At 72.1% G+C, this 220164-nt stretch carries 216 protein-coding genes and 12 pseudogenes (2 of these 228 cut by a window edge); 129 read left to right on the plus strand and 99 right to left on the minus strand.

From position 1 onward, the window contains the following. Nucleotides 1–525 carry the 3' portion of a DUF3626 domain-containing protein gene (locus tag ACH4TP_RS24175; RefSeq protein ID WP_398439096.1) on the plus strand. The gene continues 297 nt to the left of window position 1, outside the view, so only the last 525 of its 822 coding nucleotides appear in the window; its start codon lies beyond the left edge, outside the window; its stop codon occupies nt 523–525. Here the strand turns inward: ACH4TP_RS24175 and ACH4TP_RS24180 are convergent. Beyond that, entirely contained in the window at nt 522–896 is a 375-nt protein-coding gene (locus tag ACH4TP_RS24180; RefSeq protein WP_398184674.1) for a winged helix-turn-helix domain-containing protein, read from the minus strand. The genes ACH4TP_RS24175 and ACH4TP_RS24180 overlap by 4 nt on opposite strands. Continuing rightward, the gene (locus ACH4TP_RS24185; protein ID WP_398439097.1) at nt 893–1639 is read right to left on the minus strand and encodes a hypothetical protein; all 747 of its coding nucleotides are present in this window, start codon (nt 1637–1639) and stop codon (nt 893–895) included. Before ACH4TP_RS24185 ends, ACH4TP_RS24180 begins: the two co-directional genes overlap by 4 nt. 137 nt (nt 1640–1776) lie before the next feature. Between ACH4TP_RS24185 and ACH4TP_RS24190 the strand changes: the two genes are divergently transcribed. Beyond that, the gene (locus ACH4TP_RS24190) at nt 1777–2583 is read left to right on the plus strand and encodes a class II aldolase/adducin family protein (protein ID WP_389225801.1); all 807 of its coding nucleotides are present in this window, start codon (nt 1777–1779) and stop codon (nt 2581–2583) included. Here ACH4TP_RS24190 and ACH4TP_RS24195 read toward each other — a convergent pair. Continuing rightward, entirely contained in the window at nt 2547–3215 is a 669-nt protein-coding gene (locus tag ACH4TP_RS24195; RefSeq protein WP_389225804.1) for a TetR/AcrR family transcriptional regulator, read from the minus strand. The genes ACH4TP_RS24190 and ACH4TP_RS24195 overlap by 37 nt on opposite strands. A 100-nt stretch (nt 3216–3315) precedes the next feature. On the opposite strand from ACH4TP_RS24195, the gene ACH4TP_RS24200 reads away from it, so the two are divergent. From ACH4TP_RS24200 to ACH4TP_RS24210, 3 genes are read left to right on the plus strand one after another with little or no spacing between them, the layout of a single operon-like run. Then, on the plus strand, nt 3316–6003 hold the full coding sequence (locus ACH4TP_RS24200) for an FHA domain-containing protein (protein ID WP_398439098.1): 2688 nt from the start codon (nt 3316–3318) through the stop codon (nt 6001–6003). Nucleotides 6004–6039: 36 nt separating this feature from the next. After that, complete coding sequence (locus ACH4TP_RS24205; protein WP_398184663.1) at nt 6040–6696, plus strand: hypothetical protein; 657 nt, start codon at nt 6040–6042, stop codon at nt 6694–6696. Then, nucleotides 6693–7694, plus strand: coding sequence for a serine/threonine-protein kinase (locus ACH4TP_RS24210; protein WP_389225813.1), 1002 nt, complete (start codon nt 6693–6695; stop codon nt 7692–7694). The genes ACH4TP_RS24205 and ACH4TP_RS24210 overlap by 4 nt, the downstream gene beginning before the upstream one ends. Here the strand turns inward: ACH4TP_RS24210 and ACH4TP_RS24215 are convergent. Beyond that, entirely contained in the window at nt 7691–9019 is a 1329-nt protein-coding gene (locus tag ACH4TP_RS24215) for a streptophobe family protein (RefSeq protein ID WP_398439099.1), read from the minus strand. The two genes, ACH4TP_RS24210 and ACH4TP_RS24215, sit on opposite strands and share 4 nt — an antisense overlap. Before the next feature lie 403 nt (nt 9020–9422). Here ACH4TP_RS24215 and ACH4TP_RS24220 point away from each other — a divergent pair, with 403 nt between their 5' ends. The 3 genes from ACH4TP_RS24220 to ACH4TP_RS24230 all read left to right on the plus strand — a co-directional run bounded on the left by ACH4TP_RS24220 (nt 9423) and on the right by ACH4TP_RS24230 (nt 12786). Further along, entirely contained in the window at nt 9423–10550 is a 1128-nt protein-coding gene (locus ACH4TP_RS24220) for a DUF6777 domain-containing protein (RefSeq protein ID WP_398439100.1), read from the plus strand. Between the two features lie 211 nt (nt 10551–10761). Further along, complete coding sequence (locus ACH4TP_RS24225; protein WP_398439101.1) at nt 10762–12231, plus strand: PLP-dependent aminotransferase family protein; 1470 nt, start codon at nt 10762–10764, stop codon at nt 12229–12231. A gap of 51 nt (nt 12232–12282) precedes the next feature. Beyond that, the gene (locus tag ACH4TP_RS24230) at nt 12283–12786 is read left to right on the plus strand and encodes an FBP domain-containing protein (RefSeq protein ID WP_389225825.1); all 504 of its coding nucleotides are present in this window, start codon (nt 12283–12285) and stop codon (nt 12784–12786) included. A 29-nt stretch (nt 12787–12815) separates the two neighbouring features. Here the strand turns inward: ACH4TP_RS24230 and ACH4TP_RS24235 are convergent, their stop codons facing one another. Beyond that, nucleotides 12816–13997, minus strand: coding sequence for an acyl-CoA dehydrogenase family protein (locus ACH4TP_RS24235; protein ID WP_398439102.1), 1182 nt, complete (start codon nt 13995–13997; stop codon nt 12816–12818). A gap of 157 nt (nt 13998–14154) precedes the next feature. Between ACH4TP_RS24235 and ACH4TP_RS24240 the strand changes: the two genes are divergently transcribed. The 3 genes from ACH4TP_RS24240 (at nt 14155) to ACH4TP_RS24250 (ending at nt 16796) form a co-directional block, all read left to right on the plus strand. Next, the gene (locus ACH4TP_RS24240) at nt 14155–15363 is read left to right on the plus strand and encodes a CaiB/BaiF CoA transferase family protein (protein WP_398184647.1); all 1209 of its coding nucleotides are present in this window, start codon (nt 14155–14157) and stop codon (nt 15361–15363) included. 66 nt (nt 15364–15429) lie between these two features. Continuing rightward, nucleotides 15430–16101, plus strand: coding sequence for a GntR family transcriptional regulator (locus tag ACH4TP_RS24245; RefSeq protein WP_398439103.1), 672 nt, complete (start codon nt 15430–15432; stop codon nt 16099–16101). Nucleotides 16102–16262: 161 nt separating this feature from the next. Next, nucleotides 16263–16796 carry an EF-hand domain-containing protein gene (locus tag ACH4TP_RS24250; RefSeq protein ID WP_389225837.1) on the plus strand — a complete coding sequence of 178 codons (534 nt, stop codon included), beginning with the start codon at nt 16263–16265 and terminating at the stop codon, nt 16794–16796. Between the two features lie 54 nt (nt 16797–16850). On the opposite strand, the gene ACH4TP_RS24255 is transcribed toward ACH4TP_RS24250, so the two are convergent. The 4 genes from ACH4TP_RS24255 to ACH4TP_RS24270 form a co-directional block, all read right to left on the minus strand. Next, on the minus strand, nt 16851–17756 hold the full coding sequence (locus ACH4TP_RS24255; RefSeq protein ID WP_398439104.1) for a class I SAM-dependent methyltransferase: 906 nt from the start codon (nt 17754–17756) through the stop codon (nt 16851–16853). Nucleotides 17757–17828: 72 nt separating this feature from the next. Beyond that, nucleotides 17829–18941 carry an NAD(P)-dependent alcohol dehydrogenase gene (locus ACH4TP_RS24260; protein ID WP_398439105.1) on the minus strand — a complete coding sequence of 371 codons (1113 nt, stop codon included), beginning with the start codon at nt 18939–18941 and terminating at the stop codon, nt 17829–17831. Further along, complete coding sequence (locus ACH4TP_RS24265) at nt 18938–20353, minus strand: aldehyde dehydrogenase family protein (protein ID WP_398439106.1); 1416 nt, start codon at nt 20351–20353, stop codon at nt 18938–18940. The genes ACH4TP_RS24260 and ACH4TP_RS24265 overlap by 4 nt, the downstream gene beginning before the upstream one ends. Further along, complete coding sequence (locus tag ACH4TP_RS24270; RefSeq protein WP_389225849.1) at nt 20350–21105, minus strand: (5-formylfuran-3-yl)methyl phosphate synthase; 756 nt, start codon at nt 21103–21105, stop codon at nt 20350–20352. Before ACH4TP_RS24270 ends, ACH4TP_RS24265 begins: the two co-directional genes overlap by 4 nt. Before the next feature lie 252 nt (nt 21106–21357). Here ACH4TP_RS24270 and ACH4TP_RS24275 point away from each other — a divergent pair, with 252 nt between their 5' ends. From ACH4TP_RS24275 to ACH4TP_RS24305, 7 genes are all read left to right on the plus strand, one after another. Beyond that, the gene (locus ACH4TP_RS24275) at nt 21358–21456 is read left to right on the plus strand and encodes a putative leader peptide (RefSeq protein WP_398184633.1); all 99 of its coding nucleotides are present in this window, start codon (nt 21358–21360) and stop codon (nt 21454–21456) included. A gap of 179 nt (nt 21457–21635) precedes the next feature. Beyond that, a complete protein-coding gene (locus ACH4TP_RS24280; RefSeq protein WP_398439107.1) occupies nt 21636–22766 on the plus strand; it encodes an LLM class flavin-dependent oxidoreductase in 1131 nt (376 codons plus the stop codon). Next, nucleotides 22763–23659, plus strand: a complete 897-nt coding sequence (locus tag ACH4TP_RS24285) for an ABC transporter permease (protein ID WP_398184630.1) — start codon at nt 22763–22765, stop codon at nt 23657–23659. The genes ACH4TP_RS24280 and ACH4TP_RS24285 overlap by 4 nt, the downstream gene beginning before the upstream one ends. A 40-nt stretch (nt 23660–23699) precedes the next feature. After that, nucleotides 23700–24743: a glycine betaine ABC transporter substrate-binding protein gene (locus ACH4TP_RS24290; protein ID WP_389225861.1), complete on the plus strand. Its 1044-nt coding sequence runs from the start codon at nt 23700–23702 to the stop codon at nt 24741–24743. Further along, entirely contained in the window at nt 24730–25506 is a 777-nt protein-coding gene (locus tag ACH4TP_RS24295; RefSeq protein ID WP_398184624.1) for an ABC transporter ATP-binding protein, read from the plus strand. The genes ACH4TP_RS24290 and ACH4TP_RS24295 overlap by 14 nt, the downstream gene beginning before the upstream one ends. Nucleotides 25507–25598: 92 nt before the next feature. After that, nucleotides 25599–26192 carry a TetR/AcrR family transcriptional regulator gene (locus ACH4TP_RS24300; protein WP_398439108.1) on the plus strand — a complete coding sequence of 198 codons (594 nt, stop codon included), beginning with the start codon at nt 25599–25601 and terminating at the stop codon, nt 26190–26192. 121 nt (nt 26193–26313) lie between these two features. Next, nucleotides 26314–28386: a discoidin domain-containing protein gene (locus ACH4TP_RS24305; RefSeq protein ID WP_398184620.1), complete on the plus strand. Its 2073-nt coding sequence runs from the start codon at nt 26314–26316 to the stop codon at nt 28384–28386. 55 nt (nt 28387–28441) lie between these two features. Here ACH4TP_RS24305 and ACH4TP_RS24310 read toward each other — a convergent pair whose 3' ends face one another. Next, nucleotides 28442–29692 (minus strand): YncE family protein, encoded by a 1251-nt coding sequence (locus tag ACH4TP_RS24310; protein WP_389225873.1) that lies wholly within the window; start codon nt 29690–29692, stop codon nt 28442–28444. Nucleotides 29693–29844: 152 nt separating this feature from the next. Here ACH4TP_RS24310 and ACH4TP_RS24315 point away from each other — a divergent pair, with 152 nt between their 5' ends. Beyond that, complete coding sequence (locus ACH4TP_RS24315) at nt 29845–30447, plus strand: CBS domain-containing protein (protein WP_389225876.1); 603 nt, start codon at nt 29845–29847, stop codon at nt 30445–30447. A 59-nt stretch (nt 30448–30506) separates the two neighbouring features. Here ACH4TP_RS24315 and ACH4TP_RS24320 read toward each other — a convergent pair whose 3' ends face one another. The 4 genes from ACH4TP_RS24320 to ACH4TP_RS24335 form a co-directional block, all read right to left on the minus strand. After that, entirely contained in the window at nt 30507–30806 is a 300-nt protein-coding gene (locus tag ACH4TP_RS24320; RefSeq protein WP_389225878.1) for a DUF1876 domain-containing protein, read from the minus strand. Between the two features lie 93 nt (nt 30807–30899). Continuing rightward, nucleotides 30900–31718 (minus strand): maleylpyruvate isomerase family mycothiol-dependent enzyme, encoded by an 819-nt coding sequence (locus tag ACH4TP_RS24325; protein WP_398439109.1) that lies wholly within the window; start codon nt 31716–31718, stop codon nt 30900–30902. Between the two features lie 49 nt (nt 31719–31767). Continuing rightward, a complete protein-coding gene (locus ACH4TP_RS24330; RefSeq protein ID WP_398439110.1) occupies nt 31768–31938 on the minus strand; it encodes a hypothetical protein in 171 nt (56 codons plus the stop codon). A gap of 85 nt (nt 31939–32023) precedes the next feature. Next, a complete protein-coding gene (locus ACH4TP_RS24335) occupies nt 32024–32962 on the minus strand; it encodes an NADP-dependent oxidoreductase (protein ID WP_398439234.1) in 939 nt (312 codons plus the stop codon). Nucleotides 32963–33050: 88 nt separating this feature from the next. On the opposite strand from ACH4TP_RS24335, the gene ACH4TP_RS24340 reads away from it, so the two are divergent. Genes ACH4TP_RS24340 through ACH4TP_RS24350 form a run of 3 tightly spaced genes read left to right on the plus strand, consistent with a single transcriptional unit; the run spans nt 33051 to nt 35380 of the window. Next, nucleotides 33051–34028: a GlxA family transcriptional regulator gene (locus tag ACH4TP_RS24340; protein ID WP_398439111.1), complete on the plus strand. Its 978-nt coding sequence runs from the start codon at nt 33051–33053 to the stop codon at nt 34026–34028. A 22-nt stretch (nt 34029–34050) separates the two neighbouring features. After that, nucleotides 34051–34980 (plus strand): LysR family transcriptional regulator, encoded by a 930-nt coding sequence (locus ACH4TP_RS24345; protein WP_389225890.1) that lies wholly within the window; start codon nt 34051–34053, stop codon nt 34978–34980. Between the two features lie 37 nt (nt 34981–35017). Beyond that, the gene (locus tag ACH4TP_RS24350) at nt 35018–35380 is read left to right on the plus strand and encodes a DUF952 domain-containing protein (RefSeq protein ID WP_398439112.1); all 363 of its coding nucleotides are present in this window, start codon (nt 35018–35020) and stop codon (nt 35378–35380) included. A gap of 7 nt (nt 35381–35387) precedes the next feature. Here ACH4TP_RS24350 and ACH4TP_RS24355 read toward each other — a convergent pair whose 3' ends face one another. Both ACH4TP_RS24355 and ACH4TP_RS24360 read right to left on the minus strand, forming a co-directional pair. Continuing rightward, complete coding sequence (locus tag ACH4TP_RS24355) at nt 35388–36035, minus strand: response regulator (protein ID WP_398439113.1); 648 nt, start codon at nt 36033–36035, stop codon at nt 35388–35390. Next, entirely contained in the window at nt 36020–37285 is a 1266-nt protein-coding gene (locus tag ACH4TP_RS24360) for a sensor histidine kinase (RefSeq protein ID WP_398439114.1), read from the minus strand. Before ACH4TP_RS24360 ends, ACH4TP_RS24355 begins: the two co-directional genes overlap by 16 nt. A 158-nt stretch (nt 37286–37443) precedes the next feature. Here ACH4TP_RS24360 and ACH4TP_RS24365 point away from each other — a divergent pair, with 158 nt between their 5' ends. The 4 genes from ACH4TP_RS24365 to ACH4TP_RS24380 all read left to right on the plus strand — a co-directional run bounded on the left by ACH4TP_RS24365 (nt 37444) and on the right by ACH4TP_RS24380 (nt 41597). Further along, nucleotides 37444–37878 (plus strand): hypothetical protein, encoded by a 435-nt coding sequence (locus ACH4TP_RS24365; RefSeq protein WP_398439115.1) that lies wholly within the window; start codon nt 37444–37446, stop codon nt 37876–37878. A gap of 119 nt (nt 37879–37997) precedes the next feature. Beyond that, complete coding sequence (locus tag ACH4TP_RS24370; RefSeq protein ID WP_389225905.1) at nt 37998–39467, plus strand: multicopper oxidase family protein; 1470 nt, start codon at nt 37998–38000, stop codon at nt 39465–39467. A 105-nt stretch (nt 39468–39572) separates the two neighbouring features. After that, nucleotides 39573–40961: an FAD-binding oxidoreductase gene (locus ACH4TP_RS24375; protein WP_398439116.1), complete on the plus strand. Its 1389-nt coding sequence runs from the start codon at nt 39573–39575 to the stop codon at nt 40959–40961. A gap of 72 nt (nt 40962–41033) precedes the next feature. After that, nucleotides 41034–41597: a dihydrofolate reductase family protein gene (locus tag ACH4TP_RS24380; RefSeq protein ID WP_389225911.1), complete on the plus strand. Its 564-nt coding sequence runs from the start codon at nt 41034–41036 to the stop codon at nt 41595–41597. 19 nt (nt 41598–41616) lie between these two features. Here ACH4TP_RS24380 and ACH4TP_RS24385 read toward each other — a convergent pair. Continuing rightward, nucleotides 41617–42108 (minus strand): annotated as a pseudogene (locus ACH4TP_RS24385) (SAM-dependent methyltransferase); the annotation flags it as partial. A gap of 154 nt (nt 42109–42262) precedes the next feature. Here ACH4TP_RS24385 and ACH4TP_RS24390 point away from each other — a divergent pair. The 11 genes from ACH4TP_RS24390 (at nt 42263) to ACH4TP_RS24440 (ending at nt 52891) form a co-directional block, all read left to right on the plus strand. Beyond that, nucleotides 42263–43747, plus strand: coding sequence for an FAD-dependent monooxygenase (locus ACH4TP_RS24390; RefSeq protein WP_398439117.1), 1485 nt, complete (start codon nt 42263–42265; stop codon nt 43745–43747). Nucleotides 43748–43771: 24 nt separating this feature from the next. Next, nucleotides 43772–44098: a TcmI family type II polyketide cyclase gene (locus ACH4TP_RS24395; RefSeq protein ID WP_389225916.1), complete on the plus strand. Its 327-nt coding sequence runs from the start codon at nt 43772–43774 to the stop codon at nt 44096–44098. Continuing rightward, nucleotides 44095–45354 (plus strand): beta-ketoacyl-[acyl-carrier-protein] synthase family protein, encoded by a 1260-nt coding sequence (locus ACH4TP_RS24400; protein WP_398439118.1) that lies wholly within the window; start codon nt 44095–44097, stop codon nt 45352–45354. The genes ACH4TP_RS24395 and ACH4TP_RS24400 overlap by 4 nt, the downstream gene beginning before the upstream one ends. Further along, nucleotides 45351–46589, plus strand: a complete 1239-nt coding sequence (locus ACH4TP_RS24405) for a ketosynthase chain-length factor (RefSeq protein ID WP_398184593.1) — start codon at nt 45351–45353, stop codon at nt 46587–46589. The genes ACH4TP_RS24400 and ACH4TP_RS24405 overlap by 4 nt, the downstream gene beginning before the upstream one ends. After that, nucleotides 46589–46858: an acyl carrier protein gene (locus ACH4TP_RS24410; protein ID WP_389225925.1), complete on the plus strand. Its 270-nt coding sequence runs from the start codon at nt 46589–46591 to the stop codon at nt 46856–46858. The genes ACH4TP_RS24405 and ACH4TP_RS24410 overlap by 1 nt, the downstream gene beginning before the upstream one ends. A gap of 34 nt (nt 46859–46892) precedes the next feature. Then, nucleotides 46893–47678, plus strand: coding sequence for a 3-oxoacyl-ACP reductase FabG (fabG, locus tag ACH4TP_RS24415; protein WP_389225928.1), 786 nt, complete (start codon nt 46893–46895; stop codon nt 47676–47678). Nucleotides 47679–47769: 91 nt separating this feature from the next. After that, a complete protein-coding gene (locus tag ACH4TP_RS24420) occupies nt 47770–48726 on the plus strand; it encodes an aromatase/cyclase (RefSeq protein ID WP_389225930.1) in 957 nt (318 codons plus the stop codon). 1 nt (nt 48727) lies between these two features. Beyond that, the gene (locus tag ACH4TP_RS24425) at nt 48728–49906 is read left to right on the plus strand and encodes an FAD-dependent monooxygenase (RefSeq protein ID WP_398439119.1); all 1179 of its coding nucleotides are present in this window, start codon (nt 48728–48730) and stop codon (nt 49904–49906) included. A 13-nt stretch (nt 49907–49919) separates the two neighbouring features. Further along, nucleotides 49920–51428, plus strand: coding sequence for an FAD-binding oxidoreductase (locus ACH4TP_RS24430; RefSeq protein ID WP_398439120.1), 1509 nt, complete (start codon nt 49920–49922; stop codon nt 51426–51428). A 55-nt stretch (nt 51429–51483) separates the two neighbouring features. Next, the gene (locus ACH4TP_RS24435; protein ID WP_389225939.1) at nt 51484–51852 is read left to right on the plus strand and encodes an antibiotic biosynthesis monooxygenase family protein; all 369 of its coding nucleotides are present in this window, start codon (nt 51484–51486) and stop codon (nt 51850–51852) included. 52 nt (nt 51853–51904) lie between these two features. Next, on the plus strand, nt 51905–52891 hold the full coding sequence (locus ACH4TP_RS24440; protein ID WP_389225941.1) for an LLM class flavin-dependent oxidoreductase: 987 nt from the start codon (nt 51905–51907) through the stop codon (nt 52889–52891). A gap of 78 nt (nt 52892–52969) precedes the next feature. On the opposite strand, the gene ACH4TP_RS24445 is transcribed toward ACH4TP_RS24440, so the two are convergent. The 6 genes from ACH4TP_RS24445 to ACH4TP_RS24470 are packed head-to-tail and all read right to left on the minus strand — an operon-like array spanning nt 52970 to nt 59648. Then, nucleotides 52970–54625 carry an ABC transporter substrate-binding protein gene (locus ACH4TP_RS24445; protein ID WP_398439121.1) on the minus strand — a complete coding sequence of 552 codons (1656 nt, stop codon included), beginning with the start codon at nt 54623–54625 and terminating at the stop codon, nt 52970–52972. Between the two features lie 14 nt (nt 54626–54639). Further along, nucleotides 54640–55446, minus strand: a complete 807-nt coding sequence (locus ACH4TP_RS24450; RefSeq protein WP_398439122.1) for an ABC transporter ATP-binding protein — start codon at nt 55444–55446, stop codon at nt 54640–54642. After that, nucleotides 55443–56465: an ABC transporter ATP-binding protein gene (locus ACH4TP_RS24455; RefSeq protein WP_398439123.1), complete on the minus strand. Its 1023-nt coding sequence runs from the start codon at nt 56463–56465 to the stop codon at nt 55443–55445. Before ACH4TP_RS24455 ends, ACH4TP_RS24450 begins: the two co-directional genes overlap by 4 nt. Continuing rightward, nucleotides 56462–57334 carry an ABC transporter permease gene (locus tag ACH4TP_RS24460; protein WP_398184568.1) on the minus strand — a complete coding sequence of 291 codons (873 nt, stop codon included), beginning with the start codon at nt 57332–57334 and terminating at the stop codon, nt 56462–56464. The genes ACH4TP_RS24455 and ACH4TP_RS24460 overlap by 4 nt, the downstream gene beginning before the upstream one ends. Beyond that, entirely contained in the window at nt 57331–58350 is a 1020-nt protein-coding gene (locus ACH4TP_RS24465; protein ID WP_398439124.1) for an ABC transporter permease, read from the minus strand. The genes ACH4TP_RS24460 and ACH4TP_RS24465 overlap by 4 nt, the downstream gene beginning before the upstream one ends. Then, entirely contained in the window at nt 58347–59648 is a 1302-nt protein-coding gene (locus tag ACH4TP_RS24470) for a C45 family autoproteolytic acyltransferase/hydolase (RefSeq protein ID WP_398439125.1), read from the minus strand. Before ACH4TP_RS24470 ends, ACH4TP_RS24465 begins: the two co-directional genes overlap by 4 nt. An 87-nt stretch (nt 59649–59735) precedes the next feature. On the opposite strand from ACH4TP_RS24470, the gene ACH4TP_RS24475 reads away from it, so the two are divergent. Continuing rightward, a complete protein-coding gene (locus tag ACH4TP_RS24475) occupies nt 59736–60764 on the plus strand; it encodes a LacI family DNA-binding transcriptional regulator (protein WP_398184560.1) in 1029 nt (342 codons plus the stop codon). A gap of 97 nt (nt 60765–60861) precedes the next feature. Here the strand turns inward: ACH4TP_RS24475 and ACH4TP_RS24480 are convergent, their stop codons facing one another. From ACH4TP_RS24480 to ACH4TP_RS24500, 5 genes are all read right to left on the minus strand, one after another. After that, entirely contained in the window at nt 60862–62025 is a 1164-nt protein-coding gene (locus ACH4TP_RS24480; RefSeq protein ID WP_398439235.1) for an MFS transporter, read from the minus strand. Nucleotides 62026–62054: 29 nt separating this feature from the next. Next, nucleotides 62055–62618, minus strand: coding sequence for a Chromate resistance protein ChrB (locus tag ACH4TP_RS24485; protein ID WP_398439126.1), 564 nt, complete (start codon nt 62616–62618; stop codon nt 62055–62057). Nucleotides 62619–62734: 116 nt separating this feature from the next. Then, nucleotides 62735–65278 (minus strand): ATP-binding protein, encoded by a 2544-nt coding sequence (locus tag ACH4TP_RS24490; RefSeq protein ID WP_398439127.1) that lies wholly within the window; start codon nt 65276–65278, stop codon nt 62735–62737. A 22-nt stretch (nt 65279–65300) separates the two neighbouring features. After that, the gene (locus ACH4TP_RS24495; protein ID WP_398439128.1) at nt 65301–65990 is read right to left on the minus strand and encodes a response regulator; all 690 of its coding nucleotides are present in this window, start codon (nt 65988–65990) and stop codon (nt 65301–65303) included. 133 nt (nt 65991–66123) lie between these two features. Continuing rightward, a complete protein-coding gene (locus ACH4TP_RS24500; protein WP_398439129.1) occupies nt 66124–66573 on the minus strand; it encodes a potassium-transporting ATPase subunit C in 450 nt (149 codons plus the stop codon). Between the two features lie 623 nt (nt 66574–67196). Here ACH4TP_RS24500 and ACH4TP_RS24505 point away from each other — a divergent pair. Then, nucleotides 67197–68459 carry an alpha/beta hydrolase gene (locus ACH4TP_RS24505; RefSeq protein ID WP_398184546.1) on the plus strand — a complete coding sequence of 421 codons (1263 nt, stop codon included), beginning with the start codon at nt 67197–67199 and terminating at the stop codon, nt 68457–68459. A 375-nt stretch (nt 68460–68834) separates the two neighbouring features. Here ACH4TP_RS24505 and ACH4TP_RS24510 read toward each other — a convergent pair whose 3' ends face one another. Then, entirely contained in the window at nt 68835–69590 is a 756-nt protein-coding gene (locus ACH4TP_RS24510; protein ID WP_398184543.1) for a DUF4118 domain-containing protein, read from the minus strand. A 112-nt stretch (nt 69591–69702) separates the two neighbouring features. Next, complete coding sequence (locus ACH4TP_RS24515; protein ID WP_398184540.1) at nt 69703–71541, minus strand: APC family permease; 1839 nt, start codon at nt 71539–71541, stop codon at nt 69703–69705. Nucleotides 71542–71811: 270 nt separating this feature from the next. Between ACH4TP_RS24515 and ACH4TP_RS24520 the strand changes: the two genes are divergently transcribed. After that, nucleotides 71812–73767, plus strand: a complete 1956-nt coding sequence (locus ACH4TP_RS24520) for an amino acid transporter (RefSeq protein ID WP_398439130.1) — start codon at nt 71812–71814, stop codon at nt 73765–73767. An 80-nt stretch (nt 73768–73847) separates the two neighbouring features. Here the strand turns inward: ACH4TP_RS24520 and ACH4TP_RS24525 are convergent, their stop codons facing one another. The 4 genes from ACH4TP_RS24525 to ACH4TP_RS24540 all read right to left on the minus strand — a co-directional run bounded on the left by ACH4TP_RS24525 (nt 73848) and on the right by ACH4TP_RS24540 (nt 78223). Beyond that, nucleotides 73848–74213: an SAV_915 family protein gene (locus tag ACH4TP_RS24525; protein ID WP_398439131.1), complete on the minus strand. Its 366-nt coding sequence runs from the start codon at nt 74211–74213 to the stop codon at nt 73848–73850. Nucleotides 74214–74417: 204 nt separating this feature from the next. Beyond that, nucleotides 74418–75473: a magnesium and cobalt transport protein CorA gene (locus tag ACH4TP_RS24530; RefSeq protein ID WP_398439132.1), complete on the minus strand. Its 1056-nt coding sequence runs from the start codon at nt 75471–75473 to the stop codon at nt 74418–74420. Between the two features lie 558 nt (nt 75474–76031). Beyond that, nucleotides 76032–77486 (minus strand): sensor histidine kinase, encoded by a 1455-nt coding sequence (locus ACH4TP_RS24535; protein WP_398184527.1) that lies wholly within the window; start codon nt 77484–77486, stop codon nt 76032–76034. Next, nucleotides 77483–78223: a response regulator transcription factor gene (locus tag ACH4TP_RS24540; protein ID WP_398184524.1), complete on the minus strand. Its 741-nt coding sequence runs from the start codon at nt 78221–78223 to the stop codon at nt 77483–77485. Before ACH4TP_RS24540 ends, ACH4TP_RS24535 begins: the two co-directional genes overlap by 4 nt. Nucleotides 78224–78393: 170 nt before the next feature. Here ACH4TP_RS24540 and ACH4TP_RS24545 point away from each other — a divergent pair, with 170 nt between their 5' ends. After that, nucleotides 78394–78912 carry a DUF2231 domain-containing protein gene (locus ACH4TP_RS24545; RefSeq protein WP_389225992.1) on the plus strand — a complete coding sequence of 173 codons (519 nt, stop codon included), beginning with the start codon at nt 78394–78396 and terminating at the stop codon, nt 78910–78912. Nucleotides 78913–79213: 301 nt separating this feature from the next. On the opposite strand, the gene ACH4TP_RS24550 is transcribed toward ACH4TP_RS24545, so the two are convergent. The 3 genes from ACH4TP_RS24550 to ACH4TP_RS24560 form a co-directional block, all read right to left on the minus strand. Beyond that, the gene (locus tag ACH4TP_RS24550) at nt 79214–79669 is read right to left on the minus strand and encodes a hypothetical protein (RefSeq protein WP_398439133.1); all 456 of its coding nucleotides are present in this window, start codon (nt 79667–79669) and stop codon (nt 79214–79216) included. A 599-nt stretch (nt 79670–80268) separates the two neighbouring features. After that, nucleotides 80269–80592, minus strand: a complete 324-nt coding sequence (locus tag ACH4TP_RS24555; RefSeq protein ID WP_398184518.1) for a plasmid stabilization protein — start codon at nt 80590–80592, stop codon at nt 80269–80271. 92 nt (nt 80593–80684) lie between these two features. After that, on the minus strand, nt 80685–81029 hold the full coding sequence (locus ACH4TP_RS24560) for a hypothetical protein (RefSeq protein ID WP_398439135.1): 345 nt from the start codon (nt 81027–81029) through the stop codon (nt 80685–80687). Between the two features lie 243 nt (nt 81030–81272). Between ACH4TP_RS24560 and ACH4TP_RS24565 the strand changes: the two genes are divergently transcribed. The 3 genes from ACH4TP_RS24565 (at nt 81273) to ACH4TP_RS24575 (ending at nt 82305) form a co-directional block, all read left to right on the plus strand. Continuing rightward, the gene (locus tag ACH4TP_RS24565) at nt 81273–81509 is read left to right on the plus strand and encodes a hypothetical protein (RefSeq protein ID WP_398439136.1); all 237 of its coding nucleotides are present in this window, start codon (nt 81273–81275) and stop codon (nt 81507–81509) included. 110 nt (nt 81510–81619) lie between these two features. After that, a complete protein-coding gene (locus ACH4TP_RS24570; protein ID WP_398439137.1) occupies nt 81620–81775 on the plus strand; it encodes a DUF6131 family protein in 156 nt (51 codons plus the stop codon). Between the two features lie 38 nt (nt 81776–81813). Next, nucleotides 81814–82305, plus strand: coding sequence for an ATP-binding protein (locus ACH4TP_RS24575; protein ID WP_398184506.1), 492 nt, complete (start codon nt 81814–81816; stop codon nt 82303–82305). A 135-nt stretch (nt 82306–82440) separates the two neighbouring features. Here ACH4TP_RS24575 and ACH4TP_RS24580 read toward each other — a convergent pair whose 3' ends face one another. After that, entirely contained in the window at nt 82441–83334 is an 894-nt protein-coding gene (locus tag ACH4TP_RS24580; RefSeq protein WP_398184503.1) for a SigB/SigF/SigG family RNA polymerase sigma factor, read from the minus strand. A 143-nt stretch (nt 83335–83477) separates the two neighbouring features. On the opposite strand from ACH4TP_RS24580, the gene ACH4TP_RS24585 reads away from it, so the two are divergent. Further along, nucleotides 83478–86459 carry a HAMP domain-containing protein gene (locus tag ACH4TP_RS24585; protein ID WP_398439138.1) on the plus strand — a complete coding sequence of 994 codons (2982 nt, stop codon included), beginning with the start codon at nt 83478–83480 and terminating at the stop codon, nt 86457–86459. 34 nt (nt 86460–86493) lie between these two features. Here the strand turns inward: ACH4TP_RS24585 and ACH4TP_RS24590 are convergent, their stop codons facing one another. The 9 genes and pseudogenes from ACH4TP_RS24590 to ACH4TP_RS24630 form a co-directional block, all read right to left on the minus strand. Further along, nucleotides 86494–88803: a GAF domain-containing SpoIIE family protein phosphatase gene (locus ACH4TP_RS24590; RefSeq protein WP_398439139.1), complete on the minus strand. Its 2310-nt coding sequence runs from the start codon at nt 88801–88803 to the stop codon at nt 86494–86496. Nucleotides 88804–88874: 71 nt separating this feature from the next. After that, nucleotides 88875–89225, minus strand: coding sequence for a PRC-barrel domain-containing protein (locus tag ACH4TP_RS24595; RefSeq protein WP_389226022.1), 351 nt, complete (start codon nt 89223–89225; stop codon nt 88875–88877). Continuing rightward, complete coding sequence (locus ACH4TP_RS24600) at nt 89222–89566, minus strand: DUF3040 domain-containing protein (RefSeq protein WP_398184494.1); 345 nt, start codon at nt 89564–89566, stop codon at nt 89222–89224. The genes ACH4TP_RS24595 and ACH4TP_RS24600 overlap by 4 nt, the downstream gene beginning before the upstream one ends. Nucleotides 89567–89653: 87 nt before the next feature. After that, a complete protein-coding gene (locus ACH4TP_RS24605) occupies nt 89654–90400 on the minus strand; it encodes a VOC family protein (protein WP_398439236.1) in 747 nt (248 codons plus the stop codon). 56 nt (nt 90401–90456) lie between these two features. Beyond that, a complete protein-coding gene (gene ligD / locus ACH4TP_RS24610) occupies nt 90457–91407 on the minus strand; it encodes a non-homologous end-joining DNA ligase (RefSeq protein ID WP_398184491.1) in 951 nt (316 codons plus the stop codon). Between the two features lie 67 nt (nt 91408–91474). Continuing rightward, nucleotides 91475–91996 carry a DUF6328 family protein gene (locus ACH4TP_RS24615; RefSeq protein ID WP_398439237.1) on the minus strand — a complete coding sequence of 174 codons (522 nt, stop codon included), beginning with the start codon at nt 91994–91996 and terminating at the stop codon, nt 91475–91477. A 121-nt stretch (nt 91997–92117) separates the two neighbouring features. Beyond that, nucleotides 92118–92819 (minus strand): HAD family hydrolase, encoded by a 702-nt coding sequence (locus tag ACH4TP_RS24620; protein ID WP_398439140.1) that lies wholly within the window; start codon nt 92817–92819, stop codon nt 92118–92120. A gap of 636 nt (nt 92820–93455) precedes the next feature. After that, a pseudogene (locus ACH4TP_RS24625) lies at nt 93456–93926 on the minus strand (SRPBCC family protein); the annotation flags it as partial. Between the two features lie 57 nt (nt 93927–93983). Further along, nucleotides 93984–94169: a hypothetical protein gene (locus ACH4TP_RS24630; protein ID WP_398184485.1), complete on the minus strand. Its 186-nt coding sequence runs from the start codon at nt 94167–94169 to the stop codon at nt 93984–93986. Between the two features lie 148 nt (nt 94170–94317). Between ACH4TP_RS24630 and ACH4TP_RS24635 the strand changes: the two genes are divergently transcribed. The 4 genes from ACH4TP_RS24635 (at nt 94318) to ACH4TP_RS24650 (ending at nt 97553) form a co-directional block, all read left to right on the plus strand. Further along, nucleotides 94318–95436 (plus strand): YbdK family carboxylate-amine ligase, encoded by a 1119-nt coding sequence (locus ACH4TP_RS24635; protein ID WP_398439141.1) that lies wholly within the window; start codon nt 94318–94320, stop codon nt 95434–95436. A 5-nt stretch (nt 95437–95441) separates the two neighbouring features. After that, nucleotides 95442–96131, plus strand: a complete 690-nt coding sequence (locus ACH4TP_RS24640) for a HemK2/MTQ2 family protein methyltransferase (protein WP_398184479.1) — start codon at nt 95442–95444, stop codon at nt 96129–96131. Between the two features lie 64 nt (nt 96132–96195). Further along, nucleotides 96196–96540, plus strand: coding sequence for a CDGSH iron-sulfur domain-containing protein (locus tag ACH4TP_RS24645; RefSeq protein ID WP_398439142.1), 345 nt, complete (start codon nt 96196–96198; stop codon nt 96538–96540). Beyond that, a complete protein-coding gene (locus ACH4TP_RS24650) occupies nt 96537–97553 on the plus strand; it encodes an iron-containing redox enzyme family protein (RefSeq protein ID WP_398184473.1) in 1017 nt (338 codons plus the stop codon). Before ACH4TP_RS24645 ends, ACH4TP_RS24650 begins: the two co-directional genes overlap by 4 nt. A 54-nt stretch (nt 97554–97607) precedes the next feature. Here the strand turns inward: ACH4TP_RS24650 and ACH4TP_RS24655 are convergent, their stop codons facing one another. Then, nucleotides 97608–98735 (minus strand): SDR family oxidoreductase, encoded by a 1128-nt coding sequence (locus ACH4TP_RS24655; RefSeq protein ID WP_398439143.1) that lies wholly within the window; start codon nt 98733–98735, stop codon nt 97608–97610. A 208-nt stretch (nt 98736–98943) separates the two neighbouring features. Between ACH4TP_RS24655 and ACH4TP_RS24660 the strand changes: the two genes are divergently transcribed. After that, entirely contained in the window at nt 98944–99099 is a 156-nt protein-coding gene (locus ACH4TP_RS24660; RefSeq protein ID WP_398439144.1) for a hydrophobic protein, read from the plus strand. Nucleotides 99100–99184: 85 nt separating this feature from the next. Here ACH4TP_RS24660 and ACH4TP_RS24665 read toward each other — a convergent pair whose 3' ends face one another. Then, complete coding sequence (locus ACH4TP_RS24665; RefSeq protein WP_398439146.1) at nt 99185–99859, minus strand: hypothetical protein; 675 nt, start codon at nt 99857–99859, stop codon at nt 99185–99187. 15 nt (nt 99860–99874) lie between these two features. Then, a complete protein-coding gene (locus tag ACH4TP_RS24670; protein WP_398439147.1) occupies nt 99875–100435 on the minus strand; it encodes a hypothetical protein in 561 nt (186 codons plus the stop codon). Between the two features lie 203 nt (nt 100436–100638). On the opposite strand from ACH4TP_RS24670, the gene ACH4TP_RS24675 reads away from it, so the two are divergent. The 11 genes from ACH4TP_RS24675 (at nt 100639) to ACH4TP_RS24725 (ending at nt 112141) form a co-directional block, all read left to right on the plus strand. Then, complete coding sequence (locus ACH4TP_RS24675) at nt 100639–102426, plus strand: thiamine pyrophosphate-requiring protein (RefSeq protein ID WP_398439149.1); 1788 nt, start codon at nt 100639–100641, stop codon at nt 102424–102426. A gap of 3 nt (nt 102427–102429) precedes the next feature. Then, nucleotides 102430–105405: an FAD-binding and (Fe-S)-binding domain-containing protein gene (locus ACH4TP_RS24680; protein ID WP_398439150.1), complete on the plus strand. Its 2976-nt coding sequence runs from the start codon at nt 102430–102432 to the stop codon at nt 105403–105405. Then, nucleotides 105402–106568, plus strand: coding sequence for an enolase C-terminal domain-like protein (locus ACH4TP_RS24685; protein WP_398439152.1), 1167 nt, complete (start codon nt 105402–105404; stop codon nt 106566–106568). The genes ACH4TP_RS24680 and ACH4TP_RS24685 overlap by 4 nt, the downstream gene beginning before the upstream one ends. Then, a complete protein-coding gene (locus ACH4TP_RS24690; RefSeq protein ID WP_398439153.1) occupies nt 106565–107515 on the plus strand; it encodes a TIGR03557 family F420-dependent LLM class oxidoreductase in 951 nt (316 codons plus the stop codon). The genes ACH4TP_RS24685 and ACH4TP_RS24690 overlap by 4 nt, the downstream gene beginning before the upstream one ends. A 330-nt stretch (nt 107516–107845) precedes the next feature. After that, a complete protein-coding gene (locus ACH4TP_RS24695) occupies nt 107846–108289 on the plus strand; it encodes a hypothetical protein (protein WP_398439154.1) in 444 nt (147 codons plus the stop codon). Next, nucleotides 108286–108570, plus strand: a complete 285-nt coding sequence (locus tag ACH4TP_RS24700; RefSeq protein WP_398439155.1) for a monovalent cation/H+ antiporter complex subunit F — start codon at nt 108286–108288, stop codon at nt 108568–108570. Before ACH4TP_RS24695 ends, ACH4TP_RS24700 begins: the two co-directional genes overlap by 4 nt. A gap of 28 nt (nt 108571–108598) precedes the next feature. Beyond that, entirely contained in the window at nt 108599–108925 is a 327-nt protein-coding gene (locus tag ACH4TP_RS24705) for a monovalent cation/H(+) antiporter subunit G (RefSeq protein ID WP_398439156.1), read from the plus strand. Then, nucleotides 108922–109218 carry a Na(+)/H(+) antiporter subunit B gene (locus ACH4TP_RS24710; RefSeq protein ID WP_389226079.1) on the plus strand — a complete coding sequence of 99 codons (297 nt, stop codon included), beginning with the start codon at nt 108922–108924 and terminating at the stop codon, nt 109216–109218. The genes ACH4TP_RS24705 and ACH4TP_RS24710 overlap by 4 nt, the downstream gene beginning before the upstream one ends. After that, nucleotides 109215–109967: an MnhB domain-containing protein gene (locus ACH4TP_RS24715; RefSeq protein ID WP_398439157.1), complete on the plus strand. Its 753-nt coding sequence runs from the start codon at nt 109215–109217 to the stop codon at nt 109965–109967. Before ACH4TP_RS24710 ends, ACH4TP_RS24715 begins: the two co-directional genes overlap by 4 nt. Continuing rightward, nucleotides 109967–110314, plus strand: coding sequence for a sodium:proton antiporter (locus ACH4TP_RS24720; protein WP_389226085.1), 348 nt, complete (start codon nt 109967–109969; stop codon nt 110312–110314). The genes ACH4TP_RS24715 and ACH4TP_RS24720 overlap by 1 nt, the downstream gene beginning before the upstream one ends. A 3-nt stretch (nt 110315–110317) precedes the next feature. Beyond that, nucleotides 110318–112141, plus strand: coding sequence for a complex I subunit 5 family protein (locus ACH4TP_RS24725; RefSeq protein WP_398439158.1), 1824 nt, complete (start codon nt 110318–110320; stop codon nt 112139–112141). A 37-nt stretch (nt 112142–112178) separates the two neighbouring features. On the opposite strand, the gene ACH4TP_RS24730 is transcribed toward ACH4TP_RS24725, so the two are convergent. After that, nucleotides 112179–112541 carry an STAS domain-containing protein gene (locus tag ACH4TP_RS24730; RefSeq protein ID WP_398439159.1) on the minus strand — a complete coding sequence of 121 codons (363 nt, stop codon included), beginning with the start codon at nt 112539–112541 and terminating at the stop codon, nt 112179–112181. 173 nt (nt 112542–112714) lie between these two features. On the opposite strand from ACH4TP_RS24730, the gene ACH4TP_RS24735 reads away from it, so the two are divergent. After that, entirely contained in the window at nt 112715–113062 is a 348-nt protein-coding gene (locus ACH4TP_RS24735; RefSeq protein WP_398439160.1) for a MarR family transcriptional regulator, read from the plus strand. A 166-nt stretch (nt 113063–113228) separates the two neighbouring features. Then, nucleotides 113229–113507, plus strand: a complete 279-nt coding sequence (locus tag ACH4TP_RS24740; protein WP_398439161.1) for an STAS domain-containing protein — start codon at nt 113229–113231, stop codon at nt 113505–113507. Nucleotides 113508–113650: 143 nt separating this feature from the next. On the opposite strand, the gene ACH4TP_RS24745 is transcribed toward ACH4TP_RS24740, so the two are convergent. After that, complete coding sequence (locus tag ACH4TP_RS24745; RefSeq protein ID WP_398439162.1) at nt 113651–114154, minus strand: ATP-binding protein; 504 nt, start codon at nt 114152–114154, stop codon at nt 113651–113653. A 248-nt stretch (nt 114155–114402) separates the two neighbouring features. Then, entirely contained in the window at nt 114403–115410 is a 1008-nt protein-coding gene (locus ACH4TP_RS24750; protein ID WP_398185219.1) for a zinc-binding alcohol dehydrogenase family protein, read from the minus strand. Nucleotides 115411–115535: 125 nt separating this feature from the next. Here ACH4TP_RS24750 and ACH4TP_RS24755 point away from each other — a divergent pair, with 125 nt between their 5' ends. Both ACH4TP_RS24755 and ACH4TP_RS24760 read left to right on the plus strand, forming a co-directional pair. After that, a complete protein-coding gene (locus ACH4TP_RS24755) occupies nt 115536–115853 on the plus strand; it encodes a hypothetical protein (RefSeq protein WP_398184423.1) in 318 nt (105 codons plus the stop codon). A gap of 422 nt (nt 115854–116275) precedes the next feature. Further along, nucleotides 116276–116800: a hypothetical protein gene (locus tag ACH4TP_RS24760; RefSeq protein ID WP_398439242.1), complete on the plus strand. Its 525-nt coding sequence runs from the start codon at nt 116276–116278 to the stop codon at nt 116798–116800. Between the two features lie 1213 nt (nt 116801–118013). On the opposite strand, the gene ACH4TP_RS24765 is transcribed toward ACH4TP_RS24760, so the two are convergent. Both ACH4TP_RS24765 and ACH4TP_RS24770 read right to left on the minus strand, forming a co-directional pair. Beyond that, nucleotides 118014–119447: an anti-sigma factor antagonist gene (locus ACH4TP_RS24765; RefSeq protein ID WP_398439163.1), complete on the minus strand. Its 1434-nt coding sequence runs from the start codon at nt 119445–119447 to the stop codon at nt 118014–118016. A 15-nt stretch (nt 119448–119462) separates the two neighbouring features. Beyond that, nucleotides 119463–119813 (minus strand): hypothetical protein, encoded by a 351-nt coding sequence (locus ACH4TP_RS24770; protein ID WP_398184417.1) that lies wholly within the window; start codon nt 119811–119813, stop codon nt 119463–119465. A gap of 375 nt (nt 119814–120188) precedes the next feature. Here ACH4TP_RS24770 and ACH4TP_RS24775 point away from each other — a divergent pair, with 375 nt between their 5' ends. After that, nucleotides 120189–120479, plus strand: coding sequence for a hypothetical protein (locus tag ACH4TP_RS24775; RefSeq protein ID WP_398439164.1), 291 nt, complete (start codon nt 120189–120191; stop codon nt 120477–120479). Between the two features lie 166 nt (nt 120480–120645). Here ACH4TP_RS24775 and ACH4TP_RS24780 read toward each other — a convergent pair whose 3' ends face one another. The 8 genes and pseudogenes from ACH4TP_RS24780 to ACH4TP_RS24815 form a co-directional block, all read right to left on the minus strand. Further along, complete coding sequence (locus tag ACH4TP_RS24780) at nt 120646–121260, minus strand: hypothetical protein (RefSeq protein WP_398439165.1); 615 nt, start codon at nt 121258–121260, stop codon at nt 120646–120648. 171 nt (nt 121261–121431) lie between these two features. Continuing rightward, nucleotides 121432–122298 carry a hypothetical protein gene (locus tag ACH4TP_RS24785; RefSeq protein WP_398439166.1) on the minus strand — a complete coding sequence of 289 codons (867 nt, stop codon included), beginning with the start codon at nt 122296–122298 and terminating at the stop codon, nt 121432–121434. A gap of 305 nt (nt 122299–122603) precedes the next feature. Then, on the minus strand, nt 122604–122951 hold the full coding sequence (locus ACH4TP_RS24790; protein WP_398439167.1) for a hypothetical protein: 348 nt from the start codon (nt 122949–122951) through the stop codon (nt 122604–122606). Further along, a pseudogene (locus ACH4TP_RS24795) lies at nt 122948–123630 on the minus strand (GntR family transcriptional regulator). The gene ACH4TP_RS24790 and the pseudogene ACH4TP_RS24795 overlap by 4 nt, the downstream one beginning before the upstream one ends. Beyond that, a complete protein-coding gene (locus ACH4TP_RS24800) occupies nt 123627–123851 on the minus strand; it encodes a hypothetical protein (protein WP_398184404.1) in 225 nt (74 codons plus the stop codon). The pseudogene ACH4TP_RS24795 and the gene ACH4TP_RS24800 overlap by 4 nt, the downstream one beginning before the upstream one ends. Then, on the minus strand, nt 123848–124030 hold the full coding sequence (locus ACH4TP_RS24805) for a hypothetical protein (RefSeq protein WP_398439168.1): 183 nt from the start codon (nt 124028–124030) through the stop codon (nt 123848–123850). The genes ACH4TP_RS24800 and ACH4TP_RS24805 overlap by 4 nt, the downstream gene beginning before the upstream one ends. Further along, nucleotides 124027–124326: a hypothetical protein gene (locus ACH4TP_RS24810; protein WP_398439169.1), complete on the minus strand. Its 300-nt coding sequence runs from the start codon at nt 124324–124326 to the stop codon at nt 124027–124029. The genes ACH4TP_RS24805 and ACH4TP_RS24810 overlap by 4 nt, the downstream gene beginning before the upstream one ends. Before the next feature lie 12 nt (nt 124327–124338). Further along, nucleotides 124339–124616, minus strand: a pseudogene (locus ACH4TP_RS24815) (hypothetical protein). A 78-nt stretch (nt 124617–124694) separates the two neighbouring features. On the opposite strand from ACH4TP_RS24815, the pseudogene ACH4TP_RS24820 reads away from it, so the two are divergent. Then, nucleotides 124695–125448, plus strand: a pseudogene (locus ACH4TP_RS24820) (GntR family transcriptional regulator). Nucleotides 125449–125712: 264 nt separating this feature from the next. Further along, entirely contained in the window at nt 125713–125994 is a 282-nt protein-coding gene (locus ACH4TP_RS24825; RefSeq protein WP_398439170.1) for a hypothetical protein, read from the plus strand. A 218-nt stretch (nt 125995–126212) separates the two neighbouring features. Here the strand turns inward: ACH4TP_RS24825 and ACH4TP_RS24830 are convergent, their stop codons facing one another. Then, complete coding sequence (locus tag ACH4TP_RS24830; RefSeq protein ID WP_398439171.1) at nt 126213–127730, minus strand: serine/threonine-protein kinase; 1518 nt, start codon at nt 127728–127730, stop codon at nt 126213–126215. 257 nt (nt 127731–127987) lie between these two features. Further along, the gene (locus ACH4TP_RS24835; RefSeq protein WP_398439172.1) at nt 127988–128563 is read right to left on the minus strand and encodes a DUF4240 domain-containing protein; all 576 of its coding nucleotides are present in this window, start codon (nt 128561–128563) and stop codon (nt 127988–127990) included. Between ACH4TP_RS24835 and ACH4TP_RS24840 the strand changes: the two genes are divergently transcribed. The 3 genes and pseudogenes from ACH4TP_RS24840 (at nt 128562) to ACH4TP_RS24850 (ending at nt 130108) form a co-directional block, all read left to right on the plus strand. Then, entirely contained in the window at nt 128562–128969 is a 408-nt protein-coding gene (locus ACH4TP_RS24840; RefSeq protein ID WP_398439173.1) for a hypothetical protein, read from the plus strand. The genes ACH4TP_RS24835 and ACH4TP_RS24840 overlap by 2 nt on opposite strands. Nucleotides 128970–129124: 155 nt before the next feature. Beyond that, a pseudogene (locus ACH4TP_RS24845) lies at nt 129125–129586 on the plus strand (UTRA domain-containing protein); the annotation flags it as partial. Between the two features lie 399 nt (nt 129587–129985). Beyond that, nucleotides 129986–130108, plus strand: coding sequence for a hypothetical protein (locus ACH4TP_RS24850; RefSeq protein WP_398184387.1), 123 nt, complete (start codon nt 129986–129988; stop codon nt 130106–130108). Between the two features lie 490 nt (nt 130109–130598). On the opposite strand, the gene ACH4TP_RS24855 is transcribed toward ACH4TP_RS24850, so the two are convergent. Further along, a complete protein-coding gene (locus ACH4TP_RS24855) occupies nt 130599–131108 on the minus strand; it encodes a hypothetical protein (protein ID WP_398184384.1) in 510 nt (169 codons plus the stop codon). Nucleotides 131109–132222: 1114 nt separating this feature from the next. Here ACH4TP_RS24855 and ACH4TP_RS24860 point away from each other — a divergent pair. After that, entirely contained in the window at nt 132223–132471 is a 249-nt protein-coding gene (locus ACH4TP_RS24860) for a hypothetical protein (RefSeq protein WP_398439174.1), read from the plus strand. A gap of 88 nt (nt 132472–132559) precedes the next feature. Here ACH4TP_RS24860 and ACH4TP_RS24865 read toward each other — a convergent pair whose 3' ends face one another. Then, nucleotides 132560–133093 carry an SMI1/KNR4 family protein gene (locus ACH4TP_RS24865; RefSeq protein ID WP_398439175.1) on the minus strand — a complete coding sequence of 178 codons (534 nt, stop codon included), beginning with the start codon at nt 133091–133093 and terminating at the stop codon, nt 132560–132562. Nucleotides 133094–133218: 125 nt separating this feature from the next. Between ACH4TP_RS24865 and ACH4TP_RS24870 the strand changes: the two genes are divergently transcribed. Beyond that, nucleotides 133219–133638 (plus strand): DUF6578 domain-containing protein, encoded by a 420-nt coding sequence (locus tag ACH4TP_RS24870; RefSeq protein ID WP_398439176.1) that lies wholly within the window; start codon nt 133219–133221, stop codon nt 133636–133638. Between the two features lie 792 nt (nt 133639–134430). Here ACH4TP_RS24870 and ACH4TP_RS24875 read toward each other — a convergent pair. From ACH4TP_RS24875 to ACH4TP_RS24885, 3 genes are all read right to left on the minus strand, one after another. Beyond that, on the minus strand, nt 134431–135258 hold the full coding sequence (locus ACH4TP_RS24875; protein ID WP_398439177.1) for a VOC family protein: 828 nt from the start codon (nt 135256–135258) through the stop codon (nt 134431–134433). 49 nt (nt 135259–135307) lie between these two features. Then, a complete protein-coding gene (locus tag ACH4TP_RS24880) occupies nt 135308–135697 on the minus strand; it encodes a DUF2267 domain-containing protein (protein ID WP_398439178.1) in 390 nt (129 codons plus the stop codon). A 176-nt stretch (nt 135698–135873) separates the two neighbouring features. After that, on the minus strand, nt 135874–136305 hold the full coding sequence (locus ACH4TP_RS24885) for an Hsp20/alpha crystallin family protein (protein ID WP_398184370.1): 432 nt from the start codon (nt 136303–136305) through the stop codon (nt 135874–135876). A gap of 141 nt (nt 136306–136446) precedes the next feature. On the opposite strand from ACH4TP_RS24885, the gene ACH4TP_RS24890 reads away from it, so the two are divergent. Then, on the plus strand, nt 136447–137199 hold the full coding sequence (locus tag ACH4TP_RS24890; protein WP_398439179.1) for a hypothetical protein: 753 nt from the start codon (nt 136447–136449) through the stop codon (nt 137197–137199). 482 nt (nt 137200–137681) lie between these two features. On the opposite strand, the gene ACH4TP_RS24895 is transcribed toward ACH4TP_RS24890, so the two are convergent. Together ACH4TP_RS24895 and dnaK are read right to left on the minus strand one after the other, a co-directional pair. After that, nucleotides 137682–138638 (minus strand): NmrA/HSCARG family protein, encoded by a 957-nt coding sequence (locus ACH4TP_RS24895; RefSeq protein WP_398439180.1) that lies wholly within the window; start codon nt 138636–138638, stop codon nt 137682–137684. Between the two features lie 49 nt (nt 138639–138687). Further along, the gene (gene dnaK / locus ACH4TP_RS24900) at nt 138688–140553 is read right to left on the minus strand and encodes a molecular chaperone DnaK (RefSeq protein ID WP_398439181.1); all 1866 of its coding nucleotides are present in this window, start codon (nt 140551–140553) and stop codon (nt 138688–138690) included. A gap of 313 nt (nt 140554–140866) precedes the next feature. On the opposite strand from dnaK, the gene ACH4TP_RS24905 reads away from it, so the two are divergent. The 4 genes from ACH4TP_RS24905 to ACH4TP_RS24920 all read left to right on the plus strand — a co-directional run bounded on the left by ACH4TP_RS24905 (nt 140867) and on the right by ACH4TP_RS24920 (nt 142992). Continuing rightward, nucleotides 140867–141733: a CPBP family intramembrane glutamic endopeptidase gene (locus ACH4TP_RS24905; RefSeq protein ID WP_398439182.1), complete on the plus strand. Its 867-nt coding sequence runs from the start codon at nt 140867–140869 to the stop codon at nt 141731–141733. 51 nt (nt 141734–141784) lie between these two features. Next, a complete protein-coding gene (locus ACH4TP_RS24910) occupies nt 141785–142417 on the plus strand; it encodes a transposase (protein ID WP_398439183.1) in 633 nt (210 codons plus the stop codon). A 140-nt stretch (nt 142418–142557) separates the two neighbouring features. Next, a complete protein-coding gene (locus tag ACH4TP_RS24915) occupies nt 142558–142731 on the plus strand; it encodes a hypothetical protein (RefSeq protein WP_389226136.1) in 174 nt (57 codons plus the stop codon). 87 nt (nt 142732–142818) lie between these two features. Next, the gene (locus tag ACH4TP_RS24920) at nt 142819–142992 is read left to right on the plus strand and encodes a CsbD family protein (RefSeq protein ID WP_398182616.1); all 174 of its coding nucleotides are present in this window, start codon (nt 142819–142821) and stop codon (nt 142990–142992) included. Between the two features lie 115 nt (nt 142993–143107). Here the strand turns inward: ACH4TP_RS24920 and ACH4TP_RS24925 are convergent, their stop codons facing one another. Both ACH4TP_RS24925 and ACH4TP_RS24930 read right to left on the minus strand, forming a co-directional pair. Beyond that, a complete protein-coding gene (locus ACH4TP_RS24925; protein WP_398439184.1) occupies nt 143108–144199 on the minus strand; it encodes an SRPBCC family protein in 1092 nt (363 codons plus the stop codon). 3 nt (nt 144200–144202) lie between these two features. Further along, on the minus strand, nt 144203–145309 hold the full coding sequence (locus tag ACH4TP_RS24930) for a histone H1-like repetitive region-containing protein (protein WP_398439185.1): 1107 nt from the start codon (nt 145307–145309) through the stop codon (nt 144203–144205). A gap of 202 nt (nt 145310–145511) precedes the next feature. Here ACH4TP_RS24930 and ACH4TP_RS24935 point away from each other — a divergent pair, with 202 nt between their 5' ends. The 11 genes from ACH4TP_RS24935 (at nt 145512) to ACH4TP_RS24985 (ending at nt 151820) form a co-directional block, all read left to right on the plus strand. Further along, nucleotides 145512–145877, plus strand: coding sequence for a gas vesicle protein (locus ACH4TP_RS24935; RefSeq protein WP_389226148.1), 366 nt, complete (start codon nt 145512–145514; stop codon nt 145875–145877). A 28-nt stretch (nt 145878–145905) separates the two neighbouring features. Further along, nucleotides 145906–146367 (plus strand): gas vesicle structural protein GvpA, encoded by a 462-nt coding sequence (locus ACH4TP_RS24940; protein ID WP_389226151.1) that lies wholly within the window; start codon nt 145906–145908, stop codon nt 146365–146367. Nucleotides 146368–146370: 3 nt separating this feature from the next. Then, complete coding sequence (locus ACH4TP_RS24945; RefSeq protein WP_398439186.1) at nt 146371–147084, plus strand: GvpL/GvpF family gas vesicle protein; 714 nt, start codon at nt 146371–146373, stop codon at nt 147082–147084. A gap of 30 nt (nt 147085–147114) precedes the next feature. Continuing rightward, nucleotides 147115–147363, plus strand: coding sequence for a gas vesicle protein GvpG (locus ACH4TP_RS24950; RefSeq protein ID WP_398439187.1), 249 nt, complete (start codon nt 147115–147117; stop codon nt 147361–147363). Nucleotides 147364–147384: 21 nt separating this feature from the next. Beyond that, the gene (locus ACH4TP_RS24955; protein ID WP_398439188.1) at nt 147385–147876 is read left to right on the plus strand and encodes a gas vesicle protein; all 492 of its coding nucleotides are present in this window, start codon (nt 147385–147387) and stop codon (nt 147874–147876) included. After that, nucleotides 147873–148769, plus strand: a complete 897-nt coding sequence (locus ACH4TP_RS24960; RefSeq protein WP_398439189.1) for a GvpL/GvpF family gas vesicle protein — start codon at nt 147873–147875, stop codon at nt 148767–148769. Before ACH4TP_RS24955 ends, ACH4TP_RS24960 begins: the two co-directional genes overlap by 4 nt. Beyond that, nucleotides 148766–148981 (plus strand): gas vesicle protein, encoded by a 216-nt coding sequence (locus ACH4TP_RS24965; RefSeq protein ID WP_389226166.1) that lies wholly within the window; start codon nt 148766–148768, stop codon nt 148979–148981. Before ACH4TP_RS24960 ends, ACH4TP_RS24965 begins: the two co-directional genes overlap by 4 nt. Beyond that, nucleotides 148978–149397 (plus strand): gas vesicle protein K, encoded by a 420-nt coding sequence (locus ACH4TP_RS24970; RefSeq protein ID WP_398182591.1) that lies wholly within the window; start codon nt 148978–148980, stop codon nt 149395–149397. Before ACH4TP_RS24965 ends, ACH4TP_RS24970 begins: the two co-directional genes overlap by 4 nt. Nucleotides 149398–149494: 97 nt before the next feature. Continuing rightward, nucleotides 149495–149878, plus strand: coding sequence for a carbohydrate ABC transporter permease (locus ACH4TP_RS24975; protein WP_398182588.1), 384 nt, complete (start codon nt 149495–149497; stop codon nt 149876–149878). A gap of 107 nt (nt 149879–149985) precedes the next feature. Further along, complete coding sequence (locus tag ACH4TP_RS24980; RefSeq protein WP_398439190.1) at nt 149986–150273, plus strand: hypothetical protein; 288 nt, start codon at nt 149986–149988, stop codon at nt 150271–150273. 47 nt (nt 150274–150320) lie between these two features. Further along, on the plus strand, nt 150321–151820 hold the full coding sequence (locus ACH4TP_RS24985; RefSeq protein WP_398439191.1) for an alpha-N-arabinofuranosidase: 1500 nt from the start codon (nt 150321–150323) through the stop codon (nt 151818–151820). A 58-nt stretch (nt 151821–151878) separates the two neighbouring features. Here ACH4TP_RS24985 and ACH4TP_RS24990 read toward each other — a convergent pair whose 3' ends face one another. Then, nucleotides 151879–152526, minus strand: coding sequence for an RICIN domain-containing protein (locus tag ACH4TP_RS24990; protein ID WP_398439192.1), 648 nt, complete (start codon nt 152524–152526; stop codon nt 151879–151881). 22 nt (nt 152527–152548) lie between these two features. Here ACH4TP_RS24990 and ACH4TP_RS24995 point away from each other — a divergent pair. The 7 genes and pseudogenes from ACH4TP_RS24995 to ACH4TP_RS25025 all read left to right on the plus strand — a co-directional run. Continuing rightward, nucleotides 152549–152806, plus strand: a pseudogene (locus ACH4TP_RS24995) (fumarylacetoacetate hydrolase family protein); the annotation flags it as partial. Between the two features lie 112 nt (nt 152807–152918). Further along, a pseudogene (locus tag ACH4TP_RS25000) lies at nt 152919–153155 on the plus strand (SDR family NAD(P)-dependent oxidoreductase); the annotation flags it as partial. Nucleotides 153156–153189: 34 nt separating this feature from the next. Beyond that, a pseudogene (locus ACH4TP_RS25005) lies at nt 153190–154031 on the plus strand (aldo/keto reductase). After that, complete coding sequence (locus ACH4TP_RS25010; protein WP_398439193.1) at nt 154028–154315, plus strand: hypothetical protein; 288 nt, start codon at nt 154028–154030, stop codon at nt 154313–154315. The pseudogene ACH4TP_RS25005 and the gene ACH4TP_RS25010 overlap by 4 nt, the downstream one beginning before the upstream one ends. Nucleotides 154316–154321: 6 nt before the next feature. Next, nucleotides 154322–154576 (plus strand): hypothetical protein, encoded by a 255-nt coding sequence (locus tag ACH4TP_RS25015; protein WP_398439194.1) that lies wholly within the window; start codon nt 154322–154324, stop codon nt 154574–154576. A gap of 69 nt (nt 154577–154645) precedes the next feature. Next, nucleotides 154646–155185, plus strand: a complete 540-nt coding sequence (locus ACH4TP_RS25020; protein ID WP_398439195.1) for a hypothetical protein — start codon at nt 154646–154648, stop codon at nt 155183–155185. 171 nt (nt 155186–155356) lie between these two features. Beyond that, a pseudogene (locus ACH4TP_RS25025) lies at nt 155357–155638 on the plus strand (transposase); the annotation flags it as partial. 296 nt (nt 155639–155934) lie between these two features. Here the strand turns inward: ACH4TP_RS25025 and ACH4TP_RS25030 are convergent. Next, nucleotides 155935–156783 (minus strand): SDR family NAD(P)-dependent oxidoreductase, encoded by an 849-nt coding sequence (locus ACH4TP_RS25030; RefSeq protein ID WP_398439196.1) that lies wholly within the window; start codon nt 156781–156783, stop codon nt 155935–155937. A gap of 103 nt (nt 156784–156886) precedes the next feature. Here ACH4TP_RS25030 and ACH4TP_RS25035 point away from each other — a divergent pair, with 103 nt between their 5' ends. Then, nucleotides 156887–157498, plus strand: coding sequence for a CGNR zinc finger domain-containing protein (locus ACH4TP_RS25035; RefSeq protein ID WP_389226193.1), 612 nt, complete (start codon nt 156887–156889; stop codon nt 157496–157498). Between the two features lie 222 nt (nt 157499–157720). Further along, nucleotides 157721–158083, plus strand: a pseudogene (locus ACH4TP_RS25040) (transposase); the annotation flags it as partial. A 29-nt stretch (nt 158084–158112) separates the two neighbouring features. On the opposite strand, the gene ACH4TP_RS25045 reads toward ACH4TP_RS25040, so the two are convergent. Beyond that, on the minus strand, nt 158113–159738 hold the full coding sequence (locus tag ACH4TP_RS25045; protein ID WP_398439197.1) for an ISAzo13 family transposase: 1626 nt from the start codon (nt 159736–159738) through the stop codon (nt 158113–158115). A 179-nt stretch (nt 159739–159917) separates the two neighbouring features. On the opposite strand from ACH4TP_RS25045, the gene ACH4TP_RS25050 reads away from it, so the two are divergent. After that, nucleotides 159918–160226 (plus strand): transposase, encoded by a 309-nt coding sequence (locus ACH4TP_RS25050; protein ID WP_398439238.1) that lies wholly within the window; start codon nt 159918–159920, stop codon nt 160224–160226. A 504-nt stretch (nt 160227–160730) separates the two neighbouring features. On the opposite strand, the gene ACH4TP_RS25055 is transcribed toward ACH4TP_RS25050, so the two are convergent. Then, the gene (locus ACH4TP_RS25055; RefSeq protein ID WP_398439198.1) at nt 160731–160919 is read right to left on the minus strand and encodes a hypothetical protein; all 189 of its coding nucleotides are present in this window, start codon (nt 160917–160919) and stop codon (nt 160731–160733) included. A 263-nt stretch (nt 160920–161182) separates the two neighbouring features. On the opposite strand from ACH4TP_RS25055, the pseudogene ACH4TP_RS25060 reads away from it, so the two are divergent. Both ACH4TP_RS25060 and ACH4TP_RS25065 read left to right on the plus strand, forming a co-directional pair. Continuing rightward, nucleotides 161183–161720: pseudogene (locus ACH4TP_RS25060) on the plus strand (transposase family protein); the annotation flags it as partial. A 198-nt stretch (nt 161721–161918) separates the two neighbouring features. Further along, nucleotides 161919–162668, plus strand: coding sequence for a transposase family protein (locus ACH4TP_RS25065; RefSeq protein WP_398439199.1), 750 nt, complete (start codon nt 161919–161921; stop codon nt 162666–162668). Between the two features lie 303 nt (nt 162669–162971). Here ACH4TP_RS25065 and ACH4TP_RS25070 read toward each other — a convergent pair whose 3' ends face one another. Both ACH4TP_RS25070 and ACH4TP_RS25075 read right to left on the minus strand, forming a co-directional pair. After that, nucleotides 162972–164330 (minus strand): DNA cytosine methyltransferase, encoded by a 1359-nt coding sequence (locus tag ACH4TP_RS25070; protein WP_398439200.1) that lies wholly within the window; start codon nt 164328–164330, stop codon nt 162972–162974. A gap of 236 nt (nt 164331–164566) precedes the next feature. Then, entirely contained in the window at nt 164567–165304 is a 738-nt protein-coding gene (locus tag ACH4TP_RS25075) for a hypothetical protein (RefSeq protein WP_398439201.1), read from the minus strand. Nucleotides 165305–165379: 75 nt separating this feature from the next. On the opposite strand from ACH4TP_RS25075, the gene ACH4TP_RS25080 reads away from it, so the two are divergent. From ACH4TP_RS25080 to ACH4TP_RS25090, 3 genes are read left to right on the plus strand one after another with little or no spacing between them, the layout of a single operon-like run. Further along, the gene (locus ACH4TP_RS25080; RefSeq protein ID WP_398439202.1) at nt 165380–166792 is read left to right on the plus strand and encodes a transcriptional regulator; all 1413 of its coding nucleotides are present in this window, start codon (nt 165380–165382) and stop codon (nt 166790–166792) included. Continuing rightward, complete coding sequence (locus ACH4TP_RS25085) at nt 166792–168618, plus strand: DEAD/DEAH box helicase (protein WP_398439203.1); 1827 nt, start codon at nt 166792–166794, stop codon at nt 168616–168618. The genes ACH4TP_RS25080 and ACH4TP_RS25085 overlap by 1 nt, the downstream gene beginning before the upstream one ends. A gap of 19 nt (nt 168619–168637) precedes the next feature. After that, nucleotides 168638–169456, plus strand: coding sequence for a protein NO VEIN domain-containing protein (locus tag ACH4TP_RS25090; RefSeq protein ID WP_398439204.1), 819 nt, complete (start codon nt 168638–168640; stop codon nt 169454–169456). 52 nt (nt 169457–169508) lie between these two features. Here the strand turns inward: ACH4TP_RS25090 and ACH4TP_RS25095 are convergent, their stop codons facing one another. Continuing rightward, nucleotides 169509–171518, minus strand: a complete 2010-nt coding sequence (locus ACH4TP_RS25095) for a DUF262 domain-containing protein (protein WP_398439205.1) — start codon at nt 171516–171518, stop codon at nt 169509–169511. Between the two features lie 146 nt (nt 171519–171664). Continuing rightward, complete coding sequence (locus ACH4TP_RS25100) at nt 171665–172078, minus strand: very short patch repair endonuclease (protein ID WP_398439206.1); 414 nt, start codon at nt 172076–172078, stop codon at nt 171665–171667. A gap of 259 nt (nt 172079–172337) precedes the next feature. Here ACH4TP_RS25100 and ACH4TP_RS25105 point away from each other — a divergent pair, with 259 nt between their 5' ends. The 4 genes from ACH4TP_RS25105 (at nt 172338) to ACH4TP_RS25120 (ending at nt 175226) form a co-directional block, all read left to right on the plus strand. Further along, a complete protein-coding gene (locus tag ACH4TP_RS25105; RefSeq protein ID WP_398439207.1) occupies nt 172338–172571 on the plus strand; it encodes a hypothetical protein in 234 nt (77 codons plus the stop codon). A 489-nt stretch (nt 172572–173060) separates the two neighbouring features. After that, entirely contained in the window at nt 173061–174053 is a 993-nt protein-coding gene (dhaK, locus tag ACH4TP_RS25110) for a dihydroxyacetone kinase subunit DhaK (protein WP_398182549.1), read from the plus strand. 43 nt (nt 174054–174096) lie between these two features. Beyond that, nucleotides 174097–174717 (plus strand): dihydroxyacetone kinase subunit DhaL, encoded by a 621-nt coding sequence (dhaL, locus tag ACH4TP_RS25115; protein WP_389226204.1) that lies wholly within the window; start codon nt 174097–174099, stop codon nt 174715–174717. A 122-nt stretch (nt 174718–174839) separates the two neighbouring features. Next, nucleotides 174840–175226, plus strand: a complete 387-nt coding sequence (locus ACH4TP_RS25120; RefSeq protein ID WP_398439239.1) for a PTS-dependent dihydroxyacetone kinase phosphotransferase subunit DhaM — start codon at nt 174840–174842, stop codon at nt 175224–175226. Nucleotides 175227–175277: 51 nt separating this feature from the next. On the opposite strand, the gene ACH4TP_RS25125 is transcribed toward ACH4TP_RS25120, so the two are convergent. Further along, entirely contained in the window at nt 175278–175595 is a 318-nt protein-coding gene (locus ACH4TP_RS25125; protein WP_389226210.1) for a hypothetical protein, read from the minus strand. 136 nt (nt 175596–175731) lie between these two features. Between ACH4TP_RS25125 and ACH4TP_RS25130 the strand changes: the two genes are divergently transcribed. Together ACH4TP_RS25130 and ACH4TP_RS25135 are read left to right on the plus strand one after the other, a co-directional pair. Then, a complete protein-coding gene (locus ACH4TP_RS25130) occupies nt 175732–177747 on the plus strand; it encodes an FAD-dependent oxidoreductase (protein WP_389226213.1) in 2016 nt (671 codons plus the stop codon). A gap of 46 nt (nt 177748–177793) precedes the next feature. Then, nucleotides 177794–178333 carry a PadR family transcriptional regulator gene (locus ACH4TP_RS25135; RefSeq protein WP_398182537.1) on the plus strand — a complete coding sequence of 180 codons (540 nt, stop codon included), beginning with the start codon at nt 177794–177796 and terminating at the stop codon, nt 178331–178333. Between the two features lie 44 nt (nt 178334–178377). On the opposite strand, the gene ACH4TP_RS25140 is transcribed toward ACH4TP_RS25135, so the two are convergent. Further along, nucleotides 178378–180288 (minus strand): heavy metal translocating P-type ATPase, encoded by a 1911-nt coding sequence (locus ACH4TP_RS25140; protein ID WP_398439209.1) that lies wholly within the window; start codon nt 180286–180288, stop codon nt 178378–178380. A gap of 110 nt (nt 180289–180398) precedes the next feature. Here ACH4TP_RS25140 and ACH4TP_RS25145 point away from each other — a divergent pair, with 110 nt between their 5' ends. Both ACH4TP_RS25145 and ACH4TP_RS25150 read left to right on the plus strand, forming a co-directional pair. Further along, nucleotides 180399–180824, plus strand: coding sequence for an ArsR/SmtB family transcription factor (locus ACH4TP_RS25145; protein WP_398439210.1), 426 nt, complete (start codon nt 180399–180401; stop codon nt 180822–180824). A 23-nt stretch (nt 180825–180847) separates the two neighbouring features. Beyond that, on the plus strand, nt 180848–182239 hold the full coding sequence (locus ACH4TP_RS25150) for an NAD(P)/FAD-dependent oxidoreductase (protein WP_398439211.1): 1392 nt from the start codon (nt 180848–180850) through the stop codon (nt 182237–182239). A gap of 62 nt (nt 182240–182301) precedes the next feature. Here the strand turns inward: ACH4TP_RS25150 and ACH4TP_RS25155 are convergent, their stop codons facing one another. Then, on the minus strand, nt 182302–183642 hold the full coding sequence (locus ACH4TP_RS25155) for a DUF2252 domain-containing protein (RefSeq protein WP_389226225.1): 1341 nt from the start codon (nt 183640–183642) through the stop codon (nt 182302–182304). 183 nt (nt 183643–183825) lie between these two features. On the opposite strand from ACH4TP_RS25155, the gene ACH4TP_RS25160 reads away from it, so the two are divergent. Next, nucleotides 183826–184584 carry a GntR family transcriptional regulator gene (locus tag ACH4TP_RS25160; protein WP_398439212.1) on the plus strand — a complete coding sequence of 253 codons (759 nt, stop codon included), beginning with the start codon at nt 183826–183828 and terminating at the stop codon, nt 184582–184584. A 60-nt stretch (nt 184585–184644) separates the two neighbouring features. On the opposite strand, the gene ACH4TP_RS25165 is transcribed toward ACH4TP_RS25160, so the two are convergent. After that, the gene (locus tag ACH4TP_RS25165; RefSeq protein WP_389226231.1) at nt 184645–186177 is read right to left on the minus strand and encodes an amino acid permease; all 1533 of its coding nucleotides are present in this window, start codon (nt 186175–186177) and stop codon (nt 184645–184647) included. A gap of 72 nt (nt 186178–186249) precedes the next feature. Further along, a complete protein-coding gene (locus ACH4TP_RS25170; protein WP_398439213.1) occupies nt 186250–187224 on the minus strand; it encodes a hypothetical protein in 975 nt (324 codons plus the stop codon). Nucleotides 187225–187490: 266 nt separating this feature from the next. Between ACH4TP_RS25170 and ACH4TP_RS25175 the strand changes: the two genes are divergently transcribed. From ACH4TP_RS25175 to ACH4TP_RS25195, 5 genes are all read left to right on the plus strand, one after another. Next, nucleotides 187491–189086 (plus strand): FGGY family carbohydrate kinase, encoded by a 1596-nt coding sequence (locus ACH4TP_RS25175; protein WP_398439214.1) that lies wholly within the window; start codon nt 187491–187493, stop codon nt 189084–189086. Beyond that, the gene (locus ACH4TP_RS25180) at nt 189083–190516 is read left to right on the plus strand and encodes an FAD-dependent oxidoreductase (RefSeq protein ID WP_398439215.1); all 1434 of its coding nucleotides are present in this window, start codon (nt 189083–189085) and stop codon (nt 190514–190516) included. The genes ACH4TP_RS25175 and ACH4TP_RS25180 overlap by 4 nt, the downstream gene beginning before the upstream one ends. Then, nucleotides 190513–191766 (plus strand): FAD-dependent oxidoreductase, encoded by a 1254-nt coding sequence (locus ACH4TP_RS25185; RefSeq protein WP_398439216.1) that lies wholly within the window; start codon nt 190513–190515, stop codon nt 191764–191766. The genes ACH4TP_RS25180 and ACH4TP_RS25185 overlap by 4 nt, the downstream gene beginning before the upstream one ends. 57 nt (nt 191767–191823) lie before the next feature. Next, complete coding sequence (locus ACH4TP_RS25190; protein ID WP_398439217.1) at nt 191824–192300, plus strand: NUDIX domain-containing protein; 477 nt, start codon at nt 191824–191826, stop codon at nt 192298–192300. Nucleotides 192301–192363: 63 nt separating this feature from the next. Then, entirely contained in the window at nt 192364–192609 is a 246-nt protein-coding gene (locus tag ACH4TP_RS25195) for a hypothetical protein (RefSeq protein ID WP_398182506.1), read from the plus strand. Between the two features lie 39 nt (nt 192610–192648). Here the strand turns inward: ACH4TP_RS25195 and ACH4TP_RS25200 are convergent, their stop codons facing one another. Then, nucleotides 192649–193854, minus strand: a complete 1206-nt coding sequence (locus tag ACH4TP_RS25200) for a cytochrome P450 (protein ID WP_398439240.1) — start codon at nt 193852–193854, stop codon at nt 192649–192651. A 390-nt stretch (nt 193855–194244) separates the two neighbouring features. After that, nucleotides 194245–196134 carry a potassium channel family protein gene (locus ACH4TP_RS25205; protein WP_398439241.1) on the minus strand — a complete coding sequence of 630 codons (1890 nt, stop codon included), beginning with the start codon at nt 196132–196134 and terminating at the stop codon, nt 194245–194247. A gap of 341 nt (nt 196135–196475) precedes the next feature. On the opposite strand from ACH4TP_RS25205, the gene ACH4TP_RS25210 reads away from it, so the two are divergent. Next, a complete protein-coding gene (locus ACH4TP_RS25210; protein WP_398182503.1) occupies nt 196476–197729 on the plus strand; it encodes a D-alanyl-D-alanine carboxypeptidase family protein in 1254 nt (417 codons plus the stop codon). Between the two features lie 149 nt (nt 197730–197878). Then, on the plus strand, nt 197879–198490 hold the full coding sequence (locus ACH4TP_RS25215; protein ID WP_389226254.1) for a DUF6058 family natural product biosynthesis protein: 612 nt from the start codon (nt 197879–197881) through the stop codon (nt 198488–198490). Nucleotides 198491–198538: 48 nt separating this feature from the next. Here the strand turns inward: ACH4TP_RS25215 and ACH4TP_RS25220 are convergent, their stop codons facing one another. Together ACH4TP_RS25220 and ACH4TP_RS25225 are read right to left on the minus strand one after the other, a co-directional pair. Further along, a complete protein-coding gene (locus ACH4TP_RS25220; protein ID WP_398439218.1) occupies nt 198539–200926 on the minus strand; it encodes an ATP-binding cassette domain-containing protein in 2388 nt (795 codons plus the stop codon). Between the two features lie 106 nt (nt 200927–201032). Further along, on the minus strand, nt 201033–201278 hold the full coding sequence (locus tag ACH4TP_RS25225) for a DUF5133 domain-containing protein (RefSeq protein WP_389226260.1): 246 nt from the start codon (nt 201276–201278) through the stop codon (nt 201033–201035). A 145-nt stretch (nt 201279–201423) separates the two neighbouring features. On the opposite strand from ACH4TP_RS25225, the gene ACH4TP_RS25230 reads away from it, so the two are divergent. Then, on the plus strand, nt 201424–202461 hold the full coding sequence (locus ACH4TP_RS25230) for an NAD-dependent epimerase/dehydratase family protein (protein WP_389226263.1): 1038 nt from the start codon (nt 201424–201426) through the stop codon (nt 202459–202461). Nucleotides 202462–202512: 51 nt separating this feature from the next. On the opposite strand, the gene ACH4TP_RS25235 is transcribed toward ACH4TP_RS25230, so the two are convergent. After that, nucleotides 202513–203379: a glutathione S-transferase C-terminal domain-containing protein gene (locus ACH4TP_RS25235; protein WP_389226266.1), complete on the minus strand. Its 867-nt coding sequence runs from the start codon at nt 203377–203379 to the stop codon at nt 202513–202515. A gap of 173 nt (nt 203380–203552) precedes the next feature. Continuing rightward, nucleotides 203553–203705 (minus strand): hypothetical protein, encoded by a 153-nt coding sequence (locus tag ACH4TP_RS25240; RefSeq protein ID WP_398439219.1) that lies wholly within the window; start codon nt 203703–203705, stop codon nt 203553–203555. 150 nt (nt 203706–203855) lie between these two features. Here ACH4TP_RS25240 and ACH4TP_RS25245 point away from each other — a divergent pair, with 150 nt between their 5' ends. The 4 genes from ACH4TP_RS25245 to ACH4TP_RS25260 all read left to right on the plus strand — a co-directional run bounded on the left by ACH4TP_RS25245 (nt 203856) and on the right by ACH4TP_RS25260 (nt 207688). Next, entirely contained in the window at nt 203856–204311 is a 456-nt protein-coding gene (locus tag ACH4TP_RS25245; protein ID WP_389226272.1) for an RrF2 family transcriptional regulator, read from the plus strand. A gap of 158 nt (nt 204312–204469) precedes the next feature. Continuing rightward, entirely contained in the window at nt 204470–205807 is a 1338-nt protein-coding gene (locus tag ACH4TP_RS25250; RefSeq protein ID WP_398439220.1) for an acyl-CoA dehydrogenase, read from the plus strand. A gap of 150 nt (nt 205808–205957) precedes the next feature. Then, nucleotides 205958–206830 carry a universal stress protein gene (locus tag ACH4TP_RS25255; protein WP_398439221.1) on the plus strand — a complete coding sequence of 291 codons (873 nt, stop codon included), beginning with the start codon at nt 205958–205960 and terminating at the stop codon, nt 206828–206830. A gap of 138 nt (nt 206831–206968) precedes the next feature. Then, complete coding sequence (locus ACH4TP_RS25260) at nt 206969–207688, plus strand: CAP domain-containing protein (protein WP_398439222.1); 720 nt, start codon at nt 206969–206971, stop codon at nt 207686–207688. A 34-nt stretch (nt 207689–207722) separates the two neighbouring features. On the opposite strand, the gene ACH4TP_RS25265 is transcribed toward ACH4TP_RS25260, so the two are convergent. From ACH4TP_RS25265 to ACH4TP_RS25290, 6 genes are all read right to left on the minus strand, one after another. Continuing rightward, nucleotides 207723–209198 carry a sigma-70 family RNA polymerase sigma factor gene (locus ACH4TP_RS25265; protein ID WP_398439223.1) on the minus strand — a complete coding sequence of 492 codons (1476 nt, stop codon included), beginning with the start codon at nt 209196–209198 and terminating at the stop codon, nt 207723–207725. Nucleotides 209199–209285: 87 nt separating this feature from the next. Beyond that, nucleotides 209286–209579 (minus strand): hypothetical protein, encoded by a 294-nt coding sequence (locus tag ACH4TP_RS25270; RefSeq protein ID WP_389226287.1) that lies wholly within the window; start codon nt 209577–209579, stop codon nt 209286–209288. Between the two features lie 119 nt (nt 209580–209698). Next, on the minus strand, nt 209699–211924 hold the full coding sequence (locus tag ACH4TP_RS25275) for an NADP-dependent isocitrate dehydrogenase (protein WP_398182480.1): 2226 nt from the start codon (nt 211922–211924) through the stop codon (nt 209699–209701). Nucleotides 211925–211967: 43 nt separating this feature from the next. Beyond that, the gene (locus ACH4TP_RS25280; protein ID WP_389226293.1) at nt 211968–213041 is read right to left on the minus strand and encodes a phosphatase PAP2 family protein; all 1074 of its coding nucleotides are present in this window, start codon (nt 213039–213041) and stop codon (nt 211968–211970) included. 70 nt (nt 213042–213111) lie between these two features. Continuing rightward, entirely contained in the window at nt 213112–213402 is a 291-nt protein-coding gene (locus tag ACH4TP_RS25285) for a hypothetical protein (protein WP_389226296.1), read from the minus strand. A gap of 43 nt (nt 213403–213445) precedes the next feature. After that, nucleotides 213446–215287 (minus strand): glycoside hydrolase family 15 protein, encoded by a 1842-nt coding sequence (locus ACH4TP_RS25290; RefSeq protein ID WP_398182476.1) that lies wholly within the window; start codon nt 215285–215287, stop codon nt 213446–213448. A gap of 214 nt (nt 215288–215501) precedes the next feature. On the opposite strand from ACH4TP_RS25290, the gene ACH4TP_RS25295 reads away from it, so the two are divergent. The 4 genes from ACH4TP_RS25295 to ACH4TP_RS25310 all read left to right on the plus strand — a co-directional run. After that, nucleotides 215502–216275: a glycosyltransferase family 2 protein gene (locus ACH4TP_RS25295; RefSeq protein WP_398439224.1), complete on the plus strand. Its 774-nt coding sequence runs from the start codon at nt 215502–215504 to the stop codon at nt 216273–216275. A gap of 545 nt (nt 216276–216820) precedes the next feature. Continuing rightward, nucleotides 216821–218668 (plus strand): glycosyltransferase family 4 protein, encoded by a 1848-nt coding sequence (locus tag ACH4TP_RS25300; RefSeq protein WP_398439225.1) that lies wholly within the window; start codon nt 216821–216823, stop codon nt 218666–218668. Then, complete coding sequence (locus ACH4TP_RS25305; protein WP_398439226.1) at nt 218650–219522, plus strand: PIG-L deacetylase family protein; 873 nt, start codon at nt 218650–218652, stop codon at nt 219520–219522. Before ACH4TP_RS25300 ends, ACH4TP_RS25305 begins: the two co-directional genes overlap by 19 nt. A 72-nt stretch (nt 219523–219594) precedes the next feature. Continuing rightward, a protein-coding gene (locus tag ACH4TP_RS25310) for a glycosyltransferase family 4 protein (protein ID WP_398182464.1) crosses the window boundary here: on the plus strand, nt 219595–220164 show its 5' portion. It continues 525 nt past the right edge of the window; the window shows 570 of its 1095 coding nt (coding positions 1–570); the start codon lies at nt 219595–219597; its stop codon lies beyond the right edge, outside the window.

Consider the following 220164-nt stretch of genomic DNA (forward strand, 5'->3'; position numbering starts at 1 on the left):
CGCCCCTTCGGCGCGGCCCCCCGCTTCGGCTCCGCCCATCTGCGGCTCACGGCGGCCGCCGTGGAGCGTGCGAGCTTCTGCTACCCCGACAGCTTCCTGGAGCCCGAGGACTTCGGCGTCGCCTCCCGGATGCGCCTGATCGCCCTCGCCGAGGCCGACGGGAGCGATCCGCTCGACGACTACATCGAGGCGCAGGTCCACGGCCCGGTGGTGATCGCACGCGACGTGGAGGCGCTGGTCCTGGACCCGAGCCACCGGGGCACGGATGTGGAGGAGGCGGCCCGGCGGCTGCCGTGTCCGGTGGAGTGGCACGGGGGTTTCCGCGTCTCCGTCGACGAGCTGCGGCGGTATCCCGACTTCCGGGGGCCCGAGTACGTGGAGCTCGCGGCCCGGATCGCGGTCGACGGCCTGCTGGACGCCCGGATCGTGCAGGAGGCGGCCGCGTCGGGGCGGTACGACCAGCAGGACGTCAAAAAGGTCTGGCACTACCTGGCCCGCTTCGGCGCCCCTGCCGCCCGTCCCTAGGGCTCCCGTTCCGGACCGCCCTGTTCGATCTGCCGGATGAGCCGCTTGAGCTGGGTGACCTCGTCCTGGAGCGCGCGGACGCCGGCGGGCGTGAGGGAGAGCCAGGTGCGGGGGCGTCTGCCCTCGTACCCCTTCTCGATCTCGACGAGGCCGGCCTTCTCCAGGACGGTCAGGTGCTGGCTGAGGTTTCCGGCGGTGAGGCCGAGGGCCGTGCGCAGGAAGCCGAACTCGACGCGGCGGGCCTGGTGGGCGACGGTGAGGATGCCGAGGCGCACGCGCTGGTGGACGACGTCGTCCAGGCCGAGGACGGGGTGCGGGTCGGGGTGTTCGCCCTGCTGGGCCTGTTCGCCCTGCTGGTTCTGCCGGCTCATGAGCGGCCGCTCTTGCCGGACCGCTCGGCCAGGGCGAAGCCGAGGGCACCGAGCAGGAGGAGTGCGCCGGGGACGGCGAAGTGGGGCACGGCGGACCAGGGGGAGGTGGCCGGGATCCCCCACCCGCCGGGCCCGAGCGGCACCAGCTCGATGGCCAGGTACACCGCGGCGAACAGCAGCAGGACGCGGCTGCGTTCCACCCGGGCCAGCACCAGCAGGGGCAGTCCGACGGCCGTGGCGCTGCCGGTGAGCCGTTCGAGGAACAGCGTCGCCCCGGAGTCCGCGTCGAGGCGCAGACCCCAGAAGTCGAGCGGTTCGCCGGGGTTCGGCATCCCGTGACGGAGGCTCCACGCCTGGGTGGCGGCCACCAGACCGACCAGGACGATCCCGGTGAGGACGTACGGCCCGACCGGGCTGCCGACGCCGCGGCTGCGGGAGCGGCGGAGGAAGAAGAACGCCGTCGCGGCGTAGGCGACGGCGAGACCGATCGTCCAGTAGAAGGGCGAACCCTGGCTGATCACGGTGCATCCGGCACCCGCGGCGGGGTCGCCCGGCGGGCAGGGAACGGTCTTGACCTCGAAGGTGAGACGCCCGACGAGGATTCCGCCCAGCGTGAGCGCGCCGAGGAGCAGAAGGGGGAACCAGGTGGCGCGCTGGGCGGCGCGCACCCGGCGGGTCAGTTCACCGAGACCGGCGAGGACTTCTTGGGGCGTGCCCGGCGAGGGCACCGATGCGTCTGTCATGCGCATCAGCTTTGCATCACAAACCAGTTGAGGCAAGAGACCGAACCGGCGCTCCCGCGATCCGTTGTCGCATCGGATACATCTCTGTATCTTTTGGCGCGCCGCGCCCCATCGCCCCCCCTCACCGAGGAGCCGTCATGAGCACCGTGCCGCCCGCTCTCGCCGCCGCCGTCGGGCCGCTGCCCGAAGGCGCGATCGTGCCGCTGCCGCCCACGTTCGAGTCCGTCGAGGAGGAGCGCGCGTACCGCAAGGAACAGCTCGCCGCCGGCTTCCGGATCTTCGGGAGGTTCGGCTTCTCCGAGGGCGTCGCCGGGCACATCACCGTCCGCGACCCCGGTGACCCGAACGCCTTCTGGGTCAACCCGTTCGGCATGAGCTTCACCCAGATCAAGGCCTCGGACCTGATCCTGGTGGACCACGAGGGGAACGTCCTCGAAGGGCGCCGGCCCGTGAACCGGGCCGCGTTCGTCATCCACTCGCGGGTCCACGCCGCCCGCCCCGACGCGGTCGCCGCCGCGCACTCGCACTCCCTGCACGGCAAGGCCTTCTCCAGCCTCGGCATCCCGCTCGACCCGATCACCCAGGACGCCTGCGCGTTCTTCGAGGACCACGGGATCTACGAGGACTACCGGGGCGTCGTGAACGAGACCGAGGAGGGCGAGCGGGTCGCCAAGGCCCTCGGCGCGTACAAGGCGGTCATCCTCAAGAACCACGGGCTGCTCACGGTCGGCCACTCCGTCGCCGAGGCCGTGTGGTGGTTCGTCACCATGGAGCGCTCCTGCCAGGCGCAGCTCCTGGCGATGGCGGCGGGCACCCCGCAGCTCATCGACCGCGAGACGGCCCTCCTCACCCGGGGGCAGATCGGCGGGCACCTGGCCGGCTGGTTCCAGGCGCGCCCGCTGTGGGATCAGATCACCGCGTCCGACCCGGACCTCTTCGACTGATCCGCGGGCCGGCCGGAGGCGCCGGGGACCTCGCGCGTCGTCGCCTCCAGGAGCGGGGCGAGGAACTGCCGTTCCAGGGTGCCCGGCGGCAGCTCGGCCGGTTCCACGTAGCTCTGTGCGAGACCGCCTTCGCGCAGGGCGATGAGGAGGCGGGCGAACCGGTCGGCCTCCACGGTCAGTTCGCGTCCGGCCCGGCGCAGGACGAGGGTGAGGCCGCGGGCGATCTCGGCCCGCAGCCGCGCGTCGTGCCGCGCGAGCACCCAGGCGGCCTGCCGGTCGCGGATCGCGTGCAGGGTGAACTCGGTGGTGACCAGGTACCAGTCCCGCTCGTCCGGCTCGACGCGGGCGGCGAGCTCGGCGAGCCGGGTCAGGGTGTACTCGTCGGGGGTCAGCGCGTCGATGGACTCGGCGAGGCGGCGCACGGTCCGCTCGCTGTGCTCGTCGAAGAGGGCGAGGAAGAGCTCTTCCTTGCTCGCGAAGTTCGAGTAGTACGCGCCCCGCGTGTAGCCGGCGCGCTCGCAGATCTGCTCGATGGTCGTCGCGTGGAAGCCGTGCTCCGCGAAGGTCTCCAGGGCCGCCTTCAGGAGCGCCGCGCGTGTACGGGGCCGCCGCCTGGTGACACCTTTCGGCACGGGTGGCTCCTCCTCGGTCGGGCCGCTCGCGCGGCGGACGCCCACCTTACCGGCGGCTCCTTCCCGGGCGGCGATCAGCACCGGCGGATAAAATCCACACATGGCAGAGCGGCCCGTCGCGCCCGCGGCGCCCGGTCTTGTCCTCGAGATCGACGGGGACGCGACGCTCATGGACCCGAGTCGCGTCTATCGCATCGGGCGCGACCCCACCAGCGACATCGTGCTCGCGGACGCCCGGGCGTCCTGGCACCACGCGGTGCTCAGCGCCGCGGGCGGCCACTGGACCCTGGCGGACGAGGGCAGCACGAACGGCACGTTCGCGGACGGCCTGCGGATCGCCCGGGCACACCAGGTCGGCCCCGGTACGGTCGTACGCTTCGGCCACCCGGCCGACGGCCCCCGCGCGATCCTCACACCCGGCCCCCCGGCCCACCCGACGGAACCACCGGCAGGCACGGGTCCCGTCTCCGCCGCACCACCGCCCGGCGCGCAGGCCGTCCCCGCCTCCGTACACCTGCCGAAGGCGCCCCTGCCCGAGGAGCCCTGGCCCGACACACCGGCGCCCGAGCGCCCACGGCCCGAGGAGCCCGCGCCGGGGACGCCGTACCCGGAGGAGCCCGCCCCGGAGAGCCCGGCACCCGGGAAACCCGCCCCCGGGACCCCGTACCCCGAGACCCCTCCCTCGGAGGCCCCGGCGCCCGAGGGTCCGACGCCCGAAGCGTTTCGACCGGAGAAGTCCCCTCCACCCCCCGAGTCCTTCCGGCCCCCCTCCGTCTCGCGTCCCGCCGAGACCGGTGCCTTCCGGCGGCCGACGTCCGTGCGGCCGCTGCCGGTGCACGGTCTCCGGATCGGGCGGGCGCCCGACAACGACGTGGTCGTGTCCGACCTGATCGTGTCCCGGCGGCATGCGGAGCTCCGGGCGCATCCGGACGGCACCTACTGGATCCATGACCTCGGGAGTCACAACGGGACCTTCCTCAACGGCGCTCGCGTCGTCGAGGCGCGGGTGACGGCGGAGGACATCGTCGGCATCGGGCGGTGCGCGTTCTGTCTGATCGGCGGGCAGCTCGTCGAGTTCACCGACACCGGCGAGGTGTCCCTGGACGTGCGGGAGCTCGCGGTGACCGTCGACCACGGGCGCAAGACGCTGCTCGACGAGGTGTCGTTCCCGGTGGGCCAGAAGTGCCTGCTGGCGGTGGTCGGCCCGTCCGGCGCCGGGAAGTCGACGCTCCTGGGCGCGCTCACCGGCCAGCGCCCGGCCGACCGGGGCACGGTGCTCTACGACGGCCGTGACCTCTACCGGGACTACGCCGAGCTTCGCCAGCGCATCGGGCTGGTCCCGCAGGACGACATCCTGCACCTCCAGCTCACCGTCCGCCGGGCCCTCGGGTACGCCGCCGAGCTCCGCTTCCCCGAGGACACCGCGGCGGCCGAACGGCGGGCCCGGGTCGACGAGGTGATCCGGGAGCTCGGGCTCGTGGAGCGCGCCGATCAGCCGATCCACAGCCTCTCCGGCGGCCAGCGCAAGCGCGTGAGCGTGGCGCTCGAACTGCTGACCAAGCCGTCCCTGCTCTTCCTGGACGAGCCGACCTCCGGTCTCGACCCGGGCATGGACCGCTCCGTGATGCACATGCTGCGCGGGCTCGCGGACGACGGACGGACGGTCGTCGTGGTCACGCACAGCGTGCTCAGTCTCGACGTGTGCGACCGGCTGCTCGTGCTCGCGCCGGGCGGCCGGGTCGCCTACTACGGGCCGCCCGCGGACACCCTCGGCTTCTTCGGCTTCGAGCAGTGGCCGGAGGCCTTCGAGGCCTTCGAGAACGACCGGGACCGCGACTGGGCCGGGCAGTACCGGTCCTCCCGCTTCCACCACCGGTACATCGCGGACGCGACGGCCCGCCCCGACGTCCCCGCACCCGCACCCGTACCCGTGGGCGGTCGGGCCGCCGTGGAGCCCGCTCCGCCGCCGAAGGCGCAGAGCTGGGGCTCCCAGCTGCGGACGCTGGTGCGCCGGTACGCGGCGGCGCTCTCCGCCGACCGGACCTTCATCGCCATCATGATCGCCCTGCCGTTCGTGATGGGCGCGATGGCCCGGGCCCTGTCCGAGGGCAGCCTCAACCCCGAGTCGACGCTGAACGTGCTGCTCATCCTCTGTGTGGGCGGGGTCCTCACGGGCGCGGCGAACGCCGTGCGCGAACTGGTCAAGGAGCGGACGATCTACCGGCGGGAGAGAGCCGTCGGCCTGTCCCGCTCCGCCTACCTCGCCTCCAAGGTGGTGGTGCTCGGTCTGATCACGGTCGTGCAGGCGGTGGTGCTGACCCTGGTGGCCCTGATCGGCGTGCCGCTGAACGTGCCCGGCGGCAAGGGCGTCCTGATGCCTCCTCTGGTGGAGCTCACCCTCGCGGTCGCGCTCCTCGCCTTCACGGCGATGATGCTCGGTCTGCTGGTGTCGGCGCTCGTCCGCAAGGAGGAGGTGACGATGCCGCTGCTCGTCCTCATCGCGATCGTGCAGGTGGTGTTCTGCGGGGCGCTCCTCAAGGTGCGGGGCACGCCCGTCCTGGAGCAGCTGGCCTGGCTGGTGCCCTCGCGGTGGGCGTTCGCGGCGATGGGCGCGACGATCGACATCGGGAGGATCGCGCCGAGCGAGAAGACCGCCGATCCGCTGATGCGGCACACGGCGGAGGCCTGGCTGTTCGACATGGGCGCGATGGTGGTGCTGTGCCTCGTCCTCGCCGTGGCCGTGGCCCGGCTGCTGCGCCGCCACGAGCCGGTCGTCATGCGGAGGTGAGGCCGTGACCGTCCCCGTACCGGCAGGAGCAGGCCCGTGAGCGTCCCCGTACCCGAGTACGTGCCGGACTTCCGGCCCACGCATGTGGTGCCGCGCTCCGGTCTTTCCGCCTGGGAGGCGCCCGATCCGGAGCTGCCCACGGCGTCCCTCGACGCCTTCCTGCCCGTGCGCCTGGAGGAGCGGGCGGGCGACTGGGGTCGGGTGCTGTGCTCGAACGGCTGGACCGCGTGGGTCGACGCGCGCCTGCTGGTGAGCGTGCCGGACGATCCTCCGGCGGCGGGCGGGCCCCTCACCAGGACCGCCGATCCCCGGCCGCTGATCGCCCGCGCCGAGGACGCGCTCGGCCGCTACCGGCGGGCGGCGGAGGAGCTGGGCGCGGGCCGGCTCGACGGCGAGGGCTTCCGGCTGCGGACCCGCGGACTGCGGGTGGGCATGGTCGTCGACGGGGAGTCGGTGTGGCTGTACGACGCGGAGCACGAGCGCTGGGTGTACTGCGACGGCGTCGGGCTCAGTACGTACGCGGCGTCGGTGGCCCCCTCGGCCGCGGCGCCCGCGCCCGGACCCGTACCGGAGTCCGCGGAGGCGGGGTACGAGCCGACGCAGGTGGTGCCCCAGGTGGATCCGGCGGCGGTCGCCGGGCCGCCGCCGACGCGGGTCGTGGGGCCGGACGGACCGGCGGGTGAGGGCCGATGACGGGCGGCGGGGCGCACGGGGACGCGGAGCTCCCGGCGGGCCGGGCCTCGGGGCTGCTGGGCAAGGAGGTCGCGGGCTACCGCGTGGAGGACGAGATCGGGCGCGGCGGCATGGCGGTCGTGTACCGGGCGCGGGACCTGCGCCTCGACCGGACGGTGGCGCTGAAGCTGCTGGCCCCCGAGCTGGCCCGCAACGACACCTTCCGCAAGCGCTTCGCGCACGAGTCGCGGGTCGCCGCCTCGATCGACCACCCGCACATCGTGCCGGTCTTCGAGGCGGGCGAGACGGAGGGCGTGCTGTACATCGCCATGCGGTACGTGGCGGGGCGGGACCTGGCGGCCCTGCTCGACCGCGAGGGGCCGCTGCCGCCGGTGAAGGCGGGCCGGATCGCGGTGCAGGTGGCCTCGGCCCTGGACGCGGCGCATGCGCACGACCTGGTGCACCGGGACGTGAAGCCCGGCAACGTCCTGGTCGCGGAGGGCACCGACGGCGACCATCCGGAGCACGTCTACCTGACGGACTTCGGCCTGACGAAGAAGTCCCTCTCGCTGACCGGCTTCACGACGGTGGGCGAGTTCGTGGGAACGCTCGACTACGTGGCGCCGGAGCAGATCTCCGGCAAGCCGGTGGACGGCCGGTGCGACGTCTACAGCCTGGCCTGTGTGGTCTTCGAAACCCTGGTGGGGGTGCCGCCGTTCCGCCGCGACAGCGACTGGGCGGTGCTGTGGGCGCAGCAGTACGATCCGCCGCCCCCGCTCTCGGAGGTGCGGCCCGGGCTGCCGTCGGCGGCGGACGCGGTGTTCGCGAAGGCCCTGGCGAAGACGCCCGAGGAGCGGTACGGGACGTGCCTGGAGTTCGTCGCCGCGCTGCGCACCGCCCTGGCCGGCGCGGGCGGAGGCGGTCCGGCGCCCGCGCCCGGGGCGCCGCGCCGGCCCGGCGCCCCGCCGGCCCCGCCCGCGTGGGCGCGACCGGTCTTCCGTGAGCTGGGCGGTCCCTAGGGGCCCGGCCGGTCGACCTCGCCCTTGCGGTGGACCCGGGTGGCGAGGAGGCCGCCGAGGAAGCCCGCGACGAGGCCCCAGAGGAGGGCGAAGCCGACCGTCTTCCAGATGTCCGGGCGGAGCAGTACCTCGCCGCCGAGCGAGGCGAGGTCGCCGATGCCGAGGACGGAGAGGCCGAAGCGGGCCTCGACGAGGGTGACCGGCGCGGCGACCAGCATGGCGAGGGCGAAGGCGACGCCCAGGTGGAGGGCGTGCCGCCAGGGCGGGGTCCGGGCCGGGGAGCGGACGGCCGCGACGAAGGCGGCGGCGAGCACCAGGACGGCGGCGACGGGCAGCAGCCACCACGCGCGCGCGTCCTGCGCGGCGAGCGAGGACAGGTCGACGGTCGAGAGGTCCGGGCTGTCGCCCTTGCTCCGCAGGACGGCGTCGAGGATCTGCGGCATGGGCAGGCCGAAGGGTCCTTCCGCCCTGCCTTCCCAGGAGCCGCCGATGCCCACGCCGAGGGCGATCCAGGTGATGTTGGGAAGGCCCAGGAGGAGGACGGCGAGGGTGTCCGCGGTGTGGCCCTTCGTCGCCGCGACGACGATCCCGATGACCAGGCCCACGACGACGTACGCGAGGAGCAGCAGGAGCATCGCGAAGGCCGCGGGACGGACGGGTTCCTGGTAGCGGACGAGCCGGGGCGGCAGCGGGGTCCCGCGGGAGACGAGGAGGGAGATGACGAGCACGCCGAGGATCCAAAGGAGGCCGTAGAAGAGCGTGGGGCCGAGGTCGGTGCGGAAGCCGACGGTGGGGTTCGTGGCGTTCAGGAGCTCGCCGAAGAGGTCCATGAGGGACCCCTGGGACTCGTCGCCGCCGAGGGTGAGGGGGAAGTCGTGGCGGGCGAGGGCCGAGAGGCCCGCGAGGGCGGCCAGCCAGAGCACGACGACGCTCGCCGCGCGGAGCAGGAGCGCGCGGGTGCCGGCCACCGCGTGGTGGCGCAGGGGGCGCAGGAAGCAGAAGCCGGTGACCAGGGCGCCCACCAGGGTGACGGTGAGCGGCATGGCGGTCAGTTCGGCCTGGGTGCCGGCGAGGGCGCCCGCGTCGCCGGAGAGGTCGACCTTGCCGCCCGAGGCCATGACGACGACCGCGGCGAGGACCGCGGCGAAGCCGCCGGGCAGGTCGGCGGCGCCCGCGGCCCAGAGGCCCAGCGCGGCGACGACGCCCATCGCGGCGAACCCGGCGACCACGGCGGCCAGGGCCTGGAGGGCGACGCGGGCGGGGGACCCGGTCGAGGTCGCGGGGGGCCGCGCGGAGGCGGGGAGCCGGCTGCTCACCCTGCCCACGCTAGTACCGGGGCGGGGGCTCCGCTTGCGGACGGACGCCGTTCGGCGCACACAATGGGCGCGGAACGGAAGAAAGGGAAATGACGTGACTTCCCACCCGCCGTCCGGCCCTCCGTCGGTTCCCCCCGCAGGTCCCCCCTCGGGCCCCCTCTCGGGCCCGAGCACACGCCCGGGAAGCGTCGGCCCCCCGCCGCCGCCCGGACCGCCCCGCGGCGGTCCGGGGGGTGGCGGTCCGTCCGGCGGCGGTGGCTCCGGAGGCGGCGACGGTTCCGGGGCGACCGGTGGCGGAGGCGGATCGGCCGGCGGCGGTTCCGGGCCGACCGGTGGTGGTGGTGGTAACGGCGGCAAGGGCGGTGGCGGCCCCTGGTGGCGTTCCGTCCCGAAGGTCGCCTCGCTCACCGCCGTGCTCGTGGCGGCCGCCGCGCTGGCCGTCGTCCTCACCAACCGCCCCGACGGCAAGAGCGACACGGCGGGATCCGGCAGCGGCGAGGTCTTCCTGCAGAACGCCGCCGCTTCCGGCCCGGACCCCTTCACCCGGTCGACGGCGCGCGCCGACGGCGGTTCCGCCCCGCCGGCCTCGCTGCCGCCCCGTACCGCCTCGGCCGTGCCCGAGGTGTCGGGGTCGACGCCCGGTCTCTACGGCGGGACGCGGTCGGTCTCCAGCTGCGACGTCGAGCAGCAGGTCCGCTACCTCTCCGGGGAGCCCGCGAAGAACGCGGCCTTCGCCTCCGTCGTCGGCATCTCGCCGACCGACGTGCCGGCCTACCTCCGCTCCCTGACCCCGCTCCAGCTCCGGGCCGACACCCGGGTGACGAACCACGGCTTCCGGAACGGCGCGGCCACCACCTACCAGGCGGTGCTCCAGGCCGGCACGGCCGTCATGGTCGACGGCCACGGGATGCCCCGGGTGCGCTGCGCCTGCGGCAATCCGCTGACCGGCCCGGTGGCGCAGAAGGCGCCGCGCACGACGGGCACGCCCTGGCAGGGGTACAGCTCCCAGCAGGTCGTCGTGGTGGCGCCCTCGGTGACCGTCGTGAACGTCTTCGTGGTGTACGACCCCCAGGACGACGGCTGGTTCGCGCGCGAGCACGGCGACACCGGCGAGCACGACAAGCCCACCCCGCCTCCCCCGCCGCCCACGGTCTCCCCGTCCACCCTGGTGCCACCCTCGCCGTCCAGCTCGTCCCCGTCGGTCTCCCCGTCGTCGCCGGTGCCGTGCGTGACCGTGACGGGCACGGAGACCCCCACGCCGAGCAACGGGATCACCCCCTCGCCGTGCCCCTCGACGCTCTCCCCTCCGGCGTCCTCGTCCCCACCGGAGTCGCCGTCCGACTCCTCCGGCCCCACCGACTCGTCGCCGTCGACGGAGTCGTCGGGCCCGGGGTCGGCGAGCCCGGAGTCGGCGCCCGCGTCGGACGGTTCGGCGGATCTCACGAGCCGGTCACCGGACCAGCAGGCGGCCCGGCGGGCGGACGGTACGACCTCGTCCACGGCTCCCGCGCCCGGTCCCGGACCCGCGCCCGTCGTCTGACGACCCTCCGGAGCCAGGCGCCGATCGGCAGGGGATGGGCCGTCCGCTCCTCCGCCCGCAGCTGCCACATCCGCTCGTCACGGTCGGTGAAGTGTCCGGGCATGGTCGTCCCCTCTCCTCTTGTCTCCTCTTGAGCAGGGCCACCAGGCCACTGGAAAGGAGTCTGTACCCTTATTGGCCCGGACAGCAGAGCCAATGAGGAGTGATTGGCATGGCAGTGGCACGTGTGGTCCACACCGCGGACCGGACCCTGACCGGTCGCCAGCTCGCGTCGCTCCTCACCCCTCCCGCGGAGGGCCGGTTCGGGTACCGGGAGCTGGCCCGGGCCGTGCGGGAGGCGCTGCTCGACGGCCGGGTGGCGCTGCGCCTGCGGCTGCCGGCCGAGCGGGAGCTCGCCGCGGTGCTCCTGGTGAGCCGGACCACCGTGACCGGGGCGTACGACCTGCTGCGGGAGAGCGGTTACGCGCACAGCCGGCGCGGCGCCGGCACGTGGACCGCGCTGCCGGACGGGCAGGCGCCCACCGTCCTGGGCGGTTTCCACGACGACGCCGGCGCGACCATCGACCTGGCCCTCGCCGCTCCGCAGGCACCGGAGGCCGAGCTGTCCGCCGCGCTCGCGGCGGCCGCCGCCGAGCTGCCCCGGTACGCCGGCGCACAGGGCTATCACCCGTACGGGCTACCCGCGCTGCGCGCCGCCATCGCCGAGCGCTACACGGCCCGCGGCCTGCCGACCCTCCCGGACCAGATCCTCGTCACGACCGGCGCGCAGCAGGCCGTCTCGCTGGTGCTCACGCTGCTCGGCCGGCCCGGCGACCGGGTGCTCGCCGAGAACCCCTCGTACCCCAACGCCCTCGACGCGATGCGGGGGCGGATGCTCCGCATCACACCGGTGCCGGTCACCGAGGCCGGCTGGGACACCGGGCTCGTGGACGCGGCGCTCCGGCAGACCGCGCCGCGCCTGGCCTATCTGATCCCGGACTTCCACAATCCGACCGGGCGGCTCATGCCGGCGGAGCAGCGCAAGGAGCTCGCGCGGTCCGCGCGGGCCACCGGGACCTGGCTGGTGGTCGACGAGACGCTGACGGACACGGCCCTGGACGTGCCCGCGCCGCCGCCCTTCGCGGCGGAGGTCGGCGGGGGCGACGGCGAGCAGATCGTCTCCGTCGGCTCGCTGAGCAAGAGCTGCTGGGGCGGGCTTCGGGTCGGCTGGGTGCGGGCCGCGTCGCGCGTCGTGACCGAGCTGGCCCGGGTCCGGATCACCGCCGACCTGTCCGGTTCGGTTCTCGACCAGCTGGTGGCCGTCGCCCTGATGGGCCGCCTCGACGTGATCGTGCCGCGGCGCCAGGAGGAGCTGCGGCTGCGCCGGTCCGCGCTGGCCGACGCCCTCGCCCGCCATGTGCCGGAGTGGCGGTGGGCGGTGCCGCCGGGCGGGATGTGCCTCTGGATCGACCTGGGCCGGCCGGTCGCCTCCTCCCTCGCGGCCCGGGCCCTGCGCCACGGGGTGCGGGTGGAGGGCGGCGCCCGGTTCGGGGTGGACCCGGGCACGCACGAGCACCGGCTGCGGATCCCGTTCACCCTGCCCGTGGACGCGTACGAACCGGCGGCGGAGCGACTCGCGGCTGCCCTGGAAGGCGACCCCGGGCGCTTCGCCGACCCGGCCCTGCCGGACTGGGTGGCCTGAGGGGGCCATATTCGGGTGCCCGGTTCCGGCGGTCCGTGTACGGTCCACCGAGTGGAACCGCTGACCGACACACAGATCCGCTCGTCCTTCGTGAACTGCACCAAGGGCGAGGCGGCGCGCCTCAAGCTGCCCCTCGACTTCGCCGAAACCCCCTGGGACGACCTGGACTTCCTCGGCTGGGTCGACCCGGGCGCGCCCCTGCGGGCGCACCTGGTCGTGCCGCGCGCGGACGGGCCGCTCGGCGTGAGCCTGCGGGTCCCGGCCACCGGCCGGACCAGCGCCGTGAAGTCGAGCATGTGCCAGATCTGCCTGACCGCGCACGCCTCCTCGGGCGTCACGCTCCTGGTGGCGCCGCTGGCCGGCAGCCGCGGCCGCGAGGGGAACACGGTCGGGACCTACCTCTGCGCCGACCTCGCCTGCTCCCTCTACGTCCGGGGCCGGCGGCAGCCGAAGCTGCGCCACCGGCGCCACGAGGAGTCCCTCACCCTCGACGAGCAGGTCGCCCGTCTGACGGGCAACCTGGACGCGTTCATCGAGCGGGTGACGGGGAGCTAGGCTCCGCGCCCCGGCTCAGCGGAAGGGGCTCAGCGGAAGGCCTGCTCGCCGGTGAGCGCCTTGCCGATGACCAGGGAGTGGACCTCGCTCGTGCCCTCGTAGGTGAGCACCGACTCCAGGTTGTTGGCGTGGCGCAGCACCGGGTACTCCAGGGTGATGCCGTTGGCGCCCAGGATCGTGCGGCACTCGCGGGCGATGGCGATGGCCTCGCGGACGTTGTTCAGCTTGCCCACGCTGACCTGCTCGGGGGTGAGCGCGCCCGCGTCCTTGAGGCGGCCGAGGTGGAGGGCGAGGAGCATGCCCTTGCCGAGCTCGACGGACATGTCGGCGAGCTTCTGCTGCGTGAGCTGGTACGAGGCGAGGGAGCGGGCGAAGACGACCCGGTCCCCGGCGTAGGAGATCGCCGTCTCCAGGCAGTCGCGGGCGGCGCCGAGCGCGCCGAAGACGATGCCGAAGCGGGCCTCGTTGAGGCAGCCGAGCGGGCCGGAGAGGCCGCGGGCCTCGGGCAGCATCGCGTCGGCGGGGAGCCGCACGTCCTCGAAGACCAGTTCGCTGGTGACGCTCGCGCGCAGCGACAGCTTCATCTTGATCTCGGGGGCGCTGAAGCCGGGGGTTCCGGCCGGGACGAGGAAGCCGCGGACGCCGTCCTCGGTGCGCGCCCAGACGACGGCGACGTCGGCCACCGAACCGTTGGTGATCCACATCTTGGTGCCGTTGAGCACCCAGTCGGAACCGTCCCGCTTGGCGTTGGTCCACATGGCGCCCGGGTCCGAGCCGGCGTCCGGCTCGGTGAGGCCGAAGCAGCCGATGTACTCGCCGGCCGCCATCTTCGGCAGCCACCGCTGCTTCTGCTCCTCGGAGCCGTACTTCCAGATCGCGTACATGGCGAGTGAGCCCTGTACGGAGACGAGGGAGCGCAGTCCGGAGTCGACGGCCTCCAGCTCCAGGCAGGCGAGGCCGTACGCGACGGAGTTGGTGCCCGCGCAGCCGTAGCCCTCCAGGTGCATGCCGAGCACACCGACCCCGCCGAGCGTGCGGGCCAGCTCGCGGGCGGGGATCTCGCCCTTCTCGAACCAGCCGGCGACGTGCGGCCGCAGCTCGCGGTCGGCGACGGCGCGGACGGTGTTCCGGATCTCCCGCTCCTCGTCGGTGAGCAGTCCGTCGAGGGCGAGCAGGTCGAAGGGGTGGACGGGGGTGGACGGCGACTTCACGGACGGCCTCCTGGCGACTGTGGCAACTCGGCGAACCGCAGCGTAGCCGCAGATCGGATATTGGATCCAGTATTGATAATCCGGGATCCAGACCCTACGGTCCGATTGGATCCAATCTCCGGTATCCGGTATCTCCAGCGGGAGCGAGGGAAGCTGAATGCGCGCAGACCAGCCGGGCACACCAGGGACACCCCCGACGGGAGGCGCCCTCTCCGGCATCGTCGTCGCCGACTTCGGCCGGGTCCTCGCCGGGCCGTACATGACGATGCTCCTCGCCGACCTGGGCGCGGACGTCATCAAGATCGAACGGCCGGGCTCCGGCGACGACACGCGCGCGTGGGGCCCGCCGTTCGCCGGCGGGGAGGCCACGTACTTCCTCGGTGTGAACCGGAACAAGCGCTCCGTGACGCTCGACCTCACGGACCCCGAGGACCTGGCAGCGGCCCGCGCGATCGTGGACCGCGCGGACGTCCTCGTCGAGAACTTCCGCCCCGGCACGATGGAGAAGCTCGGCCTGGGATACGAGGACCTGCGGGTGGACAACCCCGGGCTCGTCTACTGCTCGGTGACCGGCTTCGGCACCGCGGAGGGCGCCCGGCTGCCGGGCTACGACCTGCTCGTCCAGGCCATGGGCGGCCTCATGAGCGTGACCGGCGAACCGGACGGGCAGGGCACGAAGGCGGGGGTCGCCCTGGTCGACGTCATCACCGGCCTCCACGCGGGCATGGGCGTCCTCGCCGCCCTGCGGCACCGGGAGCGCACCGGCGAGGGCCAGCGGGTCGAGGTCTCCCTGCTCGCCTCCCTCCTCTCGGCACTCACCAACCAGGCCGCCGCCCACCTCGGCGCCGGGGTCGTGCCGCGCGCGATGGGCAACAGGCACCCGAGCATCGCCCCGTACGAGGTGTTCGAGGCGCGGGACCGGCCGCTGGTCCTCGCCGTGGGCAACGACCGGCAGTTCGGGGCCCTGTGCGAGCGGCTCGGCCGGCCGGAACTCGCCGGGGACCCCCGCTTCGCGACGAACACGGCCCGGGTCGCCCACCGGGAGGAGCTGGTCGAGGCCCTCGGCGGGCCGCTGGGCACCCGTACCGCCGACGGCTGGTTCGAGGAGCTCACCGCCGCCGGCGTGCCCTGCGGGCCGATCAACGACCTGGCGGCCGCCTTCGAGCTCGCCGACCGGCTGGGGCTCGCCCCGCGCGTCCCGGAGTCCGAGGCCGGTCCCGGCCAGGTCGCCCACCCGATCCGGCTCGGCGCCACCCCGCCCTCCTACCGCACCGCTCCCCCGCGCCTCGGCGAGCACACCGAGGGCGTGCTGGCGGAGCTGGGGCGAGTTGTCCACAGGTCGTCCGCGGCGAACGGCGAGGCGTAGGAAGATGGTCGGCACCGGCCGGGGGACCGACCGGTGGCGACACGAGGGAACGGAAGGTCACAGGCGATGAGCAGCGCGGTGCAGAAGCGGCGGCCGCAGACCGCCCAGCAGTTCGTCCTGGAGGAACTGCGGCGCGCCATCACCAGCGGGGAGCTCAGGCCCGGCGGGCCGATCCGCCAGGAGGCCCTGGCCGCGCGGTTCGAGGTCAGCCGGGTGCCGCTCCGGGAAGCCCTGAAGTCCCTGGAGGCCGAGGGCCTGGTGGTCCATCACGTCCACCGGGGCTACTTCGTCGCGGAGCTCTCCCTGAACGACCTGGAGGAGATCTACCGGATCCGGGAGCTCCTGGAGACCGAGGCGGTCCGGATGGCGGTCCGGTGGCTGCCGGACGGCACGATCGCCACGCTCGAACGGATCCAGCGGGAGGTGGAGCGGGCCTCCGACGAGGGGGACGTGGCCGCGATGGCGGCGGCGAACCGGCTCTTCCACTTCACCCTCATCGAGGCGTCCGGGATGCCGCGTCTGGTCCGCCTCATCGCGTCCCTGTGGGACGCCACCGACGCGTACCGCTCGCTCTACTACACCGAGTCCCCGCACCGGAAGCAGGCCATACGGGAGCACCGTGCCGTGATCTCCGCGCTCCGCCACGGCGACGAGGACGCCGCCGTCCGCTGGCTCGACGAGCACCGCGCCCACGCGGTGGCGGCGCTGCGGGAGGTCCTCGACCTGGAACGGGACTGAGCCCCGGGCCGCCGGCAGCGGCGGACTGATGTTCAGGCGGGCTCACTCGTTCCGGTCACGGAGACGGCCTCGCCGTCACGCATCTCCCTCAGCGCGGTTACCGAGACGCACTCATTGAGCCAGGCCCGGGATCCACGGGCCGCGGATGACAGGTGACGGACATGCGAACCGAGGCCGCCAAGCGGGTCGAGCTGGTCTTCTCCCTCTTCGACGCCAATGGCAACGGGGTCATCGACTCCGACGATTTCGACCTCATGACGGACCGCGTCCTGGAGGCGGCGGCCGCGTCGGACGACGACGCCAAGGCCGCCATCCGGGCCGCGTTCCGCCGCTACTGGACGACGCTGGCCGCGGAGCTGGACGCCAACGGCGACGGTGTGATCACCGTCGAGGAGTTCCGTCCGTTCGTGCTCGACCCCGAGCGCTTCGGCCCCACGATCAGCGAGTTCGCCGACGCGCTCTCGGCGCTCGGCGACCCCGACGGGGACGGTCTGATCGAGCGCCCGCTCTTCCTGTCGCTGATGACGGCGATCGGCTTCGAGAAGGAGAACATCCACGCGCTCTTCGACGCCTTCGCCCCGGACGCCGAGGACCGCATCACCGTGGCCACGTGGGCCGAAGGCATCGTGGACTACTACGCGCCGGACATGGCCGGGATCCCGGGCGACCAGCTGGTGGCCGTCGGGACCGTCTGACCCACCCGAGGGCGGGGCCCGTCACCGGGCCCCGCCCTCGACCCCGTGCGGACGTCACGGCCGGGGCTTGTGGGCGAACACCCAGCGGTTTCCCTCCAGCGCGTCGTTCGGCTCGGGGAGGGGGCCGCGTCCGTGCCGGCGGGTGAACTCGAAGGGCGTGTGGATCGAGGTGGCCCAGCCCCTGGCCGTCAGGGCGCCCGCGGAGTCGGGCCGTGGTCCCAGGTCGAAGAGGTCGAGCAGGTCGATGCCGATCTGCTCCCGCGTCGCCGTGTAGGTCCGGCTGTCGCGGTACACCAGCAGGTCCTTCTCCAGCTTGGCCTCGAAGGCCAGGGCGCTGCCTCCGGCGGCCAGCCCGTCCACCGCGTCGAGGAGCCGCGTCTCGGCGGGACCCGGCAGGTAGAAGAGGATCCCCTCGGCCAGCCAGACGCTCGGCGCGGCCGGGTCGAAGCCGGCGGTGGTCAGCGCGGTGACCCAGTCCGCCCGCAGGTCGACCGGTACGGGGACGCGCTTCACCCTGGGGGCGGCCGACAGGTCCGTGAGCACCCGCTGCTTGAAGTCCAGCACGCCCGCCCTGTCGAGCTCGAAGACCACCAGGTCGGACGGCCAGTCCAGCCGGTAGGCGCGCGTGTCCAGACCCGCGCCGAGCAGGACCACTTGGCGGACGCCCGGACGGACCGCTCCGAGGAGGAAGTCGTCGAGCACCCTGGTCCGCAGGCCGAAGTAGCGGGCGAACCGCCCCCACAGCGGATTGTCGTCCCCGTCCGGGACCTGCTCGATGCGCACCGGCCAGCCCGCACACGCCGGGGCGGCGCGCACGAAGTGCTCCGCGTGGACGTCCTGGGCCAGGCTGTCGTGGCGGTGGGTCTCGATCGCCCGGGCCGCGGCGACCAGGAGGGCGGTCAGGCCCACGCCTCCGTCCACGCCTTCCGGGTCTGTCTGCTGCGGCGCCATGCCGGTCATGTCTCCTCCGTCGGCGGGGGTGCGGGGTGCGGGGGGTCTGCTGGTCGGACGGGACGGGTGCGCGGGCCGCGCTCATCGGCTTCCGGTCTCCGGGAGCAGGACGGGCTTGACCACGCGGCCCGCGTCGCAGTCGCGTTCGGCCTCGTTGACGTCGGCCAGCGGGTAGGTGCGGATCAGTTGGTCGAAGGGGAAGCGTCCGGCCTGCCAGAGCGCGGTCAGCCGGGGTATCAGCAGGCCCGGTACGGCATCCCCTTCGCAGATGTGGCGGAGGCTGCGGCCCCGGTCGAGCGTGCCCGGTTCGAGCGGCAGCGCGCTGTGGAGGCGTGCCACGAGGCCGAGGCTGCCGGTGGGGCGCAGGGCCCGGAGCGCGTCGTTGACGAGCGGGGCCGAGGCCGTGGTGTCCAGGGCGTACCGCGCGCCGCCGTCGGTCAGCCGCCGGATCCGTTCGGGCAGTCCGGCCGTGTCGGCGTGCAGGGGGACCGCGCCGAACCGTTCGGCCAGGGCGAGCCGTTCGGGGTGCCGGTCGACGGCCACGGTCGGTACGCCGGCGGCGGTGGCCGCCATCACCGCGGCCAGGCCGACGGCTCCGGCGCCGAGGACCGCCAGCGGGTCGCCGGGGCCCGCGCCGAAGGTGTTGAGGACGGCTCCGGCGCCGGTGAGGAAGCCGCAGCCGAGGGGCCCGAGCAGTTCGAGCGGCAGCGCGGGGTCGACCCGGACGGCGTTGCGGGCCGGGACGAGCGCGTACGCGGCGAACGAGGACTGGCCGAACCAGCGGGGGGCCAGCGCCTTTCCCGTCGCGTCGATCAGCCGCGGCGGTTCCTCCTCGCGTCCCCCGAAGAGGTTGAGGGAGGCGAAGGAGTCGCAGTAGGCGGGGGCCGCGCCGAGGCAGTTGCGGCAGTGCCCGCAGGAGTCGAAGCTCAGGACGACGTGGTCGCCCACGCCGATCGTGGTGCCGGGGCCGCCGCCCGTCCGCACCACGACGCCGGCGCCCTCGTGGCCGAGGACGGCCGGCAGGGGGCTGCGTCCTGCGGACCGCCGGACGGCGAGATCGGTCCGGCACATCCCGGTGCCCGCGATCTCGACCAGGATCTCGCCGGGGGCGGGTTCCGTCCGCAGGGTCACCTCCTCGACGGTGAACGGGTCCTCGTACGCGCGCAGTACCGCCGCCTGGAACCTCACCGTCATGCCTCCCGTGGGCGGTGGACGACGAAGGGCCGGAGGTTGCCGTAGAGCCCCCACGGTCCGCCGGCGACGCCGACTCCGCTGTCCTTGACGCCCGCGAAGGGCTGGGCGAGGGAGAGTTCGGCGTGGTGGTTGATCCAGGCCGTGCCGCATTCGAGCCGATCGGCCACCGCCTCGGCCCGGTCGAGATCGGTGCCCCAGACGGAGCCGCCGAGGCCGAAGCCGGTGCCGTTGGCGGCGTCGACGGCTTCGTCGAGGGTCCGGTACGGCAGTACGGGCAGCACGGGTCCGAACTGTTCCTCGGTCACCACCGCGCTGTCGGGCGGGACGTCGGTGAGGATCGTGGGAGCGAAGAAGTGTCCCGGCCCGGTCGGCCGGTGGCCGCCGGACGCCGCCCGGGCGCCGTCCGCCAGGGCCTGGGCCGTGATCCGTTCGACCCGGGCCAGCTGCGGGGCGTTGTTGACCGGTCCCAGTCGGGTCGCGGGGTCGAGGCCGGGTCCGACGGCGACGCTCTTCGCCCGCTGGGCGAGGGCCTCGACGACCTCGGCGTGGAGCCGGGCCGGGGCGTAGACGCGTTTGACCGCCATGCAGACCTGCCCGCAGTTGCGGAACGCCGCCCAGAACAGCCGGTCCGCGATCCGGTCCACGTCGACGTCGTCCAGCAGGACGGCGGCGTCGTTGCCGCCCAGTTCCAGGGTGACCCGGGCGAGCGAGTCCGCCGCCGCCCCGGCGACGGCCCGCCCGGTGGGCACCGAACCGGTGAAGGTGACGTGGCGGATGCCCGGGTGGGACGCGAGGCGGGCGCCGAGGGGTTCGCGGCCGGTGACGACGGTCAGGACGTCCTCGGGCAGGACCGTGGCGAGGACGGAGCCGAGCAGCCGGGTGGCGAGCGGTGTGAACGGCGAGGGTTTGAGGACCATGGTGTTGCCCGCCGCGAGGGCGGGCGCGAACTTCGCCGCCGCGAGCTGGAGCGGGAAGTTCCACGGCACGATCGCCGCGACGGGTCCGAGGGAGCGCCAGCGGACCTCGCTGCGCACGGGCCGGCCGTCGTCGATCCGGCGGGTCCGGGGGGCCAGGTCGGCGAAGTAGCGCAGGCGGGCCGCCGTACGGGCGACCTCCGCGTACGACTCGGCCAGGGGTTTGCCCTGTTCCCTGGTGAGCAGCCGGGCGAGGTCGTCGCCGGCCGTCTCCACGGCGTCGGCCGCGCCGCGCAGCGCGGCGGTGCGGGCCTCGGGGTCGGCGCGCCACGCGTGCCAGGCCCGCCGGGCGCGCGCGACCACCTCGTCCAGCTCCTCCGGCCGCTGGTCGGGGGCCTCGTCGAAGGTCTCCCCGGTGGCCGGGTCGACGACGGGGAGGCCGGCGGTCCGGCGCCCGGGAACGCCACCGCTCCCGGGCGCCGTCGTGCCGGGGGTCAACGCGCCGCCGGGACGCCGACGGCGTGTTCCCCGGCCTGCCGGTCCATCTCCGCCCGGAAGGCGGCCACCAGATGCGGTTGGATCCGTCCGGCGTTGCGGTCGCCGCCCTCGCAGACCGCTCCCCGTACGCCCACGATGTCCGTGCCCATGCGGGTCAGGGGGCCGAGGTCGGCCTGGGTGACGCTGCCGGCGAGGGCCGCGAGCAGTCCGGCGGCGTGGGCCCGCCGTACGAACTCGGCGCAGACCTCCGGGGGGACGTGGTCGAACAGGCGCGTCCCGTCCTTGACGGCGGTGTCGAGCATGGCCGCGTCGGCACCGGAGCGGGCGGCGATGTCGGGCACGGCGAGCGGGTTGACGCAGCCGACGCGGTGGGCGTCGGCGTAGCCGGAGGCGACGACGAGCGCGTCGGGGCGGTGGTCCTTCACCGCCCGGACGACCGCGCGCATGACCTCGACGCCCTGCTCGGGCGTCGTGCATCCGTAGAGGCCGACCTTGATGTACGTGGCGCCGGAGACGACCGCGCCGAGCGCGGCCTGCGCCACCGTGCCGGGCTTGTACGGGACGTCGCCGACGGTGGCGGAGACCGGCTTGTCCGCCGGTACCGCCTCGCGGATCTCCCTGATGACCCAGGGGAAGTTGGCGCCGAGCGAGCCCTCGTCGGGCTTCTTGACGTCGACGATGTCGAGGTGCTCCGCCGCCTTCGCGCAGTCGAGGGCTTCCTCGACGCTGTCCGGGGAGATGAGAAGCAACACCCTGAAGTTCCTTCCGTCGCGGGACCACCGTGCGCTCATCCTTTCCGGCAGCCGTCGGCACCCGGTAGAGCGCACGGGGTTCCCCTGGCGCTCACGCCCCTGCGCGACGCGCCGTGCATATCCGGCTGAACGGGGCCTCTCGGGCATCTCCGAGGGCTTCGGGACGGGAGCAGGTCTCGAACAGTGATACGACTGCGTCCGCATCACGGACGCGACTTGTCGGGCGGGAGTCGCCGCGGCGAGGATGCCCGCATGACTCCCGCCCTCGTCTCCCGCCGCCACGTGGATCTTCTGCGTGTCGCGGGGATGCTGTGTCGGTCCGAGTCCCGCTGTCGCGCGGCCTGTTGCTGAGCCCCCTTCCGGCTCTCCGCACCTCCCCGCAGCGTCCGCCGTCTTCGCGTGACGGCCGTCCGTGCCGCTCACGACGCCTCCCACCGTCCTGAACCCACGGGCCTTCCTTCACGCTTCCACGCCTTTCGGGCCGCCGCGCGCGCCCGTCCCGGCTCCGCTCCTTCCCGAGGTACGTCCGCATGTCCTCTTCCACGTCCACCGCCCCCGTCCTGCACTGGTTCCTGCCCACCGGCGGCGACGGCCGCGACCCCGGCGGGGTGACCGCCGTCCAGGGCCGTTCCGCCGCCGCGACCCGCCGCGGCGCCGACCTCGGCTATCTGGCCCAGGTGGCCCGCGCGGCCGAACAGGCCGGTTTCGCCCGCCTCCTGACGCCCGTGGGGCTCGGCTGCGTGGATCCGTGGGTGCTGACGTCGGCCGTCGCCGCGGTGACGGAGCGGATCGGCTTCCTCGTCGCGTTCCGCGCCGGTCTCGCCCAGCCGACGCTGATCGCGCAGCAGGCGGACACGTTCCGGCACCTGTTCGGCGACCGGATCGCCCTGAACGTCGTCACCGGCGGCGACCCGGTCGAGCAGAAGGCGTACGGCGACCACCTCCCGAAGGCCGAGCGGTACGCCAGGACGGGCGAACTCATGCGTGTCGTCCGCGAGTTGCTCGACGGCGGGGCCGTCACGCTGGACGGACGGCACGTGCGGGTCGAGGAGGCCCGCCTGACGGCACCCGACGTCGGCACTCCCGTGCCCCTCTACTTCGGCGGCGCCTCCCCCGAGGCCGAGGAGGTCGCGGCGCGCCACGCCGAGGTGCAGCTGCTCTGGGGCGAGCCCCCGGCCGCCGTGGCGGAACGCGTCGCCCGGGTACGGGCCGCGGCCGCGCGTGCGGGCCGCACCCTGCGCTTCGGCATCCGTCTGCACGTCATCACCCGGGACACCTCGGCCGAGGCCTGGCGGGAGGCCGACCGGATCCTCGCCGGCTTCGACCCCGAGGCGGTCCGCGCCTCGCAGGAACGGTTCGCCCGTATGGACTCCACCGGGCAGGCCCGGATGACCGCGCTGCACGGCGGCTCCGCCGAGAGCCTGACCGTCGCGCCCAATCTGTGGGCGGGCATCGGCCTCGTCCGCGAGGGCGCCGGGACGGCACTCGTCGGTTCGCACGACGAGGTCGCGCGGCGGCTCTTCGAGTACGGACGGGCCGGCATCGACGAGTTCGTCCTCTCCGGCTACCCGCACCTCGAAGAGGCCTACCGCGTCGGCGAGGAGGTGGCGCCCCGGCTGCGGGCGCTCACCGAGGCGGCGGCCGGGAAGGCGGCGGCGTGACCACCCTCGACACGACGAGCGGCGCGGCCGCGCACGCCCCCGCGGACAGCGCCGGGAGCGGAGCCGGGAAGACCTCCCGGCGCCCGGCCCGCCGGGTCCGGTCCTGGGTGACGGCCCTGCGCTGGGCCGCGCTGCGGCTCCTCGCGCTCGCGGTGCTGCTCGCCGCCTGGCAGGCCGTGGTCGCCGCCGGTGTCTGGCCCCGGGTCCTGGTCCCGTCGCCGGGCGACGTGTGGCAGGCCTTCGTGCGGGCGTCGACCGTCCACGACGGGGTGCGCGGGATCAGCGACCACCTGCTGGTCGAGCATCTCGCGGTCTCCCTGCGCCGGATCGCGATCGGCACGGGCTACGCGGCGCTCGTCGGCATCCCCCTGGGGCTGCTGATCGGCGTGGTGAAGCCGCTCGCCGTGGTCCTGGAGCCGGCCGTCACCTTCCTGCGCACGCTGCCCCCGCTGGCGTACCTCTCCCTCCTCGTCATCTGGTTCGGCATCGACGAGTCGCCGAAGATCTGGCTGCTGCTCATCGCCGCGCTGCCGCCCGTCGCGGCGGCCACCGCGGCGGCCGTGCGGGGCGTCCCCGCCGATCTGGTCGAGGCGGGGCGGGCCCTGGGCGCGGGGCCGGTGGTCCTGCTGTTCTCCGTCCGGCTGCCCGCCGCGCTGCCGGAGATCCTCACCGGGGTGCGGATCGCCGTCGGCATCGCGTACACCTCGGTCGTCGCCGCCGAGACCATCAACGGCGTCCCCGGCGTCGGCGGCATGATCCGGGACGCCCAGCGCTACAACCAGACCGACGTCGTCATCGCCGGGATCATCGCGATCGGCCTTTCCGGGATCGTCCTCGACGCGCTGTTCAAGGGCGTGGAGCGGGCCGCCGTCCCGTGGCGCGGCCGCGCCTGAGAACCCCCACAAGACATCTGATCTCCCCTAAGGAACCGTCATGCCCTCCTCCCGTCGCGGCGCCGTCCTCGCCGCCTCCGCCACCGCCCTGCTGCTCGCCCTGTCCACCACCGCCTGCGGCACGGGCGGAGACGGCGGTGAGGGCAAGGGCGGGAAGGTCCGGGTGCGCATCGCGTACCAGGCGATCCCCAACGCCGATCTGGTGGTGAAGAACCAGAAGCTCCTGGAGAAGGCCCTGCCGGACGCCGAGGTGTCCTGGGTGAGGTTCGACTCGGGCGGCGACGTCAACACCGCCGTGATCGCCGGGTCCGTGGACCTGGGACTGCTCGGTTCGAGCCCGGTCACCAAGGGCCTCTCGGCGCCGCTGGACATCCCGTACAAGGTGGTGTGGATCCACGATCTGATCGGCGACAACGAGGCCCTCGTCGCCAGGAGGGACATCGCCTCCGTCGCCGCCCTCAAGGGCCGGAAGATCGCCACCCCCTTCGGGTCGACCTCCCACTACTCCCTGCTCGTGGCGCTGGAGTCGGCCGGTCTGAAGACCTCCGACGTGACGCTCGTCGACCTCCAGCCGCAGGACGCGCTCGCGGCCTGGAAGCGGGGCGACATCGACGCCGCCTACGTGTGGACGCCGAGCCTGACCGAGCTGAAGAAGGACGGAAAGGTGCTGATCACCAGCCGTGCGATCGCGGAGCGGGGCAGGCCGACCGCCGACCTGGGGGTGGTCACCGACGCGTTCGCGGCGAAGCATCCGGAGATCGTGGACGCCTGGCTGAAGGCGGAGGACCAGGCCGTGAAGCTCGCCAAGGGCGACCCCGCGAAGGCCGCCACGGCCATCGGCGCGGAGCTGAACCTCGCGCCCGACGAGGCCCGGAAGCAGCTCTCCGAGCTGGTCCTGCTCACCGCGAAGGAGCAGCAGGGCGCCCAGTACCTCGGCAGGCCGGGGTCCCCGGGCGCGCTCGCCGGGAACCTGCGCGACGCCGCCGTGTTCCTCAAGGGGCAGAAGGCGATCGACGCCGTGCCCGGGCAGGCGGACTTCGCGAAGTCCCTCGCGGTGGAGGAGCTGGCCCGTGCCGCCCGCTGACGCCTCCGCGCGCCTCGCCGACATCGAGCTGTCGGACGTCGGTGTCCGGTACGGCACGGCCAAGGCGCCCGTCGTCGCGGTCGCCGGTGTCTCCCTGGCCGTGGAGCCGGGCGAGTTCGTGGTCCTGGTCGGCCCCTCGGGCTGCGGCAAGACGACGCTGCTCCGCCTGGTGGCGGGCTTCGAGCGGCCCGCCACCGGCGCCGTGGAGGTGCGCCGGAAGGTCGGCGTCGTCTTCCAGCAGCCGCGTCTCTTCCCCTGGCGCACGGTGGGCGGGAACCTCGCCTTCGCCCTGGTCCGGCACGGTGTGCCCCGCGGCGAACGGGCCTCGCGCATCGAGGAGTTGCTCTCCCTGGTGGGGCTGTCCGGGATGGCCGGGCGGCGGACCTGGGAACTGTCGGGCGGGCAGCGGCAGCGGGTCGCGATCGCACGGGCGCTGGCGGCGGAGCCCCAGATCCTGCTGATGGACGAGCCGTTCGCCGCCCTGGACGCGCTGACCCGCGAGCGCCTCCAGGAGGAGGTGCGCACCCTGGCGGCCACGACGGGCGCGACCGTCCTCTTCGTCACGCACTCCGCCGAGGAGGCCGTCCTCCTCGGCTCCCGGGTCCTGGTCATGGCGGCCGGTCCGGGCCGCGTGGTCGCCGAGGTGGCCGTGCCCCTCCCCCGCGACCCGGCGACGGACGTGGCCTCCCTGCGCGGCGACCCCGCCTTCGCCGCGCTGCGGGCGGAGCTGGCGGCGGCGACGCGGAACCCGGCGGCGGTCTGACGGTCCCGCGCGGCCCCCCGCGCGGCCCCCGGTGGGGTTCGCGCGCCGCGCGGGGGCTGCGGTTACCCTTGCGCCGGACGCGAGGAGGAACCATGGCGCGGATGCCGTCGGCCGAACGACGCAGGCAGCTGGTCGAGGCGGCGATCAGGGCGATGGCCAGGGACGGGGTCGCCCGGACCACCACCCGGTCGATCTGCGCCGAGGCGGGGGTCTCGCTGAGCGTCTTCCACTACTGCTTCGACTCCAAGCAGGCGCTCCTGGAAGCGGCGATCGAGACGATCACCTGCAACTACGTGGCGCGCGTGAAGTCGGCGGTCGAGCCGGGTGCGACGCTGCACGAGACCGTCCGGGGCGCCCTGCAGACGTACTGGGACCACGTCACGGCCCATCCGGGCGAGCACATGCTGACGTACGACCTCACCCAGTACGCCCTGCGGGAGCCCGGGTTCGAGCATCTGGCACGCGCCCAGTACGACCAGTACGTGGTGTCGGCGGCGGCGCTGATCGAGCAGGTCCGAGGGGAGCGGGGGCTCGAACCCCGGGTGCCGGTGGAGGTGCTCGCCCGGTATCTGGCGGCGGCGATCGACGGGCTCACCCTCCAGTACCTGGTGCTGGGCGACGGAGCCGCGGCGGCCGAGAACCTCGATCTGACGGTGGATCAACTCGTATCCCTGTTCGAGGGTTGAGGCGTACTGGAGTCCGGCAGCCCATCAACAGGTCATTTGACCCGGACTATTGACTCGCTGTCTCGACACCGCGATCCTCGGGGCGCCCGGTACACCCCCACCGCCCGGAGGCATCGCACACATGAATCGATTCTTCTCACGCGGGAAGGGCGGAAGATCCGCCCTCCTCGCGCTGTTCATCGCCCTCGCCGCGGTGCTGTTCGGCTCCGCTCCGGTCCCCGCCGCCGCGGCCGGCGGCGCGTGGTGGGAGCCCACGTCCCGGCCCGCGCCCGACTCGCAGATCAACGTCACGGGCGAACCGTTCAAGGGGACGGACGCCCAGGGCAAGGTGCGCGGGTTCGTCGACGCCCACAACCACCTGATGTCCAACGAGGGTTTCGGCGGCCGCATGATCTGCGGCGCGACCTTCTCCGAGGCGGGCGCCGCCGACGCGCTCAAGGACTGTCCGGAGCACTACCCGGACGGCTCCGGCGCGCTCTTCGAGCACCTCACCGGCGGTGACAACGGCAAGCACGACCCGGTCGGCTGGCCCACCTTCAAGGACTGGCCCGCCCCCGACTCGATGAGCCACCAGCAGAACTACTACGCGTGGGTCGAGCGGGCCTGGCGCGGCGGGCAGCGGGTCCTGGTCAACGACCTGGTGACCAACGGCCTGATCTGCTCGCTCCTGCCGCGCGACCGCGGCTGCGACGAGATGGACGCCATCCGGCTCGAAGCCCGCAAGAGCTACGAGCTGCAGGACTTCGTCGACAAGATGTACGGCGGCCCGGGCAAGGGCTGGTTCCGCATCGTGACCGACTCCGCGCAGGCCCGCTCGGTGATCAAGGAGGGCAAGCTCGCCGTCGTCCTGGGCGTGGAGACCTCGGAGCCCTTCGGCTGCAAGATGATCCTGGACGTCGCCCAGTGCAGCCAGGCGGACATCGACAAGGGCCTCGACGAGCTGTACGGGCTCGGCGTGCGCAGCATGTTCCTCTGCCACAAGTTCGACAACGCGCTGTGCGGCGTCCGCTTCGACAGCGGGACGACGGGCGTGGCGGTCAACATCGGCCAGTTCCTCTCGACCGGCACCTTCTGGGCCACCGAGAAGTGCGCGGGCCCGCAGCACGACAACCCGATCGGCCTCGCCGCCGCGCCGCCCGCGATGGCCGAGAAGCTGCCGGCCGGGGTGAGCGTCCCCTCGTACGCCTCCGACGCCCAGTGCAACACCCGGGGCCTCACGCGGCTCGGGGAGTACGCCCTGAAGGGCATGATGCAGCGCGGCATGATGCTGGAGCTCGACCACATGAGCGTCAAGGCCGCCGGGCGGGCGCTCGACATGCTGGAGGCCGAGGAGTACCCGGGCGTCATCTCCAGCCACAGCTGGATGGACATGGACTGGACGGACCGGGTCTACCGGCTCGGCGGGTTCGTCGCCCAGTACATGGGCAGCGCCCAGGGCTTCGTCGGCGAGGCCGGCCAGAAGGCCGAGCTGCGCAAGAAGTACGGGGTCGGGCTCGGCTACGGCACCGACATGAACGGTGTCGGCGCCCATCCGGGCCCGGTCGGCGCGGACGCCCCGAACGCGGTGAAGTACCCGTTCCGCAGCTTCGACGGCGGCTCGGTCCTCGACCGGCAGGTCACCGGTGACCGCACCTGGGACCTCAACACCGACGGCGCCGCGCACAACGGCCTCGTGCCGGACTGGGTCGAGCAGATCCGGCTCTCCCCCGGCGGTCAGAGCGTCGTGGACGACCTGTCGCGGGGAGCGGAGTCGTACCTGACGACCTGGAAGAAGACCGAGGACCACGAGCTGGGCGTGAACCTGGCGGCCGGGCAGCCGGTGTCGGCCTCCACCACCCAGTGGTGGAACCCGTTCGTGGACTTCTCGCCCGGTCTCACGGTCGACGGGAACACGGGGACCCGCTGGGCCAGCGAGTGGTCGGACGACCAGTGGCTGAAGGTGGACCTGGGCTCGGTGCGCCGGGTCGGGCGGGTCACGCTGGACTGGGAGCGGGCCTACGCGCGCGCGTACCGGATCGAGCTGTCGGAGGACGGCACGACCTGGCGGGACGTGTGGTCCACGGACGCGGGTGACGGCGGCTACGACACGGCGACGTTCGACTCGCAGTCGGCCCGCTATGTGCGCGTCCACGGCGTGAAGCGGGCCACGGACTGGGGCTACTCGCTCTACGAGGTGGCCGTCAACAGGTCCTGAGCGCAAGGGGAGAGGGGCTGTCGGATCCCGACAGCCCCTCTCCGCGTGCGGGGGTTCAGCCGGCCGCGGGGCCCGTCCAGTCGGCGGGGACGCGGGCGAGCCGGACGCGCTGGGGGTGGTCGCCGACGTCCACGCTCGCCACCCGCTGCCCGGTGGCGAAGTCGATCGCGGTGACCCGGTCGGCTCCGCTCTCGGAGATGACGCAGGACCTGCCGTCGCCGCTCACGGTCGCCCAGTAGGGCTTGGAGGCCGGGACGAGCGGACCCTCCTTGAGGGTCTCCCGGTCGACGACGGTCGCGTAGTCGTCCATGGTCCCGGCGACGCAGAGCTTGTCGCCGTCGGGGCTGATCGAGAGCCCGTGGTGGCGCGAGTCGTTGACCCAGGTGGTGCGGTCGGGGTCGGTCGCCGGGTTGCCGGGGAGGGTCTTGAGGCGGGTGATGCGGTCGGAGTCGACGTCGTACTCCAGGAAGCCGTTGAAGAAGGAGACCTGGAAGTAGATCTTCTTCTCGTCCGGGGTGAAGACGAGCGGGCGGACGGCGTCGGAGAGGTCGCCGCGTCCGAAGGCGTCGAGGCGCTCGCGCATGTCGATGACGCGGACGGTCTCGAAGGTGCGGGCGTCGACGACGGTGATCCTCCGGTCGCCCTTGGTCCAGTCGAGCCAGGGGGCGTCGAGCGCGGTGGTGACCTCGCCGATGGACATGTTCCACAGCAGGCCGTCGGAGGTGAAGACGTTCTCGTGGGGCTTGTCTCCGGTCCTGAAGGAGCCGATCTGGCGTCCCGTGGCGATGTCCAGGACGTGCACGGTGTTCGCGGTGGAGGCGGAGACCGCGACGCGGGTGCCGTCGGGCGAGACGGCCATGTGGTCGGCGCGGTAACCGGCCACCGGGAAGCGCCAGTTGATCCGTCCGGTGCGCAGGTCGAGGGAGACGACGTCGGCGAAGCTGGGGCGGGAGACGACCATGGCGGAGCCGTCGGGGGTGGCGTACATGTCGTCGACGAACTGGTCGTGGCCCTCGCCCGGTCCGCTGCGGACGCCGAGGAAGAAGGCGAGCTTGACGGGGTTCAGGTAGATCTCGCGGAGGCGTTCCTCCTTGTCGGGGACGACGTTCACGCGCGCGACGCGGTGGAAGTCGCCGCGGGAGGCGATGACGTCGGCGGTGCCGTCCCAGTTGTTGCCGACGAACATCACCTCGCGGAGCCCGGCGGGTGCGGCGGCTCCGGTGCCGCCCGTCGTGGCGACGAGCGCGAGGGCGGTGGCGAGGGCTCCGAGGAAGCGGCGGGTGCCGGACGTGCGGGGAGAGGGCATGGGGGTCCTTCTTCCGTGGCGCGACGATGAGTTACCGGAGGTAACCATGGTCGCGTCGAGCCCACAAGCCCCTGGGAGGCACCCCGGCGCACCTGCCGTCCCGACCGGTGCGGGATCATGGGAGGAGGAACGCAGAAGGGACGGAACGGACGATGAGGCACCGCAGTGTCGCGGACCTGATGACGCCCACCGCGGTCGCGGTGCAGCGCGGGACGTCGTTCAAGGAGATCGCGCGGCTCCTCGACGAGTACGGCATCACCGCGGTCCCGGTGGTCGACGAGGAGAACCGGCCGGTGGGCGTCGTCTCCGAGGCGGACCTGCTGCGGCGGCACACGGCGAAGGACGGACCGAGCTCGGCCGAGGCCATGATGTCGAGCCCGGCCGTCACCGCCCGGCCCTCCTGGACGGCGGTCGAGGCGGCCCGCCTGATGGAACGGCACCGGGTGAAGCGGCTCCCGGTCGTGGACGCGGAGGGACGGCTGATCGGGGTGCTCAGCCGCAGCGATCTGCTCCAGCTGTTCCTGCGGCGGGACCGCTCGATCCAGGAGGAGATCCGTGAGGACGTGGTCGTCCGCATCCTGCGCCTCTCCCCCGCGGCCGTGCACATCGACGTCGACGAGGGGCGGGTGACGCTGAGCGGCACCCTGGAGCGCCCGGGCCTCGGCCCGATCCTGGTCCGCCTCTGCGAGACGGTGGACGGGGTCGTGGAGGTCGTGGACCGACTGGTGTACGGGGAGGAGGGCGACGCCCCGTAGGCCCCCGTAGGCCTCCCGTCAGGACGGCGCCCGGGAGCCCGGCGCGGGAGGCGGTTCCGTCAGGAGACCGCCTCCGGCCAGCCGTAGCCGGGGCCGGTGTGCTGGGGTACGGTCCCGGCGCCCACCGCCTCCATCTCCCGGTTGGCCTCCCGCATGAGCTTGCCCGCCAGGTCCTTCATCGCCCGGCTCGCGGCGAGTTCGTCGCCGATCGCCGGCACGTCCACGTCCGCCGGGTTGCACCGCGCGGAGCCGTGGCCCGTGATCGTCGAGGTGCCGGTGTTCAGCCGGGCCTCGGCCTTCGTCCTGCCGCTGTCCTCGGTCAGCTCCACGCCGACCGTCCATTCCAGCGTGCGGCTCATGGTCCGCCTCCTCGCATCGCCGGGTCGCGCGCAACCGAGGCACGGCCCCTTCCGATACCTCCAGGATCCATCGGCGGGTCCGGGAACGCACGGTCAGGGCGCGCGGAAGAGGCGGGGGAAGCGGGGGGCGAGCCAGGGCTTGCGGCCCCAGCCGAGGGCCTTGCCGCGGGCGATCACCGGCCAGGGGTCGACCCGTCCGAGGGCGAGCAGGAGGAAGGCGACCGGCTCGGTGAGGATCGTGCAGTCGGGGCGGGCGGGCGGCCGGTGGTCGGCGCGGACCGCGCCGTCGGCGAGGGTGACGCCGAATCCCGGACCGCCGCCCCGGAGCCGTACGGCGAAGCTCGCGGTCAGCCCGGCGACGGCGGCCGGGTCCGTGACCCTCGGCATCGCCTCGATCAGGAACGGCAGGGTGAGCCCGACCCGTCGCGCGTCGAGCATGTGGGGGCGGTCCAGGGCGAGGGCGAGGTCGTAGCCGTGGCCGAGCATGTGGGTCAGCAGGTACGAGCCGAGGACGGCGGGGCTCATCCGGCCGAGCGGCGTGGCGAGCCGCTCGTCCGGGTCGCGCCCCTCGACGTCCGCGAGGAACGCGGCGGCCCGGGCCGTGATCATCTCGGCGAGCGGGCCGGGCGTCCGCTCGGCGAAGCCGGCGAGGGCGCGTGCGTTGGCCTCGGCCAGGCTGCCGGGGGTGCCGTCGCCGTAGGGGCGCTCCCGTCCGGCGGCCAGGTCGGCCATGAGGGCGTTGGCCTGCGCCAGGTGGGCGGCGGCCTCCCCGACCGTCCAGGCGGAGCGGGGCACGGGCAGCCGCCCGGCGTCCGGCGCCGGGGTGCGCAGGACCGCCGCGATGTCGTCGGCGGTCCCCCGTATCGCCTCGGCAAGCCCTTCGGGAAGCACCCCGCCCGTTCGCCGCGCCATGGTTCCGCCCCTCCCCGGGTCCGGCGACTCCCCGTGGAGCACCGGTAGGTCAGGGACCGTACCAGCGGGTAGGTCCGCTTGTACCGGTCCCGTCCGGGAGGTCTTCGCCGGCGGCCGTGGCGGCGACGGCCTCCCGGAACCGGGGGCACTCGGCGAGGTCGTCGTGGGCGCAGTCCAGCGCGCCTTCGACCAGGTCGAGGCGGGCCTGCGCCTCCGCCACCCGGCGCCCTCGCGATCCCCGTCTTCACGGCCTCCGGCACCCGGGGCCGCTGACCCGCCGGCCCCGGCTCACGCCCCGGTCGGGTTCAGGGGCCGTCCACCGTGAGGACGAGCTTGCCCGTGGTGCGGTCGGTCTCGCCGAGGGCGTGGGCCTTGGCGGCTTCCGCGAGGGGGAAGACGGCCTCGACGTGGGGGCGGAGGGCGCCGGAGGCCGCGAGGGCGGCGATGGCGTTCATGCCGGCGTGGTCGGCCTCGACGAGGAGGGTCGCCACGCGGACGCCCCGCGCGGCCGCCTTCGCCGGTTCGTCCGGGTCGGTGGGCGGCAGCAGGGAGACGAGCGTGCCGCCGGGGCGGAGGACGTCGAGGGAGCGGGTGCGGGTGTCGCCGGACAGCGGGTCGAGGACCATGTCGACGTCCTGGACGGCCTCGGTGAAGTCGGTGGTGCGGTAGTCGATGACCTCGTCGGCGCCGAGGGAGCGGACGAACGGGTGCTTCGGGGCGCTCGCGGTGCCGATGACGTACGCGCCGCGGGCCTTGGCGATCTGGACGGCGAGGTGGCCGACGCCGCCGGCGGCCGCGTGGATCAGGACCCGCTGCCCGGGGCCGACCCGGGCGGTGTCGACGATCGCCTGGTACGCGGTGAGGGCGGCGAGCGGCAGGGCGCCGGCCTGGACGTGGTCGAGCTCGGCCGGCTTGTGGGCGAAGGCGCGGGCCGGGGCGGTCACGTACTCGGCGTGGGAACCGACGCCGTGCGGGTACGGCAGCATCCCGAAGACCTCGTCGCCGGGCTTGAACACGGTCACGCCGAAGCCGACGGCCTCGACGACGCCGGAGACGTCCCAGCCCAGGACGAGGGGCAGGCGGTTGAGGAAGAGGGGGCCGGAGCGGTGCTTCCAGTCGGTCGGGTTGAGGCCGGCCGCGCGGACGGCGACGAGGATCTGGCCGGGTCCGGGCACGGGCCGCGGGACCACGACCTCCCGGAGGACGTCGGGGGTGCCGTGGGTGTCCTGGCTGATGGCGCGCATGGTGGGCTGGTTCGTCATGCCGTCCAGACTCGCCGCCCGAGCCGCCGCGTACCATGGCACGATTGCCATCTTTCGAAGGGATCCTGCCATGAGCCCTGCCACGGGTGACCGTCTTCCGAGGCATCGTGTCGTCGTCCTCGCCCTGGACGGGGTCTACCCCTTCGAACTGGGCATCCCCAGTCGGGTGTTCGGCTCGGTGGCCGAGCACTACGAGGTCCTGACCTGCTCGGTGGACGGCCGGCCCGTCCGTACCAACTCCGACTTCTCCGTCACCGCCGAGCACGGGCCCGAGGCACTCCGCACGGCCGACACCGTCATCCTTCCGCCCTTCGACATGTCCCTCCTCTCCCGCGAGCTCCCCGCCGGGGTCGCCGAGGCGCTGGCCTCCGTGCCCGCCGGGGCACGGATCGTGTCCATCTGCACGGGCGCTTTCGTCCTCGCCGCCGCCGGGCTCCTGGACGGCCGCCCCGCCACCACGCACTGGGCGCTGGCCCCCGTCTTCCGCGACTGGTTCCCGAAGGTGGCGCTCGACCCCGACGTGCTGTTCGTCGACGACGGGGACGTGCTGACCTCGGCGGGCGCCGCGTCCGGCGTGGACGTCTGCCTGCACCTCGTACGGAAGGACCACGGCACCGCCGTCGCGAACTTCGTGGCCCGGGTGTGCGTCGTGCCGCCCTGGCGGGAAGGCGGGCAGGCCCAGTACATCGAGCAGCCCGTGCCCGAGACCACCGCCAACGGCACCTCGGCGACCCGGCAGTGGGCGCTTGAGCACCTGCACGAGCCGCTGGCGCTCAGCACGCTCGCCGGCCACGCCCGGATGAGCCTGCGGACCTTCGCCCGCCGGTTCGACGAGGAGGTCGGCATGAGCCCCGGCCGCTGGCTGATCCAGCAACGGGTGGCCCGCGCCCGGCACCTCCTGGAGTCCACGGACCTCGCCGTCGACGACATCGCGGGCCAGGTGGGCTTCGCCACCGGCACCTCGCTGCGCCAGCACCTGCACGCGGCGATCGGCGTCTCCCCGCTCGCCTACCGACGCACCTTCCGGGGCGGGGCCGCCCTGCCATAGCCATCTCGATAGGCTTCGCGCCGTGAGGCACAAGGATTCCGATGGCACGGCGCAGCCGGTGGGCGATCTGAACCTGCTGCGGACCTTCCTGGCGGTCCACCGCTCCGGTTCGTTCACCGCCGCCGCCGGGCTGCTCGGCCTGTCCCAGCCGACGGTGACCACCCAGATCCGGGCCCTGGAGCGGCAGACGGGCCGCGAGCTCTTCGTGCGGCTGCCGCGCGGTGTCGCCCCGACCCCCGTCGCCCACGACCTCGCGGCCCGGGTCGCCGGGCCCCTCGACGCGCTGGCCGCCGTCGCCGGGCACGAGGCCGCGCTCCACGAGCGGACCGCGCCGGTCCATCTGGCGGGTCCCGCCGAGCTGCTCTGCGTCCGTGCCCTGCCCGCGCTCGCCCCGCTGGCGGCCGAGGGCGTACGGCTCAGGGTGAGCACCGGTCTGACCGAGCCGCTCCTCGACGAGCTGCGCGCGGGACGGCACGACCTGGTGATCGCCACCTTCCGGCCGCGCGGGCGGGCCCTGACCGCCGTGCCGCTCACCGACGAGGAGTTCGTCCTGGTCGCCGCCCCCGGGTGGGCCGACCTCGTCGGGGAGCGCCTGGCGGTCGAGGGGCCCGCGGCGCTGCACCCCGTCCCCCTCGTGACGTACGCGGAGGACCTGCCCATCGCCCGCCGCTACTGGCGGCAGGTGTTCGGGGCGCGGCTCTCCCGCCCCGCCGCCGTGACCGTCCCCGATCTGCGCGGGGTCCTCGCCGCGGTCGTCGCCGGAGCGGGGTTCAGCGTCCTGCCCCGCTACCTCTGCCACGCCGAACTGGCCTCCGGCGCCCTGGTGCTCCTGCACGACCCGGAGGACCCGCCCCTCAACACCGGCTATCTCGTCCAGCGCCCCGGACGCCCCGGGAACCCCGACGTCACCCGCGTCCGGGACCTGCTGATCGAGGCCGGGCTCGGCTGGTGACCCCGGGGGCGTCGACGGCTCCTGCTATAACCGGAGCATGATCTACCACGTGGTGACGCCCGCCGACTGGTCCGACCGGCCGGAGGAGCCGTACGCCCCCGCCTCCCTCGCGGAGGAGGGGTTCGTGCACTGCTCCCCCGACGAGCCGACCACGCTCGCCGTCGTCAACGCCTTCTACCGCACCGCCTCCCGGCCGCTCCTGGTGCTCCTCCTCGACGAGAGTCGGCTCACGGCCAGGACCGAGTGGGAGGCGGCCGCGCCGACCCCGCCGCCCGGGGTCTCCGAGGACGTCCTCTTCCCGCACGTGTTCGGGCCGGTCGACCGCGCCGCCGTCGACGGGATCCTGGAGGTCGTCTGGGACGGGGACGGCCGGGCCACGGGGCTGGCGAAGACCGCCTGACCGGGCGTCAGTCCTTGTTCAGATAGGCCAGGACGGCGCGGACGCGGCGGTTGTTGGTGCCGTCGTCGACGATGCCGAGCTTGCCGAACAGGGAGGTCGTGTACTTCCCGATGGCGCTCTCGCTGAGGAAGAGCCGCTGGGCGATGACCTGGTTGGACAGTCCCTCGGCCATGAGGCCGAGCACCGCGTGCTCGCGTTCGGTGAGTCTCTCCAGGCGCCGGTTCGAGGGCCCGCCGGCCAGGAGCCCGGCGATGACGGCCGGGTCCATCGCGGTCCCGCCGGACGCGACGCGTTCCAGCGCGTCCATGAACTGGTCGGCGTCGAACACGCTGTCCTTGAGGAAGTAGCCGATGCCTCCCGAGCCGTCGGCCAGGAGCTCCCGGGCGTAGAGCTGCTCGACGTACTGGGAGAGGATCAGGACCGGGAGTCCGGGCAGTTCGGCGCGGGCGGCGACGGCCACCCGCAGGCCCTCGTCCGTGTGGGTCGGCGGCATGCGGACGTCGACGACGGCGACGTCGGGCCGCCAGGCGCGCAGCGCCTCCAGCGTCTCGGGGCCGGTGGCCGCCGTCGCGACCACCTCGTGGCCGTAGGCCTCGATGAGCCGGACCATCCCGTCGCGCAGCAGGTACAGGTCCTCGGCTACGACGATGCGCACGGCACCTCCAGGGTCACGCGGGTCGGGCCGCCCGCCGGGCTGGTGATCTCCAGGGTGCCGTCGAAGGCGGCGAGCCGGCGGCGCAGCCCGGCGAGGCCGCCGCCGTCCCCGACGCAGGCTCCGCCGCGGCCGTCGTCCTCGACGCCGACGACGATGCCGGTGCCGTCGCCGGAGAGCGCGATCCGGACCCCGCGCGCCCCGGCGTGCTTGACCGCGTTGCTCAGCAGTTCGGCGACGGCGAAGTACAGGGCCGATTCGACCGGCGGGTCCGGGCGGTGCGGGAGGTCCGCGGCGACCGTCACGTCGAGCGGGCTGTCCAGGGCGAGGGCGCGGACGGCGTCGACGAGCCCCCGGTCGCTCAGGACGGGTGGGTTGATGCCCCTGACGAGCTCCCGGAGTTCGGTCAGGGAGGCGGTGGCGCCCGCCCGCGCCTCCCGCATCAGTGCCCTGGCCCGCTCCGGGTCGGTCTCCATGAGCTTCTCCGCCGTCGCCAGGGAGAGCCCGAGGCCGACCAGGCGTGCCTGTGCCCCGTCGTGCAGGTCCCGCTCGATCCGGCGGATCTCGGCGGCCTGGGCGATCGTCGCGTCGGCGCGCTGGGCGGTCAGTTCCTCGACCCGCCGCGCCAGCGCCATCGCGGGCGAGGGGCGCAGGAAGCACGCGGCGACCGGCCCGAGCGCCCGCCAGGCGTACGGGGCGAGGGCGACGGCCGCCGCGAGGCCGAGCAGTCCGGCGAGGCGGCCCGGGGTCCCCCAGCGGCCGAGGCCGAGCCCGAGGACCGCCACGGCCGCGCCGGCCGGCGGGAGGCAGGCGACGAGGCCCGCGGTGAGCGGCACGATCGCCGTGAACCGCAGGTCGCGCCAGTTCGCGGGGTCGTTCCACCGGACGCGCCGCTTCTGGTCCACGAGGGCGTCGCGGCGCGTGCGTTCGTACCCGAAGCCGTTCCACCAGTACCCGGTGGACATCCGCGTGACCGGCGGGGCCTCCCGGTAGCCGGCGGGGATCACGGTGCCCGTCCAGCGGGCGACGAGCCCGCGGACGGCCCGGCAGACCGGCCGGGACAGGGCGGGCGTGCCCGTGCCCACCAGCACGACCGGAGCGAGCCACGACCACGGGTTGCCCGGTCCCCACCGGATGCCCCACGCCACGGCGGCGGCCCACACCGCGGGGACGGGCATGCTGACGGCCACCACGGCGCATGCCCGTAAGAACCCCACGCCCACGCGCGCCGACCACGTACCCAGCTGTCCCATGCCTCCGCCTTCGTCCTCGTCTTCCGTCCCGGTGCCTCCACTCTGCACCGGACGCGGCCCCCCGCCGCCCCGGTCGGCCGAGGAGTGTGGCTGCCCCCACCCCCTCGTACGCCCAGACGGATACCGGCCCTGCCGGGCACCCGGCAGGGTCGGTGGGCATGGAAACCGATCCGAACACCCCGTCCACGGCCGCCCCGCTCGACCGCGCCGCCACCCGACGGGCCTTCGCCACGGCGACGGCGAGCGTCAAGGTCTACGGCGCGCTCGGCGCCCTCTCCCTCCTCGCGGTCGTCGGGGTGGCGGCCGCCGGCCATCCGGTGAACACGTTCATGTGGGTACGGGCCGTCCTGCTGCCCCTGGTGGCCGTGCCGGTCCACCGGTCGGCCGTGTCCGCCTCCGGGGGGTCCCGGCGGGCCTTCGAGCGCGTGCGGGGCGTCGCCGTCGTCCTGCCGGTCGCGGTCATCGGCGTCGACCTGATCCCGGGCGTCTGCCCCCTGTGGTACGCCGCGATGCAGACCGTCTGCGTGCTGCCCGTGATCCGCCTCGCGTTCCTCACCCGGAGCCCCGCCCTGCGCACCGCCTTCCCCCAGTGAGGCCATCGCCGTGTGCGCTTCCTCCCGCTCTCGGTTAGACCTGGATCACAGGGTGTCGGCCGGCCCGCCGGAAGCCACCCGACCGGCGTCACCCGCCGCCCAGCTCACGGAGGAAGTCGTTGATCAACCGTCGCAGTGTGCTCGGCGGGGCTCTCGCCGCCGCGGGCCTGCCGCTCCTCGCCCCCGGCGCCCTCGCCGGGGGCGAGGCACACGCCGCGGAGGCCCTGCCCCCGGCCGGCCCGCACCGTGCGCAAGACCCCGTGCCGCCCGCGTTCACCACGGCCATGCCCGTCCCGCCCGTACTGCGCCCGCTGTCCTCGACGGGCGGCGTGGACCTCTACAAGCTGACCATCCGCAGGTCCACCGCCGAGATCCTCCCGGGCACCACCACCGATGTCCTCACCTACGACGGCCACTTCCCCGGCCCCGTCATCCACGCCCGCTCCGGGCGCCGGGTCCTGATCCGCCACCACAACGGCATCGACATGCCCGTCGCCGTCCACCTGCACGGCGCGAGCGTCCCGCCCCCTTCCGACGGCAACCCGATGGACGTCTTCGCCCCCGGCACCTCGCGGACGTACACGTACACCAACCGGCAGCCCCACGCCTCGCTGTGGTTCCACGACCACGCCCACCACATGGAGGCCGAGCACGTCTACCGCGGGCTGACCGGCACGTACCTGCTCACCGACGACCTCGAACAGCGCCTTCCGCTGCCCAAGGGCCGGTACGACGTGCCCATCACGATCCGCGACGCCCGCTTCGACGAGCAGGGGCGGCTGGCGTACACGATGAGCGACCGCAACCGCACCACCATCCTCGCCAACGGCAGGCCCACCCCCTACTTCCAGGTCGCCGCCCGCAAGTACCGCTTCCGCCTGCTCAACGGCTCCAACCTGCGCATCTTCGCGCTGGGCCTGTCCGACGGCACCCCGCTCACCCAGATCGCCTCGGACGGCGGCCTGCTCGAACGCCCCGTCGCCGTGCCCGTCCTCACGCTCTCCCCCGGCGAACGCGCCGACGTGGTCGTCGACTTCTCCCGCCACCCCGTCGGCACCCGGCTGGTCCTCACGAACAGCGGCCCCGGCCGGCCCGAGCAGATCGGCAAGGTGCTCCGCTTCGACGTCGTCCGCACCGCCGACGACCCCAGCAGCGTCCCCCCGGTCCTGCGCGCCCTGCCGCCGGCGGGCGCCCTGCCCAAGGCCGCCGTCACCCGTGACATCGCCCTCGGCATGGACGAGGACGGGCGGCCCGACCCCCGGGGGTTCATCAACGGGCAGATGTACGACCCCGACCGCATCGACACCACCGTGGCCTTCGGGTCGTCCGAGATCTGGAGCGTCACCAACACCAACAAGCGCGTCGCGCACAACTTCCACGTGCACCTGGTCCAGTTCCGGGTCCTCGAACGCGGCGGGCTGCCCGCGGGCCCGACGGAGGCGGGTCTGAAGGACACGGTCCGGGTGATGCCGGGCGAGACGGTGAAGCTGCACGTGACGTTCGACGGCTTCCGGGGCGACTACGTGTACCACTGCCACATGCTCGACCACTCGGCCATGGGCATGATGGCCACCTTCCGGATCCGGTGAGGGCCCGGCGCGGGGCTCCCCCGCCGGGCTCGCGGGCCCCGCGCGACGGAGGGAGACTGAAGGGGTAGCGCGGCCGGTAGGCAGGGGTGCCCCGAAGGAGTGGCCATGGGCGGCACGGCGGTGGAGACCCTGCGCGAGCTGCTGCGCGGCGAGGTGCTCGGCCCGCAGGACCCGGGGTACGACGAGGCCCGGCAGATCTACAACGCGATGATCGACCGTCGGCCGGCCGTCATCGCGCGGTGCGCGGACACCACGGACGTACGGGCGGCGGTGCGGTACGCCCGCGAGAGCGGCATGGACCTGACGGTCCGCGGCGGCGGGCACAGCGGCGGCGGCCTGTGCCTGGTCGACGGCTCGCTGATGATCGACCTGTCGGGCCTGCGGTGGGTGCGGGTGGATCCGGCGGCGCGGACCGCCCTCGTGGGCGGCGGCAGCCAGCTCGGCGACCTGGACCACGAGGCGCACGGCTTCGGGCTCGCGACCCCCGCCGGCATCATGTCCACGACCGGGGTGGGCGGGCTGACGCTGGGCGGCGGACACGGCCATCTGACCCGCGCGTACGGCCTGACCATCGACAACCTCCTCGCGGCGGACGTGGTCCTCGCGGACGGCTCGGTCGTCACCGCGTCGGCGGAGGAACACCCCGAGCTCTTCTGGGCCCTGCGCGGCGGCGGCGGAAACTTCGGCGTGGCGACCTCCTTCACGTACGCCCTGCATCCGGTGGACACCGTCGGCCTCGGCGTCACCCTGTGGGATCCGGAGCACATCGGGGCGGTGCTGCGCTGGTACCGGGAGTTCCTGCCGGCGGCGCCCGACGACCTGAACGGCTTCTTCGCCACGCTGACGGTGGCCCCCGGGCCGCCCTTCCCCGAGGAGATCCACCACAAGAAGATGTGCGGCGTGGTGTGGTGCAGCACGGGCCCGGCGGACGAGGACAGCCTCGCGAAGACGTTCGCCAACGTCGCCGATCCCGCCCCGCCGGCCTTCCACTTCGCGACGCCGATCCCGTACCCGGCGCTCCAGGCGATGTTCGACGAGCTGATCCCGAAGGGCCTCCAGTGGTACTGGCGCGGCGACTTCTTCGACCGGATCACGGAGGAAGCGATCGACGTGCACCGCGCGTTCCTGGAGAACGTCCCCACCGAGCTGTCGACGATGCACCTCTACCCCGTCGACGCCGCGGCCCACCGCGCGGGCCCGATGGACACGGCCTGGGCCTACCGGGACGCGGTCTGGTCCGGCGTGATCGGCGGCATCAGCCCCGAACCGTCCGAGGCGGAGGCGATCCGCACCTGGGCGGTGGACTACTGGGAGGCGCTGCACCCGCACTCGATGGGCGCCGGATACGTCAACTTCATGGGCGCGGACGAGGGCCGGGACCGGGTCCGGGCCACGTACCGGGGGCACTACGACCGGCTGGCCGAGGTGAAGCGGACGTACGACCCGGACAACGTCTTCCGCCACAACCAGAACATCACCCCGGCACAGAGCTAGGACCGCCCCCGCTCGGTTCACGGGTGGCGGCCGGTGGCCGTACCGTCGTCCCGTGACCGAGGAGGGCTTCCGATGCGCAGCGTGACCTACTCCATGGGCGTCTCACTGGACGGCTACATCGTCGGGCCGGACGGCGGCTTCGACTGGACGGCGCCCGACGAGGAGGTCTTCCGCTTCTGGATCGACGAGATCCGGGACGTCGGCGTCCACCTGCTGGGACGACGGCTCTACGAGACGATGCTGTACTGGGAGACCGCCGACCAGGACCCCTCGCTCGACGACGCCTCGCGCGAGTGGACCGCGCTCTGGAAGCCGCTCCCCAAGGTGGTGTTCTCCACCACCCTGTCGGCGGTGGAGGGCCACGCCCGCCTGGCCTCCGGCGGCGTGGCGGAGGAGATCGAACGGCTGCGGGCCGAGCCGGGCGAAGGCGACATCGCGATCGGCGGCGCCACGCTCGCCGCCGAGGCGGCCGCGGCGGACCTGATCGACGAGTACCGGACCGTGGTCCACCCGGTCCTCGTCGGCGGCGGCATCCCGTTCTTCCCCCGTGCCGAGCGCCGGGTGGACCTCGAACTGGTCGGGACCCGCACCTTCGGCTCGGGAGTCGTCCACCTCCGCCACCGCGTGGTGCGCTAGGCGGCCCGGCTCGGCCCCGCTCGCGGCCGACGCCCGCGTACATCGCGACGTCCGGCGCCGGTGTCTCCGGCCGCCACGCGGAGCACGACACCACTCCGGGTTCGAGCAGTTCGAGCCCGTCGGAGCAGCGCGCGATCGCGGCGGGGGTCCGCTGGGTGGGCCTCGGCGTGCCGTGCTCCTTCCAGAAGGCCACGGCGGAGTCGACGTCCCGGAGGTCGGCGTCCAGGTAGTCCGCCCGCCCCAGGAACAGCCGGTCCGCCTTCGCGTACTCCCCGCTCCCGGGATGCGACTTCCGGATCTGGTCCCCGGCCGTCCGGTCGACCGGGTAGTCGTCCTCGCCGCCGGTCGGGTAGTTCCATTGCGCCGACGGCGCATTGCCCTCACTGTTCGCCTTGCCCCCTTGTCCACGCCATGGAATACGGCGGACCTGGGGGCCTTTTTCACGTATTCGTCTCTCCGGCCGGCGACGGGCCGGGAATGAAGTCGCTTGAATTCCAGCATTCGGATCCATTCGGACTTCTGAATTCCGCACGGTAATTCTCCACCGCGCCTCTGTTTCGCCTCCAGCGCCCCGCTACCACCACCGGGCATCGTCGCTGCCGCACCACAGCACCCATTCCTGTCCGCGGCTGTCCGCCGCGAATCCCGACCGCCAAGGAGGCGCCATGGACGCTCCGGTGATCATCGTCGGCGCGGGCCCCGCGGGGCTCGTGCTGGCCGCGGAACTGCGCCTCGGCGGCGTCGAGGTCCTCGTCCTGGACCGGCTGGAGAAGCCCTCGGAGGAGTCGCGGAGCCTGGGCTTCACCGCCCGTGCGGTGGAGCTGTTCGACCAGCGCGGGCTGCTGCCCCGCTTCGGCGAGCTGGGCATCAGCGCCAGGGGGCACTTCGGCGGACTGCCGCTGGACTACGGCGTCCTGCTCGACGCCCACTTCGGGGCGCGGGCCGTCCCGCAGGCCGTCACCGAGCGGGCGCTCGGCGACTGGGCGGCGGAGCTCGGCGCCGACGTCCGGCGCGGCTGGACCGTGGTGGGCCTGCACGACGACGGCGAGGGCGTGCGGGTCGAGACCGAGACCCCCGACGGGCCGCGCACGCTGCGCTGCCGCTACCTGGTCGGCTGCGACGGCGGGCACAGCTTCGTGCGCCGCGCCGCCGGTTTCGAGTTCCCCGGGACGCCGTCGACCCGCGAGATGTTCGTCGCCGACATCGGCGGCTGCTCGCTCAGGCCGCGTCCGATCGGCGAACGGCTGCCGTCCGGCATGGTGATGGCCACCCCGATCGGCGAGGACGTCGACCGCATCATCGTCGTCGAGCACGGCGTACAGCCCCGACGGCGCACCGAGCCCCCGGAGTTCGCCGAGGTGGCGGACGCCTGGGAGCGGCTGACGGGGGAGGACATCCACGGCGGCACCGCCCACTGGATCAGCTCCTTCGGCGACGCGACGCGCCAGGTCACCGAGTACCGCCGGGGCTCCGTGCTGCTGGCCGGCGACGCCGCCCACACCCATCTCCCGGTGGGCGGGCAGGGGCTGAGCGTCGGTGTGCAGGACGCCGTCAACCTCGGCTGGAAGCTCGCCGCCACCGTGCGCGGCACGGCCGGTCCCGAGCTGCTCGACTCCTACCACGCCGAACGCCATCCCGTCGGCGCCCGGCTCCTGCTCAACACGCTGGCCCAGGGCGTGCTGTTCCTGAGCGGAGCCGAGGTCGAGCCGCTGCGCGAGGTGTTCGCGGACCTGATGGAGCTTCCCGAGGTCCGTCGCCATCTGGCCGGAATGGTCAGTGGTCTGGACATCCGCTACGACGTCGGCCCCGGCACGCACCCGCTGCTCGGCGCCCGCGTCCCCCGGCGGGAGCTGCTCGGACCGGACGGGCCGACGACCACCACCGCCGCGCTGCGGACCGGCCGCGGGGTGCTGCTCGACCTGGCGGACGATCCGGAGCTGCGCCGCGCCGCCGAACCCTGGGCCGACCTGGTCGACGTCGTGACGGCGGCCCCGCGGCACCTTCCCGAGGGCTGCCCGCTCGCCGGGACGTCGGCCGCGCTGCTGCGCCCCGACGGCCACGTCGCCTGGACGGATCCCGGATGCGGGCCGCTGCCCGACGCGCTGACCCGCTGGTTCGGGACAAAACGTTTCGCGACCTCCCATCAGTAACCGCATGTGAACGAGGAGAGATTGATGCACAGCACCTTGATCGTCGCTCGTATGGACCCGTCGTCGCAGGCCGAGGTCTCCCGCATCTTCGGGGAGTTCGACACCACCGAGCTGCCGGGGCTGATGGGCACCCGCCGCCGTCAGCTGTTCAGCTACCGCGGCCTCTACTTCCACCTCCAGGACTTCGACTCCGAAACCGGCGGCGAGGCCATCGAGGAGGCCAAGAGCCACCCGCTGTTCGTGAAGGTCAGCGAGGACCTGAAGCCGTTCATCGAGGCCTACGACCCGGCCACCTGGCGGTCGCCCGCCGACGCGATGGCGCAGCGCTTCTACCACTGGAACGCCCGATGAGCGAGCGGCGGGTCGTGATCACCGGCATCGGGGTCATCGCGCCCGGCGGGATCGGCACCAAGGCCTTCTGGAGCCTGCTGAGCGAGGGCCGCACCGCGACCCGCGAGATCAGCCTCTTCGACGCGAGCGCGTTCCGGTCCCGGGTGGCGGCGGAGGCCGACTTCCACCCGGAGGAGCACGGGCTGACCCCGCAGGAGATCCGGCGGATGGACCGGGCGGAGCAGTTCGCCGTCGTCACGGCGGCGGAGGCGATGGCCGACAGCGGCCTGGAGCCCGAGGACCTGGATCCGTACCGGACGGGCGTCACCGTCGGCAGCGCGGTGGGCGCCACCATGTCGCTGGACCGCGAGTACCGGGTGGTCAGCGACGACGGCCGGCTGGAGGCCGTCGACCACGAGTACGCCGTGCCCCATCTGTACGACTACTTCGTGCCCAGCTCCTTCGCGGTCGAGGTGGCCCGTCTGGTGGGCGCCGAGGGTCCGGCCGCGGTCGTCTCCACCGGCTGCACCTCCGGTCTCGACTCCGTGGGCCATGCCGCCGGGCTGATCCGCGAGGGCAGCGCGGACGTGATGATCGCGGGCGCCGCGGAGGCGCCGATCTCCCCGATCACCGTGGCCTGCTTCGACGCGATCCGGGCCACCACGCCCCGCAACGACGACCCGGAGCACGCCTCCCGGCCGTTCGACCGCAGCCGCAACGGCTTCGTCCTCGGTGAGGGCGCGGCGATGCTGGTCCTGGAGGAGTACGAGCACGCCAAGCGGCGCGGCGCCCACATCCACGCGGAGATCAAGGGCTTCGCCACCCGGTGCAACGCCTTCCACATGACCGGTCTGAAGGCCGACGGCCTGGAGATGGCGGAGGCCATCACCGGAGCCATGGAGGAGGCGGGGATCGAGCCGGAGGCCATCGGCTACATCAACGCGCACGGCTCGGGCACCCCGCAGAACGACCGCCACGAGACCGCGGCCTTCAAGCTCGCCCTGGGCGAGCACGCGTACCGGACCCCGGTGAGCTCCATCAAGTCGATGATCGGGCACTCGCTCGGCGCGATCGGCTCCCTGGAGATCGCGGCCACCGTCCTGGCCATCGAGAACGACCTGGTCCCGCCCACCGCGAACCTGCGGGAGGCCGACCCCGACTGCGACCTCGACTACGTGCCTCTGGAGGCCAGGCCGCACCGGATCGACACCGCGCTGACGGTCGGCAGCGGCTTCGGCGGCTTCCAGAGCGCGATGATCCTCGGGAGGGTGTCATGAACGGCTCCGTCGTCGTCACCGGCATCGGTGTCACCGCGCCGAACGGCCTCGGCACGGAGGACTACTGGCAGGCGACGCTGGCCGGGAAGAGCGGCATCGCCGAGATCACCCGGTTCGACGCCGCGCGCTACCCGGCCAGGCTCGCCGGGGAGGTGCCGGGCTTCGTCGCCGAGGACCACCTGCCGAGCCGGCTGATCCCGCAGACCGACCACATGACGCGGCTGGCCCTGGTCGCCGCCGACTGGGCGCTGGCGGACGCCGAGGTGGTGCCGGAGGACTGGGAGTCCTTCGACATGGGCGTGGTGACGGCCAGTTCCGCCGGCGGCTACGAGTTCGGCGAGCGCGAACTGCGGAACCTGTGGGGCCAGGGCGGCGGCTATGTGAGCGCCTACCAGTCCTTCGCCTGGTTCTACGCGGTGAACACCGGCCAGATCTCGATCCGCAACGGGATGCGCGGGCCGTCCGGCGTGCTGGTGGCCGACCAGGCCGGCGGCCTCGACGCGCTCGCCCAGGCGCGCCGCCAGATCCGCAACGGCACCCGGCTCGTCCTCGCGGGCGGCGTCGACGGCTCGATCTGCTCCTGGGGCCATGTGGCCCGGCTGGCCGACGGCACGCTGAGCACCGTCCCCGACCGGGACCGGGCCTATCTGCCCTTCGACTCCGCCGCCTCCGGCCACGTCCCGGGCGAGGGGGGTGCGCTGCTGGTCATGGAGTCGGCGGCGGCGGCCCGTGCCCGTGGCGCCCGTGTGTACGGCGAGATCGCCGGCTGCGCCTCCACGTTCGACCCGAAGCCCGGCAGCGGGCGCCCGCCGGGCCTGGAGCGGGCCGTCCGGCTCGCCCTGGACGACGCCGGCATCGCCCCCGGCGCGGTCGACGTGGTCTTCGCGGACGCCGCCGCCGAGCCGGAGGCGGACCGCGTCGAGGCCGACGCCCTCCGCGCCGTGTTCGGACCGGGCGCCGTCCCGGTCACCGCCCCCAAGACCATGACCGGACGGCTGCTGTCCGGCGCGGCACCACTCGACGTGGCGTCGGCGCTGCTGTCCATCCGGGACGGGCTGATCCCGCCCACCGTCAACGTCGCACCCTTCTCGGGCTACGGCCTCGACCTGGTGTGCGACGAACCGCGGGAGGCACCCGTCCGGACCGCTCTCGTACTGGCGCGTGGACACGGCGGCTTCAACTCCGCCGCGGTCGTCCGCGCCGTCGACCCTTCCACATCATTTGGAGATTCGTGATGAGCAGCACCGAGTTCACCCTGGACGACATCCGAGGCATTCTGCGCCAGTCCGCCGGCGAGCCGGAGAACCTCCCGCTCGACGGCGACATCGCCGAGCGCACCTTCGAGGAGATCGGCTACGACTCGCTGGCCCGGCTGGAGGCGTGCGGCCGCATCGAGCGCGAGTACGGCGTGAGCCTCGACGCGGAGCTGATCCAGGGCACCTCGACCCCGGCGTACCTGATCGCGGCCGTCAACGCCCAGCTCGTCGCGCAGCTCGCGTCCTGAGCCCGGCCGACCCCACCAGCAGAAGGAGAAGGACATGACCGAGCACGAGGGCCGGGTCGCACTGGTCACCGGCGCCACCTCGGGGATCGGACGCGCGACGGCCAAGTGCCTGGCGGAGCAGGGGCACCGGGTCTTCATCTGCGCGCGGTCCGCCGAGAACGTGGCCACGGTGCTGAAGGAGCTGCGGGACGAGGGCTTCGAGGCCGACGGCATCGCCTGCGACGTGACGGACCCGGAGCAGATCCGCGCCTTCGTCGCTGCGGCGGTGGAGCGGTACGGCCCCGTGGACGTCCTGGTCAACAACGTGGGCCGGAGCGGGGGCGGCGTCACCGCCGACATCGCCGACGAGCTGTGGCTCGACGTCATCAACACCAACCTGAACAGCGTGTTCCTGATGACCCGTGAGGTCCTGAACGCGGGCGGCATGCGGAACGCCGAGCGCGGACGGATCATCAACATCGCCTCCACCGCCGGCAAGCAGGGCGTCGTCCTGGGCGCCCCGTACTCCGCGTCGAAGCACGGCGTGGTCGGCTTCACCAAGGCGCTCGGCAACGAGCTGGCGCCCACCGGGATCACCGTCAACGCGGTGTGCCCCGGCTACGTGGAGACGCCCATGGCGGAGCGCGTGCGGCAGGGATACGCGGCGGCCTACGGGACCAGCGAGCAGGCCATTCTGGAGAAGTTCCAGGCCAAGATCCCGCTCGGGCGCTACTCGACCGCCGACGAGGTGGCGGGCCTGGTCGGCTATCTGGCCTCCGACCGGGCCGCCTCGATCACCGCGCAGGCGATGAACGTCTGCGGCGGGCTCGGCAACTTCTGAGGGCTCGGCAGCTTCTGGGCCCGACCGGGGCCTTTCGTGGCCCGATCGGGGCCTTTCGTCCACGAGGACCGCACGGAAAGGAGATCCGGCGATGACGAAGCCGGGCCACCGCGAGGTGGAGCACGAGATCACGGTGGGCGCGCCCGCCGACGCTGTGTACGAACTGATCGAGAAGGTCGCGAACTGGCCCCGGCTGTTCCCGCCGACCGTCCACGCCGAGCAGGTCGAGCTGGACGGCTCCACGGAGCGGATACGCATCTGGGCCACGGCCAACGGGACCGCCAAGAGCTGGACCTCGCGCCGTGAGCTCGACCCGGAGGGGCGGCGCATCACCTTCCGCCAGGAGGTGTCCGCCCCGCCCGTCGCGGCCATGGGCGGCACCTGGCTGATCGAGCCGCTGTCCGGGACGGAGTCCCGGGTGCGGCTGCTGCACGACTACCGGGCCGTCGACGACGACCCGGAGGGCCTCGCCTGGATCGACGCCGCGGTCGACCGCAACAGCACCGCCGAACTGGCGGCGCTGAAGGCGAACGTCGAGCTGGCCACCGCCTCCGCGGACGGCGACGAGGGGCTGATGTTCTCCTTCGAGGACACGGTCCGCATCGCCGGCTCGGCCAAGGACGTCTACGACTTCCTCAACGAGGCCGACCGCTGGCCGGAGCGGCTGCCGCACGTCGCGACCACGACGCTGACCGAGGACTCCCCCGGTCTGCAGGTGCTGCGGATGGACACCCGTACCAAGGACGGCGCCACCCACACCACCGAGTCGATCCGGGTGTGCTTCCCGCACAGCAGGATCCTCTACAAGCAGATCACGCTGCCGAAGCTGATGACCCTGCACACCGGCTGCTGGACGCTCACCGAGGTCGACGGCGGGGTGGAGGCCACCTCCCAGCACACCGTCGTCCTCAACCCCGCCACCGTCGAGGAGGTCCTCGGCGCCGGCGCGGGGATTCCGGAGGCCCGGGTGTACGTCAAGAACGCCCTGAGCGGCAACAGCCGCGCCACCCTGGGGTACGCCAAGGACCACGCCGAAGGCCGGCGCTGACATGAGCGGTCGGGTCATCGTCGTCGGCGCCGGGCCCGTCGGGCTCGCGCTCGCCGGTGAACTGCGCGTCGGCGGGGCCGAGGTGACGGTGCTGGAGCGGCTGGCCGCACCGACGACGGAGTCCAGGGCCACCACCCTGGACGCCCGCACCATGGAGCTCCTGGACGAGCGCGGCCTGCTGGCGACGCTCGGCACGGTGCCCCGCGAGTCCCGGGGCCACTTCGGTGGCCTGCCCCTCGACCTGGACGGCCAGCCCTCTCCGTTCGCGGGCCAGTGGAAGGTGCCGCAGGCGCGGGTCGAGGCACTGCTCGGCGACCGGGCGCGCGCGCTCGGCGCGGACGTCCGGCGCGAGCACGAGGTCCGCGCGCTGCACCGGACCGAGGACGGCGTCACCGTCGACGCCGTCGAGCTCGGCTCCGGGCGGAAGGTGCGGCTGACCGCCGCGTACGTGGTGGGCTGCGACGGCGAGGAGAGCACCGTCGCCGCCCTGGCCGGCTTCGAGTTCCACGGCCGGGACGCCCGCCGCGAGCTGCTGCGCTGCGACGTCCGCGGGGTCGACATCCCCGACCGTCGCTTCCAGCGGCTGCCCGGCGGCTTCGCGGTCGCCGCGACCCGGGAGGGGCTGACCCGGGTCATGGTGCACGAGTACGGGCGTACGCCCGCGCCGCGCACCACCGCGCCCGGCTTCGACGAGGTCGTCGAGGCGTGGGCGCGGGTGACCGGGGAGGACATCGGCGCCGGCACCCCGGTGTGGGTGAACGCCTTCGGCGACGTCAGCCGCCAGGCCACGCGCTACCGCCGGGGACGGGTGCTGCTGGCCGGGGACGCCGCCCACCGCCACCTGCCGGTCGGCGGACAGGCCATCAACCTCGGCCTGCAGGACGCCTTCGACCTGGGCTGGAAACTCGCCGCCGAGGTCGCGGGCACCGCACCGGACGGGCTGCTGGACTCGTACCACGAGGAGCGGCACCGGGCCGGCCACCGGGCCATGGCGATCATCGACGCCCAGGCCCACATCATGCTCGGCGGCCCGGAGTTCGATCCGCTGCGCTCCCTCTTCCGGGAGCTCCTCGACCACCGGGCGGTGCGCGAGCTGCTGGCCTCCCGGCTCGGCGGTCTGGACGCCGGCGCCGGGAGCCCGCCCGAACCGGCCGAACCGGCCGGGACACCGAACCGCTGAGAGGGGAGCCCTCATGATCACCCGTCGGGCGCTGCTCGGGGCCGGTGCGGCGGGGGCCGCCGCCGCGGCGGTCCCCGCCACCCGTGCCCTGGGTCTGGGCGCCGTTCCCTGGAGCCGACTGGACCGGCAGCTGACCGGGGACCTCGTGCTCCCCTCCGATGCCCGGTACGCGACCGCCAAGCAGCTGGACCTGATGCAGTTCGACGCCATCAGCCCGCAGGCCGTCGCCTACTGCGCCGACGCGCGGGACGTGGCGCTGTGCCTCGCCTTCGCGCAGCAGAACGGACTGGTTCCGACGGTGCGCAGCGGCGGCCACAGCGCCGCGGGGTACTCCACCGGAACCGGTCTGGTGGTGGACGTGTCCCGGCTGAACTCGGTGCGGGTCGGCGGCGGTTCGGTGACCCTGGGACCGGGCGCGCAGAACGTCGACGTGCTGAACACGCTGGCCGACTCGGGGCTCGCCCTCGTCGGCGGCGCGTGCCCGACCGTCGCCGCCGGCGGGTTCGTCCAGGGCGGCGGGCTGGGGTTCCTCACCCGTACGCTCGGCATGACCTGCGACGCGCTGACCTCCGCGACGGTGGTGCTGGCGAGCGGGCAGACCGTCACGGCCTCCGCGCAGGAGCACCCGGACCTGTTCTGGGCGCTGCGCGGGGGCGGAGGCGGCAACTTCGGCGTCGTCACGTCCTACACGCTGACGCCGACCGCCCTGTCCCAGGTGGCCACTGCGCAGCTCGGCTACGCCTACGACCAGGCGCTCGACATGCTCGACGGCTACGCCCGCTGGCTGGTCGACTGCCCCCGTACGATCGGCTCGGCGGCGGTGGTCACCCTCGTCGACGCGGCGCCGGGCCATGTCCCGGCCCCGGCGATCATCGTGGTCTCCACCGGGACCCCTGCCGAACTCGACGCGGAGCTGGCCCGGTTGGAGTCCCTGACGGGTGGGCCGGCCTCGCGGCAGGGCTCGGTGCTGCCCTACCGCGACCTGATGACGGGCATCTTCCGCTGCACGGGGATGACCGTCGAGGAATGCCACCGGGCGGACGTCTTCCCCCGGGGGCAGCTCCCCCGGACCGCGTTCGCGCTGGAGCGCAGCCGTCTGGTCCGCGACGCCGTGCCCCGGGACGGCTGGGCGCGCGTCCTGGCGCTCTTCGACGAGCAGCGGGTGTCCGGCGGCCAGACGCACGGGCTCCAGGTGCTGCCGATCGACGGCGCCGTGCGGGACCTGGACCGGACCGCGACGGCGTTCGTGCACCGCGACAGCCGTTTCTCCGTGAACTTCCAGGCCTACGTGGCGCAGGGGCAGGTCACGGACGGGCTGCGGACCGCCGCGAAGGCCTGGGTCGACGCGGGCTTCGCGGCCGTCGACCCGCTCTCCTCGGGCGAGACCTACCAGAACTTCGTCGACCCGGAACTCGCGGACTGGAAGACCTCCTATTACGCGGAGAACTATCCGCGACTGGTGCGGACGAAGAACCGCTACGACCCGAACGGTCTCTTCGGATTCGCGCAAGGAATACGTTGACGAAAACCGGACCGACAGGGCGCCGGCACACCGATTGCGAGAGGGAGGACCAGAAATGGCCAAGCAGGAGAACCTGGACCCGAGCACGTCGTTCTTCGACCAGCTGAAGGAGAAGACCGGGCCCGTCGTCCTGGCCAACACCTTCGTCGTCCCGGAGGACGATTCCGAGACGTTCCTGGCCGTCTGGAAGAAGCACGCCACGTTCATGAAGGCGCAGCCGGGGCTGCTCTCCCTGCAGATGCACCGGGGCACGGCGGGGAGCCGGCTGTTCATGAACGTCGCGATCTGGGAGTCGACCGAGGCCCTCGCCACGGCGCTCGCCGACCCGCAGTTCCAGGCCATGGCCGTCGACGTCCCCGAGGACATCGTCTCGTACGCGCACGTCTTCGAGAAGGTCGCCGTCGAAGGCCTCTGCGTCGCCTGACCTCGGCCGGGGAATTCTCGCCCGAACTCACTTGATGAATGGGGACTTCGCCATGGATGTGGGACTTCTCTTCGACCTGCGGAACCCGGAGGGCTGGAAGCGGCCCTGGGCCGATCACTACGCGCAGAACCTGGAATTCTGCGAGGAGGCGGACCGGCGGGGCGTGGGCGGGCTGTGGTTCACCGAGCACCACCTCTTCGAGGACGGCTATCTGCCGCAGCCGCTGACCTTCGCCGCCGCCGCCGCGGCCCGCACCCGCCACGCCCGGATCGGCACCTCGGTGGTGCTGCCCGCGCTGCGCAAGCCGGCCCAGCTCGCGGAGGAGGCGGCGGTCGTCGACCTCCTGAGCGGCGGACGCCTGGAGCTGGGCATGGGCGCCGGCTACCGGGTGCCCGAATACTCCCTGATGGACGCGGACTTCACGCGGCGTTTCCGGAAGACCGAGGAGCACATCCGCGAGGTCCGCCGGCTCTGGGAGGAGGGTGTCGTCACCCCCGGTCCGATCCAGGACCCCGTCCCGCTGTGGGGCGGCTTCTACGGGCCGCGCGGCGCGCGGATGGCCGGCCGGCTCGGCATCGGGCTGCTGCACATCTCCCACGAGCTGTTCCCGCACTACCGCGAGGGGCTCGTCGAGGGCGGCCACGACCCGGCGACCGCCCGGCTCTCCGGCCTGCTGCCGATCATCCTCGCCGACGACCCGGACGAGGCCTGGTCTCGTGTCGCGCCCTACCTCGCCCACCAGATGAACAGCTACCGGCAGTCGTCCGTGGAGGGCACCGACAAGCCCCGGCCGCCGATCATCCACGCGGACGAGTTCCGCAACCGGACCTCCAACGCCCCCTGGGGGGCCCTGAAGATCCTCACCCCCGAGGACGCCGCCGTCCAGATCAAGGAGATGACCGAGGGGCTGCCGGTGGAGCACCTGATCTTCTGGGCGAGCATCGCCGGTATGCCGGACGACCTGACCGTACGGAACATCGAGCTGGTCAGCGAGGCGCTGCCGCCGCTGCTGGGTGCGCGACGGCCGTCCGGACGCTGACCCGTACGCCGTCCGCCGTGGCCGTCCCCGCCCGGGACGGCCACGGCGGAGGGGACTCCGACGAGGCCCGCCAGAGGGCTACTCGCCGGTCCCTCCGAGGTGCGCCGCCCACGGGTAGTAGACGTAGTCGAACGCCGCCGGCGCCCCGGTGATCCTGCTGCCGAGCCACACGTCGTTCGTCAGCTGGATGCCGGGGAACATCGGTGCCGTCTCGTCGTGCAGCTTCTTCTCCATCGCCACGACCACCTCGGCGCGGGCCTTGTCGTCCTTCTCGGCCACCGCCTTCGCGTAGAGGGCGTCGACGCCGCTGTAGCCGGACTGGTTGAAGGAGCCGCCGGACACCGCGGTGATGCCCAGCCAGTCGAGCGGGTTGGGGATGTTCGGCCAGAACTGCGTGTACAGCAGGTCGGTGTCGCCGCGCGTCGCCGGGTCGTACAGGTAGTTCGAGTAGCCGGTCGCGGGGACGACGTTCAGCTTGAAGTTCAGGCCGATCCTGTCGGCCGCGTCCTTGATGCCGACGCCCAGCTGCTGGGTCTCCGCCTGCTGCGGCACGACAAGGCTGATCCGCTTCGCCTTCACGTCGGCCGGGACACCGGCGAGCAGCTTCTTCGCCTCCTCGATCCTCGGCGTGCCGTCGGTCCTGACCGAGTCGGCGTACGGGGTCAGGGCGTCCTTCGCGAAGCCGTAGACGGCCGGGACGGTCTGCAGGGAGGCCGGGGTGCCCTCACCCGCGTACACCTGCTTGCCGATGCCCTTCCAGTCGATGGCCGTCTGGAGCGCCCTGCGCACGTCGGCGTCGCCCATCGCGCCCTTCGTGTTCGCGACGACGAGCGTGACGGCGAGCGGCGCGGGGCCCGAGTGGAGCCTGCCCGCCGGGGATGCCTTCAGCTGCGCCAGAGCGGCCGTCGGCGGCTGGTACGTGCCGTCGATCTGGCCGGAGAGCAGGCCGGAGGTGATCGCGGAGTCGTCGGTGAGGAAGGTGAAGTCGATGTTCTTCACCTTCAGCGGCAGCTCCTTGTTCCAGTAGCCGTCGTAGCGGCTCGCGCTGATCGACTGCCCCCGCGTCCACTTGGCGAACTTGTACGGGCCGGTGCACATGAGGCCGACGTCGGGCGTGCCGACCTTCTTGCCGTTCCGCTCGTAGAACTTCTTCTGGACGACGACCCCGGCGTAGCTCGCCAGTTCGTCGTTGAAGAGGTAGTCGGGCCGCTTGAGCCTGACGGTCACCTCCGAGGTGCCCGTCTTCGTGATCGAGGCGACGTTCCGGTACAGGTAGCCGTAGAAGCCCGTCCTGTCCGTCAGGTTGTGGTTCATGCTCCACACGACGTCGTCGGCGGTCATCGGCGAGCCGTCCCAGAAGGTGACGCCGTCGCGGATCTCGTAGACCCAGGTCTTCGGGTCGGGGTTCGTGTACGAGGTCGCCAGGTTGGGCTTGATCCTGAAGTCGGGCGTCTGGGCGAACAGGGTCTCGCACATGTTCGAGTTGATCATGTTCGGCGTGTAGTCGGCCGCGTGGAAGGGGTCGACGGTCTGCGGCTCGCCCTGGAAGACGTTCCAGGTGATCCTGTCCACCGAGCCCTTGCCCTGCGGCGTGTAGGTCGTCAGCGCGTCGGAGGTGCGGGTGCCTCCGGTTCCGGTGGTGCCGCCTCCTCCGGAGCAGCCGGCCAGTACGAGGGAGGCGGTGGCGGCGACGGCGAGTGCGGCGGTCCGTCCGCGCGGGCGGGGTGCGTGCATGGCGCGACTCCTGGTCAGTGTCGGGCGGTGAGGGTTTCGGGGTCCCAGCCGGGGCGCGGGACGCTGTCGCGCAGCAGGCGGGTGTAGGGGTGCCGGGGGTGGTCGAGCACGTCGGCGGTGGGCCCTTGCTCGACGACGGCGCCGTGGCGCATGACGATCGTGTCGTCGGTGACCTGGCGGATGACGGCGAGATCGTGGCTGATGAACAGGTAGCTCACGCCGCGCTCGCGCCGGATGTCCGAGAGCAGATTGAGGATCTGCGCCTGGATCGAGACGTCCAGGGCGGACACGGCCTCGTCGAGGATGAGGACGTCCGGATCCGCGGCGAGCGCGCGGGCGATGGCGACGCGCTGGCGCTGGCCTCCGGACAGTGCCCTCGGCAGGGCCGCGAGCTGCCGGTCGTCGAGTCCGACGAGTCCGGCGAGTTCGCCCACCCGCTTCCTGGTCCCCTCGCGGCCGAGCCGGGCGTGGACGCCGACGACCTCCGCGAGGCAGTCGCCGACGCGCTGGCGGCGGTCGAGCGAGGTGTACGGATCCTGGAAGACGATCTGGACGTCCCGGCCCCGCCGGCGGCGGCTGCGGGCGGAACGCGCCGGCTGGGTGCGGTCCTCGCCCCGGACCGTGACGCGGCCGCCGGAGGGACGCTCCAGGCCGATGATCATCCGGGCCGTGGTCGTCTTGCCGGAGCCGGACTCGCCGACGATGCCGAGGGATCCGCCCGGGGCCAGGGAGAAGCTCACGTCGGCGACCGCGGTCGCCCGGGCACGCCCGTGGCCGAACGTCTTGGTCAGGTGCTCGACCACGAGCAGGGGTTCGGTCATCGCTGGGCCTCCTCGTTCGCAGCGGTGCCGGCGGGCACCTGCGGCAGCAGCCGGCCGCGCAGCTCGGGCATCCGGACGCACCGGGTCTGACCCCCACCGATCCGCAGCAGGGGCGGCACCCCCACCCGGCACTCGTCCCGCGCGAAGCGGCAGCGCGGGGCGAACGCGCAGCCGTCCGGCGCCTCGTACGCGGTGGTGGGGTGACCGGCGATGGCGGGCAGCCGCTCGACGCGCCGGTCGATCTCGGGGCGCGCCCGCACCAGGGCGGCGGTGTAGGGGTGGAGCGGGTCCTCGTGCAGCCGCTTCGACGCCTGTCGCTCCACGGCCTGCCCCGCGTACAGCACGATCGTCTCGTCGCACACGGCGCCGGCGAGCTCCAGGTCGTGCGTGATGAAGAGCATGGCCATGCCGTACTCGCGCTGCATGCGCCGCAGGATCGCCATCACCTCCGCCTGGGTGGTGACGTCGAGCGCGGTCGTCGGCTCGTCCGCGAGGACGAGCCGGGGCCGTGCGGCGACCGCGGCGGCGATCATCACGCGCTGCAGCAGACCGCCGGAGAGCTCGTGCGGGTACTGCCGCAGCCGGCGCTCCGGGTCCGTGATCCCGACCTCGGCGAGCAGTTCCCGCGCGCGCTTGCGGGCGGCGACCTTCGGCATCCGGTCGTTGACGCGCATCGCCTCGGTGAGGAAGTCGCCGATCGTGCGGACGGGGTCGGTGTGGGCCCGGGCGTCCTGGAAGATCATCGCGACGTCCCTGGCCCGGTAGGACCGCAGGGCCTCGGCGCGCAGGCCGAACACGTCGGCGCCGTCGAAGCGGACGCCGCCCCGGACCTCGGCGCCGTCGGGGAGCAGCCGCGCGAGGGCGCGTACCGTCATCGACTTGCCGGAGCCGGACTCGCCGACCAGGCCGAGCGTGCTGCCGCGGTCGAGCGAGAACGAGACGTCGCGCAGCACGGTGCGCGGTTCGCCCGCGACCGGCAACCGGACCGTCAGGTCCTCGACGTCGAGAAGTGCGTTCACGAGCGTGCCTCCCAGCGCTCCGTGAGCCGGTCGCCGAGCGTGTTGACGGCGCCGACCGTGATGACGATGAGCGCGCCGGCGTACAGCGCCTCCTGCGGGTGCTGCTGGAGCACACCGGCCGTGCCGGTGCCGACCATCGCGCCCCAGTCCGAGGTCGGCGGCTGCACGCCGAGGCCGATGAAGGAGAGGCCGGCGAGGTCCATCAGGGCGAACCCGAAGGCGAGGGTGGCGTTGGCGACGATCAGCCCGCTCACGTTGGGCAGGAGGTGCGCCAGCGCGATCCGCAGCCCGTGCACGCCCTGGACCCGCAGCGCCGCGACGTACGGCAGGTTGCGTTCGCGCAGCGCCGCGCTGCGCACGATCCGTGCGATGTACGGGACGTAGGCGAGGGACAGCGCCACGACGGCGGCCGGCAGACCGGAGCCGAACAGGGCGGTCGCGAGGATGGCGAGGAGCAGACCGGGGAAGGCGAACACGGCGTCGACGACGCGCACCGTCATCTGGTCGAACCAGCCGCCGAACCACACGGCCGCGAGCGCGAGGACCGTCCCGAGGAGGGTCGAGACCACCACGACGAGGAACGGTCCGACCAGCGCGGTGCGGGAGCCGTGGACGAGGCGGGAGAGGAGGTCCCGTCCGCTCGCGTCGGTTCCCAGCAGGTGCGCGCCGCTCGATCCCTGGTAGGCGCCGGAGAGGTCGACGGCGTTCGGGGCCTGGAGCGAGACGACCGGCGCGAGCAGGGCGCAGCAGACGACGAGCCCGAGGAGCCCGAGCGCCACCAGGCCGGACAGGCCGAGGCCCCTCGTGCCGCGCGTCCGCCGGCCGGTCTTCCGGGCTCCGGTACGGCGTATCGCCGCTGTCGCGCTCATGAGTCCTTCTTCCCGAGCGACACACGCGGGTCGAGCAGCGTGTAGGCGAGGTCGATGAGGGTGTTCAGCACGATGAAGGCGGTGACGTACACCAGGCAGATCGCCTGGACGACGGGGAAGTCCTTCTGCTGGACCGAGGTGACGAGGAACTGGCCGAGCCCGCCGAGCTGGAAGACCTGTTCCACGACGACGCTTCCGGCGATCAGGCCCGCGATCGTGAGGCCGGCGACGGTGAGCACGGGCATCGCGGCGTTGCGCATCACGTGACGGCGCACGACGGTCCGGCGGGGCAGTCCGCGGCTGATCGCCGTCTGCACGTGGTCGGCGGACAGCTCCGCCCGGACCGCGGTCTGGGCGAGTCGTGCGACGAACGCGACGGACGCGAGCGCGAGGGCGAGCGACGGGAGAACCAGGTGGTGGATCCGGTCGAATCCGCCGCTGCCGGCGCCGAACACCGGGAACCACTCCAGGTCGACGGCGAAGACGACGATCAGCACGACCGCTCCGACGAAGGTCGGCACCGCCATGACGCCCGTCGCTCCGGCCATGGCCGACCGGGACGCCCAGCCGGGCCTGAGGCCGGCGAGCGTGCCGATGGCCAGACCGAGTACGAGGACGGTCGCCGCGGCCATGAGGACGAGCAGCGTGGTCACCGGGGCGCGGCCGCCGACCAGCGAGGACACCGGCTGGTTGTAGATGATCGAGGTGCCGAGGTCGCCGTGCAGCACGCCGCCCAGCCACCTCAGGTACTGCCGCCCCACGGAGTCGTCGAGGTGGTAATCGGCCTTGATACCGGCGACCGCCTCGGGGCTCATGGTGCGACCGTGCGTGAGGTACGTGAGCGGGCTTCCCGGCGCGGCGTAGAGCGCGCCGAAAACAACCAGGCTCGCGAGGGACAGGGTCACGGCCAGCCCCGCGACGCGCAGGGCGACGAACCGCGCGACCGCCCCGACGGGCCGCTTCCCCGGCTCCGTCGCCTCCGACGGCACGGGCGCCGTCGTGATCACCTGGCTCATCGGTCCGCCTCCGGTCGCGCGTGATGGACCGTCCGGCCGCCGACGACCGTCCGCAGCACGCGGGTGTCGAGCAGTTCGTCCAGGGGGCGGGCGAAGACGTCCCGGTCGAGGACGACGAAGTCGGCGTACTGGCCCTCGGCGAGGCGGCCGTGCAGATGGTCGGAGCGGCTCGCCCAGGCGGCGTCCCGCGTGGCGTGCACGATCGCGTCCGCCAGCGGCAGGGCGTAGTGCGCGAGGTTCGCGGGCAGCGACGGGTCCAGGGCCGAACGCCGGGTCGCCGCGACGAACATGTTGGGCAGCGGCGCGTGCGGCGAGGTGGGCGAGTCGGTGCCGAGGACGAGCACGGCCCCGGCGCCGGTCATCTCGGGCCACGGGAAGCCGCGGTCGGCCCGCTCGTCGCCGAGCGTCCGCCGCCAGTTGTCCTGGATGGCGGGGTCGGCGTGCACGGGCTGCATGCTCGCCGTGATGCCGAGTGCCGCCAGGCGGTCGATGTCCGCGGCGTCGACGACTTCGAGGTGCTCGATGCGGTGGCGCCGCTCCTTGGGGCCGTTGAGGGCGACGGCGTGCTCGACGGCGCCGATCGCGACCCGGACCGCCTCGTCGCCGATGGCGTGCAGGGCGACCCGCAGGCCGGCCGCGTCCGCGGCGGCGACCACCGGCGCGAGCTCGGCGAGGCTCCAGATCGGGGCGGCCTCCGCCCCGTTCGCGTAGGGCTTCCCCAGCGCCGCGGTGCACCCGTCGACGGTCCCGTCGACCATGACCTTGATGCCGGTCACCCGCAGGTACGGGGTCGACCCATGCGCGGCGAGCGCGGCGGCGCGCTCGACCATCCCGCCGCGTACGGCGCGGGCCTGCGCGTACCGCTCGGCCGAGGCCGATTCCGGGGTGCCGGTGTCGCCGTCGGCGGGGCCCGCGTCGAGGAAGTGGTTCGTGTGGACCACCCAGCCGTCGCCGCCGGGCCGCACCACGGCGACTCCGGCGGGTGACATCTCCGGGGACGCCGCCGCGGCCCGGCCGTCCCGGTAGGTGGCGACGGTCAGCGCGGTGGACGCGTTCACCTTCGCGGGGGCGATGATGTCGTGGGCCGCCGCCACCGTCGTCGCCTCCTCCAGGACGCGACGCGCGACGGCGTGGACGGGCATGCCGCCGGCCGGGATGTCGGAGCGGTGCCTCGGGATGTCGAAGTGCGGGCCGAGGCCGGCGTCGTTGCGGCCGCGTTCATGGGGATCGGTGCCGGTCGAGCGCAGTACGTGCAGCTTCATAGTGCCGTGGGACCTTTGCCTTGTGAGGACCGTCACAGGGAGGGACGGGCGACACGCTAGGGAGGTAAAACGTTTAATACAACGGTCTTCCTCACGTCGCTTTCCGCTCCCCCGGAGGTCGCCATGGCCCGGTCGAAGGGCGTCACCATCCGCGACGTCGCCCAGCGCGCGGGGGTCTCCGTCGCCGCGGTCTCCATGGCGCTCAACGACACCGGGACGCTGAGCGCGGCCACGCGCCTGCGCGTCCGGGCCGTCGCCGAGGAGATGGACTACCAGGCCGACGCGCTCGCCCGCGGCCTGCGACGCTCGTCGGTCGGGGCGATCGGGCTCGTCATGCGCTCACTCGACGCGCTGGGCGAGTACGCGCCGCCGGGCGTCGACGTGTTCGCCCGCTACATCGGCGCCGTGTCGGCGCAGGCGATGAACCGCGGGCTCAGCGTCATGCTCGTGCCCGACCCGACCAAGCGCCCGACACCCCCGCTGGCGCTGTCGCTCGACGGCTACATCGTGACGATGCCGCACGTGGACGATCCGGTCGTCGCCCTCCTCGAACAGCGCGAGATCCCGTACGTGACGCTGGGACGCGATCCCGGCCGCCCGGAGTTCACCGACTGGGCCACCGAGGACGAGCAGTCGAGCTTCCGGCGCATCTACGAGCACTTCGCCGGGAACGGCGCCCGGTCGATCGCGCTGGTGCGCGGAACCGACCCCAACGCCTGGAACATCGACAGCGAGGCGACGTACCGCGCCTGGTGCGAGAGCGCCCGGATCACCCCGCGCGTCTACATGTCGGCCGAGCGCGCCGGCGAACACGGCGGCGAGAGCGTCGCGCACACGATCGTCGACGACGGGGTCCCCGACGCGATCCTGTGCCACACCGGCCGCCAGGCGGCCGGAGTACTGGCGGGCCTCGCCGCTCGCGGCGTCCCCGTGCCCGACCGGACGATGCTCGCCGCCGCCTCCGACTCCGAGCACACCCGGCACAGCCGCCCCGCCATCTCGGCCGTCGAACTCCACGTCACGGAAACGACCTTGGCCCTCCTCGACCTCCTCCAGGCCCGCATCGCGGGCACCCCGAGCACCGGCCCCGTCCTGACGACCTCCCGCTTCCGCGTCCGCGCCTCCTCCCGCCGCCCCCACCCGAACACCTGACGACTCACCAGGCTTCGGCCGCCCCGGGTGCGGCCCGTCGCGGCGACGAAACGCCGCCGGAGGGTCCGTTCGGAGACGCCGGGAGCCGCGCCGCCCCTCACCCCCGCGTCGGACGCGACTCCGGCCCGGGTGCCGGCCGACGACCGACGGCCATCCCGATGATCACGCCGATCGCGGTCAGGGTCGCCAGGGCCGCGTACCCGTACGCCAGGGTCGCGGCCGACGCGACGGCCGCGACGAGGAGGGGGCCTCCCGCGTCACCGAGCTCACGGCCGAGTTCGGCCGCGCCCATGGTCTGGCCGAGGCGTTCGGTCGGGGTGGCGTTCGCGAGGGCGGCGAAGCCGAGCGGGGTGACCAGGCCGGTGCCCGCGCCGATGAGGCAGGCGGCGACCAGCACCCCGGCCAGGCCCGGGAGCATCGCCGCGAACAGGCCGGCGGCGGTGACCGCGAGGCCCCGGGTCAACCCCTTGCGGGTCGTCAGACGCCCCGCGTCGAGGGCCCGTCCCGCGTACGGCTGGACGACGGCGGCGGTGGCGGCGAGCACGGAGACCGCCGCGCCGGTCGCGACGGTGCCGAGGCCGGCCGCCGCACCGGACACCGGCAGGAAGCCCACGCCCACGGACAGCGCGGCCGTGGCCGCGGCGAGCGCGGAGGTCGGGGCGAGGAACGACCGGTCGGCCAGCCGGCGGGCCAGGTCGAGCAGGGTCTGCCGCTGCTTGGGCAGGGGCGGTACGGCCGGGACGGCGAGCGCGGCCCAGACGGCGACGGCCGCGCCGAGGACGGCGAGCACGAGGAAGAGGAGGGCGAGGCCGCCCGCCCAGACCAGGAGCCCTCCGAGGAGCGGGCCGAGGGTGTAGCCGAGCGACTTGGAGAATCCGTAACTTCCGAAGGCCCTGCCGTGCTCGGCCGCCGGATTGAGCCGGGCGACGAGCGCGGAGGCCGCCGGCGAGAAGGCGGAGGCGGCGGCCCCCTGGCCGAGCCGCGCGGCCCACAGCCAGCCCGGACTTCCCGCCGCGACGTACAGGGCCGAGGCGGCCGAGAAGGCGAGCAGCCCGCCGACGAGCACGGGCTTGGCGCCGATCCGGTCGGCGAGCGAGCCGAAGACCGGCTTGAGGACCACCTCGGCACCGTCGTACAGGGCGAGCAGCCCGCCCAGGACGAGCAGGGAGGTCACGGCGTCCTCGGAGAATCCGCCCAGGTTGGCGGCGATGCCGTGCGCACCGAAGGCGGTGGTGAATCCGGCCGCGTGCAGCGGCCACATCCGGCGTATCGGCGTGGTGTTCGTCGTGCTCATCCGCTGCCCTCGGGGTGTTCGTGCAGGACCTTGAAGACCAGTTCGGCGTAGTGCTCGCAGGCCGCGGCGCACTGCTTGAGGCGCTCGGCCGCGTCGGCGGCGAGGAGGGAGCCGAACACGTCGCGGGCCGTCAGGTCGCGATGCCGGCGGCGGAGTCGTTCCAGGCCCTGTTCCTCCTCCTCCAGCTCGGCGAGGGTGAACTTCCCGATGCGGATCTCCTTGGCGATCTCCTCCTCGAACTTGCCGCAGTCGGCGAGGAACCCGGTCCAGTCCGCCTCCCGCAGCGCGTCGAAGGACTCGCGCGGCCGGGCGGCGTCCTGCCCGCCGCGGCCGGTCGCCTCAAGGACGACGGTCTGCCCCTGTGCCCGCTCGGAGAGCTCGACGGTCCGCCGCACCCCGTCGGCGAACACCGGCACGTCCGGCACCGCCCAGATCCCTTGCCCGAGGGAGAGCGCGCCGATCCTGCGCAGCTCCCGCCAGGCGGCGACCCGGTGCCGGGACGGTTCCGCGGGGATCTTGACGATGAGGACGAGCCATCGGCTCCGATCGGCCTGCGTCACACCAGTAAAACCTGCGTCACACCAGTAAAAGTAGCAAGCATCACATTCCCCGCTCGACGGTCCGCCCTCCGGAGCGCACACCATGACCGCCCAGGACCGTCTTCGGTCCCTCGGCCTCAGGTGGCCGCGTCGGCCGTCACGTCCGGGGAGGACGGAACGGCGCCTTCGGCCCTCTGCAGGGTGACCGTCATCGTCAGGCCCCCACCGGGCGTGTCCTCCGCCGTCAGAGTGCCGCCCATCGCCTCCGCGAACCCCCGGGCCACCGCCAGGCCGAGACCGACTCCCTCGCCGCGCGGAGCGTCGCCGTAGCGCTGGAAGGCGCCGAAGATCCGGTCCTTGACCTCGTCCGGGACTCCGGGGCCGCGGTCCACGACCCGGAGTTCCACGCGGTCCGCCAGGGCGCTCGCCGCGACGAGGACGGGCTGCCCGGGCGGGCTGTACTTGACCGCGTTCTCGACGATGTTGGCGACGGCCCGTTCCAGGAGGCCGCGGTCGACGGCGACCATCGGCAACGTCTCCGGGATGTCCAGCTCGACGCTTTCCTCGGGGACGCCGAGCAGCGCCATCGGGACGACCTCGTCGAGGTCGGTCTCCCGGATGACGGCGGTGACGGTGCCCGTGTCCAGGCGGGACATGTCGAGCAGGTTGCCGACGAGGTGGTCGAGGCGGTCGGCGCCGTCCTCGATGCCCGCCAGGAGCTCGGCCCGGTCCTCCTCCGACCACTCGACGTCGTCGGAACGCAGCGACGTGACCGACGCCTTGATGCCGGCGAGCGGCGTGCGCAGGTCGTGGCTGACGGCCGCGAGGAGCGACGTACGGATCTTGTTGCCCTCGGCCAGCTTGCGGGCCTCCTCCGCCTCGCCCACCAGCCGCTGCCGCTCCAGCACCACGGCGGCCTGCGCGGCGAAGGCGCCGAGCACGCGGCGGTCCTCGGCGGGGAGCACCCGGCCGCCCAGGGCGAGGGAGAGGTGGTCGCCGACCGGCATGTCGGCGTCCGCGTCGTCGGGGCGGTCGCACGGACGGTGTCCGACGGAGGCGACGCACGACCACGGCGCCGTCTCGTCGGGACGTTCGAGGAGGGCGACCGACTCCATGGAGAAGGTCTCCCGGACCCGTTCCAGGAGCGCTTCGACGGTCGTCTCACCGCGCAGCACACCGCCCGCCAGGAAGGAGAGCGTCTCCGCCTCCGCCCTCGACCGGGCCGCCTGATGCGTCCGGCGCGCCGCCAGGTCCACGACCGAGGCCACCGAGATCGCCACCCCCACGAAGATCGCCAGCGCGGTGATGTTGCGCGGGTCCGCGATCGTCAGTTCGTGGATCGGCGGGGTGAAGAACCAGTTGAGGAGCAGCGAGCCGAAGGCCGCGGACGCCAGGGCCGGCTTGAGTCCGCCCAGGAGCGCCGCCGCGACGGTGAGCGTGAGGTAGAGCAGGACGTCGTTGGCCAGGCCCACTTCGGGCACGGCCGAGTTGAGGACCACGGTGAGGAGGGCCGGTCCGCAGAGGCCGACGAGCCAGCCCCAGATCGTCCGGGACCGGCCGAGCCGGGCCCCCCGGGCGACGGGCAGCCCCCCGCCCTTCGCGGCCTCGTCGTGGGTGACGATGTGGACGTCGAGGTCGGGTCCGGACTCCCGGGCGACCGTCGCGCTGACACCCGGCCCGAAGAGGTAGTGCCAGGAGCGGCGCCGACTCACGCCGAGCACGATCTGGGTCGCGTTGACGCCTCGGGCGAAGGCGAGCAGCCCGGCCGGTATGTCGTCGCCGACGACGTGGTGGAAGGTCCCGCCCAGGTCCTCCACGAGGGTGCGCTGGACCGCCAGTTCCTTCGGGGAGGCCGAGGTCAGGCCGTCGCTGCGCGAGATGTACACGGCGAGGACCTCACCTCCGGCTCCCTTCTCGGCCAGCCGCACGGCCCGCCGTATCAAGGTCCGGCCCTCGGGCCCGCCGGTCAGACCGACGACGATCCGCTCCCGCGACCCCCAGATCTTCGAGACGCGGTGCTCGGTCCGGTACTCCTGGAGGTACTCGTCGACCCGGTCGGCCGTCCACAGCAGGGCCAGTTCGCGCAGGGCGGTGAGGTTGCCGGGGCGGAAGTAGTTGGAGAGCGCGGCGTCGACCTTGTCCGGCTTGTAGATGTTGCCGTGCGCCATACGGCGGCGCAGCGCCTGCGGCGACATGTCGACCAGTTCGATCTGGTCGGCCCGGCGGACGACCTCGTCGGGCACGGTCTCCTTCTGCCGGATGCCCGTGATGGCCTCGACGACGTCCCCGAGGGACTCCAGGTGCTGGATGTTGACCGTCGACACGACGTCGATCCCGGCCGCGAGCAGCTCCTCCACGTCCTGCCAGCGCTTGGCGTTGCGCGAGCCCGGGACGTTCGTGTGCGGCAGCTCGTCGACGAGCGCGACCGCGGGCCGACGCGCCAGGACGGCATCCACGTCCATCTCCGTGAAGGACGTCCCCCGGTACTCGATCGTCCGGCGCGGAATCATCTCCAGACCGTGGAGCATGACCTCGGTCCGGGGCCGGTCGTGGTGCTCGACGAAGGCGACGACGCAGTCCGTACCGCGCTCGACCCTCCGGTGCCCTTCGGAGAGCATCGAGTACGTCTTGCCGACCCCCGGCGCCGCCCCCAGATAGATACGCAGCTTTCCGCGTCCCATGTTCTGCGTCTCTCCTACGGCTCTACGGTTCGAACCGATAGCCCATACCGGGTTCGGTGATCAGATAGCGGGGATGCGACGGATCCATTTCCAGCTTGCGTCGCAACTGGGCCATGTAGACCCGGAGATAGTTCGTCTTGGTGCCGTAGCTGGGCCCCCACACCTCCTGGAGCAGCCGGCGCTGGCTGATGAGCCGCCCAGGGTTGCAGATCAGTATTTCCAGCAGATGCCATTCGGTCGGGGTGAGCCGTACATCACGCTCCTCGCGCCGCACCCTCTTGGCCACCAGGTCGACGGTGAAGTCATCGGTACTGACCTGGCCTCCCGCGACCGGTTCGGCCGCCGGAGCCTCCGCGGCCCGCCGGGTGGCTGCGCGCAGCCTGGCCAGGAGCTCGTCCATGCTGAACGGTTTGCTCATGTAGTCGTCGGCCCCCGCGTCGAGGGCACGGATCTTGTCCTCGGAGCCGCTACGAGCGGAGAGAACCAGTACGGAGGCACGGCTCCAGCGCCGCAACGCCCGGATGACGTCGACGCCGTCCATGTCCGGCAGCCCCAGATCGACGATCAGCACGTCCGGCGGTTCGGCGGCGGCGAGGGAGAGCGCCGTGGCACCGTCCGGCGCCGCGTCCACCACGTATTGGCGCGCCTGCAGGTTGATCACCAGCGCTCGTGCGAGCTGTGCGTCGTCCTCGACCACCAGCACCCGCGTCATCGGCGTGCTGCCTTCCTCTTGTACGTGCAGTTCGTGTGGTAAGTGCAGTTCGTGTCGTCCGTCGTGCCGCGGGAGCCGGCGGACCCGGGGCGTTCCCGGATCCGCCGGCTCCCGTGCCGCTTCGACAAGGCCATCAGCCCTTCATCAATTCCCTGAGTGCGATGTCGAGTCGGAGGACGTTGACGCGGGGTTCGCCGATGAAGCCGAGGATCCGGCCGTCGGTGTGGTCGGCGACGAGCCGGTCGACCCGGGCGACGGTGAGGTGGTTCCTCGCGGCGACGCGGTGGACCTGGAGCCGGGCGTACCGGGGGGAGATGTGCGGGTCGAGGCCGGAGCCGGAGGAGGTGACGGCGTCGGCGGGGACGTCGGAGGGCCTGACCGGGCGGCCGGGGACGGAGTTGTCCTTGACGACGGCGGCCTTGGCGTCCTTGATCTCGGAGCCGTTGGCCTTGCCGGGGAAGGCCGCCTGGGCGATGCCGGTGACGGCGAGCGGGTAGAGCACGCCGCAGAGCACGGTCAGGACGAGCAGGGCGTGCAGGCCCGCCCAGAGCAATCGTCCTGCGTTTCCTATGTTGTTGTTCATCGTGGTCAGCCGATTCCGGGGATGGGGGGGAGGAGCAGGTCGATGAGCTTGATGCCGATGAACGGGGCGATCAGGCCGACCACGTTCTCCACGCTCATGAGCGCGTCACTCCCTGGTGAGTCCTTATGGGTGTCCTGTGGCGAGGAAACCCGCTGCGCGGGGCGCCTGGGAGCACTTTGACGGGTCCCTTGCGGGGTGCCGTCACATGCTGACGGCGTCTTGGCGGATCCCTGACGCGCGGCCACTCTCTCGGCGGAATCCGGAGGCGGCTCCGAGCGCCGAGGAGCCGAGGGCCCGGACGGGCGGGCAGGACGTCCGGGCGCGGCACCATGGCACGGGCGCGGTACGAGCGCGGCACCGTGGCACGGGATCTCGGCCCTCGCCCGCCGCGCCGTACCGTCCCGGAACTCCCCCGCCCGGCCCAGGAGTGCGGCCGCGACGGGCTCCGTCTCCGTGGGCGGGCCCGGTGTTCGGCTCATGGGCCGCGGACCGCGCAGCCGGACGGCGGCCCAACCCACCTCCGCCCAGGGGGGATTCCCTGGTTCCGGGGTGGGGCTGGCCGCACCCCGGGCCGGGGGTGCGTCGGATGTCCCGGCGATCAGCGGTTCCGTAGCGTCGCCGTCATGACCAACACCACGACCCGCACCCGCTTCCGGCAGGCGGTGCAGCGCAGGCGAGTACGCCGGTCCCTGGCCGCCGCGACCGCCGTCGTCCTCGCCGCCCTTGCCGCCGCCCCGGCGGTCGCGGCCTCCGAACCCCGCCCGGCACAGCAGAGCACGGGGCGCGGGGCCCTTCTCGGTGTCACTCCCGTCGCCGACCTGAGCCGGGCCGAGGTCGCCGCGTTCCTCAAGGACGCCGGCATCGATCCGGCGACCGTGCGCCACGGTGTGCGCGGCTACCGGCTCACGTACCGGACCCTGACGCCCCGGGGCGAACCGACCACCGCCACCGGCCTGTTGGCGCTCCCCAAGGGCGGCGAGCGCCGGCTCGACCTGGTGGCCGACACGCACGGCACGATGGTCCACCGCGACTACGCGCCGTCCGTCGCCCAGGACTTCGGGCTGTACGCGCCCTATCTGCACGCCGCCGCGGGCCGCGCCGTCGCCGCACCCGACTACCTCGGGCTCGGCAAGGGCCCCGGCCTCCACCCGTACATGGACACCGCCTCCTCCGTCTCCGCCTCGCTCGACATGCTGCGGGCCTCCAGGACCGCCGCGCGTGCGCTCGGCAGGCCGCTCACCGGAGACGTGTACGGCACCGGGTTCTCCCAGGGCGGCCAGGTCGCCATGGCGCTGGGCCGCGAGCTGGAGCGGGGCGCGGACCGGCACTTCCGGCTGCGGGCGCTCGCGCCGGTAGCCGGACCGTACGACCTCCAGGGCGCCGAGACCCCCGCCCTGTTCGACGGCCGCGTCAACGACATCAGCGGTGTCTTCTACATGGCGTACTTCCTCACCGCGCAGAACCGGCTGCACCCCGTCTACGACGACCCGGCCGAGGCCTTCCGGCAGCCGTACGCGGGGTACGTGGAGGAACTCTTCGACACCCGGCACACCGAGGAGGACATCTTCACGAAGCTGCCCGGCTCGGTGAAGGAGCTGCTGACCGACGGCTTCTACGAGCGGCTGCGCCACCCGGACGGCGGCCTGCTGGCCGCGCTCAAGGCGCAGGACGGGACCTGCGACTGGAAGCCCGACGTGCCCGTACGGCTGCACAGCGCGGCCGGCGACACGGACGTGCCGATCGCCAACTCCGCCAGCTGCGCGGCCGATCTGGCCCGCAACGGTGTGACGGCCCCCGTGATCGACCACGGAAAGACCGACCACAACGGCTCCTTCAAGCTGGCGGGGCCCCAGATCGTGCGCTGGTTCGACACGCTCGCGCGCTAGGGGCCGTCAGGCCGGTCATGTGCCGCTTGAGCCGGTCGACGGCTCGTCCGCTCGCCGACCTGGTGCGACGATCAGGGACAGCGGGCGGCAACGGCCGTCCGCCGGCCCCCTTCGGCACCGGGGCCCGCAGCGGCGTCGACGGGTCCCGACCCTGCCCGTTCGGCGCGGCCTTCACCCGCCTGGAGGAGGGCGAGCGCCTCGCGGCCCGGGTCCTGACCGGGCATCCGCGCCTCGACGCCCTCGCCGACCCGGCTCTCTGGCTGCTTCCGGAGGCGGGTGCGAGGGCCTCCCGCGAGAACGGCACCCTGAGGGGCGGTGTGCGGGACCCCGACGGGCTCGGGCGCCGTGTCGAACGGGACACCGCCCACTCGGTCTTCACGGTCTCGGGCCTGCGCCGACCGCGTCCTCGTCCAGCGCGGCCGCGGCCTGGGCCGCCAGGTCGGCGGCGACCAGGCGCGCCTCAAGGGGCGGCGGTACGGAGCCGGGTCCGGGGGTCATCAGGAAGCGGCCCTGGTACCGGCCGTGGACGATGGCGCGCAGTTCGATCTCGCCGTCCGGCCAGCCCTGCTGCTCCAGGTCCCAGATCCAGCCGTCCACCCGTACCGTCCCGTCGGGGTCGAGCCGCGGCGGGCGCCCGATGAGCATGCCGTACTCGAAGCGGCATGCCCGCAGTTCGAGGACCTCGACGAGCTCCTGCCGCACCCGTCGGACGACGTCGTCGGACGACGTGCTGACGCGGGTCAGCCGGGTGGTGCCGTGCAGCCGCTCCAGATGCGTGGCGTCCGAGACCGCCACCCGCCTCATCGTCCTTCCGTAGGCGGCCAGTTGGGAGACGATCAGGCCGACGGACAGGAGCAGGACGGCGGTCTCGGCGTCGGCGCGGTCCTGGATGTGGAAGCTCTGGTACGGCACGGTGTGGAAGAAGTCGAACCACGCGGCGGCCGACAGGGCGGCGAGCGCGCCGGCGAACCGGTTGCCGAGCGCCGAGACGGCGACGACCACGACGACCAGCAGCAGGGCGAGATTGGTGTGCGTGACGGACGTCCGCAGCGGCAGCAGCGCGAGGGCCGCGGCGAACGGTGCCAGGACTCCGGCGGCGACGGCGGCCGTGTCCCGAAGCGGAATCCTCATGATCCACCTCGCAAGGTCCAGCCCCCCGCTGCACCGACACATCAAGCCTCCGCCCGGTGCGGCGTGGACGGCACCGGAGGGAGGAGTCCTTGACGGATCTCTGACGACGGGGTCAGCAGCGGAAGCGGAGCCGGCAGACGACCGCGTCCGTGTCGCGGCGGACGGCGTGGGCGACGACCGCGCCCCGCTGGTTCTGCAGGGCGCGCTGCCAGAGCCGCTCGGGCTCGGCCTCCGGGATGAGGACGGTGACCCTGGTCCCCGGTGCGGTCGCCCCCAGCTCGCGTACGTAGGCGCTGATGGGCCGGCCGAGGGACCGGCGCTCGGAGGAGAGCCGTACGAGGGGGACTCCCGGGTCCCACAGCGCCCAGTCCCGCTCCAGGGCCTCGGTGGCCGCCAGGTCCTCGGGGTCCGGGTGGCAGACGGTGAGGGCGCGGACCTCGTCGCCGAGGGAGACGGCGGCGGTGAGGGCCTCGCTGGTGACGCGGGTCAGGGAGGAGACCGGGACCAGGACGAGGGAGCGCTCGCGGTGCGGGGCCTCCGGGATCCGGCCGACGCCGAGACGCTCGCCGATCTTCCCGTACGCGCGGTGGACGGCCTCGAAGGCGAGGACGAGGACCGGGAGGGCGATGACGATCAGCCACGCCCCGTCGTGGAACTTGGTCGCGGTGACGACCACCGCCGACACACCGGTGAGGACCGCCCCGAAACCGTTGAGCAGGGCCTTCGCCGCCCACTTGGGTCCCCTCTCCCGGCGCCAGTGCAGGACCATGCCGGTCTGGGCGATCGTGAAGCCGACGAAGACGCCGATCGCGAAGAGCGGGACGAGGGTGTTGGTGTCGCCGCCGGAGAAGACGAGCAGGGCGGCGGAGACGACGGCCAGCCAGACGACGCCGTGGCGGTGGACCTGGCGGTCGGCCTTGAGTCCGAAGACGTGCGGCAGGTAATTGTCGCGGGCCAGGAGCTTCAGCAGGACGGGCAGGCCGCCGAAGGAGGTGTTCGCGGACAGGGCCAGGAGCACCATGGTGGCGAACTGGACGACGTAGAAGGCCCAGTTGTGGCCGAGGGAGGCGTCGGCGAGCTGGGCGAGGACGGTGACGCCCTCGACCGGCTGGAGGCCGAAGCGGGAGATCAGTACGGACAGGCCGATCAGCATCACGCCGAGCAGCGCGCCGAGCGCGACCTCGGCGCGCATGGCCCGCCGGGCGGCGGGGGCGCGGAAGGACGGCACCGCGTTCGCTATCGCCTCCACGCCGGTGAGCGCGGAGCAGCCGGAGGCGAACGCCTTGAGCAGGAGCAGGGCGCCGACGGTGGTGGCGTTGTCCGCGAGGACGGAGGCGTGGCCGTCCGAGGCCGCCGTGGAGACCGGCGCGTCGCGGAACAGGCCCACGACGATCAGCGCGAGGATCGCGCCGATGAACACGGCGGTCGGGAGGATGAAGGCGCGGGCCGAGTCGACGATCCCCCGCAGGTTCACGGCGGTGATCAGGACGAGGACGCCGAGGCAGATCACCAGCCGGTCCCCGTAGAGCCCCGGGAAGGCGGAGGTGAGGGCGGCGACACCGGCGGTCACGGCCACGGCCACGTTCAGGACGTAGTCCAGGACCAGGGAGCCGGCGGCCACGAGGCTCGTCCGGCGGCCCAGGTGGGTCTTGGCGACCGCGTACGACCCGCCGCCGTCGGGAAAGGCGGCGATGACCTGCCGGTACGAGGCCACGAGCACCGCCAGCAGGCCGGCGATGGCCAGCGTGACCGGGAGCGTGAAGCCGAGACCGTGTCCACCGGCGGCCGCGAGGACGAGCACGATGGCCTCGGGGCCGTACGCCACCGAGGCCATCGCGTCCAGCGACAGCGCGGCGAGCCCGGTGACGGCCGTCAGCTTGTGGCGCGCGCCGGTGTCCGGGGGCTCCTCTGCGACGGGCGTGGCCCCGTTTTCGGTGGTCAGAGCGGACATGCGGGTGATCTCCTTCGTGCTCAGGTCCGCTCAGGGTGTCCCCCGTCCGGCGTGGCTTCCGCGCTTCCTGCCGCGTTCTTGGCGCCGGGTGCCGCTCTCTTCACACGTTCTTGACACGAGGGCTCGGGAGGCCGGTGAGGCCGGGTCGCGCATCTTGACGTTTTCCTGACGCGCTCGCCCCGGTCGGTCGTTGACGCGTTGCTTACGCTGGCCCGGCCGTCCGCACGTATGGACGGATACCCCTCATCCGACCCAGTTCAGGAGTACCCCATGGCCACCACACCGGACGCGCGCACCGGACGATTGCGCGCGTGGATGCTGGAGGGCCTCTCCGACATGGGCAAGGGCAGGCCCTCCCGGCCCAAGGAGACGGCGCCGGACGCCGGGCACCAGGGCCAGCCGTGGTGGCGGGTGATGTGCCTGACCGGTGTCGACTACTTCTCCACCCTCGGCTACCAGCCCGGCATCGCCGCCCTGGCCGCCGGGCTGCTCTCCCCCGTCGCCACGATCGTGCTCGTCATCGTCACCCTGGCCGGCGCCCTGCCGGTCTACCGGCGGGTGGCGGAGGAGTCCCCGCGCGGCGAGGGCTCGATCGCGATGCTGGCGCGTCTGCTGTCCTTCTGGAAGGGCAAGCTGTTCGTCCTCACCCTGCTGGGCTTCGCCGCCACCGACTTCCTGATCACCATCACCCTGTCGGCGGCCGACGCCTCCACGCACCTGGTGGAGAACCCGCACCTGGAGTCGGCGCTGCATGACAAGCAGGTGCTGATCACCATGATCCTCGTGGCGCTGCTCGGCGCGGTGTTCCTCAAGGGCTTCCTGGAGGCCATCGGCGTCGCCGTCGCTCTCGTCGGCGTCTACCTGGCACTGAACGCCGTGGTCGTGGTCAACGGCCTGTGGCACGTCCTGACCGAGGGCCACGTCGTCACCGACTGGACCACCGCGCTGACGGCCGAGCACGGCAACGTCTTCGCCATGGTCGGTGTGGCCCTGATCGTCTTCCCCAAGCTCGCGCTCGGCCTGTCCGGCTTCGAGACCGGCGTCGCCGTCATGCCGCACGTGAAGGGCGACGAGGGCGACACCGAGGCCGAGCCCACCGGCCGCATCCGCGACACCAAGAAGCTGCTGACCACGGCGGCGCTGATCATGAGCGTCTTCCTGATCTGCACCAGCTTCATCACCACGGTGCTGATCCCGGCGAAGGAGTTCGAGTCCGGCGGCAAGGCCAACGGCCGCGCGCTCGCCTACCTGGCCCACGAGTACCTGGGCAACACCTTCGGCACCGTCTACGACATCGCCACCATCGCCATCCTGTGGTTCGCCGGCGCCTCCGCCATGGCCGGTCTGCTCAACCTGATGCCGCGCTACCTGCCCAAGTACGGCATGGCCCCGCACTGGGCCCGCGCCGTGCGCCCCATGGTCATCGTCTTCACCCTGGTCGCCTTCCTCGTGACCTGGATCTTCGACGCCGACGTCGACGCCCAGGGCGGCGCCTACGCGACGGGTGTCCTCGTCCTGATCTCGTCGGCGGCCATCGCGGTGACCATCGCGGCCCGCAAGGCGGGGCAGAAGGGCTGGACGATCGGCTTCGGTGTGATCTCGGTGGTCTTCCTCTACACGACCGTCGTGAACGTCATCGAACGTCCGGACGGCGTGAAGATCGGTGCCTGCTTCATCGCGGGCATCATCCTGATCTCGCTCCTGTCCCGGCTCGGGCGGGCCTTCGAGCTGCGTGTCACCCACATCGAGCTCGACGAGATGGCGGAACGTTTCATCCAGGACATCTCCCGCCGCACCCCCCGCTTCATCGCCAACGAACCGGGCAACCGGGACGCCGAGGAGTACCGGGCGAAGAAGGACCAGATCCGCGCCGACAACGACGTCCCCGGCGCCGAGGACTTCGTCTTCATCGAGGTGACCGTCACCGACCCCTCCGAGTTCGAGGCCGGTCTGACGGTGAAGGGCGAGGTGCTGCACGACCGTTTCCGGGTCCTGACCGTGGAGTCCTCCTCCATCCCCAACGCCCTCGCGGCCCTGCTGCTGCATGCCCGCGACCTCACCGGCGTCCGCCCGCACATCTACTTCGAGTGGACCGAGGGCAACCCCTTCGCCAACTTCTTCCGCTTCTTCCTCCTCGGCCGGGGCGAGGTCGCCCCCACCACCCGAGAGATCCTGCGCGAGGCGGAGCCCGACCGGGAGCGGCGCCCCCGCGTCCACGTCGGCTGACACCCGAGGCGGCCCGGGACCGCGGATCCGGACGCCGCCGCGCCCCGCCGCATCCGGCGGGGCGCGGTGCGGAGCACGGTTCAGACGGTCCGGGCCGCCTGTCCCCTCTCGCGGACGGACGGCCCCTTCCGCGGTGCCCGGGCGGTGGTCGACGGGCCGGTGACCGCGGGGGCGGTGAGCGTCGGGTCGACGGTCAGGAGCTCGATGCCGAGCGGCTCGGCCAGTGAGCGCAGGACCGGCTCCGAGAGCCGGATCCAGGGCTGCTCCGCGCCGAGGGTGGCGGTCAGCCTCTCCACGGTGGTGAACCCGACGGCGGTACGGGTGCCCAGCGGCGTCCGGAAGACCCGGACCGCCACCGCTCGTCCGCCCGGCCGGACCGGGGCGTACAGGGGACCGGCCGGGTCGGGTTCCTCGGGCTCGGGATCGTCGTACTGGAAGAGGCACATGAGGCGCTCCTTGGGGGACCTCGCACGGGCAGATGTCCGCCGGACGCGTGAACGCGATCCGGCACGGCATCGAAGCTATGCCCCGGTGCCCCCGCATCCGGCCGGTCCCTGACGGGACCTTGACGGCCGCCGGTCGTCTTCGTGCGCGTCCCTGACACTCCCGGGCCCGCCGCCCGGCGGTGGGCCCCGGCCTCGGGGCCCGGCTCACTCCGTGGGGGCCGGCGCTTCGCGCCGTACGGCGTCGGTCACCTCGGCGGTCGGCGGTGGCGCGTGGCTGCGGCGTCGGCGCAGCCAGACGTAGAGCATCAGGCACGGCAGCAGCAGTCCGCCGAGGGTGAGGACGAGGAATGCCGTGAGGCCGCTGATGTGGCCGACCAGCCAGTCGAAGTTCTGCCCGAAGAAGCCGACCACGAAGGACATCGGCAGGAACACGCTCGCGAGGATGGTGAGCCGCTCCATCGTGGCGCTCTGCCTGAGGTTGATCTTGTTCTGCTCGACGGAGATGACCGCGATGTTCGCTTCCAGGACCGTGGTGAGGAGGTCGCGTTGGGCGGCGACCTCCTCGTTGACGAGGAGCAGGTGGTCGTGCACGTCGCGGATGTACGGCACGAGGGCCGACGGTGACTTCCCGGGCTGCAGGCGCCGTCCCAGCACGGCGAGCAGCGGGTGCACGGCGCGGTAGAAGTCGGTCGCCTCGCGGCGCAGGAAGTAGATCCGTTCGGTCGGGGCGACGGCCCCGGAGAACACGGTGGCCTCGATCTGCTCGATGTCGCGTTCGAGCTCCTCGACGACCGGCGCGTAGCTGTCGACCACCTGGTCGAAGATGGCCCACAGCGTGGAGGCGCTGCCGGCCTTCAGCAGTTCGGGGCGGCTTTCGAGCCGGCTCCGGGCTCCGTGCAGCTCGCTCGCGATGCCCTGGCGCACGGTGATCACGAAGTGTTCGGCGAGGAAGATGCTGATCTCGCCTGTGTCGACCTCCTCGCGCTCGTCGTCGTAGCGCGCCGTGCGCAGGATGATCAGTTCGGTGCCGTCCTCGTACTGCTCCGCCTTCGGCCGCAGGTGGAAGGTCCGGGCGTCCTCGACAGCGAGCTCGTGCAGTCCGAAGACCTCGCGGACCCGGGTCAGCTCCTCGGGGCCCGGTTCGAAGACGCCCAGCCAGACGAACCCTCCCCGCTTGCAGTGTGCGGCCGCCTGCTCCAGTGGCATCGCGCCCTCGTGCTGGCGACGTCCGTCCTGGTAGTGCGCACAGTCGACGATCATGGCCGCCTCCTCGCGGCCGGTCGGCGTGCGCCGTCTCCTGCCCACCGGCGGCGTGGCGCGCCGTACCGGCCTCACAGGAATAGATGCTCCTCCGAGTCGTCCGGATTGTCCTCACGGCCGGTGTCGACACGCCCGTCCGGATGCGGTGGTTCGTCGGCCCGGTCGACGAGGATCGCACTGCGGTCACCGCCCCGCGGTGCGGAGGGGACGGCTCGGCCGTCCGCGACGGTCACGCCCGGTTCCGGCCGCCCGCGCCGCGTGGGTGCAAGCCCTCCTCCCGCCGTCGGGCCGGACGCGTCCGTTCCCGTTCCCAGCCCGCCGGAGTCATCATGGCCCCGCCCTCGGACCCGCCTCGCCCACGCCGTTCCGGGGCGTCGGTCCTCCCGGTCCTGCTCCCATCGCCGTCCTGATCGTGGTGGCGGTGTCCGTGGGGTCGTGGCTGCAGTTCTCCGAGCGGCAGGCGCTCGACACGGTCCACACGGCCGGCTTCGGTCGGGGGTGTCGTGGATCTCCGGAGGGAGCCGGATGGCGCCCTCGCCGTCGCGACGTGGCCGAGCCTCACCGAGTGGGATCCGACGGAGCCGGGCCGTCGGTGGGCAGCGTCAGGCGGAAGACCGTGCACCCGGGACGGCTGGTGACCGCGGCGGTACCACCGTGGGCGGTGGCGACGGCATGCACGATCGCGAGCCCGAGACCAGTACTGCCCGTCGTACGGGAGCGGGAGTGGTCAGCCCGCACGAAGCGGCCGAAGACCTCGGTCCGAAGTGATTCGGGGATGCCGGGGCCGTCGTCCGTCACGGTCACGGTCACGTCTCCCGGCCCGGTGGCGAGCGTGACGGTCACCTCGGTGCCGGGCGGGGTGTGGGTGCGGGCGTTGGCGAGGAGGTTGCCCACGGCCTGCTGGAGGCCGCGGGCATCGCCGGTGACGGTGACGGGTTCTTCGGGGACGTCCAGGCGCCAGCGGTGGTCCGGGCCGGCAGCGCGGGCGTCGTCCACCGCGTCGAGGATCAGCAGGGTGAGGTCGAGCGTCGCGCGCTCGACCGGCCGCCCGGCGTCCAGACGGGCCAACAGGAGCAGGTCGTCGACGAGGGCGCTCATACGCTGCGACTCGGCCGCGATGCGTTCCAGCGCATGCCGGACGTCACCGGGTACCGGGCCCCGGTGGCGGAGCGCGAGTTCGGCGTGGCCGCGGATGTTCGCGACGGGGGTGCGCAGTTCGTGGCTGGCGTCGGCGGCGAAGTGGCGCAGCCGCTCCTCGCTGGCGTGGCGCCGCACGAGCGCGTTCTCGATGTGGCCCAGCATGCGGTTGAGGGCGGTGCCGACCTGCCCGACCTCGGTGCGGGGATCGGTGTCGGGCAGCGGGCCCGGCATGGCGACCTCGCCGCTCGCGAGGGGCAGCCCGGCCACCTCCGCGGCCCGGGCGGTGACGCGTCGCAGGGGGCGAAGGGAGATCCGGACCCATGCCGCGCCCAGGAGGGCGGTGCCGGTGAGGGCGGCGCCGAACACGACGGCCTCGACCGCTTCGACGCGGCGGACGGTCTCCTCCAGCGGGTGCAGCGGAAGCCCGGTCAGGAGGACGTCGCCGTCGTCGCCCCGGACGGCGGTGACGCGGTAGGCGCCGATCCCGGAGAGGCGGACGGAGTGCCCGTGCCCGTCCGCGGGGACGCGGGCGAGGGTGCTGCTGTCGGCGGTGGTGAGGCGCAGCGGGCGGTCGGTCGCGTCTTCGACGACGGCGGCCTGGGTGACGGTGCCGTCCAGCAGGCGCGCTCCGAAGGTCCCGTCGGCCTGGCCCCGTGTGTCCGGGCGATTGTCGGCGTCCGGTTCGGCCTCGTGCTCCAGGCTCGCGGCGAACCGGCCAGGGGATGCGGCGAGCTGCTCGTCGAGCCGCCCGGTCAGGAAGCCGCGCAGCGCCACGGCGGTGGTGATGCCGACGGCCAGGCAGGCCAGGGCGAGCAGGGCGACCAACCCGGCGGTGAGCTGGCCACGCAGGGTGCGGGGTACCGGGCGCCTCACGGCGTGCCGTTCGCCTTGAGCACGTACCCGACCCCACGCACCGTGTGGATCATCGGCGGGCGTCCGGCGTCGATCTTCTTGCGGAGGTAGCTGATGTAGAGCTCGACGACGTGGGCACGCCCGCCGAAGTCGTAGGCCCACACGCGGTCGAGGATCTGGGCCTTGGACAGCACCCGGCGCGGGTTGCGCATGAGGAAGCGCAGCAGTTCGAACTCGGTACGGGACAGGTCGATGACGACTCCGCCACGGGCGACCTCCCGCGCCTCCTCGTCCATGGTCAGGTCGCCGACGGCCAGCCGGGGCGCTCCTGCGGGGGCTGTTCCGTGTCCGGCCCTCCGCAGCAGGCCCCGCAGCCTGGCCAGGACCTCCTCGAGGCTGTAGGGCTTGGTGACGTAGTCGTCGCCGCCCGCGGTGATGCCGGCGATCCTGTCCTCGACCGCGTCACGGGCGGTCAGGAACAGCACGCACAAGCGGGGTGCGTCGCGCCGGAGCTCCCGCAGCACCTCCAGGCCGTCGAGGTCGGGCAGCATCCGGTCCAGGACCACGGCATCGGGCCGGAAGTCGCGGCCGGCCGCGACCGCGGTCGCCCCGTCGGCCGCCGTCCGGACCTCCCATCCTTCGCCGCTCATCGCCGCGGCGAGGACGTCGGTCACATCGGGCTCGTCGTCCACGACGAGGATGCGGACGGGGGCGCCGTCGGGATGGTGCGGGGGTGATGTCATGCGGGGCTCTTCCATGGCCCTTCCAGCATCTCCCGTCCTGCGGCCGGGCGGGACACCGGGTGCCTCTGAGTTTCCTCTGAACCTCCGCTGAGGGTGACGGCCGGGGCGGTTTCAGAGGGAACCCAGAGGTTGGGCTGGGAGGCTGCGGCCCGTCTGCTCTCCCCCGTCCCGTCCGAAGGAGCATCATGGGACTCGGCTTGATCAACGGTCTTCCCGTCCACGTCCTGCTCGTGCACGTCGTCGTTGTCCTCGTGCCCCTTGCCGCGCTCGTGCTGATCTCCTGTGCCTGCCTGCCACGCGTCGGCCGCCGGTTCGGTCTCGCCATGCCGGTCCTCGCACTTGCCGCCCTGGTCAGCGTGCCGTTGACGACGGAGGCGGGCGAGTGGCTGGAACGCCATGTGGAGGGCGACCCGCTCGTGCGCCGCCACGCGGAGCTCGGTGACGGGCTCTTGCCCTGGGCCGTGGGGCTCTTCGTGCTGGCCGCGGCGGTCTGGTGGGTGCAGCGGCAGGCCACGGCCTCCGTGCCGGACCGTGCCGCGGCCGGGTGGGTGCGGTCGGCTCCCGTGCGCACTGCGGCCGTGGTGCTGTCCCTTCTGATGGGCGTGGGCAGCACGGTGCAGGTCTACCGGATCGGCGAGTCCGGGGCGAAGGCCGCCTGGCACGACGGCTACTCCGCCACGGCCCACCCGCGCTCGGAGGGGTAGTACGTCCGCCGCGGTCCCTCGCGGGTCCGGTCACCGAACCACGCCGGCCACTGTCCGCAACCGCGCGACCGGAGGGACTGGACCAACGGTTACCCCGACGTCGTCGACACCTGGGGCTTCGGCCATCTCCGTGGCCTGCTGCCCTGGCAGGCTTCGGGCCTCGCAGGCTCGGAGCAACGGCAGGGACCCTGTGGTCAGTCGTCTTCGCTCTCGGTCAGGTGCTCCATGGGTCGCTCCAGGATCTCCCCGGAGAGGGTCGGCGCCCGTTGCAGCCAGTGATCACGCCACTCCTGGTCCGCCATCATGCCTGGTCAGCCGCCTTCCGTGTATACGGAGTTCGTTCAAACCCCGCCCAGGCGAGGTTCGGCTGCGAGGGGAGCCCGCCGCGCTGGGTCATGACGATCAGGTCGCGGTCCCGGTTGACGCCGGAGGCGACCAGGAAGGGGATGGCTCCGAGCGCGTCGCCGCCGGGCCCCCCTTCCATGAACACCACCGGGTCCGAGGACGGCCTCGTCGACGTGGCCCGGATGACGGCCACGGTGAGCTTGATGGTCCGTCCGCCGCGGTGGGTCCGGCTCTCGGGCACCTCCAGGAGGCCGCACCGCCCGGCGATCGGCTCGGGCGTGTCCGGGCAGGAACCGGGCACGAACCGCGCCGGTCCTCCCTGACGGGGCCCGGTGAGGAGGGGTGCGACGGCGGCGCCCGGTGTCGGAGCGACCGCGCCGAGGAATGCCAGGCCGGACGCGGCGAGCGCCACGCCCCTGGGTGCGTAGGGTCTCCATGCCCGCCTTCGTACGGACCTGCCGCTCCCCCGGGCGAACGGCAGGCAGTCTGTTCCGATGCCCTGTTCCGTCATGTGATCCCGTCTCCGTGATGGCCTCGGCCGCGCCGAGACCGACGACGATGCCGTGCGGCTCCGCACGTCCCCGTAGGTCCGTGACGCGTCGGGGGGCGGCCACCGCGAAGGCCAGCCTCTGCCGGGGGAAGGGCGTCCACCACCGGGGAGCTCCACTCGGAGCAGTCCGTCACCGAAGGGGCCGCCGGGCAGGGCGTGCTTCCTCGGCTCTCAAGGGCGGGAATTTCTCGAGGAGTTGGGACGACCGGCCGGCGTCCCGCTGCTCGCGCGGACGTTCCGGCCGGTCATCGGTCTCCTCCGCCTTCAGTCGGGCGGCTCCGAGGGGCGGGGCCGCTTCGGTTCCGGCTCGGGGGCGTCGGGCTCGGGCGTACCCGGGCCGGCGGGGGCGGGCTCGGGCGGCTGGGGCGGAGGGGTGGGTGAGTCGGGTGGCGCCGGCGGATCCGGCGTCACGGGGGGTTCGGTCGATTCGTCGTCGGGAACGGTTCCCATGGCCATGACTCCTATCGGCCGAGGGCGTGCTCGAGCTGCTCCTTGTTCATCTTCGAACGGCCCTGGATGTTGCGCTGCTTCGCCTCGTTGTAGAGCTGCTCCTTGGTGGGGCCCTGGGCGCCGCTGTGGGAGCGCAGGCCGCCGCGCCGCGAGGAGGAGATGTCCTGGGTCGAGCTGCGGCTGGCCTCCTTCGACTCCCCGTGCCGGGCGCGTTCCTTGTTGACCGTGCGTGCGGCGATCTCCTTGGCGCGCTCCTCGCTCTCCCCGCGTTCCAGCGCGCTCTCCTTGATGTGCCCGTACTGGCGTTCCCTCTTGGGACTCGATCTGCGGGGCATGGTCACCCCTCCTGTCCGTGTGCTCGCGGGCGCGTCTGCCCCGCGCCGGCGAAACGAACCCGACCAGGGGTCCGTCGGCGGGTGTCGTGGCCTCAGTGGCCGAACAGATGCCGTCTGTGGCCGGCTCTCGGGGGCGCGGTGGGCGTCTCCTCGTCCTCCGGGACAGCGGACTCGACCCGCCGGGCAGGCTCTGCGGGGCGGTCCTGCCGGCGGAGCCCGCCGCGCTCGGCCGACCGGACCGGGCGGCGGCCCCTCCGGGCCATCCACATCAGGGCCAGGCCCATGCAGAAGAGCAGGCCGAGGGCCACACCGGACAGGAAGACACCCAGGGGGTCGAGTGTCACCAGGTCGTGTCCCAGGATCGTCACCTGGTACTCGGGCCCTCCGGAGAGGTTGTCGGCGATCAGCAGCCCGGTGAAGGCACCGGATGCCGCCATCAGCAGAAGTCCTAGCAGCAACATGGGTTCCCTTTCCGTTCCGGTTCGGTCACCCCCCGCAGGTGGCGCCTACCCGGGCCGGTCCGCCCCTAACGGCCACGGCCGGAGGGCCTCGGAAAAGAAACCCGCTGGCATGTTTGGCGGGCGCGGGAAGGGACAGCCGCCGGTTAGCGGGACAGAAGGACGCCCAGCGGCGGCGAGCGCCGCGTGACGACTCCGATGACGTGAGGAGCGTGAACCGACATGGGCGGCGACAGGAAGAAGGGCGATGCCGCCATGCGAGGCGAGCGCCGGACGCCGGGCGGGGACCGCGCGAAGCGGATCCGCGGACGGTCGCCGGAGCCCGATCAGCTGAACACGGGCGGTCGGCCGGTCAGTCCCGACGAGGTCGTGCGTGAGCACGATCAGGACGCGACGATGCACGACGTGATGCATGACGTGCGCGGCGAGGATCCGGACGACACGCGCGGAGACCGCTGATTCGGCGCGGGCCGAGTGCGGAGGCCTCCGTTCCCTTCGGACGGGGCTTCCTCCTTGCACATCGCGGCACCGCAACGGGGCCGAAGAGGTTCGCAAGACCGGAGAAAATCATGATCATAATCGGAATCGTCCTCTTGGTCGTCGGTTACCTGCTCGGAATTCCCTTCCTGTGGACCCTCGGGATCATCCTGACCGTCATCGGCGCCCTCCTGTTGGTTCTCGGATCCGTCGGACACGCCGTCGGAGGGCGGCGTCACTACTGGTAGACGCACCCGGAGTGCGGCACGTGAAGGAAGGAGGACCGATGAGCGGGCGCCGGTCACCGGAATGGACCCGGCGCTTGGTGCTGCACGGCACCACAAATGTCGTCAGCCAATGCCGTGACTTCACCCGCCTCGCCCTGACCGAATGGCAGTGGCTGCCGGCGGCCGGGAGCGGGAGCGGCCACCCGGACGAGACGGCCGACGACGTTCTGCTGCTGGTGTCCGAGGTGGTGGCGAACGCCTGCATGCATGCGGGCGGCCCGAGGTCGCTGCTGCTGCGCTGCACCGCCGATCGGCTGCGCATCGAGGTCACCGACGGAAGTCCGGTCCCCCCTGCCGTCAGGTCCTCGGCCGACCCGGCCGTACCCGGTGGCCACGGGTTGCTCATCGTGGAGCGCCTGGCCCGGGAGTGGGGCTCGGAGCGGGTGGGCAGCGGGAAGTGCGTGTGGGTGGAGGTCGACACCCCGCCGGCCCTCAGGCGGGGTGGCTGGCTGGTCTCCCGGTGGCTGGACAGGTTTCCCCGCTCGGCCTGATCCCCGGGACGGGCTTCCCCGATTGGTCTGAGCCCGAGGGCTAGAGCCGATTCGGCATCGGACCGATCGGGATCCAGAATCCAGAATCCGGGATCCAGAATTCTGGATCCCGGATTCTGGATTCTGGATCCGGGTTCAGCCGGACTCCGGAGTCCCAGGGGAATCGGGATCGCACTCGTCCGTCAGCATTCCGGCCCGCAGCACGGCCATGATCCGGCTCAGCAGTCGTGACACGTGCATCTGGGAGAGGCCGAGCCGCTCGCCTATCTCCGTCTGGGTCAGCTCCTCGCCGAACCGCAGCGAGAGGATCGACCGGTCGCGGTCGCTGAGTTCGGCGAGCAGCGGTTTCAGCGTCTCCAGGCATTCGATGCGCTCGTACGCCCCGTCCTCCTCGCCCGGCGTCAGCCCCTGGGGGCCGGTCTCCTCCTCCTGTACGGGGGTGGGGGTGTCCAGGGAGCCGGCGGTGTAACCGTTGGCCGCCCGGCGGCCTTCGTTCAGCTCGGCGGTGCTGATGCCGAGGCCTTGCGCGAGCTCGTCGTCGGTCGGGCGCCGCCCCAGCCGCTGTTCCAGCGCGTCGTGCGCCTTGGCCATGTCGAGCCGGAGCTCCTGGAGGCGGCGCGGAACCTTCACCGACCAGCTGGTGTCCCGGAAGAACCGCTTCATCTCGCCGGTGATCGTGGGAATGGCGAACGCGGTGAACTTGACGCCGCGCTCGACGTCGTACCGGTTGATGGCCTTGATCAGGCCGATCGTGCCGACCTGGACGATGTCCTCCAGCGGTTCGGAGCGGTTGCGGAACCGGCGCGCCACGTACTTCACCAGGCTGAGGTTCATCTCGACGAGCGTGTTGCGCACGTAGGAGTACTCGGGCGTGCCCTCGCTCAGCCCGTTCAGGCGCCGGAAGAGGGCGACGGACAGGGTCTGCGCCTCGGCGGTGCTGACGGCGAGCGGGACTTCCGGCACTTCGGGGGTGTCGGCGTACTGGTCGGTGGGGAGCTGATCCGCGATGTCGCGGGAAAGGGATGACATGAGTTTCCTCCGACGGGTGGCGGTGAGCCCGTCGGCCCTGGGTGGGCGGCGGAAACCGTCGCGTTCTTCTCAAAGGGGTATATACCCCCACGCAGGGACGTCTGACCCTTCCTGTGCCACAGTGGATCGCAGCGAGGTCAGACATGAACGATTCCGACCGGATTCTGAAGAAGCTGCTGGCCGGGCTCACCGCGGTACGGGACGGGGATCTCGGCACCCGGCTCCCCGACGACGCGGTCGGCCTGCCCGGCGAGATCGCGGCCGTCTACAACGGAATGGTCGACCAGCTGTCCCTGGTCACGGCCGAGGTGACCCGGGTGGCCCAGGAAGTCGGGGGCCAGGGCCTGCTCGGCGGCCACGCCCGGGTTCCGCGCACCGGCGGCGTCTGGCGGGACCTGACCACCGGCGTCAACAGCATGGCCGACAACCTCACCTCGCAGGTGCGCAACATCGCGCAGGTCGCCACGGCCGTCGCCCGGGGCGACCTCACACAGAAGATCCGGGTGGACGCGAGCGGCGAGATCCTGGAGCTCAAGGAGACCATCAACACCATGGTCGACCAGCTCTCCTCCTTCGCGGAGGAGGTCAGCCGGGTGGCCCGGGAGGTCGGCACCGAGGGGAATCTCGGCGGTCAGGCGACCGTCCGCGGCGTCTCGGGCACATGGAAGGACCTCACCGACAACGTCAACTCCATGGCCACCAACCTCACCAACCAGGTACGCAACATCGCCCAGGTCACCACGGCCGTCGCCCGGGGCGACCTCACGCGCAAGATCGACGTGGACGCCCGCGGCGAGATCCTGGAACTCAAGACGACCATCAACACCATGGTCGACCAGCTCTCCTCCTTCGCCGCCGAGGTCACCCGGGTGGCCCGCGAGGTCGGCAGCGAGGGCCGGCTCGGCGGCCAGGCCGAGGTGGCCGACGTCTCCGGCACGTGGAAACGCCTCACGGAGAACGTCAACGAACTGGCCGGCAACCTCACCCGGCAGGTGCGCGCCATCGCCGAGGTGACCAGCGCGGTCGCCGAGGGCGACCTGACCCGCTCGATCACCGAGGAGGCCCCCGGCGAGGTCGGGGAGCTCAGGGACAACATCAACGCCATGGTCGAGTCGCTGCGCGCCACCACCCGGGCCAACCGGGACCAGGAGTGGCTGGCGTCCAGCCTCGCGGGAGTCTCCCGGCGGATCCAGGGCATCCGCGAACTCCCCGCCGTCGCCCGGCTGCTGATGCGGGAGGTGCCGCCGCTGGTCGACGCCCAGTACGGCAGTTTCTTCCTCGCCCAGGAGGGGCCCGACGGCACCGAGCTGGTGGCGATCGCCACGTACGGCCTGCCCGACGACCCGGACACGGGCCCCCGCCGGTTCCGGATCGGCCGGTCCCTGGTCGGCGAGGCCGCCGCCGGCCGGCGCACGATCGTCGTGGACGACCTCCCGCCCGGCTACGCGGTCATCGCCTCCGGCACCGGAGCCGTCGATGCGACCAGCCTGATCGTCCTGCCCATCGTCGTCGAGGACCAGGTGCTGGGCGCCGTGGAACTGGCCTCCGTCCACCCGCTGCGCCCCCTGCACCGGGACTTCCTGGAGCAGTTCACCGAGATACTCGGCGTCAACGTCAGGTCCCTGATCGCGAACGCCCGCACCGACGAACTGCTGGAAAGATCGCAGCAGTTGACGGCCGAACTCCGCTCCCGCTCGCGGGAACTCCAGGACGGTCAGCAGGAACTGCAACGGTCCAACGCCGAACTGAAGGAACAGGCGGCCCTGCTGGCCGAACGCAACAGGGACATCGAGCGCAAGAACCTGGAGATCGAGCAGGCCCGCCAGGAACTGGAGGCCCGGGCCCAGCAGCTGTCGCGCACCTCGATGTACAAATCGGAGTTCCTGGCCAACATGAGCCACGAGCTGCGCACCCCGCTGAACAGCCTGCTGATCCTCGCCCAGCTCCTCGCGCAGAACCCGGAGGGCAACCTGACGGAGAAGCAGGTCGACTACGCGACCGTCATCCACTCGGCGGGATCCGACCTGCTCCAGCTGATCAACGACATCCTCGACCTCTCCAAGGTCGAGGCGGGAAGGATGGACGTCCACCCCGAAACGGTGTCGCTGCGCCGGCTGCTCGACTACGTCGATGCCGCCTTCCGGCCGGTCGCCGACGAACGCGAGCTGGAGTTCACGGTGAGCGCCGCCCCGGACGTGCCCGAGGAGCTGACCACCGACGAGGCCCGGCTGCGCCAGGTGCTGCGCAACCTGCTCTCCAACGCCCTGAAGTTCACCGCGACCGGCCAGGTCTACCTGCGCGTGACGACGGCGGGCGCCGACGACCTGCCCTCCGCACTGCGGGAGAGCGGCCCCGTGATCGCCTTCCAGGTCGTCGACACCGGCATCGGCATCCCCGCCGACCGGCTGGAGTCCGTGTTCGGAGCCTTCCGGCAGGGCGACGCCACGACCTCGCGCGCCTACGGCGGTACCGGTCTCGGGCTGTCCATCAGCCGCGAGGTCGCCCGGCTCCTCGGCGGGGTGATCGTCGCGCAGAGCGCGGAAGGCCGGGGCAGCCGGTTCACGCTGTACCTGCCCGTGCAGGACGTCCGGGCCCCGGTCGGCCCCGCCGCCCCGGACGGGACGCGGCCGCCCGCGCGGGAACCGAGCGACCCGCTGCCCGATCTGGGCGGGCGGACCGTGCTGGTGATCGACGACGACGCCCGCAACGTCTTCGCCCTCACCGCCATGCTCCAGGGCGCGGGCCTGCACGTCCTGGCCGCCGACAACGGCGAGGCCGGGATCGCGCTGCTGGCCGACCACAAGGACGTGGACCTCGTGATGATGGACCTCATGATGGCCGGGCTCGACGGGTACGCGACCACCCGCGCCATCCGCCGGATGCCCGAGCACGGCGACCTGCCCGTCATCGTGGTCACGGCGAAGGCCATGCCGGGCGACCGGGCCGAGGCCCTGGCGGCGGGGGCGACGGACTACGTGACCAAACCGGTGAACGCCCAGGACCTGCTCGCCGCCATCCGCACGTGCCTGGCCGAGCACGACGACGCCCCCCTCCACGACGGGAATCCCGACGGGAATCACGACCGGGACCGGGACCGGAATCACGACCGGGACCGCGACCGCTGAGCAGCGGACCGGGAGCCGCCTCCGCCGCCGGGCGTCACGCCGCCTGTCCGGCGACCCGGACGACCACCAGACTCGTGTCGTCGTCGGTGTCCCCGCTCACCTCCGCCATCAGCCGGTCGGCCTGCTCCTCCGGCCCGGCGGCCGCCAGCCGCTGCGCGGTCCCCCGCAGCGCCTCCAGGCTCTCGTCCAGCCCCGCATGCCGCCGCTCGATCAACCCGTCCGTGTAGAGGAGCAGCGCGTCACCCGGGCGGAGCCGGGTGACGGTCTCGTCGTACGAGGCTCCGGCCAGGGCTCCCAGCAGGACGTTGTGCGCGCCCTTCAGGAACAGGGCCCGCCCCTCCCGTAGGAGCAGCATCGGCAGGTGTCCGGCGTTGGTCCAGCACAGCGTGTGGTCGGCAGGGTCGTACAGGCCGCACACGGCGGTGGCGGTGGGCTGGCCGGAGGTGCGCAGGGCCATCTCGTTGAGCCACTCCATCAGGCGGCCCGGGGTGCTCCCGGTGAAGGCGAGCCCGCGCAGCGCGCCCCGCAGCGCCACCATGCCGGTCGCGGCGTCGATGCCGTGCCCGGCGATGTCCCCGACGCTCACCAGTACCCGGCCGCCGGGCAGCGGCAGTACGTCGTACCAGTCCCCGCCGACGCGGTACTCCCGGGCCGCCGGCCGGTAGCGGGCCGCGATCTCCAGCCCGGGCGTGACCTCCAGCGCGGGTATGTCCGGCACGATCGCCCGCTGCAGCTGCCGGACGACCCAGTCGCGCAGCTCCGCCTCCGCGTGCGCCGCGTTGAGTCGGTCGAAGCTGGCGGTCAGCGCCACCTCGGCGCGGTACTGGGCGGAGACGTCCTGGTACACGCCGGCCAGGCCCGTCAGCACGCCGGCCGTGAGGACCGGCTCGGCCACGATGTGCACGTGCCGTACGCCACCGTCCGCGTGGATGGCCCGCACCCGCGCGGACGCCCCCTCGTGCCGCTCCGTCAGCGTGGACACCAGCGCGTCCAGCGCGTCGGCGTCCTCCCGGAACAGCCGTGTGGCGAGCAGCCTCAGGGGGACGGGCTCCTGCGTGCGGTCCATCCCGAAAATAAAATAGGCCTGTTCGCTCCAGAGGGAACGGCCCGTCAGCAGGTCGTCGTCGAAGCACGCCAGCTGCTCCAGCCGACTCAGTACGCGGGTCAGGACGGGGCTGTCGTCGGCACTGTCCCACAGCACGGCGCCGCGGCCACGGCCCAGCGCCAGGACCCGGACGCGGGCCATGGAGCCGGGAACCCACTGCGGCGGTCCCGCTCCGTGGGCGGGCAGCTTCCGCTCGTACTGCGGCCCCGCTCCCGTCGCCGCGCACGAGAGCATCCGGACGAGGTCCTCGTGGGCGTACGGGAACACCTGCGCCACCGGGCGCCCGACCGGATCGCGCACCGCGCCGAGAGCCTTGCGGGCCGCGCCGTTCACGTACTCGACGGTCGCCGGCTCCTCGGCCGGCTCCCGTCCCGCTCCCAGGACGACCGCGGCGGGCTGCTGGAGCAGATCCAGCAGCCCCGCCACGATGCGCGGGGGGCCCGGATCGTCCGCGTCCCAGTCCAGGACGCGGGCCACGGGCTCGCACAGTTCGGTCAGGGCCCCGCGCAGCGGCTCCTCCAGAGGGTCGGGCCGGTCCCAGGCGGCCAGCAGCAGCCCGGCGACCCGTCCCTGCGCCCGTACGGGAACCAGCGCGCGGGCGCCGTCCGCGGCGGCCCCGGGAATCGGCGCCTGACCGGCCGCGGGGCCCGCGGGCAGCCAGACGGGCTCACCGTCGGCCATCGCCCCGTGCAGAGCGCCACCGCCCTCCTGCGGGACCCACTGCCAGTGCACGGCCTCCTGTCGGCTGGCCCCCGCGTGCCCGACGAGGGCCAGGCAGTCGCTCTCCGTGCGCCGCCAGAGGAACACCGACCGCACACCGAGCGGCCGCAGTCCCGCCTCCAGCAGCGTGTCGAGGGCCTCGCCGGCGCTCTCGGCCACCAGGACGGCCTCGGTGCTGCGGCGTGCCCGCCGGGCCCGGGATGCGCTCGGGGACCGCCTTTGAGGGGTGTCGACGGCGACGGCTCCGACGGCGGCGTTGACGATGTCGGCGGCCAGGTCCGCCGCGTCCAGCCCCGTCGAGTCGGCCAGCTTCAGCAGGTGCTCGGCGGCCTCGGCCGGCGCGGCGCCCAGCTGGACGGTCAGGACGCCCGTGGCGAGATCGAGCAGCCGCCTGCGGGCCCGGTCGTCCCGCATGACGCCGATCTCCGAGGTGAGCGCGGTGACGGCGTCGGCCAGAGGCGTTCCGCCCGGCTCGTGCCCCTGATCGGGTCCGGGTGCGCTGCTGGGTGGGAACGTCACGACGATCCCCGTCGGCCAGGATGGGCTCGGATACCCATACAACGGATTCTACGGTTCCCCTCCGGAGGGGGTCACATGTGCGGCATGCCGTAGTACTTGGCAAACTGCTCGAGGTAGGTGGGGTCGCGGGGCTGCCTTTCCCGCTCGAACTCGGGCGCGTTCTTGATCTGTTCCTTGGTGCGGTCGACATGGACCGTCTCGTCGACGCGGTCGACGCGCCGGATGGTGCTGGCGGGGAGCAGTACGTGCTTGCCGAAGATCCATACGCCGGTGTCGACGACGAGGTAGCCGGCTCCGGCCTCGTCGGTGTGCTCGTCGACCTTTCCGATGCCTCCGTCGGTCGCCTCCACCTTGTAACCGATCAGGTCGGTCCCCGTCTCGTAGCCCGAATCGGAGCGGTAGCCCCAGATGTCCGCGTTCATCGTCCGCTCTCCTCACGGTCCGCCGCCGGCCTGTGGCACCTGTGGATCACGAACAGGAGCAGACAGGTCAGGGTGACGACCCACACGGCGGCGAAGGCCCAGATCAGTGCCAGGGACGAGGTGCCCACGGCCCGTGCGAAGAGAACCACGCAGGCGACACCGAGGAGCACGGCGCGCAGGCCGGGCCCGCGGAGGCGGCGCCGGTCCTTCGGGGGCATCCAGGGGCGGATGCCGCGGCGCAGGGTCCGCAGCCTGCGGTCCAGGAGCCGGTCGGCTCGCAGGTCCTGCTCGATGTCGTCGAGTATCCGCTGTTCCTGCCGCGAGAGTTCGGGCCCGTCCATGGCGAGGCCTCCTCTCCTGGTGGGGTGCCTTCGCGTTCTGTCGTGCGCCTACCCGCGCCGTGGCGGCGCAAGCGCCGCGGCGCCCCGTCAGAAGGGGCCCGGCCCGGCCGGGCCGACGATGCCGAACAGCGCGCCGTCGGGGTCCCGCAGGGTGATCCCGTTCGGGAAGGGGACGGAGTCCGTCCCGGCGAGGGCGCTGCCGCCCAGCCCGATGGCCTCCTTCACCGCGGCTTCGGTGTCGGGCACCCGGAAGTGGACGTGCCAGCGTGGCCACAGGTGCGGGTCGCGGGCCTGCGCGAGCGCCCCTCCGTGCAGGCGGGCCACCGTGCGGCCCGCGTGGCGCAGCAGGATGCGGTTGTCCTCCTCCACGTAGGCGACCTCGCAGCAGCCGGCGTGGGCACAGGCCCATTCCAGGACCTCTCCGTAGAAGAGGGCGGCGTCGAAGGCGTTCCTGGCGCGCAGTTCGAGCCAGGCCGGGGCGGCGTCGCCGCCCATACCCCAGTCGGGGATGGAGTCCCCCTGCCAGGTCCCGAAGACCGCCCCGTCGGGGTCGGCGGCGAGCGCGGCCCGTCCGGTGCCGAAGGGCAGGGGGCCGACGGCGACGGTCCCGCCGCGTTCGAGGATCCGTGCCGCCGTGACGTCGGCGTCGTCCACGGCGAAGTACGGGGTCCAGGCGATCGGGATCGTGAGCGTCGGGGGCAGGGCTCCCAGGCCGGCCACCGGGACGCCGCCGCCGAAGCCCACGGAGAACCCCTCCCCGGGACGTACGGGCCCGAACTCCCATCCGAGGACGGCGCCGTAGAACTCCTGCGCCGCATCGAGGTCGCGGGCCATCAGACTGGCCCAGCAGGGCGCGCCGAACGTTTCGTGGCTCGATGTCGACACGGTTCTCAACCCCCTCGGCCGGACGCCCCCGGGAGCGCCTTCCACGGTACTCGCGGGCGCTCCCGGAGGCGGTGCGCCGCCGCCTTCAGGGAGCGGGGGCGCCCGGCGGGGCTCCAGGGGTTCTCCTCGACGAGCCGGTCGGCGTCGGTGAGGGTCCAGCGGCGCGCGTCGAGATCCGGATCCTGGAGGTCGTCCCAGGAGATCGGGGCCGCGACGGGCGCGCCCGGCCGGGCGCGTACCGCGTACGGCGCGACAGCGGTCTGGGCGTACCCGTTGCGCTGGATGTCGAGGTACAGCCGCCCGTGGCGGGCCTTCTTGCGGACCTCGGTGGTGAGCCGGTCCGGGTGGCGGTCGGCGAGGACGGCGGCGACGTCGGCGGCGAAGGCGCGTACGTCGTCGAAGGGCGCGCGCCGGTCCAGCGGGACGAGGACGTGCAGGCCCCGTGAGCCGGTGGTCATCAGCAGGGAGGGCAGTTCGAGCTCGTCCAGCAGCTCGTGCAGCCACCCCGCGGCCTCCCGTACGGGCCGGAAGTCGTCGCCCGGCGGATCGAGGTCGAAGACCAGCCGGTCCGGGTGGTCGGGCCGGTCGGCGCGGGAGAGCCACCGGTGCGGGGTGACGCACCCCTGGTCGGCGAGGAGGACCAGCGTGGCGGTCTCCTCGCACAGGACGTGGGTGACGGTCCCGCCCTCCTTGGGCAGCTCGGCCCGGTGGACCCAGTCCGGGAAGTGCGCGGGGATCTCCTTCTGCTGGAAGCCCGGCTCGCCGATGCCGTCCGGGTAGCGCTCCAGCATCAGCGGGCGGCCGCGCAGATGCGGCAGCATCCGGCGGGCGACGGTGCGGTAGTACGCGGCGAGGTCGGCCTTGGTGATGCCGTCCCCGGGAAAGAGGACCTTCTCCGGGCGGCTGACCTGGACGACGCGCCGGCCTGCCCGGATCCTCTTCTTCTCCGTGCTCATCAGGTCACGTCCTCGCGCGCCGGGCGTTCCCCGGACCGGGCGGTCCGGTGCCCGCCTTCGCCGCCGTTCACCGTTCTCCGCCGTTCTGGGGCCGTGACAGCGCCTTGCGCCGCAGGAGGTAGGGGACGACGTACCAGGAGAGCGCGAACCACAGCATCACCCCGCCGACGGTGATCCCGGCGACCAGCGAGCTGCCGAGGACCACGTTGAGGATCAGCATGAGCGTGCAGGCGACGGTCAGGGTGAGGAGGACCATGCCGCAGATCATGAGCCGCCCGGCGGCCGTCACGACCTCCTCCTTCAGCCGCAGCCCGGAGAGGCAGCGGTGGAGGGAGACCGGGGCGATCAGGGCGGCCGTCGAGGAGACCGCGAAGACGACGGTGACGACGTACAACCCGCGGTCGAAGCCGTCGAGTTGACGGAAGCGGGCGGTGAAGGCGAGGCTCAGCAGGAAGCCGAACAGGATCTGCCCGCCGGTCTGGGCGACCCGGGTCTCCTGAAGGACCTCCTGCCACCGTCTGTTGGCCCGTTCCCGGGCGTTTTCCGGTGAGTGCGGCTCCTGTGGCCGGCCCGCCGTCTCCTCCGCGATGCGCCCCCGGCCTCCGTCAGGCGTCTCATCGCGGTCATGACGTCCTCCTCGGCTCGGGCATGCCGTTCTGCGGGTGCCCAGGGGACGGTCCCGCAAACCTTCCGGTCGCTCCGCCGGGCGGCTACCCGTCGGACGACCGCCCGGCCGCGGCGGTCCCGGCGGGGACGGTCGCGAAGGGGCTGGTGCGCAGGTGTGCGAGCAGGTCGGCCGGGTCGTCGTACACGGCGGCGGCGCCCGCCTCGACGAGGTCGGCGCGCGGGATGCCGCCGCACAGCAGCCCGGCGCTCACGACGTGGGCGTGGCGCGCGGCCTCCATGTCCCAGACGCTGTCGCCGACGAACACGGCCCGGTCGGCGGGCACGCCGACGAGCGAGAGGGCGTGTTCGAGCGGGTCGGGGGCGGGCTTGCCCTCTTCGACGTCGTCGGCGGTGGCGGTGTCCGTGAGGGCCTCGTCGGCGTCGACGGCCCGGCGCAGGGCGGCCAGCTCCCGGTCCTTGGCCGAGGTGACCAGGGCGACCTTCCAGCCGTCGTCCGCGAGGGCCCGCAGCAGGTCGCCCGCCCTGTCGAGGGCCTGGAGGCGGTCGAAGAAGGTGCCGTAGAGGGTGTCGTGGGCGGCGCCGAGCCGGTCGTCGTCCGACCGGTCGCGTTCCCCGCCGAGCAGGTGGTCGATGAGCCGCTCCCCCGGCAGGCCGATGGCCCGGTGCACGGCATGGGCCGGCACCCGGTGGCCGCCCTGCCGGAAGGCCTCCCACCAGGCCACGACGTGCAGGTGGTTGGAGTCGACGAGGGTTCCGTCGACGTCGAAGAGTGCGGCGCGGTCCATGTCCGGACTCCCTACGGGTCGCGGAGGGCGGGAAGCGGGGGTCGCCTCCGCCCGGGGTGGACGGTCACTTGGGCGGGGGCGGGGTCGGCGGACCCGGCCCCGGCCTCGGCGAGGGGACGGGCGGCCGCCACGCCGGCGCCCGCGTCGTCCCCTCGGGGGACGCTCTTCGCCGCGTCCTGCGGCCGGGTGTGCCGGATATGCCGGGTGCGCCGGGTGTGCTCGGAGGCCTGACCGGACCCCGCCGGGCGCGGGAGCCCGACGGGCGCCGGGCCCGGCTGGTACGGGACCCGGCGGGCACGGCACCCGGCTGGTACGGGACCCAGCGGGCACGGCACCCGGCGGGCACGGGACCCGGCGAGCACGGACCCCGGCGAGCACGGAGCCCGGCGGACGCCGGACCCGGCGAGCGCGAAACCCGGCGAGCGCGGAGCCCGGCGTCTGGGAGCCGGCCCTCTCCTCCGGAGTCGGAGGTCAGGGCATGCCCGGCTCGTCGTCGGACGGCAGCGACCAGGACCGTGTCTCCCGGGCCGTGCGCGTCGGTCGTTCGGGAGTCTCCATCGGTCCGGGCGCCTCCCGCATCGCTTCGGGGCCCTTCTCGGTGCGCCCCACGGACGGATCCGTCATGGCTCCGGTCCGCGCCGTGTCGGCGTCCCCGGGACGGATCCGGCCGCGCCACCCGCCGGTGGCCTGCCCGTGCTCCTCGATGAAGCCCTTGAAGCGCTTGAGGTCGCCCTTGACGCGGCGGTCGAGCATGCCCATGGCGTCGGCGGCCTTCTCCGCCATGCCGTCGGGTTCGACGTCCATCGCGAGCCGCACCCGGGTGTGGCTTTCGTCCAGGGGCTGGAAGCTGACGACGCCCATCTGGCGTACGTCGCCTCCCATCGTGCGCCACGCGATGCGCTGGTCCGGAAGCTGGTCGACGATCTCGGTGTCGAACTCGCGCCGGACCCCGGCGACCTTGGTCTGCCAGTGGCAGTGCCGGTCGTCGATCTGCCGGACGTCCTCGACGCCCTCCATGAAGTTCGGGAACTCCTCGAACTGCGTCCACTGGTCGTAGACGTTCCGCAGCGGTACGTCCACATCGATCGTCTGCTCCACCTTGCTCATGGTGTGGCCTCCTTCATGTCCTCATGGCTGTGCGGGGTCTGGACGCCGGGACCGCCGTCAGTGGGCGGCGGCTCCGAATTCGGCGTGCTGGGTGCGCAGGGCGAGTTCGGACTCCGCCCGGGGCGGCCGGCCGAAGAAGCAGCGGCGCGCCTCGGCGAGCATCTCCTTCACCAGTGACCGGAACTCCGTGTCGGTGAGCCCGTGGAGGTCGCGTACCGCCCTGCCGTCGGCATCGCCAGGCATGGGATCCGCCTCCTTCCGTTCGTGCTGTCGTCGCGACTACCCACTGCGGGGCCACCGATTCACCGCCGGCGCCCGGGCGCGTGTCCACCGGGCCCTGGCATGGCCGACCCGGGGGCGGGTAGTCGCGCGCCGAGGCGAGGAGTCCGTGATGGAGATCCTGACGATGGGCGTCGAGGAAGAGTTCGTGCTGGTCGACCGGACGACGCGGGCCCCGGTCAACCGGGCTCCGGAGGTCATCCGGCGGGCGGGCCGGGAGCTCGGCGAGCAGGTCCAGGCCGAGTTCTTCAACGCCCAGGTCGAGGTCTGCACCCGGGCCACGGCGAGCCGCCGGGAGCTGCGCGACGAACTCACCTGGCTGCGCGCGACGGTGGGCGCCGCCGCCCGGGACCTGCGCTGCAGGCCGATCGCCTGCGGCACCCCCGTGCTGCCGCCCGAGGAGCCGCTGACGGTGACCGACACCGAGCGGTACCGGCTGATGGCCCGCCGCTTCGCCTCCCTGGTCACCCGCGCCGACGGGGTCGCGCGCGACGACGGGCTCGTCTGCGGTTGCCACGTCCACGTCGGGACGCTCGACCGGGAGCGCGCCCTCGCGCTCGCCCAGCACATGCGGCCGTGGCTGCCGGTGCTCCAGGCACTGGCCGGGAACTCGCCCTACGCCGGCCGGCGCGACACCGGCTACCAGAGCTGGCGGGCCGTCGAGCACGCGAGGTGGCCGACCGTGGGCCCCACCCCGGTCCTCGACGAGCCCCAGTACCTCGTCCACGTCGCACGGCTGGTCAGGGAGGGGACGCTGCTCGACAACCGCATGGTGTACTGGCACGCCCGGCCCTCGGAACACGTACCGACCCTGGAGATCAGGGTCGCCGACGCCAACGCCGACCTCGACACGGTGGTGTTGCTCGCGATCCTGGTCCGCGGGCTCGCGGCCACCCTGCTGGCCCGCGTCGACGCCTCGGTGCCGCCGCCCCGGATCCCCGGCCCGACCCTGCTCCGCGCCCACCGGCTCGCCGCGGCCCAGGGCCTCACGGGCATGGGCCTGGATCCGGTGGACGGCCTGGAGCGGCCTGCCGTGGCGCTCCTGGACGCGCTGCTCGTCCTCGCCCGGCCGGGGCTCGACGCGACCGGCGACACCGACTGGGCGTACGCGCAGTGGCGGCGGATCCGCGCGGACGGCGGCGGCGCCGCACGTCAGCGCGCCGTCTTCCGCCGCCACGGCCGATTCGGCGCGGTGGTCGACGCGCTGGCCGCCGCCACGACGGAGAGCTGACCGGCATGGGGTCCGCCGTCCGCGCCGGGGAGCGCACGGCGGCCCTCCGCGTGTGCCGTCTTCCCGGCGTGTACGCGCCCCAGGCGGACACCGCGCTCCTGGCGGCCCAGCTGCGGTGCGAGGAACTGCGGCCCGGGGCGCGCTCGCTCGACCTGTGCACGGGCACCGGTGCCCTCGCGGTCCTCGCCGCGCTGCGGGGCGCGCGGGCCACCGCCGTCGACATCTCGCGCTCCGCGGTCGCCGCCTCCCGGGTCAACGCCCTGCTGCACGGCTGCCGGATCCGGGCGGTGCGCGGAGACCTGGACGCGCCCGTGGCACGCGAACGCTTCGACCTGGTCACCGTGAACCCGCCCTACGTGCCCAGCGAGGACGCGGAGGCTCCCGCCCGCGGTGCGCGGCGGAGCTGGGACGCCGGTACCGACGGCCGTCTGCTCCTCGACCGTGTCTGTGCGCGGGCGCCCGGCCTCCTGGCGCCGTCCGGGGTCCTGCTCCTCGTCCAGTCCTCGCTGGCCGGGGTCGCCGCCACCCTCGACGCGCTCGCGCGCGGCGGGCTGCGGGCCCGTGTCGTCCGGAGCCGGACCGAGCCCTTCGGCCCCGTGATGTCGGCCCGGGCGGACTGGTTCGCGGTCCGGGGGCTGATCCCTCCGGGGACGCGTACGGAGGAACTGGTCGTGATCCGTGCCCGCCGGGTGTGATTCGGGACGGGAGAGCGGGGCAGTCGCGCGATACCGGCGAGTCCGAGCCGAGGGACGGTGTGTGATGTCTGCTTCCCCGAACGAGAGCGCCCCGTGGGTGAGGATCCCGCTGGACGGTGGACCTGACGGTCAGGAGAGCGCCCGGTCCCGTACGCCCCTGCTCCGGCTGCGGCCGCTTCCCGAGGGTCCGCTGCTGGTGGAGGGGGGCGCGGAGATCGTCATGCCGGACGGGTCGGTGATCCGCTGCGAGCGGCCCGTGACGGCCCTGTGCATGTGCCGGCGGACCCTGCGGGCGCCGTTCTGCGACACGAGTCACCGGCTTCGCCTGCGGGCCGGCGCCGGCACGGAGACGAAGGGGGCCACCCGGCGCACGCCGCGTGGCCCGACCGAGGAGGCGGAGACGTCATGACCCTGCTCACTGCGGCCGTCGCGACCGGGCCGGAGGCCCCCGAGGCCCGCGGCGAGGTCTCCCGGGGAGTCCGGGAGCGGCTGCTCGGCTCCGGCTCCGCGCGGCTGCCCCGGGCGGCCGGGATCGCGCGCTGCGCACCGTACGGGGAGGACCTCCAGCTCGCCCTGCACCTCTGCTACGAGCTCCACCACCGGGGCTTCGCGGGCGTCCCCGAGACCCTGGAATGGGACCCCGACCTGCTCAGGGTCCGGGCCCTGCTGGAGCACCGCTTCGAGAGCGCGCTGCGCCATGACTGCCGTCACCGCCCGGACGCCGACGAGGCGCTGGCCGTCCTGCTCATGGAGCCGGTCGGCGGCACCGGCGTCTCCCACTTCCTGATGTCCTCGGGCGAGCTGTGGCACCTGCGCGAGTACGTCGCCCTGCGCTCCGTGCACCAGCTGCGGGAGGCCGATCCGCACCTGTGGGTGATCCCCCGTCTGAGCGGCCGCGCCAAGGCGGCGATGGCGGCCGTCGAGTACGACGAGTACGGCTGCGGGCGGGCGGAACGGATGCACTCCCGGCTCTACGCGGACCTCATGGCCGATCTCGGTCTCGACCCCTCGTACGGGCACCACGTGGACGTCGCCGGGGCCGAAGTGCTCGCGGCCTCGAACCTGATGTCGATGTTCGGCCTGCACCGGAGGCTGCGCGGGGCGCTCGTGGGGCACTTCGCCACCCTGGAGACGACCTCGCCGCCCGCCGCCTCCCGCATCGCCGCGGCGATGCGCCGGACCGGCGCCGGGCCGGCCGCGGAGCGGTACTACGAGGAGCACGTGGAGGCCGACGCCGTCCACGAGCAGCTCGTGCGCCGCGACGTCGTCGGCGGCCTCCTGGAGGACGAACCGGACCTCGCCCCCGACGTCGCCTTCGGCATCGCCGCCACCTGCCTCCTGGAGGACCGGCTCGGCGCCCATGTGCTGGACGCCTGGTCCCGGGGCGAGAGCGCCCTGCGCGCACCCCTGCCACAGCCCTGAGGACCGGCCCGGCCGGCGCGTCGGTGTCGGGTCCGTGCCGCCTGGCCGTCGGCGTCAGGTCCGTGCCGCACGGACGCGCAGCGCGCGGAACGCGACGGCCGCCGCTCCCCCGGCCGCCGACAGCAGGAGGCGGTGCCGGGCCGCCACCGTGTACGGCGAGCGGCCGGCGGCCTCCTGGCCGAACGAGCCGTGGGCGCCGTGGTCCCGGCCCCGGGGGCCGTCGAGGGGCTCCCACAGGTTGTGCGGGGCACCGGGCCGTGCGGGCTCGCCGGTCTGCTGCGCGTCGTATCCGGTACGGGCGAGGTAGCGGTCCAGGAGCGCGGGGGCGACCCGGTGGGCGAGCACGGTCCCGGCCGTGGAGGCCCCCACCCGGTACTCCGCGCGACGCGGGTGGCGGGCTGCGTGGAGCACGGCGCGGGCCGCCACCTCCGGCTGGTAGACCGGCGCCACGGGGCGCGGGCGGCGGGGCAGCCGTGAGAGGGCCCAGGAGAACTGCGGGGTGTTGAGGGCGGGGAGCTGGACGACGGTCACGGCCACGCCGCTGCGCTCGTGCCGGAGTTCCATCCGGACGGCGGCGGTGAACCCGTTGATCGCGTGCTTGGCCCCGCAGTAGGCCGCCTGGAGGGGCACGGACGCCTCACCGAGCGCCGAGCCGACCTGGACGACGACTCCGGAGTCGCGCGGGCGCATGCGCCGGAGGGCGGCTCGCGTGCCGTTGACGCAGCCGAGGTAGGTCACCGCGGTCACCCGCGCGTACTCGTCGGCCGTGACGTCCGGGAAGCGGGCGAAGACCGAGGTGAACGCCGAGTTCACCCAGATCTCGATGGGCCCGAGGACCTCCTCGACGCGTGCGGCGGCCTCCTCCACCCTGCTGGGCTCGGCCATGTCGACCGGTACCACGAGGGCCCGGCCGCCGGCCTCCTCGACCTCGGCCGCCGCGGCGTCCAGACCGCGGCGCCCGCGGGCGAGCAGCGCGACGCTCGCGCCCTGTTCGCCGAAGACACGGGCGACGGCACGGCCCACCCCGGCGCTCGCGCCGGTGACGACGACGGTCCGGCCGGCCATCGGCGGCCGTGCGCCCCGGCGCGCGCGGATCACGAACAGGCCCTCCACGAAGGTCCCCAGGGCGAGCCCCCCGCGCCAGGGGCGAGGAACGTACGGGGCACGCCTGCCGCTTGTCATCGCTTGTCCTCTCCTCCGGTGGGGGTACGGGGCGCCTGCCCGTTCCGGTGACGGGCAACCACGGCGGGGACGGGGGATCCCTGTCGGGCTCCGGCACGACACCATCGGCGCGGCGCGCATGTTCTCGGGGGAAGGGGGCAGCCGCGCTGGTACCGAGTTCCCGTGCCGACACCGAACGGCCGGGCCCCGAGGCAGCGGAGGTGCCTCCATGCTTGCCCTTCTTCTCGTCCTTCTCGTGATTCTGTTGCTGTTCGGCGGAGGGTTCGCCCTCCACATCCTCTGGTACATCGCCATCGCCGTCCTCGTGCTGTGGCTGCTCGGCTTCGTGATGCGGAGCGGCAGCGGCCGCTGGTACCGCTGGTGAACGCGACCGCACCGGACACGTACTGCCGCCCCGGACGATGTCCGGGGCGGCAAGGCGTGGAGACGGCCTCCGCGGGTCCGGCGCGTCAGGACCTCCGAGCGGTCGCGCCGTCCCGTTCGCGTTCACCGGAGTCCGCCGGTTCGGCCGCGCCCGTGCTGAGCAGCCGGTGGAAGAAGGACCGGTAACTGCGCAGCGCCGTGCGCAGGCTCTCCGTGTCGACGTCCCCGTCCTGTCGCCACTGGGCTTCCAGGACCTTGCGGTGGTCGGCGAAGGTGGTGGCGAGCTTCTGCATCACGTCCGCCACGAGCGTGTCGGCCTCGTGCACGGCCCTGCGGGGGTCGTCCACGAACAGGCTCTGCAGCTCGCGCCACCGGTTCCGGAGGCTCTCCTCCTCCTCGGGGTCCATCAGCCGGGGTGACCCGTCGGCCTCGCGGACGAAAGCGTTTCCGGTGCCGCCCGCGCCGTCGGTACCGGTCGCCGACCGGGCTTCGGTGACCGGCGCCACGTCCGCGTCCCTGTCCGCGTTCATGCCCGTGTCCGCGTCCATGTCCCTGTCCGTCTGCGCATCCGCGCCCGGCGCGTCGTCCGCGCCGCCGGTACCGACGGCTTCGCCCGGGTACACGGGCGCCGCGCCGGTGTCTCGGACCTCCTGTTCACGGCCCGTGTCGGGGCCGGGCTCGCGCTCGCGCTCGCCCGAGCGGGCGATGTCGTCGGTGGACAGGCCGGTTCCGGTCTGTGCGGGGGTGTCGTCGTCGTGCATGGCGGAGTCCGCCTCTCAGGACCGGCCGGAGCCGGGCCGGTTTCCGTCGGAGAGCAGTTCGTCGAAGAGGACCCGGTAGTGGATCATCGCCCCGCGCAACTGCTCGGTGGTGGCCCGGTGTTCGGAGCCCAGCCGGTCGACCTCGTGCGCCGCGCGGTAGTGCTCCAGAGTGCGGCCGTGCTCGACGGACAGGTCCCGGGCCCTCTGCTCGAAGTCGTCCGTGGGGTAGCCGCGTTCGCGCATGAGGGCGGTCACGAGCTGGTCCGCGTCGTGGACGGCCGTCTCCGGACGGTCGACGAAGTGTTCCTGCACTCCTCTCCACTCACGCGCGTACCGCTGTCTCCGGTCGGGGGCGAGCGGCCGGATGTCGAGCGACTCGTGCCGCTCCTCCCGCGCGCCGAGGTCGTACTCGGCGACTCGGCGGCTGCCCGTCTCCTCGACGGTGCGGTCGTACTCGGCGCCGAACCGCTCGCGGAGCCGGCGCTGTCGGCGGCGGTCCAGGAAGATCGCCAGTGCGATCAGGACGATCACGACCGCGACGGGGATGACGATGGCCAGAAGTGTTCCCGTGGACATGACCCGGCTCCCTTGGCTGTGGCGGGTCTTTGTCCCGGCGGCTGCCCACCGGCGCCCTGGTGAAACAGCCGACGGTCGCCCTCATCGATCGCACCCGTTCGACGGGTCGGCCCGGACGGGTTTCGTCGCACCACCGGCGGTTAGTCGCGCAGGTGGGCCCGTCCGGGGCCGAGGAGCGGGACCGCGCAGGGAGGAGTCGGGTGATGAAGGTTTCCGACCATGTGCTGGAGCGGCTGCGTGACTGGGGGGTGGAGTACGTCTTCGCCTACCCGGGTGACGGCATCAACGGACTGCTGGCCGCCTGGGGACGTGCCGGGGACCGGCCGCGGTTCGTCCAGGCGCGGCACGAGGAGATGTCGGCGTTCGAGGCGGTGGGGTACGCGAAGTTCTCCGGACGGACCGGGGTGTGCGCGGCGACGTCGGGGCCGGGCGCGATCCACCTGCTGAACGGCTTGTACGACGCGAAGCTCGACCACGTGCCGGTGGTGGCGATCGTCGGGCAGACCGATCGCAGCGCGATGGGCGGTTCCTACCAGCAGGAGGTCGACCTCGCCTGCCTGTACAAGGACGTGGCCTCGGATTTCCGCGAGGTGGTCACCGTCCCCGCTCAGCTGCCGAACGTGCTGGACCGGGCGCTGCGGGTGGCCGCCACCCGGCGCACGGTCACCGCGGTGATCATCCCGGGGGACGTGCAGGAGCTGGACTACGAGCCGCCGGCGCATGCGTTCAAGCAGGTCCCTTCGAGTCTCGGCGTCTCCCGCTACGCGCCGGTCCCGGCCGAGGAGGAGCTGGCGAAGGCGGCGGAGCTCCTCAACGCCGGTGAGAGACCGGCCGTGTTGATCGGTCAGGGTGCGCGCGGCGCCCGCCCGGAGGTCGAGCAGGTCGCCGACCTGCTCGGCGCGGGCGTGGCGAAGGCCCTGCTCGGCAAGGACGCCCTGCCGGACACGCTGCCCTACGTCACCGGGGCGATCGGGCTCCTCGGCACCCGTCCCTCCTACGAGATGATGCGGGACTGCGACACCCTGCTCGTGGTGGGCTCCAGCTTCCCCTACACCCAGTTCCTGCCCGAGTTCGACCAGGCCAGGGCGGTGCAGATCGATCTGGACCCGTCCATGGTGGGCCTGCGCTACCCGTTCGAGGTGAACCTCGTCGGTGACGCCCGCGAGACGCTGCGCCGGCTGATCCCGCTGCTCGAACCCAGGAAGGACGGCGCCTGGCGCAAGACCATCGAGGACAACGCGGCCCGCTGGTGGGAGGTCATGGAGCGCCGCGCCGAGGTCTCCGCGGACCCGGTCAACCCCGAGTACGTCGTGCATGCCCTGGACGCGCTGCTGCCCCGGGACGCGATGGTGGCCGCGGACTCCGGGTCGGCGGCGAACTGGTACGCCCGCCACCTGCGGATGCGCGACGGCATGCGCGGCTCGCTGTCGGGCACGCTCGCGACCATGGGACCGGGGGTGCCGTACGTGATCGGCGCGAAGTTCGCGCATCCCGACCGCCCGGCGATCGCGATCGTCGGCGACGGCGCCATGCAGATGAACGGCCTCGCGGAGCTGATCACCGCCGCGAAGTACCACCGGGAGTGGTCCGACCCCCGCATGGTGGTCGCGGTGCTCGACAACCAGGACCTCAACCAGGTCACCTGGGAGATGCGGGCCATGGAGGGCGCCCCGAAGTTCGAGCCCTCGCAGGACGTCCCCGGTCTGCGCTATGCCGACCTCGCGCGGCTGCTCGGCCTGGAAGGGGTACGGGTGGAGCGGCCGGAGGACGTGGAGCCGGCCTGGCGTCAGGCCCTGGCGGCGGACCGGCCGTTCGTCATCGACTTCCGCACCGACCCGGCGGTGCCGCCGATCCCGCCGCACTCCACCTGGGACCAGATCGAGGCCGCCGCGCTGTCGGTCCTCAAGGGCGACGGCGACCGGGCGTCGGTGGTCAAGCAGGGGCTGAGGGCGAAGATCCAGGAGTTCCTGCCCGGCGGTGGACGGAGCTGACCGATGCCCGGCAGCCAGGAGGTCGAGCTCGTCGCACTGGAGCGGGCCCTGCGGGCCGCGGTGGACGGCGAGGTCCGCTTCGATGCGGGGAGCCGCGGGGCGTACGCGACGGACGGCTCCAACTACCGTCAGGTCCCGCTCGGCGTGGTCGTGCCGCGTACGGTGGAGGCCGGCGCCGCCGCGCTCGGGGTGTGCGCCCGGTTCGACGCGCCGGTCCTGTCCCGTGGGGGCGGCACCAGCCTCGGGGGGCAGTGCACCAACGAGGCGGTGGTCGTCGACTGGACCAAGTACTGCCACCGGCTGCTTTCGGTGGACCCGGAGGCACGGACCTGCGTGGTCGAGCCGGGCATCGTCCTGGACGAACTGAACCGGCGGCTCGCCCCGTACGGGCTGAGGTTCGGGCCGAAGCCGTCCACCCACAGTCACTGCTCGCTCGGCGGGATGATCGGCAACAACAGTTGCGGGGCCTCCGCCCAGGCCTACGGCAAGACCGTCGACAACGTCCGCCGCCTGGACGTCCTCACGTACGGGGGCACCCGGTTCTGGGCCGGTCGTACGGACCGGGCGGAGTTCGCGAGGATCACGGCCGGGGGCGGGGCCCGCGCCCGGCTGTACCAGGACCTGAAGGACGTCGTCGGGCGCTGTCTGGCCGAGATACTCGAGGGCTATCCGAAGATCCCGCGCCGGGTCTCGGGATACAACCTGGACTCGCTGCTGCCGGAGAACGGCTTCGACGTGGCCCGGGCCCTGGTGGGCAGCGAGGGCACGCTGGTGACCGTCCTGCGGGCCGAGCTGGAGCTGGTCGAGGTGCCGGCCGCCGAGGCGCTCCTCGTCCTGGGCTTCGAGGACGTCCACGCCGCCGCCGACGCCGTCCCCGCCCTCCTCGCCCACAGCCGCCCCGCCCAGCTGGAGGCCGTCGACGGGCGCATGGCGCAGCTGATGCGCGAGGAGCACGTCCATCTGGAGTCGCTGGAGAGCCTGCCGGAGGGCGACAGCTGGCTGCTCGTCCAGTTCACCGGCGACACGAAGGAGGAGACGGACGAGCAGGCGTACGAGCTGTTGCGGTCGCTGGGCCGTGCCGAGGACGACCCGGGGGTGGTGCTCTCCGACGACCCGGCGCGCGAGCGGGAGATGCTCAGGGCCCGGGAGGCTGGCCTCGGGGTGACCGCCCGCCCGCCGGACGGCTCCGAGACGTGGGAGGGCTGGGAGGACTCCGCGGTGGCCCCGGAGAAGCTGGGCGCCTACCTGCGCGACCTGGAGCGGCTCTTCGACCGGTTCGGTTATCAGCAGGCCTCCCTGTACGGGCACTTCGGGCAGGGCTGCGTGCACACCCGGATCCCCTTCGAGCTGCGCGAGGGCAAGGGCGTCGAGGCGTTCCGGGCGTTCCTGTTCGACGCGGCCGACCTCGTGGCCTCGTACGGCGGGTCGCTGTCGGGCGAGCACGGCGACGGGCAGGCCCGCGGCGAACTCCTGCCGCGCATGTTCACCCCGGCCCTGATGCGGGCGATGGGCGAGGTCAAGGCGCTGTTCGACCCGGGCGACCGGATGAACCCCGGCAAGGTCATCAGGCCCCACCGCGTCGACGAGGACCTGCGCCTGGGCGCCGCCTGGCGGCCCGAGCCGCGGCGGACGCACTTCGCGTACTCCGGCGACGGCAACGACTTCGGGCGGGCGGTGCTGCGCTGTGTGGGCGTCGGCGACTGCCGCACCCGGCGGGGCGGTGTCATGTGCCCGTCCTACCGGGCCACCGGCGAGGAGGAGCACTCCACCCGAGGCCGGGCGCGGCTGCTGTTCGAGATGCTCGGCGGCCACGACGACTCTCCGGTCACCGGCGGCTGGCGCTCCACCGAGGTCCGCGACGCCCTCGACCTGTGCCTGGCCTGCAAGGGCTGCAAGTCCGACTGCCCCGTCGGGGTCGACATGGCCACCTACAAGGCCGAGTTCCTCGCCCACCACTACCGGGGCCGGCCGCGCCCGCCCACCCACTACTCCCTGGGCTGGCTGCCGTTGTGGGCGCGGCTGGCCCGCACGGCGCCGGGGTTCGCGAACGCCGCCCTGCACGCGCCGGTTCTCGGCCGGGCGGGGAAGCTGCTCGCGGGCGTCGATCCGCGCCGTGACGTACCCCTCTTCGCCGCCGAGTCGTTCCAGGAGGCCTGGCACCGGTCCGACGGCACGCGGCCCGATCCGCGCGACCCGCGCACCGTGCTGCTCTGGCCGGACACCTTCACCAACCACTTCCACCCGCACGTCGCCGAGGCCGCGGTCCGGGTCCTCCAGGACGCGGGCTTCCGGGTCGCGGTGCCGCACGGGGCGGTGTGCTGCGGTCTGACGTGGATCTCCACCGGGCAGCTCGCCACCGCCCGCCGCGTCCTGGGACGGACCACGCGCGTGCTGCGGCCGTGGCTGGAGGCCGGGACGCCGGTCATCGGCCTCGAACCGTCCTGCACGGCGGTCTTCCGGTCCGACGCCCCGGAACTGCTCTCCGGCGACCAGGACATCACCCGCCTCGCGGCGCAGACCCGGACCTTCGCCGAACAGCTCGTCGGGCACGCCCCCGACGGCTGGCGGCCGCCCGCGGTCCACCGGGCGGCGACCGTGCAGACCCACTGCCATCAGCATGCCGTCCTCGGCGCCGACCCCGACCGGGAACTGATGCGCCGGGCCGGTCTGGACGCGCGCGTGCTCGACGAGGGCTGCTGCGGCCTCGCCGGCGACTTCGGCTTCACCCGAGGGCACTACGACGTGTCGCGGGCCGTCGCCGAGCTGGGCGTGCTGCCCGCCGTGCGCGACACCCCGCCCGGCGCCCTCGTCCTGGCCGACGGGTTCAGCTGCCGCACCCAGATCGAACAGGCCCCGACCGGCCGCCGGGCCCTGCACCTGGCCGAGGCCCTCGCCCTGGCGCTGGACGGGCCGCTGCCCGCCGACCGCCCCGAGAAGGCGGCCGCGCGCCCCCGGCTCCGGAGGGGTGCGACGCGATGAGGTCCCCGCCCGCGCCGCGGACCACGGCCACCGGCACCCCGACGGTCGAGGCCCTGGAGGCCGACGTCCTGGAGTTCCCGACCGATGCCCCCGAGGCGGACGGCACGTTCGCCTGGGACCGTACGACCATGGTCCTGGTGCGGGTCCGTGGCGGCGGCGCGGCGGGCCTGGGCTACACCTACGGCGACCGGGCCGCCGCCGACGTGGTCGGCGGGCTCCTCCACGAGGTGGTCGTGGGCCGGACGGTCCTCGACGTCCCGTCGGCGAACGAGGCGATGAGCCGGGCGGTACGGAACGCCGGCCGGCCCGGCCTGATCGCCGGAGCCGTCTCCGCCGTCGACGTCGCCCTGTGGGACCTCAAGGCCCGCCTCCTTGAACTGCCGCTGGCCGATCTGCTCGGCAGGGCCCGGACCGACGTCCCCGTCTACGGCAGCGGCGGCTTCGCCACGTACACCGATCGCCGGCTCGCCGAGCAGCTCGACGGGTGGGCGGACCAGGGCATCACCCGCTTCAAGATCAAGATCGGTGAGGGGTGGGGGACCCGGGAGCGGCGCGACCTGGAACGCACCGGGCGGGCCCGGGCCCTCGTGGGCGACGACGCCGAACTGTACGTGGACGCGAACGGGGCCTACACCCGCAAGCAGGCCGTCCGGGTCGGGAGGGCGTTGGACGGCATGGGCGTCGGCTGGTTCGAGGAGCCCGTCTCCTCCGACGACCTCACCGGCCTCGCCCACGTGCGCGCCGCCGTCGCGGCCGACGTCGCCGCCGGCGAGTACGGCTACGACCTGCCCTGCTTCGCCCGCATGATCCCGGCCGTGGACTGCCTGCAGGCCGACGCCACCCGCTGCGGCGGCATCACCGTGTGGCTGCGCGCCGCCGCTCTCGCCGAGGCCCACGGCCTGCAGCTGTCCGCCCACTGCGCCCCCAACCTCCACGCCCACGCCGCCGCGGCCGTGCCGAACCTCCGGCACCAGGAGTGGTTCCACGACCACGTCCGCGTCGAGAACCTGCTGTTCGAGGGCGCCCTCGACCCGGCCGGCGGCGCCGTGCGGCCCGGCCGGAGCGGGGAACCGGGCCTCGGCCTGACGATCCGGCCCGACGTCGCGGACGAGCACCGTGTCGGCGGGTCACCGAGCACAGAGGAAGGAACGGGATGGCCATGACCGACTACGGATACTTCCTGGCGTCCGAGGAGTTCACCCCCGGGGAGCTGATCGACCAGGCCCGGCTGGCGCAACGGGCCGGGTTCACGAGGCTGGCGATCTCCGACCACTTCCACCCGTGGAACGACGCCCAGGGCAACAGCGCGTTCGTGTGGTCGGTGATCGGCGCGCTGTCCCAGGCCGTGGACCTGCCCGTCACGACGCTGGTGACCTGTCCGACGGTCCGTCTGCACCCCGCCGTCACCGCCCAGGCCGCCGCCACCTCCAGCGTCCTGCTCGGCGGCCGCTTCGCCCTGGGCGTGGGGACCGGGGAGGCGTTGAACGAGCACGTCCACGGCGACGCGTGGCCGTCGTTCGAGGACCGTGCCGAGATGCTCGACGAGGCCGTGGAGGTGATGCGCGAGTTGTTCACCGGCGAGCTGGTCAGCCACCGCGGCCGGCACTACACCATCGACAACGCCCGCCTCTACACCGCCCCCGAGGGTCGTCTGCCGGTGTACGTCTCCGCGTTCGGGCCGAAGGCCGCCGAGCTGGCCGGCCGGATCGGGGACGGGTTCGTCACCATGGCCCCCGACACCGACCTGGTGGGCGCCTTCCGGGAGAACGGCGGCGCGGGCAAGAAGGTGGTGGGCGGAGTGAAGGTGTGCTGGAGCGGCGACCGGGACGAGGCCGTCGACCTGGTGCACCGCCTGTGGCCGAGCGAGCTGCTGCCCGGCGAGCTCGCCCAGGTCCTGCCGACCCCGGCCCACTTCGAGCAGGCGAGCGAGCTCGTCACCCGGGAGATGGTCGCCGACGCGGTCACCTGCGGCGACGAGGCCGAAGAGCACGTGGAGACCGTACGCGCCTATGCGCGGGCCGGATTCGACGAGGTGTACGTCGGGCAGATCGGCCCCGACCAGGAGTCCTTCTTCGAGGCCTACCGGGAGCGGGTTCTGCCCGCCCTGTGAGAAGGAAGGTACGACCGTGCGGTACGAACACATCGGGACGCGCGCGAAGGAGCGCCCGACCCCGCTGGACATGGGCACCGTTCCGGTGCCGCCCGACCCCGACACCACGCCCGTGCCCCCGCCGGAACCGCCGCGGCCGCCCGGCCCGCCGGACCCGGTCGGGCCGCCCGCGCCGCCGGACCCGGCCGAGCCGCCCTCGCCGCCGGATCGCCCGGCACCGCCCGGGAGGCCCGCCCCGTCCCCCGGGCCGGGGTCCCCGGAGCCGCCCGGCTGACGTTCCTCCCCGCCGCTGCTGGGCCGGGCGGGTGACCCCGGCCGGGAATGCGCGAGGTGCTGGAAATCGTGGTGTGGTGGGCCGTGCTCACCGCCGCGACGGTGGTGTTCATCAGCTCCGTGTCCCCCGTCGAACTGCTCGTGGCCGTTGTCGCCGCCCTCGGCGGGGCGTTCGCGGCCCGCAGGATCCGTCAGGCCGTCGGCGGCCGGGTCGGGGGCGGCCGGGGCGCGGGGCGCGCGCTCCTCGCCCTGCCCGGCTCGGTCGTACGGGGTCTGGCCGCGCTGACGGCCGCCCTGGTCACCGGTCAGGCGGGCGCCACGGTGCGGCGCGTCCGCCTGGGGCCCGGCACCGGGGCCGGGTGGGCGGGCACGCTGCTCGCCACGTCGCCGGACACCTGCGTGATCGACGTCCCCCACGACGACGAGGTCCTCGTCCACACCCTGCGCCGGGGAGCCGGGCCGATGGAACGGGCCGTGGCCCGCGCGGACGGTGCGCGGTGAACGCCTGGGCGGCGGCGGCCCTGGTCCTGCTGGCCGTCCCGGCTCCGGCCTGCTTGTGGGTGGCGGCGCGCGGCAGCGCGGTGCGCCGCCTGGTCGGGGCCTCGCTGTTCTCGGGCGTGGCCGGCGCCGTTTTCCTCGTACTGCCGCAGGCCTACGACCGCTCGTCCTACCAGGACCTCGCGCTGATGCTCGGCGTCCTCGCCCCCGCCGGCACCCTCGTCTTCACCCGTTTCGTCGCCGGCACCGCCCCCACGTCACACGATTCCGCGCCCGGGGCCTGACGGCGGCGGGCAGGAGGGAGGACACGGATTGACGGCGCGTCACGTGCTCGTACAAGTGCTGCTGTGGACCGGTGTGGCGTGCGTGCTCCTGTCCGCGGCGGCGGTGCTGCGGCTGCGCGGCACGCTGATGCGGCTGCATGCGCTGGCGCCCGCGTCGTGTGCGGGGGTGCCGCTGATCGCCGCGGCGGTGGCCGTCGACCAGGGGGTGGGCCGGGCGGCCGCCAAGACCCTGTTCATCGGCCTGCTCTTCGCCGCCGGCGGCACGGTGACCACCATCGCCGTGGGCCGCGCCGCCGTCGAGGTCGAACCGGCCGAGGAGAGGGGCGGGTCGGCCGAGGAGGGGGGCGGGGCGTGAACGAGTGGCTGGTCGGCGTCTCCGTCGCCTTCGTCGTGCTCACCGCGACGGTCGCGGTCCTCACCCGGGACCCGGCCCGGCAAGCCGTCGTCCTCTCCGTCCTGGGCCTGGGCCTGGCGCTCCTCTTCGCCGTGCTCCAGGCCCCCGACGTGGCCCTGTCCCAGCTGGCCGTGGGCACCGCGCTGACCCCGCTGCTGATCCTGCTGACCGTCCGCAAGGTCACCCGTCGCCCCACGCGCGCGAGCCGCGACGCCGACGGGCACGGCGGCACCGAGAGGCGGGAGCGGGGGTGACGGCGCGCGCCCGGCTGATCGTGTTCCTGGTCGCCGCCGTGCTGTTCGCCGGCTTCTTCACGGCCGCCTGCGCGCATCTGCCGCCCTTCGGGACACCGGACCATCCCTACGGCGAGCGGGCGGTGGCGGCGGCCCTGGCCCACCGCACCGCGAACGTCGTCTCCTCGGTCAACTTCGACATCCGCGCCTTCGACACGCTCGGCGAGGAGTCGATCCTCTTCGGCACCGTCCTCGGGGCGGCCCTGCTGCTGCGCCGGGCCCATGACGAACGCCACCGCCGGGCGGAGGCGGAACGCGTCATGCCGACCACCCGCCTGTTCGGCACCGTGCTGCTGCCCGTCGCCCTGATCGTCGGCGTGTACGTCGTCGCGCACGGTCAGCTCAGCCCCGGCGGCGGTTTCCAGGGCGGCGTCGTGCTCGCCACCGCCCTGCACCTGGCGTACGTCGCCGCCGACCACCGCGCCCTGAAGCGGATCCGGCCGCTGACCGTGCTGGACGTGGCGGACTCGCTCGCGGCCGCTTCGTACTCCCTCGTCGGCCTGGCCGGTCTGGTCGCCGGCGGCGCGTTCCTCGAGAACGTGCTGCCGCTGGGCACCTTCAACACCCTCACCTCCGGCGGCACCGTCGCGGTGCTGAACGCCGCGGTCGGCGTCGAGGTGGCCTGCGGCCTGGTCGTCCTGCTCGCCCACTTCCTCAGCCAGGCCGTCGAACTCACCGACCCCGGCCGGCCCGAGAACGGAGACAACTGATGGGAACGTGGCCCTGTCTCGCCGCCGGATGGGTCCTGCTGATCGCCCTGTACGGCCTGGTCACCAGCCGCGACCTCATCCACGCCATCGGGTGCCTGGCCGTCGCCCAGTCCTCCACCTACCTCCTGCTCCTCGGCGTCGGCTACCGCCGTGGCGCGACCGCCCCCGTGTACTCCGACCTCACGCCCGGCAGCCGTCCGGTCGTCGACCCCGTCGTGCAGGCGCTGGCGCTGACCGACGTCGTCGTCGGCGCCACCGTCACCGCCCTGCTGCTCGCCCTCACCATCCAACTACGCAAACGCCACGGCACCGTCGACCCCCAGGCACTCACCGGCCTCCGGGGCTGACACGTGACCGAGGCCGCCCTGCTGCCGCTCGCCGTGGCGATCCCCCTGCTCGGCGCGGCGCTGCTCGCCGTCGCCGGCCGGACGCTGCCCCGTATCGGCTGCGACGTCCTGGCGACGGCGTCGGCGACGGCCGAAGTGGTCTGCCTGGCCCTGCTCTGGCCGCGGAGCCGGCACCTCGCGACGGCGGACCTGGGCGGCTGGCCCGCCCGCCTGGGCATCGTGCTCGCCGCCGACCCGGTCGGAGCGGGTCTGGCACTGCTCGTCGCCGTCCTGGTCCTCGCGGTCGTGGTCTACTCCTGGCGGTACTTCGACGAGCCCTCCGGCGAACACGCCGGAGCCTTCCCCGCCCTGATCCTGCTCTTCGAGGCCGGGATGGCGGGCTTCGCCCTGACCGGAGACCTGTTCAACGCCTTCGTCTTCTTCGAACTCATGGGAGCGGCCGCCTACGCGCTGACCGGATACCGCATCGAGGACCCCCGCCCCCTCCACGGCGCCCTCACCTTCGGCATCGTCACCTCCTTCGCCGCCTACTGCTCCCTCTTCGGCATCGGCCTCCTCTACGCCCGCACCGGCGAACTCAACCTCGCCCGCCTGGGGTCGCGCCTGGCCTCCCGCCCCACCGACGTCCTGACCGTCGTCGCGTTCGTCCTCATCTGCACCGCCCTGCTGGTGAAGGCCGCGGCCGTACCGTTCCACTTCTGGCTGCCCGACGCCCACGCGGTGGCCCCCACCCCGGTGTGCATGCTGATGTCCGGCGTGATGGTCGAGCTCGGCGTGTACGGCGTCGGCCGCGTGTACTGGACCGTCTTCTCCGGCCCCGGCGGCATCCCCCCGCAGGCCTTCCGCACCACCTTCACCGCCCTCGGTGTGCTGACCGCTCTGGTGGGCGCCCTGATGTGCTGGCAGCAGCGCCACCTCAAGCGGCTCCTCGCGTTCTCCACCGTCAGCCACGTCGGCCTGTTCCTCATCGGCGTCGCCCTGCTCACCCCCGCCGGCGTCACCGGCACGGCGGTGTACGTCGCCGCGCACGGCTGCGTCAAGGCCGCGCTCTTCGCCCTCACGGGAGTGCTCCTCGACCGCTACGGCTCCGTCGACGAGCACGGCCTGCACGGCAAGGCCCGTGAACTGCGCCTGGTGGGGGCGCTGTTCGTGACCGGCTCCCTCGCCCTGGCCGGGCTGCCGCCGTTCGGCACCGGCCTCGGCAAGGCGCTCGGCGAGGACGCCGCCGGGCACGCGCTGCCCTGGCTGCTGCCCGCCGTGTTCGTCGCCGCCTCCGCCGTCACTGGCGCCGCCGCGCTCCGCGCGGGCCTGCGCGTGTTCTTCGGGGCGGGCCCCGCACCCCACAGCCGTCCGGGCGAGGAGGAGACCACCGGCGAGGGCGAGGAACCCGAGATCCGCTCGCCCCGGCGCACCCTGCCGCCCACCATGATCGTGGTCCCGGGCGTCCTGTTGGCCCTGGCCGTGCTCATCGGCTGCCTCCCGGCCGTCGCCGGCGCGCTCGCCCACGGGGCGGCCGTCTTCACCGACCCCGCCCACTACGCCGCCGCGGTCCTCACCGGCCCCGGCACGCCACCGGCCGCCGGGACGGCGCCGGAGTCCGGCTGGACCGTACGGGGAGTGCTCCTCGGCCTGCTGTCCACCGCCCTCGCCGCCGCGTCGGCGACCGCCGCGGTCCACCACCGCGGCCCCGCGCTCCCCGCCCGCCACCCGGTCGTCCGCGCGGTGCGGACCCTACGCCGCCTGCACTCCGGACACCTCGGCGACTACCTCGCCTGGCTCACCCTCGGCCTCGCCGCCCTGTGCGCCGCGATCGTCACCCAGACCTGAACGGGCCCGCGTCACCTGCGGGGGTGATGGCGGACGGTCATCCCTCACCTGCGAAAAGCTGCGCTGATCCGGTGATCTCCAGCAGGCGGGTCATCTGGGGGCTGGCGGCCGTGATGACAAGGGAGCGGTGCTCACTGAGGGCCCGCTGGCGGGCACGCAGCAGTACGTTCAAACCGCTGGAATCGCAGAACTCGACCTGAGACAGGTCCAGGGTGAGCGCGGCACCCTCACCACAGGCCTCCATGGCCTGCAGAAGGACCGTTCTCAAATGGGTGGCGCTTTCGATGTCGAGCTCACCGCGGACGATGACGGCCGCGCCGTTCGCGTTCGGTCCCACGGAGATGCTGACTCCTCCGTCACTCTCGGCGACCGGCCTGGAAGCTTCGCGGCGGCTGATCATCGTGCCTCCAAAGCCAAATGCCCCCTTTGTGCGAATTATCACCCCAGCCATCTTATGCGTCAATAATTGCAGGAAATCCCTATCGCACGACTACACCGCGCACACCCCTCCCTTCCCCTCCTCTTCCCTGAAAACGAGCCCTTCCCTCGAAAAAAATCGGGCATAGTCCCCCTATGGGAGAAAAAGGATTGCAGGGATCCAGATGGACGTTCCTCACCAACCACGCCCGCGTCCTGCTCACCATCGCCCGCGACCCCCACATCCGGCTCCGTGAGGTCGCCCTCGTCTGCACCCTCACCGAACGAACCGTCCAGGCCATCGTGGCGGACCTCGAAGAAGCCGGATACCTCACCCGCACGCGCGCCGAGGACGGCCGCCGCAACCGCTACACCGTCATCTCCAGCTCCCCCTTCCGCCACCCCGCGGAAGCCGGCCACGAGATCGCCGAACTCCTCGCCCTGCTCGCCGCCCCACCACCCCCACCCGAGAAAACCCCACCCCCGGACGACAAGAAGCCGTAGCGGCCCCGAAACCGCTCCCCCGCCACAGGAAAACACCCGTACAGGCATAGAGCGCACCCCTCGGGGCATAAACCTAGCGTCACGCAGGAGGTGCACCATGGCCGCCGGCACCGGGCGCACAGGTCGCCCGACCACAGACCCGGAACCCCGCCGGAACGTGGTCCACGTGAGCGGCGAAATGGACTTCGAACACGCCGAAGAACTCCACGCCTCGCTCACAGCGACCCTGACCCAGGCCCCCGCGGGCTCGGACATCGTCGTCGACCTGCAGAACTCCTCCTTCTGCGACTCCTCAGGCCTCAACGTGCTCCTGGCAGCCCGTCGGCGCGGGCTGGAACAGGGGCAACACCTCATCCTCGCGGCACCCAGCCATCAGATGATCAGACTGCTGGAACTCACCCGCACGGACAGCCTGTTCACCTACATCCCCGTCGCGGCGGACTGAGCCCGGCCACCCGCCCCTCACGGGCGGCGCGTCGGTGTGGTGTACGAACTGACGGTGTCGACAACGGCCCGACCTCGACGAGAAGCAGAGTGCGCCCTGGCCGAAGCCGCCACGATCACCACCGACCGGCGCCCGCCGGCGCCTCAGAGCCAGTCCGGGTCGACGATCTCCTCGCCCTCGCCCCGAGGCTCCTCGAACCGGGCGGGGAAGTCGTCCAGGGCTTCCGTCGTCACGACGAGCGCGTTGGCATCCACCCGCTCGTTGCACGCCGCCAGCCGGCGCAGCAGCTCGTCGCGCCCGACCGGGAAGTACATGAGCCTCCACCGCCCGCCGGCCGACTCCACCAGCCTCTTCATCGCCTCGCGCTCCTCACGCGGCCACAGCCCGTGGTCCCACACCACGTCCCGGCCCTCGGCGACCAGTTCGACCAGCCGCTCGTGCAGCTCGGCGACGACCGGGGCCTCCTTCTCGAAGTAGGCGTTCTCCGGGTAGTCGACGCCGTACCGCCCGTACCGCTCGAAGACCACCTCGTCCACCGACAACCGCACCGCACCCCGGGGCTCCAGCACCCGCCGGGCATGGGTCGTCTTCCCCGAGCCGGTCAGCCCCACCAGCAGGAAGACCGTCGGAGCACCAGGCTCGACCACCCTCAACTCCCCTCACCTCCACCTGCGTTCCCCGGCGGACGGCAATGAAGTCCCCTCCCGATCGACTCCCTCACTCCGCGCCTGCCGGCCGAAGAACCCCGACGATCGTCCTGCGGACGCCGACACGTTCGCGATGCCGACCGCACCCGTCCGCTCCTGTCGCATCCACGTCCTACCAGTCGGTGCAAGACACTGGGCATCGACTGGGCAAGGGCGGGTACTGGGGCGGCGATTGGAAGGCCGGACGGTCACTGTCCCGGTCCGTCCGGCATGCGGAGGACGGCCGCGCCGTGGACGCGGCCGGCGGCGAGGTCGGTCAGGGCCGTGTCGGCGTGGGTGAAGTCGTAGCGGGTGAGCGTCGGTCGTAGCCGGTGACGGGCGGTGGAGGCCAGGAAGGCGCGGCCGTCCTCGCGGGTGTTGGCGGTGACGCTGCGGAGGGTCCGTTCCCGGAAGAGGTGCTTCTGGTAGTCCAGTGGCGGGATGTCGGACAGGTGGATGCCCGCGACGGCGAGGGTTCCGCCGCTGGCCAGTGCCTCCAGGGCCACCGGGACGAGGGCGCCCACGGGGGCGAAGAGGATGGCGGCGTCCAGGGGTTCGGGCGGTCCCGTCCGGGCGTCGCGGGCCGAGGTGGCGCCGAGTTCCAGGGCGAGGGCCTGGGCGGCTGGGGAGCGGGTGAGGACGTGGACGGTGGCGCCCTCGGCGAGGGCGAGCTGTGCGGTGAGGTGCGCGGAGCCGCCGAAGCCGTAGACGCCGAGCCGGCCGCCGGCGGGGAGGTCAGCCCGGCGCAGGGCCCGGTAGCCGATGATCCCGGCGCAGAGCAGGGGCGCCAGCTCCTCGGCGGAGTATCCGGTGGGCATCTCATAGGCGTGGTCCGCGGGGACGGTCGCGTACTCGGCGTAGCCTCCGTCCGCGTCCCAGCCGGTGTAACGCGACGAGAGGCACAGGTTCTCCCGGCCGCTCGTGCAGTACGGGCACGCCCCGCACGTGCCGCGGAGCCACGGGATGCCGATCAGGGCACCGACTCCGGGTCCGGTGGCCTCGCCGCCGGTGGCGACGACCTCGCCGACGGCCTCGTGGCCGGGTACGACCCGGTCGCGGTGGGGCAGCAGGTCGTGGTCGCGGACGTGCAGGTCGGTACGGCACACACCGCAGGCCCGTACGCGGACCAGGAGCTCGCCGGGCGCCGGGACCGGTACGGGAAGTTCCGCGCGCTCCAGGCCGCCCGGGTGGTCGGCGGAGACGACCCAGGCCGCCATCGTCTCCGGAATCGAGGCCTCCATCGTGTCCTCCCTCGGTTCGCGCGAACTCTGGACACCTTCATCCTTGGAGCCCGGCCCGTCTCGCGCATGCCGGGGCGCCCCTGGCCGGGGATCCTCGGAACATGACCGAGAACGAGATCAAGCTCAAGGCCATCGCCGCTCTCACGGCTCTGCGCGCGGGTGTCTCGGAGAACTTCGTCTCGGAACTGCTCGGGGAGGTCATCCCCGAGCAGTTCGAGGTCCCTGTCGGGGCCGCGACCGAAGAGGTCTGCATGGCCGTACTGCGTCAGGTGACCGAGCCGATGAGCGCTCTGATCAGCGGATTCATCACCGCCTTCGAGGCGGTCGCGGGCGCCTACGACGAAACGGGCGCCGAGCCGCACACCGATGCCGTCCTCCAGGAACTTGCGCTGCGCCTGGCCGGCGACGATCTGGGATGACGGGCGGAGGAGGAGGTCGGGGTCTCGTCGCCCGCCCGGCTCGGCTTTCGTACGCTCCCGCTGCGACGGGCGCGTGGTCGGGCGGTTCGGTGACGGACCCCTGGGCGGGGCGGAGCAGCCGGATGCCCACCTGGTGGCCGGGGCGCAGGACGGCCGTGCAGACGGGTGCGTCGACGTCGTCGGAGATCCGGTGGTCGACGGACGGCTTCGTGGCGGGCAGGGGCGAAGAGCTCGCCCGGTGTCTCCACGCGCTCCAATCCGAGGCCGGAGAGCTGCCCCCTCCTCCAGGGCCTCCGTAACGGCCCACGGCCCATCGTCGGCCCCTCCGAGGCCGGTGAGTGAAGCCCGGTCGGTGGCGTCGAGCCGGGCAGGAAGCTTTCGAGGGCCTCGGTGGTGGCGGTCTCGCTCATGGCCTTCTGGGCGTGCCGCGCGCGCTTGCGGTGGTTCTCGTACCCCGCCTGCACGCGCTGCAGGTCGGCGGCGCGCTCGGCGAGTTCGGCCTCCAGGACGCCGGCCCGGTCCGGTGGCTCCAGTACGTGCTCGCCGCCTTCGCGCTCCGGTGCCTCCTCGTGGGGCTCCCTGAGCTGGAGGGTTTCCGGGTCGATCCGCCTCCGGTCGTGAACGACCACCTTGGGGTGCTGCTCTCGATAGGCGCGGGGCTGTTGTTGGTGTCACCAGTCGGTGGGCAAGCAAAGGCGAAAGGTCCCACGGTGGCCATGGCCGCCGCCTCAAGTAACGCCATGCCTCTGTCCGCCCGCACCGGAGGTGGGATTGCGGAGCTGACGAAGTGGGAGTATGCGACCGTGCCACTGCCGTTGCACGTAACGAAAGCCACTCTGGACACTTGGGGCGCGGACGGCTGGGAGCTCGTCCAAGTTGTGCCCGCACCTCCTGGCTCAAACGGCGACAGCCCGGTGGCCTACCTGAAGCGGATGAAGTTCGCATGAGAGCCGACGTGCCTTGACCTGGTGGCGGACACGTCCACGGGGCGGGCGCCCTCCGTCGCACGGCCGTCTCGGTTTCCGTCTCATTCAGCACCGTTCACGGCCGTTCAGGCGAGACCCGGAGCTCTCCCGACACTGGCGTCCAGCCGCCCATGAACCCAAGTGAACGCCGCCGAACAGCCCCCTCCACCTCACCACCACAGTTGGAAAGCGTGCATGTCGGCGCCGGTAGAGTGCTGTCCGTGTCGAGTCGACAAGTCTGCCCGCGCTGTGAACAGGACTGGGTTCACACCCGTACCGTTTCAAGTCCGACGGCGCCCCGTTCTCTTTGTGCACGGAGTGCGACTCCCTGTGGTGGCCTGAGCGGCCGATCGAAACTGCCGGGGCACTCTTCCTCGATGACGTCGTTGCAACCCGGCTCGGGGTTCAGGGCAACCCATGGACCACGCGAGTTTGGGCCGACGTCATCGAACCCAACCCAGCACCCCTGACACCTACGGCTGATCACCAACGAAGGTGAACAAGGAACACCATCGGCCGGCGAGTGAGACCGCTCCACCCGGAGATCGCGCAGCGCCTCGGCGACGCGACGGGGCAGCCTCTACGCCATAGATCTGGGTCGTCCCCGGGCAGATCTCGGGAGCCGACCGCGCGCAGCCGGACGCTGTCTCGCGGTACCGGCAGGCCACCCATCCTCCTGAAGGACATGCGACGGCCGTGCCACAACCCTGCCAGATCGTGCGGGGAATCACGGGGAACGAAGGAGAGAGACGGGGGCACGGGCTGTGAGCTCGCTGCCCCGGAGCGGTACAGGTCAGCTCCCGGGTCCCCCTCCCGCTCTCCTAAAGCGGTTGTAGACCCTTCCGGCCCGGCTCGAACGGGCTGGTCCCCTCCACAGCGGGCCGGTGCTACGGGTCTACAGCTGTCGGCCGACGCAGGCGGAATGATCGTAGGTGGCGAGCTCAACTGTCGGCATCTGCGTTTCCGCGGGTGCCTTGCAGCCCTGGCAGGGGGCGGCTCGGGCTGTGGGCTGTGGGCTGTGGAAGGGCGGTCGAGGACGGCCAGCTGCGACACGTCATGACCGCTGAGCCGCAGGTCAGAGGGCATCATCCAGATAACGGTCCAGGGCCGATTAAAAACCAGAGCAAAAAGTAAACCTGACATGAAAAGAGTGGTTGCGTACTCGCCAGTCGCTGGCCAGACGCCCTCAATGCCGCTAGGCAGCTGCGACGTGTTCGTCGGCTATGGCCTGTTCCAGTGAGGAGCGAATACGGGGGCCAGCCCTTGAGAAACCCAGAACTCGTATCATCTCCCGCAGCATATCGTCGTGGGACCTCTCCTTGTTGTCGCTGGCTATCCATCGTGCCACGGCTCGGAGATCCTGGGTCGTGTAGGCCTGTATGGGAATCCGCTCACGCGGAGACCGCACGGGGATGGAGCCTTCAAGGTGCTCAGGAAGCTTCGCCCGGAAGCATGCTTCCGCCACAGACCCGTAGATCGGAAATACCTTCGTCAGGCCCATTACGCGAAATTGCTTGGTTATGCGCTCAGTATTGATCGCGAGTCGGAGTGAAATGTTGTGTGCCCGGCAGCGCTTCAGCATTCCAGCAATGACTCCGAAGCCTGTCGAATCGATAAAATCCGTCATCGACAGATCGAGGACGACTCCATCGGGCCTCCTGCGCACCAGATGGACAAATTCGGCCCTTACCCAGGGGGCAGAGTAAACATCAAGCTCCCCGGCGATCGAAGTAACCACCCAACCGTTCTCTTCGCGCACTCGAATATCGCAACTATAAGTTGGGGAACCTGGGCCAAATGAGCTTTTGTCAGCCTTAGTAAAATACTCCGCAGGAATCTCGGACAGATTCAACTCACTGTTTCGCGTGCGGTAGCGTTCATGTGCCCGGTTCGGAACCAGTGCAAGGGTTTCGGCCGCCGTATCCGTGCCCGATGATTGCGGTGCAGGTTGGCCTTGCTCCTTGGCTAGGCGGGTCAACTCCCGGTATACCCGGCCGAAGCTAAGCAGTGACTGTTCTTCAGGAATTCCGTAATTCATGACACTGAGTAGAGACCCTGTGAAAACGGTATTCCGGTGACCCGTTTCGCTCTTAGCTACGGCATTTCCGGAGGTAGCAGTGATGGTGTACGCCCCACTAACAGGGACTTGATGGATGGCCACAATATCATCGGAAGGCGACGAGAGTGTTTCGCCGATCGCTCGGCCCGAAAAGCAGCAGTCGAGAACGACCACTCGATTTTTGGCGTGACTTGTCAGGAACACATCCCTGACGAGCTCGAAGGGGATGGCGCTCGAAGGGATGGAGTCCCACTCCGTGTTGGCCAATGAGAGGAACAGCTCATGCCGCCGGGTCGCGATGAGTCCATGGCCGCTGTAGTAGAAGAGGAGTAGGTCCTGGGCCCCTTCTGCGGCTTCATTCAAGCCCGCACCTACATATGCCTGGTCCGTGGGATTCAGGAAGGTGGAACAGTGCTCGGGGGATATTATTCCGTAATCCAAGTCCGTCAGAGCGCCGTGGAGGTCGAACACATTCGATCTGACTTGCAACTGATCGGGGAGCCTCTTATCGCGGTAGGTGCTCACTCCGATGAGGACGGCCCTGGATCTCGCCGGGTCTGGAAGCCTCATGACCGACCTCGGGTTCTAGCGGTTCCTCAGCGCACGCAAGATCGACTCGACATCCTGCGGGTGGGCGTTTTCGATTTCCACTTTCCGACCCCCCCGCTCCTCGACCACAACACGCACATGGCTTCGGGAGCGGAAAGACAGCCATGTCTGGATTGACTGCAAGAGGACTGGCAGCACCCCAGCACCGCCCGCTAGCACCGTAATTGTCTCTGGAAGCGCTCCCAGGTCCTCGGCCCCGACGGAGGCTGTCGACAGGTTCACCCTGCCCCTCAATTCCGGTTCACGACGCAACCAGTCGACCAGCTCCTCAAGCTCCGCCACGCGACCGTAGCCTGGTATGTGCACGTCTACATCATTTGCGTCCATGGCTCACCTCGGTGCTGTCGCACACGTCCATCTTCTGCCGCAGCGGGGCGACATGCATCCGGGGCGAGGGCGTTGACAGCCAGGTAACTGAGCTCTCCGTCCCAAACGCGACTCGGCGCGCGGTGGCTCATAAGCCTGAGCCGATGGCCTCGATGCTGTTGCCGGGCCCGTGATGACTCCTTTAAGGCGAGTCGCTTATCCCCAGGATTCGCCATGGGCGTGGGCGGCAGAAGATAGCGCGATGCCCGTGCTAGGTACGGTCTATTTCATGGACTGGCGATTCGGTGGATGCCACCCCTGGGCCTCTGCCTCAGGAATCGCGCGAGACGCGCGGGCCCTCCGGAGCCGTGTGCGGCCAGCGTCATCAGGGTTGGCATGAACTCCGAGCACAGCAGTGCCCCGACGGAGAGCACCCACGTCACGGTCGTGGCGGACGGTGCTGGGCTGGTCTTCGCGTGGGACGCGGACGCGCGCATCGAGGTGCGAGACCTCGGGGGCGAGGTTGTCATCGAGGCGAATATGGCGGGCCTCAGGACGCTGTCCCGGCATCTGCTGGTGCTGGCCGGTGATGGCGTTCCCGATGGGGCCCATCTGCACCTCGAAGACAGCAACGGGCTGGAGGAGGGGTCCGTCAGCCTGGTGCTGGAGCGCAGCGACGAGGAGTAGCGGCGCCGGCTCGCGGGCGGCGATGGCTGGGCCGTCTGTGGGCCGTGCGAGGGGGCTCACGGGCGACTGGTGGCGACCAATAGTGACAGGTCGGCTACGAGGGTGACCTGGGAACCCGAAGGTCAGGGGGTGCCCCACCTACTGGTTCGCCCCCCGGGGGTGGCGGTCAGGCAAGATGGGGTGCTTCTTGCCGTGGCGGCAGATCAAGTTGCTCGTGATGGTGCCAGATGAGGTATCGGTCCTCTTGGCGCAGTTCCGCGGAGCCCCACTCGATGCGCATGACGCCCTGAGCCATGGAGCAGGCGTATGCGACGAGGACGAGCTTGACGTCCTCCGACAACAAGGCGAGGTCAGGGTGCGGTTCTTGCTCGCTCAACTCGTCGAGGCCAAGGTCGAAGGCTTGTTGCATGGGTTCAGGGCCGTGCCGACGTATCAGGTCAGCTCGGAAACCAGTGGCACGTCGTAGTCTTGCTGCCGTGACGGGTACGTCCTTCTTCGCGTAGCGCAGCGGATAGATCACGTGGTCGCCCAGGACCACGAGCGTTCGTCCTTGTAAGCGGACCGGGGCGGCGGCGGGAAGCGAGGCGAGGCCAACCTCCAGTTCTTCGTACTGAGCGGCGTACAGGCCGTGTCCGTATGCCTCTAGCGTCTGGGTCTGTACTCCCTCGTGGCCGCTACGCGCTCGGTCGTGGGCGCGAACCAGGCTGGCAGGGATCAGGTCGGTCAACTGCCCCGCGGCGTCCCCGAAGGTCTTCTCAGCCCAGCCCGTCACGGTCCCCACGGCCTACCGCCCTTCCCCCTTGTGGCACCTGAGTGCCGAGCAGGATTCAACGGAACCGTGCAGCGTGAGGGTCAGCAGCGCAAGTGTGCATCCGTAGCACGATGGGGCGCACGGTGCGATGGCGCCCCGCTATCGCGCTGCGTCAGGAGCGGGACTCCGCCGAGCGCTCGGTCAACTGGCGACGTCACGGTCCAGCGCCGTACTCGCATGTTGAAGGAACTCCCGAACGCCATGGTCCAACTGCTTGAGCTTCTCGGGGAACTGTGAGGTGTCGTAGGCAACGGTTGAGTCGCTTACGCCGTCGGAGAGACGAGCGAAGCTCAGCAGGATTCGAAACGGAGCTACCAGGTCACTTGAAAGCTCCGTCACCTTGGCTACGAACGGTTCGAGTTCAGCCGGTCCGTCCAGGACAACATGCCGGCCGTATTGGCTAACGTCGTCAGCGAGCGTAAGGGCCTGATCGGTATAGCCATCCTTAAACTCACTGTGCCTCAGGTATGCCGTAGCGTCCGTGGTCACGTCGTCAGAGGTCCTGGACCGGTCGAGGAGTCGGCCGAAGTGCACCCAGGGCTGTAGGTGATCGTGGAGCGTCGTAGCAGCGGAGGAAAACGCCTCATAGGAGGCTCTTCGTGGCTCCCTACGCCCACGCAACGACTCGTTACGCATCTGCATCTTGGCTGCTGACCTTGCGGTCCAACCAGTCACGATCACGCCCAATGTTCCGACTCCCGCGCCCAGCACGGCGGCTATCCCCGCATCCATGGCGACCATGATGCCGTCGCGGTGGCGCCTGAGTGCCGTGTCTGCGGACGGGAGGAGAACCGCCCCGTTCATGGGTGGCGATGAGGTTGTCCCTCGGCGCTGAAGGGTAGTTGGCTCAACGTGGCTGACGACCTCAAGGAAGACATACGCAATCTTGTCCGACATCTGGGCGGTAGCATCTGCGATCGTCACTATCGCCAAGCTCACGACGCAGCCGAGAACATCTGCTCGGGCGTCTATGCAATGATCCCAGTCGAAGTGCACGACCTTGTACACGAGACAGCCTTGGCGGGGTACGCAGCCGCACTTGACGACCTGGAGGAAGGAAAGCTGGACGCTCGCGTACGCGAGCGTTCCGGACTTCTTGACTAGTCGTCTCTGGGCGCTGCCGGGCAGCCCCATCGGAGTCTCGACCCCAGGATCCAGGCGCGCGGCCTATTTGCGGGCGCGGCCACGTCATCACATCCAGCCTAACCCTCTGACCTGGCAAAACACCCGAGACGCACAGGCTCCGAAGTTGCGTCCGGAGAAGCCCCCGGACTTTAGTCCGGGGGCTTCGACTCGTTTGCGGTACGGAGCTGCTATCCGAAGGCCGCTGCGGACAGTCGAGGGCTCGCATCTTCTTCTGTGGGCGCGGCGGAGTCCGGCGCAGGGAGGCGGTGGCCGCGGCTTACGGCCACGCGGAGGGTGTTCCGCAGAGCTTCGGTGAGATCCCTTGCCAGGAGGCGGAGTTCCGCCGGCTCGGATTCCGCGTCGCCGATTACCTCTATGGCGTGCTCCAGGAGCTCTCGCCCGACGTCGAGTTGGGCGGCTTCAGTGGTGTCGGCCAGGCGGGACAGGTGGCTGCTGGCGTCGTCAGTGCTCAGGTAGCAGGGCTTTCCATCCGGGCCCGACCACGGGAGGAGGCGGAGCTCGCTGTGGGCTGTCATCCTTCCGTCCTCCTTTCTTCGATCGTGTGGTGAGTGGTGAAGAGCGCTTCGGCGCGGTCGCCGGGGAGGATCAGGCGAGCCACCTCGATTACACGGCCTGTGATGTCGGCAGACACTCGCGTGATCGCGAGCACGGCCAGCGTCGTGCTGATCCGGAGGGCGGAGGCCTCTTCCGGGGTGGGCAGTCGGGCGGTGACCACTTCTCGGGTCTCCGCCCGTCTGGGGCGAGGCCACGGCAGTTCGGCCGGTTCCAGATCGCGCGGTACGTAGATGCGGGCCAGGCTGTGCAGCCTCTCTCCCTGGTGGGTGAGGCAGAGGAACTCCGTCAGTGGAGTGCGCGAGGGGACCTTGAGTAGGGGGATGAGGTCCCCGCGTGCTCGGAGGTTGGTGGTGCGGATCGTGACGTGGAGGTCTGTGTCTGGGGTGAGGCGGCCTTCGGTGTACGTGAGTCGGTGGAGGGGGTGGCAGATGAAGTTGCCTTTGCCGTGGATCTTCTCGATCAGGCCCTCGGCCTGGAGGAGTGCGAGAGCGTTGCGCAGGTCAGGGTGCTTACCTTGTAGTCCGCGGCGAGTCGGGGCTCCGAGGGGAGGCGGGCGCCGGCCTTCAGGTGGCCGGTGGTGATTTGAGCTCGGAGGTCGGCGGCGATGGTCTGGCGTAGGGACGGCACGGGGGCGATCACCACTTTCTGAGCACTCGGACGGCGATCAGGCGCGTACGGGTGTGCATGGTCAGGAGTTCGCCCGATTCGAAGAGGAGGCGTTTGGCGCCGCCGGGCAGTTGGCGTAGGTCGGCCACTCGGCACGGTTGGCCGCCGATCTGGATGACGTCACCGCGCTGCACTGTGGCCGTGGTGATCTCGACCGGGGAGGCGAGTGCTCCGCCGGAGGGCAAGCCGTTCATGACGTCGCCTCCCCGGTCGAGGTGGCCGCGGAGTGGCAGGAGCAGACGCATGCCTCGTAGACGACCGGGATGCCGATCGGTGCCGTCGTCGGGGAGGAGTGTGCGCACTCGTGGTGCGTGCCGATCTGGCAGGCGCTGGAGCGGTAGGGCGTGGTCGCCGCCGCGGGGACGCGGGTCATCCGTGGGCCTCCGCCGGCGCGAAGCAGGTGTGGGCGAGGAGGTCGGGCGGGATCGGCTCCGAGTTCTGCCTTGTGCGCTGCACGCCGGCCAGGATGTACGGGCGGATGAGGGCCGTCTCCGCGCCCGGGAGGAAGCGCATGCGCTCTCCGAGCTGCCGGAGGAACAGCGTCAGCTCGTCGGACGGTTTGGGGTGGATGAGCGTCGGGCGCGTTGGCGTTAAGGTCTCGCGATATCGGGCTCTTGGGGCGTACCGCTCTCTGGTGTGCGTGATGGCGCGGCGGATACGGTTGAACACGCTGATCAGCTCCTATCGCTGATGGCCAGGTCCCCGGACGTCGCCCGTCGCGGGGACCGTTTTGTTCACGGCGGCCCATAGGGTGCGGCCGCCCAGGCTGGTGGCCAGGAGACCGAATCGGTCCGCCGCAGCCATGACTTCCAGGACCTCCCGCCATGTCTCGGCGGGGAGGGATTCCGGTATCTCCGCTTCGATCGATGTGTGCCGGGGTGCTCTTCCAGACGTGTGGTGAGTCCGACGGCTGACAACCGGGCAGCCAAGGCCTCCGCGCTTACTTCTGGAGCAGGCACAGGGCAGCCTCCGTCACCGGCGATCACTTTGAGTGAAGCTAGTTAGCTAGATCAGAGCTAGTGGACTAGATTTTCCATATGCCTGAGCAGCCGCCATACCTCCGCGTCGCCGACGAACTGCGGCGGCGAATCGCGGAGCACGAGTGGACTCCTGGAGACCGGCTGCCCTCTCGGGCGCAGATCGGCCAGCAGTACGGGGTGGGCGAGAACGTCGTTCGCCGTGCCCAGGAGCTGCTGATCTCCCAGGGTGTGCTGGAGGGGCGTGCCGGGTCCGGGACCTATGTCGCCGAGTCCCGGCAGCGGGTGCGGGGTGCGGTCCGCAGCGCGCGAGCAGCCCGACGGGTCGCCGTTCCGGGCCGACATGAAGGCCGTGGGGCGGAATGGCGGCTGGGAGAGCCGGACCGATACGAAGGTTCCTGCGCCGGCCGAGATCGCCGCACGGCTCGGGATCGGTGAGGGCGAGCTGTGCGTCCGGACCGTGTACGAGTTCCTCGCCGACGGACGGCCCGTGCAGCTGTCCACGAGCTGGGAGCCGTACGACCTCACCGGCGGGACTCTCGTCGTTCTTCCCGAGGGCGGGCCGCACGCCGGGGCCGGCGTCGTGAACCGGATGGCCGAGATCGGCGTCACGGTCAGCCATGCCGTGGAGCAGCCGGAGCCGCGGCAGGCCACTGCCGAGGAAGCTTCGCTTCTCGGTATCCAGAAGGCCGCGCTTGTCACCCACATCCGGCGGACCTACTACAGCGACGAGGGGCGGCCGGTGGAGACGGCAGACATCGTCGCGCCTGCCGCCCTGTGCGAGATCGTCTACGAGATTCCCATCAACCGATGATGGGAGGCTGTGATCCACTCGGGACGGGTGCGAATGGCGGATGATCTTCAGTTCAGCTGGGAACTGAGCGGCTCAGGATGGGCCACGTACCGGATCGCCGGCGGTGCTTCGGAGCATAAGGGCGTCGTCAGCTATTGCACGGATTCCCTCGCCGACCTACTGAATGCCGCGACGGGACTTTACGGGAACTCGACTGACCAACGTGTTTCGTTTGACCTCGAACCTGCCGAGCTGAGGTGGCGACTCCGGCGCCAGGAAGCAGACGTGAGCATCGCCATCTACCGGTTCCCGGACGTGACGACGAGCTGGGACGCGCCCGACGCCACAGGCACTCTTTCCTGGAGCTCAACGCAACCTCGCAGCGTGCTGGGCCACGCGGTGATGGAAGCCGCCGAGACCGTGTTGCGGCTTCACGGCGAGGCGGGGTACCAGGAGAAGTGGGTGCTGCATCCGTTCCCTGTTGCCGCTCTGCAAGACCTTCGGCGGCTGCACCGGCGAGGCGACGACTGCCGGCACGCGCAGTGCTGGGACAGCTCTGAGTACTGACACCGGCCAGCGGTACGAGCGAGCGCGAAGGGCGTAGGAACGTGCACCTCAAGCGGCTCGACGAACAGGTGTCTGATGAGGAACTGAACGACGGCGGTTGATCATTACCGGGGACGGCTCCTCAACAGCCAGTCCATGCGATTCACGGCTCCCAGTGCGTTCGGCCCGAGCCAGCATTCACGGGAAGATCCGCTTTTGAGGGGGCGATACGCCGCTCGTCAGGCGCCGACGTGTTCCACCAGACAGACGTATGCCGGCGGTACCTCGGCGTCGAGACGGCTGTAGTCGAGGATCGCCGGGTAAGTCAGACGTGTTCCGGGGTAGGAGGGTGTGCACTCTTGGGGGGAGTCATAGAAAACAACCGACTCGCCATCCAGATGCACAGCTTGCCCATCGACGGCGCCCACGAGAGTGGCGCCGCACTGATAGCCAGGGGCATTCAAGAGAAGCGCGCCACTGCGGTCGGCCCCCGTTCCTTCGCCAGTCCAAGCAATACAGAACGCAGTACCGGGATCGCCGCCGGTTTCCGGCTGGGAAACGAGGTGGACAACCCGGGTGGAAGGACGCTCACCACACAGAGTGTTGATATCAGAGACGTACCACGGCGCACCGTCTGTGCAGATGTCTTCCTTGGATTTACAGCTTCGCTCGCCGTCGGGAAACTTGTAGGTGACGGGTAGGCATGTGGCCGACGTCTTGGCACCCGGCAGAGTGCTGGTTGACGACGGCGTCGAAGCCGGGGCCGATCGGTCGCCGCTGTGCATTGTCGTGGGAGGCGTTGGGGCGACCGGTTGTTGCTCGCGGATTGTGTAGGTAACTCCCAGAGCCACGGCGAATGCCATCACGCCAGCAGTGGCAAGGAGCCCGGCGCGGCGTCGGAGGGGACGTCGTTGGGCAAGCGTCCATGCAGGGTCGTCCTGAGCGGGCATGTCCCAGTGGGCGGCCACGAGGTCCCCGATGACGGTGGGCGTGTCAGCGTTCGGGGACAGGATGCTGGTGGTCTGGGCGGAGAGCAGAGCGGTGCATTTCTCCGCCAGAACGGCGGGTGTGGGTCGGTCGCCAGGTTCTTTGGCCAATGACGACGTCACCACCGCGAGCAAGTCGTCAGGCACGCCGGCAATATCGGGTTCGCCGGACATCACGCGGAAAGCCACTACGTCCGGGGCTCCGGTGCCGAACGGCAGGCGTCCTGTCGCGGCGTACGCGATCAGGGCTCCCCAGGCGAATACATCGCCGGCGGCGCCAGCCATGCCGGTTCGGTAGTACTCGGGGCTGATCCAGCCGGCGGTGCCTGTCATCACACCCGTGCGGGTTACAGAAGTGCCGTCAAGAGCGTGGGCAATACCAAAATCGAGCACCCGAGGGCCGGACGGTGCCAGGATCACGTTGGCCGGTTTGATGTCGCGGTGAACCACCCCTGCCTCGTGGATGGCCGCCAGTGCCGCCGCGGTACCCGCCGCCAAGGCGTACAACTGGGCCCCGGCCAACGGACCGTCTGCAGTGACACGTTGACCAAGCGTGGGCCCAGGCACGTACTCGGCGGCCAGCCAGGGGTGGTCGGCGTCGGTGTCGGCGTCGAGCAACGCCACCAGACAAGGACCGGAGACCCGCCGGGACAGCGTGACTTCCCGCTTGAACCGTGCACGAAACTCGCCGTCGTCGGCCTGCGCCGGATGAATGAGCTTGAGCGCGACTCGACGCCCCGCGGAGTCCAGAGCGGCATGGACAGTTCCCATTCCGCCGGAACCCAGACGGCCGAGTATCCGATAGGGGCCAACGCGGCCGGGATCGCCAGGACGGGCAGGCTGGACACGCGTGGGCAACGAACCTCCAAGGGCTAAGGTCGGGACGATCCAGCACCGTAGCGTCCTGGCCGACGTTCTGGACGTCTCGCGGGTTTTCGCAGCCCAACCGTTGCGCGTTCTGGCGGGCTAAGGTTCCGCAGATCCGGTCGCGGCCCGCCGGAGCCGCTGCCAGACAGCAACGGTTCGCCTCAGACCCGTAGGTGCGGCCAGCCGTCCCGGTTGGAGTAGCTCTCGAAGCAGTACCGGGTCGATCGGTCCCACTCCTCGCCGGTGGCCAGCTCGTACGCCTTGTCCGGCACGTACAGCAGCCATTCGCCGTCGCGCTCGCTTGAGGTGTACGGGGCGAACTTGCCGACGTCGAAAAAGACGCTCTCCCACACAGCCTGCCCTGCAGCCACCACAGCGCAGCGTGCGTACAGGAACACGTCGGACGACTGGGGGAATGGGCTGCCGTACCGGGCTGTCAGGTCGACCACCGGCAGGGTGCCGAACTTCTCCTGATCCAGGCGGTAGAGGGCCTCGGCGTGGCGTTCCGCGAAGCCGATGATGTCGGGGACGGAGCGGCGGCTCAGCTCTTCGGCGAGGCGCTGGCAGTTTGCGTGGGTTGCTTCGCCGTTCAGGGTAGCTATCAGCGCCCAGAAGTCGGACCATGTCATTCTCACAAGCGCAGGATGCCAGGGGGATCTGACGCCTGGTGGGCCAGCTACGGCCAAGAGCGCCCGATCAAACTGGGTTGTCAGTGCTTCGGCGTACTTTCTCGCCATGGTGAACAGACTCCCTGAGAACTGGCGTGCCTGGATGGCGCAGGTGGCCCATGACGTCGACGCTGGGATCCTGGAGCCTGAGTGCGCCGGCGTGGCGGAGATGTACCCGGAGTCCTTGCTGAGGGCGACGGGCTCAGCGCTGGAGGCATTCGAGGCAGAGCTGCGTGTGCTTGTGAAGCCTTCCGACGAAGAGGTCTTCAGGGCGGTCGAGAAGGTCGTTCTCGCGCTCAACGCCGTCGATCGCGATCCGCTTCACAGGGGAGCACGCTTCTGCACCGAAGAACGGGAGCAGCTGTGCGAGTACGTCGACCTCACCCTGGGCGAGTATGGCGTGGACGTGGCTGCCCTGTTGGCGAGGCAGGGCATGGTCCGAGCTGGGATCACCGACGCCTGGCGCGACTGGTGACCGCGGACTAGGCAGCGGATCCTGACATTCAAAGCTGACATCAACGGCACCAGACGTGGGTGGTGTCAGACGGTCAGTAGCGGTGGGTAGGCGCCAGCTCGGGGGCGTGGCTGGCCCGCCCCGCACGGGCTTACAAGGCAAGTGTCGGCGCCAGGCTTGGCAAGAAGGGGACTTGGGAGAGTCGAAGCGAAGCAATGGTACCGGCTCCGTTGGACATCGCGGCGCGACTCGACATCCCCGAAGGGGACTACTGCGTGCGTACGTCGTACGAGTACTTGGCCGACGGCAAGCCCGTTCTCGTGTCGACGAGTTGGGAGCCGTACAGCATCACGTCCGGCACGCTCGCGGTTCTGCCTGAGAGTGGGCCGTACGCAGGGATGGGCGTCGTGCGCCGCATGGCGGAGATCTGCATCACGGTCAGTCGTGCCGTAGAGCAGCCGGAGCCGCGCCAGGCGTCTGCCGAGGAGGCGTCGCTCCTGGGTGTCCAGAAGGGCGCACTGGTGACGCACATCCGGCGGACGTACTACAGCGATCAGGGGCAGCCCGTGGAGACGGCTGACATCGTCGTGCCGACGGCGCTGTGCGAGATCGTCTACGAGGTCCCCATCAGCCGTTAGTTGGCCGCGATGAAAGCGGGAAGCGGCGGACCTGTCCCCGGGCGTTCCGGTTCGCGGATAGTGGGTGCTGCCACGCGTTCGGCGCGTCTCTCTGTGAGTACTTCTGGGACAACCTCACCTATGCGCCCGCTTCGAGACGGGGCGCATGGCCGACGGTGACATCGACACGGTGATCGCAGGTGAGCCGTGATGTGCGAGCGCGGTGCACTGTTTGCCACGGCGATGACACCCCGTGGCAGCAACCGCTATGTCGACTTTTCTTGTCTTCGGCGTCGGCAGCGAACCTTAGGATGAGTACTGCTCCTCTAGCTCTTCCCCTGTACGTCGTTGACCTCTTCGCACGAGGCGGCGGCCTCGCCCTGATGGTCAGGGTGTTGGAAGGGAAGGAGGTGCAAGGTGATGAGCTCTGACATGAGCAAGTCCCGCAGGAAGTGGTCCGGCCCCGAGAGGTGGCAGGTGGGTCTCTCCCTGGTGGGGGTGTTCGTGGCGATCATCGCCTTGGCGGTGCAGGTCATGGAATAGCTGCATCGTGACCGCTGAGCGTGGCTGTTGAGCTGGGTGCAAGTGAGCCCAGCCGAATGACAGACGGCTGGGCTCGGTACTGCATGGCGGGGGCCTGACCTGGGGTAGGAGCCGGGTCGGGCCCTCGACTGTCAACAATTGTGAACAGTCCTCTGGGAATACTACACCGAACTGAATCCCCAGGTCAGAGGCTATGTGGACGTCTCTACGGTTCTATGCCACCGCTGCAATGGCCACCAGGATGTCTCCTCTTCAAGGCACTCGGGCCGCTAACGCAGCCTTGGTGCTGCATGGCAGAAGCGGTGCATCGACTCAGTCCGCGGGCCCCTTCCTCTTTGGGGAACACCGAACTCGGCCCGCTGGCTCGATCGGTGATGGTCGTGCGGTACAGCAGCTTCGTACCGCAACCCCGGCAACTGTCCCGCCCGATGGCCCCTCTCTGGGGCCTCAGAGAGGCCGGTATGGCCGTTGCTGACCGATGCCGCTAGAGCTACGGATCAGAAGGTTCCCGAGCTGGTCGCCAGCTGGGTGGCCAGGGCGCTTCCTGCAGGTCCGTCATCTCAGCAACCTGCAGGCTCCTTCTTGCGTGCTGATAGAAATCGGCCCGCGCAGCCCTGTAGTCGCTGAAGGCGTTGGCCCAAGTGGCGGCGTCTCCCGGCTTTCTCCCGCGGGCCAACCACTCAAGATGCCAGAGACTGCGGTTGAGAGCTCGTACCGCTTCAGCCGTACGAGCATCGGCCAGCAGGCTCATGGGTTCCACCATGGCTGATCGTCGGCGCTCAGCGGTTGCTGCTTGCTCCAATACGTCATTGGTCGATTCGAGGGGCGCCGGATGGTCTGTCAGGTTGCGGCCAGCGGCCAGTCGCAGGTAGTAGCTGGAGCATTCCTTCACTGCGTGGCCGTAGTCGCTGTATGCCTGAAGCAGGCGCTCGTCCCAGCGTGTGGCCTGCTGCCGGCGCCACCGACTTCTCTCAGTCAGCGCTCCAGCGGCGTAGGACATGACGCCACCAACAACCACCCCGACAAGTGCGGGTAGTTGGTCCGCGATTCCACTCACTTGCCCCCCAGCCGCTCAGCCCCTCAGCCCCTCATACCCATTCCCAACCTGCCAACCTTCATGGAAACGGATCCGAACGTGGACGTGGCCGGATTCACCGTGGGGCACCGTCATCACGCAGGGGGTCAGTGCAGCCCCAACCGTGCAGGTCAGGTGCAGGGCCATCCTCCCGCTCTCCTAAGGCGGTGGCTTCCTTGCAGCTAGCGGCAGGGGCCAGCTCGCACAGGCCACCAACGCGCTGCCGTCCTCGGTAAGGAAGAGCAGGGTGAATCGTGTCCGATTGTCGGGATCAATCAGTGCGGTGCGCACGGGCCGGTCGTACTCCCTGATGAGCTGAACCGCTCGTGCCAGCCCAGGGGCTTCGAGTCCGCGCATCCGCATACGCTGAAGTCGGCGACTGAAGACTCCGGCATGCACACCAGTGGGTTGTACCCGCTCTTCCACCGAGTAGGGGGCGCCGCGGCGTAGGGCGGCCAGAGCTATCGCGGACGCCTCGTCATCACCGATCAACAGCGATTCCAGCACATGCCGTTCCATGGTCACCCCCGTTTGGGTCGTGCGGTACAGCAGCCAGGTACCGCAACCCTAGTAACCGCCCCCGCACGGCAGCGTCCCTACGGGCCCACCCAGCGGCCGGTATGACCTGCGTTGAACGATCCCGCTAGAACTACGGATCAGGAGGTCCTGACTTACGAGATCCCGATCAACCGGTAGAGGGCTAACGCATCAGGCCTGCCCTCAACAGCCCATCACGCCGGGTCGGCCAGGTCAGGGCCCGGACCAGACCGTTGGTCACGACCCAGTATCCCGGGTGCACCCAACCTTCTTCCTTCGACAGGAGCCCCGGACCCTCGTCGCGGCACAGATGCCGCATCAGGCGTTCGTACGCCGGACCGCCGGCCACCAGCAGCAGGGGCGCGGTGAGAGTCGCACCGACCCAGACACCACACCGAAGGGCCACCTGAGCATGTCCATCTATACCCACGCGACGAGTATGGCGCCTACGGCTCGGGTATCGTCCGACCCGGTCGATCAGTAGAGCAGTTGGCGGGGCGGCATGCACAACGAGCGGCTCGACGAGCCACTGTCGGACGAGGAGCTGAAGCTGTTCGTCCAGTACCTGCATCGGTTCGCGAACCACGACGTGGACATCTCCGTGAGGATGGAAGCCGGGGACCCTGAGCACCCCGTCTACGTACTCTTCGGCAGGGACTATCCCCCGGTCGGAGACGCTTCCGACTATCCGCGGCCCTTCGCGGACCGGCGGCGGTCGGCATCCACAGATGACATCAACGACGGTGGATGACAGCAGTCCTCACGGCCCCTTACGGCCTTCGCGAGCTGCGGCCCGACCCCGCAGGTGTAGTAGTCCAATCCAGCTCACATGGGAATGTTCAGCGGCACAGTTCCATGATGGTGTCGTCGAAGTCGGGGAACTCTTGTGTGGCCTGCGCGACGATCGTCGCTGCCGACGCGCGGCAGGCCGGAGCGTGCTGCTCCGCGATGGCTGCTAGGTCCTCGTTGACCCGCGGAGCCCAGTCGGGCTCGGGTTCGTAGAAGGCGGCCGCTTCCCACGGGCCGAAGCCGTCAGCCAGCAGCCATAGGAAGGTGCCCAGGTCGCGGGCGACGACTCCGGTCTCTCCTTCGGAGCCCATGAAGACGACGGGCTGCTCTGCCAGTTCCTGGCCGGGACGGATGAGCCAGAAGGCTGCGTACCCGCCGGTGCCGTCCTGGCCGAAGACACGGAAGTCATCGCCGGTCAGGTCGCTGTTGCCCGTCCATGCACGGAGCCAGTCCGTTGTCTCGTCGGCAGTCAGGAAGGACTCGTACGGTTCGAAATCGACGCCGTCCTCCCCTATGCAGTCGAGCCGGACCGCCATGGCAGCGGCGAGCGCAGCGGGAAACTGGCGGTCTTCGTTCGGGAGCATGCGAACAGATTAGTGACCACCCGGGAGGCCCACGAGGCCTCTGGCCTCACCGACTGTGCAGCTGGCGTTCGTAGGAGACTTTTAATAGCAGCCGTGAGAAGCCGTCCGCAGCGGACAATGCCGGCATGACGCTGACGATTTGGGTCGATGACTGGCAGATGCAGTGCTGCGGAGAGAGCTTCGCGCCAGGCGATGTTGTCTCGTGGACCCTGTTGGAGGCCGATCCGGAGGACTATGCCGACCTCGTCGGTAGCGAACGTGCGGCTGAGATCGACTTTTGCGAGGAGCATCACGGCCAGGAGGAGGGGCACGCGCCCACCTCGGTGGAGGTGGTGTCGATCGTCGAGGTGCACTGCCGTTACAGGGTACCCCCGGGCGCCACGAGCAAGGTGAACTACCCCGTTCCGGGCACGACCGTATTGGTACCGGTTGAGAAGGCGGACGGGTGGGCGAAGGCCGGACCGGATCTCAGGTTCGCGGGCTACTTGGTGACCGCCCGACGTGTCACCGACCTGCCGGAAGGTGCGGCTGCTCACGGTCAATAAGGGAGCTGGCGACGCGTGCCAGATGCGTGCCAGATCGAACGGTCAACCCCGGTCACTGGAGGATCTCTGCGGCGTCCACAGCTTGTGACAGCCGTCGTAGCGCACAGAGCCGGTGAGCTGCCATGACGGGTCGGTCGGCTGCGGGTGCCAGGCTTCCGGGTGGGGTGTGTCCGGCCTGGACATGACGTTCCTCTCGTCGGCTCCCCTTGATGGGCGCGTTCCCGTACGAGGTGCCCCCCTGCCCGGCCGAATGAGCGGGCCCCGCCCGGGCAGTCGAGGGGAAGAAGAGCCGCTGCCCGATGACCTTGTGAGCTGGTGTGAGCATGGCGAGTGACACAGGCCCCCCGACACGTCCCGTTCCGCCGGATCCCGTGGACCCGTCGGAGCCGCGGCCGGCACCCCCGACGGACCCGGTCCCCGCCGGCCCGCCATCGCCCCGACCAGGTCCCGGCCCGGCTCCGACGCCGGGGCCTGGGCCGGGACCGGGGCCGGGGCCCGAGCGGGAGCTTCGAACGCGCGCAGGGCGGGCTGCGAGGGGGACGTCGCCGAACGATCCGGTTCCGCCGAGTCCTACACCGGTGCCGGGCCCGGGTCCCGGTCCGCAGCCGGGGCCGGTTCCCGGTCCCGTGCCCGGGCCGGGTGGGCCTGATCCGGTGCCGCCGGCGCCCCCGCAGCCAGAACCGGATCCTCAGCCGGGAGGCCCGCGACCGGAGCCGCGGCCCCAGCCGGGCCCTCTGCCCGGCCCGGTGCCCGCGCCGGAGCTGGTCACCTGACCCGGCCGGGGGTGTGTCGTCAGGACACGCCGGATGCGTCAGAGGCCACGAAATACGGTGTGGTGGGCGACTCGTCGAGGGTGAACAGGGCGCCGTCCGGGTCACGCACGGTCGCCTGGCCTCCGCCGGCCGGCCAGAGGCCGTTCTGGACGAGGCTGCCGCCGTTCTCGACGGCCGACGCGGTGGCCTCCGCCAGGGAGGGGACCTTGAAGTGGACCAGCCAGCGCGGCCGCCGCTGCGGCCTGGGTGCGGCCGCCTCGACGGGACCGCTGTTGAGACGGGCCACCGCTGCGCCGTCGCGCCGCAGGACGACCTGATCGTCCTCGTACGAGATGTCGCAGCAGCCCACGCCCTGTGCGGCGGCCCAGTCGAGGACCTCGCCGTAGAAGAGGGCGGCGTCGAACGCGTTCCCGGTGTGGAGCTCCAGCCACGCGGGTGCCGGTTCGTCGCCGACGTGCCAGTCGGACAGGACCCGTCCCTCCCAGATCCCGAAGGTGGCGCCCTCGCGGTCGGCGACCAGGGCCGCGCGGCCGCTCGGCGGGTAGCGGACGGGGCCGACGCCGATCGTGCCGCCGCGCTCGCGTATCCGGGCCACCGCGTCGTCGGCGTCGGCGACGGCGAAGTACGGCGTCCAGGCGACGGGCACCGCGAGTTCACCGGCCACGGCCGCGATGCCGGCCACCGGCGTTCCGTCCACCTCGGCGACCGAGAACGCCTGGCCGAGCGTGCCCTGGCGGAACGACCAGCCCAGCACGGCGCCGTAGAACCGCTCGGCGGTGCTCCGGTCGCGTGCCGCCAGGCTGAGCCAGCACGGCGCACCGATCAGATCGGCTGTGACGAGGACCATGGAGGGTCTCCTTCCCTTGGCCGGGCGACCGCCAGGATGCCGCCACCGCTCATGGTGCCGCCGGTCGGCCGAAGAGTTCGTCGTAGCCCGGGGGCAGCTGCGTCAGGACGCGGTGCGTGAGGTCTCCTCCCGCGGCCTCCGCCGCCACGCTGAGCACGGCGCCGACGTCCCACCGGGCGGTCTCGTCCGTGGCTCCGTCGATCCACGCGGCGGTGGCGCGCACGAAGCGTTCGGGGGACAGGGGCTCGGCGGCTTGGAGCGGGTTGAGCAGGATCAACGCATAGGTCTCGGGGAGCCGGGCGGCGAGCTCGCTGCGTTCGCCGCCGACCAGATGGGCGCCGAGCAGCGCCAGGACCACGCGGGCCGCCCGGTCGGCCTCGTAGTCGGTGTCGTACTCCCCGCGTTCCCGGACTTCCTTGAGGAACACGTCCTTCAGCATCGGTTCCGTCCCGTCGGAGGAGGAGAAGGGGGACAGGGTGGGTGGGCGCGGAGGACGGGGACGGAAAGGGGAGGATCCGTGCCCCGTCCCCCGCGCAGAGCCGACTGCGGCTCGTCTCAGCTGCTTGTCTCTCGGCTGCTTGTCTCTCGGCTGCTTGTCTCTCAGCTGCTCATCTCTCAGCTGTTGATCTCCTTGCGGTCGCCCCGGTTCTCGATGGTGACCTTGCGGGGCTTGGCGCGTTCGGCGATCGGGATGCGCAGGGTGAGGACACCCGCGTCGTAGTCGGCGGCGATGTGCTCGGTGTCGAGCGTGTCGGCCAGCATGACCTGGCGGGAGAAGACACCCAGTGGCCGCTCGGAGAGCTCCATCTGGGCGTCGTCGGCGTCCACCGCCGGACGCCGCTCGGCCCTCACGGTCAGCATGTTCCGCTCGACGTCGATGTCGATCGCGTCCGTGGCAACGCCGGGCAGGTCGAAGGCGACGACGAACTCGTCGCCCTTCCGGTAGGCGTCCATCGGCATCGCGGACGGCCGCGACCAGGTGCCGGGTGTCAGCAGCTGCTGGGTGAGCCGGTCGAGCTCACGGAAGGGGTCGGTGCGCATCAGCATCGAGAACACCTCCAGTCGGTTCAGTCGTCATCTACTGGGATCTACTGAGGCGCTTCACCTCATTCCGGTGTAACATGTCATCAACCTGATGACAAGAGTAAATGTCATCGAAAAGGTGACGAATCGGAAGGATTCGTGACCATGACCGCGAGTGACCAGAGCGGTGAACACCATCGCCGCGACGTACGGAACGTGAACGCGCCGGACGTAGCGGTCGGTGGGCACGGCGACGTGCGTACGGGACCGAAATCGCTCCTCGCCGCCACCGAGGCACTCGACGTCATCCGCGCGGCCCTGCGTACGGCATGCGCCGCGGACCCGGACGCCATGCGCCCCGCGCCGGACGAGGGCGGGCGCGTCGAGGACGGGCCGGAGCGGGCGCTGGCCTCGCTTCTGCTGCTGCGCGAGGTGCGCGACGAGCTCGGAAGCTGGGAATCGAGGCTCATCGAAGAGGCCCGCCGGACCGGCGCCAGCTGGGCGGATCTGGCCCACCCGCTCGGCGTGGCCAGCCGACAGGCTGCCGAGCGCCGTTACCTGCGGCTCCGGCCGGGCACCGCCGGAAGCACCGCCGAGCAGCGCGTCCAGGCGACCCGCGACCGGCGGGCCGCCGACCGGGCGGTCGTCGCCTGGGCCCGCGTCCACGCGGCCGACCTGCGCCGCCTCGCCGGCCAGATCACCGTCCTGACCGGCCTCCCCGAGGCGGCCCGGGCGATCCTCGCCGAGCTCGACCGCGCCCTCGCCGAGGACGACGCCTCCGGGCTCGTCGCCCCGCTGACCGGGGCCCGGGACCACCTGCGGGCCACCCGCCCGGACCTCGCCGAGAACATCGACCGCCTCGCCCTCCGCGCCGAGCAGCTCCGCCGCGACAGCGCGCATCAGCGCGGCAGGACCTGAGTGACCGCGGCCCGGCCGCGAACCGAACGAATCGCAGGCATGCGCGCCCGTACCTCCCGGATCCCGAAGATCGCGCCCTCAGGGTCTGCGACCAGTTCCGCACGGCCGCTCATCGAATACGACGGAGCCGGACCCGATCGTGCCGCCACGGCGACGATCGGGTCCGGCCAGAGGGCCGCCCTGCCCGCCGTGAGCCCGCCGCCGGTGCTGCGGGCGTGCGGTTGCGCTCGGTCGTCTGCCCGCTGCCCGCCCACCCGTGCCCGTGGGTACGCGTGGCGAACGCCCGCCCGGGTGACCGGTCGGCTGAGGGCGCGGCGGCCCGGCCGGTGGCGTCGAGCCGCTCGTACACGGTCGTGCGAAGGGTGCCGCCGTCCATGGCGTGGCTGATCAGCATGCCGGCCTCCCGTTCGCGCGTCCGCAACGGGCGTCTTCACAGCCGCGCGGCTTCCCGGAAGTGCCTCGCGCACTCCAGCGGTCCGCCTTCATGACCAGGCGTTGAGCAGTCTGTCGTGGTGGGCGGCGAGCCAGGTAGCGAAGTCCTGGAGGGCCGGGTCGAGGTCGCGGACGGCGACGAGGTCGCGGGCGGCGGTGAAGCGGTGCTCGCAGTCCGCGTAGTACTGGAACATGTTGCCCGTCTCGTCCGCGCCCGGGAATCCCTGCGCGCGCCACTCGTCGGGGCTGAGGGGCCGGTACCGCACGGGTTCGCCGAGGGAGGTGGAGAGCGCCGCGGCCATGTCGGCGACCTTGAGGTGCTCGCCGGCGATGCTGATCGTGGCGGCGATGAGGTCGGCTCCGCGCCGGAGGATCGACAGGGCGGTCTTGCCGATGTCGTCGACCGCGATGCCGGAGAGCCGGCTCTCGCCCATGGGGTACGTGAGGTGGAAGGCGCCGTCCGGGCCGCGCTGCGGGGCGAAGGCGCCGAACAGGTTCTCCCAGTAGAAGGTGGCGCGCAGGAACGTGGTCGGCACCGCTTCCTCGGTGAAGTAGTGGTCGGCTTCGGCCTTGCCGTCGAAGTGCGGCACCTTGTAGTGCTCTTGGAGGGTCGGCATCCGCTCGTCGTCGAGGGAGATGCACTCGCGGGTGTCCTCCAGGGTGGACCAGATCGCGTGCTGCACTCCGGCGTGGGAGGCCGCCCGGGCGAGCGCCTGTGCCTGGGTCTTCTCGCGCTCTGCGGACATGTGTTCCCAGAAGTTGGTGACCAGGAACGCGCCGTACGCGTGCTCGAAGGCGGGCGCGAGGCTGGGCGGATCGTCCATGTCGGCCCGGACGATGTCGTCGACGCCGAGGCGCTTCAACTCCCGGGCGGCTTCCCCTTCGGGGTGGCGGGTGACGGCGCGTACCGCGAACTCGCTCTCGTGGTCGGCGAGTACGGCCCGCACAAAGCCGCCGCCCTGCCTGCCGGTCGCCCCGATCACCGTGATGATCTTCCTGTCGGTCATGGCTCGATCGCCTCGCACCTCGGTTCAGCTGCTGCCGTCCCTCCCGCGTCTACTCGCCCTTGCCCTCCCGCTTGTCCTCGTCGACGATCTCAGCATCGACGATGTCCTCCTCGCCACCGGCTCCACCTGCTCCACCGGCTGCGGGCCCGGCGTCCCCCCGCGCCTCCTGCTGCTGGGTGTACATCGCGGTGCCGATCCGCTGTGCGACCGTGCTCAGCCGGTCGGTGGCGGTGCGGATCTCGGCGGCGTCCTCGCCCTTGAGCTTCTCCTTCAGCTCGGCAACCGCGGTCTCGACCTCGGACTTCACGTCACCGGGAACCCTGTCCGCGTTGTCCTTGAGCAACTTCTCGGTCTGGTAGACGAGTTGCTCGCCCTGGTTGCGGGTCTCGGCGGCCTCGCGACGGCGCCGGTCCTCCTCGGCGTGGGCCTCGGCGTCACGCATCATCCGCTCGATGTCGTCCTTCGGCAGCGAGGAGCCGCCGGTGACGGTCATCTTCTGCTCCTTGCCCGTGCCCAGGTCCTTCGCGGTCACGTGCATGATGCCGTTGGCGTCGATGTCGAAGGCGACCTCGATCTGCGGGACGCCGCGCGGGGCCGGCGGCAGACCGGTCAGCTCGAACATGCCGAGCTTCTTGTTGTACGCCGCGATCTCGCGCTCGCCCTGGTAGACCTGGATCTGCACGGACGGCTGGTTGTCCTCGGCCGTCGTGAAGATCTCGGACCGCTTGGTCGGGATCGTGGTGTTGCGCTCGATGAGCTTGGTCATGATGCCGCCCTTGGTCTCGATGCCGAGGGACAGCGGGGTCACGTCGAGCAGCAGGACGTCCTTGACCTCACCCTTCAGGACACCGGCCTGCAGGGCCGCGCCGACGGCGACGACCTCGTCCGGGTTCACGCCCTTGTGCGGGTCCTTGCCGGTGAGCGACCGCACCAGAGAAGTCACCGCGGGCATCCGCGTCGAGCCGCCCACCAGGATCACGTGATCGATGTCGGCGACCTTGATGCCCGCGTCCTCGACCGCCTGACGGAACGGCGTCTTGCAGCGTTCGAGCAGGTCTTCCGTCATCTTCTCGAACTGCGCGCGGGTGAGCTTCTCCTCCAGGTGCAGCGGGCCCTCGGCGGACGCCGTGATGTACGGCAGGTTGATCGACGTCTCGGTCGCGGACGACAGCTCGACCTTCGCCTTCTCCGCGGCCTCGCGCAGCCGCTGCGCCGCCATCTTGTCCTTGGCCAGGTCCACGCCGTACCCGTTCTTGAACTGCTTCACCAGGTGGTCGACGATCCGCTGGTCCCAGTCGTCACCGCCTAGATGCGTGTCGCCGTTGGTGGCCTTCACCTCGACGACGCCCTCGCCGATCTCCAGGAGGGACACGTCGAAGGTGCCGCCGCCGAGGTCGAAGACGAGGACCGTCTGGTCGTTCTCCTTGTCGAGGCCGTACGCGAGGGCGGCCGCGGTCGGCTCGTTCACGATCCGCAGGACGTTGAGCCCCGCGATCTCGCCCGCCTCCTTCGTCGCCGTCCGCTGCGAGTCGTTGAAGTACGCAGGCACGGTGACCACCGCGTCCGTGACGTCCTCCCCCAGGTAGGCCTCGGCGTCCCGCTTCAGCTTCTGCAGCACGCGGGCGGATATCTCCTGCGCGGTGTACCGCTTCCCGTCGACCTCGCCGCTCGCCGGGAACCGCCAGTCCGCCTCGCCCATGTGCCGCTTGACCGACCTCACGGTGCGGTCCACGTTCGTCACCGCCTGCCGCTTGGCCAGCTCACCGACCAGCACGTCACCGCCCTTGGCGAAGGCGACCACGGACGGTGTGGTCCGCGCCCCCTCCGCGTTCGCGACGACCGTCGGCTCACCGCCCTCCAGGACGGAGACCACCGAATTCGTCGTCCCCAGATCGATACCGACCGACCGAACCATCTTCGGCCTCCCAAACCCGAGGGCGCCACACCACGACGCCTTTACCCGGCGCCTTCCCCGCACGGCCGCGGGTATGCGCCCGTCCATGAGGTCAGCAGGGCTGTGGAACCGAGCAGAGCAAGGGCGGTCGCGCAGAGCGCGCGGGCCGCCGTGTCGGGCGGCGTGTTGTTCTTCGAGGTGGCGCAGGCGGCGTGAGAGTTCATGGACGGCGGCGATCAGGACGCCCTGGGCATCGACGACGTCGATGGTGGTCTCGCGCCGGCCGTAGCCGAAGGCGGCCCGCCGGTCCTGGGCCATCGGACCGATGTGCAGGGTGTCGGGGGTCCCGGGCGTAGCGCCACTCGCTGACGGGCAGTTCGTCCAGGAGCGCGAGGATCCGGGCCCGGGTGAGGGGGTCGTCGCGCGCATCGGCGTCGACCCGGGCAGCGGCGACAGCCAGTTCCCCACCACCGAGTCCGTGGTGCGCAACGGCGTGATCCCGATCGGCCTGTCGGTCCTCTTCGGTGCCGGCGTGGTGACCTGGCTCGGCTGGTGGGGCAGCGTCCTGAACTACCGGGTGCCGGTGCGGCACTGGGTGCGCTTCGTGCCGATCTCGATGCCGGTGGTCGCCGTCCTCGGCGTGAACCACCCCGACCTCTCCGACCAGCCGGTCTCCCTGGTGCCGGCCCTGGTCATGATGACCGCGCTCGTCGGCATCGGCGAGGAGCTGATGTTCCGCGGCATCGGCGTCCAGGTCTTCAAGCGCGCCGGCCTCAGCGAGGGAAAAGTCGCCTTGTGGTCCTCGGTGGTCTTCGGTGTCGTCCACGTCAGCAACGCGTTCGGCGAAGGCACCCAGGCCGTCTCCCAGGCCGTGATCGTCTCCACCTCCGGCTACTTCTTCTACCTGTGCCTGCGCGTCGGCGGCACCCTGCTGCTGCCGACGCTGGTGCACGGCCTGTGGGACTTCAGCCTCGCCTCCAACGCCGTGGGCGCCACCCCCAAGGCAATCCCCCGGGATGATCCTGTCGATCGCGCTCCAGGTCGTCCTGATCGTGCTGGCGATCGTCAAGCGCCGCACCGTCGAACCGGCCGACCGTCCCGACGACACCACCGTCGCCCCGGCCGCCCACCGCGCCGCCGGGCACTGACACCCCGCTGTACTCGCGGGCCACGGGCCGTCACGGACGTGAGCCAGGGGTGACCACCGCTCCCCCGGCCCGGGCGACAGGCGGCACCGGCCGGGCCTACGGCGATGTCCGGTCGGACGACCGAGTCGATCAACGCTCACCACCCGCCCTCGTCCCGGCGAGGCCCACGCCCCGTCCACGCACCCTTTGACGCAACCGGACTCGGCGCCAAGACCGCCTGCCGTCACCGACGCGCCGGAAGCACCCCTCCTGCTTGGTGGCAGATGATCGACGGGATCCCGCACCAGGTGCAGACCGGCGTGCACTGGCGCGATCTGCCCGACCGGTTCGGTGCGTGGAAGACGGTCTACGAACGCCGTCGGCTGTGGTCGACCGACGGGACCTGGGAACGTCTGCCCCAACGGATCCAGGCGGAAGCGGACGCCGCCGAGGACATCGACCGGGCGGTCGAGTCGTTCGTGGAGGGCCGGGGAGGACGGAGATCGCGCGGATGGCAGGTCCGCCGCACCTGTTCGTCGTGGGAACCGAGGCGTTCTCGCAGGTCGGCGCGGTGTCGGCCTACGACGCGCGACTGTCTCGGCCAGGTTGTGCAGCAGGCGCCAGGCATCGGCTGCTTGCCGAGCTTGCGGGGCACCTGCTTGGGCCCGTCGCGGAAGGAGCCGGCACGGTCGCGGCAGATGATCCGCACCTCAGGGCGGTTCCGCAGCTGTAAGGGGCGTCCCCCCTCCCCCCCCTGATCAGGGTCAGGGTCAGGGTCCCGCGCTCCCGGCCGTTCTCCTCCCCCGTCGGTATCCGTCGCTTCTTGGAGGTCGAAGCGACCGGTTACTGGTCGGAGTGGCGGGTAGGCGGTGCAGTGACCGTCCGGGAAAGGACCGAAATGAGTGCCAAGGAGAAGGCCAAGGCCAGGATCGAGCAGATCATGGGCAAGGTCGTCAGGCGAACCGCCCATGCCTCGGGCGACGACACCACGGCGGCCAAGGGCGCCGCGCTACAGGCCCGGGGCAAGGCCCGGCAGATCAAGGAGAAGGGCAAGGACTTCTTCAAGCACTGATCGGGGCATACAAGGGGGAAAACGGGGTAGCCGCCGCGATGGCCCAGCCATGAGGCGGGTCGAGACTAGTGCGGGAAGGTGACTGTCGTGGCCGCAGGAAAGAAGGCCAAGAACATGGCGCAGACCGCCAAGGGCAAGGTGAAGGAGACCACGGGCAAGGCCACCGGCGACACGAGCCTGGAGATGAAGGGCCGCGCCGAGCAGGTCGCGGGTGACGCCAAGCAGACCGCGCAGAAAGCCAAGGACACGCTGAAGCACTGACCGAATGCGCGACCGTCCGGACGATCCCGGGCACCGATCGGCGCATCACCCGCCCTGGAGGAGGAGCGGCCACGAGGGCCGCTCCTCCTTCTGTCATGTGGGGCACGGGCAGTGATCAGCGCCTGCTCCGCCGACCACCGACGGTCTCGTACTCGTCGTCTTCCTCGTCCTCATCCGCCTCTTCGCCCCCGTCGTCCTCGGCGTCCTCGGCGTCCTCGGCGTCCCCTTCCTCGTCGGCCTCCTCGTACCCCTCGCCGTCCCCTTCCTCGTCTTCGTACCCCTCGCCGTTCCCCTCCTCGTCTTCGTACCCCTCTTCGTCCTCGTACTCCTCCTCGGGCTCCTGCCCTTCCTCGTCCTCCTCCTCGCCCGTCTCACCGTTCTCCTGTTCCTCCTCAAGGGCTTCCTCGTGCGAACGGACCACTTCGCCGTCGCGGATCTCGCCCCGCCAGCCCTCCGGTTCCTCGTCCGTGAGGGTGACATGGCGGCGGAAGTGCTTGAGGTCGAGTCGGAGTCGACGGCCCTGGGCGCGCCACAGGTTGCCCGTCTTCTCGAAGAGGCCGGAGGGGTAGTACTCGACGGTGAGCAGGATCCGGGTGAGGGACGGGGCGAGCTCGTGGAAGCTCACACAGCCGCGGGTCGACCCCTTGGCGCCATCGGAGGTCCAGATGATGTGGTCGTCGGGTACCTGCTCCTGGACCGTGGCCTTCCAACTACGGGTGGAGGGGCCCACCTTGACCTTCCAGTCGCTGGTGGTCTCGTCGCCCTGCGAGACGTTGCGGACGCCCTTGGTGAATCCGCTGAAATCCTCGTACTGGGTCCAGTGGTTGTAGACCCGCTTCAAGGGAGCACCCACATCGACGGTCTCGACGATGCTGGTGATCTTCCGGGTTCCGCTCCTGCGCTTGCCCTTTCCTCCGCCGAACAGGTTCGACGCGGCATCGGTGACCTTGTCCTTGAGGCCGCTGAGGGAACTTCCCACCATGGCCTTGACCGGGGAGTCCCCTTGGAAGATGCGTCCGCCGACATCCGTGAGCTTGCCGCCGTTGTCGGCCACGTCGTAGAGCTGATCGGTGACGTCTCTGAGCTTGTCCGTCGCCTTCTCCGCCAAGTCTCCCGCCTGGGCGGTGAGGAACTCGCCCAGCTCACCGAGCAACCGGTCCATTCCGGATTCGGACTTCTTGCCGTGGCTGCGGTCTTCGGTTGCCATGACCTACCTCCGCGTCGACGGTTTGCGCGCCGCCGTCTTCTTCGCCGCCGTTTTCTTCGCCGCCGGCCTACGGGCCGGGCTCGTGCGCGCTGCGGTCTTCTTTGCTGCGGTCTTCTTGGCGGGCGCCTTCTTCGCAGGGGCCTTCTTTGCGGGGGCCTTCTTTGCGGGAGCCTTCTTTGCCGGGGCCTTCTTGGCCGGAGCCTTCTTGGCCGGAGCCTTCCTGGCCGGAGCCTTCCTGGCCGCAGTCTTCTCTGCCGCCGTCTTACGTGCTGCCGTCTTCTTCGCCGGACGGGCGCTGGTGGTCTTTTTCGCGGGGGCGGCCTTCTTCGCGGGCGCCCCTTCGGATGTCGACCGCCTCTGCGGCGTGGTCTTCTTCGCCGCAGTCTTCGACGCGGACCTCTTGGTGGTCGTCTTCTTGGCCGGCGCGGCGGTTTTCCTGCCCGTCGAGGTCGTAGCACCACTCCGAGAAGCCCTAGGGGGACGAGACTCGGTGGTTCCCCTCTCCCGTGTACGGGATGACGGACGGGAGGACCGCGGTGAGCGCGACTTCTCCGGCTGCTGTTCCTCCTCTTCCTCACCCTCGTCCTCACCCTCTTCCTCGGGTTCTTCCCCGGCCTCCAACTCGTCTTCCTCGTAGCCCTCGTCCTCGTCGTCCTCGTACCGTTCGCCCTCGTCGTCCTCGTACCGTCCGCCCTCGTCGTCCTCGTCGTCCTCGTACCGTTCGCCCTCGTCGCCCTCGTACCGTCCGTCCTCCTCGTCATAGCGGCCTTCCTCGTCCTCCTCCTCTTCCTCCTCGCCGCCACCGATCGCCAGCGTGCGCTCATGGAGCGAGTCCGCGAGGTCGGCAAGCTTGCGGTCGGCCGCCGCACTCAGTGCCTGGCGGCCGGCGTCCAGGGCTTCGCCCCTGAGCTGCTCGCCGATGTCGGCGACCTGAGGAATGTCCTTGAGCTTGGTCAGACCCTGGGTCACGAGCTGTCGCGGGTCGAGACCGAAACGCCGGCCCGCGAGGTAGGTCGCCAGGGTGAAGGCGAGGCGGGCCTTCTTCGTTCGTCCCAGTACGTAGCCCCCGGCCAGTGCGGCCGCCAGGGTGATCTTGGTCGTGTTGTCCATGACCTCTGTCCCTTCACCGGGCGCCTGCGGCCCTGTCGCCGCCTGGTACGGGACTCTCGCATCGGGTTGCGAGCCCTCTGTACACCCGTGAAGGACGCCCCGCTCGGGCGGTGGGGAACGAGCCTGTTCTCCCAGCATGGCGTCTGCCCCTATACCATGGACTTCTAACCTTTGCTAGCCGTATGTCCTCTTGGAGCGCCCTATGGCCTCATCGGACCCGGATCGCCCCCGACGTACAGCTGCGCACGCGGATGACGACCAGCGGCTGGAACGTCAGCGACGGAAGCCCGCGCCACGACGGCGGAAATCCGTCGACGCGGCTTCGGCCATGAGAGCGGCCGCCGTCCAACTCGCCACACTGCTGGGCAGACCTCCCGAGTCCGTGTCCTCGCTGAAGCCCACGGACGAGGGGTGGGAGGCGCAGGTGGAGGTGGTGGAACTGGAGCGCATTCCGGACACGACCAGCGTGCTGGCCAGCTACAAGGTGGCGCTCGACGAGGAAGGCGCGTTGATCTCGTTCGAGCGAACTCGCCGTTACAACCGCGGAATGATCGATCGGCCGTTCTGACTTCGGCTCGGCCGTGGAAGGAGGCGCCATGACCATGGTGCCGCAGAGCGGCAGTGCCGTCAGCGGGGGCAGGGGCTCCACGAGCAGTCTCTACGACGTCCTGGAGCTGATCTTGGACCGGGGGCTGGTGATCGACGTCTTCGTCCGCGTGTCCCTGGTGGGCATCGAGATCCTCAAGATCGACGCGCGGATCGTCGTGGCCAGCGTGGACACCTATCTCCGCTTCGCCGAAGCATGCAACAGGCTCGACCTCGAAGCGGGCCGCAAGGCCCCGGCGCAGCTTCCCGAGGTCGTGGGGGACATGGTGGAGGGCGGGTCCCGCGGCAAGTCCAAGGGGGCGCTCAGCGGGGCGGTCGAAGCGGTGACGGAGTCCCTGAAGGGAAAGTCCCGTGACGACGAGGAACCGGACGAGGAGGAGGCGGAGGAGGAGCCCGCTCCCCGGCGCCGGCGGCCCCCGGCCCGACGTACGGCGCGCCGGGAGAAGGAGTGACCCATGGTCCTCTACGTCTACGCGATCGTCGCGAAGAACCACCCTGCCTCCCTCGACATGTCCGGCGTCGGCTCGGAACCGGCGCCCGTACGCTTCCTCGGTTCCGGGCCTCTTCGCGCCGTGGTCAGCGACATCTCCGAGGAGATCCGCCCCAAGCGGCGTGATCTGCTGATCCACCAGGAAGTGCAGGAACGCCTCATGCGGGGCGGGCCCGTCCTTCCCCTGCAGTTCGGCTATACCGCCCCCGACGAGTCGACGGTCGAGGAGGTGCTCCGCAGGGACGCCGACAGCTATCTCGCCAATCTGGAGCGGCTCGACGGCTGCGCCGAATACCACGTGCGCGCGTCCCAGGACGAGGAGCGGCTCCTGCGCCAGATCCTGCGGGACACCCCCGAAGCCCGGGAGCTGAACGAACGGATCCGCTCCGGCGAGGAGGATCCGCAGCTGCCGCTGGCCCTCGGTCAGCTGGTGGCCGCGCAGGTACGCGAACGACAGGACGCCTTGGCGTCCGGACTGGTCGAAGCGCTGGTGCCGTTCGCCCGGGAGCACAGCGTCCGGCAGGCGTCGGGCGACGATTTCCTCAACTTCTCGCTGCTGGTCCCCGAGGACCGGAAGGAGGACTTCCTCACGGCACAGGCGAACCTCGCCCAGGAGATCGAGAACGGCGTCGAGCTCAGACTCAGCGGCCCGCTGCCGCCGTACAGCTTCGTGCAGTGACTGAACACCCCGGGAAAGGAGGGTACGAGGATGGGCCTGGTGACGTACCTGCTCACGCTTGCCTTCGCCCCCGTGCGCAGCGTCGTCTGGGTCGCCGAGAGGGTGGTCGAGAAGGCGGAGGAGGAGTACTACGACCCCGCTCCCGTCTGGCGGGAGCTCGCGGCCCTGGAGGACCGGCTCGTACGAGGGGAGATCGATCAGGAGACCTTCGACGAACGTGAGGACGAGCTGCTCGACCGGCTGGACGAGATCACGGCCCATCGGCGGCCCACGCCATGACCGGAGAACGAGGCCTGCATCGTGTCTGATCCCCTGCCCGAACGCTTCGGGCACCTGCCTTCCCGAGCGGCTCCGGCACCGTACGGCCCGAGTTCCTCCGCGACCCTCGCCGACATCCTCGAACGTGTCCTGGACAAAGGCATCGTCATCGCGGGGGACATCCGCATCAACCTGCTCGACATCGAGCTGTTGACCATCAAACTGCGGATCCTGGTCGCCTCCGTGGACAAGGCGAAGGAGATGGGCATCGACTGGTGGGAGCACGACCCCTCGCTCTCGTCGAGACACAGCGACGATCCGCTGGCGGAGGAGAACCGCCGGCTGCGCGCCGAACTGGAAGAGCTGCGGCGCGCGGCCGTGACCTCCCGGGACGCCCGTCCACGGCGCGCTTCCCGGGCGCGGGAGGACGCGACGGGCGCGCCCGATGAGTCCGATGAGACGGCCACGACGCGGGAAACCGCCGAGGGACCGGATGACGCCGCTGCGAAACCACCCCGAAGGCGCAGGGAATGAACAGTCACGACGGCCTGACCTACGTCTATGCCGCAGCTCCCGACACACGGCGGCTGCGGACCGGGCTCGTCGGCGTCCGCGGAGTGTCGGGGGCGCCCGTCTCCCTCCTCGGCCCGCTCGGCGAGAGCGAGAACGCGTCGGGCGGCACCCCGGGTACGAGCGACACGGAGGACGCCGTCGCATTCGTCGTCAGTCGCGTCGCACCCCGTGAATTCGACGAACGCGCGCTGAAGCGGCGCTTCGAGGACCTGGAGTGGCTGGAGGGCGTCGCGCGGGCCCACAACGAGGTCGTCCAGACGATCGCCCGCCACGACACCGTCCTGCCGCTGCGCCTGGCCACCGTCTACGAGAACGACGACCGGGCCCGCCGGGCGCTCGTCGCCCAGGGCCACGCCTTCGCCGAGCGGATCCGCCTGCTCCGCGGCCACAGCGAGTTCGGCGTCAAGCTCTACGTCACCACCGCAGCGGCCCCGGAGGAGACGCGCGGTGACGCGGACGCCCGTTCCGGAGACACCGCCGCACTCAGCCCCGGCAAGGCGTACCTGCGGCGGCGCCGGGCACAGCACACCGCGCAGGAAAGCCGCTACCTGCACGCCCAACAGGCCGCCGAACGACTCGAAGCCCTCACCGCCCGGTTCACCCCGCACCGTGTGCGCCACCCCGCCCAGCGCGGCGCCCTGGCGGGGCCCGACGAGAACGTCCTCAACGACGCCTACCTGGTTCCCGACGACCGGGCCGACGCGTTCCGCGCGGCGGTCACCGCGGCGGCGCAGGACCTTGAGGGCGTGCGCGTCGACGTCACAGGCCCCTGGGCCCCCTACTCCTTCGCCATGCCGGCGCCGTCACTCCAGCGGCTCCCGGCGGACGGCGACCGGGACGGGCGAGCGCCGTGACCGTCGACCGGCCCGTCGAAGCGCTGCCCGGACGCCAGGTCGCTCTGGTCGACCTGCTCGACAGGCTGCTCAGCGGGGGCGTGGTCCTGTCCGGCGACATCGTGCTGTCGATCGCCGACATCGATCTCGTACGCATCTCGCTCCGCGCCCTGATCGTGTCCGTCGGCACCGAGGCGGACCCGATGGCACCGACTGGCCGGGGGCCGACGTGAGCGGGGCCGGTCCGGCACCCGGGGAAGGGAAGGCCCCTCCGGGCACCTCGCCCGACCTGCGCGGCGTCGCTGCCGACCTGGGCGACGCGTTCCGGCTCCTCCAGGCACCGGCCCTTCCCGCCGACGAACCCCCGCCTCCCGCGCGCCGGATCCGGACCGGCCGCGAGACGGTGGAGGAGGACCTCCTCAAGCTCGTCCTCACGATCGTGGAACTCCTGCGCCAGCTCATCGAAAGGCAGGCACTGCGACGCGTCGACGCCGGCGACCTCACGGACGACCAGGAAGAGGAACTGGGCGCGACCCTGATGGCCCTGCACGACGCGCTGTCCGACCTCTGCGCCGAGCACGGCTACACGCTGGACGACCTCAACCTGGACCTCGGACCGCTGGGCCCCCTGCTGCCCCGCGGGGAGTGACGCCTTCGCGCGCATGAAGCGGCGGACCGGGGGCAGGCGCTGAACGGACGCCGCGAAGCCCGTCGGAGCTCCGGCGAACTCCGCGACCTCGCCGCTCTTGCGGTCGCCCAGCACCGGACCGCTGTCCCACCTCGGGATCCACGTCGACTTCCTGTCGCCGTCGTGGGTTCCGGTCCCGATCGGGAACATGATCACGTGGGGCTGGACCGGCTACAACATGCTGATCATCTACTCCGCGCTGCAGACGATCCCCGCCGAGGTGACAGAGGCCGCCGCGCTCGACGGCTGCACCGGATGGCGCCTGGCACGGGCGGTGAAGACCCCGCTGGTGCGCCCCGCGCTGGTGCTGACCACGGTCTTCTCCACCATCGGGACGGCGCAGCTGTACACCGAGCCGGCGGTGCTGGTCCGCGCGCGCGTCCCGGGCGTCGACCCGAAGTTCTCCCCGGTCATGAACACGACCTGGGCCTGTACACGCTGATCCCGCTGTGGTGGCTGTTCGTCTCCTCGACCAAGGCCTCGGGCTACCTCTACACTGGTACACCCCTGTGGTTCTCCCCCTTCGACCTGGTCACCAACATCAGGGACGTGTGCGGCTTCGAGGACGGCATCTTCTCCACCCGGCTCGCCAACAGCGCGCTGTACAGCCTCGTCGGCATCCGGAACAACTACCTGCTGCCCTCGCTCATGCTCAACACCTCCTCACTGCAGCCCGTCACGGTGGGCCTGGTGCGGTGGCGCTCGGAGTTCGCCAACGGAGTGCCGCCGCTGCTGCCGATCACCGGTGCGTTCCTGTCGCTGATCCCCCTGCTCGTCGCCTTCATCGGTCTCCAGCGGTTCTGGCGCAAGGGCCTGACCGCAGGCTCCGTCAAGTAACGCGTTCGCTGCCCCGCTTCCCTCCTGAACCGCAAAGGACCACTGCATTGACCCGTGCCCACGTCGTTCTCGACAAGCAGGCCGTCATCGCTCCTGTCCGACGCCGCACCTTCGGCTCGTTCGTCGAACACCTCGGCCGCTGCGTGTACACCGGGCTCTACGAGCCGGAACACCCGAGCGCGAACAAGGACGGCTTCCGCATGGACGTCGTCGAACTGGTCAGAGAGCTCGGCAGCACGACGATCCGCTACCCGGGCGGCAACTTCGTCTCCGGCTTCCGCTGGGAGGACTCGATCGGCCCGCGCGACCAGCGTCCGGTGCGCCGCGACCTCGCCTGGCACTCGCTGGAGTCGAACCAGGTCGGCCTGGACGAGTTCGCCCGCTGGCTCAAGCTCACCGACTCCGAGCTGATGCTCGCGGTGAACCTCGGCACACGCGGCATCCTGCCTGCCCTGGACCTGCTCGAGTACGCCAACCACCCCTCCGGTACGGCGCTTTCGGACCTCCGTATCGCCAACGGCACACCGGACCCGCACAACGTGCGCATGTGGTGCCTCGGCAACGAGATGGACGGCCCCTGGCAGACCGGCTTCATGACGGCCGACGACTACGGCAAGCTCGCCGCCCGTACCGCCGGCGCGATGAAGACGGCCGACAAGGACCTCGAACTCGTGGTCTGCGGCTCCTCCGGTTCCTCGATGCCGACCTTCGGCGACTGGGAGCGCACGGTGCTCGAGCACACCTACGACCACGTCGACTACGTCTCCTGCCACGCCTACTACCAGGAGCACGACGGCGACCTCGGCTCCTTCCTCGCCTCGGCGACCGACATGGACTACTTCATCGACACGGTCGTCGCGACCGCGGACCACGTGGGCTACAAGAAGCGCTCCCACAAGAAGATCAACATCTCGTTCGACGAGTGGAACGTCTGGTACCAGAAGGAGCACGAGGAGTCCGGCGAGGTCAACGACGAGTGGCGGCACGCCCCCCGGCAGCTGGAGGACGTCTACTCGGTGACGGACGCCGTCGTCGTCGGCAACCTGCTGATGACGCTGCTCAAGCACAGCGACCGCGTCACCTCGGCCTCGCTCGCGCAGCTGGTCAACGTGATCGCGCCGATCATGACCGAGCCCGGCGGCCCTGCCTGGCGGCAGACGACCTTCCACCCGTTCTCGATCACCAGCCGGCTTGCCGCCGGTGAGGTGATCCGGCCCGTCGTCGAGGCGCCGGCCTACACGACGGCACGCCATGGCGAGGCCTCCGTCGTCGACGCCGTCGCGACCGTCGACGAGGACCGCGCCGCGGTCTTCCTCGTCAACCGCGATCTCACGCAGGCCAGTCAGGTCACGGTCGAAGTGCGCAGCCTTGGCTCCTCGCGGATCCTGGAGGCGGTCACGCTCGCCGACCCGGATGCGTACGCGAAGAACACCCTCACCGAGCAGAACCGCGTGACCCCGCACCCGAACCCGAGCGCGATCCTGTCCGACGGGCTGCTCAGCATCGAGCTGCCGCCGGTGTCGTGGACCGCGATCGCGCTGGGCTGAGTACCGCAAGCCCCGCCCCGCGAGGACATGTCCACGGCCACCGTGCAGGCGCCGACGCTCAAGACGCTTTTCGACTGACCGCGTGACCTGACGCGGGGGTGGTACGCGGTGAGGCCGGAAAGCGATCTCTTTCCGGCCTCACCGCTTGCCGTCCGGGTCCCCATCCGGTGACGCGTTGGAAGGTCCGTTGCCGGTTGGCGCTGCCCTTGTCGGCGTACTGGACCAGCGCGGCGCCGTCGGCCGTGCCGCCTCCGCCGACGTCGAGGACCTTGCCGCTGCGCACGCTGACGCATGTGCAGGCCCTGGTGGGGGCGATGGTGTACTGCACGGAGTCGGCGTCGACGTAGCCGGTGTTGTTGGGGTTGTAGGTGTACAGGCCGACCCGGTCGCCGCGGTATCCACCCCAGGCGAGCTGATAGGTGCCGCCGAAGGCGGTGTACGTGGTGCCGTCGAGACTGCAGGAGAACCGGCTGACGCCGTTAACGTCCCAGGTGGTGCGCAACCACACGGCGTTCTGCGTGACCACCGGGCCGTTGGTCGGGGTGCCGCCGACGTTCTGGGCAATCGTGGTGGTGGTCCCGGAGCGCCGCACGCCCAGTCCGGCGTAGGTGGCCGCGTAGTGGCACAGTCCGGCGTGCTGACCGTCGACGAGGCCGTCCAGTTCCAGGCGGACGGTCACCGTCGCGCCGCCCGCGGCACGCAGCACCCGTTGGGCGAGGGTGTTGCCGAGCCTCGGCCTGCGCCTGGCCGTCAACGGCGAGCCGCGCCAGGACGGCCACACCAAGAACATGGTCTTCGACGTCGCCCACCTGGTCTGGTACCTGAGCCAGTACATGGCGCTCGACCCCGGCGACGTCATCAACACCCGCACCCCGGCCGGCGTGGCCCTCGGCCTGCCCGGCACCCCCCACCTGCGCACGGGCGACACCGTCGAGCTGTCCATCGACGGCCTCGGCACCCAGCGCCAGACGTTCAACAACGCCTGAAAGGCACCCCGTTGTCCGCAACCACCGCGCTCCAGGCACCAACCGACACCCACCAGGACCCGGATACGTCCTTCCGGGCCACCGAACCGGCGGACGAGCAGAAGGTGATGACATGACGGCCGCCGACCTTGCGGGCCTGGCGGCAGTGGTCACCGGCGGCGCCTCCGGTATCGGCCTGGCCACCGCGTCCCTGCTCGCGGAACACGGCGCGCGGGTGGCCGTTCTGGATCCCGCCCCCGCATCGCTGAAGGAGCCGCTGCCGGGCTTCACCGCCGACGTCGGCGACCACGCCTCCGTGCGTGCCGCCGTCGACGCGGCGGCCGACGCCTTCGGCGGCATGGCGGTCCTGCGCCTGCGACCCGAACAGAAGACGTGACGTGAGGATGCACCGCAACATCCTCAGGTCCGGGCCGGTGCGGGTCAGTGAACCCGCCTTCGACACGGCGGCGATCGACAACCTGTTCACCCCGGTCACCGACGCCGAGGCCGAGGAAGCCGTCGCCGCCACCTGGGAAGCCGGTGTCCGCCACTTCGACACCGCCCCGCACTACGGCCTCGGACTGTCCGAGCGACGTCTGGACGACGCCCTGCACGACCTGCCCCGCGACGAGTACGTCATCTCCACCGAGGTCGGCCGACTGCTGGAGCCGACCGCCCTCGGCGGCGACGACCTCGCCAACGGGTTCGCAGTCCCGGCCACCCACCGGCAACACTGTGACTTCGGCGCCGAGGGCGTGCGGCACTCCACCGAGGACAGCCTCAACCGGCTGCGATCGGCATCGGCATGAACCAGGCGGAGGCACTGGCGCGATTCGTCCGCGAGACCGACATCGACGTGGTCCTGCCGACCGGCCGCTACAGCCTCCTCGACCAGCGCGGCCTGACCGAACTGCTGCCGCTGGCCGCCGAGCGCGGCGTCGGCGCGGTGGTCGGCGGCGTCTTCAACTCGGGCCTGCTCGCCGACCCGAAGCCCGGCGCAACCTTCGACTACGCCGCAGCACCGAACGAACTGCTCTGCAAAGCAGTGGGGTTGAAGGAGACCTGCGAGCTGCACAGGATGCCGCTGCGGGCCGCCGCGCTGCGCTTCCCGTCCGGGCGCCCGGCCGTCGCGAACGTGCTGGTCGGCGCCCGTGACACCCCCGCGCCGACGCGCGAGTCCCTGCGCGCCCGGTGGCGACGGCCGAGGGAAGCAGGCCGTACGACGACGGAAGGGAAGGGCCGATGAGCGGCCGCGACACCGTACTGGGCGACATCCGGAGCGCGCTGGTCGACGTGCCGGACGTCGAGGTTCCCGACGGCGACCCCGCCCCGCGCGATCCGCGCTCCCGGCAGGCGGGGCCGGACGTCGTCGGGCTGCTCGTCCAACGCGCCACCGGCTACCGCGCCACCGTCGTCCGGGTTCCGCCGTCCGACGCCGTCGCCGCCGTGGGCCGCGCCGGCCCGCACCCGAGCAAGGTCGATAGCGCTGCCCCGGGTTTCCCCGACGACCTCGTACCCGAAGGACCCTGACCCCGGTTGGAGGACGCTCCGCCGCTCACGGCCCGACAGCTCGACGCGACGGACGCCGCACTCACCACCGTCGCCGCAGCGATCGCCCTCACCGGCACCGTCGCCCTCGACGGCGGACCGGGACAAGGACGTCGGCCGCTGACCCCGATCTCCGGCCCCTCAGCCACCAGCGACAGCGAACTGGACCGGGTGGAGGGCGTACACGGACCGCGAACACTCGACCTCGTCGTGATCGCGGACGACCAGGGCCTGCCTCTCTGATGCGGTGACAACCGACACGACATGGAAACTTTAGTTTACTTAGACAGGTTCGGAAACTATAGTTGTCGCATGACGGCCTCTGAGATCACCCCAGAAGAGCAGGCAGAACTCGACAAGGCCCTGTACGACGCCTTGAACCCCCTGGCCTCGGCCATCCGCTCCCGGGAGACCGGGCTGCCCGCCGACCGCATGTGGGCGGCGGATCCTGCCGAAGTGGCACTGTCCGTCCTGGCCGCGTGGAAGGTGGTGGACAGGGAGGTCAAGCGCCTCACGGAGCAGGCTGCGGCGACCGCCGGTTCCTACGGCGCGAGTTACGAGCAGTTGGGAGCCGTCTGGGGCATCACCCGGCAGGGCGCCCGCAAGAAATGGCCCGAGGCCGTCAGCCGCCCAGCACCCGCAACAGCGGGCAAAAGCACGCTTGCGCTGTTCGGAGGGACCGCCGAGCTGGCTCAGTCGCCTTCCGGCGATTGGGGCTGGACCGGACGAGGCGCTGACGGAGCATCCGGCACGGCCGCCGACCGGGCGTCGTACACGACCGCCGAAGAAGCAGCGGCCCACGCGGGCGCATTCCTCAAAGAACACGCCCTCGACAACGGCGATCAGCCCTAGGCGGTGCCTTCAAATGATCTTGGCTGATGGATCACTGTGCCGTGATACGTCGCCATGAACTGTCGGACGCCGAGCGGGAGTTCGTCCGGCCGTTGCTGCCCGAGTCGTCGTCACGGGCAGCAACACCAACGACTGCACCCGGTCCACCGCCGCGATGGAAGCGATCCGGGTGACCAGGGCTACAGCTCGCAGGCGCTCCGCGCCCGGCTCCGCCGCAAGGGCATCACCCATACGATCCCCGAGCGGGCCGGTCAGGTCCGCAACCGGGCCCGACGAGGCAGCCGCGGAGGCCGCCCACCGGCCTTCGGCCGCGAGATTCACCAGCACCGCGACGTCGTGGAACGGTGCTTCAACCGCCTGAGGCAGTGGCGTGGCATCGCCACCCGGTACGACAAGACCGCCCAGTCCTACGAAGCTGCCGTCAACCTCGCCTCACTCCTGATGTGGGCGTGACATTCAACGACAGAACCTAGGCCCGCTCTCCAGGAGCTCCGGCGAAGTGACACTCGGCGGCGCCGATCGGCCCGCGTCGGCCCCGCTGTTCTGGGCCCATGTCAACCTCTGCAGTCGGTTCGAGTCGGGCATGGGCAATCGGATCGATGCCCACCCGGCCGTGTGACCATCCCAGGCCGGCGGTGGACGAGCCGGGGCCGACGCTCGCAGGGGAGGTCGCGGAGCAGTGGTGGTACAGGGGTCTGGGTCGAAGCCATCCGCCGTGGCTTCGACCCAGACACCACGGGCGGCTTGTGCTACCTGTCGACGGCGTCGGTCACGTTCTGCCAGCTGTCCAGGTCTGCGATCCGCGCCTCCAGGGCGGGGCGCATGGCCGTCGCGCCGGCGGTGCCGAGGGCGAGGCGCAGTGGAGGGTTGGGGCTGTCGACCGCGGTTCGGATGCCTTCGGCGATCCGCGCGGCGGCGGAGAACGCGGACGGCGGCAGCTCTCCGATGGCCTTCTGGACCTGTCGAACGGTCTGGTCATAGTCGGAGAGGCCGGTTGCGACGTCGAGGTTGGTGAGGAAGGGGGTCGCGGTCATCCCGGGCTGGATGAGGGTGACCTTGATGCCGAGCGGTGCGAGCTCGGCCGCGAGCGCGTCCGACAGTCCCTCGACGGCGTACTTGGTGGCGGCCAGCAGGCCCACGCCGGGATGGGCGGACTGCCCGTAGACGGACGAGCCCTGCAGGACGTGGCCGGACCGCTGGGCACGGAGCACCGGCAGGGTTGCGCGGAGCACGTTGAGCACTCCGAAGACGTTGGTGTCGAACACGGCCCGCACCTGGGCGTCGGAGGCCTCTTCGACGGCTCCGAACAGTCCGTATCCCGCGTTGTTGGCCACGACGTCGATGCGGCCGAACCGCGCGAGCGTGCCGTCCACTGCGTCCCGGACGGCCTGCTCGTCACGTACGTCCGCCGGGATGAGGAGGAGGCGCTCACCGTGCGCTTGCGCCAGTTCGTCCAGGGAGGAGGTGTCGCGGGCGAGGGCCGAGACGTTGTCGCCGCTCTGCAGTGCCTGGAGGGTCAGTTCGCGGCCGATGCCGGATGTCGCGCCGGTGATCAGCCAGGTACGGGGATGGGCCTGCTGGTTGGAGGTTCTCTTCATGTTGCGACCGTAAGGCGATAGCCCGCAACAGGTCAACACATCTGGTCACCAAGGTTGCTCGCTACCCGACTTAGCTCCGCCTGCGCTGATGTAGGGTGGATGCATGAGCAGTACGACAGCCGGATCTCCCGAACCCAGCCCGCGCACCGTGACACCGACGGTGGAGACCGTCCTCGCGTTCGTGAACACCCGCGCGGACGGATCGGGTCGCCGAGAGCTGTTCGAAGACGGGCGCTCGTTCGCGGCGTGGCTGGCGGAGCGCGACGAGTTCGACGGCGACTCCGTGGTGACCGACGCCGACGCCGCGGTCGCGCGCGAGTTGCGTGACGCCCTGGTGACGGTGCTGCTCGCGCACTCGGGCGACGAGGAAGGCCTGGGCGAGCCGCTGCAGCACGCCGAGCGGCACCTGCGACGCGTGGGCTCGCTCCACCCCTTGGCGACCGTGGTGACGGCCGACGGCGCAGAGCTCGCCTCGCCACAGACCGGCGTGCCCGGCGTCTTCGGAACCGTACTGGCCGCGGTGACGACGCTCGCCCAGAGCAGCAACTGGGGACGCATCAAAGCCTGCCGGAATCCCCCATGCCATTTCGGTTTCTTCGACCGCACCCGAAACGGAGCGGGCCTGTACTGCAGCACCGGCTGCGGCTCGCAGGTCTCCATGCGCAAACACCGCCAGCGGCAGCGCCAGGGCAGCGGTGCGCCGTCCAAGGCATGAGACCGCCCCTCCCATGAGGGGGTGCAACCGGGGGCGCCCGGCCTGGGACCGGTGCTGGCCCCGACGCGGTCAGCACCAGTAGTCGTTGGCGGCCGCGGCGGGGCGAATTCGATGGCCACCGCGCGGCGATCGCGATGAGCGAGTCGGGGTTGGCCCTTCACCGACGCTAGTACTGCTTCGTTACGTAGGGTGATCTCGCCTGGTGGTGGGCATCTTTCGGCTATGAGGCTTGGGGAGGTGGAACGGCTCCGGGATGAGTTGTTGGAGTTCGTTGCCGATGTGTTCGCCTCACTTCCACGGCGGGATCAGCGCCGGTGGAGCGGGTGCTATCTGCGAGGTCTAATGCCGGACAGGCGGCGCAAGTCGATCCAGCCGATGACCGAGCGGCTGCCGGACGGGAACATGCAGGCCCTGCAGCAGTTCGCGAACCAGTCGCCGTGGGATCCGCCGCTGGTGCGGTGGCGGATCGCCGAGCGGTTGAGCAGGGCGGTTGAACCCGAGGTGTGGGTGGTCGAGGATGTGTCGTTCCCCAAGCGCGGCACCGCGTCGGTGGGAGTGGCCCGGCAGTACTGCGGAGCGCTGGGGGCTTGTGTCTGAATAACTGTCGGAGTTGATCATGCGCAGGTGTCGTCGCTTGACGGTATGCGGGCTTGAAGTTGAGCGAGGGTGCGGGCCGGGGTTCCGGGCAGCGGAGTGACCGTAATGCGGTGCAGGTCCAGGAGGCGGTGGCCGTCTTGGGACTGGTTGGACAAGTTGGTGCGGGTGACGTTCAGGAGCTGGGCCAGAAGTGTGCTGGTGGCGGCTCTGCGGCGGCGTAACAGGGCGGTCAGCAGGCGGTGGTAGTGGTCGAGGCTGCTGGTCTGCGGGTGGAGGTAGCTGCGTGGGCGGTGGAAACGTCGTTGGAATGCTGCCTCGGCGAGGGCGTCCCAGTGCGGTTCCGAGATGGCGACCAGGTGGTCGAAGGCGGAGCGTGACATGCCGGCCAGGGCCGGGTCGGTGAGCATCGCGGTCAGGGCGGGATCGATTCGCTGCCGGGTCGGTGCCGGCTCCGGGAGCCGGGGTGCGACCGGTGCCAGGGTGTAGTTCCAGTCACCGTGGAAGGCGTGGGGTGTGATGGGTAGGGCATGGAACTCGACGGGTGGGACTGAGATGCCCAGGCCGTACTGGCCGGTGTCGAGTTCGGCCCCGATTCTGAGGCCGGTGCGGGTGGTCGTGGCGGCGATGGTCTCGACGACGACCTGGTAGCTGGTCAGGGGCCTGCCTCGCCAGTTCGCGGTGATGTGGCAGAACATGCGGTGTTCGATCTTGTTCCACTTCGATGTTCCGGGTGGGAAGTGGCAGACCGTGATCTCGAGTCCGCTGTCCAGGGCGAAGGCGGCGAGGTGCTTCTTCCATGTCCAGCGGCGGGGGTCGTTGGAACCGCCGCAGTCGGCGGTGATCAGAAGCCGGCCGGCGTCCGGGTGGTCGTCGCGTCCGCGTTGCTGCCACCAGCGGCGGATGGATTCCACCGCGAATTCGGCCGTGTCGTGGTCGGTCCCGACGTTGACCCAGCCGGTGTTGCGGGCGATGTCGTAGATCCCGTAGGGGATGACCACGGGCTGGTCACTGGCGATGAACGTGTGGCAGTCCACACGGATGGGGTTCTTGCCCGGCCGCCAGACGCGGCCGGGCCGGTCGCGGTTGCCGAGCCACTCCTTGGCCTTGGTGCCGACGCTGATCACCGGCTGATGGTCATCAAGGAAGGCCGCGGCAGTGGCGTTGATATGCGTGAACTGAGCATCCCGGTCCGGATGACTGGCGCCTTCCGTGGTCTTGGCAGTGCCCTGCAGGCTGTATCCCAGGGTGTGCAGCAAGCGTCCGACGGTCGCCGCGCTGACGGGGTGGCCCTGAGTGGTCAGCGCCGAGGCCAGAGACCGCAGCGAAAGCGTGGTCCAGCGCAACGGCGAGACCGGGTCGCCCCGGGTGTGCGGCTCGATCAGAGCCTCGAGCGCGGGCAGCAGAGCGGGGTCCGTGACCGTCACCGGCTTACGACCGGCTCCCGGAGCCCGGATCCGCCCAGCTGGCAGAGGGCGCCCGGACAGCTCGGCGATTCCACGGGTGATCGTGGCCGCACTGGCGCCGGAAGCAGCCGCCACCAGCGTGATCCCGCCGTAGCCAAGCGCGGCGGCCTCGCTGGCCAGGTAGATCCGGCGGCGACGCTCATCGAGATGGGGAAGGAACTGATCGAACTTCGCCCTCAAAGCCACAACTGAAGCCCGAGCGGCCGTACCCGCAGTCACACCTCATTGTCCCGACAACACCCTTGCACCGAGCAGTAATTGAAATACACGCCCTGGGCAAGGTCGGCAACTGCCAGGTCGCCGTCAGCGTCCACGCGGCGACCGACACCGCCTCATGCCCGTTGAACTGACAGCTTTACCTGCCCCGGGAGTGGACGGACGAGCCGGCCCGCTGCCGGACCGCCAGAGTCCCCGCCGACGTCAGCCACCGGAAGAAGTGGCGGTTGACCCTGGGCCTGCTCGACGCGCTCGCCGACTGGAAGCTCACACCTCCCGTGGTGGTGGCAGACGCGGGATACGGAGCGAGCACGCCCTTCCGTCCGGCCGTGGAGGACCGGATCCTGTCCTATGTTGGTCTCGCTGACGGGCAAGAAGGTCGCCCATCACGAGGCCGCGGAGCCGGACCGGCCGGCCTATGGCGGGCTCGGACCACCGACGCTGCCGCGTGACCGCACCCCGCCACAAGCCTTGCCCAGGCTGGCTGCCGACGCGCCTGCCTCCGATTTCCGTGAGGTCACCTGGCGTGAAGGCAGCAAGGGGCTGATGACCTCACGGTGCGCGGCGCTGCGGGTACGGCCGACGGGCAAGCAGGCCCTGCGGGCCGCACAGGACGCCGGCGGAGGGCACTACCAGTGGGACGGAGTGCCGCCGGTGCGGACCGTGCTGGTCGAGTGGCCCGCCGAGGGGACTGTCCCGGCCGGGTACTCGATCTCCAACCTGCCGCAGGGCACGCCCCTCGAGGACGTGGTGCGGTGGGCGAGGATGCGGTGGCGGATCGAACACGACTACCGCGAACTCAAACACGGCCTGGACCACTTCGAAGGCCGACCTGCCCCTCCACCAGGCTCTCGGCACCCTCCAGGACCTGCTGCAATCCTGGACCGGCACTTGCACCACCCACGGCCGCCGACTGCCCCGCAACCCAACCAGACTCAGAACCTAACGAAGCACCACTAGGAGCTGTGCAAGCTGCGGGTGGCGATCGGCGCGGTCGCGGCGGGCGGCGCCAGCGGCTCCCCCGTCAGTGTGACGGACGGCGTCGCGCTCTCGTTCTGCGTGGTCGCCGTGCCGCCGGCGCCGGTCCAGGCCGCGCCGGCCGCCACCAGCATCGCGGCTGTGACGATCCCATGCTTCGCCTTCATCTGCTTTCCCTCCCGCACGAACTCATGATCGACACCGTTTCTAGTACGACCGTCACGGCTGGAAGAAGGCAGGACAGCCTGGCGGTGCCAGGGGGACTGGACCGAGGCCGGTATGTGGCCGCGCCTGCATGAGGTTCTCCTTGCCGAGCTACACAGGGCTAGAGCCTGTCTAACGAATCAGTGCACCTCTTTCATTCTCTAACACAGGATGAAATGGGCTGGTCAGCAGGGCTGGTGACGAGGCAGGGCCCCTCGTCGTCGGCGTGGTGATTCCACTCATCACACCAGCGACCGAAGAGGCCCTGAAGGTTTCCGTATCCTGCCACGCTCAACGTCCCTCATGAGCTCGTCGAGCATGTCGCCTGGCTGCCGCACCAGCACCGCCAGGCCCGCAACACCCGCTGGCGCAAGCTCGGCTGCTTCCAGCAGGCGTTGCTCACTCTCGTCCACCTGCGGAAGAACGAGACGTTCTCCCAGCTCGGAGCAGGTTTCGGGATATCCCAGGCCACCGCCTGGCGGTACGTGGACGAGACCCGGGACGTCCTGGTCTCCTGGGCGCCCGGCCCCCACGAAGCCCTCACCGGCCTCGGTGAGGGCGACCACGTCATCGTTGACGGCACCCTGATCCCCACCGACCGTATCCACGCCGACGAGCCCTACTACTCGCAAAAGCACCGCAAGCACGGCATGAACGTGCAGGTCATCACCCGTCCCGACGGCACACCGCTGTGGTTCTCCCGGCCAACACCGGGCCGCACCCACGACCTGACTGCGGCCCGCGCCCACGGCATCATCCAGGCCTGATTGGCACCATTGTCCAGGCCGTCCACACGCTGCTGACCTGCAACTATTCAGGATGAAAGAGGTTCATTGAGCTCTTTCAGAGTGGCCACTGATCGAGTGACCCAGGCCGAGTCAGGATGAGGACCGCAACGCACAGGGCTCCCGCACCGTTGAGGGAGGTGTTCGAAGTCTCAACCCATCGGCACAGGAGCCCTGTTGGTTCCCCATCCTGCCGCACTCGACCTGCCTCATGCTCTGGTCGAGTGGGTATCCATGCTCATCGTCACCCGTGAGGGTGACCGCCGCTGCAAGCTGCCGCCCCACCAGCGTGCCCTCGTGGGCCTGGTCTACCTCCGCCGGCACGACACGCTCGCGCAGATCGCCGCCGGCTTCGGCATATCCGTCGGCACCGCCCACGCCTACGTCACGGCCGTCGTCCAGCACCTGTCCGGCCGGGCACCCGGCCTCCTGCGGGTCCTGCGCGAGGCCGATCCGGATTACGTCCTGCTCGACGGGACGCTCGCCGAGTGTGACCGTGTCGGCGACAGTCGGGCGGACTTCTCCCAGAAGCACCGCCGTCACGGTGTGAACGTGCGGGTCGTGGCCGATCCCGCGGGCAACCTGCTGTGGATCTCACCCGCCCTGCCCGGCTGCACGCACGACCTGACCGCCGCCCGCGCCCACCGCATCATCCGGATCTGCGAACGCCAGGGCGTCCCCGTCCTCGCCGACCGTGCCTACATCGGGGCCGGGCCCTGGGTGACCACACCGATCAGACGGCTCCCGAACCGGGACCTGACCACGACCCAGCAGACGATCAACCGGGCCCTGTCAGCGGCGCGAGCACCGGTCGAACGAAGTGTCGCGCGACTCAAGTCCTGGCGCATCTTCCGCAAAGCCCGCTGCAGCCCCAACCGCATGACGGCCATCGCCGCAGCCGTCCTCACCCTGGAGCGTCAACGCTGAAAATGCTCATTGACTATTTCCTCCCCGACAAAGCACCCGCCCAGGTCACAGCCCTAATCACGGGATTCGATGGCGTCTGAGGTCCGGCGCCCCTTTCTCCACAGGGGTGCCGACCCGGGCTTTCCAAGCCCGTCCGATCCGGGCTTCAAGGGGCGCCAAAAAAGCGGGGTAGGCCTACTGCTGGCCGCCTCTCTGATGGCGGCACCAGCAGTAGGCCTTTTCAGGCTGTCCGGAAGGCTGGCAGCCGACCTGACAGGTATGCGGCCCCTTGGCGGATGGGGCCGCGGGTTCCAATCTGCGGGATCAGCTGATCTTGGAGCGGTGCTGGCTGAAGAGGTCGTGGCGCTGGTGGTCGTCCTGGCCTACGAACGCCTTGAACTCGCCGATACTGTAGGCGACGACTCCGCTGGAACGCGTCACCGCGGTCATCTCGAAGTCGTGCTTCAGGTGGTTGAGGTGCCGTTCGACCGTCGGCTGGTCCATGACTGTTCCCAATGCCTCGAGCTTGGCGATGATCTGCTCGACCGACAGCGCCCGCGCGCTGCTGCGCAGCAGCTTGTACACGGGGTCGGTAACGGCGTCAGCGGTCTCGACAAGCTCGCGGGGCTCCCCGACCTTGTTCAGCGCGTTCCTGATCGATACGCCGAGAGCCTTGGCCACGGGCGGCGGGAATGCATTTCCAATCTGGCGGTACACACTGGTCTTCCGACCGTGGAACCTCCAGCGGAAATCGTCCTCGCCTCCATCGCCCTCGCTGTCCGCGTCCTGCCAGCCCTGGATGCGGGCGACCATGGTCGTGGTCAGCTTCGGAAACGGTCGGCCGTCGACAACAGGAGGACCGTCGGCGGAAGGCGCCTCATTGGCGACGCCCATTGCGTCTACGCCCTTCTCTGCCCATGCGCGCTTAGCGCGTGTCGGGCCGAGGTCGGCACCACCATGCTTCTTCGACCCGCCGACAATAGTAGGCGCGATGCCTGTAGCCGATTCAGCCCATTCCTGGGCGCCCTTCCAGCCCTTCTCCGCCATGAGGTCGACCAGGAGCTCGCCTACAGACTTGGCGCTCCCCGGCTGACGCTCCGGCCACTCGAAGTAGGGAGCGAACTCCCGCTGGAGCGCGACTAGGACGAAGCGCGGGCGCAACTGGGAGACCCCGAAGTCGTCTGCCTGAAGGAGCTGCCACTCTGCGATGTAACCGTGCTCCTTGAGCCGGTCGAGCACATGCTGGCGGTAACCTGCGAAACGGTTGGCGCTGAGGCCGCGCACGTTTTCCAGAAGCAATGCCTTCGGCTGCACCTTGCCGCAGAGCTCGATGGCCCAAGCGAACAGGTCGCGCTCGTCATTCGTGCCCAACTGCTTCCCTGCGATGCTGAAGGGGGGGCACGGAACTCCGCCGGCAAGGAGATCAACTTGCTCCGCGTCAAGGGCCGGATTCCAGACAGCAGGGTCAGCGACATCGCCGACCTTGACGGACGTCTGCGCTTCTTCCTTGCTGTAGCCGAGGAACTCCACAAGGTTGCAACGCAGAGTCTCGGCAGCATGGGGATCCAGCTCGACAGCAAGGCGGTGGCGGAAACCTGCCCGTTCCAGCCCGAGGGACTGACCACCCGCACCCGCGCAGATCTCGACGACCTCAAGCGGCTTTGCAGGCTCGATGGCCGACATACTGATCTCCCTCCGGGTACGCCAGGATCCCCAGCGTAGAACTGGCGGTGCCGCTGCAGCCGCCTTAGTGGACACACAGGCATCCGGCAGCGCAGGCTCCGCGGCAGCACCATAACCGCAGGTAGTGGTAGAGCGGTGGCCATTCGCCACTGCATGCCGGACAAGGATGCGCAGTCTACGCGGCAGGACCGACAGCTTCCATTTGAACGCCCAGAGTGGGAGCGCTCCAGCGCGGGTCAGATATCCAGCGCCTCACGGACCTGCTGCCTGGCGTCCCAGGGAAGACAGCGGTAGGCGTTCCACGCCCTCTCCAGCGGCGTCGAGCCCCGGCGTCCCCGCTCTGCCCAGCGTGCCAGCCGCTGCAGGTCAGCCGGATCCAGGCTCTTGATCTCGGCCACAACCTCGTCAGCGCGCGCAGGCTGCCCGTCACTCCCGGCGCGGCATCGCTTGCACTCCGTGACAAGCAGTGCCTCTTCCCTGCCATCAGGAAGGACTGTGGCCCTCTGGACGACTGATAGCACTGCGGTCTGGTTCGAGTCGTCGACGTACGGCTCCGCGCCGCCGATACCGCACACCGTGCACATGTGGCCGTCGCGCTCATACGCTTCCCGCGTCTGCTTGGCGGTGGCTCTCTTCCGTGGCGCGGCTGCTCTGCGCGCAGCAGGATCCCAGACGGGCACTCCCGCCTTCACGAACCGCTGGTCTTCGGCCATCAGTGAGGCGTCTTCAGTGTTCGTAAGGATGACCCACTTGAAGTCCCGGAGGTCCCGGAGGCGGCGGTCGGCCTGGGAGATGCCGGGGAACGCGTCGCGGAGCTGCTCCTTGGTGAAGGTGTTACCTTCACCGATCTCCTGGACGAGCCACAGCGCGCCCCTGATCATGGTTCCGCCCTTGAGTTCAGGGTCGTTCCAAGCGGGGAGGGTCACCTCTGCTCCGTTCTTCTGGTTCTCAGATGTCCGAGTCTGGGCGATCACCAGTCCGCTTGTCAGCGGTTCCTGTCATTATTCCTGACGAGTGAGTGCGACTGCTGCTGAGGAGAGGGTCTGTCTATGACTGTGAAGTTCGGTGTCCCGCCCGAGGGTGAGCGGATCCGGTCCATGGTCGAGGAACGACTCAAGCAGGCCATGGCCGACAACGGCGCCAAGGTCACGGTGGACTGGCGCGGCGAGCAGAAGCACCTGAGCGTGATCTCCATGCCGGTGGACCTCCTCTACTTCAACCCCGACACCCACCGCATCCGCGCGCAGCGCACTCTGGACCCCGAGCAGAACCGGGTACTGGAAGAGCAGCCCTGGAGTGAGTCCGCCCAGGACTACCTCGCCACCCTCCTCAGCCGCAGTCCGTCGAATCCGAGCCAGATCGACCCGGACTTCAGCACGCTGCAGGACGAGCTCGACGACTTCGGGCAGAAGGAACCCGGCATCATCAGCCCCGACGGCATCCTTGTCGACGGCAACACCCGCTGCGCGGCCCTCCGCAAACTCGGCATCAAGGACATCCGCGTGGGTGTGCTGCCTTCCGACACCTCCCGGCGCGACATCAACAGTGTCGAGCTCGCGCTCCAGCTGCGGCGGGACAAGCGGCGCGAGTACTCCTACATCAACCGCCTGATCGCGATCGAGGAAGAGCTGGCGAATGGGCGCCGTGTCGAAGACGTCGCGCGGGACTTCAACATCAAGGCCACCACACTCCACCAGGACCGGTGGGTCTACCAGTTGGTCATCGACGCCATCGATCGCAGCAAGGACCCGGTCAGCGGCGTCGAGCTGCGGCTGGTGGACTTCGAGGACCACCAGGAGAAGCTCCGCGAACTGCAGCGCGACTACACGAAGCTCGCGAAGACAGATCCGGATGCGGCCGAGCAGCTGAAGGAGTCCCGGCTCGCAATGGTCGTCCTGAACTACCCGAAGACATCGGTCCGTCTCGCTGAAGCCGACTTCCACACCCGCTACGTCGATGAACGGCTGCCGGACGACCTGCGCCCGGTCGCGCAGGCAGCCGCCGCAGTATCCATCCCCGGTCTGCCGGGGGTAGCCGTCCCTGACGCTACCGCTACCGTGAAAACGATCCGAGCCCTCACCGACAACCTCCTGCGCGCCAAGGCTGCGTCCCTCGCCGGGGACAAACTCGCGCCCTCGGATGTCACCCAGGCCGCCGCAAAGATCAAGGCGGCCCGCAGCACGTTCGACGTCGCTGTGAAGATGGCCGGCCAGAACGCCCAGCTGCAGAAGCGGAAGATCGCGGTACCAGAGCGTCTGACGGACGCAGCCGACTACGTGAACCAGTGTGCGGCGGAGTTCGCTGAGGCCAAGGCGAAGCGCGCACTCGATGAGGACTCTTTCGACGATGCCCTGCTTACCCTCCGTGCGAGCCTCGCACGCTTGGCCAAGCAGGCAGGCCGCACGTTCAGTTCGCCGGGGGACGGCGTCGAGTGGCTGCTCAACGCCGTCCGGGAGAACTGATGACCGCAACTGCATCGAGCCTGGAGATCGGGTTCGGGGACAGCGTGACGAAAGCCCGGTTGCGGGCCGGCGCCGGACACGAGGGTGACCTGCGCCGCCTCGCCCTGCGCTTCCGCAGCAGTGTGCAGCGCTCCCCTGGGAGCATGGACGTAGACATCGACGACCTGCTCACGAACCTCGTGGCACTGACGACGTGGCCTGCGCAGTCGAGCGTTTCATGGGACAACCAACTGGCGGCCCTTGCAACGGACTCCGCTGTGGACGCCCAGACTGTGGCCGACCGCCTCGACCCTGTATCCGAAGGCATCGGCGAAGTACCGGACGATGAGGTCGACGGGCTGCTCGGGCCCTCCTGGACCGCCGGCCTCACGCCTTTCCAGCGCCGGGATATCGCCAAGCTCCTCTCGCTGCGCCACGGTGCGAACTTCTCCGTCCCTGGTGCCGGCAAGACACGCGTCGGCCTCGCTGTGTTCCACGCGCTGCGCCGCACCAAGGGCATCGAGCGCCTGCTGATCGTCGGACCGAAGTCCTGCTACGAGTCGTGGCAGTACGAGAACACGCAATGCCTCGATGAGCCGCTGCGCATGGAGGTCCTGTCCCGGAACGTCGACCCGGCCGCAGACGTACTCATCGTGAACTACGAGCGCCTCAGCCCGTCGGTCGACGAGCTCGGCCAGTGGCTCACGGCCCGCCCCTCCATGATCCTCCTCGATGAGGCGCACAGGATGAAGCTCGGCGCCGAGGGGACGTACGGGGCGGCCTGCCTCGCTCTGGGCCCGCGGGCCCGACATCGGCTGATCCTGACCGGTACTCCGGCGCCGAACGGCGTCAAGGACATCGAGAACCTCTTCGGTTTCGTGTGGCCTGGGCACGGCCGCCAGAAGGTGACGCAGGCTGTGGCCGGCGGCGACCTCGCCAAGGCTAGTCAGGTCCTGCGTCCGCTGTTCACCCGCACCACCAAGGGCGAGCTGGGCCTGCCTCCGGTGACGACAACCCTCCGGACGCTTCCGATGCCCCCGCTGCACCAGGAGGTGTACGAAGCCCTGATCGGCCGGTTCTCGGCCCGGGCTGCCGGAGCCGAAGGAGACTTCCAGGCCCTCGGCAAGATCATCGTCTACATGCTTATGGCGGCTACCAGCCCTGCCCTACTCGCCGTCGGTACGACGCGGTACGAGCCTCTGATGTACCAGGTCCCGCCCCTGGCCGTCCCTGAAGGGAGCCCTCTTTTCGACCTCATGCGGGACCTCCCGAGTTACGAGATGTCGCCGAAGTACCGCGAGGTCCTGGCCATCGTCGCGGAGAACGCGGCCAAGGGCCGCAAGACCTTGGTGTGGTCCACGTTCATCCGCAGTCTGAACACACTGGAGAGGATGCTCAAGGAGTTCCGTCCGGCGATGGTCCACGGAGGCACGGAAGACCGCGATGCAGAGATCGAGCGCTTCCGGAAGGACCCGGACTGCATGGTGCTGCTCTCCAACCCGGCTACGCTCGGCGAAGGCATCAGCCTGCACCATGACTGCCACGACGCGGTGTACGTCGACCGCGACTTCGCGGCCGGACGCTTCCTGCAGAGCCTCGACCGGATCCACCGCCTCGGTCTCGCACCCGAAACCGAGACCCGAGTCACCGTGCTCGCCTCCGAGGGGAGTATCGACGAGGTCGTCGACCAGCGGCTAGCCGACAAGCTGCTTTTCATGGGACGCATCCTTGATGACCCAGCCGTCCAGGAGCTCGCGGATCTTGATGATGAGCCTGCTGTCGGCGGAGGCCTTGACCAGCGGGACCTCCAGTCGCTGATGGGCCATCTCCGTGCCCGTTCCGCCTAGCCCTGTCCTGCGTGCCGCTGTGCGGTGGCTGGAGCTGCTTCCGGACTCCAGCGCCGCACGGTGCCGCGCGTTCTTCACCAACCATGCCGATTTCAGCGATCTCACCCCCACGCAGTACGAGGCGGCGTACTCGTGGCTCGGGGAGAACGACCTGCTCCTGGATCTGCACGACAGGACCGCGGTGAGCGAACGCGTCTTCCGCGCCGCACTCGCTTCCAGCGGCGCGGCCTGGCTCCCGGACGCGGATATCCTCGTACGCGGCCCGGAGGAGCTCCCAGACGACGCTCTACGGGCCGCAGAGGCGCTAGGCATCCCTGAGAGCGATGCATACGAGCAGGTCAACGCGGTCTGGGGCAAGGTGGACACAGAGGCGCGAGCGCTCATCGGCAGCGCCGGCGAGTCGGCTCTCGTCCGCCTCATCTCTGAGGCTACGGATGCCCGGGTCGAGCACGTTGCTGCGCACTCCGACGGCTTCGGGTACGACATTGCTGTACATGCGCGGCGGCACCCACTGCACATCGAGGCGAAGAGCACGGTGCGGCGCGGAAGGGTCACCTTCTACCTGTCCCGGCACGAGTACGAGACGATGCGCCGCGATCCGGCATGGCAGCTCGTGTTCGTCCAGCTCACCCAAGATCTTGCTATCACCGCGACCGCTTCCGTCTCTGCGGAATGGATCAGTCTCCAGGTGCCGCAGGACAAGGGGTCCTTCGGACGCTGGGAGGCATGCCGACTCGACGTTCCACCTGACGCCCTCGTCTCCGGCATCCCGCGGCTGGCCCCTTTGCTCAGGCCAGGAACAGCCGGGCCGCTGCTACCAGACACACGGAACGGCTGAAAGCGGGAGCGCCAAGCGCAGCATCAGCGCTCCCGCCTCAGACAGGACGGCCTTACGCCCTCTGGACACCGGCGTCCGCCAGAAGGAACTCTTCGATCTCGCCATCCCACGCCGGCGACTCCGCCTCAGGGCAGTCCGCTGCGGGCAGGGCGTCGGAGAAGGCGTCCTTCAGAGCCGCCCGCCACTGGTCCGCAGTCCCACGGAGCCTGAAGGGACCGACCAGCAGGGTCACACCGTCCTCATCGACCTTCATCGGCGCCGCTTCCCCAGCCACAGTGACATCGCTGTCGAGACCGCTGGCGGCCGCATCAAGCGCAGCGTCCAGTTCAGCCGTGTCAATCCGTCCGGCCCAGTGCCGCGCCCCGACCTGTGCCTCGGCGAGCAGCAGAGTGCGGCTTCCCGCGGTGTACCCCACGAGTACAAGGGACTTGCGGGGTGTCTCAGGCCGCGCGCCACCGGCGCTTCCCGCATCGATAAAGCCCGGGCGGAAACGGTCGAGGAGAGCGGAGATCCGCCCCGCAAGGAGCATGCGACGGGCGACAAGGAACTCTCGGAACCCCTCGGTTTCGAGGACCTTTGCATCGGTCGGAACAGCATGGGCTGCCAGGTCGTCGGCCTGCACTTCTTTGATGTACTCGGCAGGAGCCCGGTTGCCGATCATGTTCTTGGCCGTCTGCTGGGAGACGAAGACGATGTTCGCCAGTTCGTTGATCTCCGCAGACGAGTACTTGTTGCGGTGGTTCCGTAGCTGCGCGGCCGGGTGCAGCATGCTGTACTGCAGCTTGTCCGTTCCCTCGGAAACGACAGAGATCGGCCCGCCGGCCCACCAATCCTCTGCCCCGGAGTGGGCAGCAGCCAAGTAGGAGAGCATGATGTACGGGCTCTGGATATTGCGCCCGGACAGGTCTCGGGCGGTCACGTTGAAGCCCTTCTCCTCCAAGCGCAAGTTGGCGAGGAGCGCACGGACGGGCTCGTCCGAGTCGAGGGCATTGACGTCCTGGGTCAATGCGCTGTCAGTCGCACCGCCGTAGCGGTTGCTCCCGCTCGCGGCCAGGAACCAGTAGAGCAGCCCCTTTTCCACCTCAGCGCCGACACGGGTGCCTTCCGGCAGGCGGCCGTAGAAGACGATCAGCGGATGCAAGGCCGTGACAGACGGGATGAGTGCCGTGGTCGGAACGAGTAGCTGCTCGCAGAGCAGCGGAACGACGCGCTCAAGCCCGCGGCGCACCCGCTCCCAGCCTTCCCTGACGGCCTCCGGACTGGCAGTGGGTAGTCTGGAGACAGACGAGGTTCGCTTGCCAGAGATGGACAGACTGAGCGTGATCGCCTTGATGAGGAAGTTGACGTCGACAGCCCGGTAGCCGCGCTCTGCCCACCGGGCCGATTCCTCCTCAAGCTCCCTGAGGAATCCTGGCGAGCGAGCGGAGAGCGTCGCCATCGCCAGATCGGTCGTCTTCAGCGGACGGCCGCCGCTGTTGACCCGCACGAAGATCTGGGTGACCTCTTCATAGCTGAAGCCGTGGAGGACCTCCATATGGAAGTCGCGCTGCGAGATCGCTTCGAGTGCCTTGAGGCGGCGCCCGATCTCTGCGCCGTCGATCGACAGCCCGGCCGAACGGAGCTGCATCTGAAGCGCGAACGAATCAGCGTCCGGTCCGACGACGTCGTAGACCTTGATCCACTTCGGGCTCCTGAGCGTGGCGTTGCTCTGGTTCTGAAACGCCTCCGTCTCGATATTGAAGACGACCTGCGCTGTCGGATGATCGTTGAAGACGCGGTACAGCGAGGTGAGCCGCTGCTGGCCGTCGAGAAGGTACAGCGGCATAACACTGGGAAGCCCCTGTCCGGCCCCGATCGCCGCAGCGCGGGTTTCAGCCCCCTCGTCCGTCTTCCACAGCAGGAGTGTTCCCGCCGGATATCCGAGGTACATCGACTCCACAAGCTTCGCGACTTGCGACGCCTTCCAGACATAGCCGCGCTGGATCTCCGGGAGCATGATCTCCCCGTCAGCGATCTGGCTGATGAGCGTCCTGATGTCCCGGTTCGTACGTTCGACTGCCATGCCCTGCTGCCCCACCCCTGCCGTTCTGGATCAGGCCGCTTTCAGCCTGGACCAGCACAATTACCACTGCGCTGATCGATACGGTAGACGAGGCAAGAGCAACTACGCGCCTGGGCCGTTGAACTCGGCACGCTCTCATGCCAGCTTCAGCGCCACGCCTCCGGCTCTGCCCGAACCGCCGCCTTGCGCCGACGTGACTCCACCGCAGCGCAGACGACCGCAGAACTCACTTCCGGGGGCTCGTGCTCCCAGAACCTCAGGACAAGCCAGCCGGCTTCCGTGAGGCGCGCATCCGTGTCCCTATCACGCTGTACATTCCTCCCGATCTTCTCGCGCCAGTAGTCGGGGTTCGTCTTCGGCGGTACGAAGTGCTCAGGGCAGCCATGCCAGAAACAGCCATCAACGAAGACCGCGACGCGGGTCGGACGAAAGACGAGGTCAGCCGTCCGACGCATCCCTGGAAGCGGCTTGGCCGCGACCCGGTAGCGAAGCCCAGCCGCGTGGACAAGAGAGCGCAGCGCACGCTCTGGAGCCGTATCCCGGTTCCGGTTTCCGAGCATGCTGCGGCGGTTCGCAGCGGAGGACGCCCAGGATCCGGCTGGTGGGGACCAGTCACCAGCAGCTGGTTCTTGAGGCACCTCGTTCATCGCCATACAAGTATATGACTGATGTCGCCCCACCCTCGAGACGCCCACCGGAAGCCGCAGCCGATACACGCAGCCACGGAGCAGTTGGCCTCCCAGCAGCGGCCCTCCAGAAACAGGCCTCACTCGCTTTCCAGCAGCAGTCGCACTCTGGGCCCCATGGAAGGCTGTCCCTATGCTGCGCGAACCGGCTGGACTGGAGATCGGCGAGGACGGCCGGGTTGAACTCCCCCTGGGAGTACTCGTAGAAGCCGGACTGCACCCTGGGGCCCGCGTTGTCGCGTACGGCGACGGCGACGGCGACGGCGACGGCGACGGCGACGGCGACGGCGACGGCGACGGCAGGATCGTGCTCCGCAGGGCAGACGACGCAATCGCAGAGCTGATGACCACCGGGTCCTTGACCTGACGCGTTGGGAGCGGGGTCTGCCCCCCCGGTTCAGCGCGCTCACCGTGATCCAGCCGCTACCAGCCGACGCAGGCCAGTTCGAGCCCCCCCTGCTAGGGGTCGACGCGCCGTTCGCAATGGGCGCGGAGTCGTTTGAACCGGTGCGACAGGCATGCGCCCGATCACCCAGGGAGCATCTCGCGCCTGGGGCTGTTACCAACACCGTCAAACCATGCTTGCAATCGAGGACGGATCCGGAACCGCGTCCGCACCCGTGCGCATACGCGATTGGACGTCAATAATTTCGCCATGCTGCGCATCTGCAAAAGCTCATCCATCCAACCTATACCTGACACCTCGCCAAGGAAGTCAGCATGAACTCAGCATCAGTACCGCGCTGAACCGCCTCCCGTCGCCGTGAACCGCCAAGATCGACAACTTGCCTTACCTGCTCTGACCTGCGAAGACCCTGCTCGTCGGCCCACCCGTTACTCTCACCAGGAGGTACCCGTGAGGATGTTGATCAACGTCCCGGAGACCGTTGTCGCCGACGCGCTGCGGGGGATGGCCGCGGCGCATCCCGAGTTGACTGTGGATGTGGAGCGGCGGGTGGTCGTGCGGCGGGACGCGCCGGTGGCGGGGAAGGTGGCGCTGGTGTCCGGCGGGGGGTCCGGGCACGAGCCGTTGCACGGGGGGTTCGTGGGGCCGGGGATGCTGGCGGCCGCTTGTCCGGGCGAGGTGTTCACGTCACCGGTGCCCGATCAGATGGTGCGGGCCGCGGCCGCGGTCGACAGCGGTGCCGGGGTGCTGTTCGTCGTCAAGAACTACACCGGTGACGTGCTGAACTTCGAGATGGCGGCGGAGCTCGCGGAGGACGAGGGCATCCAGGTCGCCAAGGTCCTCGTGGACGACGACGTGGCCGTGACGGACAGCCTGTACACGGCGGGCCGGCGCGGCACCGGGGGCACGCTGTTCGTGGAGAAGATCGCCGGGGCCGCCGCCGAGGAGGGACGGCCGCTGGAGCGGGTCGAGGCGATCGCCCGACGGGTGAACGAGCGGTCGCGGTCGTTCGGGGTGGCCCTGAGCGCCTGCACCACCCCCGCCAAGGGCAGCCCGACCTTCGATCTCCCCGAGGGCGAGCTGGAGTTGGGGATCGGCATCCACGGCGAGCCGGGCCGGGAGCGGCGGGCCATGATGACCTCGCGGGAGATCGCGGACTTCGCCGTCGACGCCGTCGTGGAGGACCTGCGTCCGGACGGGCCGGTCATCGCCCTGGTCAACGGGATGGGTGCGACTCCGCTCCTGGAGCTGTACGGATTCAACGCCGAGGTGCAGCGGGTGCTCACCGAGCGGGGTGTGCCGGTGGCCCGGACACTGGTCGGGAACTATGTGACCTCGCTCGACATGGCGGGCTGCTCCGTGACCCTGTGCGAGGTCGACGAGGAGCTGCTGCGCCTGTGGGACGCTCCGGTGCAGACGCCCGCGCTGCGCTGGGGGCGATGAGACGGTGACGGGGCTGGAGACGGGGCTGGAGATGGGGAGCGACATGACGGAGACCATCGGCGCCGGATTCCTCGTGCGCTGGCTCGCCGCGGTGGCCGAGGACGTGGACCGGGAGGCCGACCGGCTCACCGAGCTGGACTCGGCGATCGGCGACGCCGACCACGGCGCGAATCTGAAGCGGGGGTTCGCCGCCGTGACGGAGGCCCTCGGCAAGGAGCCGCCGGCGAGTCCCGGCGCGGTGCTCACCGCCGCCGGGCGGCAGCTCATCTCCACGGTCGGCGGCGCTTCGGGACCGCTGTACGGGACGCTGCTGCGGCGCGCCGGGAAGTCCCTGGGCGAGGACGGCGAGGTCACCCGGGAGCGGCTCGCGGAGGCGCTCGGCGCCGGGGTGAGTGCCGTGTCGCAGCTGGGCGGTGCCCAGGTGGGCGACAAGACCATGCTGGACGCGCTCGTGCCGGCCGTGGAGGGGCTGCGGAGCTCGTACGAGGCGGCCCGTGCCGCCGCCGAGGAGGGCGCCCTCGCGACCGTCCCCCTCCAGGCCCGCAAGGGCAGGGCCAGCTATCTCGGGGAGCGGTCGATCGGTCACCAGGATCCGGGGGCGACGTCGTCGGCGCTGCTGTTCGCGGCGCTCGCCGCCACCGCGGCCGCGGAGGGGGCACGATGAGCCCCGCGGCCGGAGGAGGCCCGGAGACCTTGACCGGAGGAGGCCCGGAGACCCCGACCGGAGGAGGCCCGGAGACCCCGGCCGGAGGAGGCCCGGGAGGTCCCGTCTCCGCGTCCGTCGGCATCGTGCTCGTCTCGCACAGCGCGGCGGTCGCGGAGGCGGTGGCCGAGCTGGCCCGTGGTCTGGCCGGTGGCGGTGACCTGGCGCCGGTCCTGCCTGCGGGTGGCACCCCGGACGGTGGGCTGGGGACGAGTTCCGAGCTGATCTGCGAGGCGGCGAAGGCCGTGGACCGGGGTGCGGGGGTGGCGCTCCTCGTCGATCTGGGCAGCGCGGTCCTCACGGTGAAGGCGCTGCTCGCCGAGGGCGACGAGCTCCCCGAGGGCTCGCGCCTGGTGGACGCGCCGTTCGTCGAGGGCGCGGTGGCCGCGCTGGTGACGGCGAGCGCCGGCGGGGATCTCGACGCGGTGGCGGCCGCGGCCTCGGAGGCGTACGCCTACCGCAAGGGGTGAGGGGAGGCCGGGTGCGCCCCGGGGGTCGGGCCGGGGCCGGTCAGTCGTGGTTCAGGCCCGGTGGGCCGGGTGGCCCTTGGTCAGCAGATCGCCGTATCCGAGGGCCAGGACGGGGAAGCCCAGCCCCGTCAGGGCCAGGCGGGCGGTCTCGGCCGTCGACGGGCGGGCGCCGACGGCCTCGTCCAGGAGGTCGACGACGTAGTGGAGGCCGGTTCCGACGAGGGCGAACCACACGTGGTGCCTGCTGAACGTCTCGCTGTGGGCGGGGATCATGCGGGAGGCGGCCGCCTGCACCCGCGCGCGGTCGACGGGGACCCTGACGCCGTCCGAGACGTAAGTGACGGTCGCGCTGTCCTCATTGGCCACCACGGGTGCTCCTCTCGTACGGAGCCCACATGCTACCGAGTAGTAGACATCACTCCCCGATTCTTCTGCAACTAGTTGCAGAAGCTGTCCGGGGTCGCCTAGAACTGGGGCGACGACCCCTGCGCGAGGAGGCGCCCCCATGACCCCGTACCCGCATCTGCTGAGCCCGCTCGACCTCGGGTTCACCACCCTGCCCAACCGGGTGATCATGGGGTCGATGCACGTCGGCCTGGAGGAGACCGAGCACGGCTTCGAGCGCATGGCCGCCTTCTACGCGGAGCGCGCCCGGGGCGGCGTCGGGCTCATCGTCACCGGTGGCATCGCGCCCAACGAGGCCGGCCGGCCCTGGGACGGCGGGGCCAAGCTGACCACGGTCGAGGAGGCCGCCGAGCACCGGCTGATCACCGACGCCGTGCACGCGGAGGGCGGCAGGATCGCGATGCAGATCCTGCACTTCGGCCGGTACGCCTACCACCCCGGTCTCGTCGCGCCCAGCGCCCTCAAGGCCCCCATCAGCCCCTTCGTACCGAACGAGCTGACCGACGCCGAGGTCGAGCAGACCGTCGAGGACTACGCGCGCTGCGCCGAGCTCGCCAAGGAGGCCGGATACGACGGCGTCGAGGTGATGGGCTCCGAGGGCTACCTCATCAACGAGTTCATCGCCTCCGCCACCAACCAGCGCACCGACCGCTGGGGCGGCTCGTACGAGAACCGGGTCCGCTTCCCGCTGGAGATCGTCCGCCGGATCCGCGAGCGCGTCGGCGAGGACTTCATCCTCGTCTACCGCCTCTCCATGCTCGACCTGGTGCCGGGCGGCTCCACGCTCGACGAGGTCGTCGCGCTCGCCAAGGAGATCGAGGCCGCCGGCGCGACCATCATCAACACCGGCATCGGCTGGCACGAGGCACGCATCCCCACCATCGCCACCTCCGTGCCGCGCGGCGCCTACACCTGGGTGACGAAGAGGCTGATGGGCGCGGTGTCCGTGCCGCTCGTCACCTCCAACCGCATCAACACCCCCGAGGTCGCCGAGGAGATCCTCGCCGACGGGCGCGCCGACCTGGTGTCGCTCGCCCGCCCGTTCCTCGCCGACCCCGACTTCGTCGCCAAGGCCTCCGCCGACCGCGCCGACACCATCAACACCTGCATCGGCTGCAACCAGGCCTGCCTCGACCACACCTTCAGCCTGAAGATCACCTCCTGCCTGGTCAACCCGCGCGCCTGCCACGAGACCGAGCTGGTCCTCTCCCCCACCCGGCTCGCCAAGCGCGTCGCGGTCGTCGGCGCGGGCCCGGCCGGTCTGGCATGCGCGGTGTCGGCGGCCGAGCGCGGCCACTCCGTCACCCTCTTCGACGCCGCCGCCGAGATCGGCGGCCAGCTGAACATCGCCAAGCGCGTGCCGGGCAAGGAGGAGTTCGACGAGACGCTGCGCTACTTCCGCGTCCAGCTCGCCGAGCGCGGCATCGACGTGCGCCTGAACACGTACGTGTCCGCCGCCGACCTGGCGGACTACGACGAGGTCGTCGTCGCGACCGGCGTCACCCCCCGCACCCCCGGCATCGCCGGCGAGGACCACCCGAGCGTCCTCAGCTACCTCGACGTGCTCCGGGACGGCGCGCCGGTCGGCGAGCGGGTCGCGATCATCGGCGCGGGCGGGATCGGCTTCGACGTCGCCGAGTTCCTCACGGACGGCGGCGAGGGCGCGAGCCAGGACCCCGAGACGTACTTCCGGCAGTGGGGCGTCGACACCTCGTACGAGAACCGGGGCGGACTGCGCGCGCCCGAGCGGAACGCGCCGCCGCGCCAGGTGCACCTGCTCCAGCGCAAGACCACCAAGGTCGGCGCGGGCCTCGGCAAGACCACCGGCTGGATCCACCGCACCGAACTCAAGCACCGGGGCGTCACGATGGTCGCCGGCGTCTCGTACGAGCGGATCGACGACGCGGGCCTGCACGTCACGATCGACGGCGAGCCGCAGCTGCTGCCCGTCGACACCGTCGTGCTCTGCGCGGGGCAGGAGCCGCGCCGCGACCTGTACGAGGAGCTGGTCGCCGCCGGCCGCCCGGCGCACCTCATCGGCGGGGCCGACGTCGCCGCCGAGCTGGACGCGAAGCGGGCGATCGACCAGGGGACGCGGCTCGCCGCCACCCTGTGACCCTCGCCCCGTGATCACCGTGGCCGGCCGAACCTAGGATGCGAGCATGTCCCTCCCGCACGCGATCCTCACCGCGCTGCTCGAAAAGCCGTCCTCCGGCCTCGAACTGACGCGCCGCTTCGACAAGTCGATCGGCTACTTCTGGTCGGCCACGCACCAGCAGATCTACCGCGAGCTCGGCAGGCTGGAGCAGGCGGGGCACATCCGCGCCCTGCCCGCTCCGGTGCCCGCGCGGGGGCAGAAGAAGGAGTACGAGGTACTGCCCGCGGGCCGGGCCGAGCTGAGCGACTGGGTGGGCCGGGTCGAGGACCCCAAGCCGCTCCGGTCCGCCCTCCTCCTGCGGATGCGGGCCGCGGCGATGGTCGGCTCGGCGGGGCTGCGGGCCGAGCTGTCCCGCCACCTCGCCCTCCACCAGGCCCAGTTGGACGAATACCTCGTCATCGAGGCCCGCGACTTCCCCACCGAGCGCCGCCGCAGCGAGCCGGACCGGTTGCGGCATCTCGTGCTGCGGGGCGGGGTCGATCTGGAGCGGTTCTGGGTGGAGTGGCTGACGGGGGCGCTGGCCGAGCTGGGGGCGGAGGAGTAGGGCCTCCCTCCGGGCCCGCGCCCGCTGTCCTGTGGGCCATCGGCCTACGGGTTCGTCGAGGCGCGGCGCCAGGCTGATTCTCCGAGGAGGCGCAGGCCGTTCAGGCCGACCAGGACCGTGGAGCCCTCGTGGCCCGCGACGCCCAGGGGGAGGGGGAGGTGGCCGGCGAGGTCCCAGGTGACGAGGGCGGTGATGAAGGCGCCCGCGATGACGAGGTTCTGGAGGACGAGGCGGCGGGCCCGGCGTGAGAGGGAGACGACGGCGGGGATCGCGCGGAGTTCGTCGCGGACGACGACCGCGTCGGCGGTCTCCAGGGCGAGGTCGGAGCCGGCCCGGCCCATGGCGATGCCGGTGTGGGCGGCCGCGAGGGCCGGGGCGTCGTTGACGCCGTCGCCGACGAGCAGCACCTTGGCGCCCGCCCGCTCCCACTCCCGTACCGCTTCCGCCTTCTCGTGCGGGAGGAGGCCGGCGCGGACGTCGGCGAGTCCCGCCTCGGCGGCGATGCGGGCGGCGGCGCCCGCGTTGTCGCCGGTGAGGAGGGCGGGGGCGGTGCCCGTGAGCCGGGCCAGGGCCGCGACCGCCTCCGGGGCGCCCTCGCGGAGCCGGTCGGAGAGGTCGAGGACCGCGGCGGGGGTGCCGTCGACGAGGACCTCGACGGCGGTGTCCGCGTGCGCGCCCGCCGCCCGGCGGACCCGCACCTCGCGGCCGTCGACCACCGCCCGCACTCCCCGCCCCGGCTCGGCGGTGAACTCGCTCGCCTCGGGGATCTCCAGGCCGCGGGCGCGGGCCTCGGCCACCACGGCGCGGGCCAGCGGGTGCTCGCTGGGCAGTTCGGCCGCCGCCGCCAGGGCGAGGACCGAGTCGTCGCCGTGGACGGCGGTCACCTGCGGCGTGCCCTCCGTGAGGGTGCCGGTCTTGTCGAGGGCGACCCGGTCGACCTCGCCCAGGCGTTCCATGACGACGGCGGACTTGACGAGGACGCCGTGGCGTCCGGCGGTCGCGATGGCGGAGAGCAGCGGCGGCATGGTGGCGAGGACCACCGCGCAGGGCGAGGCGACGATCATGAAGGTCATCGCGCGCAGCAGGGCCCCGGTGACGTCGGCGCCGAGGGCGACGGGCAGGCCGAAGAGCGCGAGGGTGGCGACGACGACGCCGACCGAGTAGCGCTGCTCGATCTTCTCGACGAAGAGCTGGGTGGGGGCCTTGGTGGCGCTCGCCTCCTCGACGAGGGCGACGATCCGGGCGATGACGGAGTCGGCCGCGTCCTTGTCGACGCGGACGCGGAGGGCCCCGGAGCCGTTGAGGGTGCCGGCGAAGACCGGGTCGCCCGCGGTCTTGGGGGCGGGGAGCGGTTCGCCGGTGATGCTCGCCTGGTCGACGTCGCTCGTGCCGCGCAGGACGGTGCCGTCGGCGGGGAGCCGTTCCCCGGGCCGTACGAGGACGGTGTCGCCGACCGCGAGGGCTGCCGCCTCGACGGTCTCCTCGTGGTCGAGGGCCGCGCCGGTGAGCCGGACGGCGGTGGCGGGCGCGAGGTCGAGCAGGCCGCGCACCGAGTCCGCGGTACGGCGGGTGGCGAGGGCCTCCAGGGCTCCGGAGACGGCGAAGATGACGATGAGGAGCCCGCCGTCGAGGTATTGGCCGATGGCGGCGGCTCCGATCGCCGCGACCACCATGAGCAGGTCGACGTCGAGGGAGCGTTCGCGCAGCGCCTGGAGTCCTGCCCAGCCCGGCTCCCAGCCTCCGGCGGCGTAGCAGACCGCGTAGAGCGGGCCCCAGAGCCAGGCCGGGGCGCCGGCCAGGTCGAGCGGGAGGGCGAGGAGGAAGGCCAGGGCCGAGAGGGCCGCCCAGCGCACCTCGGGCAGGGCCGCGGCCCGGGTGGGGTGCGGCGGTGGCACCGGCGTGCGTACGGGGGTGGGGGCGGGGGTCCGTGCGGTGCCGAGGTCCGGGAGGGCCATGGGAAGGGCACCTCTCTTTCGGGGGTGGCGGGGAGGAAGGCACACCACCATACCCGAACACATGAAGAGGTCTTCACATATTGACATAAGAGCGCCGCTACGATGAGCGCATGGGACACGGAGCGAACGGCCAGACCACCCCCGCCACCCACCTGGACGCCGAGTCCGCGGCCACCATCGCCGCCACCCTCCAGGCCCTCGCCACCCCGTCCCGGCTGATGATCCTCACCACGCTCCGCCAGGGGCCGTGCGGCGTCACCGAGCTCGCCGCCGCCGTGGAGATGGAGCAGTCCGCCGTCTCCCACCAGCTCCGGCTGCTCCGCGCGCTCGGCCTGGTCACCGGCGTCCGGCAGGGGCGCCGCATCGAGTACAGCCTCTACGACAACCACGTCGCCCAGCTCCTCGACGAGGCCGTCTACCACATCGAGCACCTCAGGCTCGGGGCGCGCGACGGAGCGCGCGAGGAGATGCGCGACGGGGTGCGCGACGGGGTGCGCGACGAGATCCGTACCGGCGTGGATACTGGTCAGTTGTAGTTCCACGACACGAAGGGGCGGGTATGGCCGACGACTTGGGGCGCCGCGCGACACGTCACGCGGTGGTCATCGGGGGAAGTCTCGCTGGACTGCTTGCCGCTCGGGTACTCGCCGAGCACGCCGAGAAGGTGACGGTCGTCGAGCGCGACCGCTTCCCGGAGGGACCCGAGGCGCGGCCGGGTGTCCCGCAGGGCCGCCACCTCCACGTCCTCATCGCGGGCGGGCAGCGGGCGTACGACGAGCTGCTGCCGGGATTCGTCGACGAGCTGCGGGAGCTCGGCGCGCCCAAGGTGGGCGTGCCCGAGGACATGGTGCAGTGGCAGAACGGCAAGTGGATGAACCGGCTGCCCGCCACCGTGCACTTCTACTCGGGTTCGCGCCCGCAGCTGGAGTGGCTGGTGCGGCAGCGGGTGTCCGCCGACCCGCGGATCGAGCTGGTCGAGGGCCACGAGACGGTGGGCCTGACCGGCGACTCCTCGCGCGTCCGGGGCGTGCGGCTGCGGGAGCGCGGCGCGGGCGCCGAGAAGGAGACCCGCGTCCTGGAGGCCGATCTCGTCGTGGACGCCTCCGGCAGGTCCACGAAGGCCGCGGACTGGCTGGCGGCGATCGGCGCCGAGGCGCCGCACGAGGAGACCATCGACACCGGTCTCGCCTACGCCACCCGGGTCTACCGCGCCCCGGCGGGCGCGCTGGACAGCGACGCCATGGGCTACTTCATCGTGCCCAACCCCGAGCAGGAGTACGGCGCCGTCGTGCTGCCCGTCGGCGACGGCACGCACCTGGTGACCCTCTCGGGGCTGCGCGGCAACGAACCGCCCACGGAGGAGGGGGCGTTCGAGGAGTACGCGAAGCGGATGCCGCACCCGATGATCAGCGAGTGGCTGGCGAACGCGGAGCCGGTGTCCCCCGTGTACGGCTTCCGCAAGACCGCCAACATCCGGCGCCGGTACGACCGTCCGGGCCGCCGCCCGGCCGGTTTCCTCGCCACCGGCGACGCGCTCTGCGCCTTCAACCCGGTCTACGGGCAGGGCATGGCGGTGGCGGCGATCACCGCCGTCGCCCTGCGCCGTGCGCTCGCCGACCCGAAGCGCACCCCGACCACCCGGCGGGTGCAGCGCGCCCTCCTCGACGCCTCCCGGCAGGCGTGGGACGTCTCGACGGGCGCCGACAAGAAGATGCCCGGCGCCGTCGGCGCCGAGGACGCCCCCGGCGCGCTGGACAAGGCGGTCGGCTGGTACATGGGCCGGGTGCAGGAGCGGGCGGCGGGCGACCCGGTCGTCGGCGCGGCCTTCCGCAAGGCGATCACCCTCACCCACCCGATGACCGTGCTGTTCGCCCCCGCAGTGGCGCGTGCCGTGCTCTTCGGGTCCGTGGCCGAGACACCGGTCGAACCGCCGCTGCGGCGCGGCGCGTAGCGCCGTACGGGTGAGGGCGGCGTCCTCTTGCGCGTACGGGTGACGGCGGTCCCGGGGCGGGTTCAGGCGCCCGGGGCCGCCGTCACCACGCCGGCGGCGATGGCCGCGCCGAGGGCGGCGTAGTCGTCGGCGTTCTGTCCGGCGTAGACGAGCGCGAAGTCGGCGACGGCGCGGTCGAAGACGTCCGAGGAGCCGAGGTAGGCGGCGATGGCGATCCGGTCGCCGGAGCGGGCGTGGGCGCGGGCCAGGGCCCGGCCGCAGAGCCGCGCGTAGTCCCGCAGGGTGGCCGGGGACATGGTCTCCACCTCGGCGGAGCCCTTCATGTCGCGCAGCTGCCGCCAGTAGAAGTGGCGCTGTTCGGGTCCGGTCATCCAGCCGAGGAAGATGTCGCTCGCGGCCTGGGTGAGCCGCTGTCCGGAGACGACGCGGCGGCCCTGGTGGGGGTAGGCCGTCGGCGCGAGGTACGGCTCCAGGACGGAGCGGCCGGCCTCCTTGATCTGGAGGATGAGCGGGTCGCCGTCGTCCCGTCCTTCGAGCAGGAGGATGAAGCAGCGGGTGCCGACGCTGCCGACCCCGACGACCTTCCGGGCCGCGTCGACGAAGTGGTAGCGGTCGAGGAGGACGCGGCGTTCCTCGGCGAGGGAGCTGCGGTAGTCGCTGAAGATCTTGCCGAGGGTGACCCGGTCGATGTCCGTGGTGCGTTCGAGGAGCGGTGGGTCGTCGACGATGTGCCGGTTCCCGGCCTCGTCCGTGTCGGTGAGCTTGGCGAGGGCCTGGAGGCTGGTGCGGCGGCGGGCCCGGTCGAGCCGGTGGGCGAAGCGGGCCCGGTCGTCGCCGCGGACCAGGGGGAGGAGGTCGTCGGCGGCGATCCGCTCGTACCAGACGTCGAGTTCTCCGAGTCCGGCGAGGCGGCGCATGGTCGTGCGGTACGACTCGACGGCGACGAGCGCGGCGCGGTGGGCCTTGGGCTTGGCGCTGCCGTTCTGGAGGGCGGCGACGGTGACGCTGGCGGCGAGCCTCTTGACGTCCCATTCGAAGGGGCCGGGGAGAGTCTCGTCGAAGTCGTTGACGTCGAAGAGGAGCGTCCGTTCGGGTGAGGCGTACACCCCGAAGTTGAGCAGGTGGGCGTCGCCGCAGAGCTGGACGGTGAGCCCGGTGTGGCGCTGGGCGCCGAGGTCGGCGGCCATGACGGCGGCGGCGCCGCGCAGGAAGGCGAAGGGCGATGCCGCCATCCGGGCGTAGCGGAGGGGGACGAGGTCGGGGAGCCGGTCGACGGACTGGCGTTCCAGGACGTCCAGCGGGTGGGGGCGCTGCGAGCTGGGTATCCAGCGGCCGTGGGAGGCGCGGGGGACGCGCTTGCGGGCCTCCTTGCCCCGCGTGGCGCGTTCCGACGGTGTCGTCATCCGGCCTCACCCGCCTCTTCCCGAAGCCGTGCTACCGGCCCGTCACCTGGAACCTCATTACAAGGCGCGACGCTCGTTTCGGCCACTCTGCCGGACCGGCCTAGCTAAATGGTTTAGACCAATGATAGGAATTGATCACCCACCCGACCCGTGCTGTCACACTGAGCGAAGAGAGGGTTGATCATGGCCGAGCCCGATTCCGGGACGGCGGCGGAAGTGCCGCTCTATCTCCGGGTCACCGCCGCCCTGCGCGAGGAACTCGCCCAGCGACGCATCTCCCCCGGCAGCCGGCTCCCCTCGGAGCGCACGCTTTCCCAGCGCTACCGCGTCAACCGGCAGACCGTCCGCAGCGCGCTCCGGCTCCTCAGGGAGGAGCGGCTCGTGGTCACCGACCGGCGCGGCACGTTCGCCGCCGCCGGGACGGCCGAACCCGAGCCGGACACAGCGGCGTTCACGGCCCGCCGGCCGACGTTCCCCGGCGGGCCGCAGGCGGCCGAGGCGCTCGTACGGGCCTCGCTGACCTGGGAACCGCCGCCCGCTCCCCTGGCGCCGCGGCTCCTGCTCACCCCCGGCGAACCGACGCTCGTCCACCGGCACACGGTCCTCGGACCGCAGGGGGCGGCGCTCCAGCGGGCGGTGTCGTGGTTCTCCCGGGCGGCCCTCGCCGAGATCCCCCAGCTCTCCCGGTACCGGCGGGGCAGGGACTGCCGCCAACAGCCCGACCTGCGGCTCCTGTACCACTGGATGCACCAGGCGGGGCTGCGCGTCACCCACCGCGAGTCGGTCGGCGTCCCGCCCTGCCCGGCCGGCACGGCGGCCGGCGACGCGGCCCGGCTGCTCGTCCACCGGGTGGTCAGCGACCAGCACGGGCATGCCCTGGAGATCACGGACATCGACGTCTCGGCCCGGTCGGCTGCCTGGACCTACGAGTTCAGCGCCTGAGGGCGCCCCGGCTCCTGTCCGGTACGGGAAGCAGGAGCCGGGCGCGGACGCCCGAGGCCGTCAGACGATGCCCTCGGCGATCTCCGCCTCTTCGCGGGCGGTCCCGTACGCGGTCGGCGTGCCGTACGAGCGGCGGGCGACGTACCACCAGACGCTGGCGAGGACGAGCACGACGACGAGCGCGACGGCCGCGTAGTTCATCGTGTCCACGTTCACCGGTGACTTCTGCGGCAGGCAGAAGAGGACGGTCACGAACGCCACCCAGACGACGGCGATCCAGCCGACCGGCCTGCTCCAGCGACCGAGGCTCCACGGGCCGGGGACGAAGCGGTTCCCGGCGCGCAGCCGCAGGTAGACCGGGATGGCGTACGCGGGCGTGATGCCGATGACGTTGATCGCGGTGACGGCGCCGTAGGCGGTGGCCGAGTAGAGAGAGGGGACGGCGAGCACCGCGGCCACGACGACCGCGAGCCAGACGGCGGGGACGGGCGTCTGGGTGCTGCCGCTGACCTTGCGCCAGAGCCCCGAGCCGGGCAGGGCGTTGTCGCGGCTGAAGGCGAAGACCATGCGGCTCGCGGCGGCCACCTCGGCGTTGCCGCAGAAGAGCTGGGCGACGATCACCACGAGGAGCAGGAGGGCGGCGCCGCGGGAGCCGAGCGCGTCCAGGAAGATCTGGGCGGGCGGGACGCCGGTGGCGCTGTTCTGCGTGCCGGCGTAGTCCTGGATGGCGAAGGTGAGTCCGGCGAGGAGGGCGAAGCCGGCGAGCCAGGAGACCCAGATGGACCGGACGATGCCCTTGGCGGCGGTGACGGAGGCGTTCGAGGTCTCCTCGGAGAGGTGGGCCGAGGCGTCGTAGCCGGAGAAGGTGTACTGGGCGAGGAGCAGGCCGATCGCGGCGACGTAGAACGGGTTGGCCCAGCCGGTGTCGTTGACGAACGTGGTGAAGACGAAGTCCACGGACTGGTGGTGGTCGGGGACGAACGCGAGGGCGCCGACGATGACCGCGACACCGACCAGGTGCCACCAGACGCTGACCGAGTTGAGGACGCTGACCAGGCGGACGCCGAAGAGGTTGAGCCCGGCGTGCAGCAGCAGGATCGCGAGGAAGACGAGGAAGGTCGAGCCCGGGGTGGGGACGAAGCCCCACTGGAGGTTGAGGAAGGCTCCGGTGAAGAGGGCCGCGCCGTAGTCGATGCCGGCGATGGCGCCGAGCAGACCGAGCAGGTTCAGCCAGCCGGTGTACCAGCCCCAGCGGCGTCCGCCGAGCCGGTCGGCCATGTAGTAGAGGGCGCCGGAGGTCGGGTAGGCGCTGGTGACCTCGGCGAGGGCGAGGCCGACGCACAGGACGAAGAGGCCGACGCCGATCCAGCCCCACAGCATGACGGAGGGGCCGCCGGTGCCCAGGCCGAAGCCGTACAGGGTCATGCAGCCGGAAAGGACGGAGATGACCGAGAAGCTGATCGCGAAGTTGCCGAAGCCGTCCATGCGGCGGGCGAGGACGGGCTGGTAGCCGAGCTCTCTGAGTCTCGCCTCCTCGTCCTGGGACGGTGGTGGCTTGCGTATCGCGTCGATCGGGGCTTCGCTGCGGGACATGGGGACCTCCGGGGGGACGGACTGAGCGGGGCGGGGGGCGGAAGCTCGGGGCGCCGGGGGCGCGGCGGCGCGTCAGCCGCCGAGGCAGCGGGCGCGGGCGCGCAGGAAGACCTCCTCGGCGAGGCCGCGGTCCTCCGGGCGGGCGGTGCGGTAGGCCCAGGGGAGGGTCGTGTAGTACGGGCCGAGCGCCTCGAAGACCCGGGCCGCGTCGGTGAAGCGGAGGGCCCCGAAGAGGGCGTGCGCCAGGTGGTTGAGGTCGAGCAGCGAGGCCTCGTCGGTGGCGCAGAAGAGGAACCAGGCGTCCAGGGCGCGCTGGGCGTCGCGTACGGCGTCCTCGGCGACCCAGTGGAGGTCGAGGGCGCGCTCGTGGCCGCGCTCGCGCCGGTAGCGCTCGACCCGGACGTACAGCGGCAGGGCGTGCAGGGCGGAGCCGACAGGAGCCGAACCGGCGGCCCAGTGGGAGTAGTTGACGGCCTCGGAGAGGGGTCCGGATCGGCGCGCGTAGACGAACTGGAGCATCCGGTGGTGGGCTTCGCGGTTGTGCGGGTCGCGCTTCTCCACCTCGGCGAGCAGCCCCCAGGGGCCGGGCGGCAGCATGGGCGCCGGCGGGGTGAGGCGGTGCTCGGGCATGCGCTGGCGGCCGTCGAGGGCGGCGAGGGCGATCAGCCCGACCCAGGGCACGGGGTCGGCGGGCGAGCGGTCGCAGGCGTCGCGGCAGGCGGTCCAGGCCTCCTGCCAGAGTTCCCGGGTCCGGGCGTGGCCGGCGCGGTGGGCGCGCACGGCGCGCTCCACGGCGACGCGGCTGTGCATCACGGTGGCGGCAAGGCTCTCGGGCTGCTCGGCGCGCCAGATGGGGACGACGTCGGTGCCGGCGGCGACGGTGGCGAGGACCTGGGTGCGCCGGGTCCAGGCCTCCCAGTCGGAGGTCTCGTCGAGCAGCCGGGCCATGGAGACCCAGCGGCCGGTGCGTAAGTCCTGGACGGCGCTGCGCAGCGCGTGGTCGTGGCCGGCGGGGTGGTAGACGGGCCGGAAGCCGTGTCCGGCCATCAGGGAGTGGGGGGTGGTGTGGATGACATGGGTCCTCGGTGGATGGAAGGGGTGGTCAGTCCCCCGGCGGGCGTCCCGGCCGTTGATCGGCGATCACTATAGAGGGCGATGGATGCGACCGGTCCACTTTCTTTTCTGACAGTAACTATTAAGCCAACGACTGAATTTGACTTACTGTCAGGTATGCCGGGAGACCTGACGTCCTCGGCCGCCGAGGCTTGACGAAGCCCCCGGGCGACGGCACCCTGACCCTTTTCGGTGATCGGATGATCACCGAGCGGTCGAACGACGGGAGCAGCGGGATGACGGGCGGAGCGGTACTCGCCGTCGACCAGGGCACGTCCGGTACGAAGGCCCTCGTCCTCTGCCCCGAGCGCGGCGTCATCGGCACCGGGACGGCACCGGTCCGGCCCCGTCACCTCCCCGGCGGTCTGGTCGAGGTCGACCCGCGTGAGCTGTACGACTCCGTGGTCGCCGCCGGGCGGGCGGCGCTCGCCGAGGCGGACACGGCCGTCGTCGCCGTGGGCCTCGCCAACCAGGGCGAGACCGTGCTCGCCTGGGACCCCGCCACCGGGGAACCCCTCACCGACGCCCTCGTCTGGCAGGACCGCAGGGCGGCCTCCGTCTGCGCCGGTCTCGACGCCCACGCCGAGGAACTGCGCCGGATCACCGGCCTTCCCGTCGACCCCTACTTCGCCGCGCCCAAGATGGCCTGGATCCGCCGCCACGCCACCGGCGCCGGTGTGGTCACCACCAGCGACGCCTGGCTCGTCCACCGGCTCACGGGCGCGTTCGTCACCGACGCGGCGACCGCCGGACGGACCGGACTCCTCGACCTCGACACGGTCGACTGGTCACCGACCGCCCTCGACCTGTACGGACTCGGCGGCGAGGCGCTCCCCCGGGTCGTGGACTGCGACACCCCGGTCGGCACCACGACCGCGTTCGGCCCCGCGCTGCCGCTCACCGGGCTCCTGGTGGACCAGCAGGCGGCGCTGCTCACACAGAGCGCCGACGACCCGGCCGCCGCCAAGTGCACCTACGGCACCGGGGCCTTCCTCCTCGCGCAGACCGGCCCCGAGCCCCGACGCACCGCCTCCGGCCTGGTCAGCTGCGTGGCCTGGCGGCTCGGCGGGCGCGTCACCCACTGCCTGGACGGCCAGGTGTACACGGTCGCCTCGGCCGTGCGCTGGCTCACCGACCTCGGCGTGATCGCCGGGGCCGGGGAGCTCGACGCGGTCGGCGGCGGCGTCCCGGACTCCGGCGGCGTCACCTTCGTCCCGGCCTTCGCCGGGCTCGCCGCGCCCTGGTGGCGGGGGGACGTACGCGGCTCGCTCACCGGCCTCGGCCTGGACACCGGCCCCGGCCATCTGGTGCGCGCCCTGTGCGAGGGCATCTCCGCCCAGGTCGCGGAGCTCGCCGCGGCCACCGCCGCCGACCGGGGCGCACCCCTGACCGCCCTGCGCGCCGACGGCGGCCTCACCCGGTCGTCCCTGCTCATGCAGACCCAGGCGGACCTGCTGCAACTCCCCGTCGAGGTCGCGTCCCTGCCCGACGCCACCGCGCTCGGCGTCGGCGCCGTCGCCCGCCTGGGCCACCACCCGGGACTCACGCTCCGCGAGGCCGTCCCGGAGTGGAAGCCCTCGGCGGTGTACGAACCCCGCATCTCACCGGAGGAGGCGGCGGAGCGCCTCGGGCGGTTCCGCGCGGAGGTGACGGCGCTGGTGGAGCGGTCGGGCGGCGGCGCTGGTGGCGGGGCCGAGTCGGGGCCCGGCGCGGGTGGCGGGGCCGGGTCAGGGTCAGGGCCAGGCCTGGGTGGCGGGGCCGAGTCGGGGCCCGGCGCGGGTGACGCAGCCGTATGAGGGTCACGCGGAGCGGGCCGCTTCCCGTCGGTGAGGCGGCGGAGTACGACGTCGTGGTCGTCGGTGCGGGGGTCGTGGGCTCCGCGATCGCCCGCGCGCTGGCCCGCCATCCGCTGCGGGTCGCGCTCGTGGAGGCCGCGGACGACGTCGGCGACGGCACCTCGAAGGCCAACACGGCCATTCTGCACACCGGTTTCGACGCCGCACCCGGCACGCTGGAGGCGCGGCTCGTCCGCGAGGGGCACCGGTTGCTCACCGCGTACGCGCGGGAGGCCGGCATCCCCGTGGAGCCGCTGGGCGCGCTGCTCGTCGCCTGGGACGAGGGGCAGCGGGCGGCGCTCCCCCGCCTCGCGGAGAAGGCGGAGCGCAACGGCCACCGCACCACCCGTCTGCTCTCGGCCACCGAACTCGACTCACGCGAACCGCACTTGGGCCCGGGTGCGCTCGGCGCGCTCGAAGTGCCGGGCGAGTCGGTGATCTGCCCGTGGACGACCACCCTCGCGTACGCCACGCAGGCCGTCCGCTCCGGGGTGGACCTGCATCTGAACTGCCGCGTGGAGAAGGTGCGTCCGGGCGAGCCGTACCACCGGCTCGTCAGCCGGCGCGGGGTGCTGCGCGCCCGCCTGCTCGTCAACGCCTGCGGCCTCCACGCCGACGCCTTCGACGCGATGGTCGGCCGGGAGGACTTCACCGTCACCCCGCGCCGGGGCCAGCTGCTCGTCTTCGACAAGTTCGCCCGCGACCTGGTGCGGCACATCCTGCTGCCCGTACCCGGACCGCTCGGCAAGGGCGTGCTCATCTCGCCGACGGTGTACGGGAACGTCATGCTCGGCCCCACCGCCGAGGACCTGGACGACAAGACCGCCACCGGCACGACGGCGGAGGGCCTCGCCGGGCTGCGCGAGCAGGGCGGCCGGATCCTCCCCGCCCTGCTCGACGAGGAGGTCACGGCCGTCTACGCGGGGCTGCGGGCCGCCACCGGCCAGGAGGACTACCGGATCGCCGCCCATCCCGGGCTGCGGTACGTGACGGTGGGCGGCATCCGCTCCACCGGGCTCACCGCCTCCCTGGCCATCGCCGAGCACGTGCTCGGCCTCCTCGCGGACTGCGGCCTCGACCCGGGACCGGCCCGCCCGCTCGCCCCGGTGCGGATGCCCAACCTCGGCGAGGCCTTCCCCCGCCCGTACCGGGACGCGGAACTCATCGCCCGAGAGCCCGAGTTCGGGGCGATCGTGTGCCACTGCGAGCGGGTCACCCGGGGCGAGATCCGGGCCGCCCTCGACTCCACGATCCCGCCCGGCGGCCTCGACGGGCTGCGCCGCAGGACGCGCGCCCGGGGCGGCCGCTGCCAGGGCAACTACTGCGGCGCGGAGGTACGGGCCCTGTTCGAGGAGCAACGGTACGAGGAATACGGGAAGGGGGCCCGGTGATCCGCACGGTCGACGTCCTCGTGGTGGGCGCGGGCCCCGCCGGGCTCGCCGCGGCCACCCGCCTGGCGGCGGCGGGCGCGGGCCGCGTCGAGGTCCTGGAACGGGAGCCCTCGGCGGGCGGCGCCCCCCGCCACTGCGCCGCCCGGCCGGGCTTCGGCGCGGACGCCCTGGGCCGCCCCTTGGACGGCCCCGCGTACGCGCGGCGCGCGGTGCGGGAGGCGCTCCGCGCCGGCGCGACCCTCCGCACCGGAGTCTCGGCCACCGGCTGGGCCGGGCCCCTCACCCTGGACGTCACCGCCCCGACCGGGCTCGAACAGATCCGGGCACGCGCGGTCGTCCTCGCCACCGGCGCCCGCGAACGCCCCCGCAGCGCCCGCCTCGTCCCGGGGACGCGCCCGGCCGGGGTGCTGACGACGGGCGAACTCCAGCGGGTGGTCGAGCGGTTCGGGGCGGGTGGGGGGCCGGCCGGGCGGCGGGCGGATTCGGCCGGGCCGCGCCAGGAGGCCGTCGGACGCCGCGCGGTGGTCGTCGGTGGCGACCCCGTGGCCCGGGGCGCGGTGCGGACGCTGCGGGCGGCCGGGGTGGAGGTGGCGGCCGTCGTCACCGAACTCCCCGCCACGGCGGCGGGGTTCGGGCGGGTCCCGGTCCTCACCGGCGCGGTGGTGGCGGAGCTGCTCGGACGCGGGCGACTGAGCGGGGCGGTGGTGCGGGGCCGGGACGGGCGGACGACCGTACTGCGGTGCGACACGGTGGTCCTCACCGGCGACTGGATCCCGGACCACGAGCTCGTCCGGGCGCGCGGCCTGCCGCTCGCGCCGGGCACGCGGGGGCCCGTGACGGACAGCGCCTTCCGTACCGCGGAGCCGGGGGTCTTCGCCGTCGGCAACCTGCTGCGCGGGGTGGAGCCGGCGCTGGTCGCCGCCGCCGAGGGACGGGCGGTGGCGGGGGCGGTGCTGGACCGGCTCGACGGCCGCCCCTGGCCGTCGGCGGGCGTGCCGGTGACGGCGGTGGGCCCGCTGCGCTGGGTGGCGCCCGGGCTGGTGGGCCCGGAGGCGGCGCCCCTCCTCGTCCGGCCGGAGCGGCGGCTGGCGCGCCCGGTCCTGGCGGTCGCCCAGGACGGCGTACGGCTGCGGCGGGAGCGACTGGACGCGACCCTCGTCCCCTGGCGTTCGGTCCGGCTCGGGGCCCGGTGGACGAGCGGCGTGGATCCCGCGGGCGGTCCGGTGACGGTCGGCGCCGAGCAGGAGTAGGACGGGACCACGCACGCGGGGCTGCGCCGAACGGGCCCTTCGTCCAGACTGGGGCCCATGCCGGACAAGCGCAGCGCGGGTCTCCTGGTCTTCCGCCGCACGGCGGACGGTGGCGTCGAGGTCCTCATCGGTCACATGGGCGGGCCCTTCTGGGCGTCCCGCGAGGAGTCCGCCTGGTCGATCCCCAAGGGCGAGTACGAGCCCGACGAGACCCCCGAGGCCGCGGCCCGCCGCGAGTTCCAGGAAGAGCTGGGCCTCCCCGCCCCCGAGGGCGAGTGGTTCCCCCTCGGCGAGTCCCGCCAGCGCAACGGCAAACTCGTCACCGCCTGGGCCGTCGAGGGCGACCTCGACCCGGCCGGGGTCGTCCCCGGCACCTTCACCATGGAGTGGCCGCCCCGGTCCGGCGTCCGGGAGGAGTTCCCTGAGATCGACCGGGTGGGCTGGTTCACCCCGGACGCCGCCTCCCCGCTCCTCGTCTCCGGGCAGCGGGTCTTCCTGGAGCGGCTGGCGGCACACCTCGACGAGCGGGCCTGAGCCCGATTGTCAGACCCGTGCGAGAGGGTGGTGGGCGCCGAAACCGTCGAGAGGGAGACCGACATGACCACGATCACCGCCGGCGAGCGCGCGGCCGCCCAGGCGTACCTGCGGCTGCTCGAATCCACTCAGGCCGTGCTGAGCGACCCGCTGCTCGCCCCGTACGCGGGGGTGATGCTGACCCATCCGATGGCCGAGGCCGACGAGGCGCTGCGGGCGGCGGGTCTGGTCGGGAACGAGGACCGGCTGCTGCGCCTCGTGGCCTCCCTGCGGGCCTCGCCCGCGACGGCCGGGGGGCGCCCCGGTTGAGGCGGCGGCCCCCGTCGCGGGCGCGGCGGGTGCGGGGTGTCAGGCGCCGGGGCGGACGGGGAGGGCCCTGACGCTGTTGCCGACGAAGCCGGAGTGGCGGGCGAGCTCGGCCTCCGGGACGGCCAGGTCCAGGTCGGGGAAGCGGGTGAAGAGGGCTTCGAGGGCGATCGCGGCCTCCATGCGGGCGAGCGGGGCGCCCAGGCAGTAGTGGGGGCCGTGACCGAGCGAGAGGTGCTTGGCCGTCGCGGTGCGGGTGATGTCGAAGCGGTCGGCGTCCGGGCCGTGGGCCTTCTGGTCGCGGCCCGCCGCCGAGTAGCCGGCGAGGACGGGGGTGCCCTTCGGGATGACCGTGCCGTCGACCGTCAGATCGCGCGTGGGGTAGCGGAAGGGGAAGTAGCTGACCGGGCTGTCCCAGCGGAGGGTCTCCTCCACCACGTCGGCCCAGTCGGCACGCCCCTCGGTGACGAGGGCGAGCTGGTCGCGGTGGGCGCAGAGCGCCCGGACCGCGTTGGTGACGAGGTTCAGGGTGGTCTCGTGGCCCGCGACGATCATCAGGAGCAGCGTGCCGATCAGCTCGGGCTGGCTGAGCCGGTCCCCGCCCTCGTCCCGGGCGGCGATCAGGGCGCTGGTGAGGTCGTCGCCGGGGGCGGCGGCCTTGGCGGCGGCGATGGAGGCGAGCAGCTCGACGAGTTCGCGGTTGGCGGCGACGGCCCGCTCGGGCTCGGTGTCGGTGGCGACGACCAGGCTGGAGAGGTGGTGCAGCCGGTCCTGGTGGGCCGGGTCGACGCCGAAAAGTTCGCAGATGACGCCGAGCGGCAGCGGAAGCGCGTAGTGGCGGCGCAGATCGGCGACGCCGTCCCCGGCGCGGGCCGCCTCCGCGAGTCCGTCGAGGAGGCCGGCGGTGACCGCCTCGACGCGCGGGCGGAGCTCCTCGACCCGGCGGGCGGTGAAGGCGCTGCTGACCAGGGTCCGGAGCCTGCGGTGGTCGGTCCCGTCGGCGGTGATCATGCCGGGGACGGTGGCGAAGGTCAGCAGCGGCCAGCCGTCGGGTATGCGGCCCTCGGCGAGGGCGCTGAAGTGCTGGGGTCCCTTGGCGACGTCGGGGTGGTTGAGGAAGTCGCGCAGCGCGTCGTGGCCGAGCACCGCCATGCCCTCGATCCCGCCGGGCAGGATCACCGGGGCCACGGCGCCCTCGGCGAGCAGCCGGGCGTTGTCCGCGTGCGGGCAGCCGCCCGCCGGGTCCATGCGGTGCGGCGGGCGGCCGGCGGCCGGGGTGGTGTGCGGTGTGTTCAAGGAAGGGACTCCTGACTGCGGATGCGGGCCGGTACGGGGTGCGGGCGGTGCGGGGTGCGGGGTCGCGGCCCGGTGCGGGCCCGGTGCGGGCCCGTGCGGGGTGCGGGCGGTGCGGGGTGCGGGCGGTACGGGGTGCGGGCGGTACGGGGTGCGGGGTCGCGGCCCGGTGCGGGCCCGGTGCGGGCCCGTGCGGGGTGCGGGCGGTGCGGGGTGCGGACAGTGCGGGTGCGGGCAGTGCGGGTGCGGGCAGTGCGGGTGCGGCCGTCGCAGGCCCGTGCGGGCCCTTGCGGGTGCGCGGACCCTTGCGGACCGTCTCGGCGCCCGGGCGGTCAGATCCTACGGTCAACGGCGCTCTGTTCGTACGGAGTTGTCCGGGGCTCCGTGCTCGTCCCGGCCGCCGCCCCGGCCGAGGAGTTCGGCCAGGCCGCGGCGGGTGGCGGCGACCACCACCCGGTCCCCCGGGCCGAGGAGCCGCTCGGGCCGCAGGCGCCAGGCCTCGCCGGGGCCGCCTCCGCGTCCGTCGAGGGCGATGACGCGCCAGGCGCCGGGACGGAAGGACTCGGCGACCGTCCGGCCGTCCAGGAGGGGATGGTCCGCGACGTCCACGGCGGCGAAGAGGAGGACGCGGCGCTCGACCGGTACGGCACCGAGGACCTGGCGGCCCATCATGGCGCCCGCGAAGGCGGGTGCGGCGAGGTGGGAGACGCTGCGGCTGCGGGTGAGGGCCCCGGGGTGGGCGGTGCGCAGGGTGCGGAACACGGCGGTGGCGAAGTCGTCGTCGTACAGGCGCAGCACGACCCGCAGCTCGGGCGTGACGGCGCGGGCGGAGAGCGCGGCCTCCAGGTTGGTGATGTCGACGCTGGTCAGGGCGAGGAGGGCGCGGGCGCGGTGGATGCGGGCAGCCTCCAGGACGCCTTCCTCGGTGACGTCGCCGATGACGGTGGGGACCCGCAGCCGGCGGGCGACGGCGACGCCCCGGGCCTCCGGGTCGGATTCGACGCAGACCACCGGGATGTTCAGCGCCCGGAGCCGGGCGAGGACGCGGGTGCCGACCTTGCCGAGGCCGAGGAGGACGACGTGGCCGGAGAGTCCGCGCGGCGGGCGGCGCAGGGTGGTCGCGGTGCGGAAGGTGCCGAGTCCTTCGAGGAGGGCGGCGACGATCACCGGGAGCAGGAGGAGGCCGACGAACCCGGCGAGGATCTGGAGGACCTGACGGCTGGTCGGCTCGCCGACGGCCGGGTCGCCGATGGCGAAGATGTCGAGGAGCGTCAGATAGGCGGCATGCAGGGGGTGGTCGCCGGTGGTGAGGGTGGAGGCGAGGGCGAGCGCGAGGACGGCGCCGGCAGCACCCGCGAGGGACCAGCGCAGGCGGCGGGAGAAGAGCGAGGCGACGGGCAGCGCGGAGGCGGCGAGGCGGACCGGCGGGAGGGCCGGGCCCGCCGGGGTGACCGCTTCGAGGGTGACGGCGGCGCGCCCGGTGGCGGCGGCCACCGTCCGGTCGTCCGGCAGGAGGCGGGGGCCCGCGTCGCCGCTGTGCTCGGAGCCCTCGCAGCCCGCCGGGTCTCCTGCGGTGGCGGAGAGCAGGGCGAGCGTGCACAGGCCGGGGTCGGGTGCCTGGCCGGCGACGGGCGGCCGGTCGACGGCGTGCAGCAGCAGTCCCCCGGCCTGGACCACCTTGCTGGTGCCCGCGACGGCGGCCGCGGCGAGGCCGGGGGCGGCGGTGTCGACGTCGGAGAGGACCGTGGTGGCGGCGTCGAGCTTCTCGGGGTCGAGGCCGGGTTCGGCGACGGCGGCGGCCTGGTCGAGGAGCGTTTCGAGGTGCTGGCCCAGCTTGCGGTTGTAGAGCCGGATCACCAGGCGCAGGCGGGGGTTGAGGCGGCGGGCGGTGAGCGCGGCCCGGATGTTGGTCTCGTCGTCCTCGTGGACGAGGGCGAGGGCGGCGGCGCGCTCCGCCCCGGCGTCCGTCAGGGCCCGGTCGTCCGCCTCCGCGGACTCGACGACCCGCAGCGCGCCGGTGGGGTCGGCGCCGTCCGCCGGGGTGCCGGTCCCGGTGGTGCGGGTGACGGCGGCGGTCACCCGTCCGAACAGGGCGAGCGCCCGGCCGGTGCGGCCGGCGGGTGTGCGGGGCGCGTCGGGCAGCGCCGGTACCAGGAGCGTGACCTGCTCTCCGTACACCTCGTGGAGTTCTCGCGCGAGGCGGTGGGCGAGGGCGTCGTCGCCGCACACGATCATGTGCCCGGCGGGGGCGGTGCGGGAGGGCCGCTCGGTCCGGGGGGCGGGCGCGCCGAACGGTCCGGCGGGCGTCCCGGCCGCCCGGGCGGGGGCGGGGACGGCCCGGACGCCCGGTTCGGCGGGGGTCACTCCGGTGGCGTGGTCCGGAACGGCGTTGCTCTGGTACGGGTGTGAGGGCACGTCACAAGGATGCCCTGCGCCACCGGCGGCGGGCCGGGGCCCTCCCGCGCCCGCCGGGACCACCCGGGCGGACGCACGACGCGCCGCCGTACGCCACATCCGCTACGCCGGTCGGCGCACTCCGATCTGCGGGGTCCGCACCCGCTTCCTACGGTGGCTGAATGATCGTCATGTCAGCTGTCCGTCATGCCGCCGCGGGTTCCGCGGCGCTGCTGTTCGCGCTGCCCGTTCCGGCGGCCGCCGTCTCTCCCGCGCGTCCCGTGCCCCGGGCCGTGTCCTCGGTCGGGGAGCCCACGCCGCCCGCGCGGCAGTACGTCGACCGGACGCGGCTCGACCGGCGGGGCACCCAGGTGCAGCGGCTGCCGGGGGCGCCCGAGGTGCCCTCGGTGTCCGCGCTGTCGTGGGTGGTGGCGGACGCCTCCTCGGGCGAGGTGCTCGCCGCGCGGAACGCGCACCGGAAGCTGCCTCCGGCAAGCACCCTCAAGACCCTGTTCGCGCTGACCGCGCTCCCTCACCACGCGCCCTCCGAGCAGCACACCGTGGCCGATTCCGAGCTGACCGGGATCGGGGCGGGGAGCAGCCTGGTCGGGGTGAAGGAGGGGTACACGTACAAGGTGTCGGACCTGTGGAACGGCGTCTTCCTCAGCTCGGGGAACGACGCGGTGCACGTCCTGGCGGAGATGAACGGCGGCTGGGAGTCGATGACCCGGCAGATGCAGGAGAAGGCCCGCTCGCTGGGCGCCGAGGACACCCATGTGGTCTCCCCGGACGGCTACGACGCCCCGGGCCAGGTGTCCTCCGCGTACGACCTGGCGGTGTTCGGCCGGAACGGGCTCCAGGACCCGGTGTTCGCCCGGTACTGCTCGACGGCGTACGCGGAGTTCCCGGCGGGCTCCTCGTCGTACGGCATCGCCAACACGAACAGGCTCCTGACGGGCGAGAACGGGGTGGAGCGCTACCCCGGCATCCTCGGGATCAAGAACGGCTACACGAGCAACGCGGGCAACACCCTGGTCTCGGCGGCCCGGCGCGGCGACCGGACGCTCGTCGTCTCGGTGATGAACCCCCAGGAGGGCGGCGGGCTGGCCGTGTACGAGGAGGCGCGGCAGCTGCTCGACTGGGGCTTCGAGGCGGCGGGCCGGGTGCAGCCGGTCGGCTCGCTGGCGCCGGTACGGGCGAAGGCCGCGGCCGACCCGGGCACGCGGGCGGTGTCGGTGGCCCACGAGAAGCCCGACGCGGCGGCAGTGGCGGCCCGCGCGGGGGCGGAGGCGGCCGCCGCCCCCGCGAAGAAGGCCCCGGAGGCGGAGACCTCGGGCCCCTCGGCCGGGCTTCCGCTGGCCCTGGTGGGCTCGGCCTGCGCCGCCGCGCTCGCCCTGTGGGGGTGGCGGCGCAGGACGGCGGCCCAGCGGGGCTGACGCTGGACCGCCGGATCGTGCGGCGCCGCTGGAGACACCGGACCCGGCGGTGCCGGCGACGGTTCGGTGGGCGCCGCACGATCCGGCTCCTAACCTGCGGGAACACCGTCCGGGACCGGCCCGGACGGGCTTCCCGAGGGAGTGACGCGATGACGGACAGTACGCCCGCGGCCGTACGGGTCGCCGAGCGGTTCCGTGAGGTGAACGGCGACCATCCGATGACCGCCGCCGACGACGCGTACGTCTCCGCCCAGTTCGTCCCGCTGGAGGTCCTGTGCGCCGTACTCGGCCGGGACCCCGACGAGGTCCGGCGGCTGATGCTCGCGGGCCTGCTGCCGCTGCCGGGCTATCTGCGGTCGGACGGCGCCGAGATGGTGCCGCGCGATCTGTTCGCGCTCGCCGACGCGGCGGGCGGGGTCGAGCACCTGCGGGCGTGGTTCACCGGGCACTGGGAGGACCCCGCGCAGGGCGAGGAGGAGTGGGAGGCGTACCTGAGCGGCCGGTACGTCTGCCTGCACGAGGTGACCCCGGCGAACATCCGGCGGAAGGAGGAGCTGACGGCGGAGATCACCGCGTGTCTCGCCGGGGCCGCGGCGGATCCCTCGCCGAAGTGGCGCACCGCCCTCCACGCGCGCGTGGACGCGCTCGACGCCCTGGAGCCGGCGTTCACGGCGTACGACCGGCTGCGGTTCGGCGGACCCGTCTCGCGGGACACGTGCGTGGCCGCGCCCCGGGCCCGTTTCCCTCACGCGCGCGCGTGAGCGGCGACCCGGCCGGCGAAACGCCCCGGGTCGCCGCTGTCGGGCGGGTCAGGCGCCGACGTACTGGGCGAGGTGCTCGCCGGTGAGGGTGGAGCGGGCCGCGACGAGGTCGGCGGGGGTGCCCTCGAAGACGATCTTGCCGCCGTCGTGACCCGCGCCGGGACCGAGGTCGATGATCCAGTCGGCGTGCGCCATGACGGCCTGGTGGTGTTCGACGACGATGACCGACTTGCCGGAGTCCACGAGCCGGTCGAGGAGGCCGAGGAGCTGCTCGACGTCGGCGAGGTGGAGTCCGGTGGTCGGCTCGTCGAGGACGTAGACGCCGCCCTTGTCGGCCATGTGCGTGGCCAGCTTGAGCCGCTGGCGCTCGCCGCCGGAGAGGGTGGTGAGCGGCTGACCGAGGCTCAGGTAGCCGAGTCCGACGTCGGCGAGCCGGGCGAGGACGCGCTGGGCGGCGGGGGTCTTCGCCTCGCCGGAGCCGAAGAACTCCTCGGCCTCGGTCACGGACATCGCGAGCACCTCGCTGATGTCCCGGCCGCCGAGGAGGTATGCGAGCACCGCGGGCTGGAACCGCTTGCCCTCGCAGTCCTCGCAGGTGGAGGAGACACCGGCCATCATCCCGAGGTCGGTGTAGACGACCCCCGCGCCGTTGCAGGTGGGGCAGGCGCCCTCGGAGTTGGCGCTGAACAGCGCCGGCTTCACGCCGTTGGCCTTGGCGAAGGCCTTGCGGATCGGGTCGAGCAGCCCGGTGTACGTGGCGGGGTTGCTGCGCCGGGAACCGCGGATCGCGCTCTGGTCGACGGAGATCACCTCCTCGCCGGCGGGGATCGACCCGTGCACGAGCGAGCTCTTGCCGGAGCCCGCGACGCCGGTGATGACGGTGAGCACGCCGAGCGGGATGTCGACGTCGACGTCCCGCAGGTTGTGCGTGGACGCGCCCCGGATCTCCAGGGCCCCGGTGGGCACGCGTACGGACTCCTTGACGGCGGCCCGGTCGTCCAGGTGGCGGCCGGTGACGGTGCCGGAGGCCCGCAGCCCGTCGAGGGTGCCCTCGAAGCAGACGGTGCCGCCTTCCGTACCGGCGCCGGGGCCGAGGTCGACGACGTGGTCGGCGATCGCGATGGCCTCCGGCTTGTGCTCCACGACGAGCACCGTGTTGCCCTTGTCGCGCAGCTGGAGCAGCAGGTCGTTCATCCGCTGGATGTCGTGCGGGTGCAGGCCGGTGGTGGGCTCGTCGAAGACGTACGTGACGTCGGTGAGCGAGGAGCCGAGGTGTCGGATCATCTTGACGCGCTGTGCCTCGCCGCCGGACAGGGTGCCCGCGGGCCGGTCCAGGGAGAGGTAGCCGAGGCCGATCTCCACGAACGAGTCGAGGGTCAGCTGGAGCGCGGTGAGCAGCGGGGCCACCGAGGGCTCGTCGAGGCCGCGGACCCAGTCGGCGAGGTCGCTGATCTGCATCGCGCAGGCGTCGGCGATGCTGACCTTCTTGATCTTCGAGGCCCTGGCGCCCTCGCTGAGCCGGGTGCCGTCGCAGTCGGGGCAGGTGGTGAAGGTGACGGCCCGCTCGACGAACGCCCGGATGTGGGGCTGCATGCCCTCCTTGTCCTTGGCGAGGAAGGACTTCTGGATGCGCGGGACCAGACCCTCGTAGGTCATGTTGATCCCGGCGATCTTCATCCGGACCGGCTCGTGGTGGAGGAAGTCCGCCCGTTCCTTCTCGGTGTACTCGCGGATCGGCTTGTCCTGGTCGACGAAGCCGGACTCGCTGTAGAGGCGGTAGTTCCAGCCGCCGGGGGTGTAGCCGGGGATGGTGAGCGCTCCCTCGGCGAGCGACTTCGAGTCGTCGAAGAGCTGGGTGAGGTCGATGTCGGAGACGGTGCCCCGGCCCTCGCAGCCCGGACACATGCCGCCGGTGCGCTCGAAGGTCGCCTTCTCGGTCTTCCTGTCGCCGCGCTCGACGGTGATCGCTCCGCTGGCCCGGACCGAGGGGACGTTGAAGGCGTAGGCGCTGGGCGGGCCGATGTGCGGCTCGCCGAGGCGGCTGAAGAGGATCCGCAGCATCGCGTTGACGTCGGTGGCGGTGCCGACGGTGGAGCGGGGGTCGGCGCCCAGACGCTGCTGGTCGACGATGATCGCGGTCGTCAGGCCTTCGAGGACGTCGACCTCGGGCCGGGCGAGCGTCGGCATGAAGCCCTGGACGAAGGAGCTGTACGTCTCGTTGATCAGCCGCTGCGACTCCGCGGCGATCGTGTCGAAGACGAGCGAGCTCTTGCCCGAGCCGGAGACCCCGGTGAAGACCGTGAGCCGGCGCTTCGGGATCTCGATGCTCACGTCCTTGAGGTTGTTCTCGCGCGCGCCGTGCACGCGGATCAGGTCGTGCCGGTCGGCGGCGTGGGGTACGGACGGCCGCTCGTCCGCCCTCGGGGCCTTGCTCATCGTTTCTCCCGCGTTCGCGCAGTGCCTGACGTCGATCCTCCGCGTCCGTGACCGGACGCGCCGGACACACCGGGCCCGTCGAGCACGTGGGCGAAGGTCATGGCCGTCACGCTAGTGGCGGCAGGGCGGCCACGCTTCTCGATTCCTGATCTCCTTCACCGGCCACGAAGCGCTCGGCGGCGCGGACGGCCTCGCGGGCGGTGCGCACTCCCATCAGGACGCACAGGGTGTACGCCGTGTCCTCGAAGCGCCGGCGGGCCGACAGGTCGTGCGGCCTGTCCAGCACGGTCCGCTCCTGGGCGCGGAAGTGCCGGAGCAGCCGGTCGACGGTGTTCCTGTCGGGCAGCAGCATGGCCGTTCTCCTGTTCTCCTGCGGTCGCTCCATAGTCAGGGCCGTCGGCCACGCCCGCGACCCGCGCGGAAACCCTGCGTGACCGGCGGGTCACGGGACGGTCGCCGGAATGCGCTTCCGGCGCCGATGGCGGAGGGTCGGAGACATGAACCCGAGCACGCTTGCGCGCGTCGTCGTCACGGGCGCCACCGGCAACGTGGGAACGAGTCTGGTCCGGCTCCTGGCGGGCGATCCGGGCGTCGGCTCGGTCCTCGGTCTGGCCCGGCGCCTGCCCGGCCTCGACCTCCCGGGGGTGGAGTGGGCCGAGCTGGACATCTCACGGGAGGGGGACGGGCCGCGGCTCGCGCAGTACGTGGCGGACGCGGACGCGGTGGTGCACCTGGCCTGGCGGTTCGGGCCCACCCACGACCCGGTGGAGACCTGGCGGACCAACGTCCTCGGCTCGGTGCGCCTCTTCGACGCGGTGGCGGCGGCACGGGTGCCGGTTTTGGTGCACGCCTCCTCGGTGGGGGCGTACTCCCCCGGGCCCGAGGGCGGCGCCCCGGTGTCCGAGGCCTGGCCGACGCACGGCTGGCCGGGCGCCGCGTACACCCGGGAGAAGGCCTATCTGGAGCGGGTCCTCGACACCTTCGAGCGGGACCATCCGCTGACCCGGGTGGTGCGGATGCGTCCGGCGTTCCTCTTCAAGGAGGAGTCGGCGAGCGGGCAGCGGCGGATCTTCGCGGGACGGTTCTTCCCGGGGCAGCTGGTGCGGCCCGATCTGCTGCCGCTGCTCCCGGAGTTCGAGGGCCTCCGCTTCCAGGTGCTGCACACGGAGGACGCGGCGGAGGCCTACCGCCGGGCGGTGCTGCGGGACGTCCGGGGCGCGTTCAACCTCGCGGCGGAGCCGGTGATCGACGCCGCCGTGCTGGGCGGGCTGCTGCACGCCCGGCCCGTGAAGGTGCCCGCCGGAGCGGTACGGGGCGCCCTGTCGGCGGCCTGGCGGCTGCGGCTCGCCCCGGCCTCCCCCGGCCTCTTCGACGCGCTGCGGCACCTGCCGCTGCTCGCCACCGAACGGGCCCGGCAGGAGCTGGACTGGGAGCCCGCGGCGACCTCGCTGGAGGCCCTGGAGGCGTTCCTGCGCGGGGTCCGCGCGGGCACGGGCGACGACACGGCACCCCTGGCGGGGCACCGCATCGGCTGACGGGCGCGGTGCCGGGGACCCGAGGCCGGGCCCCCGGCCCGTTCCCGCGCGTCAGCGCGCCCCGGTGGCGGACCAGTCGACGAGCCGTATCCCCGCGCCCGCGGCCTCGCGGCCCCGGCAGTCGGCGCGGTGGCGGCGCAGGAGGGCGTCGATGTCGAGGTGGCGGGCGAACTCGGGGCGGGCGGCCAGGCGTTGGGCGTAGGCCCACAGCGCGGGGTGTCCGGCGACCCGGTCCATGGCGGCGGCGTCGAGGTGCCAGCGGTGCACGGTGTCGAGCTGGACGAGAGCGGCCCAGACGTGCACGTCGGCGGCGGTCGGCGCGTCCCCGAGGACGTACGGCCCGTCGGCGAGGCGGCGCTCCAGGGAGCCGAGCGCGGCGAAGAGGACGGCGAGCGGGTCGCGGTGGGCGGCCTCGCCGTCGAGTCCGAGTTCTCCGGCGCGCTGCGCGGCCCGGTTGACGCTCCGCTCGCAGAGGTCGGCGATCGCGTCGATGGCCTCGCGGTGCGCCTCGGGCAGCAGATCGGGGCCTTCGCCCCGGAAGCGCAGGGCGAGGTCCCGGAGGATGTCGGGGACGTGGGTGCTGACGATCCGTCCGGTCCACCCGTCGCTGAGCACGGGCGCGGCGGCCGGCCCGGCGTAGAGGTGGGCGCTCGCCTCGTACAGCGGGCGGAGCGCCTCGTACCCGCCGTCGGGCGTGTCGGGGGTGCCGGGGAGCACGGTGAGCGGGAGCGTGTCGTCGAGCCCGAGCAGGCTGTGGGTGAGGGCGATGCCCAGACACCGGGGGTCGGCCGGGTCGACGTGGAGGCGGTAGCGGTGCGGGACGGCGTAGTGGCCGCTGCTCGCCTCGCGGCCGATCCTGCCCCGGAAGGCGGGCACGGCGGAGGCGGGCAGGAGCGAGGACGGGACGACGACGGACATGCTTCTCCCTCGGGGAGCTCGGTGCGGGGCCGGGCGGGGTGCGGCGGCTTCGGTCGTCAGGGCGCGACGCCGCGGCACGGGGCCCGGGGCAGCAGAGGTGCGGGAAGAGGAGGCGGACGGGGCGCGGCGGGCGCCGGGGGCCGGGCCCCGGCGGTCGGGACCCGTCCTGCGGATCAGGCCTCGGCGGGCCGCGGCACGCCCGCGCGGGAGCGGCGACCGGCGGCGCTGCAGACCCGCAGCAGATCGATGTGCCGGCGGGACGTGAGGGGCAGCGAGCGCGGGAGGGGTACGGCGGGCGAGGCGTTCCTCCGGCCGGTGCGTCCCATGGTTTCCTACCTGTTCGCTCGGTTTACCCGTCCCGAGTGTCCGGCGGGTCACGGGCGACGTCAAGGGGGCGGGACGGCTCGCCGCCCGGGCCACCGATCGAGCGGCCGATCGGCACGGATCCCGTCGCGTCCGTGCGGAATAATGCGCGCATGCGCATTTCAGCCAGGGCCGACTACGCGGTGCGGGCCGCCCTCCAGCTCGCCGCGGCCCAGGACTCGGGGCCACTGAAGGCCGAGGCCATCGCGGTCGACCAGGACATCTCGCACAAGTTCCTGGAGGGCATCCTCGGCGACATGCGCAAGGGCGGTCTGGTGCAGAGCCAGCGCGGCGGCAACGGCGGGTACTGGCTGGCGCGGCCGGCGGAGACGATCTCGGTCGCGGACGTCATCCGCTGCGTGGACGGCCCGCTGGTCTCCGTACGCGGGGAGCGGCCGCCGGACCTGTCGTACACGGGGCCCGCCGAGTCGCTGCTCACGCTGTGGATCGCGCTGCGGGCGAGCGTCCGCGGTGTCCTCGGCGTCTCCCTCGCGGAGCTCGCCGCGGCGGAGCTGCCGGCCGGGATCCTCGCGCTCGCGGACGACCCGGAGGCCTGGACCAACCCCTGACCGCCGGGGCCGACCTTCCGCCACCTGCGCGAACCCGACGCCGTCTCGCCCAACGATACGAGCTTGTCCAGCCCGTGGACGCCCCTTGGGGCCGGGCGGTCGGCTCTGCCAATATCCCTACTATTCCAGTGGGAATACTAGGGATCGGGTGAGGTGACGTGAGTACGCCGAGGAGATCGTCGAAGAGACCAGCGATACGCATCGCCTCCGCACCGCCCGGCCGGACCGTCGACCGGCCCGCGGACGACGAGATCTGGCCCCGCGTCACCCGCGAGCTGGCCGACGACCTCGCCGTCGACGCCCTCGCCCGGGACCGGGCCGGAAAGGCCCCCTTCGACGAGGTCGGACGCCTCCAGGAGGCCGGACTGCCCGCCCTCCTCACGGCGCCGGGACCGACCCGGCGGGGCGCGGACTGGCGGGCCGCCTGCGCGGTCGTGCGGGAGATCTCCGCCGCCGACAGCTCCGTGGGCGAACTCCTCGCCCACCACTACGCGCTCTCCTGGAGCGGCCGCTTCTTCGGCCCCGCGCCGCAGGAGGCCGCGACGCGGGAGACCGGCGACGCGCTCTCCCTCGACGTGTGTACGGCCGAGGAGGGCTGGCTGCTCGCCGGAGGCGTCGAACCGCCGCGCGACGGATCCGAGCCGGGCCTCACGCTCACTCCCGCCGGCGGCCCCGGCGGCGGCTGGATCCTCGACGGCCGCCGCGCCTTCGCCTCCGGCGTGACGGTCGCCGACCGGCTCGTCGTCGGCGCACGGCCCGGCGGCACCGGCGACCTGCTGGTCGTCCTGGTGGACCCGGCCCACCCGGGGGTGCTCACGGACGCCGGCGCGGAACGGGTCGGCCAGCGCCTGGCCGGCGCGGGCACCGTCACCTTCGACCACGTGCCCGTGGAGCCGGGGCACGTCCTCGGCGTCCTGCCGCGCGACGAGCACGCCGTCGCCCCCTTCACCACCCTCGCCCCGCTCGCCCTGCGGCTGCTCCTCGTCCAGGTGGGGCTCGGCATCGCCGAGGGGGCGCTCGCCGAGGCCCGGGACATCAGCCGCGCCGGGCAGGCGGGGGCCGACCGCGCGGGAGGTCCCGCGGACGGCGCCGCCCCGGTCGGAGCCGGGGACGACCCGTACCTCCTCCTCGCCTACGGGGAGCTGGCGACGGCCGCGCACGCCGCCGCCGCGGTGGCGGAGCGGGCGACGGACGCCTTCGCGCGGGGGCTGCTCGCCGAGCGGACCCTCGGCCTGGAGGAACGCGCCGACATCGCCGTCCTCGTGGCGGCGGCCGAGACCGTCACCGGCCGGGCGGCCGTCCACATCACGACCCGCATCCTCGAACTCGTCGACGGCACGGCGGGTGCCGACGCCCGGGGCGGCGGACCGGGTTTCGACCGCTTCTGGCGCAACGCCCGCGCGCTCACCGCGCCCACGCAGGCGGCCCACCGGCTCCGCGACATCGGGGACCACTACCTGCACGGCACCCACGCCCGGCTCACCCTGCGGGCCTGATCCGCCGGACGGGACCCATCGGGGGAAGGGACGGACGGACCGGCATGTCGGGACGTCCGGCCCTCTCGCCGGGCGGTCGAAGGGCCCAAGCTGGAGGCAGGAGGGCCGGCCGCCCGGCGGGCCCGTCACCGCACGCACGGAGGCAGCCTGATGAGTCGTGAGATCGTCGCAGGAGTGGACGGTTCCCCCGAGAGCCTCGCCGCGGCCGACTGGGCCGCCCGCGAGGCCCTGCACCGGGGCCTCCCGCTGCGGCTCGCGCACGCGTGGCGCTGGGAGCCGCTCGACCTGCCCCTGGCCCAGGACCCCGAGGAGCAGCAGCGCGCGGCGTACGCCCTGCTGCGCGAGGCCGAGGCCACGATCGCCGCGCGCCACCCGGGGCTCGCGCTCACGGCCGAGGTGCTCCCCGACACCCCGGTCGCCGCGCTGCTCGGCACCCAGGACCGGGCCGAGATGCTCGTCATCGGCTCGCGCGGCCACGGCGCCGTCACCGGCTTCCTGCTCGGCTCGTACGGGCAGCAGGTCATCGCCGCCGCCACCCGCCCGGTCGTCGCCGTCCGGTCCCGCGACGACGAGGCGGCCGAACCGTCCTCGGGGTACGTGCTGGTCGGCCAGCTCGGCAGCCCCGAGGACAGCGCGGCCGCGCTCGGTTTCGCCTTCGCGACCGCCGCCGCGCGCGGGGTGGCGGTGCGGGCCGTGCGCGCCTGGAGCCTGCCGCCGCTCTACGCGTACAGCCCGGCCTCGATGCGGCTCGCGGACGAGGCCGGCGGGCTCGTGCCGTACGAGGAGAAGGCGCTGGGCGAGGCGCTCGCCCCCTGGCGCGAGCGGTACCCCGACGTGCCGGTCACCGAGCACGTCGAGCTGGGCAGCGCGGGGCAGGTGCTGCTCTCCGCCTCGGGCGGCGCCCAGCTCCTGGTGGTCGGCCGGCGGGCGAAGCGCGGGGCCGCCGGGCCGCGGATCGGTTCGGTGGCGCACGCGGCGCTCCACCTCGCGCCCTGTCCGGTGGCGATCACCCCGCAGGGCTGACAGGCTCGGACGCGGGTTGACGCGCCGCGTTGACGAGGAGTGTCGGGGTGGCCGGGGCCGGAAAGTCTTACCGCCGTCGCCCCGGTGGCTCTCCCAGCGCCGGACCGTCCTGCGACCTCGGCGAGAGAGCGGAGCTCCATGCGGCACCACGAACGTCCCGGCCACTCCGGAGACCTCGAAGGCCCCGACGCCCTCGAAGGCCCCGAAGCCACCGACCGGTTCGAAGCCACCGGCCGCTTCGAAGGCCCCGACCGGTTCGAAGGCCCCCGGTCCGCCGGGCGGCACCGCAGACGCGGTGGGACCGTCCGGCGGCATGCCTTCCGCCGGCCGTCCTTCCGCACGGCCGTCACCCTCGCCGGAGGCGCCGCCGTCGTGCTCACGGTGGCGACCGGGATGTACGTGGCCACTCCCGCGACCGGCACGACGGCCGACGCCGTCTCCGTCCCGTACGGGTCGGCGGCGGCCGAGAAGGCCGCCCGGTACGTGCAGGACGTCGTCGCGCTCGCCAACGCCGAGCGCGAGAAGGCCGGTTGCGGCCCGCTCCGGTCCGAGAGCCATCTGCGGGCGGCCGCCCAGGGCCATGCCGACGACATGGCCGAGCGCGACTACTACGAGCACCACAGCCCGGAGGGCCGGGACGCGGGCGACCGGATGAGCGGCGCCGGGTACGCGTGGTCGGCCTGGGGGGAGAACATCCACCGGGGGCCGAAGACCCCGGCCCGGGCCATGGAGGACTGGATGGACAGTCCCGGGCACCGGGCGAACATCCTCAACTGCTCGTTCAGGGACATCGGCGTCGGGGTGACCCTCGCCGCCAACGGCCCCTGGTGGGTCCAGGACTTCGGCGTCAGACGCTGAGCGTTCAGGAGGCGGGCGTTCAGGAGACGGGCGTTCAGGAGGCGGGGGCGGCCAGCTTCTGCACCCAGATCCTGCCACCGGGGCCGGGCACCGACGCGACGCCGGTGTCCCGGTACCGGCAGTCGAGCATGTTCCGCTCGTGCATCGTGTCGCTCCGCCAGTCCTCGACGACGGTCTCCGGGTCGGCCGCGCCCCGGGCCAGGTTCTCGGCCCAGGCACTCCAGTCGTATCCGGCGGCGGTGATCCGCGCGTCCGCGAACTCGCCCTCGGGGCTGCTGTGCCCGAAGTAGCCGCGCGCCGCCATGTCGCGGGCGTAGTCGCGGGCCGCCCGGACCAGCCGGGGGTCGGTCCGCAGCGGCGCGCAACCGGCCGCCGTCCGGAGCTTGTTGACGAGCGCGGTGACCCGCTCCCCCGGGTCGGCCGCCGCCGTGGGGCGCGGGGTGCGCCGGGGCGCGGGGGCCGTCGTCGGCGCGGGGACGGCGGCGGTGGTGGCCGGCGGGCTCGGGGACGCGGTGACCGGCGCGGTCGTCTCCGGAGGCGCGGCGAGGGGCCGCTCGGGCCTGACGCGTACGTCCGGATCCGACGGTACGAGGAGGGCGACCGCCCCGAGGACGGCGACGGCCGCGACCCCGGCGGCGACGGCGCGCCGCAGCGGGGCCCGTCGGCCGCCCCGTACGGCGGGACTCCGCTCGTACGCCGTGTGCTCCAGCGCCGGTCCCTCCGCGTGCGAGGCCGCGAGCGCCAGGGGCGGGACGAGGCCGATGCCGACGAGGAGGCCCTCGACGGGGGCGAGGCCGCGGCGGCCTTCGGCGCGGGAGGTGCAGGCGGCGCAGGCGCGCAGGTGGCGGGCGATCCGCTTGCGCCAGAGCGGGGAGGGCCGGCCGTCCCAGGCGGTGACGGTCTCCGCGAGCTCCGGGCACGGCGGCAGCGCGTCCAGGGCGCGGACCACGGCGCGGCCGGTGTCCAGGCGTTCCTTCATCCGCTGGACGCGGACGGCGGCGTGCGCCGGGGTGACGCCGAGGCCCTCGGCGAGCTCGGCGCGGGTGAGTTCGCCGGCGGCCTCCAGCCACCACAGGGCGAGGAGTTCGGCGTCGTCCTCGTCGAGCCAGCGGGTCGCGCGGGCCACGTCGCGGCGCTGCCCGGAGAGGCCGAGGCGGAGGATGGTGAGTTCGGTGAAGTCGCCGGCCGGGTCGGCGAGGTCCGCGGCCCGGTCGAGGCCGGGCACGGGCGCCTGCCGGCGCTCGTGCCAGCGGCGCCGTATCCCGTTCATGGCGATGGCGACGAGCCAGGACCGGAAGCGGGAGGGGTCGCGGAGGCCGGTGAGGCCGTCGAGGGCGCGGACCATCGTCTCCTGGACGATGTCGTCCGTGTCGGCGTGGCCGTCGAGGGCCCGGCCGACGATGTTGTGGACGAGCGGGAGGTGGTCGCGGACCAGTGTGTCCCTGGCGTCCGCGTCACCCGCCCTGGCCGCCTCCACAAGCGCGGTGGTGCGCCGCTCGTCGCTGTGCATGGATCCGCTCCCTCATCCCTGGTCCGAGTCCCCCGTCATGCGGAGACCCGTGGGCACGGGAGGGATAACACTTTTCTCCGGCGGCGGCTACACCGGCGGCACCGTGGGCAGGAGCGGGACCGTGGCCCCGTTCCCCTCCCGGACGGCCGCCACGACGGCGTCGTGCAGCTCGCGGCTCTCCTCCTCCGATCCGCACGGAACGGGACTGCCCGACATGGTGAACCAGTCGGATGCGCCGCTGTACTGCACGGCCACGCGTGCCTCGCGATCGGCGAACGTCGTGTGCACGGTCAGATCGCCCGTGACGACGCCCGCCTCGTCGGTCAGCACCCCACCTCGCCCGGTGTAGACACCGGCGGTCGTCCAAGATGCCCAGCTCATGCCCTCCAGGGTCACACCGGGGGGTGAGATGCGCCACCGACGGGACCGCCCCGGCCGGAGGGATTCCGGCCGGGGCGGTACGGGTCGCGCGCCGGGGCGGACGACGGTTCCGCGCCGGATCAGGCGAGGGACGCGACGGCCTCGTTGAACGTGGCGGACGGGCGCATCACGGCCGCGGCCTTGGCCGGGTCGGGCTGGTAGTAGCCGCCGATGTCGGCCGGGGAGCCCTGGACGGCGATGAGCTCGTCGACGATCTTCTGCTCGTTCGCGGAGAGGGTCTCGGCGAGCGGGGCGAAGGCCTTGGCCAGCTCGGCGTCCTCGGTCTGGGCGGCCAGCTCCTGGGCCCAGTAGAGGGCCAGGTAGAAGTGGCTGCCGCGGTTGTCGATACCACCGAGGCGACGGGTCGGCGACTTGTCCTCGTTGAGGAAGGTGCCGGTGGCGCGGTCGAGGGTGTCGGCGAGGACCTGGGCGCGGGAGTTGCCCGTGCTGGTCGCGAGGTGCTCGAAGGAGGCGGCCAGGGCGAAGAACTCGCCGAGGCTGTCCCAGCGGAGGTAGTTCTCCTTGACGAGCTGCTGGACGTGCTTCGGGGCGGAGCCGCCGGCGCCGGTCTCGAAGAGGCCGCCGCCCGCCATCAGCGGGACGACCGACAGCATCTTGGCGCTGGTGCCCAGCTCCAGGATCGGGAAGAGGTCGGTCAGGTAGTCGCGCAGGACGTTGCCGGTGACCGAGATGGTGTCCTCGCCGCGGCGGATGCGCTCCAGGGAGAACTTGGTGGCCTCGACCGGGGAGAGGATCTGGATGTCCAGGCCCTCGGTGTCGTGCTCCGGCAGGTACTGCTTGACCTTGGCGATGATCTGGGCGTCGTGGCCGCGGTTCTCGTCCAGCCAGAAGACGGCCGGGGCGCCGGTGGCGCGGGCGCGGGTGACGGCCAGCTTGACCCAGTCCTGGATGGGCAGGTCCTTGGTCTGGCAGGCGCGGAAGATGTCGCCCTCGGCGACCTCCTGCTCCAGGACGACGTTGCCCTCGGAGTCGACCAGGCGGACGGTGCCGGCCTGGGCGATCTCGAAGGTCTTGTCGTGGGAGCCGTACTCCTCGGCCTTCTGCGCCATGAGGCCGACGTTCGGGACGGAGCCCATCGTCGACGGGTCGAAGGCGCCGTGGGCGCGGCAGTCCTCGATGACGGCCTGGTACACGCCGGAGTAGCTGTGGTCCGGGAGGACGGCGAGGGTGTCGGCCTCCTGGCCGTCCGGGCCCCACATGTGGCCGGAGGTGCGGATCATGGCCGGCATCGAGGCGTCGACGATGACGTCGGACGGCACGTGCAGGTTGGTGATGCCCTTGTCGGAGTCGACCATCGCCAGGGCGGGGCCCTCGGCGAGCTCGGCCTCGAAGGAGGCCTTGATCTCGGCGCCGAGGCCGTGCGGGATGGCGTCGAGGCCGGCCAGGACGGTGCCGAGGCCGTCGTTCGGGGACAGGCCGGCGGCGACGAGCACCTCGCCGTACTTGGCGAAGGTGTTCGGGAAGAAGGCGCGCACGACGTGGCCGAAGACGATCGGGTCGGAGACCTTCATCATCGTGGCCTTGAGGTGCACGGAGAAGAGCACGCCCTCGGCCTTGGCGCGGGCGACCTGCTCGGCGAGGAAGGTGCGCAGGGCGGCGGCGCGCATGACGGCGGCGTCGACGACCTCGCCGGCGATGACCTTCAGCGGCTCGCGGAGCTCGCTGACGGTGCCGTCGGCGGCGGTGAACTCGAAGCGGAGGGTGTCGTCCTTGGCGATGACGGTGGACTTCTCCGTGGAGGCGAAGTCGTTCTCGCTCATGGTGGCGACGTTCGTCTTGGACTCGGGGGTCCAGGCGCCCATGCGGTGCGGGTGGGTCTTGGCGTAGTTCTTGACCGAGCCGGGCGCGCGGCGGTCGGAGTTGCCCTCGCGCAGGACCGGGTTGACGGCCGAGCCCTTGATCTTGTCGTAGCGGGCGCGGACGTCCTTGTCCTGGTCCGTCTTCGGGTCGTCCGGGTAGTCCGGGAGGGCGTAGCCCTGCGCCTGGAGCTCGGCGATCGCGGCCTTGAGCTGCGGGATGGACGCCGAGACGTTCGGCAGCTTGATGATGTTGGCGCTGGGCGTCTTGGCCAGGTCGCCGAGCTCGGAGAGGGCGTCGGCGATGCGCTGGCCCTCCTCCAGGAACTCGGGGAAGACGGCGATGATGCGGCCCGCGAGGGAGATGTCACGCGTCTCGACCGTGACGCCGGCCTGCGAGGCATACGCCTGGATCACGGGCAGGAACGAGTACGTCGCCAGGGCGGGCGCCTCGTCAGTGTGGGTGTAGATGATGGTCGAGTCAGTCACCGGGTGCTCCGCTCCACGTCTGCGTATGCGAGATTGCTCGACATCAAGATATCTCGTGATCGTGCTCCTCGGTAAAGGGCCCCACGAGCTCGGCGTCGCGCGGGACGCCGGCGGCCTCGACGAAGGGCCCGCCGAGCCGGTACGGGAGGGGGGCGCCGTCCACGTCGACGCGGCGGAGTACGGCGAGCAGGACGAGCCCGGTGGCGGCGACCACTCCGGCGGCGAGGGCCTGGCCGCAGCGGTGGGCGAGGCGGAGCTCGGCCGGGTCGTACGGGGCGGTGGCGGGCAGCGCGAGGGTGTCGCCGAGCAGCCAGAACCCGGCGCCGAGGCCGGCCAGGGCGAGGAGGGCGAGCGGGACGGTCACCGGGAGGCCCGGCAGGGCGGGCCCGCGTCGCGGCCCGGGGCGGACCTTGCCCTTGCGGGCGAGGACGGCGAGGAGGCCGGAGGTCACGGCGAGGGCGACGAGGGCGGCGGCGATGACGTCGCCGGGCCGGTGCTGTCCCGCCGCGATGGTGTACGCGCCGACGGCGGCGGCCCAGAGCGTGGCGGCGCCGACGGCGAGGGCGCGCAGCCGGTAGGGGGCGACGAGGACCAGGCCGAGGGCGATGCCGACGGCGAGGGTGCTCTGGGCGCTGGGGAAGCCGCTCGGGACGAGGGCGCCGGCGGTGTCGACGAGCCGGGGGCGGGGCGCGTACCGCTGGAGGAGTCCGGTGACGGCGAGGGCGGTGACGACCGCGCCGGCGGCGGTGCCGGTGAGGACGTACCGCTTGCGTATGAGGCCGGTGCCGAGGAGGAGGACGCCGCCGAGGACCAGGGAGAAGGTGGTGAGCCCGGCGAGGGAGGGGTGGTCCCGGAGGACCGTGACGGCGACCGGGTCGGCGCGCCGGCCGGTCACGGCGGCGTCGCCCCAGCGGCGGCCGGTCGCGGTGAGCACGAGTCCCGCGTAGACGACCGTGAGGAGGAGGACGGCCCCGAGGCAGGCACGCCGGGTCCGGGTGCGGACCCGTGTGCTGAACGAGCCGGCGGCCTCGCCGGCCACGGCGGCGTACCACCAGGTGTCACCGGTCTCCAGCGGCCTCGGGGAGCCGCCGGCGCGGAGCCTGTCATAGGAAGCCATGCCCCGATTCGAACCCACGCGCGGCGGCGGCGCCCGCTGGACTCACCCGAACGACACGCCGGGGAGCGGGTCAGTGGTGCGGGCGCGGGCGCTTGGACAGGACCAGGAGGGCCAGTCCGCCGAGGAGGCAGGCGATGCCGACCAGGTGGACGTCGGAGCGGGATCCGCGGTCGAGGAGCGCCGTGGACGCCTGGAGCGCGAGCGCGGCCCCCGTCATCAGCTGCCCCCAGCCGAAGAACCCCGTCCGGTGGACGTAGCCCCGCTGCCAGGGCATCACCCAGCCGCTGACGAGCGCGGCCGCCCCGCCGACCAGCAGCAGCGCCGCCAACACGGCGCTCAGAAGCGCGATGTACCAGGACACGATCCACCCCTTCGACCCGGCACCGCGCCGGAAATCGACGCGATCATGCCACAGCGAGGTGCCGGGAGCGATCGCGGTCGTGGCGGCGCGTGCCGTACAGGGTGAAGGCCGTGTTCACCAGGGCGACGTGGCTGAGCGCCTGGGGTGTGTTGCCGAGCTGCCGGCCGGCCACCGGGTCCCATTCCTCGGCGAGGAGGCCGACGTCGTTGCGGACGTCGAGGGCGCGCTTGAAGACGGCCCGTGCCTCGTCGGCGCGGCCGGTCATGGCGAGGGCGTCGGCATACCAGAACGTGCAGGCGAGGAAGGTCCCCTCGGTGCCGCCGAGGTCGTCGAGCTCGTGCGTGCCGCCGTCCCGGACGTCGCCGTAGCGGCGCAGGAAGCCGTGGTCGTCGAGCCGTTCCATCGCCCGGAGCGTGCCGAGGACGCGGGGGTCGTCGGCGGGCAGGAAGCCGAGCCGGGGGATCAGCAGGGCGGTGGCGTCCACCTGGCGGCTTCCGTAGTACTGGGTGAAGGACCGCTGTTCCTCGCTCCACCCGTGGGCGCAGATCTCCGCGTGCAGTTCGGCGCGGAGGGCCCGCCAGCGCCCGAGGGAGCCGCGCAGTCCGGCGACGCGGGCGAGGCGGACGGCGCGGTCGGCGGCGACCCAGGCCATGACCTTGGAGTGGACGAAGTGGCGGCGCGGGCCCCGGACTTCCCAGATGCCCTCGTCGGGTTCCCGCCAGCGCTTGCCGAGGTACTCCAGGAGCGAGGCGACCAGGGCCCAGGTCGCCGGGTCGAGGGCGATGCCGGCCCGGACGGCGGAGTAGACGGTGCTGAGCACCTCGCCGTAGATGTCGAGCTGGAACTGGTCGACGGCCGCGTTGCCGAACCTGACGGGCTGTGAATCCTCGTAGCCGGGAAGCCAGTCGGCGTACGTCTCGGGGAGCCGGCGCTGCCCCTCGACCCCGTACAGCGGCTGGAGGTCGGCGGGGTCGCCGGCGACGGCGCGCAGCAGCCAGCCCGTCCAGGCCAGCGCCTCCCGGCGGCATCCCCCGCGGAGCAGGCAGGAGAGGGTGAAGGTCGAGTCGCGCAGCCAGCAGAAGCGGTAGTCCCAGTTGCGGCCCCCGCCGACGGACTCGGGGAGGGAGGCGGTGGGGGCGGCGACGATGCCGCCGGTGGGGGCGTAGGTGAGGGCCTTGAGGGTGAGCAGGGAGCGGATCACGGCCTCGCGCGCGGGGCCCTCGTAGCGCAGGGCGGCGGCCCAGTCGTCCCAGAAGGCGAGGGTGCGGCCGAGGGCGGCGTCGACGTCGGCGGGCGAGGCGGGCGGGGGCGCGGGGGCGTGCGAGGGGTGCCAGCCGAGGACGAAGGCGACCCGCAGGCCGGCCGTGACGGTGAACTCGCAGGTCGTACGGTCGGGGGTGACGGCGAGTTCGACGCCGGGACCGCAGCTGAGGTGGGCGGAGTCGGGTCCGGCGACGAAGACGGCGGTGCGCCGGTCCGTCGAGCGGGTCCAGGGCACGATGCTGCCGTGGTGGAAGCGGACCCTCAACTCGCCCCGCACGGGGACGCGTCCGGCGATCCCCTCGACGATCCGGACGATCCTCGGGGCGGGTTCGCCCGCGCGGCGCGGCGGCATGAAGTCGGTGACCCGGACGGTTCCGGAGAGGGTCTCCCAGACGGTGTCGAGGACGAGGGTGTCGCCTCGGTAACTCCTGCGCGTGCAGCGGCCGTTGCCGACCGGGGCGAGGATCCATCGGCCGTGGTCCGGGGTCCCGAGGAGGGCGGCGAGACAGGCGGGCGAGTCGAAGCGGGGCGCGCACCACCAGTCGACGGACCCGTCGGTCCCGACGAGCGCGGCAGTCTCCAGGTCACCGACGAGGGCGTAGTCCTCAATTCGCCCTGCCATGACGGGATTGTATGCCTCCTGGGAAGCGGGTGCACAAAGCACGGGGAATTCGCGGTGCGCGGGGAAGGGAAAAACGGAAGTGCGGGAGGGTCATTCCTTCGCGTCCGCCCGCATATTCTTCCGCTTTCCTTGACGGCGTCGCCCCGGGCGCAGGATTCTGAAAGGCGCGGGCCGGCCGCGCGCGAGGCCGTACCGACGAGTAAGGCCCTACCCCATGAGCAGCGATCCGCATCCCCTGCGCAGGTCGACCGACCGGATCCCCGGCCCCGGCACCCCGACGGTGAGTCTCGTCCTCACGGTCCGCCCCGGCGGCGGGGACCCGGGAGCGACGCTCGACCGACTCCTCGACCAGGTGCCTTCGGCCGTGCGGGAGGTGGTCCTGGTCGGCGGTCCCGCCGGGCGGAGCCGGGAGCACGCCGGGCTCACGGTGCGCCGGCTCGGGACCTGGGACTTCACCCGGGGCGACTTCCCGCATGCGGGACTGCTCGCGGCGACCGGGGACCTGGTCGTCCTGATGAACGCCGACGGAAGCATGTCGCCGCACGAGATCCCGCATTATCTGCACTACCTGGAAAGCGGTTACGACTTCGTCAAGGGATCGCGTTTCATCGCGGGCGGGGATTACGCCGACTATCCGTTGTCGCGGCGGCTCGGGCACCGCGCGCTGCTGCGGGTCGCCCGCCGGCTGTACGGGCAGCACCTCACGGATCTCTGGTACGGATTCTGCGCGTTCCGCCGCCCCTTCGTCGATCTCCTCGACCTGCGCGAGGACGGCGTGGAGCTCGGGGCCGAACTGGTCGCGCACGCGCTGCACTACGGGCTGCGCGTCGCCGAGGTGCCGAGCCTCGAACTGCCGCGCCGTCACGGCCCCTCGCACCCCCGCACGGTCCGGGACGGCGCGCGCATCCTCGGCACGCTCCTCGACGAGCGGCCGCACAACGCCCTGTCGCGGCTGGCGCGCGGCCCCCTCCGGGGCTCCCGCGGTTGACGAATGCCACCCAAGGGTGCTAACGCTAAAGAAGGCATCATTTCAGGGCGAAGAGACCCTGACCGCATTCCCGGCGGGGCCGGTTGTCGGAAGAGGCGCGACGTGACCTCCCTCCAGATCAGCCGAGTGCCGGCGGCATCCGTTCCGCACCCTCTGCGACGGGTGACCGACTGGCCTTCCGGTGACGCCCGACGCCGCCCGCTCTGCCGGCCGCCGCACCGCCCGACCGCTCATCCGACGCGCCGGGCCTCCGACCGGATCGGCCGCGCCGTTCCCGCGCCCCGGAGCGGGGCCTGCCGGGCGCGCGGCACGGCACGGCGCCGGCGGGCCCGTACGACCCACACCGGCACGGCGCGGCGCGGCCGCGGCTCGTCCGGTTCATCCGGGTCGTCCGGTTCAGCGGGTTGTGCCAGAAGACCGGGGCCGGACGGGCCCCGCGCGGCCGCCGGCCCTCCTCACCGTGACCGTGCCCTCGCGCACGCCCTGATCCCCCGCCCGACCGCGCGCCCCGCCCCGCGCGCCCTGCGCCGGGGAGGCGAGGCGCGATGACCGCCCCCCTCCTCGTCGCGGTGTCCGGCCCGGACGGAGCGGACGGGGCGGACGGGTCCTGGCTGGTGCGCAGGCTCACGTCGCTGCTCGGCGAGCGCGGTGTCACCGTCGTCACCGTCCACGGCCACGGCTGCCTCCTGTGCCGGGGGTTCCCGGTTCCGCCCCGGGTGAGGGACGCGGGCGAACCGGGTGGGGGCGAGTGGGCACGGCGCGCCACGGACCCCCAGCGCCAGGGTTCCCGGCTGCGCCGTGCCCACGCGCTCCTCCACGCGGGCGAGCTCGCGGCCCGGCTCACGGCCGCCACGCTCCTCGCGCGCACGCGGGCGCGAGGACGGCCCCGGACGCGCGGCGGACAGGCCGTGGTCATGACGGACCGCGGCCCGCTGGACGGCCTGGTGGCCTTCGACCCGCCGACCTCCTCGGGCGCCGCGTCCGCCTTCCGGCTGGTCGACCGCCTCTACGGCCTGACGCTCCTCCTCGGCACCGGCACCGACACGCCTCGGGGCCGCGGCCGGGAGGAGACCACCGGACGGGCCCGCTACCGCAACTGGTCACAGCGTCTGTCGGGCATCGCGCGCCTCGACGACGAGCGGGCTCCGTCCCTGGTCGCGGGCGGGGCACTGGAACGGATCCTCGACGAGATACGGGAGCGGGAACGGGCGGCCGCCGTGCCGGAGCGCGGCACGGCGGCCGGGAAGCGGCGGCACGTGGTGGTGTCGGTCTACGAGGACGCCGACGACCCCGCCTGCCGGGGCGGCGGGGTGCCGGCGGCCGACAGGGTGGCCCGGCGGCTCGCCGAGGACTTCCGGGTGACCGTCGTGACCGCCGGCCGGCGCGGCGGCACCGAGGACCGGGACGGCGTCCACTACGTGCGGCTCCCGGTGGGCCGGGCGGGGCCGCGCGCCGGGCCGCTGCTGTTCCTCGCGCTCCTGCCGTTCGTGGCCCGCCGGATCCGGCACGACCTGTGGCTGGAGAGCTTCACCCCACCGTTCTCGACGGGCTTCCTGCCCCTGGCGACGACCGCCCCCGTCGTCGGCGTCCACCAGGGACTCGGCACCGAGGCCCCGGGGCGGCACCGCCTCCCGTTCTCCCTGGTGGAACGGCTGGGCCTGCGCTGCTACCGGCACATCGTGGTGAGGAACACGGCGGACGGTCCGGCGGTCCGCCGGCTCAGCCCCCGGGCCGACGTCCAGGTCATCCCCCACGGGGTCGAGCAGCGGCAGCTCGACGAGACCCGGCCCGGGGCCGGCCGGTTCATCCTCTTCCTCGGACGGATCGACACCTGGACCAAGGGCCTGGACCTGCTCCTCGACGCCTACGACCGGGCCCGTCCCCCGCTCGACCTGCTGCTCGCGGGCAGCGGCACCCCGGCCGAGGAACACCGGCTCGCCGCGCTCGTCACCGCGCACGCCCGCGGCCCCGAGCCCCGGATCCACTGGGTGAGGTGCGACGGTGAGGACCGCCGGCGCCAGCTGCTGCGCGACAGCGCCTTCCTGGTGCTGCCGTCCCGGCACGAGACCTTCGGTCTGGTGGCCCTGGAAGGCATGTCGTACGGCAAGCCCGTCCTCCACTTCGACCTGCCGGCGCTGCGCTGGATGCACGACGGCGGGGACGTGGCCGTGCCGCCGTTCGACGTGGCGGCGTTCGGCGCGCGGATGACGGAGCTGGCCACGGACACGGAGCTCCGCCGCGGCCTCGGCCACCGCTCCGGGATCGCGGCACAGCACTACACGTGGGACGAGATGACGGGCCGCTATCTGGCCCTGGCCCACCGGCTCGTGGACTCACCCGCCGCCGCGCGGCGGCCGAGGAAGAGGGGTGCGTCATGGCAGACGACCCACTGACCAGCTTCGTCCGGACGGTCCTCGGCTCCGGCGTCCCGATCATCGTGCTCTCCCCGCACCTGGGCGACGCCGTCCTGTCCTGCGGCGCCCTGCTCGGCTGGGCGGGACGGCGGGCGCCGGTGACGGTCGCCACCCTGTTCACGGAGGCCGCGCCCCCGCCGTACACCCTCTCCGCCCGGCAGTACCTGAGGCAGACCCGGGCCCGGGACGCGGAGGAGCTCTTCGCCGACCGGCGCGAGGAGGACCGGCGGGTCCTCGCACTGCTCGACGTCGACTGGCGCCACGTCGGCCTGGTCGACGGGATGTTCCGGCGGCTGCCGCGGGCCCGTCGGGGCGGGGAGCGGCTGTCCCGGCTGCTGCCCGAACTGGACCATGTGTACCCGACGTACCGGGGGCACCTGTCCCGGGGCCGGGTGTCCGCGTACGACACCGGGACGCAGCGCGCCGTCGGGGAGACCGTCGACGCGCTGCTGCCCGCCCGCTCCGGCGGCCTGGTGCTCGCGCCCCTGGGGGTGGGCGGGCACGCCGACCACGTCCTGGTCCGCACCGCCGCCGAGCGGAGCGGCCGCCGGATCGTGTACTACAGCGACTTCCCGTACAACCAGGCCGCCGCCGACGACGACGGGTTCGCCGGCAGCCACCGGCTCGTGGCCCGCGCCTGGGATCGGGACCTCGACCGGAAGGCCGAACTGATCCGGGGCTACCGGACGCAGGCCGACGCCCTGTTCCCCGGAGGCCGCATCCCGCGCGTGCCCGAGGTGTACCTGCTGCCCGAGGCCGGGACCACGAACGCCACCCCGGCCGGCCGCCGCCTGCCGGGCAGGCGGGCCCGCACCGCCGAAGGCGTGTCGTGAGCGTCCCGGGCGGCTCCGCCGCGGCCGGACCCGCGGTCCCCGTGCCGGGACCGGGGGCCACAGGGGTGCCCGATGGCCGGGGATGAGCGGCGGCCCCGTGTCCTGCTCCTGACCGGCGGTCCGCTGGACGGGACCGGGGGCTGTGCCGTCCGGCTCGCCTCGGACGTCCTCGGCGCCCTGCCCGAGGTGGACTTCGTCTGGTTCTCCCGGCGGCCCGGCCGGGAGCGGCCCCCGCCGGAGCACGGACGGCCCGTGCGCGTCCTTTCCGGGGGCGGGGGTCCGCTCGGCCCCGGACGGGTGCAGTCCGTGCTCGCCGGGGCCGTGTTCGCCCGCCGGGTCGCCCTGGTCCATGCCTTCCTCACGGTCGGCCGCGGCTTCCCGCTCTTCTCCCGGCTGCGCCCGCTGCTGCTCGGCGGGCGGCCGGTCCTGCACACCGTGGCCGGAGTGCCGGACCCCCGCCGCCTGGCGCACGCCCGGCCGCTGGGGATGACGGTCGCCCTGTCGGAGTCGATGGCCCGCCGGCTGAGGTCCGCCGGCTTCGGGGACGTACGGGTCGTCCCGCCCATGATCGGGCCGGACGAGTGGCCGTACCTGCCGCGTCCGCGGGGACTGCCCGCGGTCCTCTTCACGGGGTACCACGAT

Origin of the sequence: Streptomyces sp. NPDC021012, assembly GCF_044333355.1 — a bacterium.
GTDB lineage: Bacteria > Actinomycetota > Actinomycetes > Streptomycetales > Streptomycetaceae > Streptomyces.

Coding starts and splice junctions, on each gene's coding strand:
- ACH4TP_RS24910 (WP_398439183.1), top strand. CDS start 141,785: ATGTCCGGTCGGACGACCGAGTCGATCAACGCTCACCACCCGCCCTCG.
- ACH4TP_RS24430 (WP_398439120.1), top strand. CDS start 49,920: ATGATCACCCGTCGGGCGCTGCTCGGGGCCGGTGCGGCGGGGGCCGCC.
- ACH4TP_RS24930 (WP_398439185.1), bottom strand. CDS start 145,309: ATGGACAACACGACCAAGATCACCCTGGCGGCCGCACTGGCCGGGGGC.
- ACH4TP_RS25055 (WP_398439198.1), bottom strand. CDS start 160,919: ATGAAGGCGAAGCATGGGATCGTCACAGCCGCGATGCTGGTGGCGGCC.
- ACH4TP_RS24605 (WP_398439236.1), bottom strand. CDS start 90,400: ATGGCCCGCGACCTCGATGCGGCGCAGGAGTTCTACGGCGCCGTCCTC.
- ACH4TP_RS24315 (WP_389225876.1), top strand. CDS start 29,845: ATGAGGCACCGCAGTGTCGCGGACCTGATGACGCCCACCGCGGTCGCG.
- ACH4TP_RS25200 (WP_398439240.1), bottom strand. CDS start 193,854: ATGGACCCGGCGGGCGGCTGCCCGCACGCGGACAACGCCCGGCTGCTC.
- ACH4TP_RS24300 (WP_398439108.1), top strand. CDS start 25,599: ATGGCGCGGATGCCGTCGGCCGAACGACGCAGGCAGCTGGTCGAGGCG.
- ACH4TP_RS24775 (WP_398439164.1), top strand. CDS start 120,189: ATGAACTCCGAGCACAGCAGTGCCCCGACGGAGAGCACCCACGTCACG.
- ACH4TP_RS24290 (WP_389225861.1), top strand. CDS start 23,700: ATGCCCTCCTCCCGTCGCGGCGCCGTCCTCGCCGCCTCCGCCACCGCC.
- ACH4TP_RS24255 (WP_398439104.1), bottom strand. CDS start 17,756: ATGACCGGCATGGCGCCGCAGCAGACAGACCCGGAAGGCGTGGACGGA.
- ACH4TP_RS25145 (WP_398439210.1), top strand. CDS start 180,399: ATGGGACACGGAGCGAACGGCCAGACCACCCCCGCCACCCACCTGGAC.
- ACH4TP_RS24915 (WP_389226136.1), top strand. CDS start 142,558: ATGAGTGCCAAGGAGAAGGCCAAGGCCAGGATCGAGCAGATCATGGGC.
- ACH4TP_RS24650 (WP_398184473.1), top strand. CDS start 96,537: ATGACCCTGCTCACTGCGGCCGTCGCGACCGGGCCGGAGGCCCCCGAG.
- dhaL (WP_389226204.1), top strand. CDS start 174,097: ATGACGGAGACCATCGGCGCCGGATTCCTCGTGCGCTGGCTCGCCGCG.
- ACH4TP_RS24850 (WP_398184387.1), top strand. CDS start 129,986: ATGAGCTCTGACATGAGCAAGTCCCGCAGGAAGTGGTCCGGCCCCGAG.
- ACH4TP_RS24375 (WP_398439116.1), top strand. CDS start 39,573: ATGGGCGGCACGGCGGTGGAGACCCTGCGCGAGCTGCTGCGCGGCGAG.
- ACH4TP_RS25105 (WP_398439207.1), top strand. CDS start 172,338: ATGCTGCGCGAACCGGCTGGACTGGAGATCGGCGAGGACGGCCGGGTT.
- ACH4TP_RS24545 (WP_389225992.1), top strand. CDS start 78,394: ATGGGACTCGGCTTGATCAACGGTCTTCCCGTCCACGTCCTGCTCGTG.
- ACH4TP_RS24400 (WP_398439118.1), top strand. CDS start 44,095: ATGAGCGAGCGGCGGGTCGTGATCACCGGCATCGGGGTCATCGCGCCC.
- ACH4TP_RS24460 (WP_398184568.1), bottom strand. CDS start 57,334: ATGAGCGCGACAGCGGCGATACGCCGTACCGGAGCCCGGAAGACCGGC.
- ACH4TP_RS25225 (WP_389226260.1), bottom strand. CDS start 201,278: ATGCTGCTGCCCGACAGGAACACCGTCGACCGGCTGCTCCGGCACTTC.
- ACH4TP_RS24465 (WP_398439124.1), bottom strand. CDS start 58,350: ATGAGCCAGGTGATCACGACGGCGCCCGTGCCGTCGGAGGCGACGGAG.
- ACH4TP_RS24190 (WP_389225801.1), top strand. CDS start 1,777: ATGAGCACCGTGCCGCCCGCTCTCGCCGCCGCCGTCGGGCCGCTGCCC.
- ACH4TP_RS24540 (WP_398184524.1), bottom strand. CDS start 78,223: ATGGAAGAGCCCCGCATGACATCACCCCCGCACCATCCCGACGGCGCC.
- ACH4TP_RS25265 (WP_398439223.1), bottom strand. CDS start 209,198: ATGCACAGCGACGAGCGGCGCACCACCGCGCTTGTGGAGGCGGCCAGG.
- ACH4TP_RS25205 (WP_398439241.1), bottom strand. CDS start 196,134: ATGATCGTGTGCGGCGACGACGCCCTCGCCCACCGCCTCGCGCGAGAA.
- ACH4TP_RS24835 (WP_398439172.1), bottom strand. CDS start 128,563: ATGGCGAGAAAGTACGCCGAAGCACTGACAACCCAGTTTGATCGGGCG.
- ACH4TP_RS24440 (WP_389225941.1), top strand. CDS start 51,905: ATGGATGTGGGACTTCTCTTCGACCTGCGGAACCCGGAGGGCTGGAAG.
- ACH4TP_RS24365 (WP_398439115.1), top strand. CDS start 37,444: ATGGAAACCGATCCGAACACCCCGTCCACGGCCGCCCCGCTCGACCGC.
- ACH4TP_RS24595 (WP_389226022.1), bottom strand. CDS start 89,225: ATGAACGCGGACATCTGGGGCTACCGCTCCGATTCGGGCTACGAGACG.
- ACH4TP_RS24225 (WP_398439101.1), top strand. CDS start 10,762: ATGGCAGTGGCACGTGTGGTCCACACCGCGGACCGGACCCTGACCGGT.
- ACH4TP_RS24435 (WP_389225939.1), top strand. CDS start 51,484: ATGGCCAAGCAGGAGAACCTGGACCCGAGCACGTCGTTCTTCGACCAG.
- ACH4TP_RS24600 (WP_398184494.1), bottom strand. CDS start 89,566: ATGGACGGGCCCGAACTCTCGCGGCAGGAACAGCGGATACTCGACGAC.
- ACH4TP_RS25020 (WP_398439195.1), top strand. CDS start 154,646: ATGACGGCCTCTGAGATCACCCCAGAAGAGCAGGCAGAACTCGACAAG.
- ACH4TP_RS24185 (WP_398439097.1), bottom strand. CDS start 1,639: ATGACAGACGCATCGGTGCCCTCGCCGGGCACGCCCCAAGAAGTCCTC.
- ACH4TP_RS25150 (WP_398439211.1), top strand. CDS start 180,848: ATGGCCGACGACTTGGGGCGCCGCGCGACACGTCACGCGGTGGTCATC.
- ACH4TP_RS25165 (WP_389226231.1), bottom strand. CDS start 186,177: ATGTCCCGCAGCGAAGCCCCGATCGACGCGATACGCAAGCCACCACCG.
- ACH4TP_RS24885 (WP_398184370.1), bottom strand. CDS start 136,305: ATGCTGATGCGCACCGACCCCTTCCGTGAGCTCGACCGGCTCACCCAG.
- ACH4TP_RS25030 (WP_398439196.1), bottom strand. CDS start 156,783: ATGAAGAGAACCTCCAACCAGCAGGCCCATCCCCGTACCTGGCTGATC.
- ACH4TP_RS24395 (WP_389225916.1), top strand. CDS start 43,772: ATGCACAGCACCTTGATCGTCGCTCGTATGGACCCGTCGTCGCAGGCC.
- ACH4TP_RS24450 (WP_398439122.1), bottom strand. CDS start 55,446: ATGACCGAACCCCTGCTCGTGGTCGAGCACCTGACCAAGACGTTCGGC.
- ACH4TP_RS24880 (WP_398439178.1), bottom strand. CDS start 135,697: ATGCTGAAGGACGTGTTCCTCAAGGAAGTCCGGGAACGCGGGGAGTAC.
- ACH4TP_RS24380 (WP_389225911.1), top strand. CDS start 41,034: ATGCGCAGCGTGACCTACTCCATGGGCGTCTCACTGGACGGCTACATC.
- ACH4TP_RS24200 (WP_398439098.1), top strand. CDS start 3,316: ATGGCAGAGCGGCCCGTCGCGCCCGCGGCGCCCGGTCTTGTCCTCGAG.
- ACH4TP_RS25140 (WP_398439209.1), bottom strand. CDS start 180,288: ATGGCCCTCCCGGACCTCGGCACCGCACGGACCCCCGCCCCCACCCCC.
- ACH4TP_RS24855 (WP_398184384.1), bottom strand. CDS start 131,108: ATGTCCTACGCCGCTGGAGCGCTGACTGAGAGAAGTCGGTGGCGCCGG.
- ACH4TP_RS25160 (WP_398439212.1), top strand. CDS start 183,826: ATGGCCGAGCCCGATTCCGGGACGGCGGCGGAAGTGCCGCTCTATCTC.
- ACH4TP_RS25245 (WP_389226272.1), top strand. CDS start 203,856: ATGCGCATTTCAGCCAGGGCCGACTACGCGGTGCGGGCCGCCCTCCAG.
- ACH4TP_RS24420 (WP_389225930.1), top strand. CDS start 47,770: ATGACGAAGCCGGGCCACCGCGAGGTGGAGCACGAGATCACGGTGGGC.
- ACH4TP_RS24660 (WP_398439144.1), top strand. CDS start 98,944: ATGCTTGCCCTTCTTCTCGTCCTTCTCGTGATTCTGTTGCTGTTCGGC.
- ACH4TP_RS24310 (WP_389225873.1), bottom strand. CDS start 29,692: ATGCCCTCTCCCCGCACGTCCGGCACCCGCCGCTTCCTCGGAGCCCTC.
- ACH4TP_RS24730 (WP_398439159.1), bottom strand. CDS start 112,541: ATGATCAGCCGCCGCGAAGCTTCCAGGCCGGTCGCCGAGAGTGACGGA.
- ACH4TP_RS24865 (WP_398439175.1), bottom strand. CDS start 133,093: ATGCTCCCGAACGAAGACCGCCAGTTTCCCGCTGCGCTCGCCGCTGCC.
- ACH4TP_RS24180 (WP_398184674.1), bottom strand. CDS start 896: ATGAGCCGGCAGAACCAGCAGGGCGAACAGGCCCAGCAGGGCGAACAC.
- ACH4TP_RS24665 (WP_398439146.1), bottom strand. CDS start 99,859: ATGCACGACGACGACACCCCCGCACAGACCGGAACCGGCCTGTCCACC.
- ACH4TP_RS24925 (WP_398439184.1), bottom strand. CDS start 144,199: ATGGCAACCGAAGACCGCAGCCACGGCAAGAAGTCCGAATCCGGAATG.
- ACH4TP_RS24495 (WP_398439128.1), bottom strand. CDS start 65,990: ATGACGCGGGTGCTGGTGGTCGAGGACGACGCACAGCTCGCACGAGCG.
- ACH4TP_RS25135 (WP_398182537.1), top strand. CDS start 177,794: ATGTCCCTCCCGCACGCGATCCTCACCGCGCTGCTCGAAAAGCCGTCC.
- ACH4TP_RS24935 (WP_389226148.1), top strand. CDS start 145,512: ATGGCCTCATCGGACCCGGATCGCCCCCGACGTACAGCTGCGCACGCG.
- ACH4TP_RS25070 (WP_398439200.1), bottom strand. CDS start 164,330: ATGTCGGCCATCGAGCCTGCAAAGCCGCTTGAGGTCGTCGAGATCTGC.
- ACH4TP_RS25100 (WP_398439206.1), bottom strand. CDS start 172,078: ATGCTCGGAAACCGGAACCGGGATACGGCTCCAGAGCGTGCGCTGCGC.
- ACH4TP_RS24675 (WP_398439149.1), top strand. CDS start 100,639: ATGAAGGTTTCCGACCATGTGCTGGAGCGGCTGCGTGACTGGGGGGTG.
- ACH4TP_RS25240 (WP_398439219.1), bottom strand. CDS start 203,705: ATGGGACGCACCGGCCGGAGGAACGCCTCGCCCGCCGTACCCCTCCCG.
- ACH4TP_RS24305 (WP_398184620.1), top strand. CDS start 26,314: ATGAATCGATTCTTCTCACGCGGGAAGGGCGGAAGATCCGCCCTCCTC.
- ACH4TP_RS24765 (WP_398439163.1), bottom strand. CDS start 119,447: ATGAGGCTTCCAGACCCGGCGAGATCCAGGGCCGTCCTCATCGGAGTG.
- ACH4TP_RS25255 (WP_398439221.1), top strand. CDS start 205,958: ATGAGTCGTGAGATCGTCGCAGGAGTGGACGGTTCCCCCGAGAGCCTC.
- ACH4TP_RS25195 (WP_398182506.1), top strand. CDS start 192,364: ATGACCACGATCACCGCCGGCGAGCGCGCGGCCGCCCAGGCGTACCTG.
- ACH4TP_RS24425 (WP_398439119.1), top strand. CDS start 48,728: ATGAGCGGTCGGGTCATCGTCGTCGGCGCCGGGCCCGTCGGGCTCGCG.
- ACH4TP_RS25290 (WP_398182476.1), bottom strand. CDS start 215,287: ATGGCAGGGCGAATTGAGGACTACGCCCTCGTCGGTGACCTGGAGACT.
- ACH4TP_RS24790 (WP_398439167.1), bottom strand. CDS start 122,951: ATGACAGCCCACAGCGAGCTCCGCCTCCTCCCGTGGTCGGGCCCGGAT.
- dnaK (WP_398439181.1), bottom strand. CDS start 140,553: ATGGTTCGGTCGGTCGGTATCGATCTGGGGACGACGAATTCGGTGGTC.
- ACH4TP_RS24250 (WP_389225837.1), top strand. CDS start 16,263: ATGCGAACCGAGGCCGCCAAGCGGGTCGAGCTGGTCTTCTCCCTCTTC.
- ACH4TP_RS24280 (WP_398439107.1), top strand. CDS start 21,636: ATGTCCTCTTCCACGTCCACCGCCCCCGTCCTGCACTGGTTCCTGCCC.
- ACH4TP_RS24645 (WP_398439142.1), top strand. CDS start 96,196: ATGTCTGCTTCCCCGAACGAGAGCGCCCCGTGGGTGAGGATCCCGCTG.
- ACH4TP_RS25035 (WP_389226193.1), top strand. CDS start 156,887: ATGAGCAGTACGACAGCCGGATCTCCCGAACCCAGCCCGCGCACCGTG.
- ACH4TP_RS24860 (WP_398439174.1), top strand. CDS start 132,223: ATGCACAACGAGCGGCTCGACGAGCCACTGTCGGACGAGGAGCTGAAG.
- ACH4TP_RS25300 (WP_398439225.1), top strand. CDS start 216,821: ATGACCGCCCCCCTCCTCGTCGCGGTGTCCGGCCCGGACGGAGCGGAC.
- ACH4TP_RS25010 (WP_398439193.1), top strand. CDS start 154,028: ATGAGCGGCCGCGACACCGTACTGGGCGACATCCGGAGCGCGCTGGTC.
- ACH4TP_RS24325 (WP_398439109.1), bottom strand. CDS start 31,718: ATGGCGCGGCGAACGGGCGGGGTGCTTCCCGAAGGGCTTGCCGAGGCG.
- ACH4TP_RS24260 (WP_398439105.1), bottom strand. CDS start 18,941: ATGACGGTGAGGTTCCAGGCGGCGGTACTGCGCGCGTACGAGGACCCG.
- ACH4TP_RS25095 (WP_398439205.1), bottom strand. CDS start 171,518: ATGGCAGTCGAACGTACGAACCGGGACATCAGGACGCTCATCAGCCAG.
- ACH4TP_RS24500 (WP_398439129.1), bottom strand. CDS start 66,573: ATGAACAACAACATAGGAAACGCAGGACGATTGCTCTGGGCGGGCCTG.
- ACH4TP_RS24805 (WP_398439168.1), bottom strand. CDS start 124,030: ATGACCCGCGTCCCCGCGGCGGCGACCACGCCCTACCGCTCCAGCGCC.
- ACH4TP_RS24275 (WP_398184633.1), top strand. CDS start 21,358: ATGACTCCCGCCCTCGTCTCCCGCCGCCACGTGGATCTTCTGCGTGTC.
- ACH4TP_RS24755 (WP_398184423.1), top strand. CDS start 115,536: ATGACCGAGAACGAGATCAAGCTCAAGGCCATCGCCGCTCTCACGGCT.
- ACH4TP_RS24475 (WP_398184560.1), top strand. CDS start 59,736: ATGGCCCGGTCGAAGGGCGTCACCATCCGCGACGTCGCCCAGCGCGCG.
- ACH4TP_RS24405 (WP_398184593.1), top strand. CDS start 45,351: ATGAACGGCTCCGTCGTCGTCACCGGCATCGGTGTCACCGCGCCGAAC.
- ACH4TP_RS25170 (WP_398439213.1), bottom strand. CDS start 187,224: ATGGCCGGACACGGCTTCCGGCCCGTCTACCACCCCGCCGGCCACGAC.
- ACH4TP_RS25305 (WP_398439226.1), top strand. CDS start 218,650: ATGGCAGACGACCCACTGACCAGCTTCGTCCGGACGGTCCTCGGCTCC.
- ACH4TP_RS24555 (WP_398184518.1), bottom strand. CDS start 80,592: ATGCCCCGCAGATCGAGTCCCAAGAGGGAACGCCAGTACGGGCACATC.
- ACH4TP_RS24580 (WP_398184503.1), bottom strand. CDS start 83,334: ATGTCATCCCTTTCCCGCGACATCGCGGATCAGCTCCCCACCGACCAG.
- ACH4TP_RS25180 (WP_398439215.1), top strand. CDS start 189,083: ATGAGGGTCACGCGGAGCGGGCCGCTTCCCGTCGGTGAGGCGGCGGAG.
- ACH4TP_RS24895 (WP_398439180.1), bottom strand. CDS start 138,638: ATGACCGACAGGAAGATCATCACGGTGATCGGGGCGACCGGCAGGCAG.
- ACH4TP_RS24520 (WP_398439130.1), top strand. CDS start 71,812: ATGGCCACCACACCGGACGCGCGCACCGGACGATTGCGCGCGTGGATG.
- ACH4TP_RS24870 (WP_398439176.1), top strand. CDS start 133,219: ATGACGCTGACGATTTGGGTCGATGACTGGCAGATGCAGTGCTGCGGA.
- ACH4TP_RS24210 (WP_389225813.1), top strand. CDS start 6,693: ATGACGGGCGGCGGGGCGCACGGGGACGCGGAGCTCCCGGCGGGCCGG.
- ACH4TP_RS24240 (WP_398184647.1), top strand. CDS start 14,155: ATGCGCGCAGACCAGCCGGGCACACCAGGGACACCCCCGACGGGAGGC.
- ACH4TP_RS24685 (WP_398439152.1), top strand. CDS start 105,402: ATGAGGTCCCCGCCCGCGCCGCGGACCACGGCCACCGGCACCCCGACG.
- ACH4TP_RS24530 (WP_398439132.1), bottom strand. CDS start 75,473: ATGATCGTCGACTGTGCGCACTACCAGGACGGACGTCGCCAGCACGAG.
- ACH4TP_RS24890 (WP_398439179.1), top strand. CDS start 136,447: ATGACCGCGAGTGACCAGAGCGGTGAACACCATCGCCGCGACGTACGG.
- ACH4TP_RS25220 (WP_398439218.1), bottom strand. CDS start 200,926: ATGAGCAAGGCCCCGAGGGCGGACGAGCGGCCGTCCGTACCCCACGCC.
- ACH4TP_RS24630 (WP_398184485.1), bottom strand. CDS start 94,169: ATGCCTGGCGATGCCGACGGCAGGGCGGTACGCGACCTCCACGGGCTC.
- ACH4TP_RS24655 (WP_398439143.1), bottom strand. CDS start 98,735: ATGACAAGCGGCAGGCGTGCCCCGTACGTTCCTCGCCCCTGGCGCGGG.
- ACH4TP_RS24680 (WP_398439150.1), top strand. CDS start 102,430: ATGCCCGGCAGCCAGGAGGTCGAGCTCGTCGCACTGGAGCGGGCCCTG.
- ACH4TP_RS24940 (WP_389226151.1), top strand. CDS start 145,906: ATGACCATGGTGCCGCAGAGCGGCAGTGCCGTCAGCGGGGGCAGGGGC.
- ACH4TP_RS24510 (WP_398184543.1), bottom strand. CDS start 69,590: ATGAGGATTCCGCTTCGGGACACGGCCGCCGTCGCCGCCGGAGTCCTG.
- ACH4TP_RS24505 (WP_398184546.1), top strand. CDS start 67,197: ATGACCAACACCACGACCCGCACCCGCTTCCGGCAGGCGGTGCAGCGC.
- ACH4TP_RS25175 (WP_398439214.1), top strand. CDS start 187,491: ATGATCACCGAGCGGTCGAACGACGGGAGCAGCGGGATGACGGGCGGA.
- ACH4TP_RS24670 (WP_398439147.1), bottom strand. CDS start 100,435: ATGTCCACGGGAACACTTCTGGCCATCGTCATCCCCGTCGCGGTCGTG.
- ACH4TP_RS24735 (WP_398439160.1), top strand. CDS start 112,715: ATGGGAGAAAAAGGATTGCAGGGATCCAGATGGACGTTCCTCACCAAC.
- ACH4TP_RS24390 (WP_398439117.1), top strand. CDS start 42,263: ATGGACGCTCCGGTGATCATCGTCGGCGCGGGCCCCGCGGGGCTCGTG.
- ACH4TP_RS25080 (WP_398439202.1), top strand. CDS start 165,380: ATGACTGTGAAGTTCGGTGTCCCGCCCGAGGGTGAGCGGATCCGGTCC.
- ACH4TP_RS24875 (WP_398439177.1), bottom strand. CDS start 135,258: ATGGTCCTCGTCACAGCCGATCTGATCGGTGCGCCGTGCTGGCTCAGC.
- ACH4TP_RS24585 (WP_398439138.1), top strand. CDS start 83,478: ATGAACGATTCCGACCGGATTCTGAAGAAGCTGCTGGCCGGGCTCACC.
- ACH4TP_RS24565 (WP_398439136.1), top strand. CDS start 81,273: ATGGGCGGCGACAGGAAGAAGGGCGATGCCGCCATGCGAGGCGAGCGC.
- ACH4TP_RS24480 (WP_398439235.1), bottom strand. CDS start 62,025: ATGTGGCCGCTGCACGCGGCCGGATTCACCACCGCCTTCGGTGCGCAC.
- ligD (WP_398184491.1), bottom strand. CDS start 91,407: ATGAGCACGGAGAAGAAGAGGATCCGGGCAGGCCGGCGCGTCGTCCAG.
- ACH4TP_RS24800 (WP_398184404.1), bottom strand. CDS start 123,851: ATGAACGGCTTGCCCTCCGGCGGAGCACTCGCCTCCCCGGTCGAGATC.
- ACH4TP_RS24960 (WP_398439189.1), top strand. CDS start 147,873: ATGAACAGTCACGACGGCCTGACCTACGTCTATGCCGCAGCTCCCGAC.
- ACH4TP_RS25085 (WP_398439203.1), top strand. CDS start 166,792: ATGACCGCAACTGCATCGAGCCTGGAGATCGGGTTCGGGGACAGCGTG.
- ACH4TP_RS24950 (WP_398439187.1), top strand. CDS start 147,115: ATGGGCCTGGTGACGTACCTGCTCACGCTTGCCTTCGCCCCCGTGCGC.
- ACH4TP_RS24525 (WP_398439131.1), bottom strand. CDS start 74,213: ATGTGCCTCTTCCAGTACGACGATCCCGAGCCCGAGGAACCCGACCCG.
- ACH4TP_RS25280 (WP_389226293.1), bottom strand. CDS start 213,041: ATGGCTTCCTATGACAGGCTCCGCGCCGGCGGCTCCCCGAGGCCGCTG.
- ACH4TP_RS24840 (WP_398439173.1), top strand. CDS start 128,562: ATGGTGAACAGACTCCCTGAGAACTGGCGTGCCTGGATGGCGCAGGTG.
- ACH4TP_RS24620 (WP_398439140.1), bottom strand. CDS start 92,819: ATGGACCGCGCCGCACTCTTCGACGTCGACGGAACCCTCGTCGACTCC.
- ACH4TP_RS24515 (WP_398184540.1), bottom strand. CDS start 71,541: ATGTCCGCTCTGACCACCGAAAACGGGGCCACGCCCGTCGCAGAGGAG.
- ACH4TP_RS24570 (WP_398439137.1), top strand. CDS start 81,620: ATGATCATAATCGGAATCGTCCTCTTGGTCGTCGGTTACCTGCTCGGA.
- ACH4TP_RS24640 (WP_398184479.1), top strand. CDS start 95,442: ATGGGGTCCGCCGTCCGCGCCGGGGAGCGCACGGCGGCCCTCCGCGTG.
- ACH4TP_RS24720 (WP_389226085.1), top strand. CDS start 109,967: ATGGGAACGTGGCCCTGTCTCGCCGCCGGATGGGTCCTGCTGATCGCC.
- fabG (WP_389225928.1), top strand. CDS start 46,893: ATGACCGAGCACGAGGGCCGGGTCGCACTGGTCACCGGCGCCACCTCG.
- ACH4TP_RS25295 (WP_398439224.1), top strand. CDS start 215,502: ATGAGCAGCGATCCGCATCCCCTGCGCAGGTCGACCGACCGGATCCCC.
- ACH4TP_RS24690 (WP_398439153.1), top strand. CDS start 106,565: ATGACCGACTACGGATACTTCCTGGCGTCCGAGGAGTTCACCCCCGGG.
- ACH4TP_RS24335 (WP_398439234.1), bottom strand. CDS start 32,962: ATGCGCGCCATCAGCCAGGACACCCACGGCACCCCCGACGTCCTCCGG.
- ACH4TP_RS24575 (WP_398184506.1), top strand. CDS start 81,814: ATGAGCGGGCGCCGGTCACCGGAATGGACCCGGCGCTTGGTGCTGCAC.
- ACH4TP_RS25155 (WP_389226225.1), bottom strand. CDS start 183,642: ATGACGACACCGTCGGAACGCGCCACGCGGGGCAAGGAGGCCCGCAAG.
- ACH4TP_RS24445 (WP_398439121.1), bottom strand. CDS start 54,625: ATGCACGCACCCCGCCCGCGCGGACGGACCGCCGCACTCGCCGTCGCC.
- ACH4TP_RS25130 (WP_389226213.1), top strand. CDS start 175,732: ATGACCCCGTACCCGCATCTGCTGAGCCCGCTCGACCTCGGGTTCACC.
- ACH4TP_RS24490 (WP_398439127.1), bottom strand. CDS start 65,278: ATGGGACGCGGAAAGCTGCGTATCTATCTGGGGGCGGCGCCGGGGGTC.
- ACH4TP_RS24750 (WP_398185219.1), bottom strand. CDS start 115,410: ATGGCGGCCTGGGTCGTCTCCGCCGACCACCCGGGCGGCCTGGAGCGC.
- ACH4TP_RS25210 (WP_398182503.1), top strand. CDS start 196,476: ATGATCGTCATGTCAGCTGTCCGTCATGCCGCCGCGGGTTCCGCGGCG.
- ACH4TP_RS24320 (WP_389225878.1), bottom strand. CDS start 30,806: ATGAGCCGCACGCTGGAATGGACGGTCGGCGTGGAGCTGACCGAGGAC.
- ACH4TP_RS24360 (WP_398439114.1), bottom strand. CDS start 37,285: ATGGGACAGCTGGGTACGTGGTCGGCGCGCGTGGGCGTGGGGTTCTTA.
- ACH4TP_RS24245 (WP_398439103.1), top strand. CDS start 15,430: ATGAGCAGCGCGGTGCAGAAGCGGCGGCCGCAGACCGCCCAGCAGTTC.
- ACH4TP_RS25190 (WP_398439217.1), top strand. CDS start 191,824: ATGCCGGACAAGCGCAGCGCGGGTCTCCTGGTCTTCCGCCGCACGGCG.
- ACH4TP_RS25230 (WP_389226263.1), top strand. CDS start 201,424: ATGAACCCGAGCACGCTTGCGCGCGTCGTCGTCACGGGCGCCACCGGC.
- ACH4TP_RS25270 (WP_389226287.1), bottom strand. CDS start 209,579: ATGAGCTGGGCATCTTGGACGACCGCCGGTGTCTACACCGGGCGAGGT.
- ACH4TP_RS24830 (WP_398439171.1), bottom strand. CDS start 127,730: ATGGGAACTGTCCATGCCGCTCTGGACTCCGCGGGGCGTCGAGTCGCG.
- ACH4TP_RS24770 (WP_398184417.1), bottom strand. CDS start 119,813: ATGGACGCAAATGATGTAGACGTGCACATACCAGGCTACGGTCGCGTG.
- ACH4TP_RS24635 (WP_398439141.1), top strand. CDS start 94,318: ATGGAGATCCTGACGATGGGCGTCGAGGAAGAGTTCGTGCTGGTCGAC.
- ACH4TP_RS24350 (WP_398439112.1), top strand. CDS start 35,018: ATGATCTACCACGTGGTGACGCCCGCCGACTGGTCCGACCGGCCGGAG.
- ACH4TP_RS24410 (WP_389225925.1), top strand. CDS start 46,589: ATGAGCAGCACCGAGTTCACCCTGGACGACATCCGAGGCATTCTGCGC.
- ACH4TP_RS24560 (WP_398439135.1), bottom strand. CDS start 81,029: ATGGCGGCATCCGGTGCCTTCACCGGGCTGCTGATCGCCGACAACCTC.
- ACH4TP_RS25215 (WP_389226254.1), top strand. CDS start 197,879: ATGACGGACAGTACGCCCGCGGCCGTACGGGTCGCCGAGCGGTTCCGT.
- ACH4TP_RS25235 (WP_389226266.1), bottom strand. CDS start 203,379: ATGTCCGTCGTCGTCCCGTCCTCGCTCCTGCCCGCCTCCGCCGTGCCC.
- ACH4TP_RS24945 (WP_398439186.1), top strand. CDS start 146,371: ATGGTCCTCTACGTCTACGCGATCGTCGCGAAGAACCACCCTGCCTCC.
- ACH4TP_RS25260 (WP_398439222.1), top strand. CDS start 206,969: ATGCGGCACCACGAACGTCCCGGCCACTCCGGAGACCTCGAAGGCCCC.
- ACH4TP_RS24340 (WP_398439111.1), top strand. CDS start 33,051: ATGAGCCCTGCCACGGGTGACCGTCTTCCGAGGCATCGTGTCGTCGTC.